Here is a 220,755-nt window from a genome sequence, read left to right as displayed (position 1 = left end):
CGCCGTCAATTCCACCGAACGGGTCCGGAAGTTCTTCCTGCGCAAGGGATGCACCTCACTGCACAGGGCATTGTTCGCGGTCGGGGACGGACAGGGCAACGCCGCGATGATCTCCGTGGTGTGGGTGGGCTTCCGGAAACGCAGTGACGCGAACGCTTTCGAACGCATCGAATCCGTACAGGGCAGCGGAGACGTGAAACCACTCGGCGCGGCCGTGCTCGGACTGGGCGAACTGGGGTTTTCCGGGCACCACTACCACTCCCGGCCGCACGGCCGCAGCAGAACCGTGGTGGAAACCGAGACCGCGACCGGGCAGGTCCCCGCCGCGAAACTGGACGCGCTCGCCGAGGTCTGCTCCTGGCTCCCGAGGCTCTGAAGGCCGATCACTCCGGCACGATCGAGATCGTGCGCATCAGCCCGGCTTCAGTGCATCCGGCCCCGATCGAGCTCGATGTGCGCACCGTCCCAGCGGCGGCGCAGCCACCGGTCGTGGGTGGCCACCACGACCGCGCCCGGTGCGGCGCGCAACGCGTCCTCGAGCTCGCTGGCCAAGGTGAGGGAGATGTGGTTGGTCGGCTCATCGAGCAACAGCACGTGCGGATTGGCGGCGACGAGCAGGGCGAGGGCGAGCCGTCGCCGCTGCCCCTCGGAGAGTTGACCGACCGGTTTACCTAATGCAGGACCGGGCAGCAGCCCGAGTTCGCCGAGGTTGGGGCCTTCGGGAACGGCATCGGCGTAGAGCCGGGCGGCGGGCTTGTCACGTTCGGCGAACCACACGTCCTGGCGGAGTAGCCCGATCCGGGTTCCCTTGCGGCGCAACAGTTCGCCGCTTTCCGGGGAAATGTCCCCGGCGAGCACCCCGAGCAGGGTGGATTTCCCGGCCCCGTTCGCCCCGGTGACCAGCAGCGCATCGGCCCCGTTCACATCGAGCCGGTCCACGGCGAGCCGCTGCCCGACCCGGACCTGGTGCAGGGAAAGGACCGGGCCGCTCCCGTTCCCCGCGCTCCACGCGCCGCTGAACCGCAGCGGTGGGGGTGGTTTGCGTACCTGTTCCTGCTCCAGCTCCTCGAGCCGGCGTTTGGCATCACGTACCCGCCGTGCCGCGGTCTGCTGCACGCGCGCGCCCTTGAAGGCGTAGATGAACTTGTCGTTGTCCCGCGCCTTGCGGTTGTGCGCGATATCGCTCGTGTTCACCCGCACCGCACTGCGCAGGGCCTTGAGCTCCTCCTGCTCGCCTGCGTACTGGCGCTCCCAGCGTTCGCGTTCGGCCCGTTTCGCCCCGAGGTACGCGGTGAACGCGCCGGTGTAGCGGGCGGGACCGGACACGTTCGGGTCCAGATCGAGAATGTCGGTGCACACCTCGTCCAGGAACACCCGGTCATGGCTGGCGACGAGCACCCCGGAGGAGAGGCCGCGCAGGTGCTCCTCGAGGAACGCGATCGCCGCGTCGTCGAGGTGATTGGTCGGCTCGTCGAGCAGCAGCATGCCCGGGCGGCGCACCAGCAGCATGGCCAGCGCGAGCCGGGTGCGCTCCCCGCCGGACAGGGTGCCGATCAGGCGCTCCCCGGTGACTCCGGACTCGCCGATCAAGAATCCGAGACCGAGCCCGTCGAGCACCAGCTCAGCCCTGCGGTCGGCATCCCAGGCCTCGTGCGCGGTGCACCAGTCGAGCACCTCGCCGTACTCGGTCATGGCGGCCTCGGAATCCGCGATGCGTTCCGCGAGTTCGTCCAGCCTGCGCAGCGCGATTCGCACCTCCGCGAGAGCGTCATCGAGCACCGCGGCCACGCTCGCGCTGCCCGGGAACTCCGGCTCCTGGGTGAGGAAACCGAGATCGGACGGTGCCTCCACGGTGCCCCCGTCGCGGGCTTCCCGCCCGGCGAGCACGCGCAGCAGGGTCGACTTGCCGACGCCGTTGTCGCCGACGAGACCGGTGCACTGGCCAGGAGAAAGGGTGAGCGAGACCCCGGAGAGCACGGTACGCGCGCCGTAGGACTTGACGAGTTCGCGGGCTTGAAGCACAGACATGACATCGCATTCGCTTGCTGGATGCCCGCCGGGTGCCTGATCGAGAGGCTGGCCTCGGACGCGGGCCGGATGCGATGTCAGAGCTTCATAACGAGCGCGAGTCTATCAGAGCGCGTCTGAGAGCTCTCGTCCGTCGCGAGCGGGAGTCAGATCGCGAGTGCCCTACGGGGGCACCCGCGCCCGAGATCGGCAAGGCGGAGGAAGGAGCCGTAGCGGGGTTCTATGGCGACTGACGACAACGCGGCGAGGCGTCGTCCGGCCCGCGTAGCAGGACACGGAGCTCTCAGATGCTCTCAGTCCATGGTGAAGGGGTCATAGCGAATGTGATCCAGCGGGGTTCCCGCGACGAGCATCCGGGAGACCGTCGCGCGCAGCATGGGCGGCGAGCCGGCGACGACGACATCCCGGTCGGCCCAGGAACCGGCCTTGGTCACCGCCTCGGCGATGGTTCCGCTCTGCACCCCGTGGACACCATCGGCGCCCTCCTCGGCGACCGCGGTCACCTCGAACCACGGCGAGACATCGGCGAGCCTGCGCAGGTTGTCCAGCTCGTACAGGTCATCGACCGTGCGCGCACCGTAATAGAGGTGCACGTCGGGATTCTCGCCATACTGCGCCATCGATTCCAGGATCGCGCGCATCGGGGCGATCCCCGTTCCACCGGCGATGAGCAGCGCATCGCGCCCGCTCTCCCGGTCCACGCGGAGCCTGCCCAGCGGCGAGGCCATCCGCCAGATCTCGCCCGGCCTGGTGTGCGCGACCACGCTCCCGGAGACCCAGCCCCGCTCGACGGCCTTGACGTGGAACTCCAGCACCCCGTCCTCGGCGGGCGCGTTCGCCGGGCTGAGGTACCGCCACAACCGCGGACGCTGCGGTACCTCGACGCTCATGTACTGCCCGGGCTCATACCGCATCGGGTAGTCCGTGCGCACCCGCACGATGGACAGGTCACGGTTGATCCTGCGGTTCTCGACGACCTCGCCGTTCCACCATGCGGGCCCCTCGTCCGCGGCGGCCGCCTCCTGCATCACCCGCGCGATCGTGGTGTACGCCTCGGCCCAGGCCCGCTCGACCTGCTCCGACCAGGCCGCACCGGCATGCTGTTTGACCGCCGCGATCAGCGCGATCCCCAGCGCCTCGTAATGCTTGGTGAGCACCCCGAACTTACGGTGATCCCTGGCGAGCTGCTCGAGGAACGGATTGAGCTCGGCGGGGTTGTCCACCTGCTGGACGATGTGCACGAGCGCGCGGAACAACCGGTCCCGCTGCTGCTCCATGTTCGCCGGGAACAGGTCCCTTGTCGGCGGATCGAGCGAGAACAGCATCCCGTAGAAGAACCGGATCATGCTCGCACCCTCGGGCTCCGCTGCCTTGAACGAGTCCTTGATCATGCGGACGAGCGGCGAGGAGCGCCCGTCGATGGACGCTTGTGGTCCGCTGTTGGGTACGGCATCCGCTGTCATGGAAGCGTTCGTTTCTCCAGTCCTCCGGGCCGAGTGCATCGGCACCCTAAGCCGTACGGCAAGTTCTCCGCTCAATATGGTAAAGGTTCTGGTTCATCTCTTGACGGACAGCCACTACGGCCCGGTCGCGTTGCGATCATCGGGTGAATTCAGGGCGAGCGCTATAGTCCATCCGGGGTACACGTGCCAGAGTCTTCCCGATGAGTGGCCCCGAAACCACCCCTACCGGTGTCGCCGAAACCGAACTTCTCGCTCTCGAATTCTCGGAGGACACCTCCCTCGACACCCCGCCCACCACGCTGCCGCAGGCCGAACAGCAGCTACCCGGATCCGCGGGCGAACATCTGCTGCAGGAGGCCTACGGAGACACCAAGCGCGCCCGCCGCTTCTACCGGGACCAGGTGCTCGAACACCTCAACGAGGTGATGATCGAGTTCGTCGAGCGGATGGAGATGGCCTTCGTGGCCACCTCGGACGCCAAGGGCGAGGCCGACTGCTCACTGCGCGCGGGCCCGGCCGGGTTCATCCGGGTACTGGACCGGCAGCACATCGCCTATCCCGAATACCGGGGCAACGGGGTGCACGCCAGCCTCGGCAACATCAGCGAGAACCCGCACATCGGGGTCATGCTCGTGGACTTCGTGCGCGATCTGATCGGGCTGCACGTCAACGGCAAGGCCCGCATCGTCGAGCACGAGGACATGCTGCTCGAACAGCCGCAGCTGGATGGCGAGCACGAGCCGGGGCGGCGGCCGCAACGCTGGGTGGTCGTCGACATCCACGAGGCCTACATCCACTGCCGCAAGCACATCCCGCGGATGCAGCCGGTGGACCGGAACCGGTCCTGGGGCACCGACGATTCCCGGCGCAAGGGCGGCGACTACTTCGGTGCACGTGCCGAACAGACCCAACAGGCCAAGCAGGCCGACCAGGTCGAGCACGCCGAGCGGCCCGACACCTCTCGGTGACGACCGGCCCGATCGTGTTCACCGGACCGGTCGAACGGCCACCCGACCCGGCGACCATGTCCCCTTTTTCCGGCAATCCTGCTTGTGGATAACCTGGGTACAACCTCATCGTCCCCGCCCTGACCTGGGAATTCATCCTGTGGACAACCTGTGGAGAAAACTACCGCTATACTTGAGTGGAACAGACTCAAGTTTCCTGACGTTGTGCAGGGTGAGCGAACGTTGGAAGCTACCGGAAGACCCCGAGAAGGACGAGGCATGGACGCGTTCAACCCCACGACCAAAACCCAGCAGGCGATCTCCTCTGCCGTGCAGGCCGCGACGGTCGCCGGCAACCCGGACACCACCCCGGCTCATCTGCTCGGTGCCCTGCTCGCACAGGCCGACGGCACCACGAGCCCGCTGCTGTCCGCGCTCGACGTCGACCCCGCGACGGTGCGCGCCGAGCTCGACCCGATCGTGAACAGGCTGCCCAGCGCACACGGTTCGACGGTCTCGGCCCCGCAGTTCTCCCGGGACGCGGTCACCGCGCTGACCGGGGCGCAGCGGCTCGCCACCGAGATGGGCGACGAGTATGTGTCGACCGAGCACCTGCTCGTCGGGCTCGCTTCGGGCTCCGACGCGGTGGCCGAACTGCTGCGTGGCCATGGGGCGACCCCGGACGCGCTGCGCGAGGCGTTCACCAAGGTGCGCGGATCGAGCCGGATCACCTCCCCCGATCCGGAGGGCACCTTCCAGGCACTGGAGAAGTACGGCGTCGATCTGACCGAACGCGCCCGCTCCGGGGAACTCGATCCGGTGATCGGGCGGGACTCGGAGATCCGCCGCGTGGTGCAGGTGCTGTCCAGGCGCACCAAGAACAACCCGGTGCTCATCGGTGAACCGGGTGTCGGCAAGACCGCGATCGTGGAAGGGCTGGCGCAGCGGGTGGTCGCCGGGGACGTTCCGGAGTCCCTGCGCGGCAAGAAGGTCATCTCGCTCGACCTCGGCGCCATGGTGGCCGGTGCGAAATACCGCGGTGAGTTCGAGGAACGGCTCAAGGCGGTGCTCAAGGAGATCACCGACTCCGCGGGTGAGGTGATCACCTTCATCGACGAGCTGCACACGATCGTCGGCGCGGGCGCGACCGGTGAGGGCGCGATGGACGCGGGCAACATGATCAAGCCGATGCTCGCGCGCGGGGAGCTGCGCATGGTCGGCGCGACGACCCTGGACGAGTACCGCGAGCGCATCGAGAAGGACGCCGCGCTCGAGCGCCGGTTCCAGCAGGTGTTCGTCGGCGAACCGTCCCGCGAGGACACCATCGGCATTCTGCGCGGGCTCAAGGAACGCTACGAGGTGCACCACGGGGTGCGGATCACCGACGGCGCGCTGGTCGCCGCGGCCACCCTCTCGGACCGGTACATCACCGCGCGCTTCCTCCCGGACAAGGCGATCGACCTGGTCGACGAGGCCGCCTCCCGGCTGCGGATGGAGATCGACTCGCGGCCGGTGGAGATCGACGAGGTGGAGCGATCCGTGCGGCGGCTGGAGATCGAGGAGATGGCGCTGTCCAAGGAGGACGACGCGGCCTCGAAGCAGCGGCTCGCCGCGCTGCGTGCCGAGCTCGCCGAGAAGCGCGAGGAGCTGTCCGCGCTCACCGCGCGCTGGCAGAACGAGAAGGGCTCGATCGAGAAGACCCGTGAGCTCAAGGAGCAGCTGGAGACCCTGCGTGGCGAGGCCGACCGCGCCGAACGCGATGCCGATCTCGGCCGCGCCGCCGAACTGCGCTACGGCAAGATCCCCGCGCTGGAGAAGGAGCTGGAGCAGGCCACCGAGGCCGAGGTGGACAGCGCCGCGATGCTCAAGGAGGAGGTCGGCCCGGACGACGTCGCCGATGTGGTGAGCGCCTGGACCGGCATCCCCGCCGGCCGGCTGCTCGAGGGCGAGACCGCGAAGCTGCTGCGCATGGAGGACGAACTGCGCCAGCGGGTCATCGGCCAGGACGACGCGGTGCGCGTGGTCTCCGATGCGGTGCGCCGCAGCAGGGCCGGGGTCGCCGATCCGGACCGCCCGACCGGTTCGTTCCTGTTCCTCGGCCCGACCGGGGTCGGCAAGACGGAGCTGGCCAAGGCGCTCGCAGCCTTCCTGTTCGACGACGAGCGGGCGATGATCCGGATCGACATGTCCGAGTACTCGGAGAAGCACAGCGTCGCCCGGCTGGTCGGCGCCCCACCCGGATACGTCGGCTACGACCAGGGCGGCCAGCTCACCGAATCGGTGCGCAGGCGCCCCTACTCGGTGGTGCTGCTCGACGAGGTGGAGAAGGCGCACACCGATGTGTTCGACGTGCTGTTGCAGGTGCTCGACGACGGACGGCTCACCGATGGCCAGGGCCGCACGGTGGACTTCCGCAACACCATCCTCGTGCTCACCTCCAACCTCGGCTCGCAGAACATCGCGGACCCGAACCTGGACGAGGCAGGCCGCAAGGAAGCGGTGCTCTCCGTAGTGCGCCAGCACTTCAAGCCGGAGTTCCTCAACCGGCTCGACGACATGGTCGTGTTCCACGCGCTGGCCACCGAGGAGCTCACCGCGATCGTGGACATCCAGATCGCCCGGCTGGCCAACCGGCTCGCCGACCGGCGGCTGACCCTGGATGTGTCCGAGTCCGCGCGGGACTGGCTCGCCCTCAACGGGTTCGACCCCGTCTACGGCGCGCGCCCGCTGCGCAGGCTCGTGCAGTCCGCGATCGGTGATCAGCTCGCCAAGGAACTGCTCTCCGGCGAGGTCACCGACGGGGACACGGTGCGGGTGGATGTGCACGACAGCAACACCGCACTGCAGGTCACACCCGGCTAGAGCGCGTCTGATGACTCTCGCCCGTCGCGAGCGGGAGTCAGCGTGGATGCATCGCAAGGCGGAGGAAGGAGCCATAGCGGGGTTCTATGGCGACTGACGACAACGCCGCGAGGCGCCGCGCTGGCCCCGCGCAGCAGGACACGGAGTCGTCAGATGTGCTCGAGGGTGTGCGGGACGGCAGAACGGCGCTACGCTCATCGGTGTCCCTTGGAGGAGGTGACACCGATGAACGGTCGTCCCGAGGAGTTCTACGCCGATTACTCCGACGGTTACGACAAGGACGCCTGGCAGGAGTTCACCCCGTGGCGGCCGGGCGACCCGAGCACGGTGGACGAAGCACCCAGCCGCGCACTCCGCGAATCGGGTCTCGGCGGGATGGGCGAACTGCTCGGCGAGGAACGCTCGGTGTACCGGCCGAGCACGCCGAACCACTCTCACTCCCCCGTCTCCACCGACCCGGAAAGCCAGCGCCAACGCCCGAGCGTGCCGTATCACCACTATCGCGAAGGCGATCAGGTGCGGAACAGCCACGCCATCCGGGGCACCGTCTTCGAGCACGTCCCGGAGAACACCAGGGGCAAGATCGTGGACACCGAGACCACGTTCCTCGGTGATCACTGGGCGACCGTGCAGTTCGACAACGGGCACACCGAGACCGTACGAACCGAATATCTGGAACGTCGCGGACTCTTCGACTGATTTCGATACCGTGGTCGGATGAAACGAATCCTGACAACGCTCACGGCGACCGTCGCCCTGTTGTGCGGCGCGCTGTTCTCGGGAACCCTGCCCGCGGTCGCGGAGACCACCGCGGCGGCGCCGCCCCAGATGCTGCTCATCCACGGCTTCAACGCCAAGTCCGGGACGAACTGCGACGGCACCACGTGGAAGAAGGCGCTGGACTACTACGCGGGCGCGGGGCACCGGCCGGGTAACTCGATGACCACGATCGGCTACTACTCCGGCGACACGCACTGCGGGGCGCAGATCGCCAAGGCCACGAAGAACACGTCCATTAAGGACATCGCCGCGAACTTCGCCAACTACATCGCCAAGAACTACACCGCCAAGGGCAAGCAGGTCGACATCGTGGCGCACTCCATGGGCGGGCTGATCACCCGCGTCGCCATGCTCGGCTCCGCGAAAGGCTGGAAAGGGTTCCCCGGCAAGCTGAAGGTCGGCGACATCGTCACCCTCGGCACCCCGCACCAAGGCGTCCGCAAGGGCTGCACCGGCAACTGCAGCAACCAGTGGAAACAGATGACGCCCGGTTCGAACTTCCTCAAAGTGCTGCAGCAGAAGGAAAACCGGCTCGACGGCACCTGGGCGAAGGGCACCGACTGGAGCCTTGCCGGTGCGGACGGCGACAAGACCGTGTCCTACAAATCGGCCATCGACAAGGGCCACCACGCCGATCAGAAATACCGCTACACGGATCTCGGCTCGGCGAAATGCAAGAAGGGCAGCACGATCGGCCACGGCGACCTGCGTGAGCTGACCGGTGCGGGCGGATTCTGCCTGCGGTACTGGCACGCCTCGCCGAAACACGATCCGCACAACACCACCAACGGCTGGTCCCCGCTGAAGACGGCGTTCCAGGCCGCCACGCACAAGGGCGACAACCTACCCAAGTAGCGCCCTCGCCTTCGGCAGCACCTCCTCGCCGAGCCGCCGGACATTGGTGCGCACCACGTCGGGATCACCGGCCAGCTCGACCTGCAGCAGCACCCGCGAGCAGCCCGAGCCGCGCACCTGTTCGGCGAGGCGTTCGGCGCAGGTGTCCGGGGAACCGACCGGATGTGTGGCCAGGGCGGATTCGGTGAGTCCCTCGATCACCTCCTCGGCCGGGGTGTCCTTGGCGATCCGCTGCGGGACATCGAGCAGCAGCTGATATTGCTCGCTGGCCCGCACGAATTCGCCCGCCGCACGGCGCATCACCTGCCGCGCCTCGTCCTCGTCCTCGGTGACGTGCGCGAACAGGGCCATGGCGTGGCGATATCCGGTCTCCGGCTGGCCCGCTTTCCCGGCGAAGTGGGCGTGTTCGGCGATCATGGCCGCCTTGTCCTCGATCCCCTTGTCGAAGAACAACAGCATCGGAACCCCGCGCGAGGCGGCGAGCTCCACCGAAGCGGCCGAGTTCGCCGCCAGCGCGACCGGAACGGGCCCCGAGACACCCGGCCCGGGCTGCGGGGTCACCTCGCGGAACCGATAGAGCTCGGAATTCGCGGACACCGGGCCGCGCAGCGCGGTCAGGGTCAGGTCCAGCGCCTCGGGGAGGCCACGCTTCCAGTACTCCACTCCGCGCCCCAGCACCTCGTAGTCCACCACCGGCTGCGCCCGGCCGACCCCGAGTTCGAAGCGGCCCCCGGAGAGGTGATCGAGCAGCGCGGCCTGTTCGGCGACGTGCACCGGCGAATGCAGCGGGAGCACCGTGACCGCGGTGCCCACCCGCACCCGCTCGGTCCGGCCGAGCAGATAACCCGCGAAGGTCAGTGCGGACGGGTTCACCCCGAACGGCATGAAGTGGTGCTCGGTCACCCACACATCGTCGAAACCGGTCCACTCCGCGATACGCGCCACCTCGACCCCGCGGGCGAGCACTTCTCCCGGCGACTGTCCCGCGTACCGGCTGGTGAACACGAATGCGCCGAATCGAACTCCGTCATCAGTACCCATGTGCCAAGCACAGCCGAATCCACCGGGTCGTGGCTAGGAGAAATCGGAACTCATCGGTTGGTCTCGGTGCTGACGTGCTCGACAAGACTCGCCCGGATGCGCGTGCGCACCCCGTTCACCCATGGCTCGTCCGCGTCGTCCACATCGAGCGCGGCCATGGCTTCGGATCACTGGTCACCGACTACCGCCCGCACGAAGAATCCCCGCCACCCGGAGTGGGTGGCGGGGATTTTCGGGAACTGGTCCCTGCCGACTGTGTCGATCTAACGGAAGTCGCGCCCGAAGTCGTAGTCGTCGAGCGGGACCGCGGCGCCGGTGCCACTGCCGAACATGTCCGGCGAGTAGTAGCCGTCGTCGTAGGACGGGATGGCGTAGGCGGCGGCGCGCGCCTCCTCGGTGGGCTGCACCTCGATGTTGCGGTACTTGTTGATACCGGTACCGGCCGGGATGAGCTTACCGATGATGACGTTCTCCTTGAGGCCGACGAGCCCGTCGGAGTGGCCCTGGATGGCGTTCTCGGTGAGCACCCGGGTCGTCTCCTGGAAGGAGGCGGCCGAGAGCCAGGAATCCGTCGCCAGCGAGGCCTTGGTGATGCCCATGAGCACCGGACGACCCGAAGCCGGATCGGTGCCCTCGGCCACGACGCGCCGGTTCTCCGCCTCGAACGAGGACCGCTCGACGAGCGAGCCGGGCAGGAACTCGGTGGTACCGGAATCGATGATCGTGACGCGCCGCAGCATCTGCCGCACGATGACCTCGATGTGCTTGTCGTGGATGGACACACCCTGTGCCCGGTACACCTTCTGCACCTCGTCCACCAGGTGCAGCTGGGCCTCGCGCGGGCCCATCACGCGCAGCACCTCGTGCGGGTCGGGCGCACCTTCGAGCAGCTGCTGGCCGACGTCGACGTGATCCCCGTCGGAGAGCTGCATCCCGCTCGGCATCTGGGCGAGCCGCTGCCGCTTGGACAGCTTCTCGAAGACGATCTCCTCGCTGCCGTCGTCCGGGATGAGGGTGATCTTCCAGTACCGGTCGCCGTCCTCGATGCGCACCCGGCCGTCGACCTCGGCGATCGGCGCCTTGCCCTTGGGCACCCGGGCCTCGAACAGCTCGGCCACACGCGGCAGACCCTGGGTGATGTCGTCACCGCCGAGACCACCCTGGTGGAAGGTACGCATGGTGAGCTGGGTACCCGGCTCACCGATGGACTGCGCGGCGACGATACCGACGGCCTCGCCGACGTCCACCAGCTGACCGGTGGCCATGGAGCGGCCGTAGCAGGTCGCGCACACCCCGACCGCGGACTCGCAGGTGAGCACCGAGCGCACCTTGACCTTGGTGACACCGGCCTCGACCAGCTTTTCGATCGCCGGGTCGCCCAGGTCGTCGCCCCGGTTGAGGACGACGTTGCCGGACTCGTCGGTGATGTCCTCGGAGAGCGTGCGGGCGTAGACCGAGGTCTCCACCGTGGTCTGGCGCACCAGCTCGTCACCGATCTTCTCGGCGACCTTCATGTTGATGCCGCGGTTGGTGTCGCAGTCGCGCTCGCGCACGATCACGTCCTGCGAGACGTCCACCAGACGACGGGTCAGGTAACCCGAGTCCGCGGTACGCAGCGCGGTGTCGGCGAGACCCTTGCGCGCACCGTGGGTGGCGATGAAGTACTCGAGGACGGTGAGGCCCTCGCGGTAGTTCGCCTTGATCGGGCGCGGGATGAACTCGCCCTTCGGGTTGGTCACCAGACCGTTCATCCCGGCAAGCGAACGGATCTGGGTCATGTTCCCGGCCGCGCCGGACTTCACGATCGTGGGGATCGGGTTCTCGTCCGGGAAGTGCTCTTCCATGGCCTCGGCGACCTCTTCGGTCGCGTCGCCCCAGATCTTGACCAGCTCGTTGTTGCGCTCCACGTAGGAGAGTTGACCGCGCTGGTACCGCTTCTCGACCTGGGTGGACTTGTCCTCGTAGGAGTCGAGGATCTCCTTCTTGTTCGGCGGGACGACCACGTCGGACATGGCGACGGTGACCCCGGAACGCGTGGCCCAGTGGAAACCGGCGTCCTTGAGCCGGTCCAGGGTCTGCGCGACGTGGGTCATCGAGTAGCGCTCGGCGAGATCGTTGACGATCGCGCCCTGGCGCTTCTTGGTCATCTCGCCCTCGACGTACGGGTAGTCCGCGGGCAGCAGCTCGTTGAACAGGATCCGGCCGAGCGTGGTCGACGCGGTCCACGGCTTACCCGGCTCCCAGCCCTCCGGCTCCTCGCCGCGCGGCGGAACCCGGTCGTGCAGCCGCACCTTGATCGGCGCCTGCAGGCTGACCTGGCCGAGGTCGTAGGCCATGATCGCCTCGGCTGGTGAGGAGAAGCTCTGCCCTTCACCGATCGGCTTGGCCACGTTGCGGGTCAGGTGGAACAGCCCGGTGACCATGTCCAGACGCGGCATCGCGAGCGGGCGGCCGGAGGCGGGCGAGAGAATGTTGTTCGCCGAGAGCATCAGCACCCGGGCCTCGGACTGCGCCTCCGAGGACAGCGGCACGTGGACCGCCATCTGGTCACCGTCGAAGTCCGCGTTGAACGCTTCGCAGACCAGCGGGTGCAGCTGGATGGCCTTGCCCTCGACCAGCTGCGGCTCGAAGGCCTGGATACCGAGGCGGTGCAGCGTCGGCGCACGGTTGAGCAGCACCGGGTGCTCGCTGATCGCCTCTTCGAGCACGTCCCACACGGCCGGACGGGTCCGCTCCACCATGCGCTTCGCGGACTTGATGTTCTGCGCGTGGTTGAGGTCCACCAGCCGCTTCATCACGAACGGCTTGAACAGTTCGAGCGCCATCTGCTTGGGCAGCCCGCACTGGTGCAGTTTCAGCTGCGGGCCGACGATGATGACCGAACGGCCGGAGTAGTCGACGCGCTTACCGAGCAGGTTCTGCCGGAACCGGCCCTGCTTACCCTTGAGCAGATCAGAAAGCGACTTGAGCGGCCGGTTGCCCGGGCCGGTGACCGGACGGCCGCGGCGGCCGTTGTCGAACAGCGCGTCCACGGACTCCTGGAGCATCCGCTTCTCGTTGTTCACGATGATCTCGGGAGCACCGAGGTCGATCAGCCGCTTGAGCCGGTTGTTCCGGTTGATCACGCGACGGTAGAGGTCGTTGAGGTCGCTGGTGGCGAACCGGCCACCGTCGAGCTGCACCATCGGGCGCAGATCCGGTGGGATGACCGGGATGCAGTCGAGCACCATGCCCTTCGGCGAGGAACCGGTCTCGCCCTGGAAGGCGGCGACGACCTTGAGCCGCTTGAGCGCGCGCAGCTTCTTCTGGCCCTTGCCGTTGCGGATCACGTCGCGCAGCGTCTCGGCCTCGGCCGCGATGTCGTAGACCTCGATCAGCTTCTGGATCGACTCGGCGCCCATCGCGCACTCGAAGTACTCGCCGTAGCGGTCGTAGAGCTCGCGGCAGAGCACCTCGTCGGAGATGAGCTGCTTGGGCTCGAGCTTGGTGAAGGTCTCCCAGATCTCCTCGAGCCGGTCGAGCTCGCGGTTGGCGCGGTCGCGCAGCTGGCGCATCTCGCGCTCGCCGCCCTCCTTGACCTTGCGCCGCACGTCCGACTTCGCGCCCTCTTTCTCGAGCTCGGCGAGGTCGGCCTCGAGCTTCTGCTGACGCGCCTCGACGTCCGAGTCGCGCTGGTTCTCGACCTGCTTGCGCTCGACGTTCATCTCGTTCTCGAGCGTGGGCATGTCGTTATGCCGCAGCTCGGTGTTCACGCTGGTGACCACGTACGCCGCGAAGTAGATGATCTTCTCGAGATCCTTCGGCGCGAGGTCGAGCAGGTAACCGAGGCGCGACGGTACGCCCTTGAAGTACCAGATGTGCGTGACCGGGGCGGCGAGCTCGATGTGGCCCATCCGCTCACGGCGCACCTTGGCACGGGTGACCTCGACGCCGCAGCGCTCGCAGATGATGCCCTTGAACCGGACGCGCTTGTACTTGCCGCAGTAGCATTCCCAGTCGCGGGTCGGACCGAAGATCTTCTCGCAGAAGAGCCCGTCCTTCTCCGGCTTCAGGGTTCGGTAGTTGATGGTCTCCGGCTTCTTCACCTCGCCGTACGACCACTGACGGATGTCCTCGACCGTGGCGAGACCGATGCGGAGCTCATCGAAGAAGTTGACGTCCAACACGTTGGTGCGTCTCCCTTTTACGTGTTCGGAAATTCTGCCGGGCGCCGGGCGCCCTCACACTCGAGCGCGCCCGGCGAACTCGTTAATTCACCACGTCGTCGACGGACGGCGACTCATTGCGGGACAGGTTGATGCCCAGGTTCGCGGCCGCGCGCTCGAGGTCCTCGTCGTCGGAGTCGCGCATCTCGATCGCGGCTCCGTCGCTGGAGAGCACCTCGACGTTCAGGCACAGCGACTGCAGTTCCTTGAGCAACACCTTGAACGACTCCGGGATACCCGGCTCGGGGATGTTCTCGCCCTTGACGATCGCCTCGTACACCTTCACACGGCCGACCACGTCATCGGACTTGATGGTCAGCAGCTCCTGCAGGGTGTAGGCGGCGCCGTAGGCCTGCATGGCCCAGCACTCCATCTCACCGAACCGCTGGCCACCGAACTGCGCCTTACCACCGAGCGGCTGCTGGGTGATCATCGAGTACGGGCCGGTGGAGCGGGCGTGGATCTTGTCGTCCACCAGGTGGTTCAGCTTCAGGGTGTACATGTAGCCGACCGCGACCGGGAACGGGAACGGCTCGCCGGAGCGGCCGTCGAGCAGCATGGCCTTGCCGTCTTCCTTGACCATCCGCTCGCCGTCCCGGTTCGGCAGCGTCGAACCGAGCAGACCGGTCAGCTCGTCCTCCTTGGCGCCGTCGAACACCGGGCTCGCGGTGTTGGTCCCCGGCTCCACGTCGTAGAGCTCTTCCGGCAGGTTCGCGGCCCAGTCCGGGCTGCCCTCGATCTTCCAGCCCCGTGAGGCCAGCCAGCCGAGGTGCAACTCGAGGATCTGGCCGATGTTCATGCGTCGCGGAACACCGTGGGTGTTCAGGATCATGTCCACCGGGGTGCCGTCCTCGAGGAACGGCATGTCCTCCTCGGGCAGGATCCTGCCGATCACGCCCTTGTTCCCGTGCCGTCCGGCGAGCTTGTCGCCGTCCTGGATCTTGCGCTTCTGCGCCACGTAGACCCGCACCAGCTCGTTGACCCCGGGCGGAAGCTCGTCATCGTCATCGCGGGAGAACACCCGGATGCCGATGACCTTGCCGCGCTCACCGTGCGGCACCTTCAGCGAGGTGTCGCGGACCTCGCGGGCCTTCTCGCCGAAGATCGCACGCAGCAGCCGCTCCTCCGGGGTCAGCTCGGTCTCGCCCTTCGGGGTCACCTTGCCGACCAGGATGTCACCGTCCCGGACCTCGGCACCGATCCGCACGATGCCGCGCTCGTCGAGGTCGGCGAGGACCTCTTCGGAGACGTTCGGGATGTCCCGGGTGATCTCCTCGGCACCGAGCTTGGTGTCCCGGGCGTCGATCTCGTGCTCCTCGATGTGCACCGAGGTGAGCACGTCGTCGCGGACCATCCGGTTGGAGAGGATGATCGCGTCCTCGTAGTTGTAGCCCTCCCACGGCATGATCGCCACGAGCAGGTTCTTGCCGAGCGACATCTCGCCGTTCTCGGTGCACGGCCCGTCCGCGAGCACCTGGCCGACCTCGACGCGGTCACCCTCGTCCACGATCGGCTTCTGGTTGATGCAGGTGCCGTGGTTGGAGCGGCGGAACTTCTGCAGCTGGTAAGTGTTCCGGGTACCGTCGTCGGCCATCACGGTGAGCAGATCGGCGGACAGCTCCTCGACGACGCCCGCCTTCTCCGCGGTGATCACCGCACCGGCGTCGACCGCGGCACGCAGCTCCATGCCGGTCCCGACCAGCGGGGCCTCGTTGCGCAGCAGCGGCACCGCCTGACGCTGCATGTTCGCACCCATCAGGGCGCGGCTGGCCGCGTCGTGCTCGAGGAACGGGATCATCGCCGTCGCCACCGACACCATCTGGCGCGGAGAGACGTCCATGTACTCGACCTCGGACGGGTTCGCGAGGTCGGTCTCGCCGCCCTTCCGCCGGACCAGGACCGTCTCCTCGACGAAGTTGCCGTTGTCGTCGATCGGCGCGTTCGCCTGCGCCTTGACGTAGCGGTCTTCCTCATCGGCGGTGAGGTACTCGATCGTGTCGGTGACCACACCGTCCACGACCTTGCGGTAGGGCGTCTCGATGAAGCCGAACGGGTTGACCCGCGCGTACGAGGACAGCGAGCCGATCAGACCGATGTTCGGGCCTTCCGGCGTCTCGATCGGGCACATCCGGCCGTAGTGGCTCGGGTGCACGTCGCGGACCTCCATCTGGGCCCGCTCACGGGAGATACCACCCGGGCCGAGCGCGTTCAGGCGGCGCTTGTGGGTCATCCCGGCGATCGGGTTGACCTGGTCCATGAACTGCGAGAGCTGCGAGGTACCGAAGAACTCGCGGATCGCGGCGGAGACCGGGCGGATGTTGATCAGGGTCTGCGGCGTGATCGCCTCGACGTCCTGGGTGGTCATCCGCTCGCGGACCACGCGCTCCATCCGGGAGAGGCCGACCCGGATCTGGTTCTGGATCAGTTCGCCGACGGTGCGCAGGCGGCGGTTCCCGAAGTGGTCGATGTCGTCGATCTCGATCGGGATCTCGTTGTCGCCCTCGCCCATCGAGGTCTCGGCCGCGTGCAGCCGGACCAGGTACTCGATGGTCTGCGCGATGTCCTCTTCGGTGAGCACGCCGGTCTCGTACGGCTGGTCGATACCGAGCTTCTTGTTCAGCTTGTACCGGCCGACCTTGGCGAGGTCGTAGCGCTTGTCCTTGAAGAACAGGTTCTCCAGGAGGGTCTGCGCGGACTCCTTCGTCGGCGGCTCGCCCGGACGCAGCTTGCGGTAGATGTCGAGCAGCGCCTCGTCGGTGCCCGCGGTGTGGTCCTTCTCGAGCGTGGCCATCATCGTCTCGGAGAACCCGAACCGCTCGCGGATGCCCTCCGCGGTCCAGCCGAGCGCCTTGAGCAGCACGGTGACCGGCTGGCGGCGCTTGCGGTCGATGCGGACGCCGACCGTGTCCCGCTTGTCGACATCGAACTCGAGCCACGCACCCCGGCTCGGGATGATCTTGACGTTGAACACGTCCTTGTCGGTGGTCTTGTCGACCGACTGGTCGAAGTAGACGCCCGGGGAACGCACGATCTGGGAGACGACGACACGCTCGGTGCCGTTGATGATGAAGGTGCCCTTGTCCGTCATCACCGGGAAGTCACCCATGAACACCGTCTGGGATTTGATCTCACCGGTGGTGTGGTTGGTGAACTCCGCCGTGACGAACAGCGGGGCCGCGTAGGACATGTCCTTGTCCTTGCACTCCTCGACCGACGCCTTGACTTCGTCGAAGCGTGGGTCGGAGAAGGACAGTGACATCGATCCGGAGAAATCTTCGATCGGGGAGAGCTCGGTGAGCACCTCCTCGAGGCCGCCTACCGGGTTGTCCTCGCCAGCGTTGACCCTGCGCTCGAACCATGAGTCGGCGCCCGTGAGCCACTCGAACGACTGGACCTGCAGATCGAGCAGGTTCGGCACGGCGAGCGGTTCGTGGATCTTGGCGAAGGAGACCCGCTTCGGGGCTCCGGGGACATCTGGGGAGTTGGTCGCAGTAGTGGCCTTGGTCGCGCGGGAGACTGCCAAGATGCGTCCTTCCGGGGACTCGCGAGTAACTGCCTGGCTGCTACCAGCTAAGCAGTGCAACTGTCAAGGGTGCGGTTTGCGCCCAGCATCCTAACGTCCTTTAGCTGAACGCACGGGAAGAGGGCAGCAAGAACCCAGTCTAGCCGCTATCACGTCGGCTGTCTACACGCAAGCATCGCGCCTCGATGTCGCATGCCGTGGAAGCCGCCCGGAAGACCGGCCATCCACGGGAAATAGCGTGAACTGCCGGGCGCGATTCGTCAAGGCGCCACACCCCTCAATCGCCGAGTTGGCCTACTCCACAGCGCCCCGTAAACCGGGATTCACGGAGACCCGCCGGGCACGCGCCGTGGACCGGGCACGCACGATCGGCACACTGGTGAGCATGGCTAACCTCTCCGCTGCCGAACAGGCCGTCGTCGACACCGTCCGCTCCTTCACCGACCGCGAGGTGCGCCCGGTCGCCCGCGAGCTCGAGCACGCGAACACCTACCCGGAAGAGCTGGTCGAACAGCTGAAAGAGCTCGGCGTGTTCGGGCTCGCGATCCCGGAGTCCTATGGCGGCACCCCCGTCTCGATGCCCTGCTTCGCCCAGGTCACCGAGGAGCTCGCGCGCGGCTGGATGACCATGGCCGGGACCATGGGCAGCCACACCGTCGTGGCCACCCTGTTGCGCCGGTTCGGTACCGAGCAGCAACGGCAGCGCTACCTGCCCAGGATGGCCACCGGCGAGATCCGCGCGGCCATGGCGCTCACCGAACCCGATGGTGGCTCCGATCTGCAGGCGCTGACCACGAACGCGCGCAGCCTGCCCGAGGGCGGTTACCTCGTCGACGGCGCCAAGATGTGGATCACCAACGCCCGCCGGTCCGGGCTGATCGCGCTGCTGTGCAAGACCGATCCGGCGGCCGAGCCGCGGCACGCCGGGATCAGCCTGCTGCTCGTGGAACACGGACCGGGCCTCGCCGTCTCCCGTGACCTGCCCAAACTCGGCTACAAGGGCGTCGAGACCTGCGAGCTCGCGTTCACCGGGTACCGGGCACCGGCCGAGGCGCTGCTCGGCGGCGAGGAGGGCAAGGGCTTCGCCCAGATGATGAGCGCGCTGGAGACCGGCCGCCTGCAGGTCGCCGCGCGGGCCGTCGGGGTCGCCCAGGCCGCGCTCGACGATGCTCTCGACTACGCCCAGCAGCGGGAGAGCTTCGGCAAACCGATCTGGAAACACCAGTCCATCGGCAACTACCTCGCCGAGATGGCCACCAAGACCACCGCGGCGAGGCAGCTGGTCCGGCACGCCGCCGAACGCCTCGAATCCGGCCAGCGCTGCGATATGGAGGCCGGGATGGCGAAACTGTTCGCGTCCGAGACGGCTCTGCAGGTAGCTTTCGACGCCATGCGTGTCCACGGCGCGAACGGCTACTCGACCGAGTACGACCTCGAGCGCTACTTCCGGGACGCCCCGCTGATGATCATCGGCGAGGGCACCAATGAGATCCAGCGCAATGTGATCGCCGCGCAGCTGGTCGGCAGGGGCGGGCTCGACTACTGATGGAGCTGACCATCCGCCCGCTCGCGTCCGGCGAGGAACCGCTCTTCGAGTCCATGCCCGATCCGGGCCTCGTCGGGCTCGCCGCCTTCGGGGAGAGCTACACGGCGATGGCCGCGCGCGGGCACTACCGCGCGGAGTGGACCTGGGTAGCGCTGCGCGGGGACCGGGTACTCGCCCGCGCTGCCTGGCTCCCCGGCCCGGACGGTGAACCGGATGTGCTCGACTGGTTCGACTTCACCGAGTTCGAGGCCGGGGTCGCGCTGCTGCGCACGGCGGCGATCAGGGCCGAGTACTCGATCGAGCTGCCGCCGGACTGGCGCACCGACGCGCGGGTGCGCGCGGCCGCGCAGGCGCGTATCGAGGCCGCCCGCGCGGTCGGCATGCAGGTGTTCGTCGAGCGCCACGTCTACCTGTGGACCCCGGCGCACGGGCTCCCGGAACGACCGGGCCGCCTCGAGTTCCGCCCAGAGCCCGAGGACGCGGTGTTCGAGGAGTTCTTCGCGCGCGCCGCCCAGGACAGCCTCGACGCGCACACCAGGCGGGCAGTCGCCGCATCCGGTCCCGAAGCGGCCGCGCGGGCGGAACTGGCCCTGCTGCGTACCCTGCCGGGCCCGCGGTCCTGGTGGCTGGTGGGCTGCACGCGAGAAGGTGAACCGGTCGGGTTCGCCATCCCCGCGCGCAATCCGAGCGGCGCGGTCATCGGCTTCGTGGGCGTCCTTCCCGAGCACCGTGGCCACGGCTACGCCTACGAACTGCTCACCGAGGCCACCCACCTGCTCACCGGGCACGGGGCCGAGCGGATCAAGGCCGCGACCGATGCGGGGAACACCCCGATGGCCGCGGCCTTCGCGAAGGCCGGTTACCCGATCGAGCGCGCACGCCTCGATCTGGCCTAGACCCACTGCGCGGTCGGCCAGCCCTCCATCCGGTAGGCCGAGTCCCAGAACATCCACTCGTACTCGGTCGCGGTGACGACCGCGGCGAGCATCCGGGCCTCGGTCGCATCGCCGACCCGTTCGGCCGCGGCATCCACGGCGGCGCGACAGGACTGCACGGCGCGGCCGAACTCCTCGTCCGCGTAGGTGTCGATCCAGGCACGATAGGGATTGTCCGGCGCCGCGGTCTCCGCGATGGCGAGGCCGACCTCGTGGTAGACGGCGAAGCAGGGCAGCAGCGCGGCGATGAGTTCGCTGTAGCTCGCGGTCTGTGCGGTGGCCAGCAGGTAGGAGGTGTAGCCGAGCGCGGTCGGCGAGGTGCGTACCGCCTCGACCTCATCGGGGTCGAGGCCGAAGCGTTGGAAGTAGTCGGCGTGCAGTCCGCGCTCGGTGACCACGGCCTCATTGGCGGCCGCGGAGAAGAAGGCGAGATCGGCCGGGTCCTCGGCGCGCGCGGCCGCCACGGCGAGTGCCCGCCCGAAACCGACGAGATAGCGCGCGTCCTGCACCAGATAGAACTGGAATCGTTCGCGGCTCAGTGAACCGTCGGCCAGTTCCCGATTGAACGGTAACCGCGTCATTTCACCGCGTAGTTTCTTCGTGGCCGCATCGGCCCGCGCGCAGAATCCACTCACCCCGCCAGCGTAGACTCCGAGGCGGAACACCCGCGGGAGCTTGGTTACCAGGCTGAGAGGACGGAAATTCCGTCGACCGCACGAACCTGACCGGGTAATGCCGGCGTAGGGAGTTTTTCGTGGCTGGCCACACAGATTCCATGGCGCGCGAGGTCGCGCCGACGCTCGAGGGACCGACGCCGAAGACGCTGCGCGCCGGCGATCAGGGCGCGTTCTGGGTGAACCTCGCGGTGAGCCTGCTCGGGTTCACCGGCGCTTCCGCGGTGCTGCTGCCCGCGGGTTCCGCGCCGCTTTCCCCGATCGCCGCACTGGTGGCCACGATCGTCGGCACCGTGCTCGGCTCGGTGATGCTCGGGCTCTCCGCGGTACCGGGCGCGCGGACCGGCGCGCCCTCGATGGTGGTGCTGCGCGGGCTGTTCGGCGCGCGGCTCTCGGTGCTGCCAACCGTACTGAACATCCTGCAGATGATCGGCTGGGGCACCTTCGAACTACTCGCGATCGCCTCCGGGGCGCGCGCGGTGTTCGGCGGCGGCCCGCAACTGCTCTACGTGCTGATCGCGGCCGCGCTGACGATCACGATGACGATCTGGCCGCTCGGCGCGCTGCGGGTGCTGCGCAAATACGTGACCGTCGCGGTGGGAATCGCGCTGGTGTATCTGTTCGTGCAGTTCGCGATCCGCCCGATGCCTTCATTGACAACGGGTTCCTGGCACGGGTTCTGGCTCGGCGCGGACGCCGCGCTCGCGGTCGCGGTCTCGTTCATCCCGATGGCCTCGGATTTCTCCCGGCATTCGCGCACCGTGAAGGGCGCGCTCGGGGCACCGGTGATCGGCTACTCGATCGCGCAGATCGCCTGCTATGCCGTGGGTCTGCTCGCCCTGGTGCAGGTGGGGAACTCGGGCGGGGAATACGACCCCTATGTGGCGATCCCGCTCGGCGCGGTGTTTCTCGGCGTGATCGTGCTCCGCGAAGTGGACCAGTCCTTCGCGAACGTGTACTCCACGGTGATGTCGGTGCAGAACCTGTTCCCGCGCGCCGATCGCCGAGTGCTCAGCATCACGATCGGGCTGCTGTGCACCGTGCTCGCCGCCGTGCTGGACATCGGGCAGTACACCGATTTCCTGAGCCTGATCGGCTCGGTTTTCGTGCCCATGTTCGGGGTGCTCGCCGCGGACTACTTCCTGCGCGGCTGGCGATCCTGGAACACCTCGGCGGACGCGCCCTCGCGCTGGGGCATGCTGCTCGCCTGGTTGCTCGGGCTGGCCACCTACCAGTTGATCAACCCGGGTGCGGTCGGCTGGTGGTCCCGGTTCTGGACCTGGTTCGGCCACGCGATCGGGTTCAGCCCGGCGAGCTGGATGAGCGCCTCGCTGTTCTCCTTCCTCATCGCCGGGCTGGCCGCATTCGCCTTCGGCAGGATCAGGTCACCACGTCACGGATAGTTCGTGGACACCGAAGACTTGCCCATCGTATTTGAACGGGATGTCCTCGATCTCGGGGACGATCCGCAGATCGGGAATCCGCCTGAACAGGGTGTCGATCACGATCTGCAATTCCAGGCGTGCCAGATTCTGCCCGAGGCATTGATGCGGGCCATAACCGAATGCGATGTGATTCCGGCTTCCCCGCTCGATGTCCAGGGTGTCGGGTTCCGGAAACACCCCGGGATCTCGATTCGCTGTACTACTGAGCGCGAGGACACCCTCGCCCTTGCGAATCAGCACCCCACCGAGTTCGACATCCTCGGTGGCGACACGGGCATTGGCGAATTCCGCGATCGTGAAATAGCGCAGCAGTTCCTCGACGGCCGGCAAGGTCTGGTCCGGATCCGCCTTGATCTTGGCGAGCGACTCGGGATGCTGCAGCAACGCGACGGTGCTCAGCGAGATCATGTTCGCCGTCGTCTCATGCCCCGCGACGAGCAACAGGAAGGCGAGCTCGACAAGGCCGTCCTCATCGATGTCGCCATCGTCGCGTTGTTTGCGGATCTGCCGTCCGAGCAGGTCTTCCCCGGGCTCCCGGATCTTCTCGGCGACCAGTTTCCCGAGATATTCGATCAGTTCGTCACGTAAGCGAAGCCGTTCATCGGCCCCGGCCGCCCGGTTGAGCAATTGGCCGGACCGGGCTTGGAAGAAATCGTGATCGACATACGGCACACCGAGCAGTTCGCAGATCACGAGCGAGGGAATCGGCAGCGAAAGCGCGCTCACCAGATCTACCGGGCGCACACCGGCGAGCATGGCGTCGATGTGTTCATCGACGATCTGCTGAACACGCGGGCGAAGCTCCCGCAGCCGCTTCACGGTGAATTCGCCGACCACCGCCCGCCGTGCCGGACCGTGCTGCGGCGGATCCATTCCGATCAACGAGATACGGATCGGCTTCATTTCCTCGGTGATCCGCTGCTGGAACGGAAAGTTCGGATGATCCCGATCCGAGCTGAACCGCGGATCGGTGAGCATGGCGCGAATGTCCTCGTACCTGGTCGCGGCCCATACCGAACGATCGTAGAGACGAACGCGGGTAACGGGCGCTTCGGCGCGCAGGTCCGCGTACTCCGGTGGCGGCGAGAACGGGCAGGTACGACTGCGTGGGAAGGTCAGTTCGGTCATGGTTCACCACGTCACCGGCAGTTCTTTGATGCCGTAGATCGAGGCCTGATCCTTGAACGCGATTTCGTCGATTTCCTGGGTGAGCCGCAATTCGGGAATCCGCGCGAACAGGGTGTCGATGACGATCTGTAATTCCATCCGTGCCAGGTTCTGCCCAAGGCATTGATGCGGCCCGTACCCGAAAGCGACGTGATGGCGCGCGCCGCGTTCGATGTCGAACTCATCCGGTTCGGCGAAGGCGGCCGGATCCCGATTCGCCGCGTTGCTCAGCGCGAGCACGCCATCGCCCGCGCGGATGAGCACCCCACCCAATTCCACATCCTCGACCGCGAACCGGGAATTGGCGAGTTCGGCGATCGTGAAGTAGCGCAGCAATTCCTCGACGGCCGCCGGGGTCTTTCCAGGATCCGCCTTGATGGCCTCGAGGTCGCCCGGGCGGTTCAACAGCAGCACGGTGCAAAGCGAGATCATGTTCGCGGTCGTCTCATGCCCGGCGACAAGCAGGACGAACGCGAGCCCGACGAGTTCGGCATGCGAGGGCGCGTGTTCGGTGATCTGCCTGCCGAGCAGATCATCACCGGGATCACGCTGCTTGGCACGCACCAAATCCTCGAGGTACTCACCGAGTTCGGCAATCGCGTTACGGCGTTCGTCCTCCGGGGTGCGCCAACTGATGAACTTGGTCGAGCGCTGCTGGAAGAATTCGTGATCGGCATACGGCACCCCGAGTTGTTCGCAGATCACCAGCGAAGGAACCGGAAGCGAGAGCGCCTGCACCAGATCCACCGGCCGCGGACCGGCCAGCATCGCCTCGACGTGCTCGTCCACGATGCTCTGGATCCGCGGCCGCAGTGCGCGCATCCGCTTCACGGTGAATTCACCGACCACCTTGCGCCGGGCGGGACCGTGTTCGGGCGCGTCCATGGAGATCAACGAGGCCGGGATCCGGTCGAATTGCTGGCCCGGCACCATCCGCGGAAAATTCGGGCTCTTGCGATCGGAGCTGAACCGTGGATCGGTCAGCATGGCACGAATGTCCTCGTGCCTGCTCAGCGCCCACACGCGGCGCCCGTCGGGGAGGCTGACCTTGCTGATCGGGGTTTCTTCGCGCAGTTGCCGGTATTCCGCGGGCGGGGCGAACGGGCAACTGCGGGTGCGCGGGAAGGAGAGGGCGACGTCTTCAGCGAGTTCGGTCACGGGACCACCTCTATCTGGATGAAGTTCTTCCACTTCCACGGTAGCGATGTGGAAGGAAATCGTCCAGATAAGCGTCTGGAATAATCCGGACATGGCGCTACGTGCCGACGCCCAACGCAACCTCGAACAGATCATCGCCGCGGCCAAACAGGTCTTCATCGAGCAGGGCCCCGAGGTGCCGATGGAGGAGATCGCGCGCGCGGCCGGGGTCGGGGTCGGCACCCTCTACCGGCGGTTTCCCGACCGCGAAGCCCTGATCAGGGCGGTGACGAGGGCGAACTTCGACGCGGTGCTCGCCGAGACGCGCAGCGCTATGACCGAGGAACCGACGGCCTGGGACACGCTGCGGCGGTTCTTCCACCTCTCCCGCGAACTGCGCCTCTCGGTACAGCTGAATCTGGTGCACATGAGCACCAGGCGGTTGCTGTTCGACGACACGGACGCCACCGGCAAACGAGACGAACTGATCGAACTGCTCGAGCAGATCGTGGCCGCCGCGCAGCATGAGGGAACCCTGCGCGCGGATGTGAGCTCCGGGGACATCGCGATGCTGGTTTCGCTGCTCGTCGGTCAGACCCGCAGGGAATGGACACCTGCCGCGCTGCTCGGCGTGGAGCGCGCGATCGCGCTGATCCTCGACGGACTACGCGCGGGAACGGGAACCGAACTGCCCGGGCAGCCGGTTCCCGTGGCGGCGATCGCGCCGCAGAAGGCTACCGGGAACTGAGGATCCCGGACAGCTTCTCCAGCTGTGCCTCATAGATCTTGCGCATCCCCAGCGGGGCGAAGGTCTTCTCGAAGAACCCGCCGATGCCGCCGGCGCCGTTCCAGGTGGTCTCCACGGTGACCGTGCTGCCCTCGCCGGGTGCGCGAACGGCCCACTTGGTCACCATCGAGGAATTGCGATCCGATTCCACGAGTTCCCGTTCGCCCCCGGCTCGCACCTCGAAAACGCAGTCCCGCACCCGCTTCTTGGTCGCCTGCAGCTTCCAGGCGACCACGGTGCCCTCCCCCTTGCCGCCCTCGCGCACGGCATACTCGGAGAAGTTCTCGGTCAGCATGTTCTTGCGCGCCTGCGCATAGTCCGAAAGCACCGCGAAGACCGCATCGGGCTCCGCGGCGATCTGGCGCTGCGCGGAAACGAAAACCTGTGCCATGTCGTCATGCTAGACGGGCTCACCGGATGGAGTCACAAGTGCCGGTACGCCTGCGTCGCGGTGAGCTGATCGCGTGCCTTGACCACGATGGTGTCCATGTTCACGTGCGGCGGCCTGGTCACCGCGAACCCGATCACCTCGGCGATGTCCTTGGCCTGCAAGGGAGTCATCCCCTCGTACACCTTCGCCGCGCGCTCGCTGTCCCCGGCGAAGCGCACCAGGGAGAACTCGGTATCCACCATCCCGGGCAGCACCTCGGTGAACCGCACCGGCTCACCGTTGTGCTCGAACCGCAGCGTGCGGTGCAGTGCGGATTCGGCGTGCTTGGCCGAGGTGTACCCGGAACCGTTCGGGTAGGCCTCGAGCGCGGCGACCGAGGTGACCGTGACCACGTGACCGTCCCCGGACTCGACCAGCTTCGGCAGCAGCGCCTTGGTCACCCGCATGGTGCCGAGCACATTGGTCTCCCACATCCAGCGCCAGTCGTCCTCGACAGCCTGCGCGACCGGAGCGGATCCGTGCGCCCCTCCCGCATTGTTCACCAGCACATCCACCGGCCCGAACGCGGCGCTGAACCGCTCGACCGATTCCGGATCGGTGACGTCGAGCTGGTGTGCGACGCCGCCGATCTCCCCGGCGAGTTCCGCGATGCGCTCGGTGCGCCGCGCCCCCAGCACGACATGGAATCCCTGTGCGGCGAGCTCTGTGGCGGTCGCCGCACCGATGCCCGAACTCGCGCCGGTGACCACGGCCGTCCGTTGTGATGCCATGGCACGCGATTCTAGGGTGATCGCGTGGAAGGCGAACTGAGCTGGGTGACCAGCAAGAGCGGTAACCGGATCGCGGTCCGGACCGCCGGGACGAACGGGCCACCCGTCGTGCTGCTGCACGGCTGGGCGCAGACCGGGCGCTGCTGGCCGCAGGAGCTCGCCATGGGGTGCCGATGCCTTGCGGTGGATCTACGCGGGCACGGGGACTCCGAGGACGCCGGGGAGTACGCGGACAGCGCCGCCTGGGCCGCTGACCTGGCCGCGGTGCTCGACACCCTGGACGAACCCGCGGTGCTCGTCGGCTGGTCCTACGGCGGGCTGGCGATCACCGACTACATCCGGCACTTCGGCACCGGCGGAGTGCGCGGGCTGCTGCTCACCGGGGCGATCACCGAGATCGGGAAGGACCGGCCAGGCGGGCGGATCGGTGCCGTGATGCGCGCGGCCATCCCGGACGCGCTGTCCACCGACCCGGCGACCGCGGTCCCCGCGCTCGCCCGGTTCGTGGCGGGGCTGACCGTGCGCCCGGTACGCGGGGCGCTGCACCAGGCACTGCTCGGAGCCTCGCTCGACGTCGACCCGCACGTGCGCGCAGCCCTGTTCGCGCGCACCGTGGACTCCCGCGAGGTGCTCGCCGGGATCGATGTACCGGCCGTGCTCGTCCACGGTGCGCAGGACGCCGTGGTCGCGCCGAGCACCACCGAGTACGCGGCGAGCCTCATCCCGGGTGCGCAGACTCACATCTGGCCGGACGTGGGGCACCTCCCGTTCCTGGAGCGCGCCCAGGAATTCCACACCATCCTCGCGCGGTTGCTCGCACTATGAGCTCCGCGTACCCCCGCCGCGTCGGTGTGCTGTCCATGCACACCTCCCCGCTCGAGCAGCCGGGTACCGGTGACGCGGGCGGGCTGAACGTCTACGTCCGCCAGACCGCGACCAGGATGGCGCGCCGCGGTATCGCCGTCGAGGTGTTCACCAGGGCGAACTCGGCGAACCTTCCTCCGATCGCCGAGCTCGCGCCCGGGGTGACCGTGCGGCACGTGCCCGCGGGCGGATTCGACGGACTGGCCAAGGAGCAGCTGCCCGCCCAGCTGCAGGCCTTCGCCGAGGGCGTGCTCGATTCCCGCGCCGAGCCCTTCGACGTGCTGCATTCGCACTACTGGCTCTCCGGTAAGGCCGGGCTGCTCGCGCGCCGGCGCTGGCGGGTGCCGCTCGTACACAACGCGCACACGCTCGCCAAGGTGAAGAACGAACAGCGCGCCGAGGGTGAGAGTGCGGAGCCGAAGGTGCGCGTGGATGGCGAGCAGACGCTTGCCGAGGGTGCCGACCGGCTGGTGGCGAACACCGAGGTCGAGGCGGCCCAGCTGGAACGCCTCTACGGGGTCGCCGCCGACCGGATCGCCGTCGTCGCCCCGGGGGTCGATCTGGATGTGTTCACCCCCGGGGGCAGGGACCGCGCGCGCGCCGAACTCGACATCGCCCCGGACACCCTGGTGCTCGGCTTCGTCGGGCGGATCCAGCCGCTCAAGGCCCCCGATGTGCTGCTGCGCGCGGCCGCCGCCCTGGTCCGGGAAACACCGAGCCTCGCCGAGAAACTGCTCGTGCTCATCGTCGGCGGGCCATCCGGTTCCGGGCGCGCCATGCCCGCGCAGTTGCGTGAGCTCAGCCGCACACTCGGCATCGACCACCTGACCAGGTTCGCCGCGCCACGCGCCGGTGCCGCGCTCGCCACCGTGTACCGCGCCGCCGATGTGCTCGCCGTGCCCAGTTACAACGAATCCTTCGGGCTCGTCGCGCTCGAAGCGCAGGCCTGCGGAACCCCCGTCGTCGCGGCCCGAGTCGGCGGACTGCCCATCGCGGTCGCGGACGGCAGCACCGGATTGCTCGTCGACGGGCACGCCGTGCAGCGTTGGTCCGCCGCACTCGCCAAACTGCTCACCGAACCCGCGCTGCGCGGCCGCTACGCCCTCGACTGCGTCCGGCACGCCGCACGGTTCTCCTGGGAGCGCACCACCGACGCACTGCTGCGCGGTTACCGCGCCGCCCTCGGCTCGGCGACGGACCTGCGAACACCCGCTTAGAGTGGCGGTGTGCATGAACTGGACACCGTGATCGAGAACGTGCTCGCCGAGGGTGAGATCACCTACGAGCACAAGGGCGAAGGGCGGTACTTCCTCACCCTGCCCGGCACCAAGAAGCTCCAGACGAACTGCTGGCTGCACCGCACCGAGCACAGCCTGCTCATCGAGGCGTTCGTCTGCCGCAAACCGGACGAAGCACACGAACAGGTCTACCGATTCCTGTTGCGGCGCAACGCGAAGCTCTACGGCGTGCACTACACGATCGACGACCGCGGGGACATCTACCTGATCGGACGCCTCGGCCTGCCCATGGTCACTCCCGGCGAACTGGACAAGCTGCTCGGCCAGGTACTCGAAGCCGCGGACGGGGACTTCAACACCCTGCTCGAGATCGGTTTCGCCGGCTCGATCCGGCGGGAGTGGGACTGGCGGGTCTCCCGCGGTGAGTCATTGGCGAACCTGCGCGCCTTCGAGCACCTCATCCACCGCGAGGGCGATTAACTGGGGCAAGCGATTGGGGAAGCGGAGCGGCCCGGTCAGAGGGGGAGTCGGATACACGGGCCGCCCCGCTACGTCCCCGCCGTCACGACATACCTACGCGGCCGGGAGGAGCCACGTAGTCGGCGGGCAGCGGCTCGACGGGGGGAAGGCGAACCGCATTGATTGCTTCCGCCGACCAGGGAGTGCGTGGGAGCCGATCCGCGGAAGCCGCGAATAATTTCGCACGCTGGAGTGTTCCATCACAAGATGCTCAGGTACCTCGTTCGGGTGTATTTTTCTACTTTGAGTAACGGCGAGGTCACGATGAACCGCTATCGTGCTGCTTATTGTGTGACAGATCACAGAGTCACCACCCACAATCGTGGACCTCGAGACTCACCCGGCCAGGGGTGGCCGGACGCGGTGGGTATTCCGTTCACGGCGCCGGTAACGGCTTCTGGCAGGCTTGGCAGCATGGCAGCAACCTCGACACTCGTACTGCTCCGACACGGGGAGAGCACCTGGAACGCGGAGAACCTGTTCACCGGATGGGTCGACGTTCCACTGTCCGCGAAGGGGCGCGCGGAGGCCGAACGCGGCGGTGAACTGCTGCGTGCCCGGGACATCACCCCGGACGTACTGCACACCTCACTGCTGCGCCGAGCAATCACCACGGCGAACATCGCGCTCGACGGGTGCGAGCGGCACTGGATCCCGGTGCGCCGGGACTGGCGGCTCAACGAACGGCACTACGGCGCGCTGCAGGGCAAGAACAAGAAGCAGACCCTGGAAGAGTTCGGCGAGGAACAGTTCATGCGCTGGCGCCGTTCGTACGACACCCCGCCGCCGGAGATCGCGCGGGGCAGCGAGTTCAGCCAGGACACCGACCCGCGCTACGCCGACATCGCGGGTGGGCCACTCACCGAATGCCTCGCCGACGTGGTCGCCAGGCTGGTGCCGTACTGGGAATCCGCGATCGTGCCCGATCTGCGCGCCGGGAAGATCGTGCTGGTCGCCGCGCACGGCAACTCGCTGCGCGCGCTCGTCAAGCACCTGGACGGGGTCTCCGACACCGATATCGTCGGCCTGAACATCCCGACCGGCATCCCGCTGCGCTACGAGCTGGACGAGGGCCTGCGCCCGATCAACCCCGGCGGCGAGTACCTCGACCCGGACGCCGCGGCCGAGGCCGCGGCAGCGGTGGCCAATCAGGGCCGCTGAACAACCCGACCGCTTTCACCACCCAAGCAACTCGCCCCGCAGCGTGTTCTCAGGTGTTTCCTCGCGAGGACAGCGCCGACGCGGTGTATCGGAAATACATGAGGAGACGCTTCCGGAGCGAGGGAGCGTCTGAGGCTCCGCTACCGGACCCACCAAGCAGCCCAGCCAGGGACACTCTCACAAGTTCTGGACGTTCGACACGAGCCACTGGTCGCCGATGCGCTGCATGCGCAGGGCGACCGTGCTCGGTGTCGTCCCCTTGTCCCCGTTCGGCGCGGTGACATCGGAGTTCATCGCCACGAGCACATCCGCGGTACCCGCGCGCAGATCCAGCCGCCGCACCCCGGCGACCACGGTGTGCGCCTCGATGACCGTTTCCCGCTTGGCGATCTTGTCCGCGTTCGCCGCCTTCCCGGCCACCGCCTGATCGTGCAGCTTTCCGGTGGTCATGGCGATGGTGGCGGACAGGCTCCGGTCCGGGTCCCGGTAGTCGCTCGAGGCGAACCGCTCGGCATCGGTCATCGCGGCGGAGAGCACGAGGTCGCGCTGCGCGGCAAGCTGCATCGGCGGCAGATCCGCCCGGTTCTCCGGGCGCAGGTCGCCGACATTCGGGCGCGGGATGGGCTTGTCGAACTTCGCGTCGGTGTCGGTGATCTGCCATAGCGCCCCCTGATGGCGCGCGGTCACCAGCATGCGTGCGAGCAGATCATGGGTCTTGCCCTCGCTGCGCACCTTCTCGGTCAGCGCCACGAGCACGGTCGCGGTGTTCCCGGTCAGGCTCGTCACCGCGCTCTCGGTCACCTTGGTCGTCACACTCGTCGCGGGCTTGCCCTGCAGACCCGTGAGCGAACGCTCCAGGTCCGCCCGCGCCTTCCCGATGACCACGCCGTCCACGGACGACTTGTGCTGCTCCAGCTTCGCCGAGTCATAGGAGTACGCCGCACCGATCGCCGAAGCGACCTGATCGGCGGCCTGTTCGGTGCGTGCGGGGGCGACCAGTGCGAGGTTCGCAGGCAGCGGCCCCGGGGCGCTCGAGGAGGGCGGCGGCCGCTTCGGGGTATCCGCCTGCTTCTTTCCCACGGGCAGCAACAGATAGACGATCCCGCCCGCGGCGAGCACGAGCAGCACGATGACCACGGCGGCGACGACTCGGCGCGAACCCGACTTCGATGTCACGGAGGTCATTGTGGACCAGAGTGCGCTCGGGAGCTCTCGTCCGTCGCGAGCGGGAGTCGGCGTGACGGTGCTCTGCGGGCCACCCGCGTCCGGGATCAGCAAGGCGAAGGAAGAGCCATAGCGGGGTTCTACGGCGACTGACGACAACGAGCCAGGCATCGCGCCGGCATGCGAAGGTATTTCGCCGATGTTGCAGTGCAAGCAGGACGCGGGGCGCCAGGCAGGCTCATATGTGGTTGGCTTGGGACATGGCACGTGATTTCGATCTTGGCGGCACCCGGGTCAACCGGATGGGATTCGGCACCATGCGGCTTCCCGGCTGGCCGATCGGGCGGCGCAGCGACACCGAAGCGGCTCACACCATCCTGCGGCGCGCGGTCGAACTCGGCGTCGACCACATCGACACGGCATGGTTCTACCGCAGGGACGGGGCCAGTTCGAACACCTTCATCAGGGAGGCGCTGCACCCGTATCCCGAGGGACTGGTGCTCGCCACGAAGATCGGCCCGCGTTTCGCCGAGGACGGGAACTCCCCCGCCGATCCCGCGCACACCCTCGGCGAACTGCGCCGCGATCTCGAAGCCAACCTGACCGAGCTCGGTACCGATCGCATCGGACTGGTGAACCTGCGCCTCGGCGGGATCGACGGGCCCTTCGACGGGGACGCCCACGAGCCCTTCGAGGCACTCGCGACCCTGCAGTCCGAGGGGCTGATCGGCGCGCTCGGCCTCTCCAACGTCACCGAGCGGGTGCTCGATCAGGCGCTGGCCATCGCGCCCGTGGCCACGGTGCAGAACTCCTTCAACCTGGCCGACCAATCCGACGCGGCCTTTGTCGACCGGTGCGCCGAGGCGGGAATCGGTTATGTGCCGTTCTTCCCGCTCGGCGGACACGTCAACCCGGACATGCTCGAGCAGCCCGAGCTGGTCCGGGTCGCCGAGGACCGCGACGAGACCCCGGCCCGCATCGCGCTGGCCTGGTTGCTGCACCGGGCACCGAACCTGCTGCTCATTCCCGGGACCTCGACACCCGCGCACCTCGAGGCGAACGTGGGCGCGGCGGAGATCGAGCTGTCCGAGGCAGAGGTGGCCGCACTGCGGGCCTGACGACTCTGCCTTTGCAGAGATCTCTCTGCAAAGGAAGGCCTGCACAGGTGATTTTGCAAAGAAACTTCTGCAAACATCTTTCTGCTGTGCAGTATCCCGCCGTCCGGCCCGCGTCGCAGCGGTGACCGGCAGGTGAACGCGAACGGAACAATTCGCTCGGGAAATGTCGAAGCGGTCACTCATTCGCGCGTGAACTAGCCCGACCGGGTGGGAACGCGCTTACGATGCGGCCGTGGAACCTGCATCCGGACCCGCCTCGGGGCCGAAACCGTGACGACGGCGGCGATCGTGCTCGCGATCCTCGCGGCGTTCGTGCTCGGCCTCGCCATCGGCGCTGTCGTTCGCGGGAAGCGACGGCGAAGGCAGCGCCCGCAGCAGCACGGGCCGACCGTGGCCGATCTGGTCCACGAGGTCGTGCAGTCCGGGCACAACGGCGTCGTGGTGCTCGGTGAGTTCGGCGATGTACTGCTCTACAACACGCGTGCGGCCGAGCTCGGCGTGGTCACCGACAACCGGGTGGACAGCTCCGCGCGCACCACGGCGGAACGGGTCGCCCGCACCGGAGTGACCGAACAGGTGGACCTCACCCCGCAGGTGCCCCAGGCAGGCCGGGCACCCCAGGCGGTGCTCGGCGAGGTGCGCAGGCTGCTCGACGGGTTCACCGTCATCGACGTCGCTGACCAGTCGGACACGGTGCGCCTCGAGGCGACCCGCCGCGATTTCGTGGCCAACGTCAGTCACGAGCTCAAGACCCCGGTCGGCGCGATGGCCCTGCTCGCCGAGGCCCTGCTGGACTACGTGGACGATCCGGCCGAGGTGCACCGGTTCGCGGGCAAGATCCTCGACGAGTCCAATCGGCTCGGCCGCCTCGTCAACGAGCTGATCTCCCTTTCCCGACTGCAGGGTGCGGAGCGGCTGCCCGAACTGCAGACCGTGAAGGTGGACGAGGTGGTGCACGAGGCACTGCACCGGGCCGCGCTGGCCGCCGAATCGCACCGGATCACCATGACCACCGACGAGGACTCCGGGCTCACTGTGGACGGAGACCATTCCCTGCTCGTGACCGCGCTGGCGAACCTGCTGGACAACGCGATCGCCTACTCCCCGGAAGGCAGCGGAGTCTCCATCTCCCGGCGCGAATCGGGCGGCTACGTGGAGATCGCGGTGACCGATCGGGGTATCGGGATCGCGCGCGAACACCAGGAGCGCGTGTTCGAACGGTTCTACCGGGTCGACAAGGCGCGCTCCCGGGCCACCGGGGGAACCGGGCTCGGGCTGGCCATCGTCAAGCACGTCGCCGCGAACCACGGGGGTTCGGTGCGCCTGTGGAGCCAGCAAGGCACCGGTTCGACGTTCACCATCCGCATCCCAGCGGTGCCGGTGCAGCCACCCGCACCAGTTCAGTTAGCCGAACACGAAGGAGCACTATGAACGAGCTTGGCAGTGTTTCATCGATACCGCGTCCTCGCGAAGCGTCGAGCTCCCGCAGGGAGGGAGAGCGATGAGTCGGGTTCTGATCGTCGAGGACGAAGAATCGTTCGCCGATCCGCTCGCCTACCTCCTGCGCAAGGAGGGGTTCACGCCCTCGGTCGCGACCACTGGGCAGGAAGCGCTCGATGAGTTCGACCGCAACGGGGCCGACATCGTGCTGCTCGATCTGATGCTGCCCGGAATGAGCGGTACCGACGTCTACCGCACGCTTCGCACCCGTTCGACGGTCCCCGTGATCATGGTGACCGCGCGGGACAGCGAGGTGGACAAGGTCGTCGGGCTCGAACTCGGCGCCGACGACTACGTGACCAAGCCGTACTCGGCGCGCGAACTGATCGCCCGCATCCGCGCGGTCCTGCGCAGGGGCGGGGAGAACGAGGAGACCGGCGGACAGGTGCTCGCCGCGGGCCCGGTGCGCATGGACGTCGAACGGCACGTGGTCTCCGTGTCCGGAACCGAGGTATCGCTGCCCCTCAAGGAGTTCGACCTGCTCGAGTACCTGCTGCGGAACACCGGGCGAGTGCTCACCAGGACCCAGCTCATCGACCGGGTGTGGGGCGCCGACTACGTAGGGGACACCAAGACCCTCGATGTCCACGTCAAACGTTTGCGCGGCAAGATCGAACCGGATCCCTCCGATCCGCACTACCTGGTGACCGTGCGCGGCCTCGGTTACAAATTCGAAGCTTGACCAACTCCGGGGAGTACCGTTAGCCCCCGTGCGATTAGCAGTCCTCGACGTCGGCTCGAACACGGTGCACCTCCTCGTGGTCGACGCCCACCGCGGAGCACATCCGACGCCGATGAGCTCGGAGAAAACCGTGCTCCGGCTCGCCGAGAAGATCAACTCCGCCGGGAACCTCAGCAAGGCAGGCGCGGACGAACTGGTGAGCACCATCGCCACGGCGCGTGCTTCGGCCGCCGAACTCGGTTGCGAGGACCTGCTCTCCTTCGCCACATCCGCGGTGCGGGAGGCGAACAACTCGGCCAAGGTACTCGAACGGGTGCGCGAGGAGACCGGGGTCGAGCTGCGGGTACTCACCGGGGAGGACGAGGCACGGCTGACCTTCCTCGCCGTCCGGCGCTGGCTCGGCTGGTCGGCCGGACAGCTGCTGGTGCTCGACATCGGCGGCGGCTCGCTCGAGATCGCCAGCGGCATCGACGAGGCACCGGAGAGCGAATGGTCGCTACCGCTCGGCGCAGGGCGGCTCACCAGGACCAAGTTCAGCCACGATCCACCGAAACGCGCCGAGGTCAACGAGCTTCGCGATTGGGTCGATGAACAACTGCACCCCGTGGTCAAGAAACTACGAAAGAACGGTGCGCCCGACCGGGTGGTCGCCACTTCGAAGACATTCCGCTCGCTGGCCAGGCTGACCGGGGCCGCGCCCTCCTCGGAGGGGCCGCGGGTGCGCCGGACGCTCACTCACACCGGGCTACGCCAGCTCATCTCGTTCATCTCCCGGATGTCCGCGGCGGATCTCGCCGAGCTCGAGGGAGTCGGCGCGAACCGGGCCCACCAGCTCGTAGCCGGGGCGCTCGTCGCCGAGTCCGCGATGCGCGGATTACGGGTCAGCGAGCTGGAAATCTGTCCGTGGGCACTACGCGAAGGTGTGATCCTGCGCAGGCTGGACCAGACCAATGGGGCAGAGCAGACTGCGATAATGCTCAAGCCATGATGGCCCGGTGTTGGCGAGCAAGGCCACATCGACCACACTGGTGGTAGACGGAAACACAAGGCACGGTGGAATGGATGAGTTCTCGAGACGACGAGTCGAATACGCGACAGCGCACCGTCGCTGAACTGCTCGCCCAGCACGGTGGGTCGCAGCAGCAAGGCGAGGCAGCGCGCGGGCGCCGTCGTCGCGCCGAGGATGCGGCGGAGGACACCGCACCGCAGGCGATCATCGACCGGGTCCGGGGGGACACGGGGACCAACATGTCGCCGGTCGCGCACACCGCCAACGGGCACCCCGCGCCGCCGCAGCCACGCCCCCAGACCCAACCCCAGCCGAACCCCCAACCGAGCCCGCAGCCGCAACCGAAGCCGAAACCGAGCCCGCAGCCGCAAGCACAGCAGCAGCAGGCCGCCGGCGCCCCGGTTCCCGCGCGGCCGCAGTCGAGCGGGCGGTTGCCGGTCAAACCGCCGACCAGGGCGATGCCTCCGGTCGATGAACCAGAACAGCAGGCCGGGTTCCCCGAACCACCGGAGTACGACGACTACTCCGATCCGGCGAAATACACCCCGCCTCCGCCGCTTCCCGAGGACGCGCCGAAACCACAGCGCGCCTCGATGACCGCGCGCCTTGCCGGTGCGCCGCCGGAGCCGCTGACCGAACAGATCCAGGCGATCCCCGAGGCACCGCTGCAGGGCCGTCCGTCCGCGGTCGAGTCCACCGGGTACTACACTCCCGACTTCGACGATGAGGACGAGGAGCCTGGAGAGCAGACCGCGTTCCACCCCGTGCCCGACCTCGAGGACGACGCGGACGAGGACTACGCCGAACCAGCGGACTACGACCAGTCCACGCACTACGACGAGCCCGCCCGGTACGACGAATCACAGTACCTCGACGAGGACGGGTACGAACCCGCCGAGGACGAGGACTACGACTACGAGGAAGAGCCGCGCGGTGCCCGTGAATGGCTCACCCTCGTCGGCCTCATCGCCGCCGGAGTCGTCGGCGGTGGACTCGTCTGGCTCGGCTTCGACTGGTTGTGGAGCTACAGCAAGATCATCGGCGTGATCGCGGCGATCGTGGTCACCCTTGCCATCGTCTTCCTCGTACGCAAGGCATGGCGCGCCAAAGACCTGCAGACCACCATCTTCTCCGTGGTCGTCGGGCTCATCGTCACCGCTACACCGGCCTTACTGCTCTACCTCGGGTCGTAGCGGCCCGTGATCCCAATCGGCCTGTCCACCGCATCGGTCTGGCCACGTCGGGCCGAAGCGGGGTTCCGGTACGCCGCGGAGCTCGGGTACGACGGGGTCGAGGTGATGGTCTGGGGAGACCAGGACAGCCAGGACAGCACCACACTGCGCCGATACCTGCGCGGCTACGGCATGCCCGTGCTCTCCCTGCACTCCCCCTCACTGCTGATCACCCAGCGCGTCTGGTCTCCCGACCCCACCGTGCGGCTGCGCCGATCCGTCGAACTCGCCGCCGAGCTCGACTGCCCCACCGTCGTCGTACATCCGCCGTTCGTCTGGCAACGCCGCTACGCCAAACGATTCCCCGAACTCGTCGCCGAACTCAGCGAGCGCACCGGAATCGCCATCGCCGTCGAGAACATGTTCCCCGCCAAACCACTGCGCAATGTCGCCGTGCACGCATTCCATCCCTCCATCGACCCCACCGACGTCGGGTACGCCGACTACACCCTCGACCTCTCACACACCGCCGCGGCCGGGATGAACGCCCTCGAACTCGCCGCCCGCATGGGTACCGGACTGCGCCACGTCCACCTCGCCGACGGCACCGGGCTCCCCCGCGACGAACACCTCATCCCCGGACGAGGCACCCAGCCCTGCGGCGAACTCCTCGACACACTCAGCGAGACCGGCTTCCAGGGATCCGTGATCATCGAGGTCAGCACCCGCACCGACCGCAGCGACGCCGAGCGCACCACCAACCTCGCCGAAGCACTGCTGTACACCAAACTGCACCTCGCCCGCTGACCCCGTCACACGGACGGCGGAACGTCGCACTATCCTGTTTGATGTATAGACATCATTCGGATATGCTGACTCCCGTGCCGGGAAAAAGGCAAAATGCAAATCGCTTCGATATCTAATCGATACACCTTCGATGAGATGTATTTCACCTGCACAAATAATGGATACGGCCATTATTTTTGCAATTCGCACTGTTCACATACGATGACGGCGGGTGTTAGCCTGCCAAGTCTGAAGCTCGAGGGGAGGGCTTGAGATGGCGCACGACGAAGACGTGGGCGGACCGGTAGGCGAGAGCACGAAACCACCGAGCAAATCCGATCCCCCGCCTGGCAAGCAGCCGATAGCGGAGCCCCATGCCGTGGGCCCGGCGCTGCACATCGATCCGGTCGAGGCGGGCAAAGCGATCACGCACCTGGACAACGCCATCGATGCGCTCGAAGAGGCATACCTGGATTCCTACGACATGTCGCTTACAGTCGGCCCGGGAAAAGAAGGCGCAAGTGCTGGATTCAGCACTACAGCCGCCCGCGTCGGCACCCAGAAACGTACTGAACTTCTGGAGGATGTACGCGGACTTCAGGCCATGCGCAATGAGCTGTCCACGGCGATGGACAGCTACCGGCAGACCGAACAAGCGAACACCGACGATCTTCGCAAGCCCGGGAGATAACAGTGCGGCGACGAAGAGCAACAACGATGCTGACCTGTGGCGTCATGGCCATTGTCGCCGCGGCCTGCAGCGGGACCCCCGAACAACCTCCCAATACCGCCTCACCAGCAAGAAACATGCAGTCTTTGCCACAACATGGCGCCCCCAAGGTGGAAAGTCCGGTCGACGTATCGAAATTCAAGGCCGCACCATGCACGACCTTGACCATCAGTCAGCTCCACATCCTACAGCTCAATCCTCCAGGTAAATCGAGACCAAACACCCCCTCCGGCTCGAAGTGCGTCTGGAAAGGCCCACACGGGATCAGTATCGACGTCAACTTTATTCCGAACTCCAAAGGTCTCAGCGATCTTTATTCGATCAGAAATCGATTCTCCCGATTCGAACCGCAGCCACCGATCAACGGATTCCCAACCATCCTTGGAAACCTCGACTCCAGCCAAGAGAAGCAAGGGGGCTGCTCCTATCAGACCGGAATGAACGATCACGATGCCATTTCAGTACTAGCAGTGGAAGGTCCGGATAGTCGTCCTTGTCGTGATGCAAAGAACGTCACCAAAGGTGTTACGAAAACCATAAAGTACGGGGGGTAGAAACGTGCCAACGAAAACCGCCGATTCGGGAATGGGCACTGGCTCGCCAAAAAACATGAGCGGATCAGATATTTTCGATTCTATGCGAAATAACGTTCCCGGAACAAATTCTCTACACTATGCAGCGGCTTCAGCATCGGAAACCAGCAGGAAAGTAAGCAAGGTTGAAGATCACCTCCGAAGATGCCAGAACGCAATAGCCGCCGGGATCCGTGGCGCGGCGGGCGATGCCGCTCATCGGGCCGCGAAGCCGTTCCTCGACCGGCTGGCGCGGCATCGGGAGGACCTGGACTCCTTCCAGCAGACGACGACCAGTCAGGCCGAGGGGTTCGAGTTCCAAGCCGGTCAGCTCAAGGAGATGCCGAGGGAACAACCGGGTTTCGTCGCCACGCTGGAGACTTCGATGGCATTCTGGCGGGACAACGATCCATGGAACGACAGCACCGCGTGGTTGACCGCGGATGCCGGGAACAGGCTGGCGTTCCGGAATTACGGCGCGCAGAGCCAGGTGCTCGCCGGTGCCCTGCCTGGAGAAAGCCCCGCGCCGGTGAACGCGTTCGCGAATCTGGAGATCTACAACCCGAAGCGGACGGCAAGCGGCGGCGAACACCAGGATGCGCCGCTCCTCGCGCGAGGAGGATACGAGCCTCGCCGCATCCCGGACCCGCGCGGAGCCGAACCATCCGGCCACACTGCCGTACCCGAATCCCGAACCTCCACCCCGGACGACCGCATACGGGAACCCGAAGCACCTGAATCCGGCAAGGACCGGCCCGATCCCGACGGCGCGCACGAACACGGCGGCGGACCCAGGCCCGGTGAACTGAACACGGCAGGCAGTAACCAGCAAGGCATCGGCGGCCTGCGGGAACCACGCAGCCCGGGAGTGCAGTACGCGGGTGACACCTCGGCGGCCGAACCCACGCCCGGTGTGCCCGGCGGCACCACATGGCAGATCGGCCGCGAACAGGCACCGGGTAAGGGAGCAAGTGGCCGGTCCGCACGACCACCCGGCTCGGGACCACGTTCCGGTTCGGGCGCCTCCCAACAACGCGCCGGTTCGAGAACGGCCAGCGAGCAAGTCGGCAGCCGAACCCGGGAGGGAACGAACGGTGCGCCGCCACCCGGTCACAACACCAAGAAGGGCGAGGAGGAACGCAAGGGGCCTCGGTTCCTGGTCACCGAGGAACACGGCAACGAGATCGTCGGCGAACTGCCACCGACCGCTCCCCCGGTGATAGGCGAGTGACACATGACGCGGGGGACGATGTCGATCTCCCACACCGCCTACGAGGTGTTGTGGGAACGGGCCGAACTGGGTGCGATGCCGGCCTCGATCGCGATCCACTACCCACTGCGCACGCTCGCCAACGGCGCGGCGCTCGCCCGCGAAGCCTTCGCCGAACTCGCCGCGAGCGGCCTCGCCGAAGACACCGAACCGCATCCCGAACTCATCGCCGCCCTACGCAAGCTCGCCCGTACACCGCGGCGGTACGCACTCATGATCATCACCAGAGACCATCCGCACGGCGAAGGCTCCCTGCTCGCGATCGATGATCCCGATGCTGTCCTCGCCACACTCGATGACCAACACCTGCACGTACACCCGTTACCCATCGACATAGCGATCCGCACACTGCTCGCCGAACTACCGGCAGAACCACCAGGGCACGGACAGTCCCTGATCTTCCACGAGGACGAACTCACCGAGGACGGGCATGTCCAGCCGCGAGGTGAACCGGGCAGCATCCTGATACCACCGAACACCGTGGCCACACAGGCCGACAGCTACCTCCACCTCATGCGAAGACCGCGGCGCCGCCTCAGTTACCTATACCGACCGGTAGGGCAACCGATCGTGATCGTCGACCTCGAATCCGAAGGACGCTGGCTCGTGCACAACGACAACGGCTGGGTCACGACCGCGCCCGGAACCAGTGGGAACCTCACTGACCTGCTGTGCGTCGGACCGGATGACGCGCACTGAGCACCGCCTGCACCGCCCAGAACGCGTTGTCCGAGAGTAACCGCGGCGCTAATATGCATATGGTCGATACAAGCGAGGGGAACCGGTATGACGGCACAGGACGGGCACCGGCTAGGCGGGGCGGACCCGAAGCCGCAAGCGCAACAGGCACCACCTGGACAACCACCAGGCGGCGCACCGCTACCGCACGCCTCCGGCAAGAAGCTCTACGTCGATCCGGCGGAGGCAGGGCAGGCGCTGGCGTACCTGGACCAGGCGGTCTCGAAGCTGCAGGAGTCGTACGACCACAGCTCTGCCCTCGATCACATACAGAAGCCCGGTAACGAAAACCCGAGCGACGGCTTCGCCAAGGTCGCGAGCGATGTCGGCAAGCAGAAGCGGGCCGAGATCCTGCAGGACATCAACGGCCTTCGCGCCATGTACCAGGAGCTGAAGGCAACGCTGGACAATCATCACGAGACCGAGCACGCCAATGCGGACAACCTCCGTAGGATGCAGCGATGACGGCACGACTTCGCACGGCGGCCGCCGGGGTGTCCCTCGCGGCCATCACACTCTTCGCAACCAGCTGCAGCAGCCCTACTGTCGGTAAGCCCGGAGCGGGCGACTCACCGTCATCCTCAGCTAATAGCGGAGGGCAGACCTCGCTCCCACACGACGGGGCGCCAAAGGTCCCCAACCCGGTCGATATATCGAAGTTCAAGGCACAGCCGTGCACCACTCTTACCGCAAACCAACTGCAAACACTGGGAGTCCAGGGCCAAGCCAAGCCTGATCCGCAATCCTCGACCGGATCCCAGTGCACTTGGGGCGGCGGCGTCGAAGCGACCCGGGTAAATATCGTATTCGTACCCAATTCTGGGGGCCTCAGCGATCTGTACAAGCTGAACAAGCAAAAAGGCCACTTTTACCGGTTCGAGCCACAAGACCCCGTCAACGGCTTCCCTGCGGTCTTGGAAAACCTCGACAAGAACCAACTGTCAAACGGCATCTGCGCCTATGACATCGGTATGAATGATCGCGATGCCGTCACCGTCCTGCTCCAGGAACAGCCCGGGGGCAATCCGTGCGATGACGTCAAGCAGGTAGCACTGAGTGCCACGAAAACAATGAAGAATGGGGGCTCGTGACATGGCTGGCGAAAAGCCGGAAGGTCCGGTCAACACGAATATTGATACCGGAATTCGCCACGACGCGACCGGCGGCGACATCTTCAATCAGATGCGCAACGGCGTGAACGGGCCGAAATCCCTTCACAACGCAGCATCTGCGGCTGGCCAGGTATCCGATAACCACGATGAAGTCATCGATCTGCTGAAGAAGTACCAGAGCGCCATCGCGTCAGGTGTCCGAGGCGATGGCGGGGACGCGGCACACCAAGCTGCGAAACCGTTTCTCGACCGCGTCACGCAACGGCAAAGTGACATGTCCACTTACAAGATCATGACGGACCAGCAGGGCGAGGGGTTCTCCACCTACGCCGGGCAGCTCGAGGAAATGCCCCAGCAGCCGCCCGGTTTCTGGGACAAGGCGGGCGGCACGATCCAGTTCTGGAAGGACTCGGATCCTTGGAACGACGGGGATTCGTGGAACAAGGCGAACTCGCTGAACAAGCTGACGTTCCAGAGTTACGGTTCGCAGAGCCAGTCGCTCGCCGGGGCGATGCCGGGTCAGGGCCAGCCTCCGGTGGACACGTTCGCGAATCTGGAGATCTACAACCCGAATCGCACGCCGGGTGGCGGGCACAACGGCGGTGTGGACCCGGGCACGGGCGGCCCGGGCGGCGGGCAGCACGGCGGTCAGGGGTACTCGACGAACCCGACTCCGGGAGCGCCCCCGCATCCGGGCGGTCATGATCCTTCGGGGCACAGCCCGTCGTTGCCGGGCGGCCCGGGTGGCGGTCCGAACGGACCCAGTGGTCCGGGCTCGATTCCCCCCGATGTTCCGCCGATCGGCGGCGGTGACCCGCGTGCCCCGTTGCCGGGTCAGACGGACACGTCCAGCGGCGGTGATTCGGGGCTCGGCAATTCGTGGAATTCGAGCCTTCCGGGCTACAGCTCGAATTCGCGGTCCGGCGGTGGTTCGGACCTGGGCGGGCTCGGTGCGCTCGGCGGCGCCGGGATGGGCGCCGGAATGGGTGGGGGCATGGGCGACGACTCGACGCGCGGTGGCTCGGGCGGCGGTTTCGGGCGCGGCGGCATGTCCGGTGCGGGCCCGCGTTCGGGTGCCGCTTCCGGTGGTGCGCTCGGTGAGGAAGGCGCGGCCGGTGGCCGTGGCGCCGGTGCGGGTGCCGGACGGGGCGGTGCGGGCGGTGCACCGATGGGCGGCCGCGGCGGCAACAAGAAGGAGGACGAGGAGCACGAGACTCCCTCGTACCTGATCACCGAGGAACACGGCGATGAGATCGTCGGGGATCTGCCACCGACGGCGCCACCGGTGATCGGCGGCTGATGTGCTCAAAGGTCCTGTTTCCCTCTCCCATGCGGCTTACGAAGTGCTCTGGGAGCGGTCGAACCTCGGCGTGATGCCGACCTCGATCGCGATCCACTACCCGCTGCGCACAATGGACAATGGTGCGGCGCTGGCCAGGCAGGCGTTCGCGGAACTGAACCAGGCGGGCCTGGCCAAGGGCGACCAGGTGCACCCGGACCTGGAGGACACGCTGCACAGGCTGGCGCGGTTGCGGCAGCGTTATGCGGCGATGATCATCACGCCGGATCACCCGCACGGCGAGGGCACGCTGGTGGCGCTCGACGGCGAGGCGGCGATCCTCGCCACGCTGGACGACCGCACGCTGCACCTGGCGCCGATTCCCGCGGCACAGGCGATTCCCGCGCTGCTGAGCCGGATTCCGCGCTATGCCCCGGGAAACGGGAAGTCGCTGACCTTTCGCGAGGATGAGCTCACCGAGGAGGGGCGCAGGGCGGCACGGCAGTCCTCGGCCGAGGGCAGCATCATGGTCTCGGCGAATGTGACCGCGACGGACGCGGACCGCTATGTCGAACTGATGAGCAAGCCGCGGATCGGGGTCATCTACCTGTACCCGCCCGCCGGGAATCCCGTGGTGGTCGTGGACTTCGAACAGGAAGGGCGCTGGTTCGTGGCGAACAAGGACGGCTGGGTCAGCAGCGCGCCCGGCACGGACGCGATGCTGGCCGAGCACCTGCGCGGATAGTCCTTGACCGCTGTGCCGATTTAACCGAAGCGGCCGGAGATGTAGTCCTCGGTCGCCTGCTGGCCGGGGTTGGAGAAGATCTTCTCGGTGTCGTCGATCTCGATGAGTTTGCCGGGCTGGCCGACCCCGGCGAGGTTGAAGAAGGCGGTCTGATCGGAGACCCGCGCCGCCTGCTGCATGTTGTGCGTGACGATGACGATCGTGTATTCCTTCTTCAGCTCGGCGATGAGGTCCTCGATCGCGAGCGTGGAGATGGGGTCGAGCGCGGAGCACGGCTCGTCCATCAGCAGCACGGCGGGCTGCACGGCGATCGCCCGCGCGATGCACAACCGCTGCTGCTGACCGCCGGAGAGGCTGCCGCCCGGTTTGTTGAGCCGATCCGAGACCTCGTTCCACAGGTTCGCGCCGCGCAGTGCCCGCTCGGCGACCTCGTCGAGCCGCGACTTGTCCCGCACCCCGGCCAGGCGCAGCCCGGCGATCACGTTGTCCTTGATGGACATGGTGGGGAACGGGTTCGGCCGCTGGAACACCATCCCGATGGTGCGCCGCACATCCACCGGATCCACGCCGCCCGCGTAGATGTCCTCGCCGTCGAGCAGCACCTCGCCCTCGACGCGTGCGCCCGGGGTGACCTCGTGCATCCGGTTCAGCGTGCGCAGCACGGTGGATTTGCCGCAGCCGGACGGGCCGATGAACGCCGTGACATTGCGCGGTGGAACGGCGAGGGTCACTTCCGCGACGGCCTGGAATTTGCCGTAGTAGATGTTCAGATCTTTGGCATCGAGTCGTTTCGCCATCGCAGTGCCCTTATTTCGTCTTGATCGCGGAGAACCGGGAGATCACGGTAGCGATCAGGTTGAACAACATGACGAGCAGGATCAGGGTGAGCGCGGCACCCCAGATCCGCAGTTGCCCGGCCGCGGTCGGATTGGTGAATTGGTTGTAGATGAACAACGGCAGCGAGGTCATATTGCCGTCGAAGATGTTGAAATTGATCGATTGGCTGTACCCGACGAGTACGAGCACCGGCGCGGTCTCGCCGAGCACCCTGGCCAGTGCGAGCATCGAGCCGGTGACGATCCCGGAGAGCGCGGTGGGCAGTACGACCCGCACGATCGTTTTCCATTTCGGAATACCGAGCGCATAAGAGGCCTCGCGCAATTCCTGGGGAACGAGCCGGAGCATTTCCTCGCATGACCGCACCACGACCGGAAGCATCAGCAGCACGAGCGCGAGGGAGACCGCGAACGCGGACTGTTCCAGGCCGAACGTGGAAATCCACAGCGCGAAAATGAACAGCGCAGCCACGATGGAGGGCACCCCGGAAAGAATGTCCACCATGAACGTGGTCAGCCGGGCGAGCCAGCCGCGGCCGTATTCCACGAGATAGATGGCGGCGAGGATGCCGATCGGCACCGCGATCACCGCGCACACCAGCGCCTGGGCCAGCGATCCGTACAGCGCGTGGTAGATCCCGCCGGCGAACTGGTCCGGGAGCACCCCCTTGAGCGAGTGGGTGAACCAGTCCGGGGAGACGAGCGCGCGCCAGCCCTTGATCACCACGGTGGCCAGCAGCCACACCAGCGGCACGAGCGCGATCAGGAAGGCAAGGCTGACCAGCACCGTCGCCAGGTGGTTGCGCGCCTTGCGGCCGGTGGAAAGGTGATGGAAGACCGGTGGCCGCGCGGGCCGCTCCAGTTCGGTCGTAGTCATGAGAGGCGGCCCTTTCCGAGCATCGCAGTGAGCGCCAGCGAGCGAGGAGCACAGGAAAGGCCGCATCGGGACAGCACCGTCATGCCTTTTCCTTCTTCGGCTTGGCGATCGAGCGCGCGATCGCGTTCACCACGAACGTCAGCAGGAACAGCACCAGCCCGGCGGCGATGAAGGCACCTGTCGGCAGCGGTTCGGAGAATTCCGATGCGGCCGAGGCGATCTTCGAGGCGAAGGTGGAACCACCGTCGAAGAAGCTGAACCCGGACGGCGAGGTCGCGGTGTGCAGGATCATCAGCACGGCGATCGTCTCACCGAGCGCGCGGCCGAGCCCGAGCATCGAGGCGGCGATGAACCCGCTCTTCCCGAACGGCAGCACCGTGGTGCGCACCATCTCCCATTTCGTCGCCCCGAGCGCGAGGGCGCCCTCGATCTGGTTGACCGGAGTCTGCCGGAACACCTCGCGGGTGACCGAGGTGATGATCGGCAACAGCATCACCGCAAGCACCACGCCCGCGGTGAAGATGTTTCCGCCACCGGCGAGCGAGACGTTCCCATCGGAGAACAGCGGGAACCAGCCGAGCCCGGCATTCAGCGCGCGCTGCACGGGTTCGATCGCGGGGCCGAGCACCAGCACTCCCCACAGGCCGAACACCACGGAGGGCACCGCGGCGAGCAGGTCCACGAGATAGCCGAAGCCCCGCGCGAGCGAGCGCGGGGCGTACTGGGTGAGAAAAAGCGCGATACCGAGCGAGATCGGCATCGCGAGCACCAGGGCGAGCAGCGAGGACAGCACCGTGACCACGAGCATGTCCCGGATGCCGAAGGCGAGCTTGCCGCCCGTGGTGTCGAACCGCCAGTCGGTGAGGAAGTTCGTCGAATCGGCAAGCAGCGAGGGCACTGCCTTGATCAGCAGGAAGAACCCGATCAGCACGATGGCCACGACGATCACGAGACCGGATGTCGTTGTCAGATACCGGAAAACCCGATCCCCGACCCGTTTCGGCCGTTCGCCGCGCTCTTGTTCCTGCTCGCCCATGCCGCCCATCATGCTGCCCGTCTCCCGCTCCTGACCAGCAGGGCGGGAGACGACCTCGTCTTTCATGCTCACGATGTCTCCTCGCTGACGCTCGTCAGCATCGCTCGCACACGTGCAGTGCTGTTCGGAACGCTGCCACGCTCGCTCACTGGATAGCGTTGATCGAGGCGAGCAGCTTGTCCGAGAACTGCTTGGGCAGCTTCACGTAACCGTTCTGGTCGAGCCCTTCCTGGCCACCTTGCGCGGCGACCGAAAGGAAGGCCTTGACCGCCTTACCGGTGTCCGCGTCCGGGTATTTGGAGCAGGCGATCTCGTAGGTGGCCAGCATCAGCGGGTAGGCGCCCGCGGTCTTGGTCCCGTAGATCGAGTCGAGGTTGAGCTCGAGGTCCTTGCTTCCCTCGTCCTTGAACTTCGCCGCCTCGACGGCCTTCGCCGCGGATGCCGCGTTCAGCTCCACCGGCTGCCCGCCGCCGGAGTTGACGATCTTGGCCACGTTGAGCTTCTGGGCCTGGGCGAAGGACCACTCGTTGTAGGTGATGCCGCCCTTGGCGTTCTTCAGCGCCTGCGAGGTGCCGTCATTGCCCTTCGCTCCCTCACCGACGCCACCGTTGAAGGACTTGCCGGTGCCCTTGTCCCAGCCGCCTGCCGTCTTCAGGTACTTCTGGAAGTTGTCGGTCGTCCCGGACTCATCGCTGCGGAAGATCACGGTGATCTTCTGGTCCGGCAGCTTCTTGCCCGCGTTGAGCTTGGCGATCTCCGGGGCGTTCCACTTGGTGATCTTGCCGGAGAAGATCCCGGCCAGCGTCTTGCCGTCCAGTGCGAGGTCGTCGACGCCATCGAGCTTGTAGGTGATCGCGATCGGCCCGAACACCATCGGCAGATTCCATGCCGGGGCGCCGCAACGCTGCTTGGCCTTCTCGATCTCGCCCTTCTCCGCGGACAGCGCGGAGTCCGAACCGGCGAAGTCGGTCTGTTTGCCGGTGAACTCCTTGACGCCGGCGCCGGACCCGTTGCCGTTGTAGTTGATGTCCTGGTCCGAACAGGTCGCCCCGAATGCCTGAGTGAACCGGGACATGGCATTCGCCTGTGCGGTCGAACCACTCGCTTTGAGAGTGTTCTTGCCACCGCAGGCCACGTTCGCCGATTTCCCGGCCGCCTGTGCTCCCGCCACGCCGGAGTTGTTGTCCGAGCCGCAGGCGGCGAGCATGACCGCGCTCGCCGCGACGACCGCGAGCACGGCCGATTGGCGCTTGAGCTTCACCTGATTCCTCCACTGCTGGATCGGGTGCCGCGGTCATCGGCACCGTATGCGACGGACAGTAAGCATCGCCGATGGACACCAACCGGGCTGAAGGTGAACAACCGGTGAATACGTGCCCCGGAGTGGGCTAGCCCACTGGCTCCGTCACAACGCGTAGTCCAGCGCATTCAGTGGGAATACTGCACGTCGACATCCCAGACCCGGAACCCGATCCGCTCGTAGACCCGGACCGCGGCGGGGTTGTCGGATTCGACATAGAGCATCGCTGTGTGTAATCCCCGCTGGCGAAGATGCCGCAATCCGGCGATGGTCAGCGCCCGCCCGAGTCCGCCGCCCTGCGCGCCGGGGTCCACGCCGACCACATAGACCTCGCCGACCGGTTCGCCCGAATCATCGGCGACCACCCGCTCGTGCACCTTCGTCCAGTGGAACCCGATCAGCCGCTCATCCCGCTCGGCGAGGAAGAACCCGGCCGCGTCGAACCAGTCCTCGTTCTCCTCGCGCATCAGGTCCGCCACGCTGAGCTCACCCTGTTCCGGATGCCAGTCGAAGGCGCGCCGATTCACCTCGATGAGCGCCCGTTCATCCCGGCCGGGCACGAAAGTGCGCAACCGGCCCCCTTCGGGGAGCGTGGGTTCGGGCAGTTCCGCGGCACCCAGATCGAGCCGCATCCGCAGCAGCTCGCGCGCCCTGCCGAACCCACGGTTGCGCGCGATCGCGGCCGCGGCCGGGTGATCGCCGTGCGACCAGACCCGTAACCGGTCCCCGTCCTTGGCTCCCGCGGCGATCCCCGCATCGTCGAGCAGCGCACCGGTCAGCTGCTCGCCGACCCCCGCATTCCGGTGCTCCGGGTGCACGAACAGTTCGGCGACCGCGCGCCCGAACGCGTCCGGACCGCCCTCGAAATACGCGAAGCCGAGCAGCGTGCCGTCCTCGCGTTCGGCGAAGCATTTCCGGCCCGCCCGAATTTCATCGGGAATTACCGATTCGGCGAGCATCGGCCGCCCGTCCGCCGCATAGGTCGCGGCGAGCAGTTCGCCCAGCTGCACGGAACGGGTCTGTGTCAGTTCTGTTTCCCAGCTAATCGGCACAGTGCCACATCTACCGCAAACTCGCCAGCTTCGGGAACCGGGCGCCCTCGGAGACGTTCCTAGCCGCCTGATCGGCCTCCTGTTCGGCCTGTTCGGCGTGTTCCCGCCGGGAACCGGCGCGCGGCGGGCGCACGAACTTGTAGCCGACGTTGCGCACGGTGCCGATCATCTGCTCGTGCTCGGGGCCCAGCTTCGCGCGCAACCGCCGCACGTGTACGTCGACGGTCCTGGTGCCACCGAAGAAGTCGTAGCCCCACACCTCCTGGAGCAGCTGGGCCCTGGTGAACACCCGGCCCGCGTGCTGCGCGAGGTACTTGAGCAGTTCGAACTCCTTGTAGGTCAGGTCGAGGATCTTGCCGCGCAACCGCGCCGAATAGGTGTTCTCGTCGATCATCAGCTCGCCGAGCTTGACCAGCCCGCCGTCCGGGGTCTCGGCGGCACCCCGGGAACGCACCAGTCGCAGCCGGGCGTCCACCTCCGCGGGTCCCGCGGCGGGCAGCAGGATGTCATCCACACCCCATTCGGCGTTCATGGCGACCAGTCCGCCCTCATTGACGATCGCGATCACCGGCGCCTCGGCCCCGCTCGCGCTGAGCAGCTTGCACAGGCTCTTGGCCGAGGCGAGGTCGGCACGCGCGTCCACGAGCACCGCATCGTGTGGACCGGCCGCGAGCAGCGCGGACACCTCCGGGGCAAGGGTTTTCACCTCGTGCGGGAGCAGTCCGAGCGCGGGCAGTACCGAGTTCGGTTCCGGATCCGAGGTCAACAGCAGTAGATCGATGCTCATATTCGGGCGGCTCCTCGAAGTATGCGCGATACCCGCTGGTATACAGCGGATCAAGGCTGAAACAATAGCGCGACCAATGGGCAACGGACAGCCCCGCGACGACTAAGGTCACACCAGAGTGCGCACTCGGTAACGGAATCGAAACGGGAGTTCATGGCGACGCAACAGGAACCGAGGCGACGCAGGCGCGGACTCCGCCGGACCATCATCACCGTGATCGTGGTCCTCGCCGTGCTCGTCGGCGCGGACTTCGGTTTCGGCTCCTATATGGAATACCGGGTTTCCAAACTGCTGCGCGCCCAGCTGCACGTGCAGGACGATCCCCGGGTCTCCGTGCACGGATTCCCGTTCACCACCCAAGCACTCGCCGGGGACTACGGCAACATCACCGTGGACGCGAACGACGTCCCGGCCACCCCGACCGTGCACGACCTCGCCTTCAACATCAACCTGCGCCACGTCCAGGTGCCCATCGGCCAGCTCGCATCCGGCGAGGTCGACAGGATCCCCGTGCAGGAGCTCGACGGCAGCGTCAAGGTCAGTGCCGCGGACATCGCACGGATGCTGCACCTGTCCGACATCAAGCTCGCCAAGCAGCCCATCAACGCGGTACTCGGCAACGCCAGCCCGGTCAGCGAGTCGAACCCCGACCCGGATGCCTTCAACAACGACCCGACCCACCGCGATACCCGGGCCGGGTTCTCCCTCACCGCGAACACCTCGCTCGCCGGACAGCGCACCGCGATCACCATCTACGGGATGATCACCCTGCAGGGCGGGCAGATCGTGGCCACCCCGAAGAAGCTCAAGCTCACCAACGCCTTCATCAACAGCTCCCTGCCCGACTCGATCAGTCACCAGCTGCTCGGCAGGTTCGCCTTCCGCGTGGATCCCGGGACCCTGCCGTTCTCGGTCAGCCCGACCAGGGTGGGTGTCACCGAGGACGGCGCCCTCTCGGTGACCGGTAAGGCACGAGACGTGGTGCTCAACGGCAACCTGGCACGCTGAGCGGGCACACCCGTCCCGATCGGGCCCCGCTCCCTCGTCGGTACGGCGAACCGATCGCCGATCACGGGAGCAGGCCATGCCCATTCAGGACGCACCCATTCAGGACGCCATCGCCGCCGAACGCATCGAGCTCGCCGAGCTGCTGAGCGATCTCACCGAACAGCAGTGGGATGCCCCCTCGCTGTGCACGGGCTGGCGGGTGCGCGAGGTGGTCGCGCATATGACGCTGGCCTTCCGGCACGGTGAGCACGATTACCCGCTGGGAGCGCTGCCGAGTCCGGGGGAGGTGAACCGTGCCGCGGACGAGTGGGCCCGCCGGGACGCCGCCCGCCTCACCCCGGCCGAGCTCACCAGCTCGCTGCGGGAGAACGCGCGGCATCCCTGGCACCCTGGCGGGCTGCTCGAGGGCGCGCTCACCCACGACGTGGTCCACGGCCTGGACATCACGCTCGCGCTCGGCATCGACCGGCGGGTCCCGCTCGACCGGCTGCGCATGGTGCTCGACACGCTCGTCCCGGACCGCTACGCGTTCTTCGGCACCGAGCTCAGCGATACCGAACTGCGTGCACAGGACTTAGACTGGCGGTTCGGCAAGGGACAGCCCTACCGCGCACCGGCCCAGCGGCTGGTGCTCCTGCTCTGCGGGCGGCTCGAGCCGGGAACAAACCGGGCGTCCGGACTCGTTGAATAAATTGGAACCATTCCAAACAAGATGAGGAGTGCGCCAATGACCAGCACGAAGCCCATCACCAGCCCGATCGGCCAGGCGGAGACCGAGATCACCGGCGCCACGCTGAGCAGCGCGCTGCTCGATCTGATCGACCTCAGCCTGTTCGGCAAGCAGGCTCACTGGACCGTGGTCGGCGAACACTTCCGCACCGTGCACCTCCAGCTCGACGAACTGGTGGACACCGCACGCAACTATGCGGACGAGGTCGCCGAGCGTGCCGCCGCGATCGGTGTCCCGGTCGACGGGCGCGCGCAGACCGTGGCCTCGGGCTCCGGGGTCGAGAACCTCGATGCGGACTGGCATCAGGACCGCGCGGTCATCGAGGCCGTCGTGGCCGCCCTGACCAGCGTCATCGATCGGATGCGCGCCCGTATCGAGGAGACCGAGAAGAGCGACCAGGTCACCCAGGACCTGTTCATCGAGATCGCGCGGGAACTGGAGAAGGCCCGCTGGATGTGGCAGGCCCAGCTGGCGGGCTGAACCCCATCGGGTGACACCGAGGGAATAGCGGCGCCTGGCAGGACGTTCGGCCTCCCCATGACGGGTGTGTGGGTCCTGCTCGGCGCGGTGGTTCTCGCCGTACTCGCCGGTGCGCTGCTGCGGGCACGCTCGGGAAAGGTGCGCGCGGCGCGCACCGGGACGGTTCCCGAAGCGGTGCGTGAACTGCTCGCCGGGACCGGGGTGACCCTGGTCCAGATCTCCACCGAGTTCTGCGCGGACTGCCGCAGGGCCCGCGGCACGCTCGAGCGGTTCGCCGAGGAGAACGACTCGGTCCGGCATGTGGAACTGGACGTCACCGATCGCCCCGAACTGGCCACCGCGCTGCGGGTGACGAGCACCCCGACCACGCTCGCCGTGGATCCGCGCGGCGCCGAGTTATTCCGGTTCAGCGGCCTGCCGGTGCCGGAAACCCTGCGGGAACAGTGCGCTCGGCAGTTCGCATGAACAACCATCCCAGGTTCTGGACGCACTGCCCGTATCCGGCCGATCTCCCCTAGCCTTGTGCTCATGCACAGGCATCTGACCCGGCGACGCGTGGTGGACTACCGCCGCGTGGCATCCAGCCTGTGTCGTTGACTCGACCTATTCGTCCCTGTTCGAGTCAGGCTTGTAGGAGGCTGGGGTGTCGGAGCAGACAGCCACGCGTGAGCAGCCCGTCGACGTGCGCGGGCCGCGGTTCGCCGCGTGGGTGACGACCGTGGTGCTCGCCGTCGTGCTCCTGACCCAGTGGTGGTGGCTGCTCGCGGCGCAGCTGCTGGTCTTCGCGATCGGCGGTTTCGCCGGCCTCCGCTACAGCCCCTATTCCTGGGTGTTCCGCACCCTGGTCGCCCCCCGGCTCTCCCCGCCCACGGAACGGGAACCGACTCCGCCGCTGCGGTTCGCACAGTCGGTCGGATTCGTGTTCGCCGCGGTCGGCCTCGCCGGATTCCTCACCGGACTGAATTGGCTCGGATTGGTCGCGACGGCGCTGGCGCTGATCGCCGCACTGCTCAACGCGGCGTTCGGATTCTGCCTCGGCTGCCGGATGTACCTGTTGCTGCACCGGATATCCCCTTCCCATTGAGGCCTGTTCCGACAAGGCCTGCGTCCAACGCAAGAGAGCGAGATTTTTCGATGAGCCGTGAAGACGTTCTTGTCTCGACCGAATGGGCCGAGAACAACCTCCAGACCACCGGGGTGGTGTTCGCCGAGGTCGACGAGGACACCACTGCCTACGACGGCGGGCACATTCCCGGTGCGGTCAAGATCGACTGGAAGACCGAACTGCAGGACCCGGTCCGGCGCGACTTCGTGGACCAGGACGGGTTCGAAAAGCTGTTGTCCGCCAAGGGAATCAGCAATGACGACCTGGTGATCCTCTACGGCGGCAACAACAACTGGTTCGCCGCCTACGCCTACTGGTACTTCAAGCTGTACGGGCACGACAACGTGAAGCTGCTCGACGGCGGCCGCAAGAAGTGGGAGCTCGACGGGCGCGCGCTGGACAAGGGCGAGGTGAACCGTCCGGCGACCCAGTACAAGGCGAGCACCCCGGACACCTCGATCCGCGCGTTCCGCGATGAGGTCGTCGAGGCGATCAACACCAAGAACCTCGTGGATGTGCGTTCCCCGGACGAGTTCAGCGGAAAGCTGCTCGCTCCCGCGCACCTTCCGCAGGAGGCCGCCCAGCGTGCGGGCCACATCCCGAGCGCGCTCAACGTGCCGTGGGCCAAGGCCGCGAACGAGGACGGCACCTTCAAGTCCGATGACGAACTGCGCGAGCTCTACAAGACGGAGGGACTGGACGAGTCCAAGCCCACCATCGCCTACTGCCGCATCGGTGAGCGCTCCTCGCACACCTGGTTCGCACTGCACGAGCTGCTCGGGCTGGCGGATGTGAAGAACTACGACGGGTCGTGGACGGAATACGGCTCGCTCGTCGGTGTACCCATCGAGACGGGAGACGGAAAATGAGTGACGGCTGCGGCGCGCCCGTGCAGACGGCTACCCCCGCCGATATCGACACGAACGGTCAGGTCGTGCTCGCCGGCAAGACGGTCGGCGGCGCCTACGTCCGGCTGCTCAACGCCGATGGCGAATTCGCGGGCGAGGTCCAGGCCTCCGCGGACGGCGACTTCCGGTTCTACGCCGCGCCGGGCACCTGGACGGTGCGCGCGCTGCACCGCACCGGGAACGGCGAGGCCTCGGTGACCGCGCAGGGTCCTGGGCTGCACCAGGTCCCGATCGCGGTCGGCTGAGCCACCAAGCATTTCCCCCGGCCCCCATCGGCGCGATCATTCCGCCGATGGGGGCTTTTCCTGTGCCGGGGAATCCGCTCCTTCCCCTGTCTGGCAGGCCCTGCCCAGCAAGGTGTTCGTCCACTTGCGCAGCACCGAGCAGTGCGCGATCGGGTCGCGGCGCGTACAGCCGCGAATGTGCGCCAGATACTCGCGCGCCTTGCGCAGCCGTTCGTACTGGGCGTCCACCTCGGCGATCCGCGCGTCGATGGTGTCCCGCCAGGTGCCCGGCGAACTCGGGGACAGCAAGGCATCCAGGTCGTCCAGGGTCAGCATTCCGCTCTGCTGCAACAGTTTCACCGCGGAGAGCCGGTGCTGCGCGTCCGCGTCGTAATAGCGGACCCCGCCGCGCCGGGAACTCGCCGAGACCAGTCCGCGCTCCTCCCAGTAGCGCACCGTCGAGGTCGGCACCTCGAGCAGTCGCGCGACGGCACCGATCGGAAGGCTTGACTTCAAGTCAGCTTGAGACGACACGCTTCGAGCATGACCGAGAAGACCGCGCTGGACAACCGGCAACAGCTCAGCCGCGCCCCGATTCCCATTCTCATCGCCCTTTTCGGGTCCAGCTTCATCGTGCTGCTGGACACCAGCATCGTCGTGCTCGCCGCTCCCGCGATCCGCGCGGATCTGCGCATGACGCTCTCCGGCGCTTCCTGGGTCATCGACTCGTTCACCCTCGTGCTGTGCGCGGCGACGATCACCGGCGGGCTGTTCGCCGACCGGTTCGGCCGGTTGCGGGTGTTCGGTTGCGGGGTCGCCCTGTTCACCATCGGCTCCGTGGTGTGCGCGCTCGCCGGAACGGTCGGCGTGCTGCTGTTCGGCAGGGTGCTGCAGGGCCTCGGTGGTTGCGTCACCGTTCCCGGGGCGCTCGCGCTGCTCGCCCAGCTCTACCCGGATCCCGTGCGGCGCGCGAAAATGATCGCCTGGATGGCCCTTTCCACCAGCGTCGCGCTCGCACTCGGGCCCATCCTCGGCGGCATCCTCACCGAACGGTTCGGCTGGCCGGTGAACTTCTGGATCAATGTGCCGATCGGGATCTTCGTGCTCGCCCTGTGCGTGCTCGGCCGCCGTGGTGTCCGGGCGATCCGGGAGAACCGGCCGCTCAACCCGCTCACCCAGCTGCTGGCCATGATCTGGCTGTTCGCGCTGACCTTCGCCGTGATCAACGCCGGGCACGCGGGCTGGGCCGATGTGTCCGTACTCGTTCCGCTCGCGGTCGCCCTCGTGTTCGGCGCGGTGTTCGTGCTCGCCGAACGCCGTTCCAGTCATCCCATGCTCCCGGTGTCGTTGTTCGGTGAACCGGTCTTCCGCTCCGCGGTGATCGCCGGTTTCGGTCAGGGCTTCGCCGCGAACAGCCCGTTTTTCATCCTGTCGGTGTACCTGCAGCAGGGCCGCGGACTCTCCGCGATCCTCGCCGGGGTGCAGTTCCTGCCCTATGTGCTCGCGGTCGGCGCGGGCAATGTGCTCGTCGGCAGGCTGACCGCGCGGTTCGGGGCCGCGCGGCTGCTCGTGCTCGGTTATCTGGTCGACGCCGGCGCGCTGCTCGGTCTGCTCACCGTGGACGCGCACACGAACACCGCGCTGCTGAGCCTGTTGTTCGTGCTGCTCGGCATCGGCAACGGGCTCTCCATCGGGCCGGTCAACATCCTCGCGGTCAGCGTCGCCGGGCAGCGGCAGGCCGGGACGGCCGCGGCCACGGTGAACGTCAGCAGGCAGTTCGGCATCACGCTCGGCATCGCCACCCTCGGCGCCTTCGCCACCGGGGCAGGCACGCTCATCACCGGCATGCACCTCGGCATGCTGCTCGCCGCGGTGCTCTGCGTGCTCATCGCGGTGATCGCCCTGCTCCTCAACCGCACGCGTCTTTTCCGAGCGGCGTAGCCGCTCCAACCACCCAAGCAGCTCGCCCCGCCACCCACACCGCCGCGCAAGTCTCGAACAACCGCTAGTTCCAGCAGGGCTGGATGGGTTTGAGGTCGGGTGCGAGCTCCAGCGCACACGCCTGCCAGGTGCGCGCCTGGGTGTAGGCGATCATCGCCTCGTCGAAGCCCAGCAGCGGCGGCTCCAGGATGTAGAGCTGCTGTACCCGCGCCATCATCGCCCGCGCAGCCTCCGCGATGTCCTGCCGCTCGGCGAGCAGTTCGGCGGCGGCGCGGCGCACCTGCGCGCGGGTGTCCCGCAACTGGTCGAACGGCTGCTCCCGTGCCTCGCGCATCAGCCGGGCATGACATTCCTCGGAGCGCGCGTACCTGCGCCAGCGCGCGATGACCTCCGCCCTGTCGATGTGTATCGTGCGTGCCTGCCGCACGCGCTCGTCCTCCTCGAGCTGCGGATCCCCGGCGTTCTCCGGTTTCGGTTCCACCACGTTGTGTCCCGTTCTGCCACGCACTCCACGGAGAGGTGACTTCTCTTGCGAACCACCGAGCAATCAGTGGTATAGATCTATAGGCGACGGCAACTATATGGGGACGATTGGCGGACACGCCATGGGCTACGGGGGAAGACCACCTGAATGGAGGCATCAGTAGAGTGAGCAGCTATGGCCGCGAAGTACGGCAACATCGTCGTCGACCTGCGCGCCCGGATCAGGTCCGGGCAACTGCGCGTCGGCGACCGCCTGCCGCCGGAGAACGAGCTCTCCGCCGAGTACAACGTGTCCCGCATGACACTGCGCAAAGCCCTCGCGGATCTGCGCAATGAGGGGCTCATCGTCTCGGTGCACGGCATCGGGAGCACCATCGCCGACCCCCAACGTCCGCTGCGCCTGCACCGGCTCGCCGGCGGCAAGGTCAAGGGCGTGAAGGCGGTGACCCGGGATGACGCGCTCGCCGACACCGCGAGCAAGAACTTCAAGCACACCACCACCGAGGTGCGCTTCGAACCCGCGGACCGGATGGTCGCCGAAGCACTGGGGATCGAGCAGGGGGTCGAGGTCACGGTGCGCGTCCAGGTGGCCAGGGACGAGCAATCCACGGTGCAGCTGCACACCACGTACCTGCCGCGCGCGGTCACCAGGCGCACCGCGCTGGAGAAGACCGACACCGGCGAGGGCGGGGTCACCGCGCGGCTGACCGAAGCGGGGCATCAGCCGACGAAGTTCCGCGAGACGGTGAGCTCCCGGATGGCCACCGAGGCCGAACGCGGCCACTTCGGCGGATCGGTCGGGCTCGTGCTCGCCCTGGAACGGGTGGCGATCGCGAAGAAGCCGGTCCAGGTCAGCTATCTGGTGATGCCCGCGAACCGGTTCGAGGTCTCCTACGAATGGCAGGCCGAGTAGCAGCCTGTTCCCGGAGCGATATCCTGGACCTGTGGCGATCTTCTTCGAAGTACTGCTTGCCGTGATGACCGTGGTCATCGTCTGGGCCTCCTGCTACATCGTGTACCGCCTGCTGGCGGACGGCAGGCGATGACGGAACCGACGAGCGGCAACGAGGCCATCGAGGCGGCAGCGGCGCGCGCAGAACACACGGCGGGCCGTAACCTTCCGCGGTTCGCGGACCTCCCGGTCGAGGAGGACACCGCGAACCTGCGCGAGGGTCCGGACCTGCACGACCGGTGTCTGGCACTGCTCCCGCTCATCGGGGTGTGGCGGGGCACCGGCGAGGCCGACTACCCGACCATCGAGCGTTACCGGTACGGCCAGCAGATCGTGTTCTCCCACGACGGGCGCCCGTTCCTGCACTACGAATCGCGGTCCTGGCTGCTCGACGAGGACGACAAGGTGATCCGGCAGGCCGCGCGCGAGACCGGATGGTGGCGACCGCAGGAGGACGACACCATCGAGGTGCTGCTCGCGCACAACACCGGGATCGTGGAGATCTACTACGGCAAACCGCGCAACCAGACCTCCTGGGAGATCGGCACCGACATCGTGATGCGCAGCTCCAGCGCCAAGGAGGTCAACGGGGCGACCCGGCTGTACGGGCTCATGCCCAGCGGTGACCTCGGCTACGTCGAGGAACGCGCGATGGCCGGTCAGGAGCTGCAGCCGCACATCTCCGCCCAGCTGACGAGAGTGGTCGGCTGATGACTGGGCACGAGATCAGCACCGAGCAGCCCGGTTACCGGGTCCGGGTGCGCATCGACGGCGAGACGGTCGCCGATTCGGACCGCGCGGTCACCCTTGCCGAGACGGGGTACCCGCTGCGCCACTACCTTCCGCGCGCCGATGTGCGCATGGAACTGCTCACCCGCTCGGAGACCTCGACGCACTGCCCGTTCAAGGGCGATGCCGAGTACTTCGGCTACCCCGGTTACCCGGATGTGGCCTGGTCCTACGCCGGGCAGAACGCCGTGCGCAGCAACATCCAAGGACCCGACATCACCGACCTGATCTGTTTCGCCGACGAGCGAGTCGAGGTCACCGCGGACCGGTGAGACTGCTGCCGTACGGCGCCGATGGAGTGCTCGCCGAGTTCGATTCGATCGAGCAGGTGCGAGCCGCCCACCGGGCCGTGCTCGATTCCGGTATCGAAGCGAGCGAACTGGTTCCCGCGGCACGCACCCTGCTGGTCACCGGCGCCGAACCCGAGCGGGTGCGTTCGGTGCTCGCCGGGGCCGGGACCCACGCGGGTGAGCCGGGCAAGCTCGTGCGTGTTCCGGTGCGCTACACCGGACCCGATATCGAGCTCATCGCGGAGACCGCCGGGTGCACCGTCGCCGAGGTGGCCGAACTGCACGCGAGTGTCGACTACACGGTCGCGTTCTGCGGGTTCTCCCCCGGATTCGGTTACCTGACCGGACTGCCTGCCGCGCTGCACCAGCCGCGCCTGCCGAGCCCGCGCACGAGCGTGCCGACCGGATCGGTCGCGATCGCGGGGGAGTTCAGCGCCATCTATCCGCGCTCCTCCCCCGGCGGCTGGCGACTGCTCGGCGCCACCGATGTGGTGCTGTTCGACCCCCGGGCCAGCGTTCCCGCCCTGCTCCGGCCCGGTGACCTGGTCAGGTTCGAGCCATGCGCCGGCTGACCGTGCTCGAGGTGCGCCCCGGTGCCCTGATCCAGGACCTCGGCCGGCCCGGCTACGCGGCACTCGGGGTACCGCCATCGGGGGCGCTCGACGCACCCGCGCTGCGGCTGGGCAACCGCCTGCTGGGCAATCCGGAAGCGACCGCGGGCATCGAGGTGCTGCTCGGCGGGCTGCGGCTGCGCGCGGACACCCCGGTCACGGTCGCCGTGACCGGTGCGGAGGTTCCGGTGCACGGACACGACATCGGCGCGCCGATCTACCTGCGCGCGGGCGAATCGCTCGAGCTCGGCACCGTGACCAGGGGGATGCGCTGTTATGTGACCGTGCGCGGGGGCATCGAGGTGCCCGAAGAACTCGGCAGCCGGGCCACCGACACCCTCTCCGGTCTCGGTCCCGCGCCGCTGCGAGCGGGGGACGTGCTCGACATCGGGACCGCGGCGGATCTGCCGCACGGCGAGGACGGGGTACCCAGCGGACCCTTCTCGGACGCGCTCACCCTCCCGGTACTGCCCGGTCCGCGCGCCGACTGGTTCCACCGGGAGCTCGGCAGCGGGCTCTGGCACCTGTCCGCGACCAGTGACCGGATCGGGGCGCGGCTCGAGGGCCCCGCACTGCGCAGGCTGCCCGAGCGGGTGGGCGTGGAACTGCCGAGCGAGCCGATCCGCACCGGAGCGATCCAGGTACCCACCGACGGGGTGCCGCTGGTGTTCCTCGCCGATCACCCGACGACGGGCGGTTACCCGGTCGTCGGGATCGTGGACTCAGCCGCGCTCGCCTCGATCGCCCAGGCGCGCCCAGGGACTCGTATCCAGTTTTTCTATAGGCACAGCAAGGTACGGCAGTAGCAGCAGGCCGACCGGGTACACCAGATAGCCGTACCGGCTCGACGGGGCGAGCAACACCGCGAGCAGCAGGCCGAGCGCGAGCCACCGCGCCGCGTGCACCGCGTCCCGCGGCGGCCTGCGCAGCAACAGCACCCCGAGCACCAGCGCGGCGAGCGCGAGCAGCCCGCCCGCGATGGCGCTGCCACCCGGTACCAGGCTGGCGAGCAGCTGCCCCGGCAGCGGACTGCCCGCGGTCAGCCGCACATCCAGGCCACCAAGCGGCAGCTCGATCGCGTTGACCACGAAGGCGTGCGGATCGGCGATGATCACCGGCACCAGCAGCACCAGCGGCGGAATCAGTACGGCGACCACGGCACGCAGCCCGGCACGGACCCCGCCGCGCGCGCAAGCGAGCACGAGTAGCACGATCACCGCGGGCCAGGCGAAGGCCTTCATGGCGGCGGCGAACCCAATGAGCAGCCCGGCCGCGGCGAACCGGTCCCGCCCGGCGAGCACCAGACCGAGGCAGAGGCAGCCGAGCACCGGAACATCGGTGGCCCCGGTGACCAGTTGCAGGGCCACGAACGGGCAGCACAGCAGCGCGAACACCAGCCGCCGGTTGCGCAACAGGCCGAACAGCAGGACAGCGGCGAGCCCCAGATACAGCCGTGGATCGGTGGCCGGGCCACCGCCGAACAGCGCCGAGGGCAACCCGAAAAGAGCCAGCCCGGGCAGGTAGACATTGAAGGAATTCGGATCCCCGCTCCCGCTCGGATGCGGAAACGGGGTCCCGGTCTCGAGCCAGCGGGCCGCGGCGTCCCGGAGGATCGCGATCTCCGGATTGGCCACCCCGGTCGCCAGCTCGATGCCGAGCGGGACGAGCAGCGTGCCGAGCGCCAGCAGCACAGCGGCCGGGGCACGCCACGGCAACGGGGCCGCGAGCAACGCGCCCGCGTACCCGAACACCGCGGCGAGCGCCCAGATCCGGTGCGGTTCGAGTCCGGTGACCGCCGCGTAGATCCCGGCGAACACCGCGCTCGCCAGCAGCGCGGCGAGCAGCAGCGTCCGGGCGGACAGCAGACGCGGGCTCAGTACTCCGCTTCGTAGAGTGCGCACAGCTGCTCGTGCAGCGCGGAGGAGTCCCCGAGCTGCTTGCCGTCCAGGGTGTGCACGCGGGTGATCTTGCGGACCGAGGAAGCGACCATGACCACATCGGCGGTGAACAGGTCTTCGACCGCGATGGACTCGGTCGTGCAGGTCCAGCCCGCACGCTCGGCGGCGCGGAACAGCCCGGCCTGCGTGGTGCCCGGCAGGATGCCGATCTGGGCGGGCGGGGTGCGCAGGGTGTTTCCGGAGGCGAGCACCACGGTCGAGGTCGGCCCTTCGAGCACGGTGCCGTCGCTCGCGGTGAAGATGACCTCCTGGGCACCGCGGCGCTTGGCTTCCCGCCCCGCTGCCATGTTGAGCGCGTAGGACAGCGACTTCGCCCCGAGCAGCAGCCACGGGGCGCGCTCGGCGAGGCCCGGGTCGATGCCGCGTTCCAAGGTCACCGCGGAGACCCCGGTGCGCCGCAGCTCGTGCACCTGTTCGCCGATCGACATGCCGAGAGCGAAACCGGTCACCTCATCGGTGTCCTCGGGGCCGCGGGTGTACACGAGCTTCAGCGCGCACTCCGGCTCGGTCCAGCGCTCGAGCACCGCCTCGACGGCGTGCTGCCAGGCCACACGATCGGGTTCGGGCAGCTCAAGCTTGGCCGCAGAGGCCGCGAGCCGGTCGAGGTGCAGATCGAGTTCCCGCGGTTTCCCGTCCACCACGAGGATCGTTTCGAAGACCCCGTCCCCGCGCATGAGACCGAGATCATCCACCCGGATGTGTGCCGCTTCGGGGTCGGCGACGGTTCCGTCGAGCATCACCAGTACACGCATGTCCGCAACGTTAGTACGCTTGGGGGTGTGGAGGCCGAGCAGGCAGGACTACGCAACACGCTGCATCGCAACGGGTTGCGCATGACTCCGCAGCGCCAGCTCGTGCTCGACGCGATCGCCGAACTGGAACACTCCACTCCGGAGCAGATCTGCGCCCAGGTACGCCGCAGGGCGAGCGGGGTGAACATCACCACCGTCTACCGCAACCTGGAACTGCTCGAGAGTCTCGGGCTCGTCACGCGCACCCATCTCGGCCCGGGTGCACCGATCTACGCGGTCCCCGAACACCGGCATGTGCACCTGGTGTGCCAGCGCTGCGGGGCGACCGAGGAGGTCGGCACGTCCGTACTCGAACCGCTCGCGGGAACATTGCGCGAGCGCGCCGGGTTTGTACTGGATACCAACCACGTCGCGCTCACCGGGCGCTGCGCCGGCTGTGTCAGGAACGACTGTGTCTGAGGATGCCTGTGTCTGAGGAAAGAAGCGTGAGCTCACCGCTACTCGAACTACCCGGGGCCATCGCCAACCCGGACGACTCACCGGACCACGGCGTCGCGTGGCATTTCGGCGACCCGTTCGGCGAGCAGCGCACCGCTGCACGCTCGGCGGCCGTGCTCGATCGCTCGCATCGCGGGGTCATCGCGGTCACCGGGGACGACCGGTTTTCCTGGCTGAACCTGCTCACCTCGCAGCTGCTCACCGAACTGCCTGAGGGCAGCGGCACCGAGGCGCTGGTACTGGACAGCCATGGCCGCGTCGAGCACCACGCGGTCCTCGCCCATCTGAACCGAACGGTCTACCTCGACAACGAGCCCGGTCGTGCGGAGCCGCTGCGCGAATACCTGGAGTCGATGAAATTCTGGTCGGCTGTGGAGACCTCGATCGCCGAGCTGGGCGTGCTCACCCTGCTCGGTCCCGAGGCCGGCGCACTCGTCGACTTCGAACTCCCGGACGAGCCGTACGCGGTGCGCGAACTCCCCGGTGGCCAGGGCCTCGTCCGCGCCATGCCCGGCTCCTACGATCTGCTGGTGCCGCGCGCCGAACTGGTCGACTGGTGGCGGCGCGTCACCGAGGCCGGGGTGCGTCCGACCGGCACCTGGACCTACGAGGCGCTGCGGGTGGAGGGTCTGCGCGCCCGGCTCGGCGTGGACACCGATGAGCGCACGATTCCGCACGAAGCACGCTGGGTCCCGAGCGCGGTGCATCTGGACAAGGGCTGCTATCGCGGACAAGAGACCGTGTCCAAAGTGCAGAATGTCGGCCAGCCGCCGCGCAGGCTCATGCTGCTGCACCTGGACGGTTCGCCCGAGGTGCTGCCGCAGACCGGCGACCCGGTGCTCTCCGGGACCAAGACGGTCGGCCGGGTGGGCACCGTGATCACCCACCACGAGCTCGGCCCGATCGCGCTCGCCCTGCTCAAACGTTCCGCCCCGGTGGACGGCGAACTGATCGCCGGTGCCGAGGACCGCGCCATCCAGGCGGCCGTCGACCCCGATTCGATCCCCGCCGAGCACGTGGCACCGGGCAAGGCGGCCGCCGCGGCATTACGGGGCAAGTGACCGTCATCGCGGTGGCCCCGCGCGGCACCGAGCGGCTGGCCACCAGCATGGCCGACTGCGCGCGGGTCGGCGCCTCGGTACTCATCCCACCGCCGGGCACCAGAGCGGCCGAGCTCGCGGCGATCCGTACCGAGACCGGGTTACTTGTCGCGGGTGAAGATGTGCAGTTGCGGCACCAGTACGTACTCCCCGATGGCGACCTGCACACCGTCGCCGAGCTGCTCCGCTCGCTGCCCGAGGACGCCGTTCCGGTGCTCGGCGGCGGGGTGGATGTGCTGCTCGCCGCCCTTTCCGCGCACGCCAACCTGCGGGTGGGCAGCGCGGACACCCCGGACGGAGAGGACCCCCGTCTCGTGGCGTTCGCCGCGGGCCTCGCCCGCTTGTCGGGACGCGCACCGATGTCACCCGACTCCGCGAAAATACTGCTGGGGACGGAACCAGTACCGTAAGTTCTGCGGAAAAGTTCCGACCACACTGACCATGTGCACCCGGCATATCGCAGGATGGAGCCGTGATGGAGGTCCGCCCTGGGGGACGCAGGCGCATCGACCGCGTTCTCGCCCCCGACTACACGACGCGATCCGCCGTGCGCCCGCTCGCCGAGGTCCGCGAACTGCGCGACGAGGCAGCCCAGGAGGAGACCGACCTCTCCTACCTGCGGCGACTCCTGCACGCGCGGATGGACATCGTGCGCGCCGAACAGCGCAGGCGCGAACACGGCGGGGACGAACCCGTCGTCGACCAGCTCGCCGACATCCTCTCCCGCAACGCCGTCGGACCGGCGAAAGGCTCCGGGCGGTTCTCCGAGCTCACCCCCTCACGCGCCGAGGCACACCGGCGCCACGTCGAAGCGCTCATCTCCGATGTCGACCTCTCCGACGTCGGTTCGCTCACCGATGAACAGCTCGACCGGGCACTCGCGGCCTACCAGGCCGAGGAGGACTCGGTGTCCGGCTTCCGCAAACAGGTGCAGCAGGTGGTCGACGTGCTCAACGACGAGATCGCGGGCCGCTACCGCAAAGGCAGCGCGAGCGTGGACGAGCTACTGGACGCCGAGCGCACCGAGGACTAGGCGCACGGTCTCCCCGGATGCGCGTCAGTTCGCCCTTTCGAACATGGCCAGATCACCCCAGAAATCCCGCAGCCGTTCATAGCGCTCGCCGACTTCGTCCCCATCGCCGCGTTCCAGTGCGTCCACGATCCGCTGCACGTCATCGGCGCTGGTGTCGGCGAGGATCTGGTCGTCGTCCATGAGCTGCACCAGCCCACCGTAGTCCAGCTCGAGTACCGAGTCCTCGTCGAAGTGCCGCAGCCACCGGTCGGTGTCGTTGAGTATCCGCGCCGGCCCGCTCTCCCCGATCGCCTCACCGGCCACCTTGCCCGCCCGCGCGACCCTGGCCCTGGCGGATTCCATGGTCACGGTCCAGCGCACGGCCCGCGCCGGGTCCTCGCGCGGGGCCAGCCGCACGTACCGCTCCTCCTGCTCGACGAGCGCGAACCAGGGCAGCGGAACCGTGTAGGTGGAGGAGACCGAGTGCACCGCTCCGGAAGGCAGCTGGGCCATCACCGAGGAGGCCCTCGAGCGCACCACATCGGAGGAGGCGTCCACCGCGGCCGAGGACAGTGGAGTCGGCGCGCCGGAAAGGAATCCCACGAGCGCGGCGGCCGAGCGCGGGCGCATATCGAGCGGGCACACCAGCGGGGCGAGCTCGGCGACTTCGGCTCCCTCCGCGCCGAAACCCGTTCCCCGGTCGAGATCGGTGACCTCGGTGGGGTCGAGCACGAGCACGTCCTGCGGGGCGTTCGGATTCGGCCTGCCGTCGGAGAACTCGCCGGGCAGCAGCCGCCGCGGCACGGCGAGCTGGGAACGCAGCCACAGCTCCCGCTCCCGTTCACCGATCCCGGCGCGAGTCAACGGATGCTCGGAGAGCCCACGACGCAACCGCGCGGCGAACTCGTCGGAGAAGGCCGTCAGCGGTTGGTATACGCGCAGGTAGGCAACGAACGGACGGGGCACACCCTAAATCGTGCCACGCGCGTGCTGCGGGCGCCGTGGTGGTACCAGTACGCCCGTCCTATCCGGGAACGATTCTGTGAGCGTCCCCACATTGGCGGGACAGCCGGAACGTATCTCGCCAGGGCAACCGAATCACCAGGGAATGTCGGGACACACACAGGCAAGCCACGTCGCGCCAAACCGCGTCGAACCTGTACGGTAGTTACTACGAAACATGTCCAGTAGATGCAGGGCCGCCGTTCCCCCGGCCGCCCTGCCCCTTGCATGAGGGGGTCGAGCCAGATGGGGCGCGGCCGAGCGAAGGCCAAGCAAACGAAAGTGGCACGGGAGCTGAAGTACAACAGCGGCCCGGACACGGACCTTGATGCCTTACAGCGCGAGTTGTCCAGTTCCAAGTCCACGCAGGACGATGATGCCTACGAGGACAAGTACGGGGATCCGTACGACGACTACGACTACCGACGTTGACCGAGTAGTGGACCGGTGCCGCCATCGGCGGCACCGGGAATCGGTCAGAACCGTGAGTGGTTCCCTCGGAGCAACACGGAAACATCGTCGGACCCGTCGATGTCCTTGCTGGGCTTGATCTCACCAAGCACCCAGCCGGGCACATGCCGTGCCGTGAGCACGGCGAGCGCCCGGTCGACATCCTCGGGATCGATGACGGCCACCATGCCGACTCCCATGTTGAACGTGCGCTCCATCTCCGCGCGGTCGATGCGCCCACGCTGGGCGATCAGGCCGAACACCGGAGCGGGGTTCCACGTGTCCCGGTCGAGCACGGCGGTCAACCCTTCCGGGAGCACCCGGCCGAGATTGTTCGCCAGCCCGCCGCCGGTCACGTGCGCGAAGGTCCGCACGCTCGTCTCCGCGGCGAGCGCGAGGCAGTCCTTGGCGTAGATACGGGTCGGTTCGAGTAGTTCCTCACCGAGGGTGCGGCCGAATTCCTCGACGTGCCCGTCCAACGGCATGCGCGCGATGTCCAGCAACACCCGGCGTGCGAGCGAGTAGCCGTTGGCGTGCAGTCCGGAAGCACCGAGCGCGAGCACCACATCGCCGGGGCGCACCCGGTCCGGGCCGAGCTGATCGTCGGCCTCGACGACGCCCACCCCGGTGCCGGAGATGTCGTAGTCCCCCTCGGCCATCAGCCCGGGATGCTCCGCGGTCTCCCCGCCGAGCAGGGCGCAGCCGGCCAGCACGCACCCCTCCGCGGTGCCCTTGACCAGCATCGCCACCCGCTCCGGGTCGACGTGCCCGACCGCGATGTAGTCCTGCATGAACAGCGGCTCGGCCCCGCAGACCACGAGGTCGTCCACCACCATGGCGACCAGGTCCTTGCCGATGGTGTCGTGCACATCCATCGCCTGGGCGATCGCGACCTTGGTGCCGACCCCATCGGTCGAGGAAGCGAGTAGCGGTTCGCGCCACCGTTCCGCTTTGAGGGCGAACAACCCGGCGAACCCACCGAGGCCACCGCGTACCTCCGGCCGGGTGGCCTTCGCCGCGAAGGGTTTGAACCGCTCGACGGCCTCCTCGCCTGCCTCGATATCCACTCCGGCTGAGGAGTAGGTGACCTGCGAGGAACCTGTTTCGTTGCGCACTACGAGATTCTCCAGCCTGAATTGATCAGGGACGCCGTACGGCTTCCTGCGCGCCGTACCCGGCCGGTACCGGTGTACCGGATGCTCCGAAGGCACCCGGATCCGAGTCCGGTGCCGTGTTGTCTTCGGGGTTCTTACCGGCGAGCGCGCCCTTCGGCAGGGCGATCGGGTACTCGCCGTCGAAGCAGGCGGCACACAACCGGTTGCGCGGCTGATCCGAGGCCGCGGTCATCCCGTCGATCGAGACATAGGCGAGCGAATCGGCACCGATCGAGCGGCGCACCCCGTCCGCGTCGAGCCCGTTCGCGATCAGCTCGGCGCGGGTGGCGAAGTCGATGCCGTAGAAGCAGGGCCAGCGCACCGGTGGGGAGGCGATGCGCACGTGCACCTCGACCGCGCCCGCCTCGCGCAGCATGCGCAGCAGGGCGCGCTGGGTGTTCCCGCGCACGATCGAATCATCCACGACGACGAGCCGCTTGCCCCGGATCACCTCGCGCAGCGGGTTGAGTTTGAGCCGGATGCCGAGCTGGCGAATGGTCTGCGATGGCTGGATGAAGGTGCGCCCGACATAGGCGTTCTTGACCAGGCCCTGGCCGTACGGAATACCCGAGCGCTGGGCGAACCCGACCGCGGCCGGGGTGCCCGATTCCGGGACGGGGATGACCAGATCGGCCTCGGCGGGCGCCTCGTCCGCGAGCCTGCGCCCGATCTCCACCCGGGTGGAGTGCACGCTGCGCCCGGCGATCGAACTGTCCGGGCGGGCTAGGTAGACGTACTCGAAAACACAGCCCTTCGGCTCCGGAGTGGCGAACCGCGAGGAGCGCAGCCCCTCGGCGTCGATCGCGATCAGCTCACCCGGCTCCACCTCGCGTACGAAGCTCGCGCCCACGATGTCCAGCGCGGCCGTCTCGCTGGCGACCACCCAGCCGCGTTCGAGCCTGCCGAGCACGAGCGGGTGCACGCCATGCGGATCGCGCGCGGCGTAGAGCGTGTCCTTGTCCGAGAACACCAGGCAGAACGCGCCGCGCAGGGTGGGCAGCAGGCGCATCGCGGCCTGTTCGAGGGACAGCGATTCGCTCCTGCTCAGGTGCGCGAGCAGCCCGCACATCAGGTCCGAGTCCGAGCTCGAACCGGTCAGCCCGCGCATCGGCTTGAGCCCGGCGGACTCCGAACGCTCCCGCAGTTCCTCGGTGTTCACCAGGTTGCCGTTGTGCGCGAAGGTCAGCCCGTTACCGTCCCCGGTGTCCCGGAAAATCGGCTGTGCGTTCTCCCACACCGTCGATCCGGTCGTCGAATAACGGCAGTGCGCCACCGCGAGGTGCCCGCGCAGACTGGTCAGCACCTTCTCGTCGAAGACCTGGCTGACCAGCCCGAGATCCTTGAACACCACGATCTGCTTACCGTCGGCCACGGAGATCCCCGCCGCCTCCTGACCGCGGTGCTGCAGTGCGTACAGCCCGTAAAAGGCCAGCTTGGCGACGTCCTCACCAGGGGCCCAAACGCCGAACACGCCGCATTCCTCACGCGGCTCCCGCTCGCCGACGACCTGTTCAGCTGTGGATTCGGTGGCCACGCAATCGCTCCTCGCCAGGGGCATCCGTATACGTCAAGAGTGTACGTTGCCCGAACCCGCGCACCTGCACATCGGGTGCCGCCGCGCGGATCACGGACAGTACGGAATCTGATAATCTGATTCCGTGCGGGAGATGACCGCGACCGAGGCCAGCCGGAACTTCAAAGCGGTGCTCGACCGGACCGAACGGGGCGAGACGATCGCGCTGACCCGCGGCGGGAAGCGGATCGCCCTGATCGCGCCCGCAGGCCGGGCGAACGGGGCCGCCGTCCGCGCGGCCATGCGGCGCTGGGCCGAGCACCCTGCACTGTCCGAAGCGGCCGATGAGCTCGCCGGTCACGTCGCCGCGGTTCGCGAGCTCCCCACCGCCGAGGCGGACGCGGATCCATGGGCCGAGTAGTTCTGGACACCGGTGTGCTGATCGCCGGGGCGAAAAAGGAGCCGTTGCCTGAACTGGACGACGCGGACGACATCGCCATCCCCGTACTCGTGGTCGCCGAATTCCTCGCCGGGATCGAGCTCGACCAGGACGAGCAGCGCGCCGCGGCCATGCGGGGGTATCTGGACTCGCTGCTCGAGGTGGCGCCCACCCTCGAATACGACGACGCCGTTGCCGAGCACCACGCGGAGTTGCTGGCGCACACCCGCCGTTCCGGGAAACCACGCGATGCCCACGACCTGATCATCGCCGCCACCGCCCGCTCGTATGCGCGCACCGTCTACACCACGGACGCCCGCACCCGGTTCGACGCCCTTCCCGGGGTCGAGTGCGTGGTGCTCAGCAGTGGTCAGGCGGGTCGCAGCGCGTAGCAGTAGAACAGCACGAGCGCCACGCTGACCGCGATCGCGGCGAGCACCGGGACGGCCGAGAAGACCGCGGTGAGCGCGAAGTCGGCACGGCGCTCGGGTGCCCGCTCGGGGCCGAGCCAGCGCAGCCGGGCACGCACGGCGTCCCGGGACATGCCGAGCGCGGGCACCGGAGCACTGGGATGTCCGTCGGCGAGCGTACGCAGGGCGTCCCGCACCGATCGGCTGCCGTGTTCACGCGCGGCACAGGCATCCGCGGACAGCTCGACCAGCATCCGCAGGATCGGGGGCGCGCTGCGGCACAGCGGAAGGAACGGGAAGGCGCGGGCACAGGCCTCGGCGGCGAGCACCAGCAGGTGGTGCCGTGCCCGCAGGTGGGCGTGCTCGTGCGCGAGGATGGCGGCCCGCTGCGAGGCGGGCAGCTCGGCGACGCCCTTGGTGACCACGACGGTGCCGTTGCGCCCGCCGAGGCTGTACGCGACCGGGGCGTGCTGGTCGAGCCAGAACACCGTGGTCCCACGCCAGTCGTGTTCCTCGGTGCCGCACGCGCGCACCAGCGAGAGGTGGCTGCGCCGCCAGCGCAGGTTGCGCACCAGAACACGAGCGGCGACCAGGCCGAACCAGACAAGCGCGGCGAACAGCGCGGCACCGACCAGTGGCGCCACGATCAGGCGCAGGCCGGGCACCCCTCCGGAACGGGCGACGTTCACACAGGTGTGGGTCATGCCGATGATCCCGTCCACGTTCGCGCGGGCGGGGAAGGCCAACAGCGCCGCGGAACCGAGCGCGGCGGCGAGCATGGTGGCCAGCGATCCGGTCCAGGCGAGCAGGGCCAGCCTCGGGTGCACGCCCGGATCGACGGCGATTTGCAGGTACCGCGGAGCAAGCAGCCCGATCAGGAGCGCGGCGAGGAACAGGCCGAGCGCGAGCGTCATCGATCCTCCCCGAACACCTTGCGCAGCAGTTCGGACTCGCGTTCGGTGGCGGATTCGGCGAAGTGCAGCAGTACCCGTTCGGCGTTGCCGCTGGATTCGAGCACCTCGCGCAGCAGCTGGGCGCCCGCCTCCTCCCTGCTGCGCGCGGGCAGGTACGCATAGGCGCGCCCATCGCGTTCCCGGTGCACCCAACCCTTGCCGTGCAAGTTGTCCAGCACCGTCATCACCGTGGTGTAGGCGAGCGGCCGCGCGGTGTCCAGGTGCTCGAGCACATCCCGCACCCGCAGGGGCCGGTCGGCGCCCCACAGGACGTCCATCACCTTGCCCTCGAGCTCACCGAGACCGTGCACGCGGCCACCTCCTCCGCTCCTAGGGTACCGATGTGGACACTCTGCTCCCCACGGCGACGACGACCGAGGAACACCAGCGCGCGGCCCGGATCGCGGTGCTGCCCATCGGCAGTCACGAACAGCATGGTCCCTATCTGCCGCCGGCCACCGACACCCTGATCGCGGCGACCATCGCGGGCGAGCTCGCCGCCACCCATCCGGTGCGCCTGCTGCCCGCGCTGCCCATCTCCTGCTCCCAGGAGCACGCGGACTGGCCGGGCACGGTGAGCATCTCGGCGCGCACCCTCGACGCGTTCGTCCGGGATGTGGCCGCCTCGCTTCCCGGGATCGCGGGCCTGGTGCTGGTGAACGGGCACGGCGGCAACCACGTGCTCGGCAACACCGTGCAGGAGTCGGCGAACCTGGCGCTGTTTCGCAGCCCGCTCGACTGGGCGCGGGCGCACGAGGCAGCGGGTGTGCTGACGCATCCGGACGAGGACATGCACGCGGGCGAGCGGGAGACCTCGATCCTGTTGCGCGCGCATCCCGGTTTGGTGCGGCCCGAAACCGGGGTGATCGGGCGCCCCTCGCCTGGTCGAATCCTTCACCGAATACCTGACGCTGTTCAGCCAGTGCAGGCGCGCGGGTCAGGATAGGGCGCGATCCGCGCATCCCGGCGCAGGAGCAACACGAGGGCACCCGGCAAAGCGGCGACCAGGGTGAGCACCCCGTAGGCCACCCCGGCGGCGAGTCCGGCCCCCGCGCCGAGGCCCGCGGCACCGAAACCGATGGCGAGCACGGCTTCGCGCGGTCCCCAACCGCCGATGTTGACCGGAAGGGACATCGCCAGCAGCCCGAGCACCACGAGCGGAAGCAGCTCCGCCACGCCGGCGGTTGCCCCGGAGGCGCGTGCGGCGATCAGGAACAGCAGCACGTGCCCGAGGAAGGTCAGCACCGACATGAGCAGCACCCCGCGCAGCGCCGAACCGGTGAACGCGGTCCTGGCCTCGGCGAGAATGCGCATCAGCACCCGGTTCCGGCGCACCAACAGGACCACGGCGAGCGCCGCCAGCAGTGCGAATCCGGCGAGCAGACAGGCCGCGTACGGGGCGAGCAGGCCGAGCAGTTGCGGCTGGGCGAGCAGGATCAGCACGGCGACCGCGATCCCGACGATCTGGCCCGCGCTGCGTTCCAGTGCGACCGCGCGCATTCCCTTGCCGACATCCCCGATCAGCCGCCCGTGGTGCAGTCCCCGGTGCACATCCCCGAGCACGCCGACCGGAAGCACCGCGTTGAGCAGCAGCGCGCGGTAGTAGTCGGCGATCGCGGTGTCCAGCGGCAGCCGGATGTCCACGGCGCGGGCGATGTGCCACCACCGGCGCGCGCTGCACACCGTGGTGAGGAACCCGATCTCGAGCGCGGCGAGCAGCGTCCCCGGGCGCAGTGCGGCCAGCCCGTGCAGTGCGGAATCCGTGCCGAGCCGCAGTACGAGGACGAGCAGCACCCCGGCTCCGAGCAACGGTTGCAGTACCGACCACAGCTTGGCGGTCATGCCGGGCTACCTTCCGGAATCGCGAGCAGATCCTCGTGCCCGACGGTAACGCTGAAGGGCGTCGCGAGCCGGTGAGCCAGATACTCGCGCGCCGGTCCGGCGAGTTCCGGGCGGTACTCCACCGCGGCACGCACCCAGCCGCGCAGCCATTCCCCGGCGAGCGCGCTCGGCGCATCGAGCCGCCACGGACTCGGCCTCCGGTGCACCCGCGCACCCGCACGCGCGAAGGAGTTCGCCGCGGCGTCCACGGCATCCGGACCGAGCCCGGTGTGCCTGCGCTGGTGCGCATTGAAGGCCCGTACCAGCTCGGCATCGAGCGGATCGGCCGGGGCGAACCGCACCTCGCCGATGACGGTGAGGGTGAGCAGCGCGGGGCAGCCCGCGGCTACGCATCCGGTCGCGAGCGCCTCGAGCTGCGCGGTGTCCAGCAGATCGAGCAGCGCGGAGGCGGTGACCAGCGAGGTACCCGCGAATTCGGCAGGCAGCGGGCCCGCTTCGGGTTCCCAGCTGACCGGCAGTCGCGCGGCCGCGAGCAGTTCCGGGTCCCGGTCGTGCAGGATCCAGTGCTGTCCCCCGGAAAGCAGCGGGGCGAGCCAGCGGCCCATGGAACCGGTTCCGGCGCCGAGGTCCCGGATGATCGCGCGCTCGGGCAGCCGGATGAGCTCGGCCAGTTCCCGGGAGCGCGCGGCGGCGTCGGCCGGTTCCCGCAGCGCGAGCCAGTCGGCGCTGAAGGTCATTCCAGCACTCCCGCGATGCACCGGATCGTCTCCTCCCACGTGCCCAGTATCGTACGGCGCTCCCGCGCGGCCTTGCGTAGCCGAACGCGCAGCGCTTCCTCGACGAACCAGAGCCGCAGCGCGCTCGCGAAGGCCGCCGGATCACGCGGTTCGACGAGCAACCCGGCCGTGCCGACCGTCCCCGGGACCGCACCGGCCGCCGTGGCGAGCACCGGAATCCCGCGCGCGATCGCCTCGGTGAGCGCCATGCCGAAGGTCTCGGCGTGCGAGGCGAGCACGAACAGATCGGCGGCCGCATACCGCCGCGTGAGCGCGGTTCCGGTCAGCGGCCCGGTGAACCACACCCGATCGGCGATCCCGGCGCGTGCCGCGATTTCCCGGAGGTGGCCGGGATTCCCCGGCCCGACACAGGTACAGCGCCAATCCAGTTCGGGCACCTGCGCGAGGGCATCGAGGAGTAGTTCGTGCCCCTTGCGCGGGGTCAGCGAGGCCACGCAGAGCAGTTCGCCGCGCCCGTCGGTGCCGGGCGCGAGCGGCGCGGGTTCGGTGCCCGGGACCGCGATGTGCACCCGGCGCGCGGGAATCCCGTGTCGGCGCACCAGATCGCGCGCGGTGCACTCGCTGGTCGCGATCACCGCGTGCACCGCGTGCAGCGTTTCCCGTTCCCGCGCTTCGAGTCGCGGGTCCGCCCCGGTCTCATCGGTGAGCGGGAGATGCACCAGTACGGTGATCTTCAGCCGCTCCGCTTGGGGCACAATGACATCCGGCTGTCCACACGCGACAAGCCCATCGATCAGTACCCGGGATCCCGGTGGCCGCACGGCGAGCCCGCTGGCCAGCTCCATCCGTGCGGACTGGTCCCGTTCCGGCCAGCGCCCCGGCAGCACGACCTCGTGCAGGCCGAGTCCGGCGGCGATGCGGGCGTTGTAGACGTGCCCGCCGCTGGGCGCCGCCGGTTCCGGAGTCAGAAACGGGATCACAGCGCGCGCTCGTAGCTCGCCCACGCGATATGGGATTCGTGCAGGGTCACGGTGATTCCGGCAAGCCCGCGTGCCCCTTCGCCGAGTTCGCCCGCGTGCACCCGATCGGCGAGCCGGTCGGCGATCACCTTGGCCAGGTACTCGGTCGAGGTATTGCTGCCCGCGAACGCCGGTTCCTCGTCCAGATTCCGGTAGTTGAGTTCGCCGAGCACCTCGCCCAGTTTCGCGGTGGCCCGGCCGATGTCCACCACGATGTTGTCCGCATCCAGTTCGGCGCGGCGGAAAGTCGCGTCCACGACGAAGGTGGCACCGTGCAGATTGCGCGCCGGGCCGAACACCTCGCCGCGGAAACTGTGCGCGACCATCACGTGATCGCGAACGGTGACACTGAACATGATCTACTCCCCTGGATAGGAAATTCGGTGGCACAACCGGGTCGAGTTCACGATCTCCGGCATTTTCTCCGGCAGTTCGGCGAATGCGCTCTCTCCCGTGATGAGCGCGTCGAAAACGGGCGAGGCGAGGAATTCCACGGCCAGTGCCATTCGCTGCGCGAAATCCCGCCGCGGATGCGCCACCGTGCCGACCTGGCTGGCCCGCACCGTCAGCCTGCGCGAGTGGAAGTCCTCGCCGAGCGGCACGGTCACCGGGCGATCGCCGTACCAGCTCAGCTCGAGCACCTCGCCGTGCGGCGCGAGCAGTTCGAGGCAACGGGCCAGCCCCTCGGCGCTCGCGCTCGCGTGCACCACGCGATCACAGTTCCCGCGTGCCTGCCCGGGCTCGGCGAACTCCACCCCGAGGGCCGCGGCGACCGCTGCCCGTTCCGGATTCGTGTCCACCAACTGCACCCGGACACCGGGGATTCCGGCCAGCAGTGCGGCGACACAGCAACCGACCATGCCCGCGCCGACCACCGCGACCCGGTCGCCGAGCTGCGGGCGCGCGTCCCAGAGCGCGTTCACCGCGGTCTCCACCGTTCCCGCGAGCACCGCACGGTTCGCGGGAACCTCGTCCGGAATCGGGGTCACCGCGCTCGCCGGGACCACGTACGCACTCTGGTGCGGGTACAGGCAGAACACCGTGCGGCCGCGCAGCTCATCCGGGCCGCGCTCCACCCGGCCCACATTCAGATAGCCGTACTTCACCGGGAACGGGAACTCGCCCTCCTGGAACGGCGCCCGCATCCGCGCGTACTGGCTCGCCGGAATCCGGCCGTGGAACACCAGGTGTTCGGTACCCTTGCTGATCGCCGAATAGCGGGTGCGTACCAGCACCTCGTCCGGGCCGGGTGCGGGCAGGTCGAGGCCATGCAACTCGCCCTTTCCTGGAGAATGCACCCAGAACGCCTCTGCCATCGCCCACCCTCCGTGTTCGGTGCGCCGGGGCAGTCACGGTATCGCGATCGAGGAGTCGTGGGTGCACAGCGCGAGGAGGTCGGCCGGTGAGGTGTCCCACGGCGGCACCGGTTGGGGTGTGCTCGGCCTTGCCGGTCTCGCGCAGGTGGTGCTGCTCGCGCTGCTGTGGCGGCTGTTCAGGCTCGGGCTCGCCGGTTGGCTGGCCGGGCTGGGGTTCGCCTGCTGCCTGGTCGGGCTGCTCGCCGCGGGGCTGCGCGCCCGGCGTACCCGGCTCGGGCCCGCGGATCAGATCACCCTGCTTCGAGCGGTGTTCACCTGCGTGATCACCGCTCTCGTCGCAGAACATTGTTCCGGGTTTCTGCGAGAACAGCGTTCCGAAAGCAGAGCAGTGTTCTCGATTTTGCTCGGCCTGACGGTCCTCGCCCTCGCCCTCGACGCGCTGGACGGCCGGATCGCGCGGCGCACCGAGACCGCCTCCCCCTTCGGCGCGCGCTTCGATATGGAGACCGACGCCTGGGTCATCCTGGTGCTCAGCGCCTATGCCGCGACCATCGTCGGCTGGTGGGCACTGCTGATCGGCGCCATGCGATACCTGTTCCTCGCCGCGTCCCGCGTGTTCGGCTGGCTGACCGCACCGCTGCCCCCGAGTTTCGCCCGCAAGATGGTGGCCGCGTTCCAGGGAGTCCTGCTCACGCTCGCCATGCTGCTCGGCAATCTCGGGTTGTTCACCAGACAGCCGCCCTTCGGACGACCGGCCGCGATCGCCCTCGTCGCGCTGGCGCTCGTCCTACTCTGCTGGTCCTTCGGCCGAGACATCCGCTGGCTGAGCCGAAACCGGTGACAGCTCGGGCCGTTTCGCGGTGCGCCCGTCCCCCGAGGACCGCCCGCGGATCCGCCGCGCGACCCAGGGAGCGAGGAACTCCACCGCCCAGCGCGCTTCCCTGGCCACGGCCACCGGAAGCGAGGGCACCCGCCGCGGCGGCAGCGGCCGCGTCCAGTTCTCATCGCTTCCCGGAACCTGGAGCCCATGCGCGAACCCGGCGGCGAGCAGGGTGTGCCCCAGCGTGTTGAGGTGCAGCCGGTCCAGGCTCCAGATCCGCAGGTCGGTGCACACCGGATACCGATCGGTTTCCACGACCGTCGCACCGTTGCGCCCCGCGATCTCCCGGATCTGCGCGTTGAACCACTCGATGCGCGGCTGCAGTCGCCGCGCGATCGGCATGATCACCCCGACATCCGGATAGGTGAGCGTGGCGACCTTGGTGCCCGCCGAGCTGAGCGAACCGATCATCTCCTCCAGGTGACCGATCACCGCGGGGCCGTCGTATCCGGGCCGGATGATGTCGTTGAGCCCGGCGACGACCGTGGCCAGCTCGGGACGCATCACGAGGGCGGGGCCGAGCTGCTCGGCGTGCACCTCGCCGACCTTCTTCCCGCGCACGGCGAGGTTGGCGTAGCGCAGTCCGGGGTTCACCGCGGCCAGGTGTCCGGCGAGCCGATCGGCCCAGCCACGGAAACCCGCCTTGTCGTCCCCGTCGTGCAGTCCCTCGGTCTGGCTGTCGCCGATCGCGACATAACTGGCGTACACGTCGACCACGATACCCAGCGAGACCACTCGCCCCCTCCCCGTGGGACCGAGCTCACGAACCGGCCCGGATCGGTTCGCCCGCCGAATGCAGATGCCGCAGCGTTTCCCCGTACGAGGCGAGCAGCCCCGTCTCGTAATAAGGCAAGCCGAGCTCCGCGCAGTACTCGCGCACCACGACTTGCGCCCGCGGCAGATTGATCGCCGCCATATTCGGGAAAAGGTGGTGCTCGATCTGGTAATTCAACCCGCCCATCGCATTGTCCACGAACCAGCCACCGCGTACATTCCGCGTGGTCAGTACCTGACGGCGCAGATAGTCGAGTTTCTCGCCCTCTTTCAGGGTGGGCATTCCCTTGTGGCCGGGCGCGAAAACCGACCCCATGTAGACACCCCACAGGCACTGGTGCACCACGAGGAACACGATGGCCTTCTCCGGCGAAAGCACGAGGAACAGCGCGGCGAGATAACCGAGCACGTGCACGGACAACAGCAGCCCCTCGAGCCATTTGTGCTTCATCGGGCTGCTGCGCAACGCGCGGAACCCGGACAGGTGCAGGTTGATTCCCTCCAGGGTGAGCAGCGGGAAGAAGATGAATGCCTGATAACGGCCGACGAACCGGGGCAGTCCTTTGCTCGCCCGCGCCTGATCCTTCGACCACACGATGATGTCCGGTTCGACGTCGGGATCGAGTTCCTCGTGGTTGGGATTGGCGTGATGCCGGGTGTGTTTGTCCATCCAGCTGCCGTAACTCATGCCGATACCGAGGTTTCCCGCGATCCATCCGGCGAGCTGGCTCAGCTTGCGCTTACGGAACACCTGCCGGTGCGCGATATCGTGCGAGACGAGCGCGACCTGGGCGTACATCAGCGCGAAGAACGCCGCGATCCCCACCTGCCACCAGCTGTCGCCGAGCAGGAAGAACGCGGCGATCCCGCCGAGGTAGAGGGCGGCGGTGCTCCCGATACGCAGTGTGTAGTAACCGGGCCTGCGGTCGAAAAGGCCCTTGGCGGCGATTCTCCTGGAGAGCTTCGCGAAATCACTCCCGGTTTCCCGCTCTTCGGCGGGCGGGCTGAGGGTTTCCGTTGTCATGACCACGAAACTAGGGACCGGAAGCCGAGAACGGAGGCCAGCGCGCCCCCATCTTTTCCGGGGGCAGGCCCTACCGCGCGGCCCTTCCGGCAACGCACGACCAGCTTGGCTGTGCCAGTGGATACCAAACCGACCTCCAGTAAACCGACCCTCTGGCGGCCAGGGGACCTTGCCTGTGCCGGTCGGCTCACTTGCGGTCTCATTGTTATGGTCCCGGCATGTCCGAGACCTCCCGGCCACCGGCAGCCGCGGCCGCACGACTGCTCGGCTGGCTGTGGGTGGCCGCCGGGGTGATCTCCGCCGGTTTCATCGCACTGCTCGCCACGACCACGATCACCGCCCAGGACGCGGTGTGGTTGCTCGGACTGTCCGCCGCGATCCTGGCGTTGTTCGGGCAGACCCGGCAGGCGCGCACCGAGGGCGCGTGGAAAACCGGTCCCGCCGTGGTGTTCGCCGCGGTGCTGGCGCTCACCCTGGTCTTCCTCGCCGTCCTCGCCTGGCGCTCTGCCGTGCTCGCCCCGATAGGTATCCTGTCGGCCATTCCGTGTTTCCTCGCCGCACGGACGCAGTTCCGCCGTTGAATTCCGGTCCCGGATGTCGCGAATGGCATAATCACCGGTGACCGTGGCCGACCAATTGAGGAGTACGGTTCGCGATGCGTAGCAAGGTCCAGAAGATCACCCCGAAAAAAGCCGAGACGATGCTGGAGGCGAACACCTCGAACCGGCCCCTTTCCAAGCCGGTGGTGCGCGCCTTCGCCGAAGCCATGCGCCGCGGCGAATGGCAGGTCACCCACCAGGGCATCGCCTTCGACACCAACGGCGTGCTCGTGGACGGACAACACCGGCTCGCCGCGATCATCGCCGCCGGTGGGCCGGTCGAGATGACCGTGTTCACCGAAGTCCCCCCGGACACCTTCGACGTACTCGACACCGGAAAGCGCCGCAACGCGGCCGATGTACTCGCCATCGAGGGCGAGAAATCGGCCATCATTCTCGCCGCCATGCTGCGCACCGTGTGGCTGTTCGAGAACCGGCCGGATTCGAGCTGGTCCGGTGGCGCTGCTTCGGTGACCAACCATCAGATCCTGGAAACTCTCGAGGCGCATCCCGGAATCCGCGATTTCGTCGGCCTCGGGGAACGGGTCGCCGTCGAGACCGCGATGATCAAATCGGCCGCGGGCGCCGCCTGTTACCTCGTCGATTCGGCGAACGGCCACACCGGCCTCGAGGACTGGTACGATGGCATCATCGAGGGCGCGGGACTGCAACGCAGTGACCCCCGCCTGGTCTTCCGCAACACCATGTTCCGCCTGGCCCGAAAACAGGCCGGCCAGGTGCAGCGACGCCGGGAGACCAGAGAACACATCGCCCTCTACCTCAAGGCGTTCAACGCCTGGGCCACCGGCGAAGAGCTCGGGCAACTGCGTTACACACCACGGGAACCGCTGAGCGCTGTCGCCAAGAAGAAATGATTCGCCCCTTCACGGTATCGCTGCATTCGGAGACCAGTACCGGAAATTCGCTGACCGCGCAGGTACTCGCCGCACTCGACCAGGTCACCACGGTCAAGACCTGCGAGGTGCCCGGGGCCGGAGTGTGCACTGTGGACGAAGCGCTTTCCTTGCTGGCCAACCGGACCCGGATCGAACTGATCACCTGCACGACGAAACGGCTGGAGACCTGCCGCATCCGTGCCGAGAACGACGGCCCGGTCACGGCGTACTGGCCCCCATTGGGGCACGCCGCGCCCGGAGAGCACCGGGATCAGACGCACCGGGCCGCGATCCAGCGCCGTCAGGATCTCGGCGACCACCTGCTCCGCGAAGCAGGCGCGCACGCCGACGCGCTGTTCGGGGTGCACGGCCAGGCGCAGTACGTGCGACCACCCGCGGAAATGCTGCGCGATCAAATCGACCTGCGCGGCACTTGTTACCTGGCACGGCGACTACTCGGCGATCGGCTTGCCCGGCTGGGCGAACTGCTCGCCGGCCACGGGATCGCCGATGCGCAGTTCCACGACTCGGGGGTAATGCTGCGCACCCGCTATGAAACGCGGCGCCCGGACGAGCTCAACGCGTTCTATCACGCGGTCAACGAACTCGTCCGGGACTGCTTCGCCGCTCTGTGCTAGCGAATCACTTGTCCACGTGACCGGCCAGCTCCTGCTCACTCGGCCAGCGTCCGCCGTTCTGCCAGAAGAACCGCACCTGCTCGAGCGGCTTGCCCTTGGTCTCCGGGGCGAACGCGAGCACGAACACGAACGAGATCGCCGCGAGCACACCGAAGATGATGAACGTGGCCGCCCCGCCCAGATCGGTGAGCACGGGCAGGAAGAACTGCGCGACGATGAAGTTCGCGACCAGATCGGCGGTGAGCATGAAGGTCGCACCGAGGCTGCGCAGCCGCGCCGGGAAGCTCTCCGAGGCGTACACCCAGACCAGCGAGCCGAATCCGAAGTTGAAGCCCGCGGTGAACACGATGATGCCGATGAATCCGAGTGTGGAACCGCTTTGCAGGTCGCCGGTGGTGAACACGACGATCATCAGCACCGAGGCCACGAGCATGGCGCCGATCCCGGTCATCAGGATCGGCCTGCGCCCGAACCGGTCGATGATGAACAGCGAGATGATCGTGGCCACGAGCGCGCAGCCTTGCACGATCGAGGGGAAGCCGAGCGTGGACGCGTTACCGTGGTAGCCCATCTGTTCGAACAGCTTCGGGCTGTAGTAGGTGATCGCGTTGATTCCGGTGATCTGCACGAGGAAACCGAGGATCAGCACGAAAACCGTGGCGCGCAGATAGGGCTTGCGGAACATCTCGCCGATGCCGCCACCGCGTTCGGCCTCCATGTCCTTGTTGATCGCGGCGATCTCGGCATCCACATCCGCGCCCGGATCAGCGCGCATCATGGTCTTGCGCGCTTCCTCGGCGCGCCCCTTCATCAGGTACCAGCGCGCCGTGTCCGGCAACCGGAACAGCAGGAACAGCACCAGAACCGAGGGAATCGCGGAAAGCCCGAGCATGAGCTCCCAGTTACCCGAACCGGAGAGCCCGAAGTCCACCAGGTAGCCGAGCAGGATACCGGTCACGGTGGCGACCTGGTACCCGACGACCAGCGAACCGCGGATCTGCGCGGGCGCCGATTCGGCGATGAAGATCGGTGCCACCACAAGGGAGAGACCGATCGTGAGGCCCAGGAAGAACCGGGCGATGTCCAGGGTGACGATGTCCCCGGAAAGCGCGGACCACAGCGCGAATATCGCGTAGCCGATGGCCACGAGGACCATCGTGAGTTTGCGGCCGATGGCCATGGAGAGCTTGCCCGCGATCAGCGCGCCGACGATATTGCCCGCGACGAGCACCGAGTTGAGGCTGCCGCTCCCGGCGTCCGAGAGATTCATGTCCTTCTCGATGAACAGCAACGCCCCGGCCATGTTCCCCTGGTCATAGCCGTAGATGATGCCGATCGTCGCGGCGGCAACCGCGATGAGTTTTCCGAGACCGGATAACTTCGGCCTGGTGGCCGGACTCATTGGCGTCGCTGACAATGTGGATCCCTTCTCCTTACCTAAGCACGCCGAGTAATCGGGTGATCTCGGCTGCGACGGCCGCCCTCGCGGGACCGAGGTATTTCCTCGGATCGACCAGGTCCCCGTCGGCGTCGAGGCTATCGCGGACGGTCTTGGTAAGTACCTTGTTCAGTTGAGTCGCGATATTAATTTTTCGCATCCCCGCCGCGACGGCCGCGGCGATCCCCGCATCGGAAACGCCCGAGGATCCGTGCAGCACAAGGGGAACCGGGACCGCATCCCGTAGCCGCGCGATCAGTTCCACGTCGAGGACGGCATCCCTGCTGGTCATGGCGTGCGAACTGCCCACTGCCACGGCGAGCGCGTCCACCCCGGTCTCGGCGACGAAGGTCTTCGCCTCGCCCGGATCCGTGCGCACCCACGGGGCGTGCGCACCGTCCTTGCCACCGACCTCACCGAGTTCGGCCTCTACCAGCACCCCGGCGGCGTGGCAGCGTTCGACGACTGTCCGTGTCCGCGCGACATTCTCCGCGTAGTCCATTGTGGACGCGTCGAACATCGCCGAGCCGAAGCCGAGCTCCACCGCCTCCGCGACGAGTTCCTCACTCTCCGCGTGGTCCAGGTGCACCGCGACCGGAACCGGGGCCTGTTCGGCCGCCCGCAGCGCCGCGCTGCCGAGCGGGGCGAGCCCGCCGTGATAGCGCACGGTGTTGTGGCTGATCTGCAGGATGACCGGGGTGCGCGCGGCCGCGGCTCCGGAGATGATGCCCTCGATGTGTTCGAAGGCGATGATGTTGAACGAGCCCGCGCCCCGGGAACGGGCGACCGCCTCCGCGAGGACCTCGCTCGTCGGTACCAGTGGCATCTACGCCTCCACCTGATGCGTCGTGACCCGCGCCCGGATCGCACGGTAATACTCGAGATCCACCGAACCGGCCAGTGGTGCCCGAACCGCGGCTGCGGAAAGGGCGACCGCCTCGGTCAGCGTCTCGGCGAACGGGCGCCCCGTGGCCAGTCCCCTGGCGAGCGCGGCGACACAGGCGTCCCCGGCACCGGTCGGGTTGCCGTGCACGGTTTCCGGTGGGCGCGCCCGCCAGGCCCCGGTGTCGTCCACGCCGAGCAGGCCCTCGGCGCCGTAGGAGGTCACCACCGCACAGCCGTATTTCCGGTGCACCGCACCGGGATCCGGGGAACCGGGCAGTTCGGCCAGCTCGGCATCGTTCGGTTTCACCAGCCGGGGGCGTGCGGCAAGCCCTTCGGCGAGCGGGTGGCCCGAGGTGTCCAGGATCGCCGGCACCCCGGCATGTTCGGCCAGCCGCACCAGTTCGGCGTACCCGTCGGCCGGGGCACCGGGCGGGAGGCTGCCGGAAAGCACGAGCACCCGGGCCGAGGCGAGCGCCTCGGCCACCGTTTCCGCGCAGGCGCGCCATTCCCCGGCGCTCAACTCCGGTCCCGGCTCGTTCACGATCGTCGCGCTGCCATCCGATTCCGCGCGCAAGGTCACCGTCTGCCTGCATTCGCCCACGACCGGAACGAACCGGTTGGCCAGCCCGGAAGCCCCCAACTCGCGAACAATGAAATCTCCGTTCGCGCCGCCCGCGATCCCGAGCGCCACAACGGGTTCGCCGAGAGAATGCAGCACGCGCGCCACGTTCACGCCCTTGCCGCCCGCGCGTTTGTCCACTCGCCGCGGGCGAAGCGTCGCACCGATCCGCACCTCGGACAGACCGTAGGTGACGTCCACGGCAGGATTCGGGGTGACGGTGACGATCACGGTGCGAGCCTCCGCGCGAGTAGCGCGGCGCCGACACAGCCTGCCGAGGCGCCGAGCGCGGCCAGCCGAAGTACCGGCCTGCGATGGAAGGTGAGCCGATCGTCGAGGCGAGCGGCGAGTGGTCCGAGCAATCGAGCGCCTGCCCCGAAAACCCCGCCACCGCACACGATCACCTCGGGCCCGAGAATCGTGGTGGCCGCGGCGAGGGCGACGGTGAGCGCTTCGAGCAGCCCGTCCCGCACCGCGGCGCAGTCCGCATCCGTGCCGCCGAGGATGTCCGCACTGCTGGCCCGGATTCCGGTCCTGCGCTCGTATTCGGCGGCGATCGCCGGACCGGTGGCCACGGTTTCCAGGCAGCCGGTCGCCCCGCAGACACAGGCTTTCCCGGTCCCCGCATCGAGATGCCCGAGTTCACCGGCATAGCCACCGGAAGAATAGGCCCGGCCGTCGATGGTGAGCGCGGACGCGATCCCGGTACCGATGGGCAGGAACAGGGATGTGGAAAACCCTTTGCCCGCACCGAGAACTGCCTCCGCGAGCCCCCCGGCGCGCACATCGTGCCCGAACGCGACGGTTCCGCCGATCCGCTGTTCGAGCAGCGCGTGCAGCGGGGCGTCCCGCCAGCCGAGATTACCCGAGAAACGTGCTATCCCCTCGGCCTCGTCCACCACACCGGGCACGACGACGCCGACCCCGGTCACCGGGGCATCGGCCTTCTCCCGCAAAGCGGCCACCACATCGGCGGTCTCCTCCGCGACCGCACCGGCCGGATCCCCCGCGTCCACCGGGGTCGGGCGGCCGCACTGCTCGGTGCGCGCGTACGCCTCGTCGAACAGCGCGGCCTTGATCGAGGTCCCCCCGACGTCGACGCCGATCACCAGCCCGCCAGTCATGGTCACTCCAGGACGACCGAGCGGGAGAGGTGGCGCGGCTGGTCCGGATCGAGCCCGTGGTGCTCGGCGATGGCGACCGCCAGCAGCTGGGCGCGAACCAGGCCGGCGAGCGGATCGATGTCCTCGTGCACGATCCGGGCTCCGGTAGCACGCACATCCTCGATGAGGCCATCCGGGATCTCGCCGAACATCCACACCACGCGGCCCGGTGCGGCGATGCTGATCGGGCCGTGCCGGTACTCGTGCGCCGGATAGGACTCCGCCCAGCTCCGGGATGCCTCGCGCATCTTCAGTGCCGCCTCGTTCGCGATCCCGACGTTCTGTCCGGTGCCCACGAAGGTGAACTGCTCGGCGTCCACGAGTTCGCGGGATTCGGTGTCCAGCACCCGCTGCGCCTGATCCGCGGCCGGGAGCACATCCACGCCGAGGTGGGTGCGCAGCAGCGCGAGTGCGCTCGTGGCGAACCGGGTCTGCACCACCGAGCGTTCATCGGCGAACCGCAGATCGATCACCTCGCGGGCGCGGTCCCCGATCGCTTCGGGCACCCCGGTGAGCACGGTGCTGCGAGCCGGATCGAGCGAATCGAGCAGGTGCAGCACCTCGGTCGTGGTGCCGGATCGGGTGATCGCCACGACCCGATCGTAGGCGCGGCCCTCGGGCATCTCCGAGGCCGCGAAGGCGTCGGTGATCCCCTGCCCGCGCGCCTCGCGCAGCGCGGCATAGGACTGCGCGATGAACCACGAGGTGCCGCAGCCCACGACCGCGACCCGCTCGCCCTCCACGGGCAGCCCCGCGACGTCCTGCGCCAGCGTCGCGACCTTGCGCCAGCATTCCGGCTGGCTGGCGATCTCGTCCCGCACGAACATACCTGCTCCATTCTCCCAAGACTCAGTTAAGCTGCGCGTTATTGCTCTGTCAATGCCTGTTTTGAACATATTTTTGCAACCTCCCTGCAGTCCCCGGGAGCCGCCCTTGACGAGTGGCCCAGGACACACCAAAGATGATCAGCGGGCATCGAAGATGTGCGGAACATCGAGGCTGTTGAGAACATCGAGGAAACGGGCGGTGCGCGATGGGGCGCTCACTTGGTCGCAGCGGTGTGCTCGTCTGCTGTGTGGTCGCGGCGTTACTGGCCGGAATGGTGGGCAGCGCATCGGCCGGGCAATGGCACCGGAAAACCCCGCCGATCTCCACCCCGTGGACCGATGCGGTCGGCCCGGGCAATGCCCTTCCGGAGTACCCGCGCCCGCAGCTGCAACGGGAACGCTGGCTCAATCTGAACGGCCTCTGGCAGTACGGCACGAACAAGAACGCGCTCGATGAGCAGATCCTGGTCCCCTATTCCCCGGAATCGGCACTGTCCGGAATCCAGCGCCATGACGACCGGATGTGGTACCAGCGCAGCTTCACCGTGCCGAATTCCTGGCACGGACAACGGATCCTGCTGCACTTCGGCGCGGTGAGCCAGGAAGCGACGGTGTTCGTGAACGGCAAGCAGGTGGCCAGCCACCGCGGCGGATACGGCTCCTTCTCCGCCGATGTCACCGATGCCATCCGCGGCACCGGTCCGCAGCGGCTCACCGTTTCGGCGCGCGCGGATGTGGAGAACGGCGCGTATCCGATCGGCAAGCAGCGCATCAAACCGGGCGGGATCCTCTACACCGCGAGCTCGGGAATCTGGCAGACCGTGTGGGCCGAACCGGTCCCCAGCACGCACCTTGCCAAGCTGGACGTCACCCCTGATCCGGAGAACGGTGCCTTCCGGATCACCCCGCGGGCAACCGGGCACGCGGCCGTCGAGGTCACGGTGCGGGAAAAATCCGGGCGCCTGGTCGCGAAGGGCATCGGATCTGCGGGGAAGACGCAGCGGCTGCGGATCGCGCACCCGCGCCTGTGGAGCCCGGAGGATCCCTACCTCTACGACATCCGCGCGCGCGTGCTCGGCAGCGGGGATTCGGTGCGCAGCTACGCCGGGATGCGCGAGATCGGCATCAAGAAGGACAGCCAGGGCCGCCCGCGGATGGCGCTCAACGGCAAGATCGTGTTCCAGCACGGACCGCTCGACCAGGGGTACTGGCCGGACGGGATCTACACCGCGCCGACCGATTCCGCGCTGCGCTACGACCTCGAACAGACCAAGGCGCTCGGCTTCAACATGGTGCGCAAACACACCAAGGTGGAGCCCGCACGGTGGTACTACTGGGCGGACAAACTCGGACTGCTGGTGTGGCAGGACATGCCCGCGCTGCCCATCGACCTCGACATCCCGCCCGAGCAGAGCCCGCCGCCTACCACGGCGCAGCGGGCCAATCTGCAGGACGGCCTCCGCGAGCTGATCGACCAGCACCGCAGCGACACCTCCATCGTCACCTGGGTGCCGTTCAACGAGGGCTGGGGCGAATTCGACACCGAACGCATCGCCGAGGAGACCAAACGCCTCGATCCGACCCGGCTCGTGGACGCCGAAAGCGGGGTCAACTGCTGCTACTCGGAACCGGACACCGGGGCGGGCGATATCTACGACGACCACACCTATGTCGGCCCGGGTAAACCGACCGTGCGGGATGCGCGCGCGATCGCGGACGGTGAATACGGCGGGCTCGGTCTCGTCCTCGACGGCCATGTCTGGCCGGGTAAGCCACAGGCCTACGAAATGGAGAAAACGCAGCAGCAGCTGACCCGCCGCTATGGCGAGGTCAGCAAGGATCTGGCGAAAACGGTGCGGGACAACGGATTGTCCGCGGCCGTCTACACCCAGACGACCGATGTGGAGAACGAGGTCAACGGGCTCATGACCTATGACAGGCGGATCGTGAAAGCGGATCCACGGACCGTGCGAGCCGACAACCTCGCGGTGATCAAGGCAGGGACAGAATGAACATCAGCAGGCGAGCCGCACTGACGACGGCGATGGCGGCCGGGGCGACGGTGGCAGGCGCGAGCACGGCATCGGGCGCGAATTCGGTTTCAGCTTCGGAGCAATCCGTTGCACCGCAAGCAAAGCAGACGGGGGAGAACGGGGCCGTCTACCGGCTCCGGCGCGGTTCACACGAAGCCGTGGTCACCGGGGTCGCCGCCGCGCTGTACTCCTGGAAGGTGGACGGCGAGGAAATTCTGGCCACCCACGATCCCCGGGTCATGGGTGAGGCCGGTTATCAGGGAAAGACCATTCTCCCGTGGTGCAACCGGATCGCGGCGGGCAAATACACCTTCGAGGGCACCGAATACCAGGTGCCGATCAACGAGGTCGCCAAGAACACCGCGCTGCACGGGTTGCTCAATTTCGTGGAATGGGAGCTCGTGCACCACGACGGGCACCGGCTCGTACTCGAATACACCGAACCGCCCTCCTACGGGTATCCGTTCCACCTCCGGTTCCGCATCGGCTACACGATGAATCGCGACGGATTGCAGTGCACGCTGAGCGCACGCAATATCGGCACCACCAACGCCCCGTTCACCACGGCGACCCACATTTATGTCGCCGCCCCACCCGGCGGACATGTGGACGATCTGGTCGTGGAACTGCCCGCGGCGAGCTATTACCTGGTGGACGACAATCTGATCCCGACCGGGAAAGCAGCGGTCGCCGGTACCGAATACGATTTCCGCGCGCCCCGTACGATCGGTGCGCAGAAACTCGACACCGCGTTCACCGATGTGACGACGCAGAACGGCCGCTCCCACGCGATCGTGCGCAGGCCGGGCTCGGTGGATATCGAGCTGTGGATGGACGCCGAGCACAACTACTACCAGATGTACAGCGACGACAGCCCCTCTGTTCCGCGCCCGAAACGCATCGGTCTCGCGCTCGAACCCATGGTCGGTGCCCCGAACGCGTTCAACACCGGGGACGGCCTCGTCACGATCGCACCGGGCAGCGCATGGGCGGGCAACTGGGGACTGCGGGCCGTATAGCCGACCCGGTTATGCTCCCTGCTCACGTACCGCTACAGGGAGGTAACCGATGCGATTCACCAAACTGATCGGCAAGGCCGCTGCGCTGGCCACGTTCACCGGCCTTGTGCTCGCGGCCACGAGCGCCGCCGCGACGAACGGGGCGGTGCCGTTCGGTGGCGAAGCAGGCGGAAACCACGGCACGCACGCCGGTCTGATCGTGATCAACCCACAGGGCAGCGACAGCCTGATCGAGATCGACCGCGCGATCAACCTCGACCTGACGCTGATCAATATCGGCGGCGACCGGAAGAATTAGCCGCGTTACGTTGAGCTGGATCAAGACCGGCGTAATTCACAGGTTCTAGAGAGTCGATGTGTGCGACGCTGGGTACGTGTGCGACCAGTCAGCACCGTTCGTCGAGGAGTCGGCTGCCGATCCGGCGTTGCGGAGGACACTGGCGGCCGCCGGTCTCCCGGCAATCGGGCACTTTCGTCCAAAGGCCGGCTGGGTCAGCCGCGTGTGGATCGGCGAAGAATACGTCGTACGACTGAACAACAACGAACAATTCCGCGGCGCGTATCGCCACGAAGCCACAGTCGTCAACCTGCTCGCCGACAGCGAGGTCCCACACGCCCGGCTACTCGCCCACGGCGACGGCCCGGACGGGCCGTGGTACATCTCCGAACGCCTGTCCGGGCGAACCCTGTACGAGGCATGGCCATCGGCGGACTCGCACACGCGTCAATCGATCATCGAGAGCCTTGGTGCTGCATTGCGCGCTCTGCACCAGGTTCCTGTCCCGGAGGGCCTGCTGCCGCCCTGGCTTGCGGCCGCGCTCGCCGGTAAGCCGTGGCCCGCGTTCCACCCACCCGTGGTGAGCGCGGCGCTCCAGCAAGTCGAGGCTGCCCGGCGACTGCCCAGTCATGATCCGCGCCTGCTGGCCGAAGTCGCCGATTGGATCCAGGAGCGGCTGGCGTTGTTCGCCGACGATGAACCGATCCTCGTCCATGGTGATTTACATGGATCCAACGTGATCGTCGACAACGGGCGCGTCACCGGTCTCATCGACTTCGCGGAGGCGTTGGCTCAGCCGGCAGATGTCGAGCTCGACACCATCCTGCGCTGGTGCGCAAAGGCGCGAGAGTACCCACCCACACCCGCCGAACAAGGACTCGACGAGACCACACTCACCGAGGTTCCCGGACGGCTGCACGGCGCGTATCCGGAGCTGTTCGAGTGCGAGCAGCTGCGCGAGCGGTTGAACTTCTATGACATGTGCGTGGAGCTCGCGCTCTACGCACACCACTCCCAGCCTGACATGCGCGAAGCGGCGCAGGGCCGCATCGCTCGCCTGCTTTCCGGCCATAACCATCTCGATGGACTCGTCTGGTAGCCCTGCACCCGAGTCTGGAACCCTTGATCGACACGCCTAGCCGATTCCGAGGTCCGCGTAGAGTGCCCGGACCAGGCCGATGCTGCGCGGATCCTGGCCACTCGTGCCGCCACCGAACACGTTCATCGTGTAGGCGTAGGAAACCCGGTTCTCCGGATCGGCGAAGGCATAGGAACCGCCCGCCCCGCCGTGCCCGAAGGCGCGCGGATTGGGCCCGGCCTGTCCCGCGCCGTTGAGCATGTACCCGAGCCCCCACGAAGTCGGCACTCCGGCACCGGCGAGCGGGCGGATCACGAAGTCCCGCTCGCCCGGCCTGCTCTGCTTGGTACGCATGGCTTCCATGGTCTGTTCGCCGACGAGTTTGCCGTTCGCGAGGGCCCCGTACACGGTGGCCAGACCACGCGCGGTGGCTTGGGCATTGGCCGCGGGCACTTCGGCCGAGCGGTATTCCGCGCTGTTCACATCCCCGGGCGGGGCATAGGTCAGCGCGGCGAACAACGCGGCGAGCGGGTGCTGGTCGATGGACCGGATCGGTTCGCTCGGCCGGTCCGGGAACATCCGCTCCAGCACGGACCGGTCCAGCATGCCGATCATGTCCGCGCACCGGTGCTGCTGTTCGAGCGGGGTTCCGACGTACAGATCCGCGCCGAGCGGTTCGGTGATCTCCTCGCGCAGGAAGCTGCCGAGCGTTCGCCCGGAGATCCGGCGCACCACCTCGCCGACGAGGAACCCGAAGGTCACCGCGTGATACCCCTGCGCGGCGCCCGGTTCCCACCACGGTTCGGTCGCGGCGAGCCGCGCGCACATGGTGTCCCAGTCCCGCACCTCGGTCTCGGCGAGCGGCTCGTGCGGCGCGATCAGCCCAGCGCGGTGGGAAAGCAGCCAGCGCACCGGAATCTCGCCCTTGCCCGCCTGCGCGAACTCCGGCCAGTACCGTGCCACCGGGGCGTCGAGGTCCAGCTCACCCCGATCCACGAGCAGGTGCGCGCACAGCGCGGTCATGCCCTTGGTCGTGGAGTACACGTTGACCAGAGTGTCCGCCTGCCACGACCGGCCGCGCCCGGCGTCCGCGTAGCCGCCCCAGAGATCGACGACGGTCTCCCCGCCCACGGTCACCGCGATCGCGGCGCCGACCTCGCCCCGCTCGGTGAAGTTCGCCTCGAACGCCGCCCGAAGCCGGTCGAATCCTGGTGCGCATGTCCCACTCAACGCCACGGTTCACCTCCATTTGTTACTTACCTTAGGTTACTATCACAGATATGCCGGGGAAGGCGGATACGCGCGAACTCACCCAGGCGGCTTCGGCGATGGCCTACGCGCTGACCCGCGGCCGCATCCACGAGCGGATGGCCGAATCCTGCGGGGTCCGCCTCGAACGCGCCTCGGCCGCGCTGCTGCGCACCCTGGCCAACGCGGGCACCCCGATGCGCACCAGCGATCTCGCCGAGCTGCTGCTGGTCCGCCCGCCGCACGTGACCCGGCAGGTCACCAGGCTCGCCGAGGAGGGTCTCGTGGAACGCGCCGCGCACGGCAGCGACCGGCGCGCCAACCTGGTGCACATCACCAGAAAGGGCAGGAATGTGGTGACGAAGCTGGACGCGGCGACCCACGCCTGGCTGGAAACCGTGCTGCACGAGGTACCCGCCGAGGATGTGCGCGCCGCCGCGCGGGTCATGCGCGCCGTGGCCGAAGGATGCGAGTCGTGATCTAGACTCGGTGGATGGCGCAGTACTACGACGTGCACCCGGAGAACCCGCAGCGGCGGAGCATCGGCAAAGCGGTCGACATCGTGCGCGGTGGCGGACTGATCGCCTATCCGACCGATTCCTGTTTCGCCCTCGGCGCGCAGCTCGGCAACAAGGACGGAATCGAGCGGATCCGGTCCATTCGCAAACTCGATGACCGCCACCATTTCACCCTGGTGTGTGAGAGTTTCGCGCAGCTCGGACAATTCGTACACATCAACACCGCGGTGTTCCGCGCGATCAAGGGCGCGACCCCGGGCAGTTACACCTTTATCGTGCCGGCATCCGACGAGGTGCCCCGGCGGATGATGCACCCGAAAAAGAAAACCGTCGGCGTGCGCATTCCCGATCACACGGTGGTGCACGCGCTGCTCGCCGAACTCGGCGAACCGCTGCTCTCCAGCACCCTGCTGCTTCCCGGGCACGAGGAACCGATGACCCAGGGCTGGGACATCAAGGAAGAACTCGATCACGTGGTCGACGCGGTGATCGACTCCGGCGAATGCGGGACCGAACCCACCACGGTGGTTGACTTCTCCTCCGGGGAGCCGGAAATCATCCGCTACGGCGCGGGGGACCCCAGCCGGTTCGAATGAATCGGGTGTAGGTGTCGAATTCGGTGACGGCCGCGAGGCCGAGCCGGTGCAACACGGCGGCACTGCGGTGGTTTCCGTGGATCACCCCGGCGAAGATATCCGTGGCCCGGCGCTCGGTCCGGCGTGCCGGATGACGGCGGCGCGGACGGTGGTGGCATAGCGCCTACTCCTCGAGGTGCGCGGTGACCCGGGCCAGGGTCGCGGCGGACTCGTCCCGGTGATCGCCGTAGCGGCCGAGGTGCTCGCGATTGCGGTCCAGGACGGCGTAGTAGGCGGGAGCATCGGCCACGGTGAGCCGGGTGAGCACGAGCCCCGGCAGCGCGGTGAACAGCCGCCGGGCAGGGCGACCCGGGAATCCGCTGAATCAGACCGTGGTGACCGCGATTCCGTGCTCGCGCAGGGCCGCCAGCTCGGATTCGGGTGCCTCGGCATCGGTGATCACCTCGTGCACCCCGGAGCTCGGGCAGATCTGCGCGAAGGCGACCTTGCCGATCTTGGAGGAATCGGCGACCACGACCACCCGCTCCGCACGCGTGGTCATCAGCCGGTTGATGTCCGCTTCCCCTTCGTGGCTGGCGTAGGCGCCCCGGCTCGGGTGCAACGCGTCCACTCCGAGGAAGAGGATGTCCATGTTCAGCTCGTCGATGATGCGCCCGGCGAGCGGCCCGGTGAGCTCGAAGGACTGCTGGCGCGCGACTCCGCCGGTGACCACGATCTTGATGTAGGGCCGCACCGCGAGCTCGCCCGCGATGTTCAGCGCATTGGTGACCACGGTGACGAGCGCGTCCTGCACCTCGGCGAGGTCGGTGCGCATCGCGACGGCGCGGGCGATCTCAGTCGTCGTGGTCCCGCCGTTGAGCCCGATGACCATGCCGGGGTGCACCAGTGCCGCGGCGTGCGCGCTGATCCGCTGCTTCTCCGGGGTGTGCCTGGCCGCCTTGTGCCGCAGTGGAAGGCCATAGGCCACATTGCTGGCGACCGCGCCGCCCCTCGTCCTGGTGAGCAACTGCTGTTCGGCCAGATGATCCAGGTCGCGACGTACGGTGGCGGCCGAGACGAGCAGCTCCTCGGCCATCTCCTCGACGTCGACCTTCTCTCTCCTGCCGACGATGTCGAGCAGGGTGGCCAGCCGTTCGTGCCTGTCCACGCGAACTCCCTACGGTGTGTCCTCGGCGTCGATATTCGCACACAACCTGCCGAGCAGCGCGCGCAACGAGCCGATTTCGGCCGCGGAAAGCCCCGAACGCACCCGGCGGTCGAATTCCCGCGCCGCTTCGGCGAGCTCGGCGAACCGCGCCTCACCCGCCTCGGTCAGCTCCACGATATGCACCCTCCGGTTCGCCGGATCACGGCGCCTGGTGATCAGCCCGGAGCGCTCCATCCCGTTGAGATGATGGGTCAGCGTCGCAGGCTCGATGCCGATCTCCGCCGCGAGCACGCGCTGGCTCGCCCCGGGATCGAGCTTCAGTTGGAGCAGCACGATCCAGGTCGAGAAGGAACCGCCGGCCGCATTCAGCGCCTCACCGAACCCGCGCCCGATGGCGCGTGACGCCCGGCCGACCGTGCGGCCGATGGGTTCCTCACCCTTGTGAAACATCGGGCAAGTCTAGCAAGTCCGTCTAATCATTAGACATCTAATGAGTTTAATTGCTTGCGCGCGCGCCACGATGCGTTACAGTGGTCGCCATGGGCACGCTCATGAACCTCTGATCCCGGGCTCTTCTGACGAGCAACCGGCATCGCCGCGCCACTTTCACTGAACGCGGCGAATACCAAGAAGGCAGGAAGTAGGCCGAACCAGCGAGAGCGACTCTTCATCGAAGACAAGCGGTTCGGCTTACTGGATGCCGGATTGGTATCTACCAACACAGTTCTGTTACGCGCACGTAGGACACGTGTATCCAAGAGCGTCTTTTCGAGGAGGTCCATCGTGACGAAATCCGTCAGCACACTCGCCGCCGAACTGCCGAGCGTCGAGGATATCCGCGCCGGTATGCACGGCAATATCCCCGGACAGCGGCCGACCGGCGAAAATGCCACACAGCACGGCGGGCGCCCACGGCAACGGGGTGCCAAGGGTGTGCTGAAAGCCAAGGGGCGCAAGGACAATGCCCCACCCGCCATACTGCGCAGGGGACAGAACCGCTAACTGTATTTCCCGGCGGCGTGGCCGCATTTCACCCGGCAGTCCGCTTGCACCGCGGCACCGGCACCGCCTCGCAGATCCATTCAGGATGGCCCCTCGCGGGTCAACAGCTCCACGAGGTGCATTGCGCGACGGTCGGCGAGCTGATCGAGCTGGGTGCGGCAGGAGAATCCGTCCGCCAGCACGACCGCCTCGCCGGCCTCGCGCACCGCGGGAAGCAGTGCGTTCTCGGCCACCTTGACCGAGACGTCGTAGTGTCCCCGCTCGACACCGAAATTGCCTGCGAGGCCACAGCATCCGCCGACCGGGCGCACCTGCGCACCGGACTGTTTCAGCAGTTCCTCATCGGCCTGCCAGCCGAGCACGGCGTGCTGATGACAGTGCGGCTGAGCGACGACCTCGGTCCCGCTCAGATCCGGCGGTGTCCACTGTGGACGGAACTTGCGCAGGAGTTCGGCAAGCGTGTACGTGGAACCGGCGATCTCCTCAACCCGTTCGAGCGGCATCTTCTTGGTGCCCCGCAACAGTTCCGCGGCATCGGAGCGGAACACGGCGGTGCACGAGGGTTCGAGGCCCACGATCGGGACACCGAGGCGTACGAACGGATCGAGCTCGCGCATCGAGCGGCGGATCATCCGGCGCGCGGTGCTCAGCTGCCCGGTGGAGATCCAGGTCAGCCCGCAGCAAACCGGTTTCTCGGTGATGTGCACGGCGAACCCGAGTGATTCGAGGAATCGCAGTGCGGTGACCGCGACCTCGGGCTGGAAGTAGTTGGTGAAGGTGTCCACCCAGAGCAGCACCGGGGACTGACCGTCCACACGGGAGTCCCCGGTGCGGTTCTGCGCGTACCAGGCGCGAAAGGTCTGCTCGGTGAACTGGGGCAGATCGCGGCGTTTGTCGATGCCGCCGAAGAATTTGGCGATCGCGGCGAGCCCGCGGTTGCCGAGCGCGCCGTTCGCGAGCTTCGGTGTCTTCGAGGCGAGCCGCGCCCAGCGGGGCAGCCACCCGAGGCTGTAGTGCGTGGCGGGCCGCGGCCGGTGCCGGTACGCCTGGTGCAGCGCCTCAGCCTTGTACGCGGCCATGTCCACCCCGGTCGGACAGTCCGAGGCGCATCCCTTGCAGGACAGGCACAAATCGAGCGCGTCCCGCACCTCGGGGGAACGCCAGCCGTTGCCGACGATCGAACCGTTCACCATTTCCTGCAGGATCCGCGCCCGGCCGCGGGTGGAGTCCTTCTCCTCACCGGTCGCCAGGTAGGAGGGACACATCACGCCACCGGAGTCGGTGGTGTCCGCCCGGCATTTCCCGACCCCGGTGCAGCGGTGCACCGCCTCGGAGAAATCCCCGTGGTCGTGCGCGAACCGCAACCCGAGCTTGCGGGTCACCGGTTTCGCCTCGGCCACCCGGATATCGGCGTGTACCGGGCGCGGGCGCACGATCACGCCCGGGTTCATCAGGTCGAGCGGATCGAAAATCCCTTTGACCGCACCGAAAAGCCCGATCACGTCCGGGGAGTACATCATCGGGAGCAGTTCTCCGCGCGCCCGGCCGTCCCCGTGTTCCCCGGACATCGAGCCGCCGTGCCGCGCGACGAGTTTGGCCGCCTCGAACAGGTACTCCCGGAACCGCGCGGGTCCACCGGTGCGGTCCAGCGGGAAATCGATCCGCGCGTGCACGCAGCCATCGCCGAAGTGCCCGTAGGGCATCGAGGTCAGGTCGAATTGCTTCAGCAGCTCCTCGAACTCTCGCAGATAGTCACCGAGCTGCTCCGGCGGAACCGCGGAGTCCTCCCAACCGGCGTGCGCGGGCCGATTCTCCATGGAGCGCGCGGAAAGCCCGGAACCGTCCTCGCGGATACGCCAGAGCGCGGCCGCCTCGCGCGGGTCGGTGACGATCATCGAATCGAGCGCGCCCGCCTCGCGGACCATGCGTGCGGCGAGCGCGGAGAGCTCCTCCATGCGCCGCCCGGCGAGCTCGACCATCAGCCAGCCCTTGCCCTTGGGCAGTGTGGGCACCCGGCCCGCACCCTTGCGTTCCTGCACCACGTCCACGATGCGCGCGTCCAGCCCCTCCATGGCGACCGGATTGTGCGGCAACAGCGCGGGGACCGCGTCCGCGGCCGCGGGCATGTCCGGGTAACCGAGCACGACGAGCACCGAATCGGTCGGCCGCTCGACCAGGTTCAGCGTTGCCTCGGTGACGATGCCGAGCGTGCCCTCGGTGCCCACCAGGGCCTTGGCGAGATTGAAGCCGTTCTCCGGAAGCAGGTGCTCGAGCGAATAGCCGGAGACCTGGCGGCGGAACCGGCCGAACTGGGTGCGCAGCGTGGCGAGGTTCTCCCGCACCAGATCCGAGAGCGCGGCGAGCGTCGGCGAATCGGCCGGGTCCATGCCCCGCATCGCGGTGATCCCCCGCCCCGTGCCGCTGAGCAGTTCGATGCTGACCACGTTGTCCGCGGTGCGCCCATACCCGAGCGCGCGCGAACCGCAGGCGTTGTTGCCGAGCATCCCGCCGAGCGTGGCGCGGTTGTGCGTGGAGGGATCCGGGCCGAACCGCAGCCCGTGCGGCGCCGCGGCCGCCTGCAGAGAATCGAGCACCACCCCGGGCTGCACGGTCGCGGTTCCCGCACGCGGATCGATGTCCAGTATCCGCGCGAAGTGCTTGGTGAAATCGAGGATGATGCCCTTACCGACCGCATTGCCCGCGATCGAGGTGCCCGCGCCGCGCGGCGTGATCGGGGTCTTGGTCTCCTCGGCGACCTTGACCACCGCCGCGACCTCGTCCAGATCGCGCGGCCGCACGATGGCCGCGGGCGGGACCCGGTACAGCGAGGCATCCGCCGAATACTCCGCGCGCGCGAGGCTCGACATGTCGAATTCCTCGATTCCCGCATCGCGTAACGCCCAGCCGAGATCCTCCATTGCGATTGCCTCGGTCACCGCTGACCTCTCCCTAGACTCTGTCGATCTCGTAGACCCTGTCGATCACGGGCAAGCATGCTTGGCGCGTATGCCCTGAACAACAGTGATGTGCATCTCTAGACCCAGCGCACCACGTTCGCCGGTGGTCGCTGTCCGAGCAGCGTAGCCACCATCTCGACCACCTGCCTGGTCTCCCGGACCTGATGGGCGCGGAACATCGCCGCCCCATCCCGTGCGGCCCAGCCGGTCGAGGCGAGCGTGCCGGTCACTCGCTCGTCGAGTTCGACATCCAGGGTTTCCCCGACGAAACCCTTGTTCGACATGGCCATCAGCACCGGCCAGCCGGTCTCGACCAGTTTGGGCACGTTCCGCAGTACCTCGAGGCTGTGGTGGCTGTTCTTGCCGAAATCCAGTGCCGGATCGATGAGAATACCCTCGCGCGGTACACCCTTGGTCACGGCGCGTTCGGCCTGCCCCACCAGATCGTCGACCACGGAGCCGACCACGTCCGCGTACTGCGGGCGCACCGGATCGGTCCGCGGCGCCAGTCCACCGGTATGGGCGCACACATACCCGGCCCCGTACTGCGCGGCCACCTCCACGATCTCCGGATCGACCCCGCCCCAGCTGTCGTTGATCAGGTCGGCACCCGCGGCACACATCCGGGCGGCCGCCTCGTGCCGCCAGGTATCCACACTGATCACCAGGTCCGGATAGGCCTCGCGGGCCCATTCGAGGGTCGGCAGCACCCGGTCGAGTTCCTGGGCCACGGTCACCTCGGGACCGGGGCTCGCGGGCACGCCACCGAGGTCGATCACATCGGCCCCCTCGGCGATGGACGAGCCGATCGCGGTGCGCGCCGCCTCGTCGGCGTAGGTGATCCCGTTGTCATAAAAGGAATCCGGCGTCCGGTTGACGATCGCCATGATCAGTGCGCGGTCCCTGGCCACAGTACGACCACGGAAGGTGAGCTCTGGCACCCGACCGTCCTCCTTATCGTTCGACGAGATAACGCATGAGCAGCGTATCCGCTTGCGTGAGCACCGAGTCCAACCGCAGCCGCGCGTCGACCGGTGCCCCCGCCGCGATACGTCCGGCAGGCCCGGAAAGCAGCATCGGCGCCAGCGTCAGCCGCAGCTCGTCCACCAGTCCCTTGGCGAGCAGCGAGCCGAACAAGGTCGGCCCGCCCTCACAGTCGATCCGGTGCAGCCCGCGTTCCTCCAGTGCCGCCCGCGCCACGCCCAGGTCCACCCGATCCCGCCCGGCCACGATCACCTCGGAACCGGTCCCCGCCCACGCCCTGCGCTGCTCGACGGGGGCATCACCGCAGGTCAGCACGATGCTCGGGACCAGGACATCGGTCAGCACCGGGGCATCCGGCGGCAGCGTCGGCCCTGTGCTCACCACCGCGATCGGGGCCACCGGAGCCAGCCCGTACTCCGCACGGCGGCGCGCGGTCAGTTCATCGGGACGCACCCCGTGGAACCCCTCGCCCACCGCCGTGCCCGCGCCGAGCAACACCACATCCGCCAGGTCGCTCCCCAGGTGGTAGACCACGCGATCGGGCGGCGTGGAGAGCGGAGCCGAATGCCCGCCCGATTCCACCGCCCCGTCCGCGCTCGATACGAAGTTCACCACCAGCCAGCGGTCCGGATAGGAATACCGCCGCTCGAGCGCCTGCTCATCGAGTTGGGCCTGCTCAGGCCAGATCTGCCACACATCCACCTCAATACCAGGCCGACCTCTATCCTGGTGGCCATGGCAACCAAATCGGCCCGTGGTCTGTTCGTCAAGCAAGCCCTGCGCAACCCGGGCGCGGTCGGAGCCGTGTGGCCATCATCGAGGCAGCTCGCCGACACCCTCGCCAAGATCGTGCCGACCAGGGGAAACCCCATCGTCGCCGAACTCGGTGCGGGCACCGGATCGGCCTGCGCGGCCATCGACGAACGCCTCCCCGAAGGTGGACGGCACTTCGCCGTCGAAATCGACCCGAGCATGGCCGACCACCTCGAACGCGAATACCCCTCCGTGACCGTGCTCCGCGGTGATGCCGCCGACCTCGGCAAACTGCTCGCCGAACACGGAGTCGACGAACTCGACGCCGTCGCGTGCGGGCTGCCCTGGTCCATCTTCGGTGACGCCAAACAGCGCGCCATCCTCGGCGAGATCCGCGCCATGCTGCCCAAACACGGATTCTTCGCCACCTTCACCTACCGGCACACCGCCATCCTCTCCGGGGCACGACGGTTCCGCGCATTGCTCGAGGAGAACTTCGACCAGGTGCACATCTCGCGCACCGTGGTGCGCAATGTCCCGCCCGCCTATGTGTACCTGTGCAGCGGGCGCCGCGAAGTGGAGCAATAGCGCCAAAACGGCGCCATGGCGACGATTCACGTTCGCATCGGCACGCTGATGAACCGCTGGCACCGCAGGGGACGGTGAGCCGCACACGAAACGGCCCCCGCGCCGGGGTTTTCCTGATCCTGCTCCCGCAACAGCAGAAGCAGGATCAGTTCGCACTACACTGCAGCAACCATACACGGTATCATCTTTGTATGACACATCCGATGACAGTGCGTCTTGATGACGAGACTCAGCAGAAGCTCGCGGAGCTCGCCGAGCAGCAGCCGAGCACGTCAGCGGCGGTCAAGGACGCCATTCACGAAGCCTGGCAGCACTTGCAGGAGACGAAGCTGGATACCGCGTACGCGGCCGCGGTAGCTGACAACCCCGCGTTCCCCTACGAATCAGAGACCGAACGCGAGACGCTGCGAGCTCGACGGAACCGCCGTGAGGCACGTTCGTGACAGCACCCCTGCGCGGACAGGTCTATTGGGCCGACCTCGGCTACGGCCGCAAACCGTGGTTGATCATCTCGAACAACGGCCGCAACCGCAGACTCTCCGATGTGCTCGCGGTACGAGTGACGACCACTCCGCGAGAACTGCCCACCTGGGTGCCGCTGACCCACGAAGACCCAGTGACCGGAATGGTGAACACCGACAATATCGAGACGCTCTCGAAAGACGAACTGGGCGACTACGCGGGCACGCTCTGCTCAGGAACGCTCATGAAAGTGAACAATGCGCTGCTGATCTCATTGGCGATTCCGCGCTGAGCCAGCCGCACACACGAAACGGCCCCCGCACCGGAGTTCTCCTGATGCGAGGGCCGTTTTGGCTGGTGTGGCGGCTGAAGGGTTCGAACCTTCGTAGGCAATGCCGACAGATTTACAGTCTGCTCCCTTTGACCACTCGGGCAAGCCGCCTTGCTGCGGCCACTTGGTGACCGCGCGAAGTACGATACCAACGACTCCGGGCGGTCCGCACGGGGGGTGGGCAGACTACGATCGGCTGGCGAACAGACCAGGATGCCGTGCAGGTCGCGGCGGGAAGGGGCGATGACGATGGCCGATCCGTCGTTCGACGTGGTGAGCAAGGTCGACCGGCAGGAAGCCGACAACGCACTGAACCAGGCGGCCAAGGAGCTCTCGACGAGGTTCGACTTCCGTGGGGTGAACGCGGACATCTCCTGGGCCGGTGAGGAGGCGGTGACGATCGTCGCGGACACGGAGGAGCGGGTACGCGCCGCGCTCGAGGTGTTCAAGGAGAAGCTGGTCAAGCGCCACATCTCGCTGAAGTCTTTCGATGCGGGCGAACCGGAGCTCTCCGGCAAGGCGTACCGGATCAAGGGCACGATCGTCCAGGGAATCGAGCAGGACAAGGCGAAGCAGATCTCGAAGTATCTGCGCGATGAGGCCCCGAAGGGCATCCAGGCGCAGATCCAGGGCGACCAGCTGCGGGTGACCGGCAAGAAAAAAGATGCGCTGCAGGACGCGATCGCGCTGCTGAAGAACAAGGACTTCGGCATAGCACTGCAATTCACGAACTACCGCTGAGGAATCCGATGAAAGGTATTGTGCTCGCCGGAGGTTCGGGAACGCGGTTGCACCCGATCACGCTGGCCACCTCGAAGCAGCTGCTTCCGGTGTACGACAAGCCGATGATCTACTACCCGATCTCGGTGCTGATGCTGGCCGGGATCCGGGACATCCTGCTCATCTCGACGCCGTCCGATCTGCCGAATTTCCAGCGCCTGCTCGGCGACGGGAGCCAGTTCGGGTTGAGCATTTCGTACGCGGCACAACCGGAACCGAACGGGCTGGCCGAGGCATTCGTGATCGGTGAGGAATTCGTCGGAAACGACAGCGTCGCGCTCGTGCTCGGGGACAATATTTTCTACGGAAAAGGGTTCGGGAACGTCCTGCACAAGCAGGCCGCCGAATTGGAAGGCTGCGTGCTTTTCGGATATCCGGTCAAGGATCCGAGCCGGTACGGTGTCGGTGAATGCGATGAGGACGGCAAGCTCGTCTCGTTGCAGGAGAAACCGGAGAACCCGCGCTCGAACCGGGCGATCACCGGCCTTTATTTCTACGACAACGAAGTCGTCGAGATCGCGAAGAACCTGAAGCCCTCGCCGCGTGGCGAGCTGGAGATCACCGATGTCAATCTGGCGTACATGAACGCGGGGCGGGCACGGCTGATCGATCTCGGCCGCGGGTTCGCCTGGCTGGACACCGGAACCCACGATTCGCTGCTCGAAGCGGGCCAGTTCGTGCAGGTGCTCGAACACCGCACCGGGGTGCGGATCGCGTGCCCGGAGGAGATCGCGCTGAAGATGGGCTACATCAGCGCCCAGGAATGCCTGGCACTCGGCGAGAAACTCGCGAAGACCGGGTACGGCGAATACATCGTGAACCTGGCCAGGCCTTTGCTCTAACCGCGGCCCATCCGCTCCAGCCGCGCGATCCGGTCGGCGATCGGCGGGTGCGTGGAGAACATCTTGGACAGGCCTTCCGGGCGGAACGGGTTCGCGATCATCAGGTGCGCCTGGGAGACGACCTTGGGTTCCTGGACGAGCGGGGCGGCCCGGGTGCCGTGCTCGAGTTTGCGCAGGGCGGAGGCGAGCGCGAGCGGGTCCCCGGTGAGCTCCGCGCCGGACTGGTCGGCCTGATACTCGCGAGACCGGCTGATCGCCATCTGCACCACGGCGGCCGCGATCGGGCCGAGCAGCGCCATCAGCAGCATGACGAGCGGGTTCGGCCGGTCGTCGTCCCCGCCGAAGCCGAACAGGCCCGCGAACATGGCGAGGTTGGCGAGCATGGAGACCAGCGAGGCCATGGCACCCGCGACACAGGAGATCAGGATGTCGCGGTTGTAGACGTGCGACAGCTCATGCCCGAGTACGGCGCGCAGTTCGCGCTCATCGAGCAGTTCGAGGATGCCGTTGGTGGCGCACACCGCGGCGTGCCGTGGGCTGCGCCCGGTCGCGAAGGCGTTGGGCGCGGCGGTCGGCGAGACGAACAGTGCGGGCATCGGCTGGCGTGCCTTGGAGGCGAGCTCACGCACGATCCGGTACATGGTCGGCTGCTGGGCCTCGGAGACCGGCTGGGCGCGCATGGCCCGCAGGGCGAGCGTCGCGGAGTTGAAGTAGGTATAGGCGTTCATCGCCAGCGCCACGACCACGGCGATGATCAGGCCGGTCCGCCCGAACAAGGAACCGATCAGCACGATGAGCGCACTCATCCCGCCAAGCAGCACGGCGGTCTTCAGCCCATTGAAATGCTTGTGCACGGCGTTCCTTTCCGGATTCCTCCCCTTTTTTCACAGCTCGTGTCTTCAACGGCTGTGCCCGGCCGTCAGGTTCCCGCCCGCCAGTATGTGGTCGGTCGCACCCGGTCACGCGGCAGCCCGGCCTCGAGCAGGAACCGGCGCAGCTCGTGCATGACCGTGCGCTCCCCGGCCAGCCAGACGTCCAGGCCCGGCTCCAGCTCGATCCCCGCCAGCGCGGCACGCAGGCGGCCGGGATCGGCGAGCTCACCGCCCTCGCGGTGCACCCAGGTCACCGGAACCGGCATGGGCTGGCGTTCGGCCTCACCGGCGATCTCGACCAGGACCGTGACCGGGATCGCCGGGTCCAGCTCGGGCAGGGTCGCCTGGATCGCGGGCAGCGCGCTCTCGTCCCCGATCAGCAGGTAACCACTCGCCTCCGGGTCCGGTTCGTAGGCCGGGGACGGCCCGACGAAGATCAGCTCGTCCCCGGGGCGCGCATCCCTGGCCCAGGTAGCGGCCGGGCCTGCCTCGGCGTGCAGCACGAAGTCGATGTCCAGCTCGGTGGTCCGGACATCGAAGCGGCGGATCGTGTAGCTGCGCATCTCCGGGCGCACCGTGGCGAACGCGGCCCGCGCGGTGGTCGCGGTGAGCGGATCGGGCAGTTCGGCTTCCTCGGCGTAGAAGTACAGCACCACGTGCGAATCGGTGCCCGCGTTCACGAACTCGCCGAGGTCGCCACCACACAGGGTGACTCGCTGCATCCCCGGGGTGATTCGTTCGGTGCGCGAGACCGGCGCGCGGAACAGCCGCGTCTGCGTGGGCCGGGCCCTTCTCCTGCTGCGTTGTTTCGTACCGCTCACCGGTGAAATGCTAAAGCCATGCTGTTCTCCTTCGAGGGCAAGACCCCGGACGTGCACGAGGACGCGTGGATCGCGCCGACCGCCACCCTGATCGGCGAGGTGACCGTGGAGGCGGGCGCCTCGGTCTGGTACGGCGCGGTGCTGCGCGCCGACTTCGGTCCGATCCGCATCGAGGAACGGGCGAACGTCCAGGACAACACCGTGATCCACTGCGCGAGCGCGGGCACCGTCATCGGCCGCGGCGCCACCGTCGGGCATTCCTGCGTGGTGCACGAGGCGCAGGTGGGAGCCGGTGCCCTCATCGGCAACGGCTCGACCGTGCTCGATGGGGCCACCGTCGGCGAGGCGGCCCTCATCGCGGCCGGTGCCCTGATCCCACCGGGCGCCGAGATCCCCGCGGGCATGACCGCCATGGGCGCACCGGCCAAGCGGATCGAGCCGATGAGCGACACGGCGCGCGAGTGGGTGGAGAACAACAGCCGCATCTACGCCGAACTCGCCGCGCGGCATCGGGCGGGCACTCGGGAGGTCTGAGACCGGCGAACGGTTCAGTCGTCGGCCATCACGGTGTACACCCGCACCTCCGCGGGCACCCCCTTCGCACGGAACCACAGGCGTTTGCGCAGTTCATGACGGTCGAGATCGAGCTGCTCGTACATGCTGGACGAGACGAGCACCTCACCGGGCGCGGCCGCAGCGGCGACCCGGGCGGCGATGTTCACATCCGCGCCGAAGTAGTCCCCGCCCAGTTTGCTCGGCTTGCCGAGGTGTGCACCGCAGCGCATCCGGGGCCGGCTCCCGTTGCTGGCCAGCGCGTCCACCGCGTCCCTGGCCCCGATCATGAACTCGAGGGCGCCGCCGGGTTCGGCGAACACCGCCATCAGACCGTCCCCGAGGCGTTTCACCAGCCTGCCGCCATGTATTCCGATCATCGGCTCGACCTCGGCGCTCACCTCGCGCAACAGGGCCAGCGCGGCATCGTCGCCCACCTTGAGCGTCCAGTCGGAGAACTTGCCGAGATCGGTGAACACCAGGCTCACATCCGCGGTGCCGACCGCGTTCGGCTGCGAGGAGGCGTAGGCCTGCCACACCTGCAGCGCGCCGAGCCCGAACTCCCGCAGGGCACTCGGTTTCCGGTTCGCCAGATTGGCCAGCTGCTGGCCGAGCACATTCGAGGTGCGCGATCCGCTCACCGAGAGCGGGTCGCCGTAGCCGGGATCCCCGGGGAGCAGGGTACGCACCCGTTCCACGAACGCGAGCAGCCTCGGATGCTGGTCGAGATACTCCAGCACCCGGCGACCGCGAGTGAATTGTCGAGCCACCCTTCACATACTGCCAGTACGTCGTGAACTCGCTTGCTCGGTGCGCACGCTCGCGAGCAAGATCACCGGATGAGCGAGGTCCGCGCGGCCACTCCCGCAGACGCCGAAGGTATCGCCAGGGCGCAGATTCGTGCCTGGCAGCACGCTTACGCGGGACTGATGCCCGAGGAATTCCTGCGCACCCTCTCGGTGCTAGACCGGGCAAGCGATCTGCGCGCGAAACTCACCCGCACGGGCGGGGCCCGCACCCTGGTCGCGGTCGAGGAGGGCAGCGTGCTCGGTTTCGCCGGCCATGGCCCGGACCGGGGAGAGGCGGGCATCGGCGAGCTGTACGCGCTGTACCTGGATCCGGACCATTGGCGGCGCGGAATCGGCACCCTGCTGCACGCCGCGGCGCTGCGCGAGCTGCAGGAGACGGGCCATCGGGAAGCGGTCGTGTGGCTACTCGACGGGAACGAGCGGGCGCACCGGTTCTACGAAGCGCACGGCTGGCGCGCGGATGGGGCACGCAAGCAGGAGTCGATCCGGGGCAGCCCACCACTGGAGGAGATCCGGCTGCACCGCTTGCTGGCGTGAAGCGGAACTCGCGCGCCGCCTCGCGCGTTCCCAGCGCATGCAGACGGCATTGGCCTTCGCGATCCCGGGCGGGGTCCTCGCAGTCGTCCTGGTCGGCGCCTACGAACTGCTCCGCAAGCGCAGGCGCAAGACCGGCGGAACCCCGGTGACCGCGAGCTACTTCAACGAGGTCACCGCGATCTTCTACGGCAGCAAGCGCAACGAGCTCGAACACCAGGACTCGGTCTCGCTGATGCGCGAGGAACAGGCCGAAGGCGCGCCGCCCCGCAATGGGATGGACCTGGATCAGGGAACGGCGAGCCTGCGGCGGCCGTTTACCCGCTGAGCCGCCCGGTGCTCAGGAAGTTCTCCATCGCGGCGATGTACTCCGCGGTGTGCAGGCCGTTCTCGGTGAGCCAGGCATCGTCGTAGTAGGTGTGCTGATAGCGCTCACCGCCGTCACAGAGCAGGGTGACCACGCTGCCCCGCTGCCCGGCGCGCAGCATCCGCTCGATCACGGTGAACGCGCCCCACAGGTTGGTCCCGGTGGACCCACCGGCCCAGTGCCCGGTGCGCTCGCGCAGTAGCCGGATGGCGGCCATGGACGCGGCATCGGGCACCACGAACATGTCGTCGATGACCTGCGGCAGGAAGGACGGTTCGCAGCGCGGCCGCCCGATCCCCTCGATCCGCGAGGGCATCCCGGTCGCGTAGTCGAGCGCCCCGGTCTCCCAGGCACCGAAGAAGGAGGAGTTCTCCGGATCGACAACGGCGAGCCTGGTCTCGTGCCTGCGATAGCGGATGTAGCGCCCGAAGGTCGCGCTCGTCCCGCCGGTTCCCGCACCGACCACGATCCACTCCGGGACCGGATACCGCTCCAGGTTCATCTGCTCGAACACGGATTCGGCGATGTTGTTGTTCCCGCGCCAGTCGGTCGCGCGCTCGGCGTAGGTGAACTGGTCGAGGTAGTAGCCGTGGCATTCGGCGGCGAGCCGCTCGGCCTCGCTGTAGATCGCCGGCGGCGAGTCCACGAAATGACAGCGCCCGCCGTAGAACTCGATCAGCTCGATCTTCTGCCTGCTGGTCTTGCGGGGGACGACGGTGACGAATTCGAGCCCGAGCATCCGCGCGAAGTACGCCTCGGAGACCGCGGTCGAGCCGCTCGAAGCCTCGATGAGCACGGTGTCCGCGGAGATGTTCCCGTTCACCAGCCCGTAGAGCAGCAGGGAGCGGGCGAGCCGGTGCTTGAGCGAACCGGTCGGGTGCACCGATTCGTCCTTGAGGTAAAGGTCGATTCCCCAGCTCGCAGGCAGCGGGAACACGTGCAGATGGGTGTCGGCGCTGCGGTTCGCATCGGCCTCGAGCACCCGGATGGCGTTCGCGACCCATTCGCGATCGGTCACTGACCACCCCGGAGCTCGGCGCGCAGCCGCTCACGCTCGGCGTCCCGGTTCGCCGTGCGGGCGGCGAGCGCGGCCGTGGTCCGGTTGCGCAGCCCGCGGAAGGCGAACACGGAGATCGGGAAGGCCACGATGATCGCGACCGGGAGGGAGACGAGCAGCGGAACACCGATGAGCGTGAGCACCGCCGTCACCACGGCGATGATGACGATCCGCGCGAGCGTGTACAGCGCGAGATTGCCCCAGAGCCCGCCGGACGGCCGTGCTGCTTCCTGTTGCCCTTCACTCACGTTCGCCAAGGATACCCGCACTCTCCTCGCTCGAATTCGGCCTGCTCTCGAACCGGGTGGAGAGCACGACGGTGGTACGTGTCCTGCCCACCCCGCCGATGCGCCGCAACCGCCCGAGGGAGAGTTCGAGCTCGTCCACCGTGCCGACCCGCACCTTCACGATGAACGCCTCCTCACCGGCGACCCGGTAGCAGGACTCCACCTCGGCCAGCCGCTCCAGCTCGTCGGCGACCTCCTCGTCATCGGCATTGTCGGTGGGCTGGATCCCGACGAGCGCGGTCACCCCGAGTCCGATGGCGCGCGGGTCGACGACCGCGTGATAGCCGACGATCACACCGGAGTTCTCCAGCTTGGCGACCCGCTCGTGCGCCGAGGAAGCGGAGAGCCCGACCGCCCTGCCCAGTTCGGCGTAGGTGGCCCTGCCGTCCTCGCGGAGGATGGCGATGAGTTTCCGGTCGATCGCGTCCACGGAACGAGAGTACTGTGCCGGTGGATACCGATCCGGCCTCCGGTAAGCCGAGTCGGCCTGCCTCCGGGCCTTCTTGGTAAAGCGGACAACGGATTCGTGTACGAGCGGTGTGAACTGTCCTGCGCTCCGTACCGCCCTGACGTGGAGAAATGTCCACAGCGTCCGCTTTGTACTTTAATTCCCCTTTACTGAAAGCTAAGTGTTCGAGTACCTGGGGGTCGGAGTGCCACGATGTGTCGCATAAGTCGTACTTGGCGCAAGGAGGTTCTTTGCCGTGACCGCGACAATCGGACAGGACAACCAGCAGGTCGGTGAACGGTTGCTGACCCCTGGTGAGGTCGCAACGTTGTTCCGCGTCGACCCCAAGACCGTGACGCGCTGGGCAACCGCCGGCCGTATCGGCTCCATTCGCACCCCCGGCGGGCACCGCCGGTTCCGCGAGGCCGAGGTCCAGTCGCTCCTCACGGAGTTGACCACCGAACCAGAACACCACTGATCGGTCGACACGAGCGGTAACCGACCGCGGGCGAGCACGGGTACGCTGGGTTGCAGACGTGCTCGGAGGTGGCTTGATGCTGTACCTGCTCGCTGCGGTCGGCGCCGTGACGATAGGGGTCGTGTTGTGGAAGCTGCTGCGGATGAACGATCCCACCCGGACGGATCAGTTCGTCCTGCCGCAGGAACGCGAGGAAGAGCAGGCGCAGCCGCAGCAACAGGGCCGGGTCATCGGCCCGGACGACGACCCGGAGTTCCTGCGTAGCCTGGACAAGTACCGCAACGACTGATCAGCGGGGGTTACCGGCGCCCCACTGCTGGTCATGGGGGAAATCCTGGGCCACAGTGGCCGCGAGCTCGAGCAGCGCGAGGCGGGTGGGCGCGGCGAGCCGGTCCAGATCGACCTCGGCCCCCTCTTCCAGGTGCGGGTCGAACGGGATCGGGCACACCGCACGGCAGCGTGCCGCGAAGTGCTCGGTCAACCGGTCCAGATTCACCTTGCCCGATTTGGGGCGCACCGAGCTGACCACGGTCACCGAACGGCCGACCAGGTCACGGTAGCCGTGCGCGTCCAGCCAGTCGATCGTCGCCGAGGCCGAGCGGGCCCCGTCGATCGAGCTCGAGGACACGATGATCAGCGAGTCCGCGATGTCCAGCACGCCCTTCATGGCGCTGTGCATGAGACCGGTCCCGCAGTCGGTGAGCACGATGTTGTAGAAGTGCTCGAGCAGGTCGATGGTGCGCCGGTAGTCGGTCTCGGAGAACGCCTCGGAGACCGCGGGGTCCTGTTCGGAGGCGAGCACCTCCAGCCGCGAGGGCCCCTGCGAGGTGTACGCGCGCACATCCGAGTAGCGGGTGATCCGGTTCGCGTCCCGCAGCAGGTGCCGCACGGTCGCGGTGGTCTCCAGCGGGATCTTCTGGGACAGCGTGCCCCGATCGGGGTTCGCGTCCACCGCGATCACCCGGTCCCCGCGCAGTGAGGCGAAGGTCGAACCGAGGGTCGCGGTGGTCGTGGTCTTGCCGACCCCGCCCTTGAGCGAGAGCATCGCGATCTTGTAGCAGCCACGCAGCGGCTGGTTGATGCCGGTGATCAGCTCACGGCGGCGGATGTCGGCCGGGCTCTCCCCCAGGTTCACCGCGTGTCCGGTGGCCACGTAGACGGCCTTGCGCCAGCCACCGCGCGGGGTGCGCTTGTTGTTCTTCAGCAGCTGCGCGCTGGACAGGTCCTGGGTGGCCTTGGAGGCGTGCCGCGCGAGGTCATCGGGCGCCGGTCCGGCCGGGCCCTGCGGGGTGTACGGGCTCTGCTGCGGCGGTTGCTGCGGGTACTGCTGCTGCGGCTGCGCGCCATAGTGGGGCTGCTGCTGCGGATAGTACCCGGACGGCTGTTGTTGCTGCGCGGCCTGCTGCTGCGCGAACCCTCCGGAGGCGGGCCCGTAGTTCGGCTGTGGCCCCTGCTGGTACTGCCCATAATCGGGCTGCGGCGGCGGTTGTCCCGGCTGATAGGCGATGGGCGGCTGCGCCGGGCTGGTCGGCTCACTGTCCTGCTGGCCCTCGCTGTTGTCCACAGCACCATTGGTGCCCGCAGCCTCCCCTGGCCACACGGCGCGCGTCGGCTCCTCCGGTGGTTGCCACGACGCGGTGTGCCGCCCGCCCTGCGCGTCGTCTGGTCCGAACCCTCCGGTCACCGGCGTCCTCTCTCTCCTTGTCGGTCGAACACGCTCTCCTGTCGACGGTAGCCTTCACCGCCGCATTGGTCCACGTAACAAGCGCGTTCAGGAAACGCCGGCGTAGGAGTGCATACCGGTAGTGACGAGGTTGATGAAGAACAGATTGAACACGGTGACGACGAACCCGATCGAGTTGATCGCCGCCGCCGGATTGCCCCGCCACCCCGCGGTGGACCGTGCGTGCAGGTAGATCGCGTACACCACCCACGCGACGAGCGCCACGGTCTCCTTGGGGTCCCAGCTCCAGAACGAACCCCAGGCGCGCTCGGCCCAGATCGCCCCGCAGATGACCCCGACGGTGTAGAGCGGGAAGGCGAAGATCGTGGTGCGGTACGCGACCCGGTCCAGTGCGTCCTTCGCGGGCAGCCGCTGCACGAACCGGGCGAGCTTGCGCGGGTTGCTCTCGTTGATCGAGCGCAGCAGGTACATCAGGCTGGCCACCCCGGGAACGAGCAGCAGACCGGTGGAGGCCGAGATGATCGTCACATGGATGACCAGCCAGTAGGACTGGAGCGCGGGCATCACCGGGGCCGCGTTCGCGTAGAGCACGGTCGCGCCGAGCCACATCAGCACGATCACCGGCAGCAGCACCCATGCCCCGATGCGGTGAATGGGAAACCGCTTCGCGAGCACCAGGAAGGCGCCGATCCCGACCGCGGTGATGAACGCGATGTACTCGTACATGTTGCCGAGCGGCCAGCGCTCCACCGCGAGTCCGCGCAACACGATCGAGGCGGCCTGCACCAGCAGCCCGAGCACGGTCAGCGCCACACCCATCCGGCCGAAGCGCGCGGAGAGGGGGCGGTCGTCGCCCTTCGGCGCGGGAACGTCGACGTCCACGGTGGAGTCGACGATCCCGGAACCGGGCAGTTCGGTGCCGCCGCGATCCTCACCGCCGCCCGCGGTGACCAGTTCCCGTTCCCGTGCGCGTGCCCGCTGCCGGTTGAACGCGACATCGGCAAGGTAGAGCACGAACGCGAACACGTAGATCGCGATCGCCGTCGCGAAGGCGTAGTCGCTGAACTGCGAGAGAGTCGCGTTGATCGCCATCAGTCGTCCTTCCCACGGGTGGCAGTGAGCAGCGCACGCGAGAGTTTGGTGAATTCCTCGCCGTATCCGGCCTGGTCGGTGCGGGCGAGCGCGCCGACGGTGATCAGGGTAGACCCGTCCGCAGCCGGCTTCGCCCGCAGCCACACCCGCCTGCGCTTGATGACCAGCGAACCGAACAGGCCGAGCAGCAGCGCGATCGCGAACACGAGCACCCAGACCTGGGTCGGATCGTGGGCGATCTCGAGGGAGGCGAACTTCTTCACTCCGTCGAAGCGGACCGCGGTGCCGTCGGCGAGCTTGGTCTGCTGCCCGGGCTTCAGGTTGACCCGGTCGACCCGGTGCAGCCGGTCCTGGGCGATCATCTGGTGATCGATCTCGTAGATCGACTGTCCCTTGCCCGAATCGACGCCGAGGTCACCCTGGTAGACATCGGCGGCGAACACCGGATCGCGCAGTTCCGGGTTCGTCGAACCGGCCAGCAGCTTGCCCTGCATGGCCGCGGTCGGCGCGAACAGCCCGGTGACCGCGAGTTGCTTCTTGCGTTGCTCGACCGGATCGGTGATCCCCGGCGTCTCGGTGAACTTCACCGCGCCCTCGGAGAAGTAGGTGCTCACCTCGGTCGGCCGGAACACCTGGGTCTGGGTGCGCTTCTCCCCGTTCGGGTAGGTCACGGTGACCGTGGGCGCGTAGCCGTGATCGAGGAGATAGACCCGATCCCCCGCGACTCGGAGCGGGTCGTTGACCTCCAGGTGATACGGGCGCCATTGACCTGTCTGCAGGTCCTTGCCCGACTGGTACTCGACATTGGACTCGTACTGGGTCGGCTGCCGGTTCGCCAGATACCGCGCCGTGAAGTCGTTGACCTTGACGCAGAAGGGCGCCAGGTTGGTGCCGTCCACCCGCGGTCCGGGAGTGAACGCGTCGTAGGCCAGCGGACCGGAGTTGCAGAACTGCGAACCGTCCGCGATGACCGCGACCTGTCCCTTGTAGGAGAACATGCTGCCCAGCGCCACCGAGATGATCAGGCCGAGCAGCGCGAAGTGGAACATCAGGTTGCCCACCTCGCGCAGGAAACCCTTCTCCGCGCTGATGGTGCGCACCCCGCTGTCCTCGGAGCGCTCCGCGATGCGCCAGCCGCGCAGCAGCGGGCGCGCACTGGCCAGGACCTCATCCGGGCTCGCGGTGACCGTGGCGGATGCCTTGTGCGGCAAGCGGTCGAAGTTCCGCGGCACCAGGACCGGCTGTTCCCGCAGCTGGCGCGCGTGCTCGACCGACCGCGGCAGCAGGCAGCCGACCAGCGAGATCATCAGCAGCAGATAGATCGCCGCGAACCAGACGCTGGAGTACACGTTCAGGAAACCGGTCGCGTCCAGCAGCCGCCCCCACCAGCCGTGCTCACTGATGTAGGTCTGGGTCTTGCCCTCGTTCAGCGAATGCTGCGGCAACAGCGCACCCGGCATGGTGGCCAGCGCGAGCAGGAAGAGCAGGATCAGCGCGGTACGCATCGAGGTGAGCCCGCGCCAGGTGTTGCGCAGGAAGGAAAGCACTCGATTCGGCCGCCGATTCCGTTGCGGCGAACCGGTTTCGGACACAGTGCCCGTCGTCATATCGGCAGCTCCGTATTCGAGACGAGGTTGCCCTGGATCCACGCGATCAGCGATCCCCACAACCCGGTGACGAGTGCGATACCCACGAGCAGCAGCAACACCCCGCCGAAGATCTGTACCCCGCGCACATGCCGTTTGATCCACGCGGTCGCGCTGATCGCCCAGCGCGCGCCGACCGCGATCACCACGAAGGGCAGGCCGAGGCCGAGGCAGTAGAGCACGATGAGCAGCACCCCGCGGGTGGTCGAACTGCCCGCCTCGGTGCCCGCGGTCAGCGAGAGCACGCCGGCGAGCGTCGGGCCGATGCACGGGGTCCAGCCGAGCGCGAACACCCCGCCCAGCAGCGGTGCGCCGATCAGGCTCGCGCGCGGGGTGAACCGCAGCCGCAGCGTGCGCTGCGCGCCGGGGACAAGGCCGATGAACACCAGGGCGAGCGCGATCGTGACCACCCCGCCGATGCGCTGCAACAGGTCCTCGTTCACCCGCAACGCCGTCGTCACACCGAACACCGTCACCGTGAGCGCGCAGAACACCACCGTGAAACCGAGCACGAACAGGGCGGCGGCCCCGGCGACCTTCCCTTTCCCGGTCCTCGGTTTCTTCTCGTCCGCGGTGACCGCGGGAGCGTCCGCGCCGACCAGTCCGGCAAGATAGGCCAGGTAACCGGGAACGAGTGGTACGACGCACGGTGATGCGAACGACACCAGACCGGCGAGCACCGCGACCAGCGCGGCCAGCAGAAGCGGCCCCGAAGCGGCGAGCTCGGTCGGGTTCACTCCTCGATGCTAGGCAGTGCTATTCGTACCCCGATCAGCAGGGTCGCGCGAAGGTGACGATCGAGTGAGCATCGCAGCGAGCCCTGCGAGCGAGGAGCGGAGTGAGTGAGGAACCGAGCCATATCGCAGCTCACAAGGGTTTCACGAGTGTGACTCAGCGATGGTAGCTTTTGCCGCGATGAGCAATCCGGACGATTTCGATGCTCTTCTCATCATCGTCGATTCGGTACACGATCCGGCAACTACCGCGACGCGCACCATGCAATCCGGAGAACTCATCGAACAGCGGCTTCCCGAGCCGCCAGGGATCGGTGGCAAGTGGGCCATCGATAAACTCAGCGCAGGCCGACGCGATCTTCTCCGGAAGCTTCGCGGGGTCACGGATAGCGCGCGGCGCAATGATGACCCGGTAGGACATAAACTCGACGGCTATTTCCCGATGCCGTAACGCGACTTGACCTCGTCGAAGTCGACCCCTTCGCCCGCATCAAGCTCGGCGACCCCTTCCCGGATCGCTTCGACTTCGCCCGGCGTGCGCAGAATCTCGAGCGTCTCCTCGAGCCCTTCGAGGTCATCAACAGAAAGCAACACGGCTGCCGGAGCGCCATGTCTGGTGATCGTGATGCGGTCATGTGTGCGCTCCACCTCGGTCACATATTCCGAGAGCTTGTCGCGCGCTTCGCCGAGTGGTACGGCTGTCAAGACATGAGCGTAGCCAAAAGTACGGGCAAAACTCAACCGACCAGCTTGTGCAGTTCCGTCTCCAGATCCGACTGCGTGAGCGGCACCAGGTACATCGCCGCCACGCGATGCTGCGGATCGAGCACCATGGTGGTCGGCACGGTGGAAAGCGGGTAACTGCCGATCGAGAGCAGTGATCGCCCGGCGGGGTCGAAGATCGAGGGGTAATTCAGCCCGCGGGTGCTGAGGAAATCGTTCGCCTGCTGCCGTCCGTCCCGGAAATTCACGCCGAGCAATTGCACCCGGTTCCCGAATTTCGCGGTGGCCTTCTGCAGATCGGGCGCTTCGGAACGGCAGGGCCCGCACCAGGAACCCCACACATTGATCACGACGGCCTTGCCCCGGAAATCGGCGAGCCGGATCTGTTTACCCGGATCGCGCACCGATTCGCCGTGAATCTCCGGGGCCGCCTTGCGTTCGGCTTCGGGGTAGAAGATTCTCGTCTTTCCGCCCGGCGAGGTGAACGAATAGGTGTTCGAGCCGTCGGTCACCGCGTCCTGCCCGGTGGAGCAACCGGCGAGCAGAACCGTGGTACAGACCAGAAGGATCAGTCGTTTCATGCGCCCGTCGTCCGTGGATTCGTCGCGCCCGCCGGTTGGCTGTACTCGATATCGACGAGCAGTTCGCCGTCGAACACGAGGCTGGTCACCGAGGCGAGCCCGCATTCGCGACGGCGTGGATCATGCCAGAGCCGCTTGCCTTCGAGGAATCGGCGCAGGGTCCAGATCGGCAGCTGGTGCGAAACGCACACCGCCTCGTGCCCGTCCGCTGCCGCGCGCGCGGCGTGGGCGGCGGCGAGCATGCGGTGCGCGATCTGCAGATACGGCTCGCCCCAGGACGGCAGGAACGGATTGCGCAGTTTCGGCCAGTAGACGGGCTGGCGCAGCACCCCGTCCCCGACCGCGACTTTCTTGCCCTCGAAGGCGTTTTCCGCCTCGATGAGCCGGTCATCGGTGCACAGTTCGAGCCGGTGCGAATCGGCGATCGGCGCCGCGGTCTGCTGCGCACGCACGAGAGGCGAAGCGACCACATGCGCGATATCGTTGCCCCGCAAGGATTCCGCGACGGTGATCGCCTGACGCTGGCCGGTCTCGGAGAGCTCGTACCCGGAAAGCCTGCCGTAGAGGATGCCTTCCGGGTTGTGCACCTCGCCGTGCCGGACGAAATGAACCAAGGTGTGAGTCATTGCGTCGCCTCGGCCGCGGCACGCGCCGCGTGGGGCAGCGCATCGGCGATGATCTCGAAGGCCTGCTCGTCCATGGCCGCGTTGACGAACACCGCCTCGAAGGCGCTCGGTGCCACGTACACCCCGCGCGCGAGCAGTTCGTGGAAGAAGGCCGGATAGCGCCAGCTCTGCGCGGCTTTGGCGGCCGCGTAGTCGCGCACCGGTTCCTCGCTGAAGAACACCGAGAACATGTTGCCCGCGCGCCCGATGGTGTGCGCGACCCCGGCCTCGGTGAGCGCGCCTGCGTAGAGCTCGCGCAGCCGTTCGGAGTTCGCGTCCAGGCGCCGGTACACATCCGCATCGGCGGCCCGCAGCGCGGCGAGGCCCGCGGCCACCGCGACGGGGTTCCCGGCCAGCGTGCCCGCCTGGTACACCGGACCGGTCGGGGCCAGCTGCGCCATCACATCGGCGCGCCCGCCGAACGCGGCAGCGGGCAGTCCGCCGGACATGACCTTGCCGAAAGTGAACAGGTCCGCGCGCACACCTTCCAGCCCGTACCAACCGGCGGCGGACACCCGGAACCCGGTCATCACCTCGTCCAGGATCAGCAGCGCGCCGTGTTCATCGCAGAGCGCGCGCAGCTTCGCGTTGAACCCGTCGTGCGGGGCGACGACCCCCATGTTCCCCGCAGCGGCCTCGGTGATCACCGCGGCGATGTCCCCGGATGCGAAGGCCGCGCGCACCGCCTCGATGTCGTTGTACGGCAGCACGATCGTGTCCTCGGCCTGCGCCCCGGTCACGCCCGGCGAGGTGGGCAGGCCAAGGGTGGCCACCCCGGAGCCCGCCTCGGCGAGCAGCGCGTCCACGTGCCCGTGGTAGCAGCCGGCGAACTTGATGATCTTGCCGCGCCCGGTGTACCCGCGGGCGAGCCGGATCGCGGACATGGTGGCCTCGGTGCCCGAGTTGACCAGCCGCACCTGTTCCACCGGTTCGACACGGCGGATGAGTTCCTCGGCGAGGTCCACCTCGCCCTCACTCGGGGTGCCGAAGGAAAGGCCATGGGACGCGGTCTCGCGCACCGCCTCGAGCACGCTCGGGTGCGCGTGCCCGAGGATCATCGGGCCCCAGGAGGACACCAGGTCGACATAGCGATTGCCGTCGACATCGGTGACGTACGGCCCCGAACCGGAGACCATGAACCTCGGGGTGCCGCCGACGGAATGGAACGCGCGCACCGGCGAGTTCACCCCGCCCGGCGTCGCGGCCTCGGCCCTTGCGAACAGTGCGCCTGAACGAGCTACTTGCTGTGCCACCCCACCAGTCTCCCACCACCGTAGGCTCGGCCCCGATGCGCCTCGACCAAGCACAGCGGCTGCTCGCACCGGTTCTCAAGCCTGCTGGGTGCGTTCCTGTTCGAGCATCTGCTGATAACGGGCCAGTTCCCGGGCCTCGGCGCGGCGGCCGCGGGGCCGGAACGCGAGGATCGACTGGCGGATCGCGTCGATGAACAGGAACCCGGCGATCAGGCAGAGCCCGATGCTCGCCCCGGCGAGATCGCCGTGCATCTTGGACGAGACCAGGTGGCGTCCATTGGTCCCGACATAGTCGACCTGGTAGTTCACCCCGCGCCAGATGAGCACGGCGGCGATGACCGCGGCCGCGATGAGAACGAGCTCGACCACGATGATCACCGCCCGGCCCGGCCGGTTCAACGCACTCATGACCATCAGTGTGGCACGAGCGCACGCAGCGCATCGCGCAACCGGTCCCCCTCGCGAGCCCAGGCGAGCACCACCGTGCCGTCCTCGAGCAGCAGGGGCACCTCGGCGAACCGTTTCGGCACCGCCCACAGACCGCCGAGCACCCGGGCCCCATCCGGCACATCCACCTCATCGACCGCGCGGATCCGTTCCACGGCAAGGGTTTCGCTGCCGATCCGGAGTTCCTCGGCGGTCAGCCGCACCGAACAGACCGCCCGGCGCGCCCGCACCCACAGCGCGATGCAGCCGGCGAGAACCGCGGCCACGATCAGCCACAGCCACACGTTGACCGGGCCGGTGAGCAGTTCGAGCAGCAACCCGGCCGCGGCGAACCCCGGTCCGAACGATACGGGCCACCACCGTGCGCCCGGATGCTCGTAGTGTGGTTCCGCCATCGCATCACCGCCGCGCGGCAAGGTATCCGTTCACCGAGGGCAGGAAGGAGAACACGAGGGCGCACGGCGGAATGACCGCCCACACCACCATGGTCACCCACCACAGTGCCGCGCCCGTCCCGTAGTAGGCGGCCAGGCCCGCGGTGAGCGCTCCGATCAGCTGCACCAGCACGATCGTCTCGCAGATCACCGCGCCGAAGGCGAGCCCGAGCCGGGCGTACCAATTGCCACCGCGCACCAGGAGGGCGAGCCAGCACTCCGCGATCCCGAGCACCACCACGCCGAACATGCTGAGCAGGAAATCTAGGCTGCCGAGTCCAGGAGACACTCCGGCGCCGGTCGCCCCGGCGAGCCCGCGCACGAGCACGCCTACCGGCCAGCAGATCCCGGCCACGAGCCACAGCGTCGTCGCCACGGTGAGCGCGAGCGGGCGGGCGCGCCGCTGCACGACCTGCTGCACGGGGTTCATCGGAGGAATGGGGTACTGGTTCATCGCCTGCTCAGCGTAGTCGTTCGCGGGTGCGCACATCGGCTTTCCTGGCGAAATACTTCATCGCCGGTCCGGAGAACATGCTGATGATCGCGGCGATCTCGGCCACGATGGTCGCGCCGTAGAACAGGATCCGCGAAGGGTCCTCGCTGATCACTTCCGGAACCATGAGGATGACCGAGAGCCAGCCGAGCCCGGAAAGCAGTGACCGCGCCCAGGACCGGCCCGCGCGCATCCGCATGATGAACACGCTCCAGGGCACGCACAAGGCCGCGAACACGAGCACCATGAGCAGCTGGGTCAGCCGGACGGTGTCCTGCAGCACGGCCTCGCTCACCGGGCCGCCCGCGCGGATGGCCTGCGAGCGCATCTCCGCGATCGCCGTCGCCGGAATCGTGTACGCGCGGACCGCGATACCGATCAGGTGCAGCGCGAGGGTGACGAACCACAGTCCGGCCGAGTTCCGGATCTCCTTGGGCACCGCCTGTCTGGTGTCGGGGTTCGTCACGACACCGACGTTACCTGCCCATCGCGGTGCGTCGCTGGTAGGCGATGTAGGCGTTGGTGTTCGGCCGGTAGGCGAACACCAGAGCGGCGATCGCGAGCAGATACTCCACCCCGCTGAGGATCTGCGGGGCGAGCGGCAGGGCGATACCCGGCATCACGGTCAGCGTCAGCACCAGGCTCAGCAGCTGGAAGAACACCAGGATCGCGGTGATCACGGTGAGCGTGACCCGGGCCCAGTTGCGGCCGTCCCGGAAGCGCAGCACGAACAGCCCCCACAGCGCGAGGCCGATCACCACGGTGAGCACGCTCAGCGCGGGTGATGTGCTCGGCATCGTCGTCATGCCCTGCTGGATCGGAAAACCCTGCCGGGCCAGTTCCGCGTAGGTCTCACGCTGGATCTGGCCGCTGTACACGAACGCGTTGAGCAGCCCGCTGACCAGATAGCAGGCCATCGCGGCGATCCAGAGCCGGAACGAGATCTCCAGGTCCTTCGGCCGCGCGGGCGCCCGCTCGATTCCGCCGGGCATCGGGGGCATGCCGCTGAAGTGCTGCCCCGGTTCCCGGTCGAAACCATTCGGAAAAGTCATGACAGAACGTTACTCCGCGAGCCAGCCGGCCGCTTCCGCCGCCCAGTAGGTCAGCACCATGTTCGCACCCGCCCTGCGGATCCCGGTCAGCGTCTCGAGCACCGCCGGTTTGCGCTCGATCCAGCCATTGGCGGCCGCGCCCTCGATCATCGCGTACTCCCCGGAGATCTGGTACGCCGCGACCGGGACATCCACCTGTTCGGCGACGGCGCGGACCACATCCAGATAGGGCAGCGCGGGCTTCACCATCACCGCGTCCGCGCCCTCCTCGAGGTCCAGCTCCACCTCGCGCAGCGCCTCGGAGAGGTTCGCCGCGTCCTGTTGGTAGGTCTTGCGGTCGCCCGTGAGCTGGGAATCCACCGCCTCGCGGAACGGGCCGTAGAACGCGCTGGAATACTTCACCGCGTACGCCAGGATCGAGGTGTGCACGTATCCCGCCTTGTCCAGCGCCTCACGGATCACGCCAACCTGGCCGTCCATCATCCCGCTCGGCCCGATCATGTGCGCCCCGGACTCCGCCTGGATCACCGCCATGTCCGCGTACCTGGCCAGGGTCGCGTCATTGTCCACCGAACCGTCCTCGGCGAGCACCCCGCAGTGCCCGTGATCGGTGAACTCGTCGAGGCAGCAGTCGCTCATCAGCACCGTGTCGTCGCCGAGGTCCGCGCGCAGATCGCGCAGGGCGAGGTTGAGGATCCCATCCGGGTCGGTCGCCCCGCTGCCCCGGGCGTCGTGCTCCCGCGGCACCCCGAACAACATCAGCCCGCCGACCCCGGCGCGCACCGCTTCCTCCGCGGCCTTGCGCAGGGATTCCCGGGTGTGCTGATACACCCCGGGCATCGAGTCCAGCGCGCGCGCCTCGTCGAGCCCTTCGGCGACGAACATCGGCAGGATCAGCTGGCGCGGCTCGAGCGTCGTCTCGGCGACGAGCCTGCGCATCGCGGGAGTGGTACGGAGCCTTCGCGGGCGGTGCGTCGGAAACACACCTCCAGCTTACGACGTACTCGCCCTGCCGGCTCAGGCGGTCAGCTGCTCGTGCATCCCCCGCAGCCGCACCGGGAATTCCGCGGGCGACCGCCCGGAGCCACGTCCACGAAGGTGAACGGCTCATCGCGCGTGCGGCCCTCTCCCCTGTTCTACTACCGCACGGAGAGTAGCATTCCGACTTCGCAACGCGCAGGAATTTCGGCGAAACACACACGAAAACGCCCCGGCACCATATCGATGCCGGGGCATTTCCTCCGCGTTCTCGCTCAGGCCTTACGGGTGCGCTTTGCCTTGCGCGGCGGGGGAAGCGCTCCCTCGGCACGCAGTTTGGCCGCGTGCGAGGCGAGGGCGTCGACCAGGTCCTGGACGTTGGCGTTGTCCGGGCGAACATCCACGCGCAGGCCGAACTCGACGGCGGTCTCGGCGGTCTTGGGGCCGATGCACGCGATGAGCGAGCGCGCATGCGGTTTCCCTGCGATACCAACGAGGTTGCGCACGGTCGAGGAGGAGGTGAAGCAGACGGCGTCGAATCCGCCGGTCTTGATCATCTCCCGGGTCTCGGCCGGCGGCGGCGCGGCCCGCACGGTGCGGTAGGCGGTGACATCGTCGATTTCCCAGCCACGGTCCCGCAATCCGGCCGCAAGGGTCTCGGTGGCGATGTCCGCGCGCGGCAGCAGCACCCGGTCGACGGGGTCGAGAATGTCGTCGTGCGGGGGGAAGTCCTGCAGCAGTCCTTCGCTCGACTGGTCACCGGAGGGAATGAGTTCCGGGATGACGCCGAATCCGCGAACCTTTTCCGCGGTGGATTCACCGATGCAGGCGATCTTCACGCCGGAGAACGCCCGCGCGTCGAGACCGAATTCGGCGAATTTCTCCCAGACCGCGCGCACCGCGTTGGCCGAGGTGAACACGACCCACTGGTAGCGGCCGTCGACGAGCCCCTTGACGGCGCGCTCCATCTGCGCGGGAGAACGCGGCGGTTCGACGGAGATGGTCGGCACCTCGGAAGGAATCGCGCCGTGGATACCGAGCCGCTCGGACATCTCCCCGGCCTGCTCCTTGGTGCGCGGCACGAGGACCTTCCAGCCGTAGAGCGCGCGGGATTCCCACCAGGACAGCTTGCCCCGGTTGGCGACCTCGGCGCCGACGGTGACCACGAGCGGCCCGATGAGCTCACCGGCATCCCTGGCCAGTGAGTCCAAAGTGGACTCGACGGTGCGCTGCTGGTGCCCGGTGCCGCCGGAGGTGACCGCGACCGGGATGGAACCCGCATGCCCGGCCTCGATGAGCGAGCTGGCCGCTTCGGCGAGGTTCGCCCCGGCGGCGTGCAGTACGAACGGTCCCGGCGATGCGGCGAGCACCGGCCAGTCGACCTCGCCGCGGATATCGGCCTCGGTGTGCGTGGAACCGAGCGCGATTCCGGCATAGGTGGGCACCGCGGTCGAAGAGGAGACCCCGGGGATCACGTCGAAGGCGATGCTGGTGCGGGAGACCGCTTTCGCTTCGGTGACAGCGGATTCGAGGGTGAACGGGTCACCGTGAATCAGCCGGACGACGTTGTTTCCCGCCTTCGCCTCGTTCACCAGATCCTTGGCGATATCGGCCTGTTCTCCCGCCGCGGTGCGCAGTTCGGCCTGCTCGCCGATCGAATCGAGAATGGCCTGCGGCACATCGGCGTCGTGCACGACGAGTCCGGCCTTCGCGAGCAGGGTGCTCGCCCGTACCGTCAGCAGTCCGGCATCGCCGGGGCCGGAGCCGACGAAGGCTATCCGGCCTTGTGTCTTTCCGCGCGTCATCTTTCCTCTTACTCCATCATCAACAGGTCGATCCAGGTTCTTTTGGTTGCTGCCCAGCTCAGTCGGCGCTGCGCTTTTCAGTTGGCACTGGGCAGCGATACCGCGCCACGGTCCAGCAGTTCAGCCGCGACCTCGCGCCCCAGTGCCTCGACTCCGGCCAGCTCGCCGAGTCCGGAAGCCCGGAGCAGTTCATCGTCCGGAGTGGCCGCGACCCCGCGCAGCGAGACCCGCTCCACGACCTTGCCCTGCTCATCGAGGTCCTCGACGACCTCGGCGAGCGCGCCCACCGGGGCCTGACACCCCGCTTCGAGCGTGGCCAGCAGCGCCCGTTCCGCGGTGACCGCGGCACGAACGCGCGAATCGTCCAATGTGGACCGAAGCAGGTACTCCACGTCCACGTCCTCGCACCGGCATTCCACGGCGAGCGCGCCCTGGGCCGGTGCCGAAAGCATCTGCAGCGGGTCCAGCAGTTCGGTCACCTGACCGAAATTGCCGGTCCTGCGCTGCCCGGCCGCCGCGAGCACGACCGCGTCCACCTCGCCGTCGTGCACCTTGCGGATGCGGGTGTCCACATTCCCCCGGATGCCGACCACCTCGAGACCGAGGCCGAGCGCACGCAGCTGCGCTGCCCGCCGCGGGGAACCGGTGCCGATCCTGGCCCCCGGCGGCAGCTCGCCGAGGGTGAGCCCGTCCCGCGCGATCAGCGCGTCCCTCGGGTCCTCCCGCTCGGGCACGGCGGCCAACGAGGTCCGCGGGTCCGGTCCGGTCGGCAGGTCCTTGAAGGAGTGCACCGCCACGTCGACGGTACCGGTGGCCAGCGCGTCGCGCAGTGCGTTGGTGAACACACCGACCCCGATCTCGCTGATCGGCCGTTCCCGGTCGGCGTCCCCGGGGGTGCGGATGATGACGATCTCGGTCTCGGTTCCCGCGGCGCTGAGCCGGTCGGCGACGAACTCGGCCTGGGCGAGCGCGAGCGCGCTGCCCCGGGTACCGATGTGCAGCCGGTTGGTGGAATTCGATCGCACCGCGCTCAACGCGGTCCTCCTTCGGTTTCGGACACCGCGACCGGCGCGGTCGGGTCGAGGTTGAACAGCTCGCGCAGCGCGTCGGCGTACTCGATCCCACCGGGATCCGAGGCGAGCTCCTTGACCCGGACGGTCGGGGTGTGCAGCAGTTTGTCGACGACGCGGCGCACGGTGTAGCCGAGTTCGGCGCGCACCTGATCGTCGAGTTCCGGCAGCTTGGCGTCGAGCCGGAACATCTCGGCGTCGACGACCTCGGCGGCCCGCTTGCGCAGGGCGGTCACGGTCGGGGTGACCGCGGCGGAGCGCTGCCCGTCGAGGTAACCCTTCACTTCCCTGGTGACGATCTCCCGCGCGATGCGGGTCTCCGCGCCGCTGCGGCTGCCGGTGAGCCGCCGCTGCAGCGATTCGATGTCCACGATCGTGGTTCCGGGCAGCTCGGCGACCTCCGGGGCGATGTCCCTCGGCAGTCCCAGATCGCACAGCACCAGCCGGTCCCGCACGGCGCGGCGCACGGTCTCCGCGTCGAGCACGACCTCGCTCGCCCCGGTCGCGGTCACCACGACATCGGCGGAGCGCAGCTGCTCGGCGAGGGTGTCAAGGCCCACGGCACGCGCGTCGGTGCCCTCGGCCTCGATAGTGGCCGCGAGCCGCCGCGCGTTCTCCATGGTGCGGTTCGCCACGATGATCTCGCCGACCCCGGCACGACGCAGGTGCGCGGCCGCGAGCCCGCTCATCGCGCCCGCGCCGACCAGCAGCGCGGTGCGGCCCTCGAGCCCGCCGAGCGCGCCCTTGGCGTCCTCGAGCGCCTCGGAGACCACCGAGGCACCCGCGTGGTCGATCCCGGTCTCCGAATGCACCCGCTTGCCGACCCGCAGCGCGGTCTGGATCAGCTCGTGCAGCACCTGGCCGGCCGCGCCGCGCTCGATCGCCGCCTGGTAGGCGGCGCGTACCTGGCCGAGGATCTGCGGCTCGCCGATCACCATGGAGTCGAGCCCGGATGTGACGGTGAACAGGTGCTCGATCGCGGCGCCCGAGTAGTAGACGTAGAGGTTGTCGACGAGTTCCTGGGTTTCGCACCCGGCCGCGCGGGAGAGCACCGAGCTCACATCGGAGAGCCCGCCGTGGAAGGTCTCGACCGCCGCGTACACCTCGACCCGGTTGCAGGTGGACACCACGGCGACCTCGGAGACATTGGCGCAGCCGAGCAGTTCGTCGAGCAGCTTCGGCAGGTCCGCACCGCTGACCGCGGCCCGCTCGAGGGTGCGCACATCCGCGGTCCTGTGGGAGAGCCCAACAGCAAGCACGCTCATGACGGGTTCGTCACCATCCCGTTCGTTCCTTCTTCGGCCGCACGCGTACCGGCCCGCCGCGCCACGTGGAATGACAGGATCTGCATCTCCACGGCGAGGTCGACCTTGCGTACCTCTACATCGTCCGGCACCACGAGCTCAACGGGTGCAAAGTTCAGGATGCACCGCACGCCCGAAGAAACCAAACGCGCGCACACCGACTGCGCCGAGAAAGCGGGCGTCGCGATCACCCCGATCGTGATCCCGCGCTCGGCGCACACCTCGGCGATGTCCTCGATACGCGAGACCTGGATGCCTCCTACCGGCACACCCAGCAGGTCCGCGTCCACATCGAACAGCGCGCGAACCGGGAAACCCCTTCCCGGGAAGCCGCCGTAGTTGGCCAGGGCGTGACCAAGATTACCGATCCCGACGACCGCTACGGCCTGGTTCGCGGTGAGGCCGAGGACACGTTCGATCTCCTCGGTGAGCACCCGGACGTCGTAGCCGACCCCGCGGGTGCCGTAGGAACCGAGATAGGAGAGGTCCTTGCGCAGTTTCGCCGAGTTGACCCCGGCAGCGGCGGCCAGTTCCTCGCTGGACACGCTCGTGACCTCGGTTTCGGCCAGCGAGGAGAGCGCACGGAGGTACACGGCGAGACGGGAGACCGCGGCCTCCGGAATCGGACCGTGCTGTCCGTGTGCACTCTTGGCCACGTACTCGCTCCCGAGGGGTTCATGCTTGACCGGCGCGCAGGCGGGAATACCGCGCGTATGCGCCGGGCATCAAGGTATCCAACTCGGGAACGATTACACAAAACGGCTGGTCAGCCGGTTCTACAGCGCCTTATCGATGATGAAGATCGTGGCGTTGGCCGCCTTGATGTTGCCGCAGATCACGTTCGCCTTCGCGCCATCGGACCCGGTCACGGTCAGCTCGTCCCCGGAGCCGGAGACACTCACTTTGCCGTTGCCCGCGAGCGTGCTGAACTGCTTGCCCTCGGTCAGTGTGGACCGGTTCTGCTGCTCGGTGAGCACCTGCCGGCGCAGCTTGTCCGCACTGTTCGGCGCGGTGGCGCTGTCGGTCGTGGCGAACACGGTGTAATGCTCGCCCTGCTTGTTCAGCTCCGGCCCGAACGCGGCGCGCTGCACGGCGTCGGAGAAGTTGGCGAGCATCGGGATCTTCGCGATGGCCTCGGCGGCGGGGAGGTCACCGGTCTGCGCTTGCGGCAGCTTCGAGCAGGCCTTGCCGAACGGCGCCCCCGCCTCGTTCGACGAGCTCGCCGGGGTGGCCGAGTTCGCGCCGTTCAGCGGTGCCATGGCATTGCCGTCGCTGACCTCGTTGCCGCCCTTGGCGGGCTCCTCCCGGTTCGTGCAGCCGGCGACCGTGATCGCCGCGATGATGGCAAGGGCGACCGCACCGGCCGGTTTCTGGAACTTCCGCACTTCTGCCTCCTCCTTCATCCGCCGGCCCTATCTTCCCCGCACGGCTTCGCCGGGTTATCGGTGGGTACGGCGAACCGGCTCGGTGAACACCGTGGAGACCGGGCCCTCCTCGTCGTAACCATTCTCCGCGAGCCAGCGGATGAGCACCGAGCGCACGCTGGCCAGGGTCGGCCGCTGCGCGGGGTCGGAGTGCAGCACCTCGCCGAGCAATCCGGCGTGCACGCTGTGACCTGGCAATTCGCGCGGATTCTCGGCCCGGGCCGCGGCCATCAGCGCGGCCATCGGTGTCTCCCTGGTGCCCCGTGGCGGCTGGCCGCAGAGCGCGAAGCTGACCGTGGCCGCGAGCTGCCAGGCGTCCGAGGCGGGCGAGGCACCCTCCCCGGAAGCGGTCTCCGGCGCGAGGAAATCGGGTGTGCCCATCATCATGCCGGTCTGCGTGAGGGTCGAATCGCCGGCGCTGCGCGCGATACCGAAATCGATCAGGTGCGGTGCGCCCTCCGGATCCAGGATGATGTTCGAGGGTTTCACGTCCCGGTGCAGCACACCCTGCTGGTGGGCGTCGTCGAGCGCACCGGCCATGGTGGCCCACAACCGCGCCGCCGCGATGTCGTCCAGCCCGCCACCGGCCGCGCGCACCGAATCGGAGAGCGAGGAGCCGGCGATGTACTCCATCACCAGGCCCATGCCCTCGGGTTCGCTGGCGATGTCGAAGATCTTCACGCAGTTCGGGTGCCGGACCGCGGCCAGCGCGCGGGCCTCGCGCATCATGCGCTCTTCGGTCTCGGCGTCCGGGGCGTGCGCGAACTTCACCGCGACGGTGCGGCCCAGATTGGTGTCCTTGGCCAGCCACACGGTGCCGAACCCGCCCTTGCCCAGCTGGCGGATCTTGCGGAACCGGCTGCCATCGGCCGGGATCGTCTCCGGGTCGTCCTCCATGAACGGCAGCGGCCCCGGGGTGTCCGCGAGCCGGTCACCGGACAGCTCCGGTTCGGGTTCGGGCTCCGGCTCATAGCGCGGCGCCGGGATGCGATCGATCACCGACCAGCGCGGCGCACCGGGGAGCAGCACCAGCAGCGAGCCGATGAGCAGCATCGGCACGTAACCGAGCCAGGCGGAGACCATCACGTTCGCCGGGAGCCCGAAGGTGGCAAGGATCAGCAGCACGTGCGGGATCCACAGGCACAGCCGGCCCGGCCAGCGCGGCCCACGGCGGAACGCGGCGCGGGCGAGCAGCGCGATGCAGATCAGCCCGACCAGCGGCACCCCGGCCAGCAGCGCGACGTAGATGACCTCCACCGCGCGGCCGTTTCCCGAGGAGGTCAGCGCGTGCCAGACGTCCGGGCCACCTGCGAAGTACGAGCCCTGCTGGCGTACGAAGCAGGACCGGCCGCTCGTGTCGATCCGCCCGGAGCCGAGCACCTGCCCGAGCGCACGGAAGGCCAGCCAGGGCAGCAGGGTCGCGCCGACCAGGCCGAGGACGCCGAACACCATCAGCAGCGGAGCCGGATAGCGATTGCCGGTCCCCTTGCGCACGATCGCGAAGACCAGCGCGATCAGCACCGGTACCAGCGCGAACACCGCACCGGCGAGCGCGGCCGTGGAGAGCCAGTCCCCCTTGCAGAACGGGAACGGGATGATCCTGTGCAGCGAGGTCACCAACGCAGCGACGAGATCGGTCACCAGGTCCACTTCCCCGTTCTGCTCGGGCTGCCACGTACAACTCTCCCCCACGATAGATGGCGACCACAGCGACGGATGTCATGGTGCGCACCCGTGTCGCTACCCCGAACGGCGGTAATTGCTCAGCGGGCCCCCGCCGACCACCGCTGGAACAGGCGCGCGTAGGCCCCTTCCTGCCCGAGCAGTTCGGTGTGCGGGCCGAGTTCGGTGATCCGGCCGCCCTCGACGACGGCGACCCGATCGGCCGAACGCGCGGCACCGAGCCGGTGCGCGATCACGATCACCGTCCGGCCCGCCAGGGTCGCGGCCATCGAGCGGTCGAGCTCCCGTGCGGAGTCCGCGTCGAGCAGTGAGGTCGCCTCGTCGAGCACCACGATCCGCGGATCGGCGAGTACGAGCCTGGCCATCGCCAGCTGCTGGGCGCGCGCGGCACCGACCGTGACCGCGCCGTCGACGTCGGTGTCGGTCACCCCGCCGCTGATCATCGTGTCCAACCCGGCGGGCAGTTCGCCGAGCCAGTCGCCGAGGCCTGCCGTGCGCAACGCGGCGAGCATCGGCTCGTCCGCCGAGCCCGATTCGGTCATGGCGAGGTTCTCCCGCAGGCTCGCGGAGAACACGTGCTGTTCCTGGGTGAGCAGCACCACCTGTTCGCGGATCCGTTCCAGGCCCAGTTCGGTCACCGGGACCCCGCCGATCCGCACCGATCCGCCGGTGGGTTCGTACACCCCGGCGATCAGCGCGCCGAGGGTGGATTTGCCCGCACCGGAGGGGCCGACCAGCACGACCCGTTCCCCCTCGGCGATCTCCAGGTCCACCCCGTGCACCACCTCGTGACCTTCGCGGTAACCGAACCGGACTCCCTGCAGCCGGACCTCGTGCCCTTCGGGCCGCGGGTTCGGCCGCGCGGTGTCCTCGTGGTCGGCACGCAGCTGCTCGACGCCGAGGATCCTGCGCAGCGCGGCCGAGCCGGTCATCAGCTCATCGACCCACTTCAGCAGCTCGTAGAGCGGGTCCGAAAGCGCTTGCGCATAGAGCACCACCGCGGCGAGGGCGCCGATGCCCACCAGGCCGGACTGGTAGCTCCACCAGCCGATGAACAGGATCGCGAGCAGCGGGAGCACGTAGGCCAGCTCGGCGCCCGCGTCGAAGGCACCGATCAGCCGGGCCTGGTTGCGCCCGTTCGGCCGGAGCACGCCGAGCACGAGCGCGTTCACCGTGATCCGGCGCGGCGCCCTGCCCAGCTGATCGAGCACCCGGCCACCGTCCACCGTCTCCGCGATGGCCGCCTGCGCATCGGCCGCCGAGGCGAGCTCGACATCGATCGCGGTCCGCATCCTCGGCCGATACCAGCGCACCGCCACCACGAACACCGGGACCGCGATCAGCATGCCCAGTGCCGGAAGCGGGGCGGTGAGCAGCATCGCGACCGCGGTGAACACCACCGTCACCGTGGCGACGAGGATCTCCGGTACCGCCTTGCTCAGCCCTTCGTCCAGCTTGTCCACATCCGATGTGGCCCGGGACATCAGGTCACCGCTCGAGGTGGACTCCACCGTGGCCAGCGGCAGGCGCAGCGTGGCGGCCACGAATCCCCGGCGCGCACTGGCGAGCAGTTTCTCGCCGAGCATGATCCCGCGCAGCCGCGCGTACCGCAGCAACACCGCCTGCACGATGAGGACCGCGAGGAAGGCCAGCGCGAGGCCGTCGATCGTCTCCACCGTGGTACCGGCCACGACCACGTCGAGCAGGTGACCGAGCAGGCGGGGCGCGATCAGGCCGACGACCGTCGAGGCGGCGAAGCAACCGAGCGTCACCGCGAAGGCCGCCTTGTTCGCCAGCGCGGTGTCGATGATCCAGCGCCGGACACGCGCCGCGTCCGCGAGCGGGAACCTGCGCATCACACCGGCTCCCGTTCGTCCGCGGACTCCGGCGTCACCCGGAGCCGCACATCCGCCACATCCGTCCACAGTGGACTCTGACTGAACACCACGGTCGTCTTCCCCGCGCGCAGCCGCGCGATCCGGGCAGCGATGCCAGCCTCGGTGTGCGCATCGACCGCCGAGGTCGGCTCGTCCAGGACCAGTACATCCGGATCGGTGGCCAGCGCCCTGGTCAGCACCAGCCGCTGGCGCTGACCGCCGGACAACGATCGGCCCCGCTCATCGAGCAGCCCGTCCGGGATCTGCCCGAGCACCTCCTCGGCCTGCGCGGCATGCACCGCGCGCTCGACCGGCAGCCCGCCCTCGGTGGCCAGTTCCTCCTGTACCGGACCGGAGAACAGCAGGTCACCACCGGAAGCGAGGAGCATCCGCGCGCGCAGCCCGGCACGGGGCACCTCGGCGAGATCGACCCCACCGGCGAGCACCCGGCCGTCCGGTTCGGCCTCGCCGAGCCGGACGAGCCGCTCGGCGAACCCGGCCGCGTCCGCACCGGCGTCCACCACGGTGAGCCGGCCCGCCGGGAACACGAGCCCGGTCTCCGCATCGCGGAGGTCCAGGTTTCCGGGAGGAAGTTCGCGTGGACTGCCCGGTTCCGCCGGTTCGATGCCGATCTCCAGCACCCGGCACACTTTTCGCGCGGCGACCAGCGCCGAGGTCACCGAGTCGATCGCGGCCGTGGTGACGGCGACCGGGACGACCAGATAGGCGGCGGCCCCGTAGAAGGCGATCAGCTCGCCGACGGACAGCTCACCGGCCACGACCAGGCGGGCACCGAGCCAGGTGATCGCGACGGTGACCAGACCGGGAAGCAGCACCTCGCCGAACGAGAACCAGGAGTCCACCCGGCCGACGGCGACCCCGGCCGCACGCACCCGTTCACTCGCGCGGTCGAAGCGTTCCCCGAAGGCGCGCTCACCGCCGATACCGCGCAGCACCCGCAGCCCGGCGACGATGTCGGCCGCCATCGTGGCCGCCTCACCCACCTGCTCACGCTGGCGTGACTGCCTGCGCTGTAGGGGGCGGACCAGCGGGCCGATGCCGAGCACCGCGAGCGGCACCCCCACGATCACCAGGGTGGCCAGCAGCGGTGACCGTGGGAACAACAGCACCGCGACGACCACGAAGGAGACGAGCGCCCCCACGATCGCGCCGATGAACTCCACGAACTCGGCGATGTGGTATCCGTCGGTCGTGCCCGCGGTCGCCACCTCGCCACCGCGCAAGCGTTTCCGTACCGCGCCACCCGCCTCGGCGGAATGGTCGTGCACCAGCTCCTCGACGTCCCAGGCGACGTGCGTCCAGAGCAGGCCGGACAGATACGGCCCGAAGGCACCGCCGAGCACCATGGCCGCACCGAGCGCCGCCATCAGCAACACCTGCGAGACGAGGGCGTCGAAGTCACCCTTGGCGATCCCGTCATCGATCGCGGTACCGATGACCAAGGGCAGCACGGCGGTCGGCACGATCTCGACGCTGCCGAGCACGACGGCGCCGAGAATGAGGCCGACGCGCCTGCGCAACAGCGACCGGAGGAAGCGGACCGGGCCGCGTGAATCAACACCCCGCACGACTGTGCAGGCTAGCCACGGACGCGGGCGCTCAACCACCGGTTTTCCGGCGTCACCGACCCCGGGGCCGCACCTTGCACGAGGCAGCTATCCGGTTGTGGACAGCTTCATCGCCCAACGGCGCCCCCAGTCTGCCCCGGTTACCCGGGCGGGTTCGGTGTCAGCGGTTCGTGGCCCCGGTGACCGCACTCGCCCACTGCTCGCCGGCCAGCACCACGTGATCGAGGAAACGCAGGCCGAGCGTGGCCGCCGCGTCCATGAGGACCTGGCTGGAGCGCTTGTCCTGCCAGCTCGGCTCCGGGTCACCGGAGGGATGGTTGTGCGCCAGGGCGAACCCGCGGCCGTCCTGGCGGAGCACGACGTTCAGGATCTCCCGCAGCGGGAGCGGGACCTGATCGATACAGCCCTCGGCGAGCACGATCCGGTACCGCAATCGATCCCGCGCATCGGCCACCAGCACCACGAGCCGCTCCGTGCGCGCACCGAAGAACAGCGGCCGGGCGACCGCGGCGATCTCACCCGCCTCGTGCAGGTCGGACGCCGGCTCCACGGGTTCTCGCGCCCGCGAAGCGAGATGGAAGGCCGCGACCAGACTGGCCGCCTTCACCGTTCCCACCCCGGCCATCCTGGCCAGCTCCTCGGGACGGGCGTTCGCCAATCGCTGCAGGCCGCCCTGCTCGGCGAGCAACTTGGCGGACACATCGAGCGCGCTCGCCCCCACCTTGCCGTTGCGGAGCAGCACCGCCAGCAACTCGGTATCCGTGAGCGCCTGCGGGCCGAGTGCGAGCAACCGCTCCCTCGGACGCTGATCCCCCGGTATTTCCGTCATCGGTATCGACATCGTCGTCTCCCCACAGTTTTCGGCTGATGCCGGACATGGTGCCCGGGACCACCGACAGAAACGTGGCCTTCGCCACGGGAGAGCGCGCGATCGGCGGAGAAAAATGGCCGTCGTGGCGTTGCGTAGACTGAACACACCGAGCGATCACATACCGCGACGGTAACTTCATCCACTCGTGGGGTGACCAGGTATTGATCTCAAGGCATGATACTCATCGATGGTTGCCGAACAGACCGGAAATGACGCATGCTCGCAGTCCAGCGAGCCGGTCAGAACCGTCTGCGGCTTGAATAACGGCTTGAACGAGCCCGGCTCCGACAAACGGAGTACAGGTCAGCGAGCGGAGAGGGGCACGCACCATGGTCGCGCCGGCAAGCGCAGAGACACCGCCTGGTGTCGACCTGCGCAAGCTCGCCGCGCGCCTCGCATGGACGTTCCTGTTCACCGTCGGACTGGTGCTGTGCTGCTCGGCGCTCGCCTCGGCGGCCGAGAAACCCGCCGACGGGCAGGGTAGCCGGCAGCAGGAAGAGCCCGCCGAGCACTCACCGGGTCTGCTCGGCGGGCTGACCAAGGGACTGACCGGAACACTCGGTTCCACGGTCCGCAGCCTCCCGGTCGTCAACCAGATCGTGCAGGAACCGAAGCCGGACACGTCCGCTCCGAAGCCCTCGCACTCCTCGGGCTCCGGCGGACACTCCGGCGGCGGCCTCATCGAGCTCCCGATACACGGCCACCAGTCGCCGAGCCACGTCGACGGGTCCCCGAGCGCCGGCGGTTCGTACGTCTCCGTGCCGGAGAAGCCGAGCAAGAGCGAGCCGGCACCGGCCAAGCAGGAACAGCAGACGCCGGCCAAGCCGCGCAAGCCCGTCGAGCGCAGTACGCAGCGGCACATCGAACCCACGCACCCGGTGTCGGCCCCGCTCGTCTCGAGCCAGCAGATGAGCTCGGCGAAGCCGCACGCCGATGCGGGCACCTCGAAGGCCACCGAACAGCGGCACAACCAGCAGCTTCCCGAGCCGGTGCCCGCCGATCAGGGCGGTCCGACGGCCACACAGGGACATTCCGGGGCCGGCGGCGGCGATCGGGGCGGAAACGGCGGAATGTTCGCCATTCCCGCGCCTGCCGATCAGCTCACCGTTCCCTCGGCGCGGCTCGCCGATGCGGCCCACGCGGTCCGGCATCCGAGAACCGCGCCGAGCAGGCCGAGCGTCTCCCCCGACTGACCGAGGCGAGTTCCGCGGGACCCGTGTGTCCACGTACCCCTCTCCCGGCCGAATATCCCGGCCATTCCTCGCTGTTCCCGCACGAACCCAACTGACCGCCGGCGCCCCGACAGGCTCCCGATCGGTTCACCGCGCCCGAACCGATCGGGTATCGCCCCGAACGCCAGGCCGCGCGTTGCCCCACGCGCAGGCCGCATCGGGGCAAGCGGACCGGGTGCCGAGTCGTGCCCCCGACTCGGCACCCGGTCTCGCCATTTCCGGGCCATTCACGGCTCTTTCAGATCACCGGCAGATCCGGTGCCTCGACCGCACCGCCGGCACCGTGCAGCCGCGCCGAAGCCCCCGCGATGACCTGCACACACTCCCGCAGCAACGCAGTCCGCTGCGCGAACGGAACCCGGATCCACCGCTCCAGTCCGCCGTGCGCACCGAACCGGCCACCGGGAACGAGCCACACCCCGTCCCGTTCCGCCTCCACGACCAGTCGCGTGCTCACCGGCTCAGGCAGCTCGCACCACAGCGAGAGCCCGCCACCGGGTACCCGGAAGTTCCACTGTGGACAGTTTGCGCGCAGCAGGCGCACCAGTTCGTCCCTGCGTTCGCGCAACAGCTCCCGCCGTTCCCCGAGCTCTCCATCGAACAGTTCGGTGAGCAGCAGCTGCTCGAAGACCGGCGCACCGAAATCGGTGCGGGCGATCCGCTCGATCACCTCCCGTTCCGCCCGAACCCAGCCGATCCGCAGCCCACCCCAGTGCGATTTGCTCGCCGAACCGATCGTGATGACCTGGCCGGGGGCGAAGGCGGCGAGCGGGCGCGGCGCATCGGCCCCGGCGTAGTCGAGCTCCACGACGGTCTCGTCCACCACGAAGGGGATCTTGGCGCGCCGCAGTATCCGGCCGAACCGTTCCCGGTCCGGCTCGCTCATCCGATGCCCGGTGGGGTTCTGGAAATCGGGCACCACATACCCGATCGCCGGGTTCGCGGTGCGCAGCGCGGTTTCCACGGCTCCGAGATCCCAGCCGGAGGCGGTCATCGGCACCGCGAGCGGGCGCAGCCGGGCCCGCTCGACGGCGAGCAGCGCGTTCGCATAGCTGGGCTGCTCGATCAGGCAACGCCCTCCCGGGGCGGTGTACACCTCGAAAATCCGGGACAGCGCGGTGAGCGCGCCCGTGGCGACGAGCACCTGACCGGGTTCGGTCGCCAGTCCGCGCGCGGTGAACCACTCCGCGATTCTCGCCCTGGTCTCGGGGATGCCGAACGCCGTGTATCCGCTTGTCTCGAGGAACCGGGGAAAGCGCAGCCGGGCGGCCTCGAAGGCCCGCATCAGCCAGGGCACCGGTTCCGGGGCGGCGCGGGCCAAGTCGATCACGCCGGGGCCCGGCTCGCCGAGACCGAGCCGTGGCGTGTCCCCTGGAAGGCTCGCCCAAGAACCGGAACCCTGCCGGGAGTGCACGAACCCGTCGGCGCGCAACCTGTCCAGCGCGGCGCTGACCAGGGTCCGGCTCGCCGGAAGGGCGCGCGCGAATTCGCGTTCGGCGGGCAGCAGGGTGCCGATGGCCAGGCTCCCCTCGATGATCAGCACCCGCAGCGCGGCGGCGAGCTCGGTAGCGGTACGCCTGCTGCCCTCGGCATGCCAGGAGCCGAGCAGGGCGACCAGTTCGCGCGCGCCGATCCGCGCCGTCGTCGGATGTGTCACCCGGCCAATTATTCCCGATTGGCCTTTGGGTCGCAGACCAATTACCGGCGATGCTGGTCTCATGGCTGTCGATCTGTCCCCGGTCGCTATCCGGGTCGCCGCCCCGCGCAGGCTCGTTCAGCTGTTCGCCGGACTCGCCCTGTATGGCTTCACCAATGCCATGGTGGTGCGCGCCGACCTCGGCCTGGATGCCTGGAACGTGCTCAACCAGGGCCTCTCCGATCGGCTCGCGTGGCCGTTCGGCCTGGTCACCGGGCTGGTCAGCGTGGTGGTGCTGCTCGCATGGATCCCGCTGCGACAGCGACCGGGATTCGGCACCATCGCCAACATCGTGGTGATCGGGGTGGTCGTACAGCTCGGCTTGCTGATCATCCCGCCGCAGCATTCACTCGCCTGGCGCATTCCGCTGCTGGTCGGCGGAATCGTGCTCAACGGGGTGGCCACCGCGACCTACGTCGGCGCACGCCTCGGCCCCGGAGCCAGGGACGGGCTGATGACCGGGCTGCATGTGCGCACCGGGTACTCGATCCGGCTGGTGCGCACCGGCATCGAGGTCACCGTGCTGATCATCGGCTGGCTGCTCGGCGGGACCGTCGGGATCGGCACCGTGCTCTACGCGCTGTCCATCGGCCCGCTCACTCAGTTGTTCCTGCGCGTGCTCGCGTACCGGGGACGGTAGCCTCGGGCGCGTGTCACCACGGATCGAATGCGCCGAGGCCGATGGGGTCGGGGTCGACGGGCGAACGCGCCCGAGCGAGGACCGGATCGCCGTGCTCGAGGACGCCGTCATCCTGCTCGACGGCGCGACCAATCTCGTGCCCGGCAGGCGCAGCGGCGGCTGGTATGCCGAGCAGTTGTGCACGGAACTGAGCGCGCGGCTGCGCGCCGAGCCGGACGCCGGGCTGGTCACCGTGCTGGAGACCGGTATCGCCGAGGTGGCCCGGCGGTTCGGACTGGTTCCCGGGGACTCGCCGTCCGCCACGGTGGCCATGCTGCGAGTGGGCGACGAACGGGTGGACGCGCTGGTGCTCGCCGATTCGCCCATCGTGCTGCGCACCACCGCGGGCATCGAGCTGCTCGCCGATGAACGGCTGCGTGAGCTGCCCCGATCCGGTGGCGGCTACCGGAAGCGGCTCGCCGAGGGCGGTGGATTCGGGGAGGGGCACCTCGCCGCACTGCGCGCCGGGGCGGAGGCGACCGGGCGACTGCGCAATGTGGACGGTGGGTTCTGGGTCGCCGAGGCGGATCCGCGCGCGGCGCGGCGAGCGATGACCGGGAGCTGGCCGCGGGAACGGGTGCGTTCCGCGCTCCTGGCCAGCGATGGGGTCTCCTGCGCGGTGGACGACTACGAAATCCTGGACTGGGCCGGGGTCTTCCGGCTCCTCGCCGAACAGGGGCCGGGCGCGGTCATCGAGGCCGTGCACACCGCCGAGCTCGCGGATCCGGACGGGGCGCGCTGGCCGCGGCCGAAGGTCTCCGACGATAAGGCGCTCGCCTACCTGGACCTGGAGCAGTCGTGACCGCGCGCAAGAACATCAGCACGATCGACTGGTTGATGCTCGCGCTCGCGATCATCTCCGTCGGCCTGCTCATCTACGCGATCTTCTACAGCGACAGTCCGGAAACCGAGCATTGGATCTTCGTCGCGGACACCTCCATCTGCGGCCTTTTCCTGCTCGAATTCCTGTGGCGCTGGCACAAGCACGGCTGGGAGAAATGGTTCCCGCTGCGCAACTGGTACGAAATCCTGGGCATGATCCCGGTGGCCCATCCGGCACTGCGCGGATTCCGGCTCATCCGGGTCGTCGTGGTGCTCATGCGGCTGGGGCGGGCCGCCGACCGGGCATTCGGCGAGCAGTTCACCCAGCGGCTCATCGAGCGGCTTTCCGCCCCGATCGTGCGGGCCATCAAGAAACCGATCACGATCGCCGTGCTGGACGAGGTCGTCAAGGTACTGGAAACCGGGAACTATCCGCAGAATCTGGCCCGGTCCCTGGAAGAGAACCGCACGGAACTGCGCACGATCGTCGCGGAGAAACTGCGCGAGGATCCACAGGCCGGGCGGCTGCGCAGGCTTCCGTTCCACGACGAAGTGGTGCAGGGGGTCATCGACACCGCGTTCCGGATCGTGCTCGAAGTCCTCGGCGACCCGCGGATCGACGAGTTCTTCGCCGATGTGGTCAAGGAGAACCGGGAGCAGATCCGCCGTGCCGTGCAACTGGGACTGAACGAACAGGAGAACGACGAGGCGGAGCGGGAATTACCGGTGAAGACCCAGCACCGGGTGCTCGAGGAGGAGCAGCACCACGGACCCAGCGTGACCGTCAAGGAAGGGCATCGAGCTCCCTGAACAGGTCGATCGCCAGCGCGTCCACGGTCTTGTCCGGATGCTGGGGATCCGGCGCCAGGTTGCCCATCATCGCCAGCGCCGTACCCGAGTCCGGGCAGAAGAGCACATAACTGGAGAAGCCGCCGGTTCCCCCGTCGTGCCCGAGAACGGTGCGCCCGCTCGGCAGGGTGCCGTGGATCCAGTCCAGGCCGAGGCTGGTCTTGCTCGCCGGATCCGTGAAGTGGACTTGCTGGGTGTTCCGGATCGCCGCGGCGAACGGCCCGGAATCCGGGGCGAGCTGATGGCCGAGATAACGCAGCTGATCGTTGACCGTGGAGTACGCCGAGCACCCCATCGCCGCGAAGGTCTCCCCGGTCCAGTCGGGAACCGGGGTGCCCTTGCTGTATCCCTGGGCCTTGCGCTGCCGCTGCTCCGGATTCAGGCACAGCGCGGTGTCCCGCAGTCCGAGCGGGACCGTGATCGTACGCAGCATCTGGTCATACCGCGAGGAAAGCGCCTGACCGAGAAGGGCGAAACCGAAATTGGAGTAGTCGAATTTCGTTCCCGGAACGCTTTCCAGTTTCGTATCCGCGAGAAACCGCGCCAGATCCGCACGGGTGATCGCGCGGTAGGGATCGAGCGGATCGAACCCCGGCACCTTGTCGATGTTCTCCGGCAGCCTCGGCAGTCCGGAGGAATGCGTCGCGAGGTCCACGAGCCGGATTTCCTTGCCCTGCGCGGAAGGAACCGGCCAGGGAACACGGTTGCGTACCGGTTCGCCGAGCCGGAGTACACCACGCTCCACCGCCTCGGCGAGCAGCACCCCGGTGAACGTCTTCGTCACCGAACCGAGCTGGAACACCGTGTCCCCGTCCGGGCGCGCCGAGCCCGCACCGGCGAGCCGTCCCGCCCCTTCGACGTAGCGCTCTCCGCCGCGGAGCACCCCACAGACGAAACCGGGAAACCCAGAGGAGATCCCTTTGTCGAGATAGCGCCGCAGAAGGGTGAGCACATCCCCGGTCGCCGCATTGCCCGCCGTCGCGCCGCCGCCCGCGAGCGCCATCGCGCCCACTCCGGCCAGGCTCGCCCCGAGGAACCGCCGTCGATCGAGCGTCATACTCCGTCCTCCTCAGCCATGGGACTCTGATTTACGATATTCCGTAATGGGAGCGCCGCAGTGGCGACCACGACGAGTAGCGGGATCACCCGCGCCCCGGGCACCGCGTAGCGCCCGCGGCCCGTGGTCTCCAGCCAGCCGGCCGCGACGAGTTGCTTGAGGTGGTGATAGAGCTGCCCGGTGGTGCCGAGTTCGGCGAGCTCGGCGAGTTCGGCCGCGGTCCTGGTGCCCGCGAGGATCTTCTGCACCAGCAGCATCCGCACCGGATGGCCGAGCGCGGCGAAGCTCCCGGAGAGCTCGGACCAGTCGATGCCGAGCAGCCAGTCCGTCGGGGCACCCTGCTGCCAGCGATATCGCTCGCCACCGGGCAGCGCGGTCGCCCCGGTGAACAGCACCTGCCCGGAGTCCTCGGCGCCGCGCTCGAGCAGGCCGTTGAGCGCCCAGAACGTATCCTCGCCGAGCTGCCCCGTCGCCGCCTCGATCCGCGCGACCCGCTCCTCGAGCGCCGCGAGCCGGGCAGCGGTTCCCTCTCGACCGGACATGTACGGACTATAAATATTACGTAATTCATGTGCAAGTACCACATGGGTGAGATCGGTTGGTAGAAACGGGTCATGGCACATGGCAGCCTCGCGGACCTGCTCCGCCGGATCGACCGCGGCGGTTACGGTCAGTACCGCCGGTTGAGCGGAACCTGGGAGCTCGACCGGATCCGCATCGAGGTGCAGCGGGTACAGGCGGATCCGTTCGCCCCGCCCTCCCGGATCGGGGTCACCGTTCCCGCCGAGATCGCCGACCTCGCGCCGGAGTTGTGGCGCGGGAAGGCCCGGGCCACGGCGCTCGCCTCGTACCTGGTCCGTCGGCTCGCCGTGAATCTGCGCGGGGGCGCGTTCCGGGTGGACGCGGGCGGCCAGGAGGTGCTGGCCCGGTCCTCCAGCGAGGTCTCCGATGGCATCGCGCGGTTCCGCATCGGCATCCAGCTCCCCGGAAAGGGGCGCACCATCGACGGGGTGACCGCGCACCGCCTGCTGTGCGAGCAACTACCGGAAGCCGTACGGAAAGCGCTCGATTTCCGGTACGAAACGGCCCGCGAATTCGTCGAGACGGTCGAGGATTCCGCGGCCCTGCGCGACAAACTTCCCGAGCTGGGTCTGGTCGCGTTCGTCGCCGATTCGGCGCTGCTTCCCCGGCGCAGCGGGATCGACGACCGGCCACTCGAGTCGGGCGGGATTTCCTTCCGGTCACCCGGATCGCTCGCCACCGAGGTCGAGCTGCCGAATCGCGGAACCGTCAGCGGAATGGGAATCCCCGAGGGCATCACGTTGATCGTGGGCGGCGGATTCCACGGAAAATCGACCCTGCTGCGCGCCATCGAGCGCGGTATCTACGACCACGTTCCCGGTGACGGCCGCGAACTCGTCGTGGCGCGCACCGATACCGCGAAGATCCGCGCCGAGGACGGGCGCGGTGTCGAACGCGTCGATGTGCGCCCCTTCGTCGGCGAACTGCCGACCGGTTCGGACACCGGCGATTTCTCCACCGAGAACGCCTCGGGTTCCACCTCCCAGGCGGCTTCCATCATCGAGGCCGTCGAAGCCGGGGCACACACCCTGCTCGTGGACGAGGACACCGCGGCGACCAACCTGATGATCAGGGATGCGCGCATGCAGGCGCTCGTCGGCAAATCCTCCGAACCGCTCACCCCGTTCGTGGACCTCGTCCGGCCGCTGCACGCCGAACACCAGGTGTCCACGGTCATCGTCATGGGTGGCTCCGGTGACTACCTCGACATCGCCGATCGCGTGCTCATGCTCGATTCCTACACCGCGAGCGAGGTGACCGGGCAGGCCCGCGCGATCGCCGCGACCCCGACCGGGCGCGCCGTCGAGGCCAGTAGCTTCGGCCCGATCCGGCACCGCAGCCCCGAAGCCGGATCGGTGGACGCGCGCGGTAAGAACGGGCGCACCAGGATCCGCAACCGCGGCACCGACACCCTCCTGCTCGGTGAGAGCGAGATCGACCTGCGCGCACTCGACCAGATCGTGGATCCCAGCCAGGTCACCGGAATCGGGCTCGCCATCGAGAAACTGGCCCGTTCCGGCGCCCTCACCGAAACCATCGCGGCCGCGCTCGCCCACTACGAGGCCGAGCTCGCGGGCGTTCCCGTGCTCGGTGTGGGCAGCCTGGACGATTTCGTCGTGCCCCGCGCACTCGATATCGCGGCCGCGCTGAATCGCTTACGCACCTTGCGCATCCGAGACCTGAAGCCATGATCGGCTCCGCGGTCGTGCTCGGGGCCGGTGTGGCCGGGCTCGCCGCGGCCGCCCGGTTGCGCGAATACGGCTGGCGGGTCGAGGTGTTGGAACGCGCGGCGGGCCTGCCGGAGTCCGGGATCCCGCTCGCGGTGCCCTGTCCGGAACTGGGCGGGCCCGAGTACCGGGTGCGTGCGCTGCATGCGGATGGCCGGGTGCGCGCGGAGGGCACCCGTACGGTCCGGATCACCGAGTACGGTGCCTTGCTGCGCGGTTTCCACGAGGCAGCGGGCGATGTGGTGCGGTTCGGCGTGGATGTGACGGATCTGGGGCAGTTGAGCGGGCGCGATGTGGTGCTGGCTGCGGATGGGGCCCACAGCGTGGTGCGCAGGGCACTGTTCGGGGAGGGCTATGAGCCGCGCCCGGTTCGCGGTGCGACGTGGTTCGGGATCGCCACGACGCCGGTGGCCTCGGTGACCGAGACCCGGGGACACGGCGCACGGCTGCTGTCTTTCCCGCTTCCCGATGGCCGCACCGGATGGTTCGCATCCGCGCGCGCGAGCGAGGTTTTCCGGGATTGGCAGGAATCCCTGGCCCGGGACGGTGAATGGCTGGCGCATTTCCGCTGCCGCCCGCTGCCCCGCTATGCGGTCCGGCACATCGCACTGCTCGGCGATGCGGCGCACCCGCTCGACCCGGAGGACGGACTGTGCGCGGCACTCGGCGATGCCCACGCGGTCGCCGATGCGCTCGCCACGGCCCGGGAGGTCCCCGCCGCGCTCACCACCTATGACCGGGCGCGCCGGAAGCAAGCGCAACGGTTGCTGCGCATCGAACGGTTCGCGTTCCGCCTCCGCTGAAGCGGATCAGGAGCTCACCGGTTTGCGCCTGCGGATGAGCAGCAGCGCGATCGCGCGCCAGCCGAGCAGGAACACGCCGAGGAAGATCCCGGCCACGATGATGAACGAGACCTCGGTGCCCTGCCCGGAGACCACACGCAGCACCATGCCGAGCACCAGCGTGGCGAGCCAGACCGGAACACCGGTCCGGGGCACCGAGATCGGCGCGCGCCAGGCGAGGCAAGCCACCCAGCCGATGACCGTGCCCGCAAGGAAGGGCCACAGCGTCTCGGCGATACCGGACACGGTGATGCCCTCCGCGTGCGAACTTCGCCCGATCACCACGAACACGAGCACGACGAGCACATCGAGCACGGCGGCGCTGAGCACGGTCTTTGGCGACATGTTTCAAGTGTGGCTCACCCGGCCGGCGCCGGCGCGCGCAGGTGCTCAGGCTCACCCATGTGATGCGGCATGCGCCAGCCGCGCGCGAGTTCGGAGGAATGCACGGGCTGCCCTTCACCGAAGTACTCGCAGAACTTCATGATCAGCGGATCCCATTTCAGCGGGTCGACGTAGTCGGTGCCCGGGATGACCAGGTCCTCGTCGACGTGCACCCGCCGCGTATCGGCTTGGAAGGCGGTGATCCCGGGACGGAAGAACGGCCCCGCGTCGACCACCGCGCACTCGATCTGCACCGGGCACTCCAGAATCCGGGCGGCGCCGACGATCTCGGATTCCTGTTCGGTCAGCCCGGCGGCGCCGAACTTGTCCGGCTCATGGGTGTATCCGCGTGCGATCTTGTGTTCGGGCACCTCGGGTTCCCCGGTGACCAAGGCGATCCGGTTCACCGGCGCGGCCTGCTCGGCGGACGGGAGATTCAGCACGCATTCCCGTTCGCGCAGCATGTTCCGCGCGGTCCGGGAGGAATCGTTCATGCCGAGCATGCAAGTCGTGCCGAGCCACCAGGCCGAGGACATCGGGCCGATATTGGTGCTCCCGTCCGGATTCCTGGTCGTGATGAGCACGACGGGGGTGCCGAAATAGAACACCTTGAGGTCGATCGCTGTGTGCATGCCCCGATCCTGCGCCGATTCCCGTTGCCGGTGCTGGCGGAAAACGGTCACGGCAACCGATTCGCCGATCACGGATCGAGGCGGGCGAGCTCTCCGGATTCGAGTGCGGTCCACACGGAACCACGCGCGTCCACGGCGATCCCGTGCGGTTCGGCGTCCGTGGCTATCGGGTGTACCGCGACGGTGCCATCGGCGTTGATTCGGCCGAGCGCCCCGGAACCCCATGCGGTGAACCAGCAACCGCCCGCACCGTCCGGAGTGACCGCGTGCGGCCGGCTCGCGCCTTCGGAAAGCGGGAATTCGGTGATCCGTCCCGCGGCATCGATCCAGCCGATCCGGTCGGCGAGCAGTTCGGTGAACCAGCAACCACCGGCGTCCGCGGCGATCCCGACCGGTCCGGCGGACTCGGTCGGCAGCGGATGAACGCGCACCTCGCCCTCGGTCGTCATGCTCCCGATCGCGTTGGCCTGGTTCAGGGTGACCCACAGCGCGCCTTCCGGGCCGGAAGTGATCATCGCGGGGAAGTTTCCGGTGCCGGGCAAGGAGAACTCCGTGATCACTCCGCCCGGCGTGCAACGGCCGATGCGGTCGGTGTTCATCTCGGTGAACCACAGCGCCGCGTCCGGACCGCACGTGATGCCGTACGGTCCGGCCTGCGAGCTCGGCAGACCGAACGTACGCACCTCACCCTCGGCCGTGATCCTGCCGATCCGGTGCGTCTGCCGTTCGGTGAACCACAAGGCGCCGTCCGGGCCCGCGGTGAGTACGAGCGGCTGGGATCCCGGCGGATCGAGCCGGTACCACGCCCCAGCGGCGGTACCGATCCGCCCGTGCTTGATGTCGGTGAACCAGGCAAGCCCGTCCGGGCCGATCGCGATCCCGTACGGCGCGCTGTCTCCTCCGGCGACCGGAAGTCGGGTGATCATGCGGCCGACCCTAACGGTGCACCGAGTTATCCACAGGCATCACACACCTGTGCACAGAAAATCTCCAGGTCAGCGGATTCATGCAGAGCCTGTGGACAACTCGTGCACACTGGGGATCGACGTTCGGCGCCGCCTCGGGCATGCTCGCGCCTGTGCGAAATGTACTCGTGACCGATGGCGGGCTGGCGACCGAGCTGGAGGCGCGCGGTCACGACCTGTCCGACCCGCTGTGGTCGGCGCGGGTGCTGCTCGAGCAGCCGGAAGCGATCGCCGAGGTGCACCGGGCGTTCTTCGCGGCGGGCGCGGTGATCGCGACGACGGCGAGCTATCAGGCCAGTTTCGAAGGCTTCGCCGCGCGCGGACTGGACGCGGCACAGACCGGGAACCTGCTGCGGCGCAGTGTGGAACTGGCCCGCGCGGCCGCACCATCCGATGGAATCCGCCGCTACATCGCCGCCTCGGTCGGGCCGTACGGGGCGGTGCTCGCCGATGGCTCGGAATACCGCGGCCGCTACGGTCTGGGCATCCCCGAGCTCGCGGCCTGGCACCGGCCGCGGCTGGAAACGCTCACCGAGGCCGGACCGGATCTTCTCGCACTCGAGACGATTCCCGATCTGGACGAGGCGGCGGCCTTGGTGCGGCTGCTGCCCGGGCTCGGTGTTCCCGCCTGGCTCAGTTTCACCATCGCCGGCGGGCGCACCCGGGCGGGACAACCGCTCGCCGAAGCATTCGCCCTCGCCGCGGAAGTCCCCGAGATCGTGGCGGTCGGGGTGAACTGTTGCGCCCCCGCCGAGATTCCGGAGGCCGTGGCGCTGGCCACCGAGGTCACCGGAAAAACGGTGGTCGTCTATCCGAACAGCGGTGCGGGGTGGAACGCGGAAACCGGTGCCTGGACAGGCGATTCCCGGTTCTCCGCCGTGCAGGCCCGCTCCTGGATCGAGGCGGGCGCGGGCATCGTCGGCGGTTGCTGCCGAATCCGCGCGGGCGATATCGCCGAGCTGGCTTCAATTGTCCACAAGGGATAGTTGGGTCCAGGCGACGTCGTGCCAGGCACCGAATTTCCAGCCGATTCTGCGATAGGTGCCGACCGGTTCGAAGCCCATGGCGCGATGCAGCCCGGCGCTCGCCTCATTGGGCAGCGTCATCCCGGCCACCGCAGTGGTGAACCCGAGTGTGGTGAGTCTGGGCAGCAGCACCCCGTACAGCGCTTTGCCGAGACCGGCGCGGCGATGCTGCGGATCGAGGTAGACGCTCACCTCGCAGGCCCATTGATAGGCGGCGCGCGCCATGAACCGGCCGGCGTAGGCATAACCGAGTACCGTGCCCTCGTCCTCGGCGACCAGCCAGACGTGCGCCGCCGCGATGCGCTCGGCCATCTCCTCGGCACCCGGTGGCGTCGTCTCGAACGAGATCACGGTGTCCCGTACGTACGCCGCGTACACTTCGGCGCACGCCGCGGCATCCGCCTTGTCCGCGTCCCTGATCAGCAACCCCATGACCGACAAGCGTATGCCTTCCCTGCTACACCGGTGTTACAACGGCATTACCGCAGCACGGTGGTCTGCAGCCCGGGCGCGGATGCTATCTCGGCCGCGGTGAACCGGTCGCGCACCCACTTTCCCGCCGAGAACAACCGGGTCTGATCGGCATAGTGCGGGGAACTCGGATCGGCCGACTGCGAATAGGTGAGCAGCGTGGATGCTCGCGGTCCCCGCGCGGTGAACTCCACCGACTGGATGAAACTCGAGCCGTGCACCACCTCGGTGTTGCCGCGCTTGGGATCCCACTGCGGCGTGATCACATCGAGGACCCCGAGCGCATGGGGTCCGCCGTGAACGGGGATGCGCTCCCCGTTGCGGACCACGTACTGCCCCGCGGCCAGTGGGGTGTCCAGGGCGAGACCGGCCGCGCGCAGTTCGGCGACCGCGTCCCGGAATGCCTTGCGCACTCCCGGATCCCCGGTGTTCAGCGTGTTCGGCGTGGTCACCGGGTGCCCGGGATCGAAGGGCACCAGCCACGGTGATCCGAGCTCGGCGACCTTCAGGAAGAACCGCTGGAACAACAGTGATCCCTTACTCTGCAAGGAGAACCGGCCATCCCATGTGGACAGTGCGGAGCAGGCCGGAGTTCCGGGTTCGAGTTCCGCGCACAGCCGCGCGGTTTCCCGTCCCGCGAGCACCGCGGCCCTGCTGGTGTCGCGGAACAACAGCTCCCGCATGTTCGCCTCGGTGAATCCCTTGCCGGGCAAGCCATCCGTGCCCGCGATCCGGCGCTGCGCGGTAAGGATCCCCTCCTGGGTGCGCAGGCTGCGCTGGGTGCCGATATCGCCCATGGTCCGCGGGTAATCGGTGAGCGGCCGGGCCGGGTTGGTCAGCCAGGCGCTGTCATTGGAGTTCGTCACGAAATCCGGACGGCTCAGCCGGGGCTGTTTCGACGGACCCAGCAGCCCGGGCTGGACCGCCTCGGGATCGGTTGCCGGACCGCAGTCCGCCCGGGCCCCGTCCAGCACCGCGGTCCCGGTCGCCGCGTAGAGCTGCTTACCGAGCACGGTCCCGCAGCGCGCCACATCGGCATCGGTGACATTCGGCGAGGCCTGCGCATCCGAGTACAGCGCGTGCCCCTGGCTGTCGCTGGCGATCGTGTTCACCCACGGGGATCCCTGGGTGGCGCGCAATGCCTGCGCTACTCCCTTCGTGTTCCGCGCGATGTCCAGGCCGAACCAGGTGTTGAGCGCCCGCATGTTCGCCGCGTTGACATCGTGCACCGAATACGCGGTGCTACCCCAGGGCAGCGCGGTCCCATCGGGCATCGCCGTCACCACGGGGCCGTATCGCGTGCGGTACACGGTTTTACTGATGGGCTTCCCCTCACGCACCGGAACGGTCACCCTGGTGGCGCGCATCCGCTCCGGTTTGCCGTTCACCAGATAGCTGCGCGGATCCCCTGGCACGGTGGGATTCTCGAACAGGCTGAAGTTCGCGGAGGTGGAAACCGTGTGACTCCACGCGAAATCCGCGTTGTGCCCGATCTGCACGAGCGGGAACCCGAGCAGGCTCGCCCCGGTGACGTCGAACTTTCCGGGAATGGTCAGCTGGTTCTGCCAGAATCGCTGCGAACCGTGCCAGGGATAGTGCGGGTTGCCCAGCAGCACGCTGGACCGTCCCGGTGCGCTGCCCGCGCGGCCGATCGCGATCGCGTTGCTGCCCCGGTCCCGATTCGCGTTGCTGCCCCGCACCGAGGCGAGCACGTTCCCGCGTTTCGCTTCCGGGCCCGGTCGTGCATTCACCATCGCATCGGCGAAGCTGTCCGTGCCGCCCGCGGTGATCGCGTAAACGTGCCGGTACACATCGAATTCGGTGATCGGGCGGACCCAGGGTTTCCCGGCACAGCGCGGATCACTGATCAACCCGGCGGACAGGTATTTGTTGTAGCCCTGCACATAACCGCGCACCAGCTCGCGCACCTCGGCACGCGGGCCGTACGGCGGCGGGGCGGCGAGCATCCGGTGCACCGCACCCGTTGCGTCGAGTGAACGGAAGAAGGCATCACTGTCCACATTGGACTTCGCGCCGGTGAGACCGCCGTCCGGCTTCGCCTCGGCACCGAGGAACCGGGACCGCTCTCCGCGCACCGAGAGGTAGACATCGGCGAGCGTGCAGATGTTGTCCTTGGCCGCGGCGAATCCGGATCCGTACCCGAGACCGGGGAAATCGCGCGCCAGGATGTGCGGGATGCCGTATTCGGTGTAGCGCACGACCGCGCGCGAGCCGGGTGGCAATCCCTGCTCGTTCGCGGTCGCCGGGATGGCGCCGATGCCGAGAACCAGGGCGGTGAGCAATGCGAGCAGCAGCGTCCGATTGCGCATGCCCGGAAAGTTACGCCGGATCCGGCTCCGGGCACATCATCCTAAGGAACCAATTCCGGGAAGGTGACGCCGCGAATGCCGGGCGATGAACAGCGTGCCGCTGCCCGCGAACACGGCGAGCGCCACGAGCAGCACCACATAGCTGACCACCGCGCTCAGCGCCGCGAGCACCGCGGGAAGCAGGAAACCGGCGTAGGCGAGCGCGTAGTAGACCCCGGTCAGCTCGGCCAGATCCGTGTTCCCGGCCAGCCGCTGTAGTTCGAGCAGGCCCGCCACGATCGCGATGCCGTAGGCGAAACCGAGCACGAACGCGGTGCCGAGCGCGAGCCAGGGCGAGTCGAAGATCGCGGCGACCGCACTGACCACGAGCCCGAGGGTGAGCACGATCATCGCCACCACCACCGCACGGGCACTCGTGTGCCGGTCGAGCCGTTTCGCGACCGGCTGGATCCCGATTCCCGCCCCGAGCGCGCAGATCGTGAGCAGCGTGGAATACGCGAGCCCCCAGTTGCCCAGCCGGTCCGCGACGACCTGAGGCATGGTCGCGTACGCGATGCCGAGCGAACCGAAGATCCACGGGGCCATCGGCGTGATCACCCGGCGGAACCGGGGATGACGTACCCGGCCGAATCCGCCGGAGGACCCTTCGGTGCCGCCGGTTTCCCTGGTCCCCGGGAGCACCGCGAGCGCGGCGATCGTGAGCACGATGTGCACCAGATAGGGCAGTTCCATCGGGAACGGGGCCCACTGGGCGAGCACCCCGGCCACTCCGGGGCCGAGGCAGAGCCCGAGAGTCAGCCACAGCGCCGCGCGACGGGTGCCCAGATCGGCGGCACTGCCCGGATCCGCGTCCGCGAGCTCCTTGACCCAGGTGGAGCCGACTGCCATCGCCACGGCGACCCCGAATCCGGAAACCAGCCGGCCCGCGGCAAGCCAGCCGAGGCCGAGGTCCCCGAGGGCGAGCAGCACCGAAGCGGCAAGGGAGAGCAGCGTTCCCGCGAACAGCACCGGTTTGCGTCCGTAGCGGTTCGCGAGCCGTCCGGAGGTCAGCAGCCCGGGAACCAGGCCAAGCACATAGGCGCCGAGCAATACGTCCACGGTGACCGCCGAGTACCCGGCCTCCCGGTACATGACCAGCAGCGGGGTGAACTGGTTTCCGCCCCAGCCACAGCAGAACATCGCCGCGGCCACGGGGATCCAGCCGCCGGTCTTGGTGACGGGCGGCCGGTCGAGTGTCGCGGTCATTGCCGGTGCGTCCGGTCGAGGTGTTCGCGCAGCGCCACGCCGAATCCGGGGACATCGGCCTGTTCCACCTTGCGCAGCAGCCCGAGATGATCGGTGAGCACCACCTCGTACGGGGTGGGCCCGGGGCCGAGCGCGTGCATACTCATCCGCCGCTGCCGGTCGGCGAGCGTCACATAGAACCGCATGGTCAGCTTGTTCCCGCCGGCCTCGACGATCGCGCGGTGGAAGGACTCGTCCGCCTCGGCGAAGGCGGCGAGGTCATCGCGTTCGGCGTGCCCCTCCTGCACCACGAGCGCGGCCCGCAAGCGCTCCACCGCCTTCTCGATCCCACCGCGCGCGGCAAGCCTGCGTACCGCGGCGGTCTCGATCGCCTCGCGCGCATCGAGCACATCCTCGGCCTCGCCGGGTGGAACCGGCACCACGACCGCACCACGTTTCGGGATCAGGGTGAGCAGGTCCTCGGCCTGCAGGCGCAGAAACGCCTCACGGACCGGGGTGCGGCTGATCCCGAGGCGTTCCGCGATCTCCCCCTCGCTGAACAGGTGCCCGCCCGGCAGTTCCCCCGTCAGGACCAGTTCCTTGGTGACCGCATAGGCGCGATCGGCCGCGGGCTCAACCACGATCGGCTCCCAGTACAGATGCAAGCATGTATCTATGCTATCTCCCTGCGGTGACCACGCCAATGCGGCAGTGGTCACAGGGGCGCTAGGAACTCTTCAGATGGCGGGCGATCACCATGCGCTGGATCTGGTTTGTGCCCTCGAAGATCTGCGGCACCTTCGCCTCGCGCAGGTACCGCTCGACCGGGAAATCGCGGGTGTATCCGGCGCCGCCGAACACCTGGACCGCGTCCGTGGTCACCTTCATGGCGGCATCGGTCGCGACGAGTTTCGCGATCGATGCCTGCTTGGCGAAGGCGAGACCGGCATCGCGGCGGCGGGCCGCGTCCACGTACATGGCGCGCCCGGTCTCCACGCCCGCCGCCATGTCCGCGAGCAGGAATTCGATGCCCTGGAAATCGGCGATCGGCCGGCCGAACTGGCTGCGGCCCTTGGCGTAGGCGACCGCCTCATCGAGCGCAGCACGGGCCAGCCCGACCGCGCAGGCCGCGATGCCGAGCCGCCCGGAATCCAGCGCGGACAACGCGATCGGCAACCCCTGTCCCTCTTCGCCGAGCAGCCGATCCCCCTCCACCTCGACGTTCGAGAAGACCAGCTGAGTGGTCGGCGAACCGGTCAGCCCCATCTTCTTCTCCGGCGGTGTGGCCTCGAGCCCCGGAATCCCGGCGTCCACGAGGAAACAGGAGATCCCGTGCGAGCCCTCTCCGGTGCGCGCCATCAACTTGTAGTAATCGGCGACCCCGCCGTGCGTGATCCAGGCCTTCGTGCCGTTGATCCGGTACCGCGCGCCTTCGGCGTCCGCGCGGGTGCTCATCGAGGCCGGATCGGAACCCGCGTTCGTCTCGGAAAGCGCGTAGCCACCGAGCAACTCCCCGCCGAGCATGTCCGGAAGCCAGCGATCCCGCTGCGCGTCGGTGCCGTACTCGGCCAGCGCGTAGCAGGACATGGTGTGCACCGAAAGGCCGACACCGACGGTCATCCAGGCCGCGGCGAGCTCTTCGAGGCAGGCCAGGTACACCTCGTAACCGAGCCCGGCGCCACCCCAGCGCTCCTGGTACGGAAGGCCGAGCAGCCCGCTACGCCCCAGCAGGCGGAACTGCTCGCGCGGAAACCGTTCCGCCGCCTCGTATTCGGCACTGATCGGCGCCAGCTCCTCGCGCGCGATCTCGGTGACGAGCTTGAGCAGATCGGCCGCTTCCCGGTTGGGCAGGAGTCGTTCGACTGGCACCACAAACCCTCCGAAAGTCCCCACGTAATCTTCTCGGGGAACTTTACCCGCGCCGTATACAAGGAGTCCACGTGATCGTCGTCGGCGGAGAATCGCTCGTTGACCTTGTGCCAACCGAGCACGGGAGGTTGATGGACCCGACACTCGGCGGCGGCCCGTACAACGCCGCGCTCGCGGCGGGGCGCCTCGGCTCGCCGACCGCGTTCTGCTCACGCCTTTCCACCGACCGGTTCGGCGCCGAACTGCTCGCCCGCCTCGAAGAGTCCGCGGTGCGCACCGAACTGCTGCAACGCGGACCGGAACCGACCACAATGGCGGTGGTATCGCTCGACGAGCAGCGCACGGCCAGCTACAGCTTCTACGTTGCGGGCACCGCGGACCGGATGTTCACCGATCCGGGCCCACTGCCCGCCGAGGTCACCGCGCTCTCGCTGGCCAGCTTCGGCGCCATGGTGCTCGAACCGGGGGCCAGCGCCTACGAGGTGATGCTGCACCGCGAGGCGGCCCGCGGGATCGTCACCATGCTCGACCCGAACATCCGTACCGCGCTGATCTCCGATGCCGAGGCCTGCCGCGCGCGGTTCCGCTCCTGGCTGCCCTCGGTCGGGGTGCTCAAGCTCTCCGATGTCGACGCGGAATGGCTCGCCGGTGACCAGCCGGTCGAGGAAGCCCTCGAACAGTGGTGCGCCTCGGGTCCGGCCGCCGTGGTGTTCACCAAGGGCGGGGACGGCATCGAACTGCGCACTCCGAACGGGGACCGGATCGAGGTGCCCGCGGTGCCGGTGACGGTCGCGGACACCATCGGCGCCGGGGACACCGTGCACGGGGCTTTGCTTGCCTGGCTGGACAAGAACGGGATCCAGGACCGTGCCGCGCTCGAGTCGCTGACCGCCCAGCAGTGGTCCGAGGCGCTGCGCTATGCCGGAAAGGCCGCGTCGATCACCGTTTCCCGCGTCGCCGCGGAACCCCCGTACGCAGCGGAAATGGTGTGAATATCGCCACCGAACGCTGCGTGATTTCTCACGTCGTTATGCTTAATCGCACTGCGAAGGCTAGCGTATGCATCGAACACACTAGGACTGAAACCCCAACGGGGTGGTGTACGGGTCGGGCCGTCGCGAACCTACCGGTTTCCCAGACGTCCGCATGCGCGCACGCCCCGCCCAACGCGTGAAGAGGAACGTGCATGCCAGACGCGGCCAACCCACCCCAAACCGTCGCGCTGCGCCACGACGATGGTGAATACGAGCTTGCGGTACGTCAGCCCACCGAGGGCGCGCCGGGTCTCGACCTCGGTAAACTGTTGGCGTCGACCGGATACGTGACCCTTGATCCCGGTTTCGTGAACACCGCTTCGTGCTCCTCGGAGATCACCTATATCGATGGCGATGCGGGTATTCTTCGTTACCGCGGGTACCCGATCGAACAGCTCGCGGAGCGGTCGAATTTCATCGAGGTCTCGTATCTGCTGATTTACGGTGAGCTGCCGACCAAGGCGCAATACGAGGACTTCGCCGAACGGATCGCGCGGCACACCTTGCTGCACGAAGACCTCAAGCGCTTCTTCGACGGTTTCCCCCGCGACGCACACCCGATGCCGGTGCTCTCCTCCGCGGTGTCCGCTTTGTCGACCTTCTACCAGGACTCACTGAACCCCTTCGACGAACCGAACGTCGAGCTGTCCACCGTGCGCCTGCTCGCGAAGCTGCCGACGATCGCCGCGTACGCCTACAAGAAGTCGGCGGGACAGCCCTTCCTGTACCCGGACAACTCGCTCGGCCTGGTGGACAACTTCCTGCGGATGACCTTCGGGCTGCCGGTGGAGCCCTACGAGATCGACCCCGATTTCGCCAAGGCGCTCGACCTGCTGTTCATCCTGCACGCCGACCACGAGCAGAACTGCTCCACCTCGACCGTGCGGCTCGTCGGCTCCTCCGAGGCCAACCTGTTCGCCTCCATCTCCGCGGGTATCAACGCCCTGTTCGGCCCGCTGCACGGCGGTGCGAACGCCGCAGTGCTCAACATGCTCGAGGGCATCCGGGACGACCACGGCGATGTGGACACCTTCGTGAAGAAGGTGAAGAACAAGGAAGACGGCGTGAAGCTGATGGGCTTCGGGCACCGGGTCTACAAGAACTACGACCCGCGCGCGAAGATCATCGCCGCCACCGCCGAGCGGATCATCGGCAAGCTCGGTGGCGACGACGAACTGCTCGACATCGCCAAGAAGCTCGAGCAGCGGGCCCTCGAGGACGACTACTTCGTGGAGCGCAAGCTCTACCCGAACGTCGACTTCTACACCGGGCTCATCTACCGCGCCATGGGCTTCCCGACCAAGATGTTCACCGTGCTGTTCGCGCTCGGCCGGCTGCCCGGCTGGATCGCGCACTGGCGGGAGATGATCAACGACCCGGCCAACAAGATCGGCCGCCCGCGCCAGCTGTACACGGGTGCCGCCGCCCGCGATTTCGTAGAGCTGGACAAGCGCTGAGCTGACGGCGCAGCACGCGCTCGCCCTGGTCTGCCGCGTCAAGGGGACATTCCCTTGTGCACGCGGTGACCAGGGCGAAATGCTTTCCGGGCAAAGGTTTCAGCGTTTCACGGCCCGGATGTAGCCGAGCCGGTAGCGGTCGGCATGCGGGCGCCCACCTCCACGGTGTACTCGGCTTCGGTGTATTCGGCCGGAAATCTCGTACCCGGTCGCGAGCGTGCGCTCCGAAGGCAGCGCCCACCACACCGGCGAACTCGAAATCACCACATTCACCGGACGCACCTACCGAAGCAGCCCGGGAAATTCACAGTCCGTTCAGCGTCCGGCCGACCAGATCAGCCACCGCTGCAACCAATTCCGGTGAGCGCGGAACGCCGTAGCCGAGCCGGTGAGTCAGCACGTCCTCGGCGTCCAGTGCACCCGCATTGCGCACGGCGAGGACGACTTCGGCCGCGGTGTGTGTGGTGCCCGGGAGGGTCCTGCCGAGTTCGGGATCCAGTTCGGCGAGCGCGGCCGCCCCGTTGTTCTGGGTTCCGGACAAGGCCAGTTCGCTTGTCGCACAAGGCTTTCCGGTCACCCCGCTCGCCCTGATCGCGGCATCGGCGATCTCCCGGGCACCCAGTTGGTTCCCGTCCTGCACGAGGAGAATCCCATCGCGCGCACGCACTCGGTATCGCGGCCACGCCCACAAGCCATCCACTGTGGACCCACACAACAGGTGCTGCGAATCGAGGGGAAAGGCGCTCGATGAACGGGTGACCAGACCGGCGCGTTCGTTACCGGGCAGCACAGACCACGACCGCGATCGGTGCGGATCGGTCACCCGGATCACCACCCGCGCCCGGATCGAACACTGCGCGCCGGTACGCAGATCGGTGGTGAGCGCCCCGGTGGCCAGCAACGCATCGGCACGCAGGTGGGAAAGGATCCGCGCGCCCGAAGCAGCGGCGGTACGGCACAGGGCGAGAACATATCTCGTCGAATCCGGGATCCAGGTGGTGAACGCGAGCAGCGCACCACGCAGCTCGGCTTGCCGCAAACCGGGAAGGAGCGCAAGTGCCTCGGCGACCGGGATCCGCCGCGAAGGTGGCAGCAGTCGCGCGGGTATCCGGGCGCCGATCCGCTGCCCATCGGTGATCCGCAGGCGAGCGGCCAGCGAACGCTCGGAACGCGCGCCATACAACGGAAAGACCACCGGCAGCGGACGCACCAAAGCGGGCGCGATCCGCAGCCGGGCCGCCTGCTCGGCCATCGCGCGCCGGCTCAGCGCGAAAGCCGGCGGTTCGGGGAAGCTCGCCGCGGCCAGGTCACCGGGCGTCAGCAGACAGACCGAGAGCCCACGCGCGGCGGCATCGAGCGCGGTCGCCGCGGCGATCGCGCCCTGCCCGGCGATGAGCACATCGACCCGCTCCCCCGCGGTGAGCGCCTCCAGTTCCCGCGCCCGCCGCGCGGCGTTCAGGGCATCAGAGACGGACAAGCATTTTGCCCGTATTGGCCCCGCTCAACAGGTCGATGAAGGCCTGCGGGGTGTTCTCCAGACCGTCCACGATGGTCTCCCGGTAGCTGACGCTGCCATTGACCACGAGCGGGGCGACCTCCTTGGTGAACTGGCCGGCCATATCGTAGTTGTCGCTGACGATGAACCCGCGGATGGCGACCCGCTTCGAAACGATGAAGAACAGGTTCCGCGGTCCGGGCTCGGGCTTTTCGTTGTTGTACTGGGAGATCGCGCCGCACGCGGCGATCCGGCCGAAATCGTTCATCGCGAACAGCGCGGCCTCGAGGTGGTCCCCGCCGACGTTGTCGAAGTACACATCGATACCGTCCGGGGCCGCGGCGCGCAGTGATTCGGCGACCGGGGCGTCCTTGTAGTTGAAGGCCTCGTCGAAACCGACTTCCTCTTTCAGGTAGCGGACTTTCTCCGCCGAGCCCGCGCTGCCGATGACCTTCGACGCGCCGAACTGCTTGGCGAGCTGCCCGGCGAGCGAACCGACTGCTCCTGCCGCGCCGGACACGAAGACGACATCCCCCTTCTTGAATTCCGCCATGCGGATCAGCCCCACATAGGCGGTCATCCCGGGCATGCCGAGCACCCCGAGATAGGCCGAGGACGGCGCGGCCGCGGTGTCGATCGTGCGCGCGCTGCCCGCGGAGACGATGGCCTTGTCCCGCCAGCCGAGGCCGTGCAGCACATGGTCACCGGCGGCGAACTTCTCGCTGCGGGACTCGAGAACCTCGCCGACCGCGCCGCCCCACATCGCCTTGCCGACCTGAAACGGCGGGGCATAGCTGCGCCCCTCGTTCATCCAGCCGCGCATCGCCGGGTCGAGGCTGATGAACTCGTTGCGCACCAGGATCTGCCCATCCTCGAGCCCGGGAAGCGGGGTCTCGACCAGAGTGACGTTCTCCAGCTTCGGCCACCCGCTCGGCCGGGACGCGAGGTGGAATTCGCGGGCATTCTCGGTCATTCTCGTTCCTCCATGTGTTCAGCGAAAAAGGAAAGCACCCGCCGCCAGGCGTGTTCGCTCTCCTCGTGGCAGTAGCCGAATCCGGTGAATTTCGCGAGCACGTTCAGCGGACCGGCGATCCGATTGGCGAAACTGTGCCCGGCGTTCGGATATTCCATGACATCGTGCGGGATATTCCGCTCGGTCAGTTTGGTTTCCAGTTTATCCGCCGCCCCGGGAAGGGTGCGGTCCTTCTTGCCGAAGCTCGCCACGATCGGGCAAGCCTCGTCCAGGACGGAAAGATCCTTGGGCAGCTGCCCGTAGTACGGCGCCGAGGCGTCGAAGCCCTTCGCGGCGGCGACGAGCGCGAACCCGCCACCCATACAGAATCCGACGACGCCGACTTTTCCGGTGCAGTCCGGGCGATCGGCGAGCAGGCCGCGCGCGGCGTCGATATCGTCGAAGGCCGGGCCCTGTCCGGAGAGCATGGCGCGGAACACGGTCTTGATGCACCGGATCCCGCCTCTGCTGTACAGGTTCGGGGCGAGCGCGAGATAACCGGCGCTGGCGAACCGCTCGGTGATCGCCTTGGTGTCATCGGAGAGACCGATCGCATCGTGGATGACCACGACACCGGGATGATTACCGGCACGCAGCGGCTCGGCGAGATAGCCACTGATCTGATCGCCGGAGATGGTGGGAACGGTGATATCCATACACCAAGACCGTACTCACCGGTAGCTCATCCGAGAAGCCGTGTCAGGAACCCGATCAGGTCAGCTCGGACCTCGTCGGCATTGGTCTCGTTGAACAGTTCGTGCCGGGCTCCCGGGTAGATCCGCTCGGTGAACGCGAGGCCCCGGATGCGGTCCATGCCCGTCCTGGTCTCGGCGATCGGCACCAGCTCGTCCTCGTCCCCGTGCACCCACAGGCAGGGCAGCGCATCGCCGAGCGGATGGTCGAAGTCGATGGTGGTCAGGCAGCGATCGATCGCCTCGAGGGTGGCGCGCTTGAACGGGCCGTGCCAGATCAGCGGGTCCTGGGCGTAGGCCTGCCCGACGGCCGGATCCCGGGACAGCGTGGACACGTCGATCGGCTCGTCCGGGATCTCCTCGTACTCGAGTTGATCGACCGCCTGCCAGGTGCCCAGGACCGGGCTGGAGAGCACGAGCGCGGTCAGGTCCTCCGGGAACCGCTGGGCGTACCGCGCGGCGATCATCCCGCCGAGCGAGTGCCCGAGCAGCACCAGCGGAAGGCCAGGGTATTCGGTGCCCGCCCACTGGGCGACGCGCCGCACATCGTCCACGACCGATTCGAAGTCCTCGATGAGCACCCGCTCCCCCTCGGACTCCCCGTGACCCACATGATCGGCACCGACCACCGCGGCTCCCGCCCCGCACAGGGCCTCCGCGAGCGGACCGTATCGGCCAAGGTGCTCACCGTAACCGTGCGAGAGCACGACCAGGAATCGCGCGGACGAATTCGGCCAGTGCCGCACGGCAAGGGTGCCTGCATGACCCGGCAAAGCGAACGAATTCATGGCTCAAGTCCAGCACAATCACCAGAGTGAGCGACGCCTCACCCAATAGTGTGAAACACTTAGTACAGACGTCACCACGGAGGCGTCATTTCCCTCTCACAGTTCAAGAGCGCGGGAAAGGGGCCAGACGAACGTGATCAAGGTGCTGCTTGCCGACGACGAGGACCTCGTCCGATCAGGGCTGCGCATGATCCTGTCCAGCGCGGGGGACATCGAGATCGTCGCCGAATGCGATGACGGGATCGGGGTCCCCGAACTCGCGCTCCGCCACCAGCCGGATGTCGTACTGCTCGACATCCGGATGCGCACCACGGACGGGCTCGCCGCACTGCGCAAACTGCGCATCCTGCCGCATCCCCCCTCGGTGGCCATGCTGACCACGTTCGACGTGGACGAGTACGTGAGCGAGGCGCTGCGCATCGGGGCGAGCGGCTTCCTGCTCAAGGACACCGATCCGCACCAGCTCGTGCGCGCGGTGCGGGATCTGGCCGCGGGCGGGGCGGTGCTCGATCCCGGGGTCGCCGCGCGAGTGCTGGCCACCGTGGCCGACGGGGAACGCGCGGCCGAACCGGCGCGGCGGATGCTCGACTCGCTTTCCGCGCGGGAACGGGATGTCCTCGCGCTGATCGGCCAGGGGCTCTCGAACGCGGAGATCGGCGGGCGGCTGCACCTCTCCGAGGCCACCGTGAAGGGCTATGTGTCCTCGGTGCTCGGCAAGATCGGCGCGGTGAACCGGGTCCAAGCGGCGCTCGTCGCCTATCGGGGCGGACTCATCGCCTGAGAACACATCCAGACGCCCTGCGCGACGCGGTACCGTCCGGTTATGACGGCCGATGTGCAGGTACCTGAAGTGACTGGGGTGGTCGGTGGCGGAACGATGGGCGCGGGAATCGCCCACGTACTGCTCGAACGCGGTTCGAAGGTGACCGTCGCCGAGGCTTCCGCGGAACGCGCCGCGGCGGCCCGGGACGCGGTCGCCGCCTCGCTGAACAAGGCCGCCGAGCGCGGTAAGCTCGGCATCACACCGGAGAAGCTGCTCGCCCACCTGTCCACTGTGGACTCGATCGCCGGGCTACCGGAGAACGCGGGCCTCGTCGTGGAGGCCGTGCCGGAACGGCTCGAGCTCAAGCAGCAGGTGATCGCCGAGCTCGGGACGGTCTGCCCGGACGCGGTGCTCGCCACGAACACCTCCTCGCTCTCGATCGGCGCCATCGCGCGAGCGGGCGCGCGCGAACGAGTGGTCGGCATGCACTTCTTCAACCCGGTTCCCGCACAACAGCTCGTGGAACTGGTGATACACGAAGACCTGGACGAGCGGATCCTGGCCAGTGCTCGGTCCTTCGTGGACGCGCTCGGCAAGACCGGAATCGAGGTGCGGGACTTCCCCGGGTTCGCCACCTCCCGGCTCGGTGTCGCGGTCGGGCTCGAAGCTATCCGGATGCTCGAGGACGGGGTCGCCGGCGCGGAGGACATCGACACCGGGATGACGCTCGGCTACCGCTGGCCGATGGGCCCGCTGCGGCTGACCGACCTCGTCGGGCTCGATGTGCGGCTGGCCATTGCCGAACACCTCGCCGTGGAGCTCGGCCCGCGGTTCGAGCCGCCGAAGCTGCTGCGGGAGAAAGTCGAACGCGGAGAGCTGGGCCGCAAAACCGGCCGCGGGTTCTTCACATGGTGAAGTTCACCGTCCGGCCTTACACCATCGAGGACCGCGAACCGGCCTTCCAGCTGCGCAGGCTGGCCTTCGGCGGGCCACGCATCAGCGCGGCCTGGGAGGCCGCACGGGACGGGTGGCGCGGGTTCGTGGTCGAGGACGCCCGCGCGCTGGCCGGATTCGCCCGGGTGCACGCGCACGGCCAGTTCTTCGGCGGCCGCTCGGTGCCGATGGGCGGGGTCGCCGCGGTCTGCGTGGCCCCGCACGCGCGCGGGCACGGGATCGCCGGGCAGCTCCTGCGCGCCTGCCTCGAATCGATGCGCGAACACGGCCAGGCGATCAGCGCGCTGTTCGCCTCGGTCCCGCCGCTCTACCGGGCCAACGGCTGGGAGTACTGCGGGGTCGGGCAGTCGGTATCGCTGCGCCCGGAATTCCTGCGGCTGGCCGGGAAACCGGTCGGCGAGGCGAGCATTCGCAGGCCACGCGAGTCCGATGTGGACAGCATGCGCAAGTGGTACACCGAGTTCGCCTCCGGAGTGGACGGCATGCTCGACCGCGATGAGCTCGGCTACCCGGCAGCGGATGTGCTCTCCGCCGATGTGGGCGAGCTCGTGGACGGCCGCGGCTACCTGACCGCGCGCCGGGAGAACGAGCCCTGGCTGCAGGTGCAGGACTTCATCGCCCGCGACCGGGACACCGCGCTGGCCCTGCTCGGCTCGCTGGCCAGCTGGTCCGGGCAGCTCGACGAGGTCCGGCTGCCGGTGCTCGACCCCGCGGTGCACGACCTGGTGCTCGGGTGGCCGGAGTTCAGCACCGTGTACACGCACCCCTGGATGCTGCGCGTCGTGGACCTGGAGGCCGCGCTGCACGCCCGCGGTTGGCCGAGCGCCGAACTCCTGCGCCCGGCCGCGGTGGACATCGAACTGATCGACGAGGTCGCGCCATGGCAGGCCGGGCGGTACCGGATCGAGGTGGACGGCGAGGTCGGCGTGCACCGCGGCGGCAGCGGGGCGGTCCGGTTCACCGCGCGCGGGATCGCCGCCTGGTTCGGGGGCACCGCGACCATGGACTCACTGCGGCGCAACGGGCTCGCCGCGGGTGACCGGGAACACGACGCGGTGCTGGACACGCTCACCGGTGCACCGAGGGTGCCCAGACTCGGTAACCATGTGTGGTGACCGGTCCACGGCCAGCTGAAATCCCTCGGTGGACTCAGCGCGGTCTCAGCTTGGTGGGTAACACTGTGTTCATGCGGATCCTTGTCGTCGACGACGATCGTGCCGTGCGCGAATCGCTGCGGCGCTCGTTGCAGTTCAACGGCTACCAGGTGGAACTGGCCGGAGACGGTCAGCAGGCGCTGGAGCTGATCGCCGATGCGCGCCCGGACGCGATGGTGCTCGACGTGATGATGCCCCGCCTCGACGGGCTCGAAGTGTGCAGGCGGCTGCGCGGCGAAGGCGATGACCTGCCCATACTCGTACTCACCGCGCGTGATGCCGTCTCCGACCGGGTCTCCGGACTGGACGCGGGCGCCGATGACTACCTGCCCAAACCGTTCGCCCTCGAGGAACTGCTCGCCCGGATGCGCGCCCTGCTGCGCCGTTCGGCGGCCGAGGCCGAACAGGCCAACACCCCGGCGATGCGGTTCGCCGATCTGGAACTGGACCCCGGCACCCGCGAGGTACGCAGGGGCGAGCGCTCCATGAGCCTCACCCGGACCGAGTTCGCCCTGCTCGAGCTGTTCATGGCGCACCCGAAGCAGGTGCTGACCAGGGGCCGCATCCTCGAGGATGTGTGGGGATACGACTTCCCCACCTCGGGAAACGCGCTCGAGGTCTATGTCGGTTACCTGCGCCGCAAGACCGAGGCGGACGGGGAACCACGGCTGATTCACACCGTGCGCGGCGTCGGTTACGTGCTGCGCGAGACCCCGCCGTGAGCACATCGAGGACACCGGGGTCATCGGGGTGAGGCAAGAGGTATCGGGCAGGCGGTTCTCACTGCGGGCGCGGCTGACCCTGCTCACCGCCGTATGCGTGGCGGGCGCGGTCGCGGTCGTCTCGCTCGGTGCCTTCCTCACCGTGCAGTCCAATCTGTACGGCCAGGTCGGCACCGATCTGCTGCAGCGCGCCTACGCGGCATCCAAGCAGGCACCGAGCCCGGACCGTGGCGGGCTCACGCTGACTTTCGGCAATCAGCTCGCGGTCTCGGATACCAGCTTCGACGTGGTCGACGTGAACGGCGACTCGCACGTGGTCGGGCGGGATTCCCGCGCCTTCAACGACTCCCTCATCGGTGCCGACGAGCGGGAGGTCGCCGAGGGGACGGCGGCCTATTCCACCCGCGTCGAGCAGGGCAGGCAGGTCGTGGCGGTGCCCTACCTCGACGGGTACGCCCTGGTGGTCGCGCAATCGTTGGCCCCGCAGAAAGAAGTGCTCAAACGGCTGGCCCTGGTACTGATCGTGGTCTCCGGGGCGGGGATCGTGGTCGCCGCGCTCGCCGGGACCGCCGTGGCCCGCGGCGGGCTGCTCCCGGTACAGCGGCTCACCGCGGCCACCGAACGGGTCGCCGCGACCAATGACCTGCGCCCGATCCCGGTCACCGGGGACGACGAGCTCGCCAGGATGACGACCAGTTTCAACGCGATGCTCGCCGCGGTCGCCCTGTCTCAGGAACGGCAACGCCAGCTGGTCGCCGACGCGGGGCACGAACTGCGCACCCCGCTCACCTCGCTGCGCACCAACGTGGAACTGCTCGTCGCCTCGGAGAAGGCCGCGAGCTCGCACAGCGGTCCGACGCTCACCGAGACCGACCGCGAGGAGATCTATGCGGATGTGCGCGCCCAGCTCGACGAGCTGACCACGCTGATCGGGGATCTGGTGGAACTCGCCCGCGAGGACGGGGCCGAGATCGTGTCCGAGCGGGTCGAGCTGAACGATGTCGTGGAGCGGGCCGTGGAACGCGCCCAACGCCGCGCGGGTGACATTCGCTTCGAGGTGAGCCTCTGCCCATGGGTGCTCGAGGGCGATCCGGCCACGCTCGAGCGTGCGGTGCTGAACCTGCTGGACAACGCGGTGAAGTTCAGCCCGTCCGAGGGCACCGTCGCGCTGCGCATGGCGCCGACCGGGGACGGCACGGTGACCATCGAGGTCGCCGATTCCGGGCCCGGGATCACCGATGCCGATCTGCCCAAGGTGTTCGAGCGCTTCTACCGGTCCTCCGAGGCGCGCACCATGCCCGGTTCCGGGCTCGGACTGGCCATCGTGAAGCAGTCGATCGTGCGGCACGGCGGTACCGTGTTCGCCGGGCGCTCCATCGGCGGCGGTGCGCTGCTGACGATCCGGCTGCCCGGCGCACCGGCCTGATCCGGCCACGGACCGCGCGCGCCCATTGGGCCGTTCGGTGAGCTTGATCGGCCACCTGGGCGAGATGTTCGAGTCTGTTGGATTCGGTGCGTGTGCGGCCACCGAGCTCGGTGACGAACTGGTCTCATGTGCGCCTGTTGTCGGCAACAATGCCGTCTTTCCGTCTGACTCTCAAGTGTTCGACTGTGTAGAATCTTGATTGTTCCACGGTCGGGGCGAATAGAGGTGGCACAGTGCTGGCGCGGCAGCGGCAGTCGCTGATCCTTGAACAGGTGCGCAAGACGGGCGCGGTCCGGGTCAGCGAACTCGTCGAGCAACTCGGGGTTTCCGATATGACGGTGCGCCGCGATCTGGATGTGCTCGCCGGACGTGGACTTGTCGACAAAGTGTACGGCGGGGCGACCTCGGTCGTCGGGAACAGCACCGAGGAACCGGGGTTCGAGGCGAAATCGGTGCGCCAGCTCGTGGAGAAGGAAGCGATCGGGGCACTCGCCGCGAAGATCGTCCGCCCGTCCACCGCGCTCGGCCTCTCCGCGGGAACCACGACCTGGACCCTGGCCCATTACCTCGCCGACATCCCCGACCTGACCATCGTCACGAACTCCACCCGGATCGCCGAGGTGCTGCAGAGCCCGCACCGGCCGGACCGGACAGTGGTGCTCACCGGCGGGGTGCGCACCCCATCGGACGCGCTCGTCGGGCCGATCGCGGTCAACACCATGGCGAACCTGCACCTGGACCTGCTCTTCCTCGGGGTGCACGGGATGGCGGCCCGGTCCGGGTTCACCACGCCGAACCTGGAAGAGGGCCAGGCGAACCGGGCGTTCATCGACGCGGCCGCGCGCACCGTCGTGCTCGCCGACCACACCAAGTGGGGCACCGTCGGCATCTCCACGATCGCGGACCTCACCGAGGCCGATGTCCTGGTCACCGATGACCGCATCGAGGAGGATGCGCGTACCGTGCTCTCCGAACACGTCGGTGAGCTGCACATCGCCGCCCCGCACCGCAGGGGCTCGGCGACCGCGTGACACCGATGAGCCAGATCCGATGAAGGCCGTTGAGAGCCGATGAGAACGGAGAACACCCGCCGCGTGCGCAAGACAACCGCGAAACTCGCCGATGGCCGGGAGATCGTCTACTTCGACGACTCCCCGGACGCGCCCGCGCGCACGGCCGTGGACACCAGAGACCTCCCGGAACCCGCGCCGTACTCGGAGATCCGGCTCGACCCGCTCTCCGGGGAATGGGTCGGCCTCGCCGCGCACCGCCAGACCCGCACCTATAAACCACCCGCCGAGGTCTGCCCGCTGTGCCCCTCAGCACCCGGGCATCCGAGCGAGATCCCCGAATCCGATTACGACGTCGCCGTCTTCGAGAACCGCTTCCCCTCGTTCGCGACCGAGGTCCCGGACGTCAGGACCGAGGTGGTGCCCGGGATCCCGCTGGTGCGCAGGGCGCCGGGACGCGGGCGCTGCGAGGTCGTCTGCTTCACCTCCGAACACTCCAGCTCGTTCGCCGAGCTCTCCCCCTCCCGGGTGCGCAGCGTCGTGGACGCGCTCGCGGACCGCACCAGCGCGCTCGGCGAGATTCCCGGGGTGGAACAGGTCTTCCCGTTCGAGAACCGGGGTGAGGACATCGGGGTCACCCTCTCGCACCCGCACGGGCAGATCTACGGCTATCCGTTCGTCACCCCGAAGACCGAGAAACTGCTCGCCCGCGCGGGGGAACACAAGCGCGCCACCGGAAGGGCGCTGATGGGCGACCTGCTCACCGGGGAACGCGCGAGCCGGGAACGGATCATCGCCGAATCGGAGCACTGGACCGCGTTCGTGCCCGCGGCCGCGCGCTGGCCGGTCCAGGTGCAGCTGGTCCCGCACCGGCAGGTTCCGGACATTCCCGCGCTCACCGAGGCCGAACGCGAGGATTTCGCGCCCGTGTATCTCGACGTGCTGCGCCGGCTGGACGCGCTCTACGCCCTGCGCCTGCCCTATATCGCCGCCTGGCATCAGGCCCCGGTGCACACTGGGCGCGAACTCGCCTGGCTCTACCTCGAGGTGTTCTCCATTCGCCGGAGTGCGGATAAATTGAAATACCTGGCGGGCTCGGAGTCCGGGATGGCGGTGTGGATCAACGACGTCACCCCGGAACAGATCGCCGAGAAGCTGAGGGCGGCCGGGTAGACGACAGGGAGGCGCCGTGGACACCGAGGAACCGGACCGAGCACCACGACACCTCCGGGGTGGCCTGTTCTTCGGCGCGCTGCTGCTCGTGCTGGTCATCGGCGGGCTCGCCGGTGCCGTCGGCGGTTACCTCGCCGGATCCGATGAGCAGCCGAGCGCCCAGGCACCCGCCCCGAACTCCCTGGACGCGCCGCCGCCCGCCGAACACACCGCGGCCGCGCCCGCGGGCACCGTCGAGGCCACCGCGCAGCACGTGCTGCCGACCGTCGTCGAGCTGCAGTCCTCCGGCGGGCGCGGTGGGGTCACCGGTTCCGGCGTGGTGTTCAGCCATGACGGGCTGATCCTGACCAACGAGCACGTCGTCACCGGAGGCGGCGGGGATTCGCTCGTCGCCTACTGGCAGGACGGGCGCACCGCGACGGTCCGGGTGGTCGGCACCGACCCGACCTCCGATCTCGCCGTGGTACGCGCCGAGGGCGTCGGTGAAGTTCCCGCGGCGAACTTCGGGCGCTCCGACAGCCTGCGGGTCGGCCAGCAGGTCGTCGCCTTCGGTGCCCCGTTCCGCCTCGCGGGCACCGTGACCACCGGGATCGTCTCCGCGCTGCATCGGCCGACCCGCGCCGGCGGCGGTCAGGGCGAGCAGGCGACCGTGATGGACGCGGTGCAGACCGATGCCGCCATCAACCCCGGCAACTCCGGTGGCCCGCTGGTCGCGCTCGACGGCACCGTGGTGGCCATCAACTCGGCGATCTACAGCCCGCCGACCAGTGGGCTCGGCAACGGTGAGGAACCGCGCGGCAATCTCGGGCTCGGTTTCGCCATCCCCATCGACCAGGCCAAGCGGATCGGCAGGGACCTCGCCGAGAAGGGCACCACCACCCAGGCCGTGCTCGGGGTCAGCGTGCGCGACGATCCCCGCCGCGGCGCCGTGGTCATCGAGGTCACCCCGGGTGGCCCCGGCCAGCGCGCGGGCATCCAGACCGGTGAGGTGATCACCGGGGTGGACGGGCGCCCGATCGACTCCGCGGACGCCCTCGTGGCCGCGGTGCATGCGGCCGCCCCGGGCACGACGCTGAGCCTCGCGGCCGGTTCCCGCACCGTGCGCGCCACCCTCGATGGCAAGCAGGTCGGGCGGCGCTGAACCGGTTTCCCGGCGGAGAACCGGACGGGCGTACCCGTTACGGTGTTCCGTATGGAACGAAGCACCCTGCGGGTCGGGCGCGCGCTCGTGGTCATCGTGGACGACCGGGTCACGCACACCGAACACGAAGACACGATGGGACCGCTTGTCACCGAGCTGCTCGAGGAAGCAGGGTTCATCGTCGACGGCGTCGTCGCGGTGCGCGGTGAGGCCGTCGACATCCGGAATGCGCTGAACACCGCCGTCATCGGCGGTGTGGACCTGGTCATCACCGTCGGCGGGACCGGGGTCTCGCCGCGGGATGTCACCCCGGACGCCACCGCCGGTGTGCTGGACCGGCCGATCCCGGGCATCGCCGAGGCACTGCGCTCCTCCGGCCTCGCCGCGGGCGCGGTCGACGCGGGTATCTCCCGTGGCCTCGTCGGCGTCTCCGGGAGCACCCTCGTGGTCAACCTCGCCGCTTCCCGTTCCGCGGTACGCGACGGTATGGCGACTCTCGCCTCCCTTGTCCCGCACGTGATCGAGGAACTCTCCGGCCTCTGATCCGGGCACCGGCGAGGAGACGGCCGTGAGTACCTTCGTCCTCATTCCGGGCGCGGGATACGCCGCGAACTGCTGGGATCCCCTCGCCGCCGAATTGCGCGCCCGTGGGCACACCGCGCTCGCCGTCGAGCTGCCGAGCGCGGACGAGTCCTGCGGTCTCGCGGAGTACGCCGGGGCCGTTGTCCAGGCCGCCGCCGGGTACCCGGACCCGGTACTGGTCGCGCACTCCTTCAGTGGCTTCTTCGCCCCGCTGGCCTGCGCGCGGCTGCGCGTCCGCTCGGTCGTCCTGCTCGGTGCCATGGTTCCGGTCGCGGGCGAACGGCCACGGCAGTGGTGGGTGAACACCGGCCAGGTGGCGGCCCAGCGCGCGACCGGGTTCGACCACGAGGACCCTGAGGAGCTCTTCTACCACGGCTTTTCGCCCGAACTACGGGCCAAGGCACGGGAGTGCGAGCGCGCACAGGCGGGCACCCCGTTCGACCAGCCATGGCCGCTGGACGGCTGGCCGGACGTGCCGACCAGGTTCGTCCTGTTCCAGGAGGACCGCCTGTTCCCCGCCGCGTTCATGCGCCGCCTCGGACGCGAACGGCTCGGCCTGGCCGCCGAGGAGACGCCCGGTGGTCACCTGGCCGTGCTCAGCCACGCGCATGAGCTCGCCGCCCGCATCCTGAGCGAGTGATCGGGCTCGGTCGATCAGGCAGTGCCGCCCTGGGGTGGCTTCGGCTCCTCCGGCTTGTCCTGCTCCCCCGGTTTGGCCGCCGAATCCTGACCGGCCGTCGACCCCTGACCGCCCGCGGAATCCTGGGTTCCCGCGGAGTCCTCGGGGCGTTCGAGGGCCTCGCCGATCTTGCTGCTCACCGAGTTGATCTGGTCGCTGTAGCGCCCGCCGGTCGCCTTGTCCAGGCTGGATGCCGCAGTGTCCACGCCCTTGGCCGTGAAATCCGCCGCGCGCTCGGCGATCGGGCCCGCTTTGTCCGCGACCTTCTCGGCGAGCGGTCCCGCCTTCTCGGCCGCCTCGGCCGCGAGTTCGGTCGCCCTATCCCTTGCTTGATTGGCGAAATCCTTCGCCTTGTCCATGAAGCTCATGAGCTCGCTCCTACTTCGTCGTACTCTGGGACAATACCGGCATGCGGCCAGATGAGCAGTCCGAACAGCGCGAGCGCGCGGCCAGGCGCGCCCGGCTCGATGCGGTGTTCGGTTCGGTGCTGCCGGACACCACCGCCGATGAGCGCGATGAAGCCGGTCGGCATGGCCGGACGGATGCGGAGTACCTCAGCGACCGTCCGCCACACCACGGCTGACGCGCGGCCGGGAACCGCTCTCTCAGCCGGAATTGCGTTCCCGGAGCAGATCGCGGATCTCGGTCAGCAGCTCGGTCTCGGTCGCCTCGTCCACTTCCTCCTTTTTCTTCCTGCGGTCGAGGAGGTTCTTCAACGGCACCACGAGGAAAAAATAGACCGCGGCGGCGATGATGAAGAAGTTGATGACCGCCGTGATGATCGCACCGAGGTCGATCGTCGATTTCGGATTGCCGTCCACGAGCTGGAGTGCCAGCCCCTGGATATTCGTGCCGCCGATCGCCGCGATGAGCGGCTTGATCAGGTTGTTCACCACCGCGGTGACCATCGCCGTCGTGGCGGTACCGATCACGACCGCAATCGCCAGCTCCATGACGTTGCCGCGTGAGATGAACTCCTTGAACCCCTTCAACATGGGTAATTCCTCTCCCGAAGTACCTACTGATGCCGGTAGATACCAAACCGGCCTCCGCCGAAGACTCGCCTATCCGAGTCGGCGTGGGTCCGGCCTCCTTGGTATGCCGCTACTGGAGCGTAACGGTCACCTCCCGATGCAATGAGGACGCCGCGACCCGGTGTGCTGAGTCGGCGGGCAGCGCCAGCACCACGAGCCTGCCGTCGCGGTCCCCCTTGGCCGCTGCAGCCGACTCGGCCGTCGCGGGCACGGTGACCACGCGGGCACCGGTGGCGAGTACCTGGCCCTGGCCGGTATCCGCGTCCCCCGCGATCACATCGACGAGCGTGCCGGGGTGCAACAGCCCGGCGATCGCCGTGTCCCCGAGCCGTACCGGTACCGCCACCCGCCCGGGCCCCGCGCCGGCCGTACCGGCGAGCCGGGAATCGGTGAGCTGTTCCCCGGCGCGCGCGGCACCGGCGAGCGATCTACCTTCGGCCTGACCCGCAGAGGTGAGCACGCCCGCCGGGACCGCGGTGGCGGGGGTCATGCGTACCCGGAGGTCGGCGGCGCGCAACCGGGCTCCGGGGCCGAGGTCGTGCGCCGTGGTCAGCACCGGGCGCATCGCGCCCGCGCTCGCGGATCCGGGTAGCAGGGCGAGCACGATCGCGAGCACGAAAAGGGCACCGGCGAGCAGCCGTCTGAGTAACACCGCGTGCGGCCACAACCGGTTCGCCATGGCAGGCCCAAGTCGCTCGCGTAACGGCGTACGCAGGGAGTTCGTGGTCATACCCCGACGTTAGCCAGGAATCGGCCGCCCGGAACCCCACTCCGGAAATCTGTGGACGAGCGACCGGCCTGTGGACAACCCGGCATACAGACGCGGGGCCCGGCTCAGTGGCAGTGCCCGTGCCTGCCGAGGGTTTCCACAGCACCCACGCCGGGCCGCGTCCACTGCGGCACCGGGCGACTGGTCGGCCCCCAGGTGGGATTGCCGTCCGCGTCCGAACGCCAGGACCAGCAGATAGGCACACCGTGTCCGCCGATCGGCGCACCGGCATCGGGGGCTTCCGGCCAGCCATCCGGAGAGTCCTCCCAGGGCTCACGGCGACCGTAGGGCGTCAGGTCGAGCAGGCCGAGGGAGCCGTTGACCGGCTCGTTCCCGCGGCTGGTCGTGGAATAGGTGAGAAAGGTGCGCTTGCCATCGCGCAGGAAACAGCAGAGGTACCCCATGTCCCCGCCGACCGGTTCGGCCACTCCGCGCACCGAGTACCAGGGCTGGGTGTAGCCCATGAACTCGACATAGGCGGCCACCTCGTCCCATCGGCCAGTGGTCAGGATGGCGAATGAGACGCCGCGGGCATTGAGGTAGACGGCGTCCTTCAGGTGCCAGGCGGTGGTCGTGCAGCCCTCGCACTGGCCCTGGTGCGGCGCCCCGTCGTGCCACATGTGCTTGTAGACCACGAGTTCCTCGCGGCCCTGGAACAGTTCGGGGAACGGAACCGGTCCATCCGGCCCGCAAACCTCGACCGATCCGTCGAACTCCACCATCGGCAGCCGCCGGCGGGCCGCGGCGAGGGCGTCCCCGGCCCGGGTATGGGCCTTCTCGCGGGCCAGCAACTCGTCCCTGGCGGCCTGCCAGGTGGCCAGGTCGACCACGGGCGGGCGACCGTGCAGTGTGCTGGCCGGGCTGTTCGGCGTCATGGTGTCCTCCGTGCTGTCGTTCGAACGCTGACGCTTACCCGTCGAACGGCGCGCGGCGGAATCGACAAGCCGCCGAGCCGGGGGTTAAGAGGCGGCCTTGGTCGTCGAGGAAGACGAGGATGAGGACGAGGAAGAGCTGCTGGAACTCGAGCTCGAATCCGAGGACTTCGAGGAATCACTCGAACCGGAGGACGACGAGGATGAGGACTCCGAGGACGATGCGGAGCTGTTCGCGGACTCGCTCGCGGTGTTCCCGCTCGACCTGCTGTCCGTGCGGTAGAACCCGCTGCCCTTGAATACGATGCCGACCGAGCCGAACAGCTTACGCAACTTGCCGGAGCATTCCGGGCAAGTCGTCAGCGAGTCCTCGGAGAACGACTGCACCTGCTCGAACCGGTGTCCGCATTCGGTGCACGCGTATTGGTAGGTGGGCACAGAGAAGTCCTTTCACTTAGCACTCCCCAGCGTAGAGTGCCAGACACCATGATGCGCTACGTATTCCACAGCGCGCAAACGAACCCAGGAAATATCACAGTGCCCGCAGCCCGCCGCGCGGGGTGAGCACGTGACTCATCCGCACGTCATGGTCCTCCGCGGGCAGCTCGGTGAGGAATTCCTCGTCCCGGACCACGGCGATGAGCGGGCAGCCGAGCGCGCCGATGCTGCGGTCGTAATAGCCGCCGCCCTTGCCGAGTCGCACCCCGTGGGTATCCACCGCGAGCGCGGGCACCAGCATCGCCGAGACCTCCGCGAGTGCCTCCGGGCCGAGCGCCTCGGTGTCCGGTTCGCCGATCCCGAACCGCCCGGTGCGCAGCGTTCCCTCATACGGCGCCCAGTGCAGCACATCCCCGTCGATGACCGGGAGCAGAACCCTCGCTCCGCCGCCGCGCAACGCGTCCAGCATGCCGACATCACCGGGCTCGGTGGCCAGCGGCACGTAGGCGCACACCGTGCCCCCGAACCGCGCCACGCCGACCGCCTCGGCGAGCAACCGCGCATCTTCGTTGCGCTGTCCCGGATCGAGCACACGTCGCTGCGCACGCAGCGACGCACGCCAAGCCGCCTTGTCCACGATTCCCTCATCAACCGGTTAGGCTCGCGTGCATGAGCTCAGCGAGCACCTTCCATACTGCCATCGTGCCCGCCGCGGGACTCGGCACGCGCTTCTTGCCAACGACCAAGGCCGTTCCGAAGGAACTGCTTCCCGTGGTGGATACGCCGGGCATCGAGCGCATCGCGGCCGAGGTCGCAGAGGCGGGCGCGAACCGCATGATCATCGTGGCGAATGCGGACAAGGCGGCGCTTGCCGACTACTTCCGGCCCCAGCCCGCACTCGAGGCCACGCTCGCCGAACGCGCCAAGTTCGACCTGCTCGCGAAGGTCCGCCGGGCTCCCGATCTGATCGAGGTGGTCGCCGCGGAGCAACCGGAACCGCTCGGCCTCGGGCACGCCGTCGGTTGCGCGGAAGGCCAGCTCGGGCCCGAGGACGACGCGGTCGCGGTGCTGCTCCCCGACGATCTGGTGCTCCCGGTCGGGGTGCTGAACAGAATGGCTCAGGTGCGCGCCGAGTATGGCGGAAGCGTGCTGTGCGCCTTTGACATCCCGCGCGAGCAGATTTCCCCGTTCGGGGTCTTCGACGTCGAGGAGACCGCCGAACCGGACGTCAAACAGGTCAAGGGCATGGTCGAGAAACCGGCCCCGGAGGACGCGCCATCGACCTTCGCCGCGGCGGGGCGCTACCTGCTCGATCGCGCGATCTTCGACGCGCTGCGCCGGATCACCCCGGGAGCGGGTGGGGAACTACAGCTCACCGACGCCGTGGCACTGCTGATCAAGGAAGGTCACCCAGTGCACATCGTGGTGCACCAGGGCAGCAGGCACGACCTCGGCAACCCCGGCGACTTCCTGAAAGCCTCCCTCGACTTCGCCCTGGACCACCCCGACTACGGGCCCGCGCTGCGTGCCTGGCTGCGTGAACGGCTCGGCTGACATGAGAGCAGTTACCGAACAGCTCGAGAAGGTGCTCGCCGCCGCGGTGCGGCCCTCACCCGTGCGCGTCGCGATCTCCGAGGCGCAGGGGCTGATCTGCGGTGAGGAGGTCGTCGCGGAGCACGCCCTTCCCGGGTTCGACCAGGCAGCGGTGGACGGATACGCCGTGCGCAGCGTCGATGTGCGCACGGCGGGGACCGAACCGGTGCAGCTGCCCGTCGTCGGCGAAATCCCGCCCGGATCCCGCCAGCCACGGCGGCTGCAGCCCGGCCAGGCGGTCCGGGTCGCGACCGGGGCCCCGCTGCCCACGCTCGCCGACGCGGTCGTTCCCCTCGAGCAGACCGACGGTCACCACTCCAAGGTCACCGTGCACGAACCGGTCCCCTCCGCCGCCTACGTGCGCCGGACCGGTGAGGACGTGCAGACCGGGGACGTCGCCGTGCGCAAAGGCTCGGCCATCGGTTCTGCCCAGGTCGGCCTGCTCGCCGCGGTCGGCAGGGACAAGGTGCTCGTGCACCCGCGGCCCCGGGTCTCGATCATCTCCGTCGGTGACGAGCTCGTGGATGTGGACCGGACCCCGGGGGCCGGACAGGTCTACGACGTGAACTCCTACGCCCTCGCCGCCGCGGCACGGGATGCGGGCGCCGAGGTGACCAGGGTCGGCATCGTGACCGGCGAAGCCAAACGTTTGCGGGAGGTCGTCGAGGGACGGTTGCTGCTTTCCGAGGTGGTGGTCGTCGCAGGTGGGGTCGGTGGCGCCGCGGGTGACGACGTCGCGTCCGCGCTCTCCGAACTGGGCAGCATCGACACCACCCGGATCGCCATGCACCCCGGTTCCGCGCAGGGCTTCGGCAGGCTCGGCCCCGACGCGGTGCCGACCTTCCTCGTGCCGGGGAACCCGATGAGCGCGCTCGTGGTGTTCGAGGTGTTCGTGCGCCCGCTCATCCGCGCCGCACTCGGCAAGAAGAGCCCCAAGCGCAGGGAGATCTCCGCGAAACTGCTCTCCCCGCTCAGCTCGACCGAGGGACGCGCGGGCTTCCTGCGTGGCCAGCTGCTCCGGGACTCGACGACCGGGGAGTACCTCGTGCAACCACTCGGCACCTCCGGTGCGCACCTGCTCGCCGCGCTCGCCGAGGCGAACGCGCTGATCGTGGTACCCGAGGAGGTCACCGACATCACCGCGGGCGAGAACGTCACGGTGAGCTTCCTCGCCCAGCGCGGGTGACGATGTCCTCCGCGATCGGCAAAGACCCGACGCTCGGAGACGGCGGGCGCCATCCCGGCTGGCCGGTCAGCCTCGGTCCGCTCACCGTGCCCGGCGGCACCCTGCGGTTGCGCAAACCCCGGTACCGGGACGCGCGGGCGTGGAGCACCATCCGCTGCCGCGATATGGCCCACCTCGCGCCCTGGGAACCCACCGTTCCCGGCACCTGGGCCGAGCGCAATTCGCGGGCCGTCTGGTTCTCCCAGTGCTCCGGACTGCGCGCGCTCGGCCGCAGGGGAGCCTCGTTTCCGTTCGTGATCACCGTCGACGGCGTTTTCGCCGGTCAGGTCACCATCGGCAATATCGTGCGCGGCGCCCTCTGCTCCGCCTGGGTCGGCTACTGGGTCGCCGCCGACCGGATCCGCGGCGGGCTGGCCACCGCATCCGTCGCCCTCGCCGTCGACCACTGCTTTCACCGCGGCGGACTGCACCGCATCGAGGCCACCGTGCGCCCGGAGAACACCGCGAGTATCGGCGTCCTCACCGGACTCGGGTTCCGCGAAGAGGGACTTTTCCGGCGTTATCTCGACGTGGCCGGGGACTGGCGAGACCACCTGTGCTTCGCCATCACCGCCGAAGAGGCAGGCGAGGGACTCGTTTCCCGGCTCATCCGCTCCGGGCGCGCCGAATTTCGCCCTTGATCACACTCGGCGCGTCCTACCGAACGTTTGTTACTCCTGTGACTAACGTTGCGTCATGACGGTGCGCGGGAGTCGGGGAGGTGAGATGACATGCCTAGCTCATTGCTCGTCGGTGCACTCGTGCTGGCATGGCTGGTCGTCCTAGTACCGATGATCGCGCGGAAACGCCAAGTCGTAGCGCGGACCGCGGAAAGCGCCCTCGCCGCACGCGTAGTGCAGCGCACCGCGGGATCCGATGCCGCTGCCGAGGAGACGCAAGTGCCCGAAGCCGAGAATCTCTCCGTCGCCGACGACGAATCCACCGCCGAACTCCCCCTGCCCGAAGAGCGCGAGCAGGAGCAACCACCCGCCGAGTTCGACCAGTCCGCCGAAGAAGACGAGCACACCGACTACTACGAGGCCGACGAGGACACCGAGCTCGAAGACGAACTCCCGCCGAGCGACGAAGACGACTACGTCACCCGGCCCTACCGGCCAGGACGCGGCGGCTACAACGCCGAGGCCGCCGAACTCGCGGCGGCGGCCAAGTACGCACTCCGGCGCAAAATCGTCTTCGGCCTGCTCATCGCCATCGTGTCGAGCGTCATCCTCGCCATCGCCATCGCGCCCATCATCTACTGGGCCACCGGCGCACTCGGCATCACCCTCGTCGGATACCTCACCTACCTGCGCAGGCAAGTGCGCATCGAGAACGACATCCGGGCCCGGCGCGCCGCCCGCCAGCGGCCCGCCCAGCCCGCCGAAGAAGAGCAGCCCGAACAGGAACCCGCTCCCGAGGTTCGCAACCACACCCCCACGCTGACCGTGCGCCCCGGTGCCACCGTGGTCGATCACGACGACGAAGACCCCGCGTTCGCCGACCTCGACGACCCCGAGGTCCTGCCCTACCGCAGAGCCGCCGGACAGTAAGACCCGCCCGCGAGGGCACCCGGACCCGACTGCTAAGCTTTTCGGGTACCAGGGGCTGTAGCGCAGTTGGTAGCGCGTCTCGTTCGCATCGAGAAGGTCAGGGGTTCGATTCCCCTCAGCTCCACCCTAGGGGTCTTACTAGAACACGGCACCGAAACAACGCCACGTAGTAGGACCTGGACACCGTTGGTAGCCACGGGGCCGCCTCCCTTTCGGGAGGCGGCCCTTTTGGCATTTCGGGGCCGGGTGTCGGTTCGTGGTTCCGGCAGAGTCACGTCGGTGGTCTGCCAGTCGCTCTGGACGGCGTGCAGGTGTGCGAAGGGCTCCCGGAGGCTGTGGTCGGCGATCTGGTCGTCATCGACGTAGATGCTGTGGAAGATCGCTTGGTTGAGCATGCGGCGTTGCTGTTCGTCGCAGCGGCGGTAGAGCTCTTGGGGGTTCTCCAGCAACTTGAGCGCGGCTTCGATGAGCCGGGCACTGTCGGAGAGGTTCTCGGTCGTGGTGGTGAGGCGTTCGGTCAGGCGTCGTCGCTGGCGAGCGATCTCGCGAAGCTTGGTCTTGATCTTGTCCTGCCCGATGGTGGAGTCCGCCGCCAGCTCGATGAGATTCTCTTCGCGGGTGTCCAGCGCCTTCAACTCGGTGGTGAGTTGCTTGTGGAGCAGACGCTCGGAGGCTTCCTGCTCGTCGATGGCGCGAGCGACCTCGGCGCGCACGGTGGCGACGAACTGGGCGCTGAAGCGGATCGTCGCGTAATGGTTTTCCACGGCGTCTTCGATGAGGGCGACGTTGATGTGCGGGGCTTCGCAGCTGCCGTTCTGCTTGTTGCGGCAGAAGAAGTAGGTGTATTCGCTGCCACGAGAATTGACGGTGTGCTGGACGATCAGCCGCTGGGTGATGCCCGCCCGCTTGCAGCGTCCACAGAACAGCGAGCCCTTGAGGTAGTGGGGGTGCTCGCGGCGGCGTTCTCCCGCCGTGGAGCGGGATTCGAGGAGATCCTGGACGCGATCGAAGAGGTCATCGTCGATGAGCGGCTCGTGGCGACCTTGGACCTCCTCGCCATCGACTTCCACGTACCCGAGGTAGTAGCGGTCCCGCAACATCATCGAGAGCTTGTTGATCGACACCTGCTTGGCGGGAGGGGCTGCTGAAGGGGTGTGTGACATCTGAGTTCGCTTGCCGAGAGGTGGGCGTGGAAGGATGTTGTTGTGCCCAAGCCGTATCCCCGTGAGTTCCGTGAGGACGTCGTCCGGGTCGCGCGTAACCGCGAGTCTGGTGTGACTTTGGCGCAGGTCGCCGCGGACTTCGGTGTTCACGAGATGACGTTGCAGAAGTGGTTGCGTCAGGCTGATGTCGAGGACGGCGCCAAGCCGGGTGTGTCCTCGGATGCGGCGGCTGAGTTGCGTGAGCTCAAGCGCCGTAACCGGCTGTTGGAGCAGGAGAACGAGGTGTTGCGTCGGGCTGCGGCGTACTTGTCGCAGGGCAACCTGCCGGGAAAAGGCTCTACCCGCTCGTAAGGGAGTTGGCCGCCCCCGATGCCCCGATTCGGGTGCCGGTGGCGGTGGCGTGCCGGGTGCTCAAGCTCCACCGCCAGCACTACTACGCCTGGCTGCGCAGGCCGGTCACCGACACCGAGTACGACGAGGCCTACGCGGCGAACGCGATCTTCGACGCCCATCGCGACGATCCGGAGTTCGGCTACCGGCTGCTGTTCGACGAGGTCACTGCCGCTGGCCACGAGGTGTCCGACCGCACGGTGTGGAAGATCTGCTCGGACAACGAGTGGTGGTGCGTGTTCGGGAAGAAACGCCGCAGCCGCAAGGCCCGGCCCGGTCCGCCCGCGCACGACGATCTCGTGCGCCGCGAGTTCACCACTGACAGACCGAATCGCCTGTGGCTGACCGATATCACCGAACACCCCACCGGTGAGGGCACGCTCTACCTCTCCGCGGTCAAAGACGTGTGGTCGAACCGGATCGTGGGCCATTCCATCGCCGACCGGATGACCTCCCAGCTCGCCCTGGACGCGCTGGAATCGGCCGTCGCCCGCCGTGGTGGCCACGTCGCCGGCTGCACGCTGCACAGCGATCGCGGAGGTCAGTTTCGCAGCACGAAGTTGCAACAAGCGTTGTGGCGCCACCACATGCGCGGCTCGATGGGCCAGGTCGGCTCAGCCGGTGACAACGCCGCCATGGAGAGCTTCTTCAGCCTCCTGCAACGCAATGTGCTCAACCGCCGCACATGGGCCACACGCGAAGAGCTCCGCATCGCGATCGTGACCTGGATCGAACGCACCTACCACCGACGCCGCAGACAAGCCCGCCTCGGCCGCTTGACCCCCATCGAATACGAAACCATCATGAGCCACACCGCCACCCCGGCGGCCTAAACCACTGTCACAGTTTCCTTCAGCAGCCCCGTTCGTTGAGAAGCATCACCGACTGTGGCGTGGCGTGGGTACCATTCCCTCACGCGTCCGATCGCGGCCGAGTAAATGTGCCTCCTCGGTGTTGTGGCACCCAGGAGACACCGCCGAGAAGCCTCGTTACACACGGTGTCAACCCGCTTCACCCGACTGGCGTAGACGCCGCTCCGCCAGTGTTTGGGCAGGTCATCGGGGGTGACGCTCCATCCGCGCCCCATCGCCGCCCCACCGCCGCTCTGGTCCGGTCCCCGTGGCGATCGTTTAGTTGATCGGTGTTCGCTGCCGCAACAACCAGCAGTTTTGGAACCGGCAACGGGCACCTCCCGGCTGGCGCACCGAATGGTCACCGGGTGCCGATCGCAGGGCGCTCTTGACCGCCTGCGGCGGACGACAAACGACGCAACCAACCAAATAGGGACTCGCTGACTATTGGAGTAGATATGCTCTCCCAGCGATTCGCGATGCCCTGTGCGTCGCGATGCCCACAGACTCAGCTCGCTGTGCCGTGTTTGTTCGTGCAGCCGGTGTGTCGACGGGGATGGAGTAGGGACACCGCGCGAGGCGGTGCCGCACGATGAACACCGGACCCTGGTCCATCGCGTGCCGTGATGTCGCCGGCCGCGAGCGGACCCTGCGTGTTGTCGTGCGTGGCTCGGAGGTCGTGGTCATGGCTCCCCCAGGGGAAGTCGCGATCCTCGACCGCGCCGCCACCGCCCAGTTCCGCTCCACCGTCATGCAAGCCACCGAGGTGGCGACCACACCCGCGCCAGGTGCACCTGGCTCCATCACGGCAACCGGCATAGCGAGCACGGCGGAGCAGAACAACGGCGGTCTTCCCCCAACCGCCGAGGGGCGCCCTGCTCTGCCCTCATATCGCGGCGAGACCACGACCCCGATACCTGGTCTCGCCGCGATCCCCGCGACCAGGGGTGAGGCCGGATGATCGCCCTGGTCATCACGGCGGGCGCCGCGCTGGCGTTTGTCTGTTGCCTGTTGCGGCTGGCGTGGCGGCGTCGGCAGCAGACCGAATCTGCTTACGCCGGTTCGCATCGTCGTGCGCCGCGCCAGCCCCCGAACCGTGTCCTGCGACACGCGATCGCGACCGCCGGAACGCACGGCCTCGGCATGATCCGGAAGACCGAAGGCTCATGAGGCGGCCATGTGACACCGTGCCTGCCGCGACCTTGCTTCGTCGGCTGGGATGGCACCACCGCAAAGTCGACTGCCGCGATGGCAACGGCCAGCGGTCCGCACTGCACTTGCGGCGGCGCACTCCCGCGGATGTCGAGATCGAGCTGCCCGGCGGACGGCTCGCGCGGCTGACCAACGCCGAGGCCGGGCAGCTCCGGGCGGCACTCCGCGACGTTCTGCTCGCCGAGCACCCGCCGCACCGAGCGGGGGCCGTCTAGCCAGATGTTGAAGCCAGGCCGGATTTCTCGCCGTGCCTTCGGACGAGCGCGCGCTCGCGACACCGACTGCGGTCGGGCGGAAGCGGTTCGACGACGCCTTCCGCCCGGCCGCCACCAGCACCCACCCCTCTCGAGGAGGACCGACTCATGACCGCCGTCATCGACGACCACCCCGCCCTGGCTGAGCAGAAGCCTGACCAACGAGCGCGGGACTACAGGGACGTGTTCGCGTGGCCAACCACCATCGACAGCGTCACCGGTGATGTCCGCCTTCAGCTTGGCACGACCGTCGACGCGCTCATCATGCGCGCCGGGTTTGCCGGGGAGGTCAACAACTTCCTTGCGCGGCACATGTTGCGCGCGCCCATCATCGTGGTTCCCGGCGATCCCAACGACTGGATCTTCCTCACCGAGCCACGCACGCCCCTGCGCCAGTCGTCCTGGGACGACCTGGTGCGCATCCAGGTCGGCTGGAAACAACGCGGTGACTCCATCTTGCTTCCCGCTTTGGACAACGTGGACGAAGGCGTGCGGTGGCTTGAACAACCGCAACCACACATGACCCTTCCGCCGTGGACCGCAGTGGTCGGCGCGGTCCGCTCGACGTCCTCGCTGTGCGGGACGTGGTGAACATGACAATCGGCACCCCCGCTCACCGACATCCGCGCCACGCCATTGTGATCGCCTCCGGCGGGTTGGACTCCACCGTGCTGGCGTACTGGCTAGCCGCGCGCGGGGCCGAGCTGACGCTGTTGTCCTTCGACTACGGCCAACGGCACCGAGTCGAACTGGAGTACGCGGCCGAGATCGCGCGACTGCTCAACTGTCCACACGAGACCGTTGAGCTTTCGATGCTCGGTCGGCTGCTGGTTGGCTCGGCCCTGACCGACACCGACGTGGCGGTGCCTGACGGCTACTACACCGACGAGTCGATGCGTGCCACCGTCGTCCCGAACCGCAACGCCATCATGCTCGACATCGCCGTCTCCGTGGCTGTTGCCCGCAAGGCCGATGTGGTCGCGTTCGGTGCGCACGCCGGTGATCACGCCGTTTACCCGGACTGTCGACCGGAGTTCGTCGAGCGGTTCACCCGGTCGGTCCGCACCGCCAACGAGGGGCTGCTGGTCGACGATTTCGAGATCCTCGCCCCGTTTCTCACCCAGAGCAAGACCGACATCGTCCGCATTGGCACGGCACTGGACGTTCCGTTCGAGCGGACGTGGTCGTGCTACCGGGGCGAGGCGACGCACTGTGGGACATGCGGAACCTGCACTGAACGCAAGGAAGCGTTCCAACAGAACGGCATCACCGACCCCACCAGCTACCGCTGCGCGTGACGAGGTGATGATGATGACGGAGGCGGAACTCGGCTCGCCAACTGGGCCTGGGCGGGGCCGTCGTTCCTCGCGCCACGGCTCGCGCGTGTTGGGTTGCGAACCGGTACAGCGTGGCGAGGGGATCGTTCCTGCCGCCCAAGCACCCAGCACGGTAGCGCAGCAGGCGGCAACCCCGCCAGCGCCCTCCGCCTCCGGACCGCAGTCACACTCGCTGATGCCCCTGCTGTTCGAGCCGTACCTGCGCCGCGCGTTGCGCCAATGCGGCCGGCGAGCCTCGGCACCCGGTGCCGACGACATGACCTGGGGCCACCTTCGCCGCGAGGCCCGCGTGATGCTGCCGCAACTGGCCATCGAACTCGCAAGCGGCACGTGGCAGCCCGGACCGATCCGCGACGTACGGCTCCCCACCTACACCGGCAAAGAGATGCACACCTTCATCCCCACCGTGCGGGATCGACTGGTGCACCGCGCGCTGCGCAACGCCCTCGAACCGGTGCTGGAAGCGAGCGCCTTCCGCGATTGGGTGTCCGGATTCCGTCCGCGCCGCAACCGCATCACCTCCCTGCGTCAGGCCGCTGGGTATAGCCGCGCGGGCTTCCGGTGGGTCGCCGATCTCGACGTCGCCTCGGTGTCGGAAGGCGCGACGATCGACGAAGTCATCGACTGGCACGCCGAGCACATCCACGACGGCACCTTCCTGGCCCGCCTCCGTACCGCGCTCGCCGCGATGCCGAGCCCCATCGCGCCGGGCTCCGGCCTGGCGCCCATGCTGATCAATCTCCGATTGTCCCAAGTGGATAAACGAGTCTCTGGGCTTCGGGTCGTCCGCTTCGCCGACAACTATGTCGCTTTCGCCCGAACCCGCGAGGACGCGCAGGAGGCGTTCTACACCATCAGCGACGCACTCCTGCAGCTTCGGCTGCGGCCCAACGAGGCCAAGAGCCGTATCCGCGACGACGCCAACGTCGAAGACCTTTTCCTGATCGGCGGCTGAGGCATGAACCTGGAATGGATCGAGGTCACCGGCGGAGTCTGCGCCTTCGGGGACGACGCCCGCCCTATCCAGGTCGCCACTTTGTTGTGGACGCGCACCCCGATCGCCTACGGACACCTGCCGAGCGAGCACCCTGGCCTCGGGCCGCGGTTCCCCGTCGCCGAGATCAGCCACGCCGAGGCGACCGAGATCGCCAGCCGATTGGGCGGGCGGTTGCCACGCTCGGCGGAGTGGGAGTGGATGGCCGCCGGAGCTGACCGCCGACGCTGGCCGTGGGGCAACGCACCGTGGCAGGCGGCGTTCGCGAACCTGCGCGACTCCGGGCACGGCACGGTCACCCCGGTCGACACCCACCCTGACGGTGCCACACCCGAGGGCCTGCTCGATGTCGCGGGCAACGTGTGGGAGTGGACCGCCAGCACCGCGATGAGCGACGGAGTCATCATCCGTGGCGGTTCCTATGCCGCGCCACCGCTGTATGCGCAGTGCACGTTCCTCAACGCCGCGCCCGCTGAACTGCGCTCGCGCGGCATCGGCCTGCGGGTGGTGCGCGAACCATGACCCTTCGGCCGCTCAGCACGCGCATCCTCGCGCCCGACCAGGGTTTGATCATCCTCAACTGTTCGCGGGAGAAGCTCGTCACCAGCGCCCCGGTTGCGGCGCTTGATCTCTACCAGGGCGCGTGCGTTCCGCAGGCGCGTGATCACTTCGCCGCAAATCCTGCTCGCCGAGCCCGTATCCGTATCCTCTCGGCCGCGCACGGCCTGCTGCGTCCCGAGAAGGCGATCAGCACCTACGACCACCGGCTCACGAACCGGGTCGACGCCGTGCGTCTGCACGAGCGGACGGTCTCCGGGCAACTGGACGCCGAATTGGCGGAGACACCGTCGTTGCGGCACATGCTGATCGTGGTCGAGCCGTTGTACCTGCTCGCCCTGCAGCGCGTGTTCGACCACCTCGACCGGCTCGATCAGATCGCGATCATCCCGGACCCGTGGGGATGGTGGGACGGGTTGACCTACCTCCACCACTGGGGGTGGGCGTGACCACGCTGCACGAGGAACTGTTGCGCCGCAACAATTTCCACACCAGCAGCACTCGCAGCTGGGAAGCCATATCCGGGATCGGGTGGCACGAGCCCACACCGTCGGAGCTTTCACTGGCCGCCGTGCGCACCCTGTCGGTCGTAGTCCCGGCCTGCAACGTCAGCTACTGCCTGCCGGCCGTGCTCGACGCCCTGGAAGGCCAGCACCATCGGCACGGTTTCGAGGTCATCGTCGTCGACGACGCCAGCACGGACACCACGGCTGCCATCGCTGCCCGACACCCGGTCGTCACCACCGTCCTGCGGCTCCCAGAACGCGCGGGCGGGGCCACCGCACGCAACCTCGGCACCGCGCTCGCCCGCGGGCAAACGGTCCTCTACCTCGACGCCGACATGGTCCTGCCCCCACACGTGATCACCGACATCACCGCCCGCGCCACCGAGACCACGGTGCTCGTCGGCTTCCGCCACAACCTGCCCTACGACCTGCACCAGGGCGGACGCGGCGTCTTGGCCGAGCATCCCCAACTCGGCGCAGACCATCGGGTCGTATGGCGGCCACCGGTCGGCCGCCCGTTGCTCTACACCGGCGTCACGCTGACCGAGCGCCTGGACGGCCGTCCGCTGGACCACACCCACGACTTCGTCGACCTCGGCTACGGCCAGCGCTATGTCGACTGGGACCTGCCCCGCATGGTCGTCACCTGCCTCGTCGCCGTTCCACGCGCCGCCGTCCTCAACGTCGGAGGGTTCGATCCCGAGTTCGGACGGATCGGCTGGGGCATGGAAGACACGTACCTCGGCGCGTGTCTGATCGCGAGCGGGCTGCTGGTGATCCCGCTGCGGCAAGTCGTCGGGTTCCACCTCGACCCACCGGACGCGGAACAGCAATGGCAACGCAAGCTCGCCACCTGGCCCGGCACCCTCGCCCGCTACTGGGACCTGATGCGACGGCCCGCCCCGACCGGCCGCACCCACTCGTTCATCGCCGGGGTAAGCGAGCTGCTGCGCACCTGCGAGGTGCTGCGACCCCACTAGCGCCAGCGACGGACCCCCTGCATCGAAAGCCGCCACGACGACAACGACGAGAAGGAAGACACTGCCCGATGATCGACCCGATCTCCCTCGCGGTCGGCGCTGGCCTGTTCGCCACAGGGCTGCTGGCCGGCAAGCTGACTCGCCGCCGCGCACCCGCAGACACCACGCCGAAACTGTTGTGCGGCTGCTCGCATGGGCTGGAACAGCACGACCCTGACACCAACGAGTGCCACGGCCAGATCCTGCACAAGGATGCGCGCACCGAGGACGGTACCTGGATCGGAAACCAGTGGGTGCCTTGTACCTGCCGCCAGTACGTCGGCCCGAAGCCGTTCGAGGAGCTGTACGCCCCGCCGATGCTGCCACCGCAGGACACGCTGTGATCGGGCGACGTACCGCCATGACGCGGACCTTCACGGCGCGGACACACGGTACCGGGTTCGTCGTCCATGACCCGCTGACCGGGCTAACCCACCGCACTGGTGCCGAACTCGCCTCCGGCCGGATCCGGCTGTCCGACGACGCCCTCTTCTCCTGGCCCGAGATCCACCCGGCGGCCTTGCACGCCGACGTACCGATCAGCGTGTGCTGGTCGCCCTTGGTGCGCTGTAACCTCGCCTGCCCCCACTGCCTGGACGACAAGTCCGTGCCCGAACTGGCCCGACCCGACCGGCACCGCATCGCGCGGCTGGTCGCCGAGTCCGCGATCCTGGGCGTGGACATCTCCGGTGGCGAACCACTGCTGCTGCGCGAACTGCCCGAGCTGATCGACGTACTCGTCGCGGGCGGCTGCGCGGTCAGCGTCACCACCAACGGAACGCACCTGGTCCGCCGTGCCGAAGCCCTAGCGTCCCGCGTGGACGCCGTGCGGGTCAGTCTCGACGGCCCGGACGCCGAACGCCACGACCGCTGGCGCGGCGCGGGCAGTTTCGAGCGCGCCGTCGCCGGAATCCGCGCAGCGGTCGCCCACGGCATCCCAACCCAGATCCAGACCGTGCTTCTGCGCTCCACCGCGCGGGCCAGCGTCCGGCCGCTGGTCGAGTTGGCCGCCGCGCTCGGTGTGCACGGGGTGACCTTCCTGCAGATGCTCCCCATCGGAGAAGGTGCCGCACTGGCCAGCACCGAGCAGTTGACCGACGACGAGGCCACCGACCTCCTTGCCGAGCTGAGCGCCACGTCGGCCGTACCCGTACGCCTGCGCACTCGCGAGGCAGCCGGGGGTTTCACCGTGATCCGAGCCGACGGCCAGGTGTGGCGCAATCAGCCGGACGCGCAGGCCATCAGCTCCCGGCGCCCGCTGCTTGGGGTCAACGACCTCGCACTGACTGCGAGGGACGGCTCGGCATGAACGACTCCTCGAACCGCCACGGCGTAGCCCGGCTGAAAGTACGCATCGCATTGCAGGAGGAAGGGCGATGAACACGCCGACGAGCGAACAACTCGAGCAGTTCGCGCGGGTGCTGGGAGACCTGCTGCGGACCGCCCGGAAAGAACGCGGCTGGACCCGCAAGCAGATGCGCGCCGAAATGGGCGCTGACGACGAGGACGAGCTGTCCCTGCAAACCCTCGCCACCTACGAACTCGGCACACGCCGCATATCCGTCGAGCGGCTGGTCGAACTGTGCGCCGTGCTGAAGCAGCGGCCCGACGAGCTGTTGCTCCGCGCGACCACCCTCGCGTTCGGCAGCGATCACGACGGTCGCGTCAAGGTCGACCTGTCGGCCCTCGCTCATACGACCGACCCCCGACTGCAGCCCCTCCAGCGATGGGCGACGGTCCGAGCCCGCCAATGCCCGGTCGGACGTACCCCCGTCGAAGAACTGGACGCCCACGCACTGACGGCACTTGCCGGGATCGCCGGATCTCCCATGTACGACCTCGTGCAAGCCCTGCGTGAGCTCCAAGGCGCATAGGACCTGCGATCGCCTCACTGACGCGACATCCCTTGCCCCTCAAAGAATGGACCACGAATGACCACTGCACGCCGCGTCTTCGAACACCACCAGGTCTGGCGCTTGACTCCCGACTCGCTCCGCGAGGCCACGACCCTGTTGGTTGGCGCGATCCTGCGCGATCACCAGTCGGTCGAGCACGTCATCGGCATCGCCAACGGCGGCGTCGCCCCCGCCCGCATGATCGCCTCCACGCTCGGGATCAAAGCCCGCATGGTGAAACGCCCGCCACAACACCGGCGACGCGACCTACCAGCAGGCCACGGGCAAGGTGACGCTCGACCTCGACCCGCTGACACGCGCCCTGAACGGCCAACGGCTCAAGGGCCGGGTGTTGGTGGTGGACGACATCTGCGGCAGCGGCGCCACCCTCCGCCGCCTCCGGCACGACCTCACGCCCTTGCTCAGCCCGAGCGCGCAGCTCCTGACCGCAGTCCTGTGCCTCAACACCGGGGCGGCCACGCTGCCCGACTACTCGATCTGGACCGTCTCGGACTGGGTCGTCTTTCCCTGGGAAAAGCCGCCCGCCGACCAGGACACCACCCCTCTGCCACGCCCGGAGGAGGCCCTCTGCCATGCCTAGCCCGCCTCCGCTGACCATCGCGTTCCTCCTGGCCTCCTACACCCCGAACGCGCCGGCCGGGATCGAACGAGCCACCGCCGCCCTCGCCCACGGACTGCGCCAGCTCGGCCACCGCAGCCTCATCCTGACTGCCGCTCCGATCGGCACCCCTGACGACGACGTGGTGAGGGTGTGTTCGGTGGGCGTCGACTTCCCCTGCGACGACGATGAACTCCGCGACGCGATCAGCACCCACGGCCAGGACGCCCTGCTCGCCGCCGAACTGTGCGAGCTGTACCGCAAGCACCGGGTCGACGTCGCCATCTACACCGACGGCTTGTGGGGCCTCGGCAGAGCCGCGCCGGTCAGCCGGGCACGCTCGGTACTGGCCATGCACGTCGTCGGCCACGACCAAGACCTCCAGCCTGCCCTGGACCGCACCGACCTGGTCATCGCGCCGTCCCAGACGGTGCTCGACCAGGCGCACGATCGCGGGTACGACACTGACCGTTGGCAGGTTGTGCCCAACGCCCTGCTCCATGACCACACACCGCCAGCCGACTCACGACGGGAAGCGCTGCGTCGGCACGGCCCGATCCGGATCCTGGCTCGGCTCGGGCCGGAGAAGAACGTCCGGGCCTTGCTGGATGCCGGGCGCCTGGTCGACCGGACGGTCGAGGTGATCGTCGGCGAGGCCGGATTCGAGATCACCGCTGGCGGCCAGGCGGCTGAACTTGAAAAGTGCCGCTACTCGGCGGCCCACCTCAGGCTCGGCACCATCCACGGCGGCGGCCTGACCTGGGACCAGGTGCCGTCCTGGCTCGCGCAGGCCGCGGTGGTGATCGTGCCCTCGCTGCGCGAGACTTTCGGGCTGGTCGCGCTCGAGGCGATGAGCGTCGGCACCCCGGTGGTCGCCTTCGACGTGGGCAACCTGCCCGCCCTGGTCGGTACCGGCGACGGGGCCGGTGGGGTGATCGTCCCTCGATCGTGGGGCGAGTGTGGCCTGTGGCGCGCCGCCGAGCAGCTGCTCGAAGATCCGCTACGCTACGCCGAACTATCCAGGGCTGCGTACTACCGCTCGCGGGACTATCTGCCCACCACAGTCGCCGAGACATTTGTAAAGGCGGTGCGGTGATGCCTGCTGGCGTCCCTTTGCTCCTGGTTGACGGTCACAACCTCCTCTGGCGCGCGGCGTTCGGGTTCCCCGCCGCGATCCTCTCCCGCGACAAGACTCGCGACCTGACTGCCGAGTTCGGGTTCTTCGCGCTCCTGCGCGTCGCCATCCGCGAAGAACTGCCCGAGCCGCCCGAGGTGCTCGTGGTGTTCGACGGCGAGCACGGTGCGGCCGAGCGCAAGGACAGCGACGCCGACTACAAGGCCAACCGCGTCCTCGACGAGGCCGCGCTCAAACCGTTGCGCGCGATCCCGCACGTCCAGCGGGCACTGACCGACTACGGCATCGCCTGGATCGAGATCGACACCGCCGAGGCCGACGACGTGATCGCCACCCTCGTCAAGGCCACCCGCAATCAGGCCCCCGAGCGGCAGGTGCGGATCATGTCCGGCGATCGCGACTTCTACCAACTCGTCGACGACCGGGTTCACGCGCTCAACACCGTGATGAAACGCGGCCGACGGCACATCGGCCCGGCCGAGGTCGTCGACCGCTACGGCGTCACACCGGACCAGTGGCCCGACTTCTGCGCGCTGAAGGGCGACTCCGCAGACAACATCCCAGGGGTGAAGGGGATCGGTGAAGGCACGGCCGCCAAGCTCCTGGCCGGCGGGCTGCGCCTCGACCAGCTTCTCACCTCCGGACGACTGACCGGGGCGAAGAAGACCAGGGTCACCGACGCCTGGGAGCAGGTGCTCGCTTGGCGCGACCTCATCCGGATGCGCACCGACCTCGATCTCCCACACCATCCGACCGGCCACCCCACGCGCGAGCTGCCCAAGCCGGCCGACGTCATCGAGAAACTCGGGCTCTGGTGACCGCCTCGCCGTTCACCGCTCCGGCGTCGGTGCTGACCGTGATGGCACACCCCGACGATGCCGAACTCTGGGCGGGCGGAACCCTCGCCCGTTGTTCCGCCTCCGGCGCCGCCGTCACCATCGCGATCCCGCACCACCCCGAACCAGTGCGGGATGCCGAAGCAGCGGCCGGAGCGGCGATCCTGGGGGCCAAGCTGTACCAGTACGACCAACCCACCGTGACGGCCCTGCGCGAACTGCTGCTCGCCGTCCGACCCGAGATCGTCATCACCCACCCCCTCCGCGACGTTCACCCCGACCACCGGAATCTCGCTGAAACGCTCGTCGCCGCCCTGCCCGAGGTCGTCATCGCCACCGGCCACCCACGCCGCGTCTACACCGCCGACACCTACAACAGCCTGACCGCCGATGGCCCCGTACCCGCGCACACCATCATCGACATCACCGATACCTACGAGATCAAGAAGCGCGCGCTCGCGGTCCACAACTCTCAGCCGATCAGCGACCACTTCGGCCCCATGGCAGAGACCCTCGCCCAGCTATGGGGCTCCCGAATCGGCGTGCACTACGCGGAGAACTTCGTACCGGTGCCCATCCTCGGCCGCCTCCCAGCGGCGTCGACATTGTGACCAGGCTCCGATCGAGGGGTTCCGTGCAACCCCTGTGACCTGCGCATACGTGAGATGTCGGTACGATGCGCCGGTGACTGACGGGGTGGTCTGCTGATGGGCGAGTCGGTGAGTCCGCTGGCCGCGTACCGCCTGGCCGCCGGCTTCACGCAGGAGAGCCTCGCCGAGCAACTGAGTATCGACCGCGGCACCATCGGCCGATGGGAACGGGGTACCCAAGCACCCCAGCCATGGCAACGACCGGACCTCGCGACAAGCCTGCGGATCTCCCTCGCTGAACTCGACGACATCCTGCACCGGACGAAACGCCAGACCGGCTCCAGGTCTGCCACCCCGACATCGAATAAGGCCACTCCAGCGGACGTACGGCGCAGCCAGCAGGAATGGCTCCACGTGCGAAACGCGCCAGGGGTACGAGGCCGCGAGCTGACCGAACTGGCGGCCTGGCTCTATCCGGAATCACAACGGGCACCCGGCGGTCACGTGCTCGCCGGTCCCGGCTGGCTGCTTGAGCAGCCAGTCCCCTTGGAGTCGGTGCGGCTGGCGTGGTCCGACCGGCAGCGACCGACTCGCCCGCTGGGATCGTTGGAGCACGTCCTGCCGCTGACCGACCGGGGCGAGCTGTACGCGGGTTACAGCCGAGCTGTGCGGGATCTTGTCCGCCCACGGCTGCTGGAGAACCGGCTGAGCTACCGGCTACTCGACCTGCAGTCCGATCACGGATTGGAGCTGAGTTTCGGAACAACCACCTTCTTCGAGGTGTTCGATGTCAAACAGGCCCTCGCGCACGAGTTCAAGGCTGCGTGGCTGGCCTCGAACCGCTCAGTGCCCGGCTGGAGCGCCCTTCCCTTGCGCGCGGCGATCGGTGATCCTTTCGACCCTCAGCGGCTGCTGATGTCGCCGGGGATCAGCACGCTGACCATCCGGCGTGACCGGACGGACGGTCAGCACCGGTTCGTGCTGCACGAGCGTGACGGCGGAAAAGTCGCGGACGGCGGCGGCCTGTGCCACGTGATGCCAGCCGGTGAATTCCAGCCATCCTCGGTCGATCTGGCCGACGTGCGCAACGACTTCTCGTTGTGGCGCAACATCATGCGCGAGTTCTCTGAGGAGTTCCTCGGAAACCCCGAGCACGACGGCTCGACGTCCCGACCGATCGACTACGCACATGAGGAGCCGTTCCGATCATTCGATCGAGCACGGGCCGAGGGTGGGCTTCGACTCTGGCACTACGGCCTGGCGATGGAGCCCTTGGAACTCGGGGCCGTCCAGATGACCGTGGCCGTGGTCGACGACGTGGTATTCGACCGACTGTTCGCCGACCTCGTGGACACCAACGACGAGGGACGGGTGATCGGCCGCGGCGGGCGAACCGACATGCCGTTCACAGCGGAGGCCATCGACCGGCTTGGCCCCCGGTTGTCAGCCAGTGCACTCACCTTGCTCCGCTTGGGCTGGCGTGATCGAGAACAGCTACTGGGTGATTGAGGCATCGTTGATCTACATTGGACGGTCGATGCAGTGTGCGCGACGACAACGGAAAGCTTAACCGTCGCAGCACAAGCGCCTCGCTACCTGTCCACAACAGAACCGGTTGCGTCGCGCAGAGCTGCGATAATTTGCGACCAGTCGAAGGTCGCCAGACCGTCCTCGGTGCGCCCGGTTATGGCGTCTGGATCGAGTAACACCACGCCGGCATTTGCAAGCCGGGCGATGCTGTCGGCGTAAGCAGGATGCTGGCGGAGTACGGGTTTGACGCACGGAGCTGCGACGATCGGGACTCCGGCACCGAGCATCTCGTTGAGCACGCCCAGCGCAAGCGTGTCGCTGGTGCCCGATGCCCACTTGTTGATCGAGTTGAACGTCGCCGGGGCCACCAGGACCGCTTCGGCTCGCGGGAGCGATTCCTCCTGCTGCCGGGGCGGTCGCGGGTGCACCCGTGTAAGGCACCCAGTGGTTGCGGCCAGGGCGTCTAGGTCGATCCACGTCGCAGCAGTCGGTGTCGCGATCACGCACACCGCCCAGCCGTCGGCGTACAGGGCTGGTATGAATTCCTCGAGCCGCAACACCGGCGGGGCAGCTGAGGTCACCAGGTAAATCCACCGCGGATCGACGTTCACGCGGCCACTCCGGCGCGCAAGGCGAGACCGCGCAAGGCCGGCACGTCACGGCGGCGCTCGCGGGCGAGCAAGTCCTCGATCAATGAGCGAGCGTTCGGGTTGGCCCGGACCAGCTCGGGTGCAACCCGCTCAGTTTCCAGCAGATGGATCACCGCCTGCGGGTCTTCGACTAGCTGCGCGTGCGCCCACGCGCTGTCCAGGTGGAACTGAGCCTGGCGTCCATTCAGGCCGACCGGCAACGCGGTGATGTCCAACTGCTCTGCCGTCGCGAGTGCACCTCGGGGATCGTTCAAGGCGACTGCCACTGACGTGCGATGGATCAGCACGTTCGTTGGGCCGAACGCGGTCCACCCGATGTTGCCGTCGGCGCCGAGCCACCGTGCCAGTTCGTCGGCGTGATCGAGCCGCTCGCGCGCTGCGGCAAAGTCGTTGCGACGTGCGGCAATGACCGAGCTGATCAGGGTCAACGCGCCTCGCCAGGTTGCACTCTGCGGATCCTGGCCTCGAAGACCGGCGGCGGAGACCGCTATCTGCTCGGCGTTCTCGCTATCGCCCGCGCGCAGCAGAGCGCACGCCCGCTGATATGCCGCCGCGGCGAGACCAAAGGTGTCCTCGGCCGACTCAGCCGCCTCCCGAGCCCGCTCAGCCGCGGCCCAACCCGCCTCACCGTCGCCAGCCTTGGTCGCCAGCTTGGCCGCCACGATTGCCACACTGCACTGCAGGCCGAGCGCTTCTCGTCGTTTTCGCGCTGGTCCGTCGGCTACCAGGGCGTCAACTGCCGCATTGACTTCAGGCAATCGCCGGGCAACGTCGCCATAGCGGGCGGCCTGATACTTCCGATGGAGATCTGTAACCCGCGCTGACGCGCTCACGAGGGTTGCCTGCTGGCGCAGGGGCTCCTCGCTGTGGGTGCCCAGCATGTGTTCGGAGGCGATCACGCCGGCGAGAAGGGCCGCGTCCACCATGACCTCGCGCCGCGTCGCCGAGGAGCGGCCCGCCGCCATTGTCTGCGGCGGATTGAGCAGGATGTCCAGTTCATCCAGGGACACCTTGAGCAACTTGGCTAGATCCGGACGCCTCCAGGGCTGGGGCGTCAGCGTTCCGCGTTCCCACCGCCCGGTTGTCGAGAGCTCCACCCCAAGCGCCTGGGCGAGGGTTTCCTGAGTGAACCCGAGAGCCTCGCGCCGTGCTGCGAGGGCATCTCGTCGTATCGCCATGATCGCTCCTGATTCGTTAACTCGCCCACGCTACCCGGCGTTGATCGGACCTGATCAGCGGCCATGTCAACAGCCAACGGCGGACGTTCAGGTCCAGACGTATGACCCAGGCCGCCCGTGCAATCGTCAGGGCGGGGTGGCCGCTGAAGGGATCAGCGCGCCTCGACCGCGTGCCCTGCCGCGAGCCTGCGCACATACGCGCGGATTCGGTCGCGATCCTCGGGGAACACGCTCTCCCACGATTCGTTCAGGTCGACCCACTTCGGCGGCTGTCCCTTCTCCCCGCCGAGTGGCGTGTCGCGGCTGATGACGGCTCCGTACGACAGGCTCAGCGTCGGCGTCCAGTCGGCGCGGAAAGAGCGGACAGCGACGGCCGCTGGCACTGACAGCAGCTTGCCCAGCAGGCCGGTCTCCTCCAAGAGTTCACGGGCTGCTGCGTCGCGAGGAGTCTCGCCTGGCTCGACGGTTCCGCCAGGCGGTACCCAGCCTCGCACCCGGTGCCGCACGAGCAGCACGTGGCGGTGCTCCGGGTCGGTGACCCAGACCTCGGCCGCGAGCGGCTCCAACGCGGTCGAACGTGCGCGCAGCCACGCCTGAGCGCCGTCGTATTCGGTCTCGGCAAGGCGGGCATCGACGGCCGCAGCGTCGATGGTCGCCTGGTCAGGCATCGTGTTCGATGCGCTCGAAGATGTCGATGTCCGTCGCCTTCTGCCAGTCCGGTAAGTCGTTCCAGTCCGCGACGTACGACGGCTTCGGCTCGGGGAAGTGCTTGAAGATCTGGCCGATCCAGCACAACGCCACAAAGCGGCCTTTCTGGTCTGGGGTCAGTTTGATGGTGGCGCCGTCGGTGGCCTTGATGAAGGCGAGGACCTGGTCGTACACGGCGGTCGCGGCGTCGCGTTCCCAGTCCGGGGTCTGGTCCCACGGGGTGATGTAGCCAGGCTTCGGCTCACCGGGGTAGTGCTTGGTGACTCCGGCTATCCACGCCTCGCGGAACACGCGGCCACGGTCGTTGTGCATTCGTTCGTCCTCCATCACGCGGCGCGGTTGCCGACGAGTTCAGTGATCTCGGCATCGAGTCGCTGGATTTGTTGGTCGTTGAGCAAGGAAGCGAGGTGCGTGCTTGACGTGGGACTTGGCTGTGTCCTCGGAGATCGTCAGCCGGGTGGCGATTCCTGCGTTGGTCTTGCCGTCGCCCAAAAGCCTGAGTACTTCCAGCTGACGCGGGGTGAGCGCGGACTCCACGAAGGACCGGGTCGGCACCGGGCCGGGCGGCGGCACCACGGGGTCACCGATGACCGGTGCAGCCGGGAGGCCGGTACTCAGGATCCGGTCCATGGTGTTGGCGATGTTCATCGTGAACTGATCGACCTCGGTCCGCAGCGACTGGACGCGTTCGACCAGCACGGTGCGGCGGAACACGATGCCGAGCCCCTGGGCGAACATGCCGAACACCTCGCGGTCTAACTCGTCGACCTGACGCCTCTGGACGTGCCGGTCCGCGTGCACCAGCCCGAGTACGCCGTCGTCGCTGAGCACGGGAGCGACCACATAGGACTCCATTCGAGCGGCCTCGACCAGGCAGGCGAGCCCACGTACTTCGCGCTGCGTATCCGCGACGAGCAGCGCACGTCGTCTGCGCACGGCCTCGGTCTCGACGAGGGTGCGGTCCAGCACCGGGGATTCCGTGCGGCCGATCCGCAGAATCTCCGCAGCCCAGCCGGGATCACCCAGCACGGTGCAGGACTGTGGTATCCACACCGATTCGCGGATCTCGGAGAACAGCGCTCGGTCGAAGCCGAGCTGGCATACGGCCTCCGGCACGCGTTCCACGAGCCGGGCCACCGAGCGCGCGTCCTGCAACCGGTCCAATGCTTCCTGGACTTGAGTGTGGACTCTCACGCGGAGTTCGAGTTGAGCCTGTCGCAGTCGCTCGCGGACATCGGAGACCTCGATGAACAGGTTCAGGACCTCGCCGGTATGGCCTGCGGTGGCACGTTGGCCGACCCGCTCGGCGATTTCGGCCAGAATCTCGTGCGCGGCAACGAAATCGTCGGCCACGTCCGGGTCTGGACCACCGCCGAACAGAGCCCGGGCTCGTGCGGTGACCGCCCGGATCTCGCGCAAGACGACTTTGGGAATACGGTGCCCTCGGCCGAGCCGAGGCGGAGTCAACGTTGACTTCATGGTTTCCTCTCAAGCCGGGACGAGACACGGGGCGCCGGACCCGCTCGTGACCTCGTCGTCGAACGCGTCCGGCGCGGCGCTGTGCCTTGAGGATCAGGCGTCGGCGGAAACGGCCGTGGTGACGGCGAATCCCGCAACCCACTCTGGTACCGGCTCGTAGAACCGGTAGTTAATCACGTAATTCCCGCGGGCTGCCATCGCGGCGTACGCGGCGATCCAGGTTCGCACCTCGTGTGAGGAGTTCCCAGCCTGCTCGGCGAACCATGCGTTGTCCCAGGCGTCGACGTGCTGGAGCTCGCCTGCCGAAATCAGATCAAGGAACTGTCGATCCCACTCCGGATTGATCGGCCGCATCGACGACGTGCCCGCGGCTAGCTCCAGACCGGAGGCGATCACCCTGGACTGCCGCCGTGCGCGCTCTTCAGGCGTCGGGTTACGGCCGTCGATCAGCCGGGCGGCGACCTCTTCGGTGGCGTTTTCCAGTTGCGGCACCGGGGGATCGTGCGAGAGTCCGCCGGAGCCGAGGAACAGCACGCGCCGCTCGGCGATGTGTGCGCTCGCGTGGCCGACCGCCGTGCCGAGTTGCCGGATGCGGCCGACGGGGCAGAGTGGTGTGGCAACCGAGTTAATGAAGATGGGGACGACGGGAACTTTGTCGAGCCCGTCGAAAAGGATCTGCAGCGGCTGGGAAAACCCGTGGTCGACGTACATCCGTTCGGACACGGCGATATCGATCCCGGCCGCCAGCACGTCCTTGGCCATTGTCCGCGCGGATTTGGCGACCGAGAGTTCGCCAGCCGGAGTGTTGTAATCACCGAGCGCGGTGGCGTGCGTTCCGATACAGAATTGCGGCATCATGTCGTAGAAGAAGCCATTGTAGTGATCGGGCGCGAAGAGCACAACGAGGTTTGGATCGAATTCCGCGATGAAACTTCGCGCCTGGTCGAAAGCCATCTCGACTCGCTTCTCGACAGCTTTCGCCGGATGGTTGAACCCGATCAGCGGCGAATGGGACAGGGCGCACACAGCAACGGGCATCGAGCCACCAGCCTTTCTTTGTACTCATGTTCCAGGTGAAACATGCTAGAATCTTAGCACCCCTGGTTTCGACGAGGCAACAGAAGGGCATCTGGCATGGCAGCATCGATCGGGAATCGCAGCAAAGGCAGTCACAGGGCTCGGACAAAGCGAAGGAAGATGGAAAAATGTCACCGGATCAGCTCTGCCGCCTACGCCGCAGTCGCGCTGACGAGCGCGGTCGTGGTCGGCAGCGGGGTGCTGCTGGTCGAACCCGTCGCCGATGGGCGGCGCCTGCCCCTTTTCACGACGGACCGGGCACAGGCGACCACGCCGGTTCCGCAGGCATGGTCGTTCGTGTCCGGGGCCCGGCTCCCAGTTACGCTCCCAGAAGTTTCGGTGCTGCCGCCGCTCGCCGCGCCGGTGGGCCACCGACGCGGCGCTGCCACCGGACCTGGTGCGAGTTCGGGCATTCCGGCCACGGTTCTCGACGCCTACCGTCGGGCCGAGACCTTGCTAGCTCGCGAGAATCCGGGCTGTCACCTGGCTTGGGTGTTGCTCGCGGGTATCGGCAAGATCGAGTCGAACCACGCCCGACGTGGCGACGTTGACGCACAGGGAACAATGGTCCGCCCGATTTACGGCCCCGCCCTGGACGGTTCGCCAGGTTTCGCGAGTATCGTCGACCGGCAGAGCGGGCAGTGGGCACGTGCTGCCGGCCCAATGCAGTTCATTCCGTCGACATGGGAAAAGTGGGGCACGGATGGATCGGGTGACGGCAACGCTGATGTGCAGAACATCTACGATTCCTCGGAGTCGGCGGGGCGGTATCTCTGCGCGGCCGATCGCGACCTTAAAACCGCGACGGGACTGCGCAGTGCCATCCTCAGTTACAACAGGTCTGAGGATTATTTGAACAAGGTCATGGCCTGGATGCGAGCTTATTCCGCCGGGTCGTTCGCAGTCCCGGACGCGCCCGGAAACGCAGACCAGGACCCGACACACGGCGAGAACGTCGACCGCGCTCCGGCTCGCCCAGCCTCGGCATCGCGCGGTGGTGTGGCCGACCCCGCTCCGGCGAGGTCCGCGCCCGCCGAGCCGGTTAAGCCTCCCGCACCGACTCCCGCACCGACTCCCGCACCGACTCCCGCACCCGCACCGATCGCCGAGCTGCCGGTCAGCGTGTCGGCGCCGCTGGATGGTGTGGTCACGACCGTCGGGCAGACGGTGGGTGGGCTCCTCGGCCCTCTCCGCGCATCTGAATCTCGATAAACGGACTGATGGCGCCGCCCAGTTACAGAGGCGGCGCCATCAGTTTTTTTCACGACCGGCCGCGCCGCATGCACAGCGCGGTCTGGCGAGGTTCAGGAGTCCGAGTCCCGGACTTCGCCGACGAGCCGGCGCCAGCGGCGGCCGTTCTCCCGCGCGCCTTCGGCATAGGCCTCGGGGACGACGTGGTACGGCGGGCGCACGGGGCCTGCGGTGACGTAGCCGGCCTCGTCGAAGCGCAGCTTCTCGAGACTGATGTTGTACTTGGAGAACTCGCCGAAGTTCGTCCTGGCGAGGAACGGCTCGTAGGTCCACTCGATGCGGTGGGTGAGGTGCCGTGCCGCCTCGACGTCGCCGGAGCGGATCGCGTCGCGCAGGGCGAGCACGGGTTGTGGGCCGCACAGGGCGCTGCTGCTCCAGCAGCCGAGTGACGTTTCTGGGTGGAGCGTATGGGCCGCGAGCCAGTCGCTCTCCAGCGGCAGCAGTCGGAGCCGCCCGCTGACCGCGGCCACGTCCGCGGTGAACTTGGGTGTGATCGCGATGTACTTCGCACCGATGATCTGGGGCACCTTGGCGAGCTCGGCGTAGACCGCAGACGGGATCGGCCCCTTGAACGCCTCAGGGTTGTCGTAGAGGACGATCGCCATGTCCGGGAACAGGTTCGCGACGTCCCGGTAGAAGGCGAGCAGGGCGTCGGCGCCGAGTGCGCTCCACATCGGACGGCCGAGGATGACCCCGCGCACGCCGAGGTCCCGCAGGAAGCGGATCCGGTCGATGGTGTCCCTCGTGTTGGGGGTGGTCGCGCCGACGAACAACGGTAGGTCCGATGAGGTGTCCGAAACCGCGTCCGCGACGCAGGCGGTGAAGGCCTGCCATTCGTCCAGCGTCAGGGTCGCCATCTCACCGAGTGTGCCGTTGGTGATGATCCCGTCCACGCCGTCGGCGACGAGCGCACGGATCATCCGGTCGGACTCGTCGAGGTCGACGGTGTCGCGTGCGGTGAGCTCGGCCGCCCCGGGCAGCGCGGGGGTCGGGGCGACGGCGATGACGCCACGCACGTCGTCGACACCGAACTTCTGTACCATGGGGCTCTCCTTGTGCTCGCTGGGAGAGGGCGGTTGGCCCGGCGGGTCAGGTGGGGGGGCTTACTGACCCGCCGGGCCAACCGGCTTTTTTGGGGGACTTTCAGGAAGTGCGGCCGAACGACTCCGGTGGCTGCAGCCCCCACGGGCTGAACGCCTTCGGGAAGTCGTCCCACACCACGGGGTCGTTGCGGCGCACCCGCGGCATCTCGGCCGACAGCTCGTAGCGGTTGCCCGCGGCCCAGAAGTAGGTGTAGACGTTGCCGCCCACGCCGTGGCGGCCCGGCCCGACCTCGATCGGCACGTTGTGCAGGGCGAGCTCGTCGGCGGCCAGCTTGAGATGGTCGAACGACTCCATCCCGAGTGCGTAGTGGTGTAGCGACTTACCGGCTTCGGGGGTGGAGATGATCGCGATGTCGTGGTGCAGCGTGCTGGCCCGGCACCAGGCCCCTCCGATGACTCCGGGCGCCGGGGCGAAGATATCGGAGATCTGGAAGTCCAGCAGCTCGACCAGGAAGTCGACCAGCGGTTTCGGGTCCTGTGCCTGCACGGTGATGTGGTCGAAGTCTAGCGCGCGGATCCCGCCTCGGTGAGGGGCCTTCGACGGGTGGATGTACTGCGGTCCGGTCGAGAGCAGCGCCAGTTCCATGACGTGCCCGGAGGGTGCCTGGAACTGCAGCGACTGGACCACACCGGGGTGTTCGTCAGTGCGGGTCTCGGTCGCAACGCCGGCTTCGGCGAGACGCTTCGCGTAGCGGTCGAGGTCGGCGACGTCGTCGACGCGCAGCGCGAACTTCCGAACCCCGGTCCCGCCGGCGGTCAGCACCAGGTCGCAGCCGCCGTCGATACCGACGGACAGCCGCACCGCGCCGTCGGACCGGCCGAGTTCCTGCATGCCGAGGACGTCGGTGTGGAAGCCGATCGCCTCGTCCAGATCGGCTACGGCGAGTTCGGCGTGAGCCACCTGTGAAATGCCCATCAGTAGGTCAACTCCTATCCACTTTGTCGTAAGAGATGTTCCCGGCGCTTTCCCGCCGGTTGATGCCGAGGCCATCGAGTTGCCGCGAGTTCTCGACGAGGATCATGCGAACGCGTTCGGTGCCGTCGTTGTAGTGCCGGTGCCAGACCCACGGCGGGGTGTAGACGAAGTCCCCGGCCGACCACCGGAGTGTTTCCGGTCCGATCTCGGAGTAGCCGCTGCCCTCGAGCACGCAGTGCACGGACTCGTGCACATGGCGCTGGAGGTCGGTCGCCGTGCCTGCCGGAATTTCCTGGAGGTAGAACTCCATCGACTTCGCCGGCAGGTCGGCCAGCACTCCGACCCGGCTGGGGTTGCCGGTCACGTCCTCCTCAAGCCACCGGGCGCTCGCCGAAGGGGTGATCAGGTTGCCCGGCATCGACCGCTCCGGGTCGTAGTCCTTCATCTCGTGGAGCTTGTGCATCCACTGCTCGAAATTTGTCATAATTCTCCCCTAGGTTGAGGTCATCCCGCCGTCGACGACGTGTGTCTGCCCGGTCTGGAACCCAGCGAAGTCCGAGCAGAGGTGGGTCACCAGCTCGGCGATCTCGTCGGGACGTCCCCACCGGCCGATGGGCAACTCGGTGGCGAGCTGCCGTTGTTCCAGCTCGGCCACCGGCACGTCGGCCGCGGCGGCGCGCGCCGCGGCGAGCGCGCGCCGCCGCGGCGTGTCGATGTGGGCGGGGGCGATGACGTGCGTGGTGACGCCGTTTGGAGCCACCTCGGCGGCCAGTGACCGCGCCAGCGCGGCCACTCCGGCCCGCATCACGTTGGACAGGTGCAGCAGTGGCAACGGCTTGACCACGCCGACCGAGGTGACGTAGATCAGCCGTCCCCACCCGGCCGCCGACATCGCCGGCAATACCGCGCTGGTCAGGGAGATCGCGCTGTTCAGCAGGAGACGGTATGCCGAATCCCAGTCCTCCGCCGAGAGTTCGGAGGCCTTCGCCGCGCGCGTGCCGCCGGTGTTAGACACCAGGATGTCGATGCCGCCGAGCGTCTCGCGCGCGGCGGCGGCTGCGGTGGCCGCGGCACCGGGCTGGGTGAAGTCAGCAATCGCCCAGTCCGCCGCACCGATATCACGGGCGACCTCGCCGGTGTGCGGCCCGGTTCCCGTGATGAAGACCTCTGCCCCGTCTGCCCGTAGAGAAGCCGCGATCGCGGCGCCGAGCCCACTCGACCCGGCGGTGACCAGGGCCCGCCGGCCGCGCACCCTCATGCCGCAGCACCCTCGCCAGTGCCGCCGGACTGGACGCCGGCTTGCCCGATCGACGTGGCCAGCAGCCCATCGATCAGGTCGAGCGGTTCGGTCCAGTCGTACTGGTTGAACTGGGTGTTGATGCGGAGGAATAGCGGGTCACCGGCGTAGAACCGCTCGTAGAGTTCGTGGCGGCCGCCGAAGGCGGAGACCGCGAGATCGGCGGCCACCTTGTAGATCGCGATGCGGTCCAGGCTGTTCGTCTCGGGGCCGCGGTAGAACCGGGTGATGTCCTCGGCGATCGGTGAGTCGAACGCGCTTACGTCGGCTGGCTGGTAGAGCAAGCCACCGGCGAGAATCTGCTGCAGGATCTCCCGGACCCGCGGGTACCAGCGGTTCCCGGAGTTGCGGATCGCGTAGAGCGGGCGGACGTCGGGGAACAGGAAGCCCTCCTCGTTGCGCTGTGCACCGGACTCGGCCGCGAGGACGGCCGCCCTGGTCAGTTCGATGTAGGTGGTGATCTCGCCGAGCGCGTCGCGGACCTGGGGGTACTGGTCGGTCTTGACGATCTCGGTCGCGCGCTTGGCGATGCCCGCGACGAACTGGAGCTTCGCTAGCATCCGGACCGAGGTCTGGACGCCGGTGAAGGCGTTGGAGTTGATCGCCCAGATGTTGTTCACTCGCTCGTAGTCCTGATTGATGAAGACCCGGTCCCAAGGCACCAGCACTTCGTCGAACACGATCACGGCGTCCATCTCGTCGAACCGGCTGGACAGCGGGTGATCGAAGGCATTCCCCCCGCCGAACGGCTCGCGGCAGATCAGTCGGACGCCCGGCGCGTCGGCCGGGATGGCGAACGCGATGGCGTAGGGCTTCTCCTCGGCCGCGTACTTCCGTAGCGAGAACGGCCAGACCAGGATCTCGTCGGAGTACGGCGCGGCCGTCGCGAGCATCTTCGCGCCACTCACGATGATGCCGTCCGGAGTCTCGCGTTTCACGCCGAGGTAGGTGTAGGGGTCAGGCTGCTGCGACGGCGGCTTCGAACGGTCGACCGGCGGGTCCGCCAGCGCGTGGGACAAGAACAGGTCGTTGTCCCGCACGTACTTGTAGTACGCGCGCACCCGGTCGGCGCCGTCGCCGAAGAACTCGGCGTTGGCGTTCCACGCCACCAGCATCGCGCTGACGAAGTCCGTGCTGCGCCCCATCATGCCGAAGCTGGAATCCGCCCACTGCTTGTGCATGACGCGGCGGAGCTCGAGGTCCTCCGCAGTGCGGGGCATCAGGAACTGCACGCCTTCCTTGGGAGCACCGCCGTCGGGCGCGAAGAGCATGCTGTCGGTCTTGAACTGCAGGTCGTAAAGGCGGGCGATCTCGGCCGCGGCGCCGGACGTCGCCTTGTGCCCGGCCACGTCGGTGATCTTCTCGGCCCCGACCCACAGCTCGGGACTGTGTGCGCGCAGCCGGTCGAGGTACGCGGTGCCGTTTCGTGCGGTCATCACTTTCCTTTCAGGAACCTAACGTGGGTCTCGTTGAACTGGTCCGGCTTCTCCCACTGCGGCCAGTGGCCGGCGCCCTCGATGACTTCGAGACGGCTGCCGGGGATGAGCTCTTCCAGTAGCGCGGCTTCCTCGACGGAGGCCGTCGGGTCGTGGTCGGTCCACAGCAGCAGGGTCGGCGAGACGATGCGGCCGCACCACTCCGAGGACCAGACGTACGGGCGCCGGTGTTCCCAGTCCTGCACCGCGAGGATGTTGCGCATCGCGTCCTCGAACCCCGGCTGGGTGTAGATCCGCAACCGCAGGTCGACGAGCTCGTCGGTGACGAGGCTCTTGTCGTGGAAAAGCCATTCGACCCTGGTGCGCACGGTCTGCCTGCTCGCTTCGCGGACCGCCTTCATGCTCGATTCCTTCAGCCCGGCCATCACCTCCGGCTTGTTGGTGACGTTGCCGGGAGTGTTGAGCACCAGCCGATCGATCCGTTCGGGGTGGTGTGCCGCGGCCCACGCCGCCACCCAGCCGCCGAGCGATTCGCCGGAGAGATGCGCTTTTCCAATGTCCAGCGCGTCCAGCAGCGCGATCAGGTGATCGCTGAGGTAGTCGATCGTGTAGGGCCGGTCAGGTTTCGCCGAAAGCCCGTGCCCCGCCATGTCGTAGAGGACGATCCGGAATTCCTTCGCCAGATCGCGGACGTTGCGCGAATACGCCTCCAGATGCCCGCCCGTGCCGTGCACCATGACCAGTGCCGGACCGGTACCCGCTTCTACCACCCGGGTGGCGATGCCGGCCGCGTCCACGGTCCGCTGGCGCAACTCGACGCCCGCCAAATCGCCCCAGATGCTTACGTGCTGCTCCACAGCATTCCTTCCTGTCGCAACCTGCCTCCATTTTGACATACTAGAATCTCAGAAGCAACAAGCTTGTCGTCGCTCGATGGCGAAAACGGTTGCCATGGTCGTAGGCACGCACCCGTTCGGTGGGAGAGTGACTACACTTCCATGAACTTCCAGAACCGCGAAAGATGCTCCTCCATGAGCCTGCCGGCCCGGTCCGCGTCGCGGCGCTTGATCGCCTCCGCGATCTCTGTGTGCTCGGTCTGCGCCCGCGTCAGGTCCGTGCTCAACCGGTTCTTCTGGAGGTAGAAGTCGTTGAGGTCCCAGCTGTCCATGGCCAGGTCGGTCAGACGCTGGTTGCCGCTGGCCGCCAATATGGCGGAGTGGAAGTCCCGGTTGGCTGCGGCGAAGGCGAGTGCTTCGTTCCGCTTGGCCGGGCCGATGCCGCGCACCAGCATGTCGTGGATTTCGGCCAGTTGGGCGTCGGTGGCGGTGAGTGCTGCGAGCCGTGCGCCCGCCCCTTCGAGGATGCCCGCCACTGCGAAGTGGTCGCGCACCTTGCGTTCGTCCGGGACCGTCACCTGGCATCCGACCTGTGGAATGATCGAGATGAATCCGGCGGCGGCCAGTCGCATCATCGCGTCCATCACCGGCCTGCGGCTCACGCCGAATTCAGTCGCGAGGTCGTAGGTGCTGAGGAGCTCGCCGAATTGATGGCGTCCCTCGAGTAGCTGGGTGAGGAGCGCTTGGTAGATCTGGTCTGTTTTGGTGACTGACGCGATCATGGGCATGGACTATCCGGCCTTTCGGTGTGGGAAGGTCGGGGCTGCGTACTGTCGCTCACGCCGAGATTCTAGCGTGTCAACGGCGAGCGGGCTGCGCTGGGGCGGGAGCCGGGTTGCAGTGGCCGGTCATTGGTCCGGGTGGAGCGCCGGTCTCCCGCCGTCTGGTGGCAGCGCTGAAGCCGGAGCGGACTCCCGCTCCGGCTTCAGGTACGCCGAGGCCGTGGACAGCGACCTCGGTCAGTCCACCGACCAGTCGGTGTCGTCGATCTGGCCGAACAACTTCATGGCGGCTTCGAGGCCGGGCAGGTTGGCGAGTGCCACCGACATGGAACCGCGGAACTTGACCTTCCGGGTGACCATCGCCTTGGCGGCGGGCAGCTCGCCGGCGCCGAGGCGCTGCCAGGTCTCGACCTTCGCCGTCAGCAGGAAGTCCGGCTTCACACCTTCGGCAGGGGTGCCGGCGCGCACGACTTCGCCGGCGTTGACCTCGATCTGGCCCGCGCGACTCTCATTCTCGGCGAGCCGGTATTCGACGACCATACTCATCTCCTTGAGGCCCTCGCGCGTCGCGTCCGTGGTGTTCCACAGCTCTGCGTAAGACTTCATCCACTCCGGCGACAGGACGGGTGTTCCCATGGTGTGCTCTCCTTCGGTTCGGTTGCGTGACGGACAACTGGGGTTTGACATCGCAGTAAAAGATACTAGTATCCTAGAACCAGTCAAGCTGTGAACGCGGTCCTGCTCCGTATCGGGCCCGCGCTTTCCGGAGGAGACAAAGATGTCTGACGCCAAAGGTGGTCACATGTTGAGGGACGAACTTCGGCAGACCCTCGAGCAGGGTTTGCGTGACGTAGAGGCCGACTGGACTGTTCCAGCCGCGATCATCAATGACCCGGAGATGCACGATGCCGAGCGTGAGCGCGTGTTCGGCCGTTCGTGGGTGTTCCTCGCGCACGAGAGTGAAATCTCGGAGCGCGGCGATTACGTCGTCCGCTACATCTCGGAAGATCAGTTCATCGTCTGCCGGGACGAAGACGGCGAGGTCCGTGGCCACCTCAACAGTTGCCGCCACCGTGGCATGCAGGTGTGCCGCGCCGAAATGGGAAACACGTCGCACTTCCGCTGCCCGTACCACGGCTGGACCTACAACAACAAGGGCAGTCTTGTGGGCGTGCCGGCCGGGCGGGAAGCGTACGGCAACAAGCTGGACAAGTCTCTGTGGCAGCTCAAGCCGGTCCCGAAACTGGACACCTACAAGGGGTTGATCTTCGGCTGCCTCGACCCGGAGGCCCAGTCGCTCGAGGACTACCTCGGGGACATGAAGTTCTACCTCGACATCGTGCTGGACCGCAGTGACGCCGGTCTGGAGGTCGTCGGCGCCCCGCAGCGCTGGGTCGTCGATGCGAACTGGAAGCTCGGCGCCGACAACTTCGTCGGCGACGCCTACCACACGATGATGACGCACCGCTCCATGGTGGAACTCGGGCTCGCCCCGCCGGACCCGAAGTTCGCGCTCTACGGCGAGCACGTGCACACCGAGAACGGGCACGGCCTCGGCATCATCGGCCCGCCGCCGGGCATGCCGCTGCCCGAATTCCTGGGTATGCCGGAGAGCATCGTCGAGCAGTTGCAGCGCCGGCTTTCCCCGGAGCAGGTCGAGGTGTTCCGGCCGGTCACGTTCATCCACGGCACCGTGTTCCCGAACCTGTCGATCGGCAACTTCCTGATGTCGAAGGACCACGTCTCGCCGCCGACGTCGTTCCTCACGCTTCGGCTGTGGCACCCGCTCGGCCCGGACAAGATGGAGATCATGTCCTTCTTTCTGATCGAGAAGGAAGCGCCGGACTGGTACAAGGAGGAGAGCTACCAGGCCTACGTGCGCACGTTCGGTATTTCCGGCGCGTTCGAGCAGGACGATGCCGAGAACTGGCGCAGCATCACGCGGGTGCTGGGCGCCCAGTACGCCAAGAAGACCATGGAGCTCAACTACCAGATGGGCCGTGGCGTCTACGAGCCCGACCCCGACTGGCCCGGTCCTGGCAAGGCTTTTCCAATGGACTATGCCGAAGCTAACCAGCGGAATTTCATGGAGTACTGGATGCAGCTGATGGTCACCGACCCGGCGCCGCACAGCGGCAACGGCAAGGTGTCCGACGATGCCGCGGCCGAGACACTCGCGCGAGCGGAGGCGTAGCACCTATGACTACTGCAACCGAGATCACCGACACCACGGTCCGTGAAGCCACCGAATGGCTCTTCACCGAAGCCGAACTGCTCGACGCTGGCAAGTACCGGGAGTGGCTCGACCTGGTGGCCGAGGACCTGTCGTACGTCGTGCCGCTGCGGGTCACGCGCGAGCGTGAGGCCGAGACGGACATCGTCGAGGGCTTGACCCTCATGGACGACGACTGGGACTCGATGGAAATGCGCGTCCTGAGGTTGGAGACCGAGTACGCGTGGGCGGAGGACCCGCCGTCGCGATCACGACACTTCGTGACCAACATCCGGGTCGCCGCCGGCGAGGCGGAGGACGAGGTGGCCGTCAAGTCGAACCTGCTGCTCTATCGCACCCGCGGTGACGTCGCGACGTTCGACATTCTCTCCGGTGAGCGCCACGACGTGCTCCGTCGAGTGGCCGGCGGCTACCGCCTCGCCAAGCGGGTAGTCGTGCTCGACCAGACCACCGTCATGACACACAACCTCGCCTTGATCATGTGACGGAGGCAGTTCGGTGACCATTATCCGCAACGAAGGCCAGGACCCGATCATCCAGATTGCCAACGAATTCACGGTGATCCAGGTCAGCTACATCAGTACCGGCCAACGCGAACGCCTTCTCGTCAGCTCCCCCAGGCTCGGGTTCCAGACCCTGCTCGACCCGCTGCAGCTGGAAAGCCTCACCTGGCAGACACCCGAAATGTATTCGAAGCTTCTCGACACTCCTTATGGCCCCGGCGTGAAGCTCGACGCGCGGCCGCTGTCGGCCCTGCTCGGAAAGGACTGATTCACGTGGGATTCCTAGACGGAAAGGTGGCACTGGTCACCGGAGGTGGATCGGGTGTCGGCCGTGCCGTGGTCGATCTGTACGTGCAGGAGGGTGCCAAGGTTGGAGTCCTCGAGATCTCGCCTGAGAAAGCGCGGGATCTGCAGGAGAAACTGCCACGTGAGGCTGTGGTTGTGACGCAGGGCGACGCGACATTGATGGGGGACAACGAACGCGCCGTCGCGGACGTGACAGAGGCGTTCGGCTCGCTGACCACGCTCGTGTGCGCGGTGGGGGTGTTCGACTACTTCACCGAGATCCCGCAGCTACCGAAGGACAAGATCGACGAGGCGTTCGACCAGCTCTTCGCCGTCAACGTGAAGAGCAACCTGCTGACCGTGAAGGCGGCGCTGGACCAGCTGATCGAGAACCGGGGCCAGGTCATCCTCACCATTTCCAACGCCGGGTTCTACCCCGGGGGCGGCGGTCCGCTCTACGTGTCGTCGAAGTTCGCCGTCCGCGGTCTGGTGACCGAGTTGGCGTACGAACTTTCGCCGCACGTGCGGGTCAACGGGGTGGCGCCCGGCGGCACGATCACGGATCTGCGCGGCATCCCCGCGCTCGCGAACGAAGGCCAATCGCTGAAGGACATCCCGGACATCGAGGGCCTGATCAAGGGGATCAACCCGCTGGGCGTCGTCGCCCAGCCGGACGATCACTCCTGGGCCTACGCGTTCCTTGCCGCGAAGGAACGTGCGCCCGCGGTCACCGGCACGATTATCCACAGCGACGGCGGGCTGGGCGTGCGCGGGATGACGCGCATGGCGGGGCTCGAGCCCTGATCCGGCACCGCGCAAAGCAGGGAGACGGCCTCGGATGTCCAGAGTTCCGGGCCGTCTCCCTTCCACCCTCGAAAGGAGGCGTCGATGAAGACGCTGGTGGCTACCGAAGAAACCCAGGCCGACCCGGCCAGCGCACTGTGGATCTGCGATGTCTGCCAAGACGTGTACGACCCCCGCCTCGGCGACCCCGAAGGCGGGATCGAGCCCGGCACGCCGTTCGGCGACATCCCCGACGACTGGGTCTGCCCGGTGTGCGGGGCGCGCAAGAAAGAGTTCCGGATGCTTGCGCCGGGCGAAGAGTACGACGTCGAGGACGACGCATACGCGGGAGCGCAGGGGTGAGCACACCGGGCCGCATCCTCGTCTGTCTCAAGCAGGTCCCGGTGCCTGGGCGGGGCGTCTTCGACGAACGTACGAAACGGATCCGCCGGGACGACGACCAGACCGTCACCAACCCGCCGGACCTGCACGCGCTGGCCCAGGCGCTGGCCGTGCGTGCGGAGACCGGCTGGGAGGTGGTGGCCGTGACGATGGGGCCGCCCGCGACCGCGGAGACACTACTCGACGCGCTGCGCCGGGGTGCCGACCGCGCCGTGCACCTGGTCGACCGGCGCTTCGCCGGTGCCGACACCCTGGCTACGGCCCGCGCGCTCGCTCGGCTCGTAGCGCGGGAGGGCCCGGACCTGGTGCTTACCGGTCGGTGGACGCTCGACGGCGGCACCGCGCAGGTTGGACCTCAGGTCGCCGAGCTGGTCGGCCTGCCGCAGCTGACCCAGGTGACGAACCTGCGGGTCGGCGACGGCGTCCTCTCCGCGGACGTCGAAACCGACGTCGGCCGCGAAGCCTGGACCGCCGCGTTGCCCGCGGTGGTCTCCGTCGGGCGGGGTGCCGAGCCGCCGTGGGTGACCGAGGCCGATCCGTCGGCCGTCGAAACGCTGACCGCCGAGGAACTTGGGGGAGGACCGCGGGACTTCGGCACCCGGGGTTCGCCGACCTTCGTCGCGGAGATCCGGCACCAGGCCCGCGAGCGCTCGGCGGCGGAGTACGGCGGCGTCGGCTTCGACGCCGCAGAACTGCTGGAGGCCGCTTTCGCGCCGGTCGCACCTGTGGCCGAAGTCGTCGTGCCCACGCCGTCGCGCGAGATCTGGACGGTCGCCGAGCCGCTGCCCGGTGGCGGCCTGCACCCGGCGAGTCTCGAAGCGTTGGCCTGCGCCCGCTCGGTCGCCTGCGACCTGCGAGCCACAGTCGTCGCGGTACTGCCGTGCGACCAGCCGCACGACCTCCCGCGCGTACTCTACGCGCATGGGGCCGATCGGGTACTGGTGCTGCGCTGCGGCGAACCGGCGGAATACCGCACGAATCTGGTCACCGACGCGCTGAGCACGGCGATCGCCGCGCGTTCGCCGTTCGCGGTGATCGCCCCGTTCAGCGCCCGTGGCCGCGATTACGCTCCGCGCGTCGCCGCCCGACTCGGCCTCGGCCTGACGGGGGACTTTACCGCGCTGGAAGTCCGCGACGCGGACACCGACGAGCCGGACCTGTTGTGGCTCAAACCGGCGCTATCGGCGGACGTGATCGCGCCGGTGATCGCGCACTCCACACCGTCGTTGGGCACGCTGCGGCCCGGTTCCTTCACGACGCGAGCCGTTCGCGACCAGGGAGAACCGGACGTCGAGTTCGCCGACGTCACCGCGACCGGCGACGATTTGTGCACCGCGGTGGAGCGCCGGGTCGAAGTTCCGGACGGCCCGAGGCTCGCCGCGGCCCGGTTGGTCATCGGCCTCGGGCCTGGTCTCGGCACCGGCGCCCGGCGCGTCGCCGAGCGCGTCGCCGCGACTCGGGGCATCGCGCTCGTCGCGACGTCGGCCGCGGTGGCTGCGGAGGAGGCGCCCCCGCAGCTCGAGATAGGGCCACTGGCCCGCAGCATCGCGCCTGCGGTCTACCTCGGGCTCGGGCGGCACGACCTCGGCACGCTCAAGGCGGTCAAGGCCGCCGGCCGGGTCATCGTCGTCGACCCGGACGCCTCGCTCGACGAGTTCGCCGGTCTCGTGGACGCCGTCGTGAGCGCGAACGTGGAGGGGGTGCTTCTGGACCTGTTGCTGGCGACCTCTGGTGCGGCCGCGAGTTGAAGCATCATGATCACATATTTTTTTTAACCTGACTAAGATGCTAGAATCTTTAGGAGGTCTTATGGATACCGCCGCGCCGGCGGCGAGCGTTGACCCTCGGCGGTTCCGCGACGCCATGGGTCGGTTCGCTACCGGCATCACAATCATCAGCACGCCGACCCCGGCGGGACCGCACTGCATGACCGCGAACGGGTTCATGTCAGTGTCCCTCGAGCCCGCCCTCGTCGTGGTATCCATCGCCAAACGTGCGAAGATGCACGACCTCCTCCTGGCCAGCGGCGTGTACGGCGTCAGCGTCCTCGCAGCGGACCAGGAGTCCGTCAGCAAGCACTTCAGCGGCAGGCCCGACCCGGACCTGGCACCACGGTTCGAAGACCACGCCGACGTCCCCCTCGTGCCGGGAGCGTTGGCACAGGTGGGCGCGGAGATCGTCGAAGCGCGCCCCGTGGGCGACCACACGTTGTTTGTCGGCGAGGTGCGCCACCTCGCCGACGGCGTTGGAGAGCCGCTGGTGTTTTACGCCGGACGCTATCGCCACCTGCTCAGCCCGTCGGCGGACTCGGAGTACTCCGACGCCTGGTCCGGCTTCTGCTTGACCCCGTTCTGTCCCCCTTCAGGTGCCTGAATTCAGGAGGTATCCCATGTCCTCCCGTCCCATCCAGGCGGCTGCCGTGAGCGCCGCCGTCCGTGAAGCTGCGGATCTACTGCAGGGCGCCATCGATACCGGCAATCCGTGTCTGCCGGTCCGCGACTTTTTCAGTTTCGGCGACGTCGAAGCCGCCTACTCGGTGCAACGGCTGAACACCGAGCGTGCCGTGGCCGAGGGGCGACGCTTGGCGGCCGCAAGATCGGCTTGACATCGCCCACCGTCCAGCGCCAGCTCGGTGTCGCGCAGCCCGACTTTGGGGCGCTGTTCACCGACATGGCCGTGGCCGACGGCGGGCTCGTGCCCGTCCAGCGGCTGCTGCAGCCGAAGGTCGAGGCCGAGGTTGCGCTCGTCCTGACCGACGACCTGCCGAACCCCAGCTGTACCGTGGCAGAACTCGTACGTGCCACCGGGTTCGCCGTTGCCGCGCTGGAAATCGTGGACAGTCGGATCGCCGCCTGGGATATCTCCATCGTCGACACTGTTGCGGACAACGCCTCGTCCGGCCTGTTCGTGCTGGGCGGCACCAGGGTGACGCTCGACCGCGTAGACCTGCGGTCGGTGCGCATGACGTTGTCTCGTCACGGCACTGTGGTGTCGGAGGGCAGCGGTGCAGACTGCCTCGGCAGCCCCCTCAACGCCGCGCTCTGGCTGGCGTCCACGCTGGCCCGCCGAGGAGACCCGCTGCGGGCGGGGGACGTGGTGCTGACGGGCGCGCTCGGGCCGATGGTCGCCGCCGCGCCGGGCGACGTCTTTCACGCCGAACTCTCCGGACTCGGTTCGGTACGGGTCGTCTTCGCCGCCGAAGGAGAATCCCTGTGAGCAAGGCGAAAGTTGCCGTCATCGGGTCGGGCAACATCGGCACAGACCTGATGATCAAGGTACTGCGGCTGTCCGAAACCCTCGAGATTGCCGCGATGGCCGGCATCGATCCGGATTCCGACGGCCTCGCCCGCGCTCGTCGGCTGAAGCTCGCGACGACACACGAAGGCGTCGACGGGCTCGTGCGGTTGGACGAGTTCACCGACGTCCGCTACGTCTTCGACGCGACCTCCGCCGGGGCGCACCAGTACCACGATGAAGTCCTGCGCGCGCTGGGCCGGACGGTCATCGACCTCACACCGGCTGCCGTAGGTCCCTACGTTGTGCCGCCGGTCAACCTGGAGGCTCACCTCGACGCCCCGAACGTGAACATGGTGACCTGCGGCGGCCAAGCGACGATCCCGATCGTCGCGGCGGTCGCCGCGGTCACGCCGGTGCATTACGCGGAGATCGTTGCCTCGATCTCGTCACGGTCCGCCGGGCCCGGCACGCGAGCGAACATCGACGAGTTCACCGAGACCACTACCGCGGCGATCGAACAGGTGGGCGGCGCGGAGCGAGGCAAAGCGATCATTGTGCTGAATCCCGCGGAGCCGCCGCTGATCATGCGCGACACTGTGTACTGTCTGGTCTCGGACGATGATACCGAGGCGATCACGGCGTCGGTCGAGACGATGGTCGGCAGGGTGCAGGCCTATGTACCCGGCTACCGGCTCAAGCAGAAGGTGCAGTTCGACGCGGTCGCCGTGGATGATCCACTGCGCGCGCTGCTGCCAAGCGGCGCGGCTCCGGTGAAGGTGTCGGTCTTCCTGGAGGTCGAAGGCGCCGCGCACTATTTGCCCGCATACGCCGGGAACCTCGACATCATGACCTCTGCGGCGCTGGGCACCGCCGAACGTATCGCCGCACGTCGCTCGGGTGAAGGGAGTGCCCGATGAACCGGTTGTACATCCAGGATGTGACCCTGCGGGACGGGATGCACGCCGTCCGGCACCGCTACTCCGTCGAGCAGGCCAGGGCGATTGCGTCGGCTCTAGACGCTGCCGGGGTCGCGGCCATCGAGATCGCCCATGGCGACGGACTTTCCGGTTCCAGCATCAATTATGGCGTCGGCGCCCACACCGACTGGGACTGGATCGAGGCGGTGTGCGACGCCGCCCGCCGAGCAGTGCCGACCACGTTGCTGCTGCCCGGGATTGGCACGCTGCACGACCTTCGGCAGGCGTATGCCCTGGGCGTCCGCTCGGTACGGGTCGCCACCCACTGCACCGAAGCCGACATCTCCGCTCAGCACATCAGCGCCGCTCGTGAAATGGGTATGGACGTCTCGGGATTCCTGATGATGTCCCACATGGCCGAGCCCGCAGAGTTGGTTCGCCAGGCCAAGCTCATGGAGTCCTACGGAGCCTGCTGCGTCTATGTCACCGATTCGGGTGGGCGGCTGACGATGGACGATGTGCGCGAACGCTTCCGCGCCTACCGTGACGGCTTGGACTCCGCTACGGAGCTGGGAATCCACGCCCACCACAACCTCGCCCTGGGCGTCGCCAACAGCGTCGTTGCGGTGGAGAACGGCGCCACTCGCGTCGATGCCTCACTTGCCGGCCAGGGGGCTGGAGCCGGAAACTGCCCGCTCGAAGCCTTCATCGCTGTCGCCGATCTGATGGGCTTCGAGCACGGGTGCGAGTTGTTCCCGCTGATGGACGCCGCTGATGACCTCGTTCGGCCGTTGCAGGATCGCGAGGTCCGCGTGGACCGGGAAACCCTCAGCCTGGGCTACGCGGGCGTCTACTCGAGTTTTCTGCGCCACGCCGAGGCGGCGGCCACTCGATACGGCCTGGATACCCGAACAATTCTCGTGGAGGTCGGTCGTCGCAGTATGGTCGGCGGGCAGGAGGACATGATCATTGACATCGCCCTTGACCTGGCCGGTGCCGGGCGTGGCGAGCCGTGAGGTCCTACTCAGGGGTGCGCCGAAGGTGAATGGTTTGGCACTGACTAGTACCATCGGCGATGACGTCGGCAGCCTGGATCACCAGGTCGCGGGGCGGCGTGCCGGGCGGTGGTGAAGCTGGCGCGGTCGGGGTCTACCTCGAGTTGGGTGATGGTGGCGTCGGCCATGGCGATGCGCAGCGGTTGGTAGGTCACCAGCAGGGCATAGACCTCCTGCTCGATTCCGCCGGGGGTGCGAGCGCGCAGCACGCGGCCGTCCAGGATGGACGACTTCAGCTCTAGGTAGGCGGTCTCGATCTCCCAGCGCTGGTGATACAGCTGGATCAGTTCGGCGGCCGGGTAGCGGTGGTGGTCCAGCAGGGTGGTGGCCAGCCGGTAGGTTCCGGTGTGGTGGCCGGCGGTGGCGTGGATGGTGATCTCGGCCTCGATGACGCGCACACGCACGGCGCCGAGTGTCGACAGGTAGGAGCCGTCGCGGTAGCGGGCCAGCACCGGCATCTTGCGGTCGTTCTTCAGCCGCACCAGTACCTCGGCCCCGGTCGCGGCGACGTCGGCGATCAGGTCTTTGGCGGCGAAGTTTCGGTCGGCCAGCAGGATCATCCTGGGCCGCAGACTGCGCAGCAGCGTAGGTGGTCTCACCCGTGGTGGTGGGGCCGAAGACCGCGTCGATGAGGTTGCGGGTGCCGCAGGCCACCAGCGCCAGCAGGCGCAGCTGAGGGTAGCCGGTGCCGCCGTGATTGCCAGCCTGCTTGGTGAAGCGGGTCAGCACCGCCGGGCTGTTGGGCACGGTCATGGTGGTGCCGTCGATCGCGCACACCAGCAGCCCGCGCCACCAGGGTCCGCGCTGCCGCGGTATGGCTGCTAGGCCGCGCAGCAGGTCGAACAACCACCGCAGCGGCGCGACCCCGATCCGGCGGCGGGCCTGCGCTAACGCACCCGCGGTCGGTGTCGCGGTCCGGATAGCGTCCAGAGGCCTGCGGTGAGTTTGCGCCACACCCGGATACCCGATCTCGGGAAACAGACAAGCGGCCAGCAGCAGGTAGATCACCACCCGCGACGGCAGGTCCCGCAGCCGGGACTGTGTGGTGCCGGTGGCGGCCAGTGCTTCATCGACCATCTCGAACGGCAGGTGCTGGGTCAGCTCACCAAGATGACCGGGCGCGGACCGGCCCGCCGCTACAGTGATGACACGAGTGATGACAGAATTCACGCTCAGCGGAGCTCCTGGTGGCGAGGATGGGTCCTGATCGCTACGCGCCTGAGGATGGAAGCGCCGAGGGTGCTGAGGGATCGCCCTGCTGGCAACGAACCGCCGCACGAGTGGAAGAGTGGAGGTGACGGTTGCAGTGCATCTCCGTCGAGCGCGGTCTGGCGCAGGGGATAGATGATGTCAAGCCGGGCCAGTAGGGCAGTCTGGCGATGTGCAGCGATCGACCACTGGTGCGGCCTGATCGGCCGTGAAGATCCGCGATGAACTACTGTAACGGCCCCAAAGACAGAGCAGCGTAGCCACGGGTTGATGACGATGGAGTGCCGGACTTCACGCGGTTATGCCTGGAGCAACCCTGGAGCACACGGGCGTGTTGAACGGCATGGAAACGGTGCCAACGGCAATCAAGGGCAACGTTTGACTACCGGATTCTCGTCTTGCTACCGTTGACCTGCGAACGGAGAGTAGCCCTAATCTCACTGGCAGTGAGGGGGTCAGGGGTTCGAGTCCCCTTAGAGCGTGTCTCGTTTGGATCTTGACCCGTCGTCCGGGATGATCGTCCATTGTGGTTGATGCGTTGTCGTGGCGGTTGGTTCCTGATGAGTTGTGGGAGCTGGTTGAGCCCTTGATTCCCGAGGTCAAGGACCGGCCGCAGGGTGGTGGTCGGGCTCCTGCGAATCCTCGGATGGTGTTCACGGCGATCGTGTACGTGCTCACCAGTGGGTGTGCCTGGCGGTGGCTGCCGCCATCGTTCGGGGTCAAGGTCCCGACTGCGCACCGGTGGTTCGTGCGCTGGACCGAGGCGGGCTTGTGGGCACGGATCCATCACGCGGTGCTGGACGAGTTAGGTGGTCAGGGCTTGATCGACTGGTCCCGCGCGGTGGTGGATGCCGCCCACGTGCGGGCCAAAAAGGGGGACCTATGACTGGTCCGAGCCCGGTCGACCGTGGGAAACCCGGTTCGAAGCTTCATGTGCTCTCCGACGCCACTGGATTACCAATGGCCACCGGGATCTCGGCAGGCAACACGGCTGATGGCGACGCGATGATCCCGCTGGTCAACGCGATCCCGCCGGTCCGTTCCCGACGTGGGCCGCGGCGCCGCAAGCCGGCGAAGCTGCATGGCGACAAGGCTTACAACAGCCGCGAACGTCGCCGATGGTTACGAGACAGGGGAATCCGGCCTCGGCTGGCACGCAAGGATATCGAGTCCAAGGAGCGCCTCGGCCGCCACCGGTGGGTCATCGAACGCTCCATGGCCTCGCGCTGGCCGCCGCCCTCGTCTGCTTCAAACGACTCCAACAAACCAACTGAGACAAGCTCTTAGCTCCACCCTGTGATGAGTCGGGACATCGTTCATGGATGTTTCGGGTCATCGTTCATAGTGGGAGGGCCCGGCCATCGGCCGGGCTCTTTTTCTTGGTTGCGCCAGTAGGTGCGGTTGGGGTCGATGGTGTGGGTGGCGATGATTTCGCTGGTGTCGAGGTGGATGACCGTGGCCTGGGTGGTGTCGATGAGGATCACGATGTGCTTGTGGCGGTGAGTGATGCCGACTCCGAGGTGGTGCATGTGTCCGGCTCGGCGGAGGGAAAGTTTGCCGAATTTGTCGACGTGGTCGAAGCGGATGCGGTAGTGCCCGGCGTGGGTGGTGGGGTCGGGTCGTGCGGTGGGGCGGGCTTGGTAGGCCTGGGCGGGAGTGTGGCGGTTCAGGGCGCGGTGGGGGCGGGCGGTGTTGTAGATGGTGCGGAACGTGTCGAGTTGGACTTGCAGGGTGGGCAGGTCGGCTGCGGGTGGGCGAGTGGCGAGCCAGCGTTTGAGGGTCTGGTGGAAACGTTCGATCTTGCCCTGGGTTTGGGGGTGGCCGGGATGGCCGTTTTTCTGTGTGATCCCGAGTGCGGCCAGTACGTATTCGAACGCGTTGCGGCCGCCGGTGAATCGGGAGGTGTAGACCGAGCCGTTGTCGGTAAGGGTTGAGATGGGTGGGCCGTATTCGTTGATGGTGCGGGTGAAGGTGTCGACGACGAGGTCGCCGGTGACACGGTTGTGGGCGGTGATCGACAGCAGGTAGCGGGAGTGGTCGTCGAGCCAGTTCAGGATTTCGACGTCCGTGCCGTCTGCCAGGCGCCAATGGATGAAGTCGGATTGCCAGGTCTCGTTGGGTTGTTCGGCGGCGAACCGGTGCAGCGAGGCGCGGGGACGCTTGGCGGGTTCGGGGCGGATGAGACCGGCGTGGTGCAGGATTCGGCGGATGGTCGACAACGCTGGTGCGGGCAGGTTTTCGGCCTGCAGATGCCAGCCGATCGTCGCCGGGCCGGCGTCAAGTCCATCGATCGTGAGCTTCTCTCGCAGCTCAAGGATTCGGGTGCGGACGTGCTCGGGGGTGGCGCGTGGGTTCGTTCGCGGGCAGCGGGAGCGGGGCTCGAGCCCGGCCAGACCATCGGCCTCATAGCGCTGGACGAGAGTGTGGACCCAGCGCCACGACACGCCGTACCGGCGAGCTGCTTAGGGTCGCCCAGGTCTAGGATCAGCAAGCAGCTGACAGTAGGTTGGTGTTCTGGATCGGCGGTAGGCCGTCATCGAGACCGCGCAGCCGGTCGTAGATGTTGCGCATCGTGGCCTTGTCTGGAATGTGCTGTCCGCCTGCCGCGCGCTCCAGAATGGTCAGCGTGCTCACTAGCAAGATCGACCCCACAGCTTGACCGCTGGCCCGGAGCCGTCTGAGTCGGTTGATCTCCGAAGTGGCGATCCGCGCTCCTGACCCGTCGTCGATAAGCACGGTCATTGTCTCGCCAGATTCGGCGGCGACGACCGCGTGCGCGATGACCATCGTCTCGCCCAGATCTTTCGGGTGTTTCAGCCGTTCTTCCATGGGTAGCTGGGTGATCCGGTGGACGACCGCAGCAAGTTCGGGTGTCTGGTCATCGGAGAGTATCTGCACCCACTTGGGCGTCAGCTTTTGCCAGACCACTGCCGCGGAGCGGAAGCGCCCATCCTGCCGGGCCTTGCGGAGCACTTCGTCTTGTACGGTCTCCGGGGTGCTGAGCGGACCCAGGATCTCGATGAGGAGACGCTCTTTGTTGATCGAGAGAAAATTCAGGCCGGGGCCGGCGTCGATGATCGGCCGGTGGCTCATCCTGAATCTCTCTCTGCCGCCGTAACCTGGCCGTTGTCATCTGGCGCGTTGAGATCCTCTTCCAGAACCGCCAGATCTACGTGCACGTCGGGTAGTTCGGTCGGAGCGGCCCACGCGATCTCCTGTTCGGCGGGCACGACACCTGCCTCACGCAGGTCCGCCTCGGCGGCCTCCAGTGTGATGCCGCGCAAGGTGGCGATGGCTTGCGCAGGCACCACCGCCTCCGCGTAGCCCCTGATCGCGCGGGCGAGCAACTGTTGCGGTGCCCTCCGCTGATCGGAGTCGGCCTGCAACGCGCGGTACTGATCGCTCCACCCGAACCGGGATGCCACTTGTGGCGCGGTCAGCGCCATCCACTCCTGCTTGGTGCCGTCTTCGATGTAATTGGCTTGGTGCAGCGCGATGGCGGCAATCTGGGGTGATACCAAGAATCGCTGAACGACTGCCGAGAGGGTGACTTGGGTCACGAACTCTCGATCTCCGAGGAACTCACGCAAGCCCTCGACCGGTACAAGCAGGTGCCGCGCAAAGGCGTCGGCTCGAATCTCCACGGGGCTGCGTTCGCTCCAGTTGTTCGTGCCGTTGTCCGCCCAGTCCTCGAACAGCACGTGGCCAAGTTCGTGGGCAAGCGTGCTGCGTTGTCGCATCGGGTTCGGGGTCCGCGCGACGCCGATGAATACGGCACCTCGCGCAGGGTCTCGCATCGTCAGGCCGTGTTCCTCCGGGCCGACATCGAGTACGGCCACGTCGATCTTGGTTGCCTGCTCGATGACCGCCACAAGGTCACCCAACGGCTGCACGCCCAGGTGGTGCTCTTGGCGGAACCGCGCGGCGGCGGTACGTCCTTCAGTCTCAGCGCTCAAGATTGTCTATCCACATCAGACCGTGGCGGGGATGGCCTGGTCGTCCAAGTAGTTGTCCAGCTCCAGGAAGTGCAACAGCGCCTCACGCATGCGGTCCATGTCGGAGTCGTTGGTGGCGCGGGCGGCGCACTGCACTCGGTCGGCCACCGTCCCAGCTTCGATGAGTTGGGCGACCGTATGTCCAGTTGCCCACGCGATCGCGACCACCTCAGGCATCTTCGCCGCTCTGTCCCCGGAGATGATCCGCGACAAGGTGGGCTGCGAGATGCCAGCAGCGTCCGCAAGGGCGCGCTGACTGAGGCCCGAAACAATGCGGGCACGCTCTATGAGCACACCGGCACCCGTTGTCATCACAGCCACCCTTCATGGACTGAATCATGATCGGTCGATGTGATTCAGTGTAGCTGAGTGCGGCATGTGACGCTAGGAGCCATGACTGGACTACTGCGCGAGCGGGACGCCCAGTCGATCGTGTGTCCCCGTGGACGGTGTGGGTCGTCGACTGGTCACATTGACAAGAAGCAATCCGGTGCGTCTGCTCGTCGATAGCCACTCCTGCTCAACGTGTTGCTGGTCGGCGGGGGTCGGGGAAGCCGAGGCTGACGTACCCTGGTGCGCGTTTGGCCAGGGAAGAGGCCAGGACGCCGGTGTTGATGTCGTGGTAGTCGTGGACTTCGGCGGTGGCCTTGCCGGCGTGTGCGCGGAGGATCCGACCCGCGTATTGGACGAGGCGTCCCTTGAACGCGATCGGTGCGGAGAGGAACAGGGTGTCCAGTGCGGGGCAGTCGAATCCTTCACCGACGAATGGTCCGGTCGCGACGACCAGCAGTGGTACTCCGTTCGCAGGTTGGAGGCGGGGCCAGAGCATCGCGGCGGGCGGTCGCGCTCATGCCGCCGCGCAGCACGATCGGGTCGAGCGAGCGTCGCCGGAGCTCGTCGGCGAACCGTTCGACATGGGTGGTCCATTGTGTGAGCAGCAGGCAGTGTCGACCTTGTTTCAGCGCGGCAGTCACGTCGTCGGCGATCTGGGTGAGGCGGGTGTCGTCGGCCACAAGATCGCGGTAGATGGCCGCCATCCCGCCGGGCTTTGTCGGGTCGGCGTCACCGGTGTAGCGGTAGGCGGTGTCGTGCACATGGAGCACCGGCTTCGGACGCTGCGCAGTCGTGTCCAATTCGAGTTGGGATGCGCTGTCCTCGCCGGGGCGGCTTGATGGGGCGATGGTATGCCGGATCGGGCCCAGCTGGAGGGCTATCAGGTCGTCGAGTTTGTCGCGTCGGTACGGGGTGGCGGTGAGTCCGAGCCAGCGGCGAGCCGGGATCTGCTTGACGGCGAGCTCGAACGCCGCGGCCGGGATGTGGTGGCACTCATCGACGACGACCAGCCCGTAGCCGCTGGCGACCTCCTCGATGTCGGTCTTGCGGGCCAGCGTTTGCAGCATGACGACATCAACCACGCCCTGGGTTTTGCGGCGACCGCCGCCGAGTTGGCCGGCTTTGACGCCCAGCAGTTCACTGATCCGGGTGCGCCACTGGTCGGCCAGGGTCTTGCGGTCGACCAGCACGAGCGTGGAGATCGCGTGGGTGGCGATGACCGCGCAGGCCATCACGGTCTTGCCCGCACCCGGTGGCGCGACCAGCACACCAAGATCATGGTCGCGCAGATCGTCTACGGCGGCTTGCTGCTGACGGGTCAGCGTAGCGGCGAAGGTGAGCTCCCGTGTCTCGCCGGCCTGCCGCTCGTCGATCGCCTCGAGGCGGCTGCCTGCCTGCTCGACCAGCGAGGCCACCGTGTCGTGCAGCCCCCGAGGCAGGATGAGCCCGCCGTCGAGAGTCTCGCGGGAGCTGCGCAGGAACCGCGGTGTGTCCCACGTGGATATTCGGAGTCGCTGGCGCTCGTAGAACACCGGATTCGGCATCGACGCCGCGTGCTTTAGCGTCGCGTGCAACGCCGGGGTCAGCTCGTCTGATTCCAGGCGGATTCCCGAGCTGAGCCGGGCGTGCACGATGGGGGGTGCGGCGGTACGGATCTGGGTCGAGACCGCAGCGCCGATCTTGTCGATGCTGGCGCCGACTGTGACTCCACCGGCGCGGCGCGCGACCCGATTGACCTCGGCAGGGCTCATTCGGCCGATCGAGGACAGGTACGCCCACTGGTCATCGTGTGGTTCCATCGTCGCCAGATCGAGGAACGCCGTCGCGCCGTCCTGGCGGGTCTTGCCGTGCAGCGGTGCGGCGATCAGATTCCCTACGCCGCCCGAGGGCAGCACGTCCTGTGCCGGGAAGAGTCGGTCGTAGCTGGCCAGGTCCATACGGCCACGCACTGCCATCGCCTCCCGCAAGAGGGCGGTGCCAAGTCGGCGAGCCGTCTCCGCGGGCACGGGTGCGGTGAAGAATACCCATGCATGTGCGCCGACGCCCGAGCGCGAGACCTCCAGCGCGGCTGGCACCGAGCACGCCCTGGCGGCCTTCAGGTAGGCCAGGGCGTCCAGCATCGCCATCGGGCCGTCGAAGTCGGCCGCCAGCCAACCAGCTTTGCCAGTACGTGCGTTCTCCCATCGCGTGGCGTAGATGTCGGTGCGGGCGGCGAACAGGGCGGCGAAGAAATCGCCCTTCACCTCCGGGCCGATCGCCGGTCAACCGGGGCCGGGGTGCGCTTCGAAGAAGCCGGTTTGAATCGGGCCGGGCGGAGCTGCCTGTTTCGGTGTCAGCTCCAGCAGCCGCAACAACCGCGCGTTCTCCGTACGCAACTGCGTTGTCAACTCACGGAGCTCCGTGAGTTCCTCCGCAAGCTCCGCTGGCTGGAGATCGTCTTTCACAGAGCCCACCGTAGATGGGTCAGATGCGTGCCTGGTTGAGGCGATCGATGAGGCTGGGTTTGCGTGCATGCGTTTGCCGCAACGCGATGGTACGGGTAGTGAACGTGTCGTAGCGATCCTCGCGTTCGGCCAACGCCTGCAGATCGGTGAGCAGCGTGATGGCGGCGTCATACTCGGCCGGCTTCCGGGTGGCGATCATCGCCTCGACGCGCGACCACGCGGCGTCTTCCTCAGCGGCCAGTGTGTCGAGTCGTCGTTCGCGAGCCTGCAGGCGCGCCTGTTCCTGGCGTGCCTCGTCTTCGGCGTGCTCGGCGGCCAGCCGACGCTCGCGGTCGGCTCGTCGCCGCGCCGCGTTGTCGAGTAGGTCGGCCACGTTCCGGCGGGCTGGGACGGGGATGATCGGAGCGGTGTCGCCGCGGAAACGGCGCAGCAACTCCATCTGCACCCGCACCGCCTCACCCTGCGCTACCCGCGCCAAGAGCCGGTCCTTCTCGGTGACCGGCAGGCGAGCCACCCACACGGTGAGGTCGTCAGGGTCGTCGTTCGGCGCGCCTAGCTGTGGTGAAGTCTGAGCCGCGGTCGCGATCAGATCGTCGTCGAGGCGGAGAAAGTCGGCCAGCGCCCGCTGCGCGGCAGTGAGCGTGCCCAGTCCGGGCGGAACAGGTGGTTCGAGATCGTCGTCAGCATCACGATCGAAAACGTCTTCATCGCGCTCCCAGGCACCGTAGGCTGCCAGCCAGGCGAGATAGAGCGGCCGGAGATCACCGGCGGCGAGTTCGGCGCGAACTCCGAGGATCGTGGACAGCAGGTTCTCGGGGTCGTAGTCGAAGTCGAACTCACCAGCGTGGTCCTCGCTGGTGAAGTCGAGCACGATGAACTCGTCCGTGACGCAGGCACTTGCCTCGTCACCGACGCAGTAGTCCTCGACGACATCGGGATCGAGCAGATCGCACGGCAGCCGGAACATCACCCGGTGGGTACCCCAGTTGGCGACATACAGGTGCGCGTCGTAGTAGCGCTCCATCAACCGGCGCGGATCACCCTTGAAGTCGCCCCAGTGGTACTCGTTCACGAAGCTGGTCGAAGAGATCCGCGCCCGGGTGGACAGCGACCGGACCGCAGCTTGTTCGCCATCGTCCAGCGGCCGGTCGATCGCCAGGAACTCGTAGTACTGGTACTCGCTCACGGTCCGTCCAGTTCGTCGGCATTGGTGAACGGCTTCGCCCGGAAACTCGAGTCGTCGCCCAGGTGGAAGAACAGATGGCCCTCGATCGTGGTGTCGTCCACCAGTACTGCCCAGCCGCGTCCGCTGACCTGATCGCCCTCGTCGGAACCTTCCCAGGTGAATTCCACGCCGGGCCGGCTGTCCCGCTCGACCGGGCGGCAGTCCAGCCAACCACGGACGGCGATGAAGCCGAACTGGCCGGTCCCGTTCCGGGCGAACTCGACGTAACCCGGCTCGACCAGGTCGATCGCCTCGCGGTCCCAGCCACTCATCGCCACGATCCGCCATCGACCGGACATCCGGGCGTTGAACTTCGGAGCCCTTACCATGGGATATCAGCGTAGTGAACTCGGCGAGATCGATTCGACGTACCACCGTCTGACGGTGCACCGGGAGAATCCCAGTACATCAAGACCGAGGTCGACCATGCGTATCGCGGCTGGGGACGCCGCGTTCGCGGAGTTTGGTCAGCACCGTGGTGTGATCGACGCCCAGGTGTTCGCCGACTCGTGCCAGGGACCAGCCGAGATTGTAGAGGTGGATGGCGTCGTCGACCTGCTCAGGGGAGAGACCGCGGCGGCGCATCGGCACGTCGTGTCGTTTGAGGATGTTGCTGACCGTCCGCCGCTCGATGCCGAACCGGTCGCCCAGCTCGTACACCGTCGCTCCGGCTTGATAACCGGCGATGAGTTCCCGGACCTGGTCGGCGTCGAGTTGCCGTGCACGACCTGGCTTCGGCCGGTCGGCGGGCGGCGGAGCGGGCGTCGTGGGGTCGGGCAGCTTCCGGAGCAGCGCCTCAAGGGCTTCTACCTGGGG

At 67.9% G+C, this 220,755-nt stretch carries 244 protein-coding genes, 2 tRNA genes, 4 pseudogenes and 1 riboswitch (2 of these 251 only partly in view); of the genes and pseudogenes, 126 read left to right on the top strand and 124 right to left on the bottom strand.

Annotated elements, in window-relative coordinates:
* Positions 1-376: the 3' portion of a hypothetical protein gene (locus tag A37U_RS46830; protein WP_020501270.1), read on the top strand. 344 nt of this gene lie to the left of the window's left edge; 376 of the gene's 720 nt are visible here — the last part of the coding sequence; its start codon lies off the left edge, out of view; the stop codon is at positions 374-376.
* Positions 377-423: 47 nt separating this feature from the next.
* Here the strand turns inward: A37U_RS46830 and A37U_RS0134720 are convergent, their stop codons facing one another.
* The gene (locus tag A37U_RS0134720; protein WP_020501269.1) at positions 424-2,028 is read right to left on the bottom strand and encodes an ABC-F family ATP-binding cassette domain-containing protein; all 1,605 of its coding nucleotides are present in this window, start codon (positions 2,026-2,028) and stop codon (positions 424-426) included.
* A gap of 293 nt (positions 2,029-2,321) precedes the next feature.
* The gene (locus tag A37U_RS0134715) at positions 2,322-3,491 is read right to left on the bottom strand and encodes a globin domain-containing protein (protein ID WP_020501268.1); all 1,170 of its coding nucleotides are present in this window, start codon (positions 3,489-3,491) and stop codon (positions 2,322-2,324) included.
* Positions 3,492-3,691: 200 nt separating this feature from the next.
* Here A37U_RS0134715 and A37U_RS0134710 point away from each other — a divergent pair, with 200 nt between their 5' ends.
* From A37U_RS0134710 to A37U_RS0134695, 4 genes are all read left to right on the top strand, one after another.
* Entirely contained in the window at positions 3,692-4,459 is a 768-nt protein-coding gene (locus A37U_RS0134710; protein WP_020501267.1) for a pyridoxamine 5'-phosphate oxidase family protein, read from the top strand.
* A 258-nt stretch (positions 4,460-4,717) separates the two neighbouring features.
* Complete coding sequence (gene clpB / locus A37U_RS0134705; protein WP_020501266.1) at positions 4,718-7,300, top strand: ATP-dependent chaperone ClpB; 2,583 nt, start codon at positions 4,718-4,720, stop codon at positions 7,298-7,300.
* A 225-nt stretch (positions 7,301-7,525) separates the two neighbouring features.
* Positions 7,526-7,999: a hypothetical protein gene (locus A37U_RS0134700; protein ID WP_020501265.1), complete on the top strand. Its 474-nt coding sequence runs from the start codon at positions 7,526-7,528 to the stop codon at positions 7,997-7,999.
* 18 nt (positions 8,000-8,017) lie between these two features.
* Positions 8,018-8,935 (top strand): esterase/lipase family protein, encoded by a 918-nt coding sequence (locus A37U_RS0134695; RefSeq protein ID WP_026197930.1) that lies wholly within the window; start codon positions 8,018-8,020, stop codon positions 8,933-8,935.
* On the opposite strand, the gene A37U_RS0134690 is transcribed toward A37U_RS0134695, so the two are convergent.
* The 3 genes from A37U_RS0134690 to rpoB form a co-directional block, all read right to left on the bottom strand.
* The gene (locus A37U_RS0134690) at positions 8,924-9,976 is read right to left on the bottom strand and encodes an LLM class flavin-dependent oxidoreductase (RefSeq protein WP_020501264.1); all 1,053 of its coding nucleotides are present in this window, start codon (positions 9,974-9,976) and stop codon (positions 8,924-8,926) included. The genes A37U_RS0134695 and A37U_RS0134690 overlap by 12 nt on opposite strands.
* A 263-nt stretch (positions 9,977-10,239) precedes the next feature.
* On the bottom strand, positions 10,240-14,142 hold the full coding sequence (locus tag A37U_RS0134680) for a DNA-directed RNA polymerase subunit beta' (RefSeq protein WP_020501262.1): 3,903 nt from the start codon (positions 14,140-14,142) through the stop codon (positions 10,240-10,242).
* 82 nt (positions 14,143-14,224) lie between these two features.
* The gene (rpoB, locus tag A37U_RS0134675) at positions 14,225-17,704 is read right to left on the bottom strand and encodes a DNA-directed RNA polymerase subunit beta (RefSeq protein WP_020501261.1); all 3,480 of its coding nucleotides are present in this window, start codon (positions 17,702-17,704) and stop codon (positions 14,225-14,227) included.
* A gap of 385 nt (positions 17,705-18,089) precedes the next feature.
* Between rpoB and A37U_RS0134670 the strand changes: the two genes are divergently transcribed.
* Both A37U_RS0134670 and A37U_RS0134665 read left to right on the top strand, forming a co-directional pair.
* The gene (locus A37U_RS0134670; RefSeq protein WP_026197928.1) at positions 18,090-19,250 is read left to right on the top strand and encodes an acyl-CoA dehydrogenase family protein; all 1,161 of its coding nucleotides are present in this window, start codon (positions 18,090-18,092) and stop codon (positions 19,248-19,250) included.
* Positions 19,247-20,146, top strand: a complete 900-nt coding sequence (locus A37U_RS0134665) for a GNAT family N-acetyltransferase (RefSeq protein WP_026197927.1) — start codon at positions 19,247-19,249, stop codon at positions 20,144-20,146. The genes A37U_RS0134670 and A37U_RS0134665 overlap by 4 nt, the downstream gene beginning before the upstream one ends.
* Here the strand turns inward: A37U_RS0134665 and tenA are convergent.
* Positions 20,143-20,820, bottom strand: a complete 678-nt coding sequence (gene tenA / locus A37U_RS0134660; protein ID WP_026197926.1) for a thiaminase II — start codon at positions 20,818-20,820, stop codon at positions 20,143-20,145. The two genes, A37U_RS0134665 and tenA, sit on opposite strands and share 4 nt — an antisense overlap.
* A 22-nt stretch (positions 20,821-20,842) precedes the next feature.
* Positions 20,843-20,949: riboswitch (TPP riboswitch) on the top strand.
* On the opposite strand from tenA, the gene A37U_RS0134655 reads away from it, so the two are divergent.
* The gene (locus A37U_RS0134655; RefSeq protein WP_240437776.1) at positions 20,940-22,262 is read left to right on the top strand and encodes a purine-cytosine permease family protein; all 1,323 of its coding nucleotides are present in this window, start codon (positions 20,940-20,942) and stop codon (positions 22,260-22,262) included. (Overlaps the previous riboswitch by 10 nt.)
* Here the strand turns inward: A37U_RS0134655 and A37U_RS0134650 are convergent.
* Complete coding sequence (locus A37U_RS0134650) at positions 22,245-23,432, bottom strand: cytochrome P450 (protein WP_020501256.1); 1,188 nt, start codon at positions 23,430-23,432, stop codon at positions 22,245-22,247. The genes A37U_RS0134655 and A37U_RS0134650 overlap by 18 nt on opposite strands.
* A 3-nt stretch (positions 23,433-23,435) precedes the next feature.
* Positions 23,436-24,629, bottom strand: coding sequence for a cytochrome P450 (locus A37U_RS0134645; protein WP_020501255.1), 1,194 nt, complete (start codon positions 24,627-24,629; stop codon positions 23,436-23,438).
* 91 nt (positions 24,630-24,720) lie between these two features.
* On the opposite strand from A37U_RS0134645, the gene A37U_RS0134640 reads away from it, so the two are divergent.
* Positions 24,721-25,356 (top strand): TetR/AcrR family transcriptional regulator, encoded by a 636-nt coding sequence (locus A37U_RS0134640; protein WP_020501254.1) that lies wholly within the window; start codon positions 24,721-24,723, stop codon positions 25,354-25,356.
* Here the strand turns inward: A37U_RS0134640 and A37U_RS0134635 are convergent.
* Positions 25,343-25,786 (bottom strand): SRPBCC family protein, encoded by a 444-nt coding sequence (locus tag A37U_RS0134635; protein WP_020501253.1) that lies wholly within the window; start codon positions 25,784-25,786, stop codon positions 25,343-25,345. The two genes, A37U_RS0134640 and A37U_RS0134635, sit on opposite strands and share 14 nt — an antisense overlap.
* A gap of 32 nt (positions 25,787-25,818) precedes the next feature.
* Positions 25,819-26,556 (bottom strand): SDR family oxidoreductase, encoded by a 738-nt coding sequence (locus A37U_RS0134630; protein WP_040589461.1) that lies wholly within the window; start codon positions 26,554-26,556, stop codon positions 25,819-25,821.
* A 24-nt stretch (positions 26,557-26,580) separates the two neighbouring features.
* Here A37U_RS0134630 and A37U_RS0134625 point away from each other — a divergent pair, with 24 nt between their 5' ends.
* From A37U_RS0134625 to A37U_RS0134610, 4 genes are all read left to right on the top strand, one after another.
* Positions 26,581-27,381: an alpha/beta fold hydrolase gene (locus A37U_RS0134625; RefSeq protein ID WP_020501251.1), complete on the top strand. Its 801-nt coding sequence runs from the start codon at positions 26,581-26,583 to the stop codon at positions 27,379-27,381.
* Positions 27,378-28,637, top strand: a complete 1,260-nt coding sequence (gene mshA, locus A37U_RS0134620; protein ID WP_020501250.1) for a D-inositol-3-phosphate glycosyltransferase — start codon at positions 27,378-27,380, stop codon at positions 28,635-28,637. The genes A37U_RS0134625 and mshA overlap by 4 nt, the downstream gene beginning before the upstream one ends.
* A gap of 27 nt (positions 28,638-28,664) precedes the next feature.
* On the top strand, positions 28,665-29,138 hold the full coding sequence (locus A37U_RS0134615) for a type III secretion system chaperone family protein (RefSeq protein ID WP_240437782.1): 474 nt from the start codon (positions 28,665-28,667) through the stop codon (positions 29,136-29,138).
* 453 nt (positions 29,139-29,591) lie between these two features.
* The gene (locus A37U_RS0134610) at positions 29,592-30,338 is read left to right on the top strand and encodes a phosphoglyceromutase (RefSeq protein WP_020501248.1); all 747 of its coding nucleotides are present in this window, start codon (positions 29,592-29,594) and stop codon (positions 30,336-30,338) included.
* A 177-nt stretch (positions 30,339-30,515) separates the two neighbouring features.
* Here A37U_RS0134610 and A37U_RS48825 read toward each other — a convergent pair whose 3' ends face one another.
* The gene (locus A37U_RS48825; RefSeq protein ID WP_157183198.1) at positions 30,516-31,514 is read right to left on the bottom strand and encodes a hypothetical protein; all 999 of its coding nucleotides are present in this window, start codon (positions 31,512-31,514) and stop codon (positions 30,516-30,518) included.
* Positions 31,515-31,762: 248 nt separating this feature from the next.
* Here A37U_RS48825 and A37U_RS0134600 point away from each other — a divergent pair, with 248 nt between their 5' ends.
* The 8 genes from A37U_RS0134600 (at position 31,763) to A37U_RS50555 (ending at position 39,053) form a co-directional block, all read left to right on the top strand.
* Positions 31,763-32,620 (top strand): oxidoreductase, encoded by an 858-nt coding sequence (locus tag A37U_RS0134600; protein WP_020501246.1) that lies wholly within the window; start codon positions 31,763-31,765, stop codon positions 32,618-32,620.
* Positions 32,621-32,890: 270 nt separating this feature from the next.
* The gene (locus A37U_RS0134595) at positions 32,891-34,051 is read left to right on the top strand and encodes a sensor histidine kinase (protein ID WP_020501245.1); all 1,161 of its coding nucleotides are present in this window, start codon (positions 32,891-32,893) and stop codon (positions 34,049-34,051) included.
* A gap of 70 nt (positions 34,052-34,121) precedes the next feature.
* Entirely contained in the window at positions 34,122-34,802 is a 681-nt protein-coding gene (locus tag A37U_RS0134590) for a response regulator transcription factor (protein ID WP_020501244.1), read from the top strand.
* Between the two features lie 28 nt (positions 34,803-34,830).
* Positions 34,831-35,790 (top strand): Ppx/GppA family phosphatase, encoded by a 960-nt coding sequence (locus A37U_RS0134585; protein WP_026197924.1) that lies wholly within the window; start codon positions 34,831-34,833, stop codon positions 35,788-35,790.
* 74 nt (positions 35,791-35,864) lie between these two features.
* Positions 35,865-37,004 (top strand): glycosyltransferase family 87 protein, encoded by a 1,140-nt coding sequence (locus tag A37U_RS0134580; protein ID WP_157183197.1) that lies wholly within the window; start codon positions 35,865-35,867, stop codon positions 37,002-37,004.
* Positions 37,005-37,010: 6 nt separating this feature from the next.
* Positions 37,011-37,790, top strand: coding sequence for a sugar phosphate isomerase/epimerase family protein (locus A37U_RS0134575; RefSeq protein WP_020501241.1), 780 nt, complete (start codon positions 37,011-37,013; stop codon positions 37,788-37,790).
* A gap of 253 nt (positions 37,791-38,043) precedes the next feature.
* A complete protein-coding gene (locus A37U_RS0134570) occupies positions 38,044-38,460 on the top strand; it encodes a hypothetical protein (protein ID WP_157183196.1) in 417 nt (138 codons plus the stop codon).
* 44 nt (positions 38,461-38,504) lie between these two features.
* A complete protein-coding gene (locus A37U_RS50555; protein WP_086010858.1) occupies positions 38,505-39,053 on the top strand; it encodes a DUF3558 domain-containing protein in 549 nt (182 codons plus the stop codon).
* 130 nt (positions 39,054-39,183) lie between these two features.
* Here A37U_RS50555 and A37U_RS52180 read toward each other — a convergent pair whose 3' ends face one another.
* Positions 39,184-39,393: a hypothetical protein gene (locus A37U_RS52180; protein WP_157183195.1), complete on the bottom strand. Its 210-nt coding sequence runs from the start codon at positions 39,391-39,393 to the stop codon at positions 39,184-39,186.
* A gap of 18 nt (positions 39,394-39,411) precedes the next feature.
* On the opposite strand from A37U_RS52180, the gene A37U_RS0134565 reads away from it, so the two are divergent.
* The 6 genes from A37U_RS0134565 (at position 39,412) to A37U_RS0134540 (ending at position 44,215) form a co-directional block, all read left to right on the top strand.
* On the top strand, positions 39,412-40,302 hold the full coding sequence (locus A37U_RS0134565; RefSeq protein ID WP_020501239.1) for a hypothetical protein: 891 nt from the start codon (positions 39,412-39,414) through the stop codon (positions 40,300-40,302).
* Positions 40,303-40,305: 3 nt separating this feature from the next.
* Positions 40,306-41,040, top strand: a complete 735-nt coding sequence (locus tag A37U_RS0134560; RefSeq protein ID WP_240437775.1) for an ESX secretion-associated protein EspG — start codon at positions 40,306-40,308, stop codon at positions 41,038-41,040.
* Positions 41,041-41,127: 87 nt separating this feature from the next.
* Entirely contained in the window at positions 41,128-41,544 is a 417-nt protein-coding gene (locus A37U_RS0134555) for a hypothetical protein (RefSeq protein ID WP_020501237.1), read from the top strand.
* On the top strand, positions 41,541-42,170 hold the full coding sequence (locus tag A37U_RS50550) for a DUF3558 domain-containing protein (RefSeq protein WP_083934152.1): 630 nt from the start codon (positions 41,541-41,543) through the stop codon (positions 42,168-42,170). The genes A37U_RS0134555 and A37U_RS50550 overlap by 4 nt, the downstream gene beginning before the upstream one ends.
* Positions 42,171-42,465: 295 nt before the next feature.
* Positions 42,466-43,491, top strand: a complete 1,026-nt coding sequence (locus A37U_RS48820; protein WP_157183194.1) for a hypothetical protein — start codon at positions 42,466-42,468, stop codon at positions 43,489-43,491.
* A 1-nt stretch (position 43,492) separates the two neighbouring features.
* Complete coding sequence (locus A37U_RS0134540) at positions 43,493-44,215, top strand: ESX secretion-associated protein EspG (RefSeq protein ID WP_040589460.1); 723 nt, start codon at positions 43,493-43,495, stop codon at positions 44,213-44,215.
* A gap of 20 nt (positions 44,216-44,235) precedes the next feature.
* On the opposite strand, the gene pstB is transcribed toward A37U_RS0134540, so the two are convergent.
* The 6 genes from pstB to A37U_RS46815 form a co-directional block, all read right to left on the bottom strand.
* The gene (gene pstB, locus A37U_RS0134535) at positions 44,236-45,012 is read right to left on the bottom strand and encodes a phosphate ABC transporter ATP-binding protein PstB (RefSeq protein ID WP_020501233.1); all 777 of its coding nucleotides are present in this window, start codon (positions 45,010-45,012) and stop codon (positions 44,236-44,238) included.
* 10 nt (positions 45,013-45,022) lie between these two features.
* Positions 45,023-45,928 carry a phosphate ABC transporter permease PstA gene (gene pstA, locus A37U_RS0134530; protein WP_020501232.1) on the bottom strand — a complete coding sequence of 302 codons (906 nt, stop codon included), beginning with the start codon at positions 45,926-45,928 and terminating at the stop codon, positions 45,023-45,025.
* A gap of 79 nt (positions 45,929-46,007) precedes the next feature.
* Positions 46,008-46,964 carry a phosphate ABC transporter permease subunit PstC gene (gene pstC / locus A37U_RS0134525; protein WP_020501231.1) on the bottom strand — a complete coding sequence of 319 codons (957 nt, stop codon included), beginning with the start codon at positions 46,962-46,964 and terminating at the stop codon, positions 46,008-46,010.
* A 145-nt stretch (positions 46,965-47,109) separates the two neighbouring features.
* Positions 47,110-48,225, bottom strand: a complete 1,116-nt coding sequence (gene pstS / locus A37U_RS0134520; RefSeq protein ID WP_020501230.1) for a phosphate ABC transporter substrate-binding protein PstS — start codon at positions 48,223-48,225, stop codon at positions 47,110-47,112.
* 167 nt (positions 48,226-48,392) lie between these two features.
* Positions 48,393-49,310: a mycothiol synthase gene (gene mshD, locus A37U_RS0134515; RefSeq protein ID WP_276143456.1), complete on the bottom strand. Its 918-nt coding sequence runs from the start codon at positions 49,308-49,310 to the stop codon at positions 48,393-48,395.
* Between the two features lie 16 nt (positions 49,311-49,326).
* Positions 49,327-50,103 (bottom strand): winged helix-turn-helix transcriptional regulator, encoded by a 777-nt coding sequence (locus tag A37U_RS46815; RefSeq protein WP_020501228.1) that lies wholly within the window; start codon positions 50,101-50,103, stop codon positions 49,327-49,329.
* Positions 50,104-50,256: 153 nt separating this feature from the next.
* Here A37U_RS46815 and A37U_RS0134505 point away from each other — a divergent pair, with 153 nt between their 5' ends.
* The 7 genes from A37U_RS0134505 to A37U_RS0134475 all read left to right on the top strand — a co-directional run bounded on the left by A37U_RS0134505 (position 50,257) and on the right by A37U_RS0134475 (position 54,579).
* Positions 50,257-51,111, top strand: coding sequence for an LmeA family phospholipid-binding protein (locus tag A37U_RS0134505; RefSeq protein WP_020501227.1), 855 nt, complete (start codon positions 50,257-50,259; stop codon positions 51,109-51,111).
* A 76-nt stretch (positions 51,112-51,187) separates the two neighbouring features.
* Positions 51,188-51,802 (top strand): maleylpyruvate isomerase family mycothiol-dependent enzyme, encoded by a 615-nt coding sequence (locus tag A37U_RS0134500; protein ID WP_020501226.1) that lies wholly within the window; start codon positions 51,188-51,190, stop codon positions 51,800-51,802.
* A gap of 36 nt (positions 51,803-51,838) precedes the next feature.
* Positions 51,839-52,321 carry a Dps family protein gene (locus tag A37U_RS0134495; protein ID WP_020501225.1) on the top strand — a complete coding sequence of 161 codons (483 nt, stop codon included), beginning with the start codon at positions 51,839-51,841 and terminating at the stop codon, positions 52,319-52,321.
* 57 nt (positions 52,322-52,378) lie between these two features.
* Positions 52,379-52,786 carry a thioredoxin family protein gene (locus tag A37U_RS0134490; protein ID WP_020501224.1) on the top strand — a complete coding sequence of 136 codons (408 nt, stop codon included), beginning with the start codon at positions 52,379-52,381 and terminating at the stop codon, positions 52,784-52,786.
* Positions 52,787-52,964: 178 nt separating this feature from the next.
* Positions 52,965-53,405: a DUF4395 domain-containing protein gene (locus A37U_RS0134485; RefSeq protein WP_020501223.1), complete on the top strand. Its 441-nt coding sequence runs from the start codon at positions 52,965-52,967 to the stop codon at positions 53,403-53,405.
* Between the two features lie 50 nt (positions 53,406-53,455).
* Entirely contained in the window at positions 53,456-54,295 is an 840-nt protein-coding gene (locus tag A37U_RS0134480; protein WP_020501222.1) for a sulfurtransferase, read from the top strand.
* Complete coding sequence (locus A37U_RS0134475; RefSeq protein ID WP_020501221.1) at positions 54,292-54,579, top strand: DUF1416 domain-containing protein; 288 nt, start codon at positions 54,292-54,294, stop codon at positions 54,577-54,579. Before A37U_RS0134480 ends, A37U_RS0134475 begins: the two co-directional genes overlap by 4 nt.
* 36 nt (positions 54,580-54,615) lie before the next feature.
* Here the strand turns inward: A37U_RS0134475 and A37U_RS46810 are convergent, their stop codons facing one another.
* The gene (locus A37U_RS46810) at positions 54,616-55,074 is read right to left on the bottom strand and encodes a MerR family transcriptional regulator (protein ID WP_020501220.1); all 459 of its coding nucleotides are present in this window, start codon (positions 55,072-55,074) and stop codon (positions 54,616-54,618) included.
* Between the two features lie 27 nt (positions 55,075-55,101).
* Here A37U_RS46810 and A37U_RS46805 point away from each other — a divergent pair, with 27 nt between their 5' ends.
* Complete coding sequence (locus A37U_RS46805; RefSeq protein ID WP_020501219.1) at positions 55,102-56,499, top strand: MFS transporter; 1,398 nt, start codon at positions 55,102-55,104, stop codon at positions 56,497-56,499.
* A 64-nt stretch (positions 56,500-56,563) separates the two neighbouring features.
* Here A37U_RS46805 and A37U_RS0134460 read toward each other — a convergent pair whose 3' ends face one another.
* Positions 56,564-56,983 (bottom strand): hypothetical protein, encoded by a 420-nt coding sequence (locus A37U_RS0134460; protein WP_157183191.1) that lies wholly within the window; start codon positions 56,981-56,983, stop codon positions 56,564-56,566.
* A gap of 174 nt (positions 56,984-57,157) precedes the next feature.
* Here A37U_RS0134460 and A37U_RS0134455 point away from each other — a divergent pair, with 174 nt between their 5' ends.
* From A37U_RS0134455 to A37U_RS0134430, 5 genes are all read left to right on the top strand, one after another.
* The gene (locus tag A37U_RS0134455) at positions 57,158-57,895 is read left to right on the top strand and encodes a GntR family transcriptional regulator (protein WP_020501217.1); all 738 of its coding nucleotides are present in this window, start codon (positions 57,158-57,160) and stop codon (positions 57,893-57,895) included.
* Between the two features lie 129 nt (positions 57,896-58,024).
* The gene (locus A37U_RS0134445; RefSeq protein ID WP_020501215.1) at positions 58,025-58,645 is read left to right on the top strand and encodes a heme-binding beta-barrel domain-containing protein; all 621 of its coding nucleotides are present in this window, start codon (positions 58,025-58,027) and stop codon (positions 58,643-58,645) included.
* A complete protein-coding gene (locus A37U_RS0134440) occupies positions 58,645-58,995 on the top strand; it encodes a DUF427 domain-containing protein (RefSeq protein WP_020501214.1) in 351 nt (116 codons plus the stop codon). Before A37U_RS0134445 ends, A37U_RS0134440 begins: the two co-directional genes overlap by 1 nt.
* Positions 58,992-59,585 carry a 5-oxoprolinase subunit B family protein gene (locus tag A37U_RS0134435; protein ID WP_020501213.1) on the top strand — a complete coding sequence of 198 codons (594 nt, stop codon included), beginning with the start codon at positions 58,992-58,994 and terminating at the stop codon, positions 59,583-59,585. Before A37U_RS0134440 ends, A37U_RS0134435 begins: the two co-directional genes overlap by 4 nt.
* Positions 59,573-60,430, top strand: coding sequence for a 5-oxoprolinase subunit C family protein (locus tag A37U_RS0134430; protein WP_020501212.1), 858 nt, complete (start codon positions 59,573-59,575; stop codon positions 60,428-60,430). Before A37U_RS0134435 ends, A37U_RS0134430 begins: the two co-directional genes overlap by 13 nt.
* Here the strand turns inward: A37U_RS0134430 and A37U_RS46800 are convergent.
* Together A37U_RS46800 and A37U_RS0134420 are read right to left on the bottom strand one after the other, a co-directional pair.
* A complete protein-coding gene (locus A37U_RS46800) occupies positions 60,347-61,525 on the bottom strand; it encodes a hypothetical protein (RefSeq protein ID WP_020501211.1) in 1,179 nt (392 codons plus the stop codon). The genes A37U_RS0134430 and A37U_RS46800 overlap by 84 nt on opposite strands.
* Positions 61,498-62,334: an aminodeoxychorismate lyase gene (locus tag A37U_RS0134420; RefSeq protein WP_020501210.1), complete on the bottom strand. Its 837-nt coding sequence runs from the start codon at positions 62,332-62,334 to the stop codon at positions 61,498-61,500. Before A37U_RS0134420 ends, A37U_RS46800 begins: the two co-directional genes overlap by 28 nt.
* 27 nt (positions 62,335-62,361) lie before the next feature.
* Between A37U_RS0134420 and A37U_RS0134415 the strand changes: the two genes are divergently transcribed.
* The 4 genes from A37U_RS0134415 (at position 62,362) to A37U_RS0134400 (ending at position 64,965) form a co-directional block, all read left to right on the top strand.
* Positions 62,362-62,793 (top strand): Fur family transcriptional regulator, encoded by a 432-nt coding sequence (locus A37U_RS0134415; RefSeq protein ID WP_020501209.1) that lies wholly within the window; start codon positions 62,362-62,364, stop codon positions 62,791-62,793.
* A 2-nt stretch (positions 62,794-62,795) separates the two neighbouring features.
* Positions 62,796-63,893 (top strand): CAF17-like 4Fe-4S cluster assembly/insertion protein YgfZ, encoded by a 1,098-nt coding sequence (gene ygfZ, locus A37U_RS0134410; protein WP_026197921.1) that lies wholly within the window; start codon positions 62,796-62,798, stop codon positions 63,891-63,893.
* Positions 63,890-64,342 carry a hypothetical protein gene (locus tag A37U_RS0134405; protein ID WP_020501207.1) on the top strand — a complete coding sequence of 151 codons (453 nt, stop codon included), beginning with the start codon at positions 63,890-63,892 and terminating at the stop codon, positions 64,340-64,342. The genes ygfZ and A37U_RS0134405 overlap by 4 nt, the downstream gene beginning before the upstream one ends.
* Before the next feature lie 62 nt (positions 64,343-64,404).
* Entirely contained in the window at positions 64,405-64,965 is a 561-nt protein-coding gene (locus A37U_RS0134400) for an RsiG family protein (RefSeq protein WP_026197920.1), read from the top strand.
* 24 nt (positions 64,966-64,989) lie between these two features.
* Here A37U_RS0134400 and A37U_RS0134395 read toward each other — a convergent pair whose 3' ends face one another.
* Positions 64,990-65,910 (bottom strand): DUF8083 family protein, encoded by a 921-nt coding sequence (locus A37U_RS0134395; RefSeq protein WP_020501205.1) that lies wholly within the window; start codon positions 65,908-65,910, stop codon positions 64,990-64,992.
* Positions 65,911-66,192: 282 nt separating this feature from the next.
* Between A37U_RS0134395 and A37U_RS0134390 the strand changes: the two genes are divergently transcribed.
* Positions 66,193-66,378 carry a DUF3073 domain-containing protein gene (locus A37U_RS0134390; protein ID WP_026197919.1) on the top strand — a complete coding sequence of 62 codons (186 nt, stop codon included), beginning with the start codon at positions 66,193-66,195 and terminating at the stop codon, positions 66,376-66,378.
* A gap of 44 nt (positions 66,379-66,422) precedes the next feature.
* On the opposite strand, the gene purM is transcribed toward A37U_RS0134390, so the two are convergent.
* Both purM and purF read right to left on the bottom strand, forming a co-directional pair.
* Positions 66,423-67,511 (bottom strand): phosphoribosylformylglycinamidine cyclo-ligase, encoded by a 1,089-nt coding sequence (gene purM / locus A37U_RS0134385; protein WP_020501203.1) that lies wholly within the window; start codon positions 67,509-67,511, stop codon positions 66,423-66,425.
* Positions 67,512-67,536: 25 nt separating this feature from the next.
* On the bottom strand, positions 67,537-69,108 hold the full coding sequence (gene purF, locus A37U_RS0134380; RefSeq protein ID WP_051111807.1) for an amidophosphoribosyltransferase: 1,572 nt from the start codon (positions 69,106-69,108) through the stop codon (positions 67,537-67,539).
* Positions 69,109-69,217: 109 nt separating this feature from the next.
* Between purF and A37U_RS0134375 the strand changes: the two genes are divergently transcribed.
* Together A37U_RS0134375 and A37U_RS0134370 are read left to right on the top strand one after the other, a co-directional pair.
* Positions 69,218-69,484, top strand: coding sequence for a type II toxin-antitoxin system Phd/YefM family antitoxin (locus A37U_RS0134375; RefSeq protein ID WP_020501201.1), 267 nt, complete (start codon positions 69,218-69,220; stop codon positions 69,482-69,484).
* A complete protein-coding gene (locus A37U_RS0134370; RefSeq protein WP_020501200.1) occupies positions 69,472-69,894 on the top strand; it encodes a type II toxin-antitoxin system VapC family toxin in 423 nt (140 codons plus the stop codon). The genes A37U_RS0134375 and A37U_RS0134370 overlap by 13 nt, the downstream gene beginning before the upstream one ends.
* Here the strand turns inward: A37U_RS0134370 and A37U_RS0134365 are convergent.
* Together A37U_RS0134365 and A37U_RS0134360 are read right to left on the bottom strand one after the other, a co-directional pair.
* Positions 69,873-70,826 carry a M56 family metallopeptidase gene (locus A37U_RS0134365; RefSeq protein ID WP_020501199.1) on the bottom strand — a complete coding sequence of 318 codons (954 nt, stop codon included), beginning with the start codon at positions 70,824-70,826 and terminating at the stop codon, positions 69,873-69,875. The two genes, A37U_RS0134370 and A37U_RS0134365, sit on opposite strands and share 22 nt — an antisense overlap.
* Positions 70,823-71,176: a BlaI/MecI/CopY family transcriptional regulator gene (locus A37U_RS0134360; RefSeq protein ID WP_020501198.1), complete on the bottom strand. Its 354-nt coding sequence runs from the start codon at positions 71,174-71,176 to the stop codon at positions 70,823-70,825. Before A37U_RS0134360 ends, A37U_RS0134365 begins: the two co-directional genes overlap by 4 nt.
* 32 nt (positions 71,177-71,208) lie before the next feature.
* On the opposite strand from A37U_RS0134360, the gene A37U_RS0134355 reads away from it, so the two are divergent.
* Entirely contained in the window at positions 71,209-71,811 is a 603-nt protein-coding gene (locus A37U_RS0134355) for a creatininase family protein (protein ID WP_020501197.1), read from the top strand.
* Here the strand turns inward: A37U_RS0134355 and A37U_RS46795 are convergent.
* From A37U_RS46795 to A37U_RS0134330, 5 genes are read right to left on the bottom strand one after another with little or no spacing between them, the layout of a single operon-like run.
* Positions 71,781-72,707, bottom strand: a complete 927-nt coding sequence (locus A37U_RS46795; protein ID WP_020501196.1) for a lysylphosphatidylglycerol synthase transmembrane domain-containing protein — start codon at positions 72,705-72,707, stop codon at positions 71,781-71,783. The two genes, A37U_RS0134355 and A37U_RS46795, sit on opposite strands and share 31 nt — an antisense overlap.
* On the bottom strand, positions 72,704-73,444 hold the full coding sequence (locus A37U_RS0134345) for a small ribosomal subunit Rsm22 family protein (RefSeq protein ID WP_020501195.1): 741 nt from the start codon (positions 73,442-73,444) through the stop codon (positions 72,704-72,706). The genes A37U_RS46795 and A37U_RS0134345 overlap by 4 nt, the downstream gene beginning before the upstream one ends.
* The gene (locus A37U_RS0134340; protein ID WP_020501194.1) at positions 73,441-74,424 is read right to left on the bottom strand and encodes a glycosyltransferase family 4 protein; all 984 of its coding nucleotides are present in this window, start codon (positions 74,422-74,424) and stop codon (positions 73,441-73,443) included. The genes A37U_RS0134345 and A37U_RS0134340 overlap by 4 nt, the downstream gene beginning before the upstream one ends.
* Positions 74,421-74,819, bottom strand: coding sequence for a 6-pyruvoyl trahydropterin synthase family protein (locus A37U_RS0134335; protein ID WP_020501193.1), 399 nt, complete (start codon positions 74,817-74,819; stop codon positions 74,421-74,423). The genes A37U_RS0134340 and A37U_RS0134335 overlap by 4 nt, the downstream gene beginning before the upstream one ends.
* Before the next feature lie 3 nt (positions 74,820-74,822).
* The gene (locus A37U_RS0134330; RefSeq protein ID WP_020501192.1) at positions 74,823-75,779 is read right to left on the bottom strand and encodes a zinc-dependent alcohol dehydrogenase; all 957 of its coding nucleotides are present in this window, start codon (positions 75,777-75,779) and stop codon (positions 74,823-74,825) included.
* Positions 75,780-75,840: 61 nt separating this feature from the next.
* Here A37U_RS0134330 and A37U_RS46790 point away from each other — a divergent pair, with 61 nt between their 5' ends.
* Positions 75,841-76,620: a CDP-alcohol phosphatidyltransferase family protein gene (locus A37U_RS46790; protein WP_240437774.1), complete on the top strand. Its 780-nt coding sequence runs from the start codon at positions 75,841-75,843 to the stop codon at positions 76,618-76,620.
* Here A37U_RS46790 and A37U_RS0134320 read toward each other — a convergent pair.
* Both A37U_RS0134320 and A37U_RS0134315 read right to left on the bottom strand, forming a co-directional pair.
* Positions 76,567-77,394, bottom strand: coding sequence for an SGNH/GDSL hydrolase family protein (locus tag A37U_RS0134320; protein ID WP_020501190.1), 828 nt, complete (start codon positions 77,392-77,394; stop codon positions 76,567-76,569). The genes A37U_RS46790 and A37U_RS0134320 overlap by 54 nt on opposite strands.
* 25 nt (positions 77,395-77,419) lie before the next feature.
* Positions 77,420-78,457: a fatty acid desaturase family protein gene (locus A37U_RS0134315; RefSeq protein ID WP_020501189.1), complete on the bottom strand. Its 1,038-nt coding sequence runs from the start codon at positions 78,455-78,457 to the stop codon at positions 77,420-77,422.
* A gap of 218 nt (positions 78,458-78,675) precedes the next feature.
* On the opposite strand from A37U_RS0134315, the gene A37U_RS0134310 reads away from it, so the two are divergent.
* From A37U_RS0134310 to A37U_RS0134300, 3 genes are all read left to right on the top strand, one after another.
* A complete protein-coding gene (locus tag A37U_RS0134310; protein ID WP_020501188.1) occupies positions 78,676-79,038 on the top strand; it encodes a hypothetical protein in 363 nt (120 codons plus the stop codon).
* Between the two features lie 74 nt (positions 79,039-79,112).
* Positions 79,113-79,931, top strand: coding sequence for a hypothetical protein (locus tag A37U_RS0134305; RefSeq protein ID WP_020501187.1), 819 nt, complete (start codon positions 79,113-79,115; stop codon positions 79,929-79,931).
* Positions 79,928-80,590 carry a hypothetical protein gene (locus tag A37U_RS0134300; RefSeq protein WP_020501186.1) on the top strand — a complete coding sequence of 221 codons (663 nt, stop codon included), beginning with the start codon at positions 79,928-79,930 and terminating at the stop codon, positions 80,588-80,590. The genes A37U_RS0134305 and A37U_RS0134300 overlap by 4 nt, the downstream gene beginning before the upstream one ends.
* Positions 80,591-80,594: 4 nt before the next feature.
* Here A37U_RS0134300 and A37U_RS0134295 read toward each other — a convergent pair whose 3' ends face one another.
* From A37U_RS0134295 to A37U_RS0134275, 5 genes are read right to left on the bottom strand one after another with little or no spacing between them, the layout of a single operon-like run.
* Complete coding sequence (locus tag A37U_RS0134295) at positions 80,595-82,100, bottom strand: sugar porter family MFS transporter (RefSeq protein ID WP_276143454.1); 1,506 nt, start codon at positions 82,098-82,100, stop codon at positions 80,595-80,597.
* The gene (locus tag A37U_RS0134290; protein WP_020501184.1) at positions 82,024-82,854 is read right to left on the bottom strand and encodes a class II fructose-bisphosphate aldolase; all 831 of its coding nucleotides are present in this window, start codon (positions 82,852-82,854) and stop codon (positions 82,024-82,026) included. Before A37U_RS0134290 ends, A37U_RS0134295 begins: the two co-directional genes overlap by 77 nt.
* Positions 82,855-83,763 carry a 1-phosphofructokinase family hexose kinase gene (locus A37U_RS0134285; protein ID WP_020501183.1) on the bottom strand — a complete coding sequence of 303 codons (909 nt, stop codon included), beginning with the start codon at positions 83,761-83,763 and terminating at the stop codon, positions 82,855-82,857.
* A complete protein-coding gene (locus A37U_RS0134280; protein ID WP_020501182.1) occupies positions 83,760-84,656 on the bottom strand; it encodes an ROK family protein in 897 nt (298 codons plus the stop codon). Before A37U_RS0134280 ends, A37U_RS0134285 begins: the two co-directional genes overlap by 4 nt.
* A gap of 2 nt (positions 84,657-84,658) precedes the next feature.
* Positions 84,659-85,522: an SIS domain-containing protein gene (locus A37U_RS0134275; RefSeq protein WP_020501181.1), complete on the bottom strand. Its 864-nt coding sequence runs from the start codon at positions 85,520-85,522 to the stop codon at positions 84,659-84,661.
* Positions 85,523-85,728: 206 nt separating this feature from the next.
* On the opposite strand from A37U_RS0134275, the gene A37U_RS0134265 reads away from it, so the two are divergent.
* From A37U_RS0134265 to A37U_RS0134250, 4 genes are all read left to right on the top strand, one after another.
* A complete protein-coding gene (locus tag A37U_RS0134265; RefSeq protein ID WP_020501180.1) occupies positions 85,729-87,534 on the top strand; it encodes a glycoside hydrolase family 2 protein in 1,806 nt (601 codons plus the stop codon).
* On the top strand, positions 87,531-88,574 hold the full coding sequence (locus A37U_RS0134260; RefSeq protein ID WP_026197913.1) for an aldose 1-epimerase family protein: 1,044 nt from the start codon (positions 87,531-87,533) through the stop codon (positions 88,572-88,574). The genes A37U_RS0134265 and A37U_RS0134260 overlap by 4 nt, the downstream gene beginning before the upstream one ends.
* 49 nt (positions 88,575-88,623) lie before the next feature.
* Positions 88,624-88,872, top strand: coding sequence for a hypothetical protein (locus tag A37U_RS0134255; RefSeq protein ID WP_020501178.1), 249 nt, complete (start codon positions 88,624-88,626; stop codon positions 88,870-88,872).
* A 76-nt stretch (positions 88,873-88,948) separates the two neighbouring features.
* The gene (locus A37U_RS0134250) at positions 88,949-89,950 is read left to right on the top strand and encodes a phosphotransferase family protein (RefSeq protein WP_020501177.1); all 1,002 of its coding nucleotides are present in this window, start codon (positions 88,949-88,951) and stop codon (positions 89,948-89,950) included.
* 36 nt (positions 89,951-89,986) lie between these two features.
* Here A37U_RS0134250 and A37U_RS0134245 read toward each other — a convergent pair whose 3' ends face one another.
* Positions 89,987-91,165, bottom strand: a complete 1,179-nt coding sequence (locus A37U_RS0134245; RefSeq protein WP_020501176.1) for a serine hydrolase domain-containing protein — start codon at positions 91,163-91,165, stop codon at positions 89,987-89,989.
* A 44-nt stretch (positions 91,166-91,209) separates the two neighbouring features.
* On the opposite strand from A37U_RS0134245, the gene A37U_RS46785 reads away from it, so the two are divergent.
* Positions 91,210-91,656 (top strand): MarR family winged helix-turn-helix transcriptional regulator, encoded by a 447-nt coding sequence (locus tag A37U_RS46785; RefSeq protein ID WP_020501175.1) that lies wholly within the window; start codon positions 91,210-91,212, stop codon positions 91,654-91,656.
* Positions 91,657-91,670: 14 nt separating this feature from the next.
* Positions 91,671-92,291 carry an L-threonylcarbamoyladenylate synthase gene (locus tag A37U_RS0134235; RefSeq protein ID WP_020501174.1) on the top strand — a complete coding sequence of 207 codons (621 nt, stop codon included), beginning with the start codon at positions 91,671-91,673 and terminating at the stop codon, positions 92,289-92,291.
* A gap of 163 nt (positions 92,292-92,454) precedes the next feature.
* Here the strand turns inward: A37U_RS0134235 and A37U_RS52175 are convergent, their stop codons facing one another.
* Genes A37U_RS52175 through A37U_RS0134220 form a run of 3 tightly spaced genes read right to left on the bottom strand, consistent with a single transcriptional unit; the run spans position 92,455 to position 93,888 of the window.
* The gene (locus A37U_RS52175) at positions 92,455-92,598 is read right to left on the bottom strand and encodes a hypothetical protein (RefSeq protein ID WP_020501173.1); all 144 of its coding nucleotides are present in this window, start codon (positions 92,596-92,598) and stop codon (positions 92,455-92,457) included.
* A gap of 57 nt (positions 92,599-92,655) precedes the next feature.
* Entirely contained in the window at positions 92,656-93,438 is a 783-nt protein-coding gene (locus tag A37U_RS0134225) for a DeoR/GlpR family DNA-binding transcription regulator (protein WP_020501172.1), read from the bottom strand.
* Positions 93,439-93,447: 9 nt separating this feature from the next.
* A complete protein-coding gene (locus tag A37U_RS0134220; protein ID WP_020501171.1) occupies positions 93,448-93,888 on the bottom strand; it encodes a MarR family winged helix-turn-helix transcriptional regulator in 441 nt (146 codons plus the stop codon).
* A 333-nt stretch (positions 93,889-94,221) separates the two neighbouring features.
* Between A37U_RS0134220 and A37U_RS0134215 the strand changes: the two genes are divergently transcribed.
* Complete coding sequence (locus tag A37U_RS0134215) at positions 94,222-94,440, top strand: hypothetical protein (protein ID WP_020501170.1); 219 nt, start codon at positions 94,222-94,224, stop codon at positions 94,438-94,440.
* 80 nt (positions 94,441-94,520) lie between these two features.
* Here A37U_RS0134215 and A37U_RS0134205 read toward each other — a convergent pair whose 3' ends face one another.
* From A37U_RS0134205 to A37U_RS0134195, 3 genes are all read right to left on the bottom strand, one after another.
* A complete protein-coding gene (locus A37U_RS0134205) occupies positions 94,521-97,358 on the bottom strand; it encodes an FAD-binding and (Fe-S)-binding domain-containing protein (RefSeq protein ID WP_020501169.1) in 2,838 nt (945 codons plus the stop codon).
* A gap of 116 nt (positions 97,359-97,474) precedes the next feature.
* Positions 97,475-98,338: a dihydropteroate synthase gene (gene folP / locus A37U_RS0134200; protein WP_020501168.1), complete on the bottom strand. Its 864-nt coding sequence runs from the start codon at positions 98,336-98,338 to the stop codon at positions 97,475-97,477.
* 13 nt (positions 98,339-98,351) lie between these two features.
* The gene (locus A37U_RS0134195) at positions 98,352-99,083 is read right to left on the bottom strand and encodes a dihydrofolate reductase family protein (RefSeq protein ID WP_020501167.1); all 732 of its coding nucleotides are present in this window, start codon (positions 99,081-99,083) and stop codon (positions 98,352-98,354) included.
* A gap of 33 nt (positions 99,084-99,116) precedes the next feature.
* Between A37U_RS0134195 and A37U_RS0134190 the strand changes: the two genes are divergently transcribed.
* From A37U_RS0134190 to A37U_RS0134180, 3 genes are all read left to right on the top strand, one after another.
* Entirely contained in the window at positions 99,117-99,722 is a 606-nt protein-coding gene (locus A37U_RS0134190; protein ID WP_020501166.1) for a class I SAM-dependent methyltransferase, read from the top strand.
* Positions 99,723-99,925: 203 nt separating this feature from the next.
* Positions 99,926-100,165, top strand: a complete 240-nt coding sequence (locus A37U_RS0134185; RefSeq protein WP_020501165.1) for a hypothetical protein — start codon at positions 99,926-99,928, stop codon at positions 100,163-100,165.
* Positions 100,162-100,476, top strand: coding sequence for a type II toxin-antitoxin system PemK/MazF family toxin (locus A37U_RS0134180; RefSeq protein ID WP_020501164.1), 315 nt, complete (start codon positions 100,162-100,164; stop codon positions 100,474-100,476). Before A37U_RS0134185 ends, A37U_RS0134180 begins: the two co-directional genes overlap by 4 nt.
* 68 nt (positions 100,477-100,544) lie before the next feature.
* On the opposite strand, the gene A37U_RS0134175 is transcribed toward A37U_RS0134180, so the two are convergent.
* A tRNA-Tyr gene (locus A37U_RS0134175) sits at positions 100,545-100,626 on the bottom strand.
* 138 nt (positions 100,627-100,764) lie between these two features.
* Here A37U_RS0134175 and A37U_RS0134170 point away from each other — a divergent pair.
* The gene (locus tag A37U_RS0134170; protein ID WP_026197911.1) at positions 100,765-101,256 is read left to right on the top strand and encodes a YajQ family cyclic di-GMP-binding protein; all 492 of its coding nucleotides are present in this window, start codon (positions 100,765-100,767) and stop codon (positions 101,254-101,256) included.
* A gap of 8 nt (positions 101,257-101,264) precedes the next feature.
* Positions 101,265-102,137: a glucose-1-phosphate thymidylyltransferase RfbA gene (rfbA, locus tag A37U_RS0134165; protein WP_020501162.1), complete on the top strand. Its 873-nt coding sequence runs from the start codon at positions 101,265-101,267 to the stop codon at positions 102,135-102,137.
* On the opposite strand, the gene htpX is transcribed toward rfbA, so the two are convergent.
* Both htpX and A37U_RS46780 read right to left on the bottom strand, forming a co-directional pair.
* Positions 102,134-102,991: a zinc metalloprotease HtpX gene (htpX, locus tag A37U_RS0134160; RefSeq protein ID WP_020501161.1), complete on the bottom strand. Its 858-nt coding sequence runs from the start codon at positions 102,989-102,991 to the stop codon at positions 102,134-102,136. The genes rfbA and htpX overlap by 4 nt on opposite strands.
* Before the next feature lie 65 nt (positions 102,992-103,056).
* Entirely contained in the window at positions 103,057-103,830 is a 774-nt protein-coding gene (locus A37U_RS46780; protein ID WP_157183190.1) for a siderophore-interacting protein, read from the bottom strand.
* An 18-nt stretch (positions 103,831-103,848) separates the two neighbouring features.
* Here A37U_RS46780 and A37U_RS0134150 point away from each other — a divergent pair, with 18 nt between their 5' ends.
* Entirely contained in the window at positions 103,849-104,364 is a 516-nt protein-coding gene (locus A37U_RS0134150) for a gamma carbonic anhydrase family protein (protein ID WP_020501159.1), read from the top strand.
* Between the two features lie 14 nt (positions 104,365-104,378).
* Here the strand turns inward: A37U_RS0134150 and A37U_RS0134145 are convergent, their stop codons facing one another.
* Complete coding sequence (locus tag A37U_RS0134145; protein WP_240437772.1) at positions 104,379-105,152, bottom strand: adenylate/guanylate cyclase domain-containing protein; 774 nt, start codon at positions 105,150-105,152, stop codon at positions 104,379-104,381.
* Between the two features lie 69 nt (positions 105,153-105,221).
* Here A37U_RS0134145 and A37U_RS0134140 point away from each other — a divergent pair, with 69 nt between their 5' ends.
* Together A37U_RS0134140 and A37U_RS0134135 are read left to right on the top strand one after the other, a co-directional pair.
* The gene (locus A37U_RS0134140) at positions 105,222-105,728 is read left to right on the top strand and encodes a GNAT family N-acetyltransferase (protein WP_020501157.1); all 507 of its coding nucleotides are present in this window, start codon (positions 105,222-105,224) and stop codon (positions 105,726-105,728) included.
* 37 nt (positions 105,729-105,765) lie between these two features.
* Complete coding sequence (locus A37U_RS0134135; RefSeq protein WP_020501156.1) at positions 105,766-106,053, top strand: DUF6191 domain-containing protein; 288 nt, start codon at positions 105,766-105,768, stop codon at positions 106,051-106,053.
* On the opposite strand, the gene cds1 is transcribed toward A37U_RS0134135, so the two are convergent.
* From cds1 to A37U_RS0134120, 3 genes are read right to left on the bottom strand one after another with little or no spacing between them, the layout of a single operon-like run.
* Entirely contained in the window at positions 106,043-107,110 is a 1,068-nt protein-coding gene (gene cds1, locus A37U_RS0134130) for an L-cysteine desulfhydrase Cds1 (RefSeq protein ID WP_020501155.1), read from the bottom strand. The two genes, A37U_RS0134135 and cds1, sit on opposite strands and share 11 nt — an antisense overlap.
* Entirely contained in the window at positions 107,107-107,397 is a 291-nt protein-coding gene (locus A37U_RS0134125) for a DUF4229 domain-containing protein (protein WP_020501154.1), read from the bottom strand. Before A37U_RS0134125 ends, cds1 begins: the two co-directional genes overlap by 4 nt.
* Positions 107,390-107,866, bottom strand: coding sequence for an Lrp/AsnC family transcriptional regulator (locus A37U_RS0134120; RefSeq protein WP_020501153.1), 477 nt, complete (start codon positions 107,864-107,866; stop codon positions 107,390-107,392). Before A37U_RS0134120 ends, A37U_RS0134125 begins: the two co-directional genes overlap by 8 nt.
* A 274-nt stretch (positions 107,867-108,140) precedes the next feature.
* On the opposite strand from A37U_RS0134120, the gene A37U_RS0134115 reads away from it, so the two are divergent.
* Positions 108,141-108,362, top strand: coding sequence for a BldC family transcriptional regulator (locus tag A37U_RS0134115; protein ID WP_020501152.1), 222 nt, complete (start codon positions 108,141-108,143; stop codon positions 108,360-108,362).
* Between the two features lie 76 nt (positions 108,363-108,438).
* Positions 108,439-108,651 carry a hypothetical protein gene (locus A37U_RS0134110; RefSeq protein ID WP_020501151.1) on the top strand — a complete coding sequence of 71 codons (213 nt, stop codon included), beginning with the start codon at positions 108,439-108,441 and terminating at the stop codon, positions 108,649-108,651.
* Here the strand turns inward: A37U_RS0134110 and A37U_RS0134105 are convergent, their stop codons facing one another.
* The 24 genes from A37U_RS0134105 to A37U_RS0133990 all read right to left on the bottom strand — a co-directional run bounded on the left by A37U_RS0134105 (position 108,652) and on the right by A37U_RS0133990 (position 131,725).
* Complete coding sequence (locus A37U_RS0134105; protein ID WP_020501150.1) at positions 108,652-110,046, bottom strand: MinD/ParA family ATP-binding protein; 1,395 nt, start codon at positions 110,044-110,046, stop codon at positions 108,652-108,654. It abuts the gene before it with no gap.
* A gap of 87 nt (positions 110,047-110,133) precedes the next feature.
* Positions 110,134-111,138, bottom strand: a complete 1,005-nt coding sequence (gene ccsB / locus A37U_RS0134100; protein WP_020501149.1) for a c-type cytochrome biogenesis protein CcsB — start codon at positions 111,136-111,138, stop codon at positions 110,134-110,136.
* A complete protein-coding gene (gene resB / locus A37U_RS0134095) occupies positions 111,138-112,745 on the bottom strand; it encodes a cytochrome c biogenesis protein ResB (protein ID WP_020501148.1) in 1,608 nt (535 codons plus the stop codon). The genes ccsB and resB overlap by 1 nt, the downstream gene beginning before the upstream one ends.
* Positions 112,742-113,521 (bottom strand): cytochrome c biogenesis CcdA family protein, encoded by a 780-nt coding sequence (locus A37U_RS0134090; protein ID WP_020501147.1) that lies wholly within the window; start codon positions 113,519-113,521, stop codon positions 112,742-112,744. Before A37U_RS0134090 ends, resB begins: the two co-directional genes overlap by 4 nt.
* Positions 113,522-113,675: 154 nt before the next feature.
* Positions 113,676-113,939, bottom strand: coding sequence for a type II toxin-antitoxin system RelE family toxin (locus A37U_RS50545; RefSeq protein WP_083934150.1), 264 nt, complete (start codon positions 113,937-113,939; stop codon positions 113,676-113,678).
* A gap of 11 nt (positions 113,940-113,950) precedes the next feature.
* Entirely contained in the window at positions 113,951-114,223 is a 273-nt protein-coding gene (locus A37U_RS0134080) for a type II toxin-antitoxin system Phd/YefM family antitoxin (protein WP_020501145.1), read from the bottom strand.
* A gap of 32 nt (positions 114,224-114,255) precedes the next feature.
* Complete coding sequence (locus A37U_RS0134075; protein ID WP_020501144.1) at positions 114,256-114,822, bottom strand: TlpA family protein disulfide reductase; 567 nt, start codon at positions 114,820-114,822, stop codon at positions 114,256-114,258.
* The gene (locus tag A37U_RS0134070; RefSeq protein WP_020501143.1) at positions 114,819-115,448 is read right to left on the bottom strand and encodes a histidine phosphatase family protein; all 630 of its coding nucleotides are present in this window, start codon (positions 115,446-115,448) and stop codon (positions 114,819-114,821) included. The genes A37U_RS0134075 and A37U_RS0134070 overlap by 4 nt, the downstream gene beginning before the upstream one ends.
* Entirely contained in the window at positions 115,445-116,740 is a 1,296-nt protein-coding gene (gene hemL, locus A37U_RS0134065; protein ID WP_026197910.1) for a glutamate-1-semialdehyde 2,1-aminomutase, read from the bottom strand. The genes A37U_RS0134070 and hemL overlap by 4 nt, the downstream gene beginning before the upstream one ends.
* 75 nt (positions 116,741-116,815) lie before the next feature.
* Complete coding sequence (locus A37U_RS46775) at positions 116,816-117,148, bottom strand: hypothetical protein (RefSeq protein ID WP_051111805.1); 333 nt, start codon at positions 117,146-117,148, stop codon at positions 116,816-116,818.
* A 5-nt stretch (positions 117,149-117,153) separates the two neighbouring features.
* Positions 117,154-117,582, bottom strand: coding sequence for a DUF3093 family protein (locus A37U_RS0134055; protein WP_026197909.1), 429 nt, complete (start codon positions 117,580-117,582; stop codon positions 117,154-117,156).
* Between the two features lie 4 nt (positions 117,583-117,586).
* A complete protein-coding gene (locus A37U_RS0134050) occupies positions 117,587-118,111 on the bottom strand; it encodes a hypothetical protein (protein WP_020501139.1) in 525 nt (174 codons plus the stop codon).
* Positions 118,083-118,580 carry a hypothetical protein gene (locus A37U_RS0134045; protein ID WP_020501138.1) on the bottom strand — a complete coding sequence of 166 codons (498 nt, stop codon included), beginning with the start codon at positions 118,578-118,580 and terminating at the stop codon, positions 118,083-118,085. Before A37U_RS0134045 ends, A37U_RS0134050 begins: the two co-directional genes overlap by 29 nt.
* Positions 118,581-118,590: 10 nt before the next feature.
* Positions 118,591-119,166, bottom strand: coding sequence for a hypothetical protein (locus A37U_RS0134040; RefSeq protein ID WP_020501137.1), 576 nt, complete (start codon positions 119,164-119,166; stop codon positions 118,591-118,593).
* A 9-nt stretch (positions 119,167-119,175) separates the two neighbouring features.
* A complete protein-coding gene (gene hemB, locus A37U_RS0134035) occupies positions 119,176-120,150 on the bottom strand; it encodes a porphobilinogen synthase (RefSeq protein WP_026197908.1) in 975 nt (324 codons plus the stop codon).
* Positions 120,151-120,419: 269 nt separating this feature from the next.
* Positions 120,420-121,949, bottom strand: a complete 1,530-nt coding sequence (locus A37U_RS0134030) for a bifunctional uroporphyrinogen-III C-methyltransferase/uroporphyrinogen-III synthase (RefSeq protein WP_020501135.1) — start codon at positions 121,947-121,949, stop codon at positions 120,420-120,422.
* A gap of 77 nt (positions 121,950-122,026) precedes the next feature.
* Positions 122,027-122,983, bottom strand: coding sequence for a hydroxymethylbilane synthase (hemC, locus tag A37U_RS0134025; protein ID WP_020501134.1), 957 nt, complete (start codon positions 122,981-122,983; stop codon positions 122,027-122,029).
* Positions 122,980-124,284: a glutamyl-tRNA reductase gene (locus A37U_RS0134020; RefSeq protein ID WP_020501133.1), complete on the bottom strand. Its 1,305-nt coding sequence runs from the start codon at positions 124,282-124,284 to the stop codon at positions 122,980-122,982. The genes hemC and A37U_RS0134020 overlap by 4 nt, the downstream gene beginning before the upstream one ends.
* Entirely contained in the window at positions 124,281-124,979 is a 699-nt protein-coding gene (locus A37U_RS46770) for a redox-sensing transcriptional repressor Rex (protein WP_020501132.1), read from the bottom strand. Before A37U_RS46770 ends, A37U_RS0134020 begins: the two co-directional genes overlap by 4 nt.
* A gap of 120 nt (positions 124,980-125,099) precedes the next feature.
* Entirely contained in the window at positions 125,100-125,708 is a 609-nt protein-coding gene (locus A37U_RS0134010) for a fasciclin domain-containing protein (RefSeq protein ID WP_020501131.1), read from the bottom strand.
* Positions 125,709-125,762: 54 nt separating this feature from the next.
* Positions 125,763-127,439: a serine/threonine-protein kinase gene (locus tag A37U_RS0134005; RefSeq protein ID WP_240437771.1), complete on the bottom strand. Its 1,677-nt coding sequence runs from the start codon at positions 127,437-127,439 to the stop codon at positions 125,763-125,765.
* Positions 127,440-127,510: 71 nt separating this feature from the next.
* Positions 127,511-129,286, bottom strand: a complete 1,776-nt coding sequence (locus A37U_RS0134000) for an ABC transporter ATP-binding protein (RefSeq protein WP_020501129.1) — start codon at positions 129,284-129,286, stop codon at positions 127,511-127,513.
* Entirely contained in the window at positions 129,286-130,896 is a 1,611-nt protein-coding gene (locus A37U_RS0133995) for an ABC transporter transmembrane domain-containing protein (RefSeq protein WP_020501128.1), read from the bottom strand. Before A37U_RS0133995 ends, A37U_RS0134000 begins: the two co-directional genes overlap by 1 nt.
* Before the next feature lie 160 nt (positions 130,897-131,056).
* Positions 131,057-131,725, bottom strand: a complete 669-nt coding sequence (locus A37U_RS0133990) for a JAB domain-containing protein (protein ID WP_020501127.1) — start codon at positions 131,723-131,725, stop codon at positions 131,057-131,059.
* Positions 131,726-132,096: 371 nt separating this feature from the next.
* Here A37U_RS0133990 and A37U_RS0133985 point away from each other — a divergent pair, with 371 nt between their 5' ends.
* On the top strand, positions 132,097-132,960 hold the full coding sequence (locus A37U_RS0133985; RefSeq protein ID WP_026197906.1) for a hypothetical protein: 864 nt from the start codon (positions 132,097-132,099) through the stop codon (positions 132,958-132,960).
* Positions 132,961-133,237: 277 nt separating this feature from the next.
* Here A37U_RS0133985 and yczR read toward each other — a convergent pair whose 3' ends face one another.
* Positions 133,238-134,656, bottom strand: a complete 1,419-nt coding sequence (gene yczR, locus A37U_RS0133980; protein ID WP_020501126.1) for a MocR-like transcription factor YczR — start codon at positions 134,654-134,656, stop codon at positions 133,238-133,240.
* A 61-nt stretch (positions 134,657-134,717) separates the two neighbouring features.
* On the opposite strand from yczR, the gene yczE reads away from it, so the two are divergent.
* Genes yczE through A37U_RS0133965 form a run of 3 tightly spaced genes read left to right on the top strand, consistent with a single transcriptional unit; the run spans position 134,718 to position 137,006 of the window.
* Positions 134,718-135,335 carry a membrane protein YczE gene (yczE, locus tag A37U_RS0133975; RefSeq protein WP_020501125.1) on the top strand — a complete coding sequence of 206 codons (618 nt, stop codon included), beginning with the start codon at positions 134,718-134,720 and terminating at the stop codon, positions 135,333-135,335.
* 10 nt (positions 135,336-135,345) lie between these two features.
* Entirely contained in the window at positions 135,346-136,176 is an 831-nt protein-coding gene (locus A37U_RS0133970; RefSeq protein ID WP_020501124.1) for a hypothetical protein, read from the top strand.
* On the top strand, positions 136,173-137,006 hold the full coding sequence (locus A37U_RS0133965; RefSeq protein ID WP_020501123.1) for an ion transporter: 834 nt from the start codon (positions 136,173-136,175) through the stop codon (positions 137,004-137,006). Before A37U_RS0133970 ends, A37U_RS0133965 begins: the two co-directional genes overlap by 4 nt.
* On the opposite strand, the gene A37U_RS46765 is transcribed toward A37U_RS0133965, so the two are convergent.
* On the bottom strand, positions 136,981-138,102 hold the full coding sequence (locus A37U_RS46765; RefSeq protein ID WP_020501122.1) for a serine hydrolase domain-containing protein: 1,122 nt from the start codon (positions 138,100-138,102) through the stop codon (positions 136,981-136,983). The genes A37U_RS0133965 and A37U_RS46765 overlap by 26 nt on opposite strands.
* Positions 138,099-138,644, bottom strand: a complete 546-nt coding sequence (locus tag A37U_RS0133955; protein ID WP_020501121.1) for a helix-turn-helix domain-containing protein — start codon at positions 138,642-138,644, stop codon at positions 138,099-138,101. Before A37U_RS0133955 ends, A37U_RS46765 begins: the two co-directional genes overlap by 4 nt.
* Positions 138,645-138,716: 72 nt before the next feature.
* Here A37U_RS0133955 and A37U_RS46760 point away from each other — a divergent pair, with 72 nt between their 5' ends.
* Positions 138,717-140,375, top strand: a complete 1,659-nt coding sequence (locus tag A37U_RS46760; protein ID WP_020501120.1) for an ABC-ATPase domain-containing protein — start codon at positions 138,717-138,719, stop codon at positions 140,373-140,375.
* On the top strand, positions 140,372-141,214 hold the full coding sequence (locus A37U_RS0133945; protein ID WP_020501119.1) for an NAD(P)-binding protein: 843 nt from the start codon (positions 140,372-140,374) through the stop codon (positions 141,212-141,214). The genes A37U_RS46760 and A37U_RS0133945 overlap by 4 nt, the downstream gene beginning before the upstream one ends.
* 6 nt (positions 141,215-141,220) lie before the next feature.
* Here the strand turns inward: A37U_RS0133945 and A37U_RS0133940 are convergent, their stop codons facing one another.
* The 3 genes from A37U_RS0133940 to A37U_RS0133930 all read right to left on the bottom strand — a co-directional run bounded on the left by A37U_RS0133940 (position 141,221) and on the right by A37U_RS0133930 (position 143,195).
* Complete coding sequence (locus tag A37U_RS0133940) at positions 141,221-141,598, bottom strand: DUF3054 domain-containing protein (protein WP_020501118.1); 378 nt, start codon at positions 141,596-141,598, stop codon at positions 141,221-141,223.
* A 14-nt stretch (positions 141,599-141,612) separates the two neighbouring features.
* Positions 141,613-142,269, bottom strand: a complete 657-nt coding sequence (locus tag A37U_RS0133935) for a flavin reductase family protein (protein ID WP_026197904.1) — start codon at positions 142,267-142,269, stop codon at positions 141,613-141,615.
* 68 nt (positions 142,270-142,337) lie between these two features.
* A complete protein-coding gene (locus tag A37U_RS0133930; RefSeq protein WP_020501116.1) occupies positions 142,338-143,195 on the bottom strand; it encodes a Vgb family protein in 858 nt (285 codons plus the stop codon).
* 140 nt (positions 143,196-143,335) lie between these two features.
* On the opposite strand from A37U_RS0133930, the gene mmuM reads away from it, so the two are divergent.
* The gene (mmuM, locus tag A37U_RS0133925) at positions 143,336-144,220 is read left to right on the top strand and encodes a homocysteine S-methyltransferase (protein ID WP_020501115.1); all 885 of its coding nucleotides are present in this window, start codon (positions 143,336-143,338) and stop codon (positions 144,218-144,220) included.
* Here mmuM and A37U_RS0133920 read toward each other — a convergent pair.
* The 5 genes from A37U_RS0133920 to A37U_RS0133900 all read right to left on the bottom strand — a co-directional run bounded on the left by A37U_RS0133920 (position 144,200) and on the right by A37U_RS0133900 (position 150,153).
* Entirely contained in the window at positions 144,200-144,691 is a 492-nt protein-coding gene (locus tag A37U_RS0133920; protein WP_020501114.1) for a GNAT family N-acetyltransferase, read from the bottom strand. The genes mmuM and A37U_RS0133920 overlap by 21 nt on opposite strands.
* Before the next feature lie 47 nt (positions 144,692-144,738).
* Positions 144,739-147,060, bottom strand: coding sequence for a penicillin acylase family protein (locus tag A37U_RS0133915; protein WP_020501113.1), 2,322 nt, complete (start codon positions 147,058-147,060; stop codon positions 144,739-144,741).
* 36 nt (positions 147,061-147,096) lie between these two features.
* Positions 147,097-148,305, bottom strand: a complete 1,209-nt coding sequence (locus A37U_RS0133910; RefSeq protein WP_020501112.1) for an MFS transporter — start codon at positions 148,303-148,305, stop codon at positions 147,097-147,099.
* Positions 148,302-148,925 (bottom strand): FCD domain-containing protein, encoded by a 624-nt coding sequence (locus A37U_RS0133905; protein WP_026197902.1) that lies wholly within the window; start codon positions 148,923-148,925, stop codon positions 148,302-148,304. Before A37U_RS0133905 ends, A37U_RS0133910 begins: the two co-directional genes overlap by 4 nt.
* Before the next feature lie 85 nt (positions 148,926-149,010).
* Positions 149,011-150,153, bottom strand: a complete 1,143-nt coding sequence (locus tag A37U_RS0133900; RefSeq protein ID WP_026197901.1) for an acyl-CoA dehydrogenase family protein — start codon at positions 150,151-150,153, stop codon at positions 149,011-149,013.
* A 71-nt stretch (positions 150,154-150,224) separates the two neighbouring features.
* Here A37U_RS0133900 and A37U_RS0133895 point away from each other — a divergent pair, with 71 nt between their 5' ends.
* Positions 150,225-151,145 carry a carbohydrate kinase family protein gene (locus tag A37U_RS0133895; protein ID WP_020501109.1) on the top strand — a complete coding sequence of 307 codons (921 nt, stop codon included), beginning with the start codon at positions 150,225-150,227 and terminating at the stop codon, positions 151,143-151,145.
* Between the two features lie 194 nt (positions 151,146-151,339).
* Entirely contained in the window at positions 151,340-152,644 is a 1,305-nt protein-coding gene (locus A37U_RS0133890; RefSeq protein WP_020501108.1) for a citrate synthase, read from the top strand.
* A 304-nt stretch (positions 152,645-152,948) separates the two neighbouring features.
* On the opposite strand, the gene A37U_RS52765 is transcribed toward A37U_RS0133890, so the two are convergent.
* Genes A37U_RS52765 through A37U_RS0133870 form a run of 4 tightly spaced genes read right to left on the bottom strand, consistent with a single transcriptional unit; the run spans position 152,949 to position 156,631 of the window.
* A complete protein-coding gene (locus A37U_RS52765) occupies positions 152,949-154,121 on the bottom strand; it encodes an FAD-dependent oxidoreductase (protein WP_020501107.1) in 1,173 nt (390 codons plus the stop codon).
* Positions 154,108-155,112: an NADP-dependent oxidoreductase gene (locus A37U_RS0133880; RefSeq protein ID WP_020501106.1), complete on the bottom strand. Its 1,005-nt coding sequence runs from the start codon at positions 155,110-155,112 to the stop codon at positions 154,108-154,110. Before A37U_RS0133880 ends, A37U_RS52765 begins: the two co-directional genes overlap by 14 nt.
* Positions 155,109-155,807 (bottom strand): dienelactone hydrolase family protein, encoded by a 699-nt coding sequence (locus A37U_RS0133875; protein WP_020501105.1) that lies wholly within the window; start codon positions 155,805-155,807, stop codon positions 155,109-155,111. The genes A37U_RS0133880 and A37U_RS0133875 overlap by 4 nt, the downstream gene beginning before the upstream one ends.
* Positions 155,808-155,833: 26 nt before the next feature.
* The gene (locus tag A37U_RS0133870) at positions 155,834-156,631 is read right to left on the bottom strand and encodes an alpha/beta hydrolase (RefSeq protein WP_040589450.1); all 798 of its coding nucleotides are present in this window, start codon (positions 156,629-156,631) and stop codon (positions 155,834-155,836) included.
* A gap of 133 nt (positions 156,632-156,764) precedes the next feature.
* On the opposite strand from A37U_RS0133870, the gene A37U_RS0133865 reads away from it, so the two are divergent.
* The 10 genes from A37U_RS0133865 to A37U_RS0133820 all read left to right on the top strand — a co-directional run bounded on the left by A37U_RS0133865 (position 156,765) and on the right by A37U_RS0133820 (position 166,196).
* Positions 156,765-157,412, top strand: coding sequence for a response regulator (locus A37U_RS0133865; RefSeq protein WP_020501103.1), 648 nt, complete (start codon positions 156,765-156,767; stop codon positions 157,410-157,412).
* Between the two features lie 42 nt (positions 157,413-157,454).
* Positions 157,455-158,309 (top strand): 3-hydroxyacyl-CoA dehydrogenase family protein, encoded by an 855-nt coding sequence (locus tag A37U_RS0133860; RefSeq protein ID WP_020501102.1) that lies wholly within the window; start codon positions 157,455-157,457, stop codon positions 158,307-158,309.
* Positions 158,303-159,463 (top strand): GNAT family N-acetyltransferase, encoded by a 1,161-nt coding sequence (locus A37U_RS46750; RefSeq protein ID WP_020501101.1) that lies wholly within the window; start codon positions 158,303-158,305, stop codon positions 159,461-159,463. Before A37U_RS0133860 ends, A37U_RS46750 begins: the two co-directional genes overlap by 7 nt.
* Before the next feature lie 71 nt (positions 159,464-159,534).
* On the top strand, positions 159,535-160,224 hold the full coding sequence (locus A37U_RS0133850; RefSeq protein ID WP_026197897.1) for a response regulator transcription factor: 690 nt from the start codon (positions 159,535-159,537) through the stop codon (positions 160,222-160,224).
* A gap of 28 nt (positions 160,225-160,252) precedes the next feature.
* On the top strand, positions 160,253-161,650 hold the full coding sequence (locus A37U_RS0133845) for a sensor histidine kinase (RefSeq protein ID WP_020501099.1): 1,398 nt from the start codon (positions 160,253-160,255) through the stop codon (positions 161,648-161,650).
* A gap of 233 nt (positions 161,651-161,883) precedes the next feature.
* Positions 161,884-162,681, top strand: a complete 798-nt coding sequence (locus A37U_RS0133840; protein ID WP_020501098.1) for a DeoR/GlpR family DNA-binding transcription regulator — start codon at positions 161,884-161,886, stop codon at positions 162,679-162,681.
* Between the two features lie 39 nt (positions 162,682-162,720).
* Positions 162,721-163,833, top strand: a complete 1,113-nt coding sequence (gene galT / locus A37U_RS0133835; RefSeq protein ID WP_020501097.1) for a galactose-1-phosphate uridylyltransferase — start codon at positions 162,721-162,723, stop codon at positions 163,831-163,833.
* A gap of 16 nt (positions 163,834-163,849) precedes the next feature.
* Positions 163,850-164,974 (top strand): S1C family serine protease, encoded by a 1,125-nt coding sequence (locus tag A37U_RS0133830; protein ID WP_020501096.1) that lies wholly within the window; start codon positions 163,850-163,852, stop codon positions 164,972-164,974.
* A 51-nt stretch (positions 164,975-165,025) separates the two neighbouring features.
* Positions 165,026-165,517: a MogA/MoaB family molybdenum cofactor biosynthesis protein gene (locus A37U_RS0133825; RefSeq protein WP_020501095.1), complete on the top strand. Its 492-nt coding sequence runs from the start codon at positions 165,026-165,028 to the stop codon at positions 165,515-165,517.
* A gap of 25 nt (positions 165,518-165,542) precedes the next feature.
* Positions 165,543-166,196, top strand: a complete 654-nt coding sequence (locus A37U_RS0133820) for an alpha/beta hydrolase (RefSeq protein ID WP_020501094.1) — start codon at positions 165,543-165,545, stop codon at positions 166,194-166,196.
* Between the two features lie 14 nt (positions 166,197-166,210).
* On the opposite strand, the gene A37U_RS46745 is transcribed toward A37U_RS0133820, so the two are convergent.
* Positions 166,211-166,603: an antitoxin gene (locus A37U_RS46745; RefSeq protein ID WP_020501093.1), complete on the bottom strand. Its 393-nt coding sequence runs from the start codon at positions 166,601-166,603 to the stop codon at positions 166,211-166,213.
* A gap of 41 nt (positions 166,604-166,644) precedes the next feature.
* On the opposite strand from A37U_RS46745, the gene A37U_RS52760 reads away from it, so the two are divergent.
* The gene (locus tag A37U_RS52760) at positions 166,645-166,818 is read left to right on the top strand and encodes a hypothetical protein (RefSeq protein ID WP_020501092.1); all 174 of its coding nucleotides are present in this window, start codon (positions 166,645-166,647) and stop codon (positions 166,816-166,818) included.
* A 22-nt stretch (positions 166,819-166,840) separates the two neighbouring features.
* Here the strand turns inward: A37U_RS52760 and mscL are convergent, their stop codons facing one another.
* The 5 genes from mscL to A37U_RS0133785 all read right to left on the bottom strand — a co-directional run bounded on the left by mscL (position 166,841) and on the right by A37U_RS0133785 (position 169,985).
* Positions 166,841-167,230, bottom strand: coding sequence for a large conductance mechanosensitive channel protein MscL (gene mscL, locus A37U_RS0133805; protein WP_020501091.1), 390 nt, complete (start codon positions 167,228-167,230; stop codon positions 166,841-166,843).
* Positions 167,231-167,339: 109 nt separating this feature from the next.
* Positions 167,340-167,999 (bottom strand): SAF domain-containing protein, encoded by a 660-nt coding sequence (locus A37U_RS0133800; protein WP_083934148.1) that lies wholly within the window; start codon positions 167,997-167,999, stop codon positions 167,340-167,342.
* Between the two features lie 104 nt (positions 168,000-168,103).
* Positions 168,104-168,913, bottom strand: a complete 810-nt coding sequence (locus A37U_RS0133795) for a DUF899 family protein (protein ID WP_020501089.1) — start codon at positions 168,911-168,913, stop codon at positions 168,104-168,106.
* 84 nt (positions 168,914-168,997) lie between these two features.
* Entirely contained in the window at positions 168,998-169,348 is a 351-nt protein-coding gene (locus A37U_RS50540) for an FmdB family zinc ribbon protein (RefSeq protein WP_026197894.1), read from the bottom strand.
* A 94-nt stretch (positions 169,349-169,442) separates the two neighbouring features.
* Positions 169,443-169,985, bottom strand: coding sequence for a 5-formyltetrahydrofolate cyclo-ligase (locus A37U_RS0133785; protein WP_020501087.1), 543 nt, complete (start codon positions 169,983-169,985; stop codon positions 169,443-169,445).
* Positions 169,986-170,017: 32 nt separating this feature from the next.
* On the opposite strand from A37U_RS0133785, the gene A37U_RS0133780 reads away from it, so the two are divergent.
* The 5 genes from A37U_RS0133780 (at position 170,018) to A37U_RS0133760 (ending at position 173,840) form a co-directional block, all read left to right on the top strand.
* A complete protein-coding gene (locus tag A37U_RS0133780) occupies positions 170,018-170,902 on the top strand; it encodes a UTP--glucose-1-phosphate uridylyltransferase (protein WP_020501086.1) in 885 nt (294 codons plus the stop codon).
* Between the two features lies 1 nt (position 170,903).
* On the top strand, positions 170,904-172,127 hold the full coding sequence (glp, locus tag A37U_RS0133775; RefSeq protein ID WP_051111803.1) for a molybdotransferase-like divisome protein Glp: 1,224 nt from the start codon (positions 170,904-170,906) through the stop codon (positions 172,125-172,127).
* A gap of 2 nt (positions 172,128-172,129) precedes the next feature.
* Positions 172,130-172,807: a GNAT family N-acetyltransferase gene (locus tag A37U_RS0133770; protein WP_051111802.1), complete on the top strand. Its 678-nt coding sequence runs from the start codon at positions 172,130-172,132 to the stop codon at positions 172,805-172,807.
* Between the two features lie 90 nt (positions 172,808-172,897).
* Positions 172,898-173,716, top strand: coding sequence for a divisome protein SepX/GlpR (gene sepX, locus A37U_RS0133765; protein ID WP_026197891.1), 819 nt, complete (start codon positions 172,898-172,900; stop codon positions 173,714-173,716).
* 51 nt (positions 173,717-173,767) lie between these two features.
* Positions 173,768-173,840, top strand: a tRNA-Ala gene (locus tag A37U_RS0133760).
* Positions 173,841-174,525: 685 nt separating this feature from the next.
* Here the strand turns inward: A37U_RS0133760 and A37U_RS54175 are convergent.
* Positions 174,526-174,816 (bottom strand): annotated as a pseudogene (locus A37U_RS54175) (recombinase family protein); the annotation flags it as partial.
* A gap of 105 nt (positions 174,817-174,921) precedes the next feature.
* On the opposite strand from A37U_RS54175, the gene A37U_RS0133745 reads away from it, so the two are divergent.
* The 18 genes from A37U_RS0133745 (at position 174,922) to A37U_RS0133660 (ending at position 188,584) form a co-directional block, all read left to right on the top strand.
* Positions 174,922-176,102, top strand: a protein-coding gene (locus tag A37U_RS0133745; RefSeq protein ID WP_086010857.1) for an IS3 family transposase whose coding sequence is annotated in 2 segments (ribosomal slippage) — positions 174,922-175,206 and positions 175,209-176,102 — 1,179 coding nt in all. Because the reading frame shifts where the segments join, the coding sequence is not laid out codon by codon here.
* Between the two features lie 610 nt (positions 176,103-176,712).
* Entirely contained in the window at positions 176,713-177,081 is a 369-nt protein-coding gene (locus A37U_RS0133740) for a hypothetical protein (protein WP_020501080.1), read from the top strand.
* Complete coding sequence (locus A37U_RS0133735; protein WP_020501079.1) at positions 177,078-177,290, top strand: hypothetical protein; 213 nt, start codon at positions 177,078-177,080, stop codon at positions 177,288-177,290. The genes A37U_RS0133740 and A37U_RS0133735 overlap by 4 nt, the downstream gene beginning before the upstream one ends.
* 17 nt (positions 177,291-177,307) lie before the next feature.
* Positions 177,308-177,547 carry a hypothetical protein gene (locus tag A37U_RS0133730; protein ID WP_020501078.1) on the top strand — a complete coding sequence of 80 codons (240 nt, stop codon included), beginning with the start codon at positions 177,308-177,310 and terminating at the stop codon, positions 177,545-177,547.
* 147 nt (positions 177,548-177,694) lie between these two features.
* Positions 177,695-178,177, top strand: a complete 483-nt coding sequence (locus tag A37U_RS0133725) for a hypothetical protein (RefSeq protein WP_020501077.1) — start codon at positions 177,695-177,697, stop codon at positions 178,175-178,177.
* A gap of 2 nt (positions 178,178-178,179) precedes the next feature.
* The gene (gene queC / locus A37U_RS0133720) at positions 178,180-178,884 is read left to right on the top strand and encodes a 7-cyano-7-deazaguanine synthase QueC (protein WP_040589530.1); all 705 of its coding nucleotides are present in this window, start codon (positions 178,180-178,182) and stop codon (positions 178,882-178,884) included.
* A gap of 214 nt (positions 178,885-179,098) precedes the next feature.
* Positions 179,099-179,878 (top strand): reverse transcriptase domain-containing protein, encoded by a 780-nt coding sequence (locus A37U_RS0133715; RefSeq protein ID WP_020501075.1) that lies wholly within the window; start codon positions 179,099-179,101, stop codon positions 179,876-179,878.
* Between the two features lie 3 nt (positions 179,879-179,881).
* A complete protein-coding gene (locus A37U_RS0133710) occupies positions 179,882-180,439 on the top strand; it encodes a formylglycine-generating enzyme family protein (RefSeq protein WP_009151786.1) in 558 nt (185 codons plus the stop codon).
* Positions 180,436-180,924 (top strand): DUF6884 domain-containing protein, encoded by a 489-nt coding sequence (locus A37U_RS0133705; protein WP_020501074.1) that lies wholly within the window; start codon positions 180,436-180,438, stop codon positions 180,922-180,924. Before A37U_RS0133710 ends, A37U_RS0133705 begins: the two co-directional genes overlap by 4 nt.
* Positions 180,921-181,961, top strand: coding sequence for a glycosyltransferase (locus A37U_RS0133700; protein WP_240437769.1), 1,041 nt, complete (start codon positions 180,921-180,923; stop codon positions 181,959-181,961). Before A37U_RS0133705 ends, A37U_RS0133700 begins: the two co-directional genes overlap by 4 nt.
* 68 nt (positions 181,962-182,029) lie before the next feature.
* Positions 182,030-182,344: a hypothetical protein gene (locus A37U_RS0133695; RefSeq protein WP_020501072.1), complete on the top strand. Its 315-nt coding sequence runs from the start codon at positions 182,030-182,032 to the stop codon at positions 182,342-182,344.
* Between the two features lie 17 nt (positions 182,345-182,361).
* Entirely contained in the window at positions 182,362-183,309 is a 948-nt protein-coding gene (locus tag A37U_RS0133690) for a radical SAM protein (RefSeq protein ID WP_020501071.1), read from the top strand.
* 67 nt (positions 183,310-183,376) lie between these two features.
* Positions 183,377-183,874, top strand: a complete 498-nt coding sequence (locus A37U_RS0133685) for a helix-turn-helix domain-containing protein (RefSeq protein WP_009151791.1) — start codon at positions 183,377-183,379, stop codon at positions 183,872-183,874.
* Positions 183,875-184,184: 310 nt separating this feature from the next.
* The gene (locus A37U_RS54170; RefSeq protein WP_020501070.1) at positions 184,185-184,496 is read left to right on the top strand and encodes a phosphoribosyltransferase; all 312 of its coding nucleotides are present in this window, start codon (positions 184,185-184,187) and stop codon (positions 184,494-184,496) included.
* Entirely contained in the window at positions 184,489-185,610 is a 1,122-nt protein-coding gene (locus A37U_RS0133675; protein WP_020501069.1) for a glycosyltransferase family 4 protein, read from the top strand. The genes A37U_RS54170 and A37U_RS0133675 overlap by 8 nt, the downstream gene beginning before the upstream one ends.
* Complete coding sequence (locus A37U_RS0133670; RefSeq protein WP_026197887.1) at positions 185,610-186,467, top strand: 5'-3' exonuclease; 858 nt, start codon at positions 185,610-185,612, stop codon at positions 186,465-186,467. The genes A37U_RS0133675 and A37U_RS0133670 overlap by 1 nt, the downstream gene beginning before the upstream one ends.
* Positions 186,464-187,096 carry a PIG-L deacetylase family protein gene (locus A37U_RS0133665; protein WP_020501067.1) on the top strand — a complete coding sequence of 211 codons (633 nt, stop codon included), beginning with the start codon at positions 186,464-186,466 and terminating at the stop codon, positions 187,094-187,096. Before A37U_RS0133670 ends, A37U_RS0133665 begins: the two co-directional genes overlap by 4 nt.
* Positions 187,097-187,192: 96 nt before the next feature.
* Complete coding sequence (locus A37U_RS0133660; RefSeq protein ID WP_020501066.1) at positions 187,193-188,584, top strand: helix-turn-helix transcriptional regulator; 1,392 nt, start codon at positions 187,193-187,195, stop codon at positions 188,582-188,584.
* Between the two features lie 83 nt (positions 188,585-188,667).
* On the opposite strand, the gene A37U_RS0133655 is transcribed toward A37U_RS0133660, so the two are convergent.
* The 5 genes from A37U_RS0133655 to A37U_RS0133635 form a co-directional block, all read right to left on the bottom strand.
* Positions 188,668-189,216 (bottom strand): flavoprotein, encoded by a 549-nt coding sequence (locus A37U_RS0133655; RefSeq protein WP_020501065.1) that lies wholly within the window; start codon positions 189,214-189,216, stop codon positions 188,668-188,670.
* The gene (locus tag A37U_RS0133650; RefSeq protein WP_020501064.1) at positions 189,213-190,433 is read right to left on the bottom strand and encodes a helix-turn-helix domain-containing protein; all 1,221 of its coding nucleotides are present in this window, start codon (positions 190,431-190,433) and stop codon (positions 189,213-189,215) included. Before A37U_RS0133650 ends, A37U_RS0133655 begins: the two co-directional genes overlap by 4 nt.
* 152 nt (positions 190,434-190,585) lie before the next feature.
* Entirely contained in the window at positions 190,586-191,101 is a 516-nt protein-coding gene (locus tag A37U_RS0133645) for an NUDIX hydrolase (RefSeq protein ID WP_020501063.1), read from the bottom strand.
* A complete protein-coding gene (locus tag A37U_RS0133640; protein ID WP_020501062.1) occupies positions 191,094-191,468 on the bottom strand; it encodes a hypothetical protein in 375 nt (124 codons plus the stop codon). The genes A37U_RS0133645 and A37U_RS0133640 overlap by 8 nt, the downstream gene beginning before the upstream one ends.
* A 24-nt stretch (positions 191,469-191,492) precedes the next feature.
* Entirely contained in the window at positions 191,493-192,305 is an 813-nt protein-coding gene (locus tag A37U_RS0133635) for a LuxR C-terminal-related transcriptional regulator (RefSeq protein WP_240437768.1), read from the bottom strand.
* 42 nt (positions 192,306-192,347) lie between these two features.
* Between A37U_RS0133635 and A37U_RS54165 the strand changes: the two genes are divergently transcribed.
* Positions 192,348-192,614, top strand: coding sequence for a hypothetical protein (locus tag A37U_RS54165; protein ID WP_240437767.1), 267 nt, complete (start codon positions 192,348-192,350; stop codon positions 192,612-192,614).
* A gap of 99 nt (positions 192,615-192,713) precedes the next feature.
* Here the strand turns inward: A37U_RS54165 and A37U_RS0133630 are convergent, their stop codons facing one another.
* Complete coding sequence (locus tag A37U_RS0133630) at positions 192,714-193,658, bottom strand: 3-carboxyethylcatechol 2,3-dioxygenase (RefSeq protein WP_026197884.1); 945 nt, start codon at positions 193,656-193,658, stop codon at positions 192,714-192,716.
* A 96-nt stretch (positions 193,659-193,754) separates the two neighbouring features.
* On the opposite strand from A37U_RS0133630, the gene A37U_RS53240 reads away from it, so the two are divergent.
* Positions 193,755-194,909 carry a lytic transglycosylase domain-containing protein gene (locus A37U_RS53240; protein WP_083934146.1) on the top strand — a complete coding sequence of 385 codons (1,155 nt, stop codon included), beginning with the start codon at positions 193,755-193,757 and terminating at the stop codon, positions 194,907-194,909.
* Positions 194,910-195,001: 92 nt separating this feature from the next.
* Here the strand turns inward: A37U_RS53240 and A37U_RS0133620 are convergent, their stop codons facing one another.
* The 8 genes from A37U_RS0133620 to A37U_RS0133585 all read right to left on the bottom strand — a co-directional run bounded on the left by A37U_RS0133620 (position 195,002) and on the right by A37U_RS0133585 (position 201,954).
* Complete coding sequence (locus tag A37U_RS0133620; RefSeq protein WP_020501058.1) at positions 195,002-195,991, bottom strand: dihydrodipicolinate synthase family protein; 990 nt, start codon at positions 195,989-195,991, stop codon at positions 195,002-195,004.
* A gap of 100 nt (positions 195,992-196,091) precedes the next feature.
* Positions 196,092-196,967 carry a VOC family protein gene (locus A37U_RS0133615; protein WP_020501057.1) on the bottom strand — a complete coding sequence of 292 codons (876 nt, stop codon included), beginning with the start codon at positions 196,965-196,967 and terminating at the stop codon, positions 196,092-196,094.
* Positions 196,968-196,974: 7 nt separating this feature from the next.
* Entirely contained in the window at positions 196,975-197,451 is a 477-nt protein-coding gene (locus A37U_RS0133610; protein WP_026197883.1) for a cupin domain-containing protein, read from the bottom strand.
* 9 nt (positions 197,452-197,460) lie between these two features.
* The gene (locus A37U_RS0133605) at positions 197,461-198,225 is read right to left on the bottom strand and encodes an SDR family oxidoreductase (protein WP_020501055.1); all 765 of its coding nucleotides are present in this window, start codon (positions 198,223-198,225) and stop codon (positions 197,461-197,463) included.
* Positions 198,222-199,700: a 4-hydroxyphenylacetate 3-hydroxylase family protein gene (locus A37U_RS0133600; protein WP_020501054.1), complete on the bottom strand. Its 1,479-nt coding sequence runs from the start codon at positions 199,698-199,700 to the stop codon at positions 198,222-198,224. The genes A37U_RS0133605 and A37U_RS0133600 overlap by 4 nt, the downstream gene beginning before the upstream one ends.
* Positions 199,700-200,557, bottom strand: a complete 858-nt coding sequence (locus tag A37U_RS0133595) for an alpha/beta fold hydrolase (protein WP_020501053.1) — start codon at positions 200,555-200,557, stop codon at positions 199,700-199,702. Before A37U_RS0133595 ends, A37U_RS0133600 begins: the two co-directional genes overlap by 1 nt.
* Positions 200,558-200,688: 131 nt before the next feature.
* Positions 200,689-201,318, bottom strand: a complete 630-nt coding sequence (locus tag A37U_RS0133590; protein ID WP_020501052.1) for a GntR family transcriptional regulator — start codon at positions 201,316-201,318, stop codon at positions 200,689-200,691.
* Positions 201,319-201,555: 237 nt separating this feature from the next.
* Positions 201,556-201,954 carry an SCP2 sterol-binding domain-containing protein gene (locus A37U_RS0133585; RefSeq protein ID WP_020501051.1) on the bottom strand — a complete coding sequence of 133 codons (399 nt, stop codon included), beginning with the start codon at positions 201,952-201,954 and terminating at the stop codon, positions 201,556-201,558.
* Between the two features lie 142 nt (positions 201,955-202,096).
* Here A37U_RS0133585 and A37U_RS0133580 point away from each other — a divergent pair, with 142 nt between their 5' ends.
* The 11 genes from A37U_RS0133580 (at position 202,097) to dmpG (ending at position 210,694) form a co-directional block, all read left to right on the top strand.
* Complete coding sequence (locus A37U_RS0133580) at positions 202,097-203,512, top strand: aromatic ring-hydroxylating dioxygenase subunit alpha (protein ID WP_240437766.1); 1,416 nt, start codon at positions 202,097-202,099, stop codon at positions 203,510-203,512.
* Between the two features lie 5 nt (positions 203,513-203,517).
* Complete coding sequence (locus A37U_RS0133575; protein WP_020501049.1) at positions 203,518-204,036, top strand: aromatic-ring-hydroxylating dioxygenase subunit beta; 519 nt, start codon at positions 203,518-203,520, stop codon at positions 204,034-204,036.
* 13 nt (positions 204,037-204,049) lie between these two features.
* On the top strand, positions 204,050-204,322 hold the full coding sequence (locus A37U_RS0133570) for a hypothetical protein (protein ID WP_020501048.1): 273 nt from the start codon (positions 204,050-204,052) through the stop codon (positions 204,320-204,322).
* Positions 204,323-204,327: 5 nt separating this feature from the next.
* A complete protein-coding gene (hcaB, locus tag A37U_RS0133565; protein WP_026197881.1) occupies positions 204,328-205,143 on the top strand; it encodes a 3-(cis-5,6-dihydroxycyclohexa-1,3-dien-1-yl)propanoate dehydrogenase in 816 nt (271 codons plus the stop codon).
* An 84-nt stretch (positions 205,144-205,227) separates the two neighbouring features.
* On the top strand, positions 205,228-205,485 hold the full coding sequence (locus A37U_RS0133560; RefSeq protein ID WP_020501046.1) for a rubredoxin: 258 nt from the start codon (positions 205,228-205,230) through the stop codon (positions 205,483-205,485).
* Positions 205,482-207,272: a hypothetical protein gene (locus A37U_RS0133555; protein ID WP_020501045.1), complete on the top strand. Its 1,791-nt coding sequence runs from the start codon at positions 205,482-205,484 to the stop codon at positions 207,270-207,272. Before A37U_RS0133560 ends, A37U_RS0133555 begins: the two co-directional genes overlap by 4 nt.
* 61 nt (positions 207,273-207,333) lie before the next feature.
* The gene (locus A37U_RS0133550) at positions 207,334-207,897 is read left to right on the top strand and encodes a flavin reductase family protein (protein WP_020501044.1); all 564 of its coding nucleotides are present in this window, start codon (positions 207,334-207,336) and stop codon (positions 207,895-207,897) included.
* Between the two features lie 16 nt (positions 207,898-207,913).
* Positions 207,914-208,129 carry a hypothetical protein gene (locus tag A37U_RS54550; RefSeq protein ID WP_276143300.1) on the top strand — a complete coding sequence of 72 codons (216 nt, stop codon included), beginning with the start codon at positions 207,914-207,916 and terminating at the stop codon, positions 208,127-208,129.
* Positions 208,126-208,740 carry a 2-keto-4-pentenoate hydratase gene (locus A37U_RS46730; RefSeq protein ID WP_276143298.1) on the top strand — a complete coding sequence of 205 codons (615 nt, stop codon included), beginning with the start codon at positions 208,126-208,128 and terminating at the stop codon, positions 208,738-208,740. Before A37U_RS54550 ends, A37U_RS46730 begins: the two co-directional genes overlap by 4 nt.
* The gene (locus A37U_RS0133540; RefSeq protein WP_020501043.1) at positions 208,737-209,678 is read left to right on the top strand and encodes an acetaldehyde dehydrogenase (acetylating); all 942 of its coding nucleotides are present in this window, start codon (positions 208,737-208,739) and stop codon (positions 209,676-209,678) included. Before A37U_RS46730 ends, A37U_RS0133540 begins: the two co-directional genes overlap by 4 nt.
* On the top strand, positions 209,675-210,694 hold the full coding sequence (gene dmpG / locus A37U_RS0133535) for a 4-hydroxy-2-oxovalerate aldolase (RefSeq protein ID WP_020501042.1): 1,020 nt from the start codon (positions 209,675-209,677) through the stop codon (positions 210,692-210,694). Before A37U_RS0133540 ends, dmpG begins: the two co-directional genes overlap by 4 nt.
* A 44-nt stretch (positions 210,695-210,738) precedes the next feature.
* Here dmpG and A37U_RS53235 read toward each other — a convergent pair whose 3' ends face one another.
* Together A37U_RS53235 and A37U_RS55185 are read right to left on the bottom strand one after the other, a co-directional pair.
* Positions 210,739-211,332: a transposase gene (locus tag A37U_RS53235; protein ID WP_211323229.1), complete on the bottom strand. Its 594-nt coding sequence runs from the start codon at positions 211,330-211,332 to the stop codon at positions 210,739-210,741.
* A 250-nt stretch (positions 211,333-211,582) separates the two neighbouring features.
* Positions 211,583-211,903, bottom strand: a pseudogene (locus A37U_RS55185) (transposase domain-containing protein); the annotation flags it as partial.
* 565 nt (positions 211,904-212,468) lie between these two features.
* On the opposite strand from A37U_RS55185, the pseudogene A37U_RS50520 reads away from it, so the two are divergent.
* Positions 212,469-213,163: pseudogene (locus tag A37U_RS50520) on the top strand (IS5 family transposase); the annotation flags it as partial.
* A 95-nt stretch (positions 213,164-213,258) separates the two neighbouring features.
* Here A37U_RS50520 and A37U_RS46720 read toward each other — a convergent pair.
* From A37U_RS46720 to A37U_RS46710, 9 genes and pseudogenes are all read right to left on the bottom strand, one after another.
* A pseudogene (locus tag A37U_RS46720) lies at positions 213,259-214,404 on the bottom strand (IS481 family transposase); the annotation flags it as partial.
* A 22-nt stretch (positions 214,405-214,426) separates the two neighbouring features.
* A complete protein-coding gene (locus A37U_RS0133515) occupies positions 214,427-215,035 on the bottom strand; it encodes a PIN domain-containing protein (protein ID WP_020501039.1) in 609 nt (202 codons plus the stop codon).
* Positions 215,032-215,898: an ImmA/IrrE family metallo-endopeptidase gene (locus tag A37U_RS0133510; protein ID WP_026197878.1), complete on the bottom strand. Its 867-nt coding sequence runs from the start codon at positions 215,896-215,898 to the stop codon at positions 215,032-215,034. Before A37U_RS0133510 ends, A37U_RS0133515 begins: the two co-directional genes overlap by 4 nt.
* Before the next feature lie 15 nt (positions 215,899-215,913).
* Positions 215,914-216,249: a helix-turn-helix domain-containing protein gene (locus A37U_RS0133505; RefSeq protein WP_020501037.1), complete on the bottom strand. Its 336-nt coding sequence runs from the start codon at positions 216,247-216,249 to the stop codon at positions 215,914-215,916.
* Between the two features lie 443 nt (positions 216,250-216,692).
* Positions 216,693-218,513: a TOTE conflict system archaeo-eukaryotic primase domain-containing protein gene (locus A37U_RS46715; protein ID WP_205623087.1), complete on the bottom strand. Its 1,821-nt coding sequence runs from the start codon at positions 218,511-218,513 to the stop codon at positions 216,693-216,695.
* Positions 218,514-218,531: 18 nt separating this feature from the next.
* The gene (locus A37U_RS53225) at positions 218,532-218,714 is read right to left on the bottom strand and encodes a hypothetical protein (protein WP_205623086.1); all 183 of its coding nucleotides are present in this window, start codon (positions 218,712-218,714) and stop codon (positions 218,532-218,534) included.
* Between the two features lie 19 nt (positions 218,715-218,733).
* Positions 218,734-219,900, bottom strand: a complete 1,167-nt coding sequence (locus A37U_RS0133495) for a hypothetical protein (protein ID WP_020501035.1) — start codon at positions 219,898-219,900, stop codon at positions 218,734-218,736.
* Positions 219,897-220,268: a hypothetical protein gene (locus tag A37U_RS0133490; protein ID WP_020501034.1), complete on the bottom strand. Its 372-nt coding sequence runs from the start codon at positions 220,266-220,268 to the stop codon at positions 219,897-219,899. The genes A37U_RS0133495 and A37U_RS0133490 overlap by 4 nt, the downstream gene beginning before the upstream one ends.
* Positions 220,269-220,347: 79 nt before the next feature.
* A protein-coding gene (locus A37U_RS46710) for a recombinase family protein (protein WP_020501033.1) crosses the window boundary here: on the bottom strand, positions 220,348-220,755 show its final stretch. 1,623 nt of this gene lie beyond the right edge of the window; 408 of the gene's 2,031 nt are visible here — the last part of the coding sequence; the start codon falls outside the window, past its right edge; it ends in the stop codon at positions 220,348-220,350.

It is taken from the genome of Sciscionella marina DSM 45152 (genome assembly GCF_000379465.1).
Classification (GTDB): Bacteria; Actinomycetota; Actinomycetes; order Mycobacteriales; family Pseudonocardiaceae; genus Sciscionella; species Sciscionella marina.
The sequence above is the reverse complement of the archived record's forward strand: the minus strand, read 5'-3'. Positions and strand labels throughout refer to the sequence as shown.

Excerpts from the sequence above, each read along its gene's own strand:
- A37U_RS0134720 (WP_020501269.1), bottom strand. The coding sequence starts at position 2,028 with ATGTCTGTGCTTCAAGCCCGCGAACTCGTCAAGTCCTACGGCGCGCGT.
- A37U_RS0134715 (WP_020501268.1), bottom strand. The coding sequence starts at position 3,491 with ATGACAGCGGATGCCGTACCCAACAGCGGACCACAAGCGTCCATCGAC.
- A37U_RS0134710 (WP_020501267.1), top strand. The coding sequence starts at position 3,692 with ATGAGTGGCCCCGAAACCACCCCTACCGGTGTCGCCGAAACCGAACTT.
- clpB (WP_020501266.1), top strand. The coding sequence starts at position 4,718 with ATGGACGCGTTCAACCCCACGACCAAAACCCAGCAGGCGATCTCCTCT.
- A37U_RS0134700 (WP_020501265.1), top strand. The coding sequence starts at position 7,526 with ATGAACGGTCGTCCCGAGGAGTTCTACGCCGATTACTCCGACGGTTAC.
- A37U_RS0134695 (WP_026197930.1), top strand. The coding sequence starts at position 8,018 with ATGAAACGAATCCTGACAACGCTCACGGCGACCGTCGCCCTGTTGTGC.
- A37U_RS0134690 (WP_020501264.1), bottom strand. The coding sequence starts at position 9,976 with ATGGGTACTGATGACGGAGTTCGATTCGGCGCATTCGTGTTCACCAGC.
- A37U_RS0134670 (WP_026197928.1), top strand. The coding sequence starts at position 18,090 with ATGGCTAACCTCTCCGCTGCCGAACAGGCCGTCGTCGACACCGTCCGC.
- A37U_RS0134650 (WP_020501256.1), bottom strand. The coding sequence starts at position 23,432 with ATGACCGAACTGACCTTCCCACGCAGTCGTACCTGCCCGTTCTCGCCG.
- A37U_RS0134640 (WP_020501254.1), top strand. The coding sequence starts at position 24,721 with ATGGCGCTACGTGCCGACGCCCAACGCAACCTCGAACAGATCATCGCC.
- A37U_RS0134635 (WP_020501253.1), bottom strand. The coding sequence starts at position 25,786 with ATGGCACAGGTTTTCGTTTCCGCGCAGCGCCAGATCGCCGCGGAGCCC.
- A37U_RS0134630 (WP_040589461.1), bottom strand. The coding sequence starts at position 26,556 with ATGGCATCACAACGGACGGCCGTGGTCACCGGCGCGAGTTCGGGCATC.
- mshA (WP_020501250.1), top strand. The coding sequence starts at position 27,378 with ATGAGCTCCGCGTACCCCCGCCGCGTCGGTGTGCTGTCCATGCACACC.
- A37U_RS0134610 (WP_020501248.1), top strand. The coding sequence starts at position 29,592 with ATGGCAGCAACCTCGACACTCGTACTGCTCCGACACGGGGAGAGCACC.
- A37U_RS0134600 (WP_020501246.1), top strand. The coding sequence starts at position 31,763 with ATGGCACGTGATTTCGATCTTGGCGGCACCCGGGTCAACCGGATGGGA.
- A37U_RS0134590 (WP_020501244.1), top strand. The coding sequence starts at position 34,122 with ATGAGTCGGGTTCTGATCGTCGAGGACGAAGAATCGTTCGCCGATCCG.
- A37U_RS0134580 (WP_157183197.1), top strand. The coding sequence starts at position 35,865 with ATGAGTTCTCGAGACGACGAGTCGAATACGCGACAGCGCACCGTCGCT.
- A37U_RS0134570 (WP_157183196.1), top strand. The coding sequence starts at position 38,044 with ATGGCGCACGACGAAGACGTGGGCGGACCGGTAGGCGAGAGCACGAAA.
- A37U_RS50555 (WP_086010858.1), top strand. The coding sequence starts at position 38,505 with ATGGCCATTGTCGCCGCGGCCTGCAGCGGGACCCCCGAACAACCTCCC.
- A37U_RS0134565 (WP_020501239.1), top strand. The coding sequence starts at position 39,412 with ATGCCGAGGGAACAACCGGGTTTCGTCGCCACGCTGGAGACTTCGATG.
- A37U_RS0134560 (WP_240437775.1), top strand. The coding sequence starts at position 40,306 with ATGACGCGGGGGACGATGTCGATCTCCCACACCGCCTACGAGGTGTTG.
- A37U_RS0134555 (WP_020501237.1), top strand. The coding sequence starts at position 41,128 with ATGACGGCACAGGACGGGCACCGGCTAGGCGGGGCGGACCCGAAGCCG.
- A37U_RS50550 (WP_083934152.1), top strand. The coding sequence starts at position 41,541 with ATGACGGCACGACTTCGCACGGCGGCCGCCGGGGTGTCCCTCGCGGCC.
- A37U_RS48820 (WP_157183194.1), top strand. The coding sequence starts at position 42,466 with ATGTCCACTTACAAGATCATGACGGACCAGCAGGGCGAGGGGTTCTCC.
- pstB (WP_020501233.1), bottom strand. The coding sequence starts at position 45,012 with ATGGCGAAACGACTCGATGCCAAAGATCTGAACATCTACTACGGCAAA.
- pstA (WP_020501232.1), bottom strand. The coding sequence starts at position 45,928 with ATGACTACGACCGAACTGGAGCGGCCCGCGCGGCCACCGGTCTTCCAT.
- pstC (WP_020501231.1), bottom strand. The coding sequence starts at position 46,964 with ATGGGCGAGCAGGAACAAGAGCGCGGCGAACGGCCGAAACGGGTCGGG.
- A37U_RS46815 (WP_020501228.1), bottom strand. The coding sequence starts at position 50,103 with ATGAGCATCGATCTACTGCTGTTGACCTCGGATCCGGAACCGAACTCG.
- A37U_RS0134505 (WP_020501227.1), top strand. The coding sequence starts at position 50,257 with ATGGCGACGCAACAGGAACCGAGGCGACGCAGGCGCGGACTCCGCCGG.
- A37U_RS0134500 (WP_020501226.1), top strand. The coding sequence starts at position 51,188 with ATGCCCATTCAGGACGCACCCATTCAGGACGCCATCGCCGCCGAACGC.
- A37U_RS0134495 (WP_020501225.1), top strand. The coding sequence starts at position 51,839 with ATGACCAGCACGAAGCCCATCACCAGCCCGATCGGCCAGGCGGAGACC.
- A37U_RS0134490 (WP_020501224.1), top strand. The coding sequence starts at position 52,379 with ATGACGGGTGTGTGGGTCCTGCTCGGCGCGGTGGTTCTCGCCGTACTC.
- A37U_RS0134480 (WP_020501222.1), top strand. The coding sequence starts at position 53,456 with ATGAGCCGTGAAGACGTTCTTGTCTCGACCGAATGGGCCGAGAACAAC.
- A37U_RS0134475 (WP_020501221.1), top strand. The coding sequence starts at position 54,292 with ATGAGTGACGGCTGCGGCGCGCCCGTGCAGACGGCTACCCCCGCCGAT.
- A37U_RS46805 (WP_020501219.1), top strand. The coding sequence starts at position 55,102 with ATGACCGAGAAGACCGCGCTGGACAACCGGCAACAGCTCAGCCGCGCC.
- A37U_RS0134455 (WP_020501217.1), top strand. The coding sequence starts at position 57,158 with ATGGCCGCGAAGTACGGCAACATCGTCGTCGACCTGCGCGCCCGGATC.
- A37U_RS0134445 (WP_020501215.1), top strand. The coding sequence starts at position 58,025 with ATGACGGAACCGACGAGCGGCAACGAGGCCATCGAGGCGGCAGCGGCG.
- A37U_RS0134440 (WP_020501214.1), top strand. The coding sequence starts at position 58,645 with ATGACTGGGCACGAGATCAGCACCGAGCAGCCCGGTTACCGGGTCCGG.
- A37U_RS0134430 (WP_020501212.1), top strand. The coding sequence starts at position 59,573 with ATGCGCCGGCTGACCGTGCTCGAGGTGCGCCCCGGTGCCCTGATCCAG.
- A37U_RS0134420 (WP_020501210.1), bottom strand. The coding sequence starts at position 62,334 with ATGCGTGTACTGGTGATGCTCGACGGAACCGTCGCCGACCCCGAAGCG.
- ygfZ (WP_026197921.1), top strand. The coding sequence starts at position 62,796 with ATGCCTGTGTCTGAGGAAAGAAGCGTGAGCTCACCGCTACTCGAACTA.
- A37U_RS0134390 (WP_026197919.1), top strand. The coding sequence starts at position 66,193 with ATGGGGCGCGGCCGAGCGAAGGCCAAGCAAACGAAAGTGGCACGGGAG.
- purF (WP_051111807.1), bottom strand. The coding sequence starts at position 69,108 with ATGCCCCTGGCGAGGAGCGATTGCGTGGCCACCGAATCCACAGCTGAA.
- A37U_RS0134375 (WP_020501201.1), top strand. The coding sequence starts at position 69,218 with ATGACCGCGACCGAGGCCAGCCGGAACTTCAAAGCGGTGCTCGACCGG.
- A37U_RS0134370 (WP_020501200.1), top strand. The coding sequence starts at position 69,472 with ATGGGCCGAGTAGTTCTGGACACCGGTGTGCTGATCGCCGGGGCGAAA.
- A37U_RS0134365 (WP_020501199.1), bottom strand. The coding sequence starts at position 70,826 with ATGACGCTCGCGCTCGGCCTGTTCCTCGCCGCGCTCCTGATCGGGCTG.
- A37U_RS46795 (WP_020501196.1), bottom strand. The coding sequence starts at position 72,707 with ATGACCGCCAAGCTGTGGTCGGTACTGCAACCGTTGCTCGGAGCCGGG.
- A37U_RS0134345 (WP_020501195.1), bottom strand. The coding sequence starts at position 73,444 with ATGACCTTCAGCGCCGACTGGCTCGCGCTGCGGGAACCGGCCGACGCC.
- A37U_RS0134335 (WP_020501193.1), bottom strand. The coding sequence starts at position 74,819 with ATGTTCAGTGTCACCGTTCGCGATCACGTGATGGTCGCGCACAGTTTC.
- A37U_RS0134330 (WP_020501192.1), bottom strand. The coding sequence starts at position 75,779 with ATGGCAGAGGCGTTCTGGGTGCATTCTCCAGGAAAGGGCGAGTTGCAT.
- A37U_RS0134315 (WP_020501189.1), bottom strand. The coding sequence starts at position 78,457 with ATGACAACGGAAACCCTCAGCCCGCCCGCCGAAGAGCGGGAAACCGGG.
- A37U_RS0134310 (WP_020501188.1), top strand. The coding sequence starts at position 78,676 with ATGTCCGAGACCTCCCGGCCACCGGCAGCCGCGGCCGCACGACTGCTC.
- A37U_RS0134305 (WP_020501187.1), top strand. The coding sequence starts at position 79,113 with ATGCGTAGCAAGGTCCAGAAGATCACCCCGAAAAAAGCCGAGACGATG.
- A37U_RS0134300 (WP_020501186.1), top strand. The coding sequence starts at position 79,928 with ATGATTCGCCCCTTCACGGTATCGCTGCATTCGGAGACCAGTACCGGA.
- A37U_RS0134290 (WP_020501184.1), bottom strand. The coding sequence starts at position 82,854 with ATGCCACTGGTACCGACGAGCGAGGTCCTCGCGGAGGCGGTCGCCCGT.
- A37U_RS0134280 (WP_020501182.1), bottom strand. The coding sequence starts at position 84,656 with ATGACTGGCGGGCTGGTGATCGGCGTCGACGTCGGGGGGACCTCGATC.
- A37U_RS0134275 (WP_020501181.1), bottom strand. The coding sequence starts at position 85,522 with ATGTTCGTGCGGGACGAGATCGCCAGCCAGCCGGAATGCTGGCGCAAG.
- A37U_RS0134265 (WP_020501180.1), top strand. The coding sequence starts at position 85,729 with ATGGGGCGCTCACTTGGTCGCAGCGGTGTGCTCGTCTGCTGTGTGGTC.
- A37U_RS0134260 (WP_026197913.1), top strand. The coding sequence starts at position 87,531 with ATGAACATCAGCAGGCGAGCCGCACTGACGACGGCGATGGCGGCCGGG.
- A37U_RS0134255 (WP_020501178.1), top strand. The coding sequence starts at position 88,624 with ATGCGATTCACCAAACTGATCGGCAAGGCCGCTGCGCTGGCCACGTTC.
- A37U_RS46785 (WP_020501175.1), top strand. The coding sequence starts at position 91,210 with ATGCCGGGGAAGGCGGATACGCGCGAACTCACCCAGGCGGCTTCGGCG.
- A37U_RS0134235 (WP_020501174.1), top strand. The coding sequence starts at position 91,671 with ATGGCGCAGTACTACGACGTGCACCCGGAGAACCCGCAGCGGCGGAGC.
- A37U_RS0134220 (WP_020501171.1), bottom strand. The coding sequence starts at position 93,888 with ATGTTTCACAAGGGTGAGGAACCCATCGGCCGCACGGTCGGCCGGGCG.
- A37U_RS0134205 (WP_020501169.1), bottom strand. The coding sequence starts at position 97,358 with ATGGAGGATCTCGGCTGGGCGTTACGCGATGCGGGAATCGAGGAATTC.
- A37U_RS0134190 (WP_020501166.1), top strand. The coding sequence starts at position 99,117 with ATGGCAACCAAATCGGCCCGTGGTCTGTTCGTCAAGCAAGCCCTGCGC.
- A37U_RS0134185 (WP_020501165.1), top strand. The coding sequence starts at position 99,926 with ATGACAGTGCGTCTTGATGACGAGACTCAGCAGAAGCTCGCGGAGCTC.
- A37U_RS0134170 (WP_026197911.1), top strand. The coding sequence starts at position 100,765 with ATGGCCGATCCGTCGTTCGACGTGGTGAGCAAGGTCGACCGGCAGGAA.
- rfbA (WP_020501162.1), top strand. The coding sequence starts at position 101,265 with ATGAAAGGTATTGTGCTCGCCGGAGGTTCGGGAACGCGGTTGCACCCG.
- A37U_RS0134150 (WP_020501159.1), top strand. The coding sequence starts at position 103,849 with ATGCTGTTCTCCTTCGAGGGCAAGACCCCGGACGTGCACGAGGACGCG.
- A37U_RS0134140 (WP_020501157.1), top strand. The coding sequence starts at position 105,222 with ATGAGCGAGGTCCGCGCGGCCACTCCCGCAGACGCCGAAGGTATCGCC.
- A37U_RS0134135 (WP_020501156.1), top strand. The coding sequence starts at position 105,766 with ATGCAGACGGCATTGGCCTTCGCGATCCCGGGCGGGGTCCTCGCAGTC.
- A37U_RS0134110 (WP_020501151.1), top strand. The coding sequence starts at position 108,439 with ATGCTGTACCTGCTCGCTGCGGTCGGCGCCGTGACGATAGGGGTCGTG.
- ccsB (WP_020501149.1), bottom strand. The coding sequence starts at position 111,138 with ATGGCGATCAACGCGACTCTCTCGCAGTTCAGCGACTACGCCTTCGCG.
- resB (WP_020501148.1), bottom strand. The coding sequence starts at position 112,745 with ATGACGACGGGCACTGTGTCCGAAACCGGTTCGCCGCAACGGAATCGG.
- A37U_RS50545 (WP_083934150.1), bottom strand. The coding sequence starts at position 113,939 with ATGTCCTACCGGGTCATCATTGCGCCGCGCGCTATCCGTGACCCCGCG.
- A37U_RS0134075 (WP_020501144.1), bottom strand. The coding sequence starts at position 114,822 with ATGAAACGACTGATCCTTCTGGTCTGTACCACGGTTCTGCTCGCCGGT.
- A37U_RS0134070 (WP_020501143.1), bottom strand. The coding sequence starts at position 115,448 with ATGACTCACACCTTGGTTCATTTCGTCCGGCACGGCGAGGTGCACAAC.
- A37U_RS46775 (WP_051111805.1), bottom strand. The coding sequence starts at position 117,148 with ATGAGTGCGTTGAACCGGCCGGGCCGGGCGGTGATCATCGTGGTCGAG.
- A37U_RS0134055 (WP_026197909.1), bottom strand. The coding sequence starts at position 117,582 with ATGGCGGAACCACACTACGAGCATCCGGGCGCACGGTGGTGGCCCGTA.
- A37U_RS0134050 (WP_020501139.1), bottom strand. The coding sequence starts at position 118,111 with ATGTGCGCACCCGCGAACGACTACGCTGAGCAGGCGATGAACCAGTAC.
- A37U_RS0134040 (WP_020501137.1), bottom strand. The coding sequence starts at position 119,166 with ATGACTTTTCCGAATGGTTTCGACCGGGAACCGGGGCAGCACTTCAGC.
- A37U_RS0134030 (WP_020501135.1), bottom strand. The coding sequence starts at position 121,949 with ATGACGCGCGGAAAGACACAAGGCCGGATAGCCTTCGTCGGCTCCGGC.
- A37U_RS0134020 (WP_020501133.1), bottom strand. The coding sequence starts at position 124,284 with ATGAGCGTGCTTGCTGTTGGGCTCTCCCACAGGACCGCGGATGTGCGC.
- A37U_RS0134000 (WP_020501129.1), bottom strand. The coding sequence starts at position 129,286 with ATGCGCAGGTTCCCGCTCGCGGACGCGGCGCGTGTCCGGCGCTGGATC.
- A37U_RS0133990 (WP_020501127.1), bottom strand. The coding sequence starts at position 131,725 with ATGACGGAAATACCGGGGGATCAGCGTCCGAGGGAGCGGTTGCTCGCA.
- A37U_RS0133985 (WP_026197906.1), top strand. The coding sequence starts at position 132,097 with ATGGTCGCGCCGGCAAGCGCAGAGACACCGCCTGGTGTCGACCTGCGC.
- yczE (WP_020501125.1), top strand. The coding sequence starts at position 134,718 with ATGGCTGTCGATCTGTCCCCGGTCGCTATCCGGGTCGCCGCCCCGCGC.
- A37U_RS46765 (WP_020501122.1), bottom strand. The coding sequence starts at position 138,102 with ATGACGCTCGATCGACGGCGGTTCCTCGGGGCGAGCCTGGCCGGAGTG.
- A37U_RS0133955 (WP_020501121.1), bottom strand. The coding sequence starts at position 138,644 with ATGTCCGGTCGAGAGGGAACCGCTGCCCGGCTCGCGGCGCTCGAGGAG.
- A37U_RS46760 (WP_020501120.1), top strand. The coding sequence starts at position 138,717 with ATGGCACATGGCAGCCTCGCGGACCTGCTCCGCCGGATCGACCGCGGC.
- A37U_RS0133945 (WP_020501119.1), top strand. The coding sequence starts at position 140,372 with ATGATCGGCTCCGCGGTCGTGCTCGGGGCCGGTGTGGCCGGGCTCGCC.
- A37U_RS0133940 (WP_020501118.1), bottom strand. The coding sequence starts at position 141,598 with ATGTCGCCAAAGACCGTGCTCAGCGCCGCCGTGCTCGATGTGCTCGTC.
- A37U_RS0133935 (WP_026197904.1), bottom strand. The coding sequence starts at position 142,269 with ATGCACACAGCGATCGACCTCAAGGTGTTCTATTTCGGCACCCCCGTC.
- A37U_RS0133930 (WP_020501116.1), bottom strand. The coding sequence starts at position 143,195 with ATGATCACCCGACTTCCGGTCGCCGGAGGAGACAGCGCGCCGTACGGG.
- mmuM (WP_020501115.1), top strand. The coding sequence starts at position 143,336 with ATGCTCGCGCCTGTGCGAAATGTACTCGTGACCGATGGCGGGCTGGCG.
- A37U_RS0133920 (WP_020501114.1), bottom strand. The coding sequence starts at position 144,691 with ATGGGGTTGCTGATCAGGGACGCGGACAAGGCGGATGCCGCGGCGTGC.
- A37U_RS0133915 (WP_020501113.1), bottom strand. The coding sequence starts at position 147,060 with ATGCGCAATCGGACGCTGCTGCTCGCATTGCTCACCGCCCTGGTTCTC.
- A37U_RS0133910 (WP_020501112.1), bottom strand. The coding sequence starts at position 148,305 with ATGACCGCGACACTCGACCGGCCGCCCGTCACCAAGACCGGCGGCTGG.
- A37U_RS0133890 (WP_020501108.1), top strand. The coding sequence starts at position 151,340 with ATGCCAGACGCGGCCAACCCACCCCAAACCGTCGCGCTGCGCCACGAC.
- A37U_RS0133880 (WP_020501106.1), bottom strand. The coding sequence starts at position 155,112 with ATGACCGAGAATGCCCGCGAATTCCACCTCGCGTCCCGGCCGAGCGGG.
- A37U_RS0133875 (WP_020501105.1), bottom strand. The coding sequence starts at position 155,807 with ATGGATATCACCGTTCCCACCATCTCCGGCGATCAGATCAGTGGCTAT.
- A37U_RS0133870 (WP_040589450.1), bottom strand. The coding sequence starts at position 156,631 with ATGAATTCGTTCGCTTTGCCGGGTCATGCAGGCACCCTTGCCGTGCGG.
- A37U_RS0133860 (WP_020501102.1), top strand. The coding sequence starts at position 157,455 with ATGACGGCCGATGTGCAGGTACCTGAAGTGACTGGGGTGGTCGGTGGC.
- A37U_RS46750 (WP_020501101.1), top strand. The coding sequence starts at position 158,303 with ATGGTGAAGTTCACCGTCCGGCCTTACACCATCGAGGACCGCGAACCG.
- A37U_RS0133850 (WP_026197897.1), top strand. The coding sequence starts at position 159,535 with ATGCGGATCCTTGTCGTCGACGACGATCGTGCCGTGCGCGAATCGCTG.
- galT (WP_020501097.1), top strand. The coding sequence starts at position 162,721 with ATGAGAACGGAGAACACCCGCCGCGTGCGCAAGACAACCGCGAAACTC.
- A37U_RS0133825 (WP_020501095.1), top strand. The coding sequence starts at position 165,026 with ATGGAACGAAGCACCCTGCGGGTCGGGCGCGCGCTCGTGGTCATCGTG.
- A37U_RS46745 (WP_020501093.1), bottom strand. The coding sequence starts at position 166,603 with ATGAGCTTCATGGACAAGGCGAAGGATTTCGCCAATCAAGCAAGGGAT.
- A37U_RS52760 (WP_020501092.1), top strand. The coding sequence starts at position 166,645 with ATGCGGCCAGATGAGCAGTCCGAACAGCGCGAGCGCGCGGCCAGGCGC.
- mscL (WP_020501091.1), bottom strand. The coding sequence starts at position 167,230 with ATGTTGAAGGGGTTCAAGGAGTTCATCTCACGCGGCAACGTCATGGAG.
- A37U_RS0133800 (WP_083934148.1), bottom strand. The coding sequence starts at position 167,999 with ATGACCACGAACTCCCTGCGTACGCCGTTACGCGAGCGACTTGGGCCT.
- A37U_RS0133795 (WP_020501089.1), bottom strand. The coding sequence starts at position 168,913 with ATGACGCCGAACAGCCCGGCCAGCACACTGCACGGTCGCCCGCCCGTG.
- A37U_RS0133780 (WP_020501086.1), top strand. The coding sequence starts at position 170,018 with ATGAGCTCAGCGAGCACCTTCCATACTGCCATCGTGCCCGCCGCGGGA.
- glp (WP_051111803.1), top strand. The coding sequence starts at position 170,904 with ATGAGAGCAGTTACCGAACAGCTCGAGAAGGTGCTCGCCGCCGCGGTG.
- A37U_RS0133770 (WP_051111802.1), top strand. The coding sequence starts at position 172,130 with ATGTCCTCCGCGATCGGCAAAGACCCGACGCTCGGAGACGGCGGGCGC.
- sepX (WP_026197891.1), top strand. The coding sequence starts at position 172,898 with ATGCCTAGCTCATTGCTCGTCGGTGCACTCGTGCTGGCATGGCTGGTC.
- A37U_RS0133740 (WP_020501080.1), top strand. The coding sequence starts at position 176,713 with ATGAACACCGGACCCTGGTCCATCGCGTGCCGTGATGTCGCCGGCCGC.
- A37U_RS0133735 (WP_020501079.1), top strand. The coding sequence starts at position 177,078 with ATGATCGCCCTGGTCATCACGGCGGGCGCCGCGCTGGCGTTTGTCTGT.
- A37U_RS0133725 (WP_020501077.1), top strand. The coding sequence starts at position 177,695 with ATGACCGCCGTCATCGACGACCACCCCGCCCTGGCTGAGCAGAAGCCT.
- queC (WP_040589530.1), top strand. The coding sequence starts at position 178,180 with ATGACAATCGGCACCCCCGCTCACCGACATCCGCGCCACGCCATTGTG.
- A37U_RS0133715 (WP_020501075.1), top strand. The coding sequence starts at position 179,099 with ATGCCCCTGCTGTTCGAGCCGTACCTGCGCCGCGCGTTGCGCCAATGC.
- A37U_RS0133710 (WP_009151786.1), top strand. The coding sequence starts at position 179,882 with ATGAACCTGGAATGGATCGAGGTCACCGGCGGAGTCTGCGCCTTCGGG.
- A37U_RS0133705 (WP_020501074.1), top strand. The coding sequence starts at position 180,436 with ATGACCCTTCGGCCGCTCAGCACGCGCATCCTCGCGCCCGACCAGGGT.
- A37U_RS0133695 (WP_020501072.1), top strand. The coding sequence starts at position 182,030 with ATGATCGACCCGATCTCCCTCGCGGTCGGCGCTGGCCTGTTCGCCACA.
- A37U_RS0133690 (WP_020501071.1), top strand. The coding sequence starts at position 182,362 with ATGACGCGGACCTTCACGGCGCGGACACACGGTACCGGGTTCGTCGTC.
- A37U_RS0133685 (WP_009151791.1), top strand. The coding sequence starts at position 183,377 with ATGAACACGCCGACGAGCGAACAACTCGAGCAGTTCGCGCGGGTGCTG.
- A37U_RS0133675 (WP_020501069.1), top strand. The coding sequence starts at position 184,489 with ATGCCTAGCCCGCCTCCGCTGACCATCGCGTTCCTCCTGGCCTCCTAC.
- A37U_RS0133670 (WP_026197887.1), top strand. The coding sequence starts at position 185,610 with ATGCCTGCTGGCGTCCCTTTGCTCCTGGTTGACGGTCACAACCTCCTC.
- A37U_RS0133660 (WP_020501066.1), top strand. The coding sequence starts at position 187,193 with ATGGGCGAGTCGGTGAGTCCGCTGGCCGCGTACCGCCTGGCCGCCGGC.
- A37U_RS0133650 (WP_020501064.1), bottom strand. The coding sequence starts at position 190,433 with ATGGCGATACGACGAGATGCCCTCGCAGCACGGCGCGAGGCTCTCGGG.
- A37U_RS0133645 (WP_020501063.1), bottom strand. The coding sequence starts at position 191,101 with ATGCCTGACCAGGCGACCATCGACGCTGCGGCCGTCGATGCCCGCCTT.
- A37U_RS0133640 (WP_020501062.1), bottom strand. The coding sequence starts at position 191,468 with ATGGAGGACGAACGAATGCACAACGACCGTGGCCGCGTGTTCCGCGAG.
- A37U_RS0133630 (WP_026197884.1), bottom strand. The coding sequence starts at position 193,658 with ATGCCCGTTGCTGTGTGCGCCCTGTCCCATTCGCCGCTGATCGGGTTC.
- A37U_RS53240 (WP_083934146.1), top strand. The coding sequence starts at position 193,755 with ATGGCAGCATCGATCGGGAATCGCAGCAAAGGCAGTCACAGGGCTCGG.
- A37U_RS0133620 (WP_020501058.1), bottom strand. The coding sequence starts at position 195,991 with ATGGTACAGAAGTTCGGTGTCGACGACGTGCGTGGCGTCATCGCCGTC.
- A37U_RS0133615 (WP_020501057.1), bottom strand. The coding sequence starts at position 196,967 with ATGGGCATTTCACAGGTGGCTCACGCCGAACTCGCCGTAGCCGATCTG.
- A37U_RS0133610 (WP_026197883.1), bottom strand. The coding sequence starts at position 197,451 with ATGACAAATTTCGAGCAGTGGATGCACAAGCTCCACGAGATGAAGGAC.
- A37U_RS0133605 (WP_020501055.1), bottom strand. The coding sequence starts at position 198,225 with ATGAGGGTGCGCGGCCGGCGGGCCCTGGTCACCGCCGGGTCGAGTGGG.
- A37U_RS0133600 (WP_020501054.1), bottom strand. The coding sequence starts at position 199,700 with ATGACCGCACGAAACGGCACCGCGTACCTCGACCGGCTGCGCGCACAC.
- A37U_RS0133590 (WP_020501052.1), bottom strand. The coding sequence starts at position 201,318 with ATGATCGCGTCAGTCACCAAAACAGACCAGATCTACCAAGCGCTCCTC.
- A37U_RS0133585 (WP_020501051.1), bottom strand. The coding sequence starts at position 201,954 with ATGGGAACACCCGTCCTGTCGCCGGAGTGGATGAAGTCTTACGCAGAG.
- A37U_RS0133580 (WP_240437766.1), top strand. The coding sequence starts at position 202,097 with ATGTCTGACGCCAAAGGTGGTCACATGTTGAGGGACGAACTTCGGCAG.
- A37U_RS0133575 (WP_020501049.1), top strand. The coding sequence starts at position 203,518 with ATGACTACTGCAACCGAGATCACCGACACCACGGTCCGTGAAGCCACC.
- A37U_RS0133560 (WP_020501046.1), top strand. The coding sequence starts at position 205,228 with ATGAAGACGCTGGTGGCTACCGAAGAAACCCAGGCCGACCCGGCCAGC.
- A37U_RS0133550 (WP_020501044.1), top strand. The coding sequence starts at position 207,334 with ATGGATACCGCCGCGCCGGCGGCGAGCGTTGACCCTCGGCGGTTCCGC.
- A37U_RS54550 (WP_276143300.1), top strand. The coding sequence starts at position 207,914 with ATGTCCTCCCGTCCCATCCAGGCGGCTGCCGTGAGCGCCGCCGTCCGT.
- dmpG (WP_020501042.1), top strand. The coding sequence starts at position 209,675 with ATGAACCGGTTGTACATCCAGGATGTGACCCTGCGGGACGGGATGCAC.
- A37U_RS0133515 (WP_020501039.1), bottom strand. The coding sequence starts at position 215,035 with ATGAGCCACCGGCCGATCATCGACGCCGGCCCCGGCCTGAATTTTCTC.
- A37U_RS0133505 (WP_020501037.1), bottom strand. The coding sequence starts at position 216,249 with ATGACAACGGGTGCCGGTGTGCTCATAGAGCGTGCCCGCATTGTTTCG.
- A37U_RS0133490 (WP_020501034.1), bottom strand. The coding sequence starts at position 220,268 with ATGGTAAGGGCTCCGAAGTTCAACGCCCGGATGTCCGGTCGATGGCGG.